The sequence below is a fragment of the Arthrobacter sp. NPDC093125 genome (genome assembly GCF_044754225.1).
Lineage (GTDB): Bacteria > Actinomycetota > Actinomycetes > Actinomycetales > Micrococcaceae > Arthrobacter.
This window is the reverse complement of record NZ_JBIVOQ010000002.1, coordinates 56,807-286,734: the sequence shown is the minus strand read 5'-3', so window position 1 is coordinate 286,734 and position 229,928 is coordinate 56,807. Positions and strand designations below refer to the sequence as shown.

Genomic DNA, 229,928 nt, shown 5'->3' with positions numbered 1-229,928 from the left:
CGCGGGCAGACCGCTGGACCGAACTTCGGGCCTCGGCCCTGGCGCTCGTGCTCGAGCGGGCCAAGGAGGTGGCCGAGGTGGTGGTCGTGGACACCGGATTCTGTCTCGAGGCTGACGAGGAACTCAGCTTCGACACCATGGCCCCCAGGCGAAACGCGGCCACGCTCAGGAGCCTGGAGTTGGCGGACAAAGTCTTCGCCGTCGGATCCGCGGACTCCATCGGTGTTCCTCGGCTGGTCCGCGGACTCGCTGAACTCCACGCGGCCGTGCCCGGCCTCAAGCCGGAGATCGTTCTGAACAAGGTGCGTGCTTCAGCAGTAGGGCGCTCACCTGAGCGGCAGCTTCGTGAAGCGTGGGAACGCTTCGGGCCGGCCACAGCCATCACAGCGTTCCTTCCTGCTGACCCCGGGGCAGCTGATGCCGCCCTGTTGTCGGGCACCCTCCTCCTGGAAGCTGCCCCGGATTCACGGCTAAGGGCAGGAATCGCCGATTTGGTTTGTGCACGTGACCAGCGAAATCGCCGTTCTTCTGTCCTTACCCCCACAGCAAAGCGCAGAATAAGGGGCTAGGCTCACGTTTAAGGCTGCAACGGTGCGGCCGCGAACTGTGTGATGGAGGCGTTTGTTCATGTCGTCTGGGTCCAGCGTGGAGGATAAGTCCCGTTCTATCGGAGCCGAAGGGGGCTTCTTCGCGGACTACTACGAGCACCTTGCTGAAGAGGACGCGCGAGCATACCCGCGCGAAGTTTTGAAGCTCCGGGCCGAGACGCACCGGCAGGTAGCATCGAACCGCCAGCCCGGGACTGCGAAAATCTCGATTGTTGATGAAGCAGACCAGAGCGCGGTGTACATCGTCACGGATGACATGCCCTTCCTCGTGGACTCCGTCAACGCCGAGCTCGTGCGGCAGAACTTCGCCATTCACCTCGTGCTGCACCCCATGTTTGTGGTCACGCGTAACCGCAGTACCCATGACCTCGTGAAAGTGGACAGGGTTCCAGCGAGCGTCGGGATTTCCAGCGGTGACACCGCCGCGCTGCCCAGCCTCTCCCACCTCATCGCACAAGGTGACAACAGCACGCACATGGAATCCTGGATCGCGGTCGAAATCGGCCGCGCCAGCGAAGAGGCGAAGCGGCGCCTGGTTGAAGGGCTGGAGAGGGTGCTCGGCGACGTCCGGGCCGCCGTCGAAGACTGGCCGAGAATGCGCAGCAAGGCCCGCCAGATCGCCGACAGCCTGGACAAGATTGCCAACTCCTCCCAGATCGCCGAGCTGCGTCAGGCCCAGGACCTGCTCCGGTGGCTGGATGAAGGGAACTTCACGTTCCTCGGCTACCGCGAATATGACCTCGTTAACGAGGCAGGGGAAGACGTCCTCGAACTTCGGGAGGGCAGCGGGCTCGGCCTGCTGCGTACCCAGCGGGACACGGCCCATGTCCAGCACCTGACCGACGCCGGCCGGCGCAAGGCGCGGGAGAAAAAAGCCCTGGTCATCACCAAAGCCAACTCGCGCTCCACAGTGCACCGGCCCGCCTACTTCGACTACATCGGTGTAAAAAGCTTCGATGCGGAAGGCAACGTCAACGGCGAACAGCGCTTCATCGGCCTTTTTGCCACCAGCGCCTACACGGGTTCAGTCCGGGACATCCCCATCGTGCGGGAGAAGGTCGCAGCTGTTCTCCGGGGCGCTGGATTCCCGCCGGACTCCCACTCGGGCAAGGACCTGCTCGGCATCCTCGAAACGTACCCGCGCGACGAGCTCTTCCAGATCGAGGTCGCTGACCTTGCCGCGACGGCAACCGGCATTCAAAGGCTCCAGGAGCGCCGCCGCACACGCCTGTTTCTGCGGCCTGACATCTACGGGCGGTTCATGTCCGCCGTCGTGTACCTGCCGCGTGACCGCTACACCACCAACGTCCGGCTGCGGATTGAGCAGGAACTCCGCGAGACCTTCCAGGCCGAGTCCATTGACTACGAGGCGCGGATGACGGAGTCGGCGCTCGCCCGCCTCTTCTTCCGGATCCGGCTGCCAAAGGGCGCCGACGTGAGCCACGTCAACACCGAGGACCTGGAAAAGCGCCTTGTCCGTGCGACCCGGTCCTGGGGCGAAGGTATCAGCGAAGTCCTGCGCGACCGCAGCAACGGGGACGGCTCCAAGGAACTCGCCGACATTTGGGCGGAGGCCTTTCCCGCCAGCTACCGGGTGGACTACGAGGTTGAAGACGCATTGGAGGACATCGAGCGGTTTGAGAAGTATGGCGCTGCTGCCGAGCGGAGCGAAGGAGCCAAGCAGGAACGCCCCGGCGTCCATGTTTATCTTCCTGAGGGTGCGGGGGCAACGCTCGAAGAGGATGCCCGCGTCAAGCTCTACATGCTGGAGCCCAAGAGCCTCAGCCAGATCCTTCCCTACTTCCACAATCTGGGACTCGAGGTGCTGGACGAGCGGCCGTTTGAGATCGAAACGGCCGACAACCGCGACTTCTTCCTGTACGACCTCGGCCTGAAATATCCGGCAGGCGTGGACCCGCTCTCCACCGGTCAACTGCTGGCGGACGCATTCGGCGCGGCCGTGTCCGGGGCGGTCGAATCCGACAGCTTCGACCGGCTCGTCCTTCGGGAAGGAATGGACTGGCGCCGTATTATCGTCCTCCGTGCCTACGCGAAGTACATGCGCCAGATGGGGAACACGAATTCATTCGGGTTCATCGCAGACACCCTCCTGGCCAACCCCTCCGTCACCAAGGGCCTCAGCGCGCTCTTCGAGGCACGGTTCGACCCGGCCCTGACCGAGCTGGAACGGGCCGAACGCCAGGAAAAGGTGCAGGCGGAACTGGCTGCAGCCATCGAAGGTGTCGCAACCCTGGACGCAGACAGGATCCTGCGGACCTTCGGCAACCTGATCGAATCGACGCTGCGCACCAACTTTTACCAGGACAAGTCCTACGTCAGCTTCAAGCTGAACCCGGCAGGCATCAACGGCCTGCCCTTCCCGCGGCCCATGTTCGAAATTTGGGTCTACTCTCCGCGGGTTGAGGGAGTGCACCTGAGGTTCGGCAAGGTGGCCAGGGGCGGTCTCCGCTGGTCCGACCGCCGCGAGGACTTCCGCACTGAGATCCTGGGGCTGGTCAAGGCACAGACAGTCAAGAATGCCGTCATCGTTCCCACCGGCGCCAAAGGCGGCTTCTTCGCCAAGCGGCTGCCTGATCCCGCCACGGACCGGGCCGCATGGATGGCCGAGGGCATCGAAAGCTACAAGACCTTCATTCGAGGACTGCTCGACGTCACGGACAATCTCGTGACCGAGGCTGACGGCGAACGGCTCGTTGTGCCGGACAAGGTTGTAAGGCACGACGACGACGACGCTTACCTCGTGGTGGCGGCCGATAAAGGTACGGCAACCTTCTCCGACATGGCGAACGGGCTGGCGGCAGAATACGGCTTCTGGCTGGGCGACGCCTTCGCCTCCGGCGGTTCTGTTGGCTACGACCACAAGGCTATGGGGATCACGGCGAGGGGGGCGTGGGAATCCGTCAAGCGCCATTTCAGCGAACTGGACCTTGACACCCAGTCCGATCCGTTCACTGTAGTCGGTGTGGGTGACATGTCCGGCGATGTCTTCGGCAACGGCATGCTGTTGTCCAAGCACATCCGGCTCGTCGCCGCTTTTGATCACCGGCACATTTTCCTCGATCCCAACCCGGATGAAGCGGCCTCCTACACTGAGCGCCAGCGGCTGTTCGAGCTTCCCAGGTCCTCCTGGGACGACTACGACAAGTCGCTCATCAGCGAAGGAGGCGGGGTCTACCCCCGCCAGGCCAAGTCAGTTCCCGTATCCCCGCAGGTTCGAGCGGCCCTCGGTCTGTCGCAGGAGATTACCCAGCTCAGCCCGCCCGAACTGTTGCGCGCCATCCTGCTCGCTCCTGCCGACCTGCTCTACAACGGCGGTATCGGCACCTACGTGAAGGCCAGCACAGAGACTCACGCCATGGTCGGGGACAAGGCGAACGACGCCATCCGTGTCGATGGCCGGGACCTGCGCGTAAAAGTGGTGGGCGAGGGCGGCAACCTGGGGATGACCCAGCGCGGCCGTATCGAGGCAGCCCTGCAAGGCGTCATCCTCAACACGGACGCCATCGACAACTCGGCGGGTGTGGACTGCTCGGACCACGAGGTCAACATCAAGATCTTCGTGGACCGGATGGTCGCGGCCGGGAAACTTGATCCCGCCGAGCGCCCGGAGTTCCTCGCGTCGATGACCGATGAAGTCGCCCGGCTCGTGCTGGAAGACAACATCGACCAGAACATCCTCCTGCTCAACGACCGCCAGCGGGTGGCCGAATGGAGCCCCAGCTACGAAAGGCTGATGGACTGGCTGGAAAAGTCGGCAGACCTGGACCGCGAGCTGGAGGCGCTTCCGTCGAACCAGGTCCTTCGCGAACGTCTTGAGCAAGGACAGGGCCTGACATCACCGGAGCTGTCCGTCCTCGCTGCCTATGCCAAGATCGAGCTCGCCACAGCCCTGCGCGACAGTGATCTCGCTGACGACCCATGGTTCCGGCGGACGCTCAGGGAGTATTTCCCGCAGCAGTTGCGGGAGCGGTTCGACGCCGAGCTGGACACCCATCCGCTGCGGCGCGAGATCATTGCAACGGTCGTCGCAAACGACATGGTCAACATGGGCGGCATTACCTTCGCTTTCCGGACCATGGAAGAAACGTCGGCTAGTGAAGTGGCGGTAGCCAAGGCGTTCGTTGCCCTGCGTGAGGTGTACGAGCTGGAGATCATGATTTCCGAGCTCAACGACCTTCCGGCGTCGTTCCCCACTGAACACTGGAGCGCAGTGCACCTGGACATCCGGCGGCTTCTCGACCGCGCCGTGCGCTGGCTTCTGGGACAGGGCCGTGCGTCCCGGCCGATTGCGGACATTGTCGCCGAGTTCAAGCCGCTCATGGACCCGATGAGGGCCCGGCTCCTGGATTACCTGCGCGGTGACGACAGGGCACGGGTGGCCGCCTGGCTCGAAAAGGCGCGGTCCTGGGAGCTGCCCGAAGATCTGGCCCATCGCTGGGCGGAGCTCTTTGAGAGCTTCGTGCTGCTGGACATTGCGAAGGTCGCCCACGCGCGCAAGGAGCCCGTGGAGGAGATCGCGCACGTCTTCTACACCGTGTTCAACCGCTTCCATGCCGATTCCCTGCTGGAGCGGATCACCGCACTGCCCCGCAAGGACAGGTGGCAGGCGCTCGCCCGGGCAGCTCTGCGGGATGACCTCTACTCGACGGTGTCGGACATAACGACGGCGGTACTGGAGTCGACAGCCGCCGGGCTGCCGGCAGACGAACGCCTGAAGGCGTGGGAGGTCCTTAACGCGGAGCAGCTGGGCCGCGCCAAGAGCATGTTCGACGAGGTGAACGCACTCGAGGCCGACGACATGGCCTCGCTGTCGGTAGCATTGAGGCTCTTGAGGTCAATCGTCCGACGCTAGGACAGCCCGTCCCGGCGTCGTTATCTGGAGGTGCAGTGGCAATCTTTACCGACCCCATCAGGGAGCATGCTGATTTCGGGCCGGGGGATGCGGAATGGCTGCACCTCCTGGTAGGCGACTGGCAGATGGTGGCTGACCTCGCCTTTGCCGACCTGGCGCTGTGGTTCCCGCATCCCGATTATGGCTATGTGGCCTTGGCCCACGTCCGGCCCTCCACGACGCACACAGTGTTTCATGCTGACTTCGTCGGGGAGGGCATCCGGTCGGACCTGCAGCCCCTCGTCGACAAGGCGTGGGCTAGCCGCACCATCGAGCGTTCCAGCGAGACCAACTGGAGCAGCGACATGGCGCTGCGCGTGGAGGCTGTTCCAATGGTCAGAAACGGCCGTACACTCGCAGTGGTCACCTCCCACATGGACCTCTCGAGTTCCCGCATGCCGTCCCGGCTGGAGCTGACATACCGCCAGTGCGCCTACGACCTCCTGCGGATGGGCACGCTGGGGCTGTGGCCTGACTTCGCGTCGCCCACCGGTTCGCGCCGCGGGGCGCCCCGCGTGGGTGACGGGCTCATCCGGCTCGATGCGGAGGGGATCGTCCAGTACGCCAGTCCCAACGGCGTGTCCGCCTTCCGGAGATTGGGCGACGGCGAGTCCCTGGAAGGGCGTTCCCTCGCGGAAGTAACGGCAGGCCTGCTCAAGGACCGCCGAATGGTGGATGAAACTCTTCCGCTGGTTGTCACCGGGCGCATGCCGTGGCGCAGCGAGATCGAATCCAGGGGAGTGAGCCTGTCCCTGCGCGCTATTCCCCTCCGCGACGAACAACAGCGTTTCGGAGCGCTCGTGCTGTGCCGCGACGTCTCTGAACTGCGCCGGCGCGAGATGGAACTGGTCACCAAGGACGCGACCATCCGGGAGATCCACCACCGCGTCAAGAACAACCTGCAGACCGTTGCCGCCTTGCTGCGGATGCAGTCCCGCCGCATGGTCAGTGATGAAGCAAAACAGGGACTGGAACAGGCCATGCGCCGAGTTGCCACCATCGCGCTTGTCCACGAGACGCTCTCCCAGGGACTGACTCAGAGCGTGGATTTTGATGAGCTGATTGGGCGGCAGTTCCGCCTGTCCGCGGAGGTTGCATCACCATCCCAGCAGGTTCGGACCCAGAGGTCAGGCATGTTCGGGGATCTGCCCAGCGACTTTGCCACGCCCCTTGCGCTGGTGATCAATGAACTGGTGACAAACGCCGTTGAACACGGACTTGAGGGGCGGACCGGAACGGTCTGGCTGCTGGCTGACAGGTCTGAAGGCGACGACGGGGAGGAACTGCTGACGGTGACCGTGGCAGACGACGGTGTGGGCCTGCCCGAGACCCCCCACGTGGAGGGCCTCGGGCTGCAGATCGTGCGGACCCTGGTCACCAGTGAACTCGGCGGGACCATCCAATGGAAGCCCCGGGACGGCGGGGGGACTGCTGTCCAGATTGTGCTAAGCCTGACGACCCACTGAGGGGGCGGCAGAGGCGCACGCGCGATGAATTTTATTTGGACATGGCAAAGGCCGCGGACCCAGGGTCTGCGGCCTTTGCCATAACTATTGAAACGAGCTGACGTTCGGTAAGCGGCGTCAGGAGGCGCGGCGCGCCCGGGCTGCCCGGCGCTTCAGGGCGCGGCGTTCGTCTTCACTCATGCCTCCCCAGACCCCGGCATCCTGGCCGGACTCCAGCGCCCACTGGAGGCAGGTGTCGACGACGGGGCAGCGGCGGCAGACGCTTTTCGCTTCTTCGATCTGCAGAAGGGCGGGGCCGGTGTTTCCGACCGGGAAGAAAAGCTCCGGGTCCTTGTCGAGGCACAACGCGCGATTACGCCAATCCATGCTGATCAGTTACTCCATTCCTGGTAAGTCTGCGACACTTGTGAAAATATTCACTAGGGCCTACATAGGAAAGGGGCCCTGAGGGCCCCCTTGGTCATCTGGATCAAGCGTTTCATGTTAACGCTGTGTAAACAAGGGGTATTGGTCCACGAAATGCCCCTGAAACGTGAGCGATGCATCACACCGGGCAACGGCCCCCACCGTGTGTCGACTATCTCGGGTAGGGTGCCAGTGTGTCAAGACCCCCAGCCACCCCCTCCAACCCTTCTTTCGGACCGGAAGATGACGGCGCTGCCGGACGTGAAAACGGCCCGCATGCTCCTGTTGCCCGTCCCCGCCCGGTCACGGTTCTTTCGGCGGTCGTGGGCGCCGAGGCGACTGCTTTACTCGCGGCTGCTGCCTGGTACGGATTCCAACTCGTAGCTGGCGCGCCTGTGCTCTCGTTCTGGGGTGCCGTCTTTACCCTCGCGCTGCTTCTGGCTTTTGCCTCGTGGCTGTATGCGGTCGCTGTATTCCTGTACCGGGGATTCCGCTGGCCACGGGCAGGTGCCCTGGTGGCGCAGCTGTTCGTGCTCACGATTGGCTTTCCCACGCTCACCGGCGGGTACCCAGTGGCCGGTCTGGCCATGCTCGTTCCTGCCGCCGTCGGCATCGTGCTGCTGTTCGATAAGCGCGTCATCCAGTTCGCGTCCCGTGCCGCAGGCTCTCCGCCCGCACTGTGACCGGCAGGCGCGCCGTCAGAGCTGGGCGACTGATCTAGGCGACTGATTTGGCGCATGGACTAATCGGCGGGGGCCCGCACTGCTGGGACCGGAAGCTGAATCGGGGTGCCCCTGCCATCGGCGATGAGAATGGCCCGTCCCGGAGGGGGATTGGGTTCCAGCTCGAACCGCACTCCGAAGAGGTCTCCGTCCATGTGGCTCCGTGGAGCTATGAGTATTCCGGTGCCTCCATTGCGGGCGGCCATCACGAGGGGTGCCCGCTGCGGCAATGACTGGCCAAAGGTGGCGGACAGGATCACCGGCCAGCCGAGGGTACTCACCTCCATCAGTTTCTGGCCGGTGGAGGAAGCCAGGCGGTCCGCGTCGTCGACAAGCAGTACCGCGTCCCGGCCAAGGCGGCCCGTGGCCGCGTCTCTGTGGACTTCCGCCCAATAGTCGTCGGGGTTCCGCTCGGGACCCGGCTGCAGCCAGGCCGGGACATGGCTGTTAACAACGGGCAGGGCAGCGAGCAGGGATGTCTTCCCCGATCCGGGAGCGCCCAGGATGGCCAGGACGCCTGCCGTGGGAAGGCGCAGCGCGACCGGCGAAAGTTCGTCCCCGCCCACGCCTACAAACAGCCGACGGATCGGCTCAACGTGTGCCGCCGCACAATGCTCGGGCTGAAGCGGCTCGATGGTACTTGCCTCGCGGTGTTGCCGGATCAGTCCGAGCATGTCTTCCATGGGTAGGCGGCGAGGCAACGCTTCTACCCTGAAGGGCCGGGCGGGACTACGGGGTTGAGCGCCTGGGCCGGCCTGCCCGTCACTGGCATGGAACTGGCAGACAGCCGGTCCTCCTCGGGCAATGGATCCGAAGGCCACAGCCCTGCCGCGCACCCTGGGAACCGCTGGCATCTTAGGCCATGAAAAGCGGCTCTCATCGCTGGTGCCGCGGGGAAAGTACACCCGGTTAGGAACGTCGGACAGGAACCGCGACACTGCCAGGTCACGCTCGCCAGACAGGACGGCTGTGATACCCGCGCGTCGCCCGTCACGCACAATGTCCTGAACGAGGTCTTCGCCCCACATCAGCGGGCCCGACCGCATGGCGGAGAGCCAGGATCCCCACCCCGAAATTGCGAGGACCAAGGGAGTATCGCGCAGGGGCACGGCACGGCTCAAGCGGCGGGACATCTCGCTGCCGATCCGTTCCAGCACCCGGACGCCGCGGCGCAGGTCGTGAAGGCCGACCACGGCGCCAGTCCTGGATGATGACTGCATCCGAATAAAAGAGCCGTCCGCATCAAGGACATACAGGTGGGACTCCACGGGATGCACGGCCAGCTGGTCGAGAACCAGCGACATGGCACTGGCAGCATCACCCGAGGTGGTGCCGATGAATGCGAGGTGCCCGTCGTCCAGTGCGTGCCACGAGAGCGGGACGACTTCTTGTTCCTGCGGAAGATCCAGCCACCCGAGCTCAACCTCCAAGCTGTCGTTCAGGGCGCCCGGCGCGCTCGCCGGAGACGGACCGGTTTCCAGCCCACGAGGGCCAACCCCATCCAGCGGAAGTCCGACCGGGGCGAGTCTGTCCTGTGGCCGGGGGTAGGTCGGGGTGCTCGGCAACGGCGGAGCGACGGGGCTTCGGACAGGGCCGGTGCCGCATTCCTGCCACAAAAGGTTCAGCGCCTCGACAATCGGTGCGGCAGCGGCGGCCGGCGTGAGCTGGGGAGGCGGCGTTGCACCCTCCGGTGACCGGGGCACGCCAGCTGACAGGGCGTCCAGTGTCCGGCGGACCACAAGGCCGCTATGGACAAGTCCAGGATCTCCGACAGAGAGCGCGGCAGTCTGGAACTCCGCAGGCTCATGGTTTCCCCGGACGAGGAACGCCCGGCCCGGTGTTTCCACTGCGATTGTGGCGGCCGCATTGGTACCGATGATGTCAGCCGATTCGTGTGCTGATTGAACCCGGAGTGCAATGCTGGTGGTGACGTTCGCGCGGATGTCAGCGTTGAGTGCTCCTTGCGGGCGCTGGGTGGCCATGACCAGGTGAAGTCCCAAGGACCGTCCGATCGTGGCAATCCTCATGAGTTCGCTCAACGATTCCGGCGCGTCGTCCACCAGCATCCGGAACTCGTCGATGATCACGACAAGCTGCGGCAGGGGCGGAGAATCATGCCTTCCGGCAAGCCGGTACGCCGTAAGGTCGGGGGCCTCCGCGGCTGCGAGGAGTTGCTCCCGACGCCGGACTTCCGCCCGCAGCGACGCCATGGTGCGGTCGAGTTCGCTCCTAGTGAGGTCGGTCAACATACCGACGCAGTGGGGGAGCGACGTCAGAGGACCCAGCCCGGATCCGCCCTTGAAGTCGAAGAACAGGATGTTCATTCGGTCCGGGGGATAGCTGAGGGCCAAGGCCACGGACAGGGTGCGCAAGAGCTCGGACTTTCCGGAACCTGTGGTGCCGGCTACGAGCAGGTGAGGGCCGTCCGCTTCGAGGTCGAGGATACGGGGACCATCTCCTCCCTGCCCCACGGGGATGGCCAGGCCTGGGGCCGAGCGACCAACGGACCAGCGCAGCGCGGTCGCCTCGGCTGACAGATCGAGAACCTCAGCCAGCGTGCACGCCGCCGGAACGGAACGGCCTCGCACCGGTACTCCCTGATCCTGCCCGAACCGCCGGCAGTATTGGACGAACACGTCCTGCGGCACGAGGTCGGCCACGAACTGCTGGATGGAGCCGAGGGAACGGAGCGCGGCGTGGCTTCCGGCCAGATCAATATCGGCATCGGGCGGTTCCGAAGCATCTGCCCATGCACCGGACGGCAGGAACCTGAAGACGCGCCAGCCAACCTGGTGCGCCACCTCGCACAGGTGGTCCAGCAACAAGTCCTTCTCCTCGGAAGTGATCAGCACTAGTACATGGGGGATTCCGCCCCGGACCGGATCCCGCGTCAGAACTTCCGGCATGTCCTCCGGGCGGCCGTGCAGTGTGACGTTCGGAAGGTATCTCGCGGCCAGAGGCAAGGAGTTCACCGGTCCGCAGACTGCTATCCGGGTTCCCCTGGCCAACGGATATCCCGTCAGCTGCATAAGAAATGAATGCAGAAGGCCCGAGGTCTCCGACTCCGGCCCGCGCACCGAGACCACCGACGCCCCCGGGGCCAGCAGGAGCGGAACGGCCCCCAGCGGAGGTGGCCGGAAGGCAGGGTCCTGCGGCTCGAGTCGGACGTTTGCGCGCTGCTCAGCCAGTCCCAGGCGCAGCCAGACGCCCGAAACCTCAGGCGTGATCTGGCCAGCCGCCGCCTTGCCGGGTGAATCCAGCGCCAGCTGGGCAGGCGACGGGGCTGACCGCCGTCGTCGTTCCTTATCGTCCGCCGCCGCCGCAGCAACTCCTGACCGCATTCTTCGCCGAGCCCGGCGGCCCGAGACAATCGGCACCACAAGTGTCACTGCCGACACTGCCGTGAAAGCCAGAAACATCCACATGCCGGTCAGCAGAGCCAGGCCGACACCGAGGACAACAGGCAGCAGCGCGCTGAGAAACAGCATCCCTCGGTTTTCCTGACCGGCCGGCCGAGGCACCGTCAGCGGCTCGGCAACGGGCGCCCCCGCGGCGCCCAGGCAAGAGGTCCGGGATCCGGGTGGACCTGCTACAACAATTGACATGGTGGAACGTCCGCATCTGATCACGGAATCTGTGGAGAGCGTGGCGTTCCGGACATACTTACCGTCCACCTCGATGCCGTTGGCGCTGCCAAGATCCTCAATGGTCAGGGCTGCATCGGTCACGTCGATTCTGGCGTGTTCCCGGGACAATTCGGGATCGGGGATCGTCAGGTCCGCTGTAGTGCGGCCGATCCGGTAGCTGCCGCGGCGCAGCGGAAGCACTCTTCCCGCGGCGGGACCGCTGTGCACAGCCAGAAGCAGGGCCGCAGGAAGATCCTGCCCCGACTGGCGGTGCACCCTCTCCCGGCGCCCGCCGCCGTCGACGATGACCGCACCGGTGACAAGCGGCGGCCGTCCAATGACAAGGGCGGAGAGCGGCAGGCCGCCCACGGTCAGCCGCCGGGTTCCGAACGCCCGGGAAAGCTCCCGTTCCAGTTCTGTTCCGGGAGCGTTCCCGGCAGCCCGCGCCGTAAGCTCCAGCGGAGCTTCGTCGCTTTCCGAACCGGGGCCGCGAACCAGGGTGAAGTGCAGGTCCACTTCCAGGCCTCCAATCCTGCGGGCTGCTAAGCACAACGCTAAGTCCTGTAAAGCCGGCGTTGTCCGGGCGGATGCCCCTATGTGGATAACGGAACGGGCAGGCCTAAGAGGAGCGAGGCTGTGTCATGCAGAGGGTGGCCGAGTCGGCAATCCGTCAGGACAGCGGATAGTGTTAAGCAAAACCGGAGGCTCCCGCGTGGCTCCTCCCTGCCAGTCAAGAGAGAAAAGGCGTCAGAATCGTGAAGATCGCTGTTATTGCGCTGGGGAAAATCGGGTTGCCGTTGGCGGTGCAGTTTGCGTCCAAGGGCCATGAGGTTGTCGGCGTGGATGTTAATCAGGCGGTCGTTGACCTGATCAATGCCGGGACGGAGCCTTTCCCAGGTGAGGCGCACCTGCAGGAGAAGCTGGCGGAGCTCGTGCCGGCTGGCAAGCTGCGCGCCACGACGGATTATGCCGACGCGGTACCCGGTGCCGACGCCGTGGTGCTTGTGGTGCCCTTGTTTGTTGATTCTGAGGCCCGGCCTGATTTTGGCTGGATGGACGGCGCCACGGCTGAGTTGGCCAAGCACCTGACGCCTGGCACCCTGGTGTCGTACGAGACGACCCTCCCGGTGGGAACCACCCGGACACGCTGGAAGCCTGCGTTGGAGGCGGGCTCGGGACTGGTTGAGGGCAAGGATTTCCACCTGGTCTTTTCTCCCGAGCGTGTTCTGACCGGCCGTGTGTTTGAGGATCTGCGCAAGTACCCCAAGCTCGTGGGCGGCCTGTCGGAAGCCGGGGCGGCGAAGGCTGTTGAGTTCTACGAGGCTGTCCTTGATTTTGATGAGCGTTCGGACCTGCGCCGTCCGAACGGTGTGTGGGACCTTGGCTCGGCCGAGGCGTCCGAGATGGCGAAGCTGGCCGAGACCACGTACCGGGACGTCAACATCGGCCTGGCGAACCAGTTCGCGCGTTTCGCCGCCACAGCCGGGATTGACATTTACCAGGTCATCGAGGCGTCGAACTCCCAGCCCTACAGCCACATCCACAGCCCGGGCATCGCGGTGGGCGGGCACTGCATCCCTGTGTACCCGCGCCTGTACCTGTGGAATGATCCGGAGGCGACTGTGGTCCGGGCCGCGCGCGCGGCCAACGCAGACATGCCCGACTACACGGTGGGGCTGCTGGAAGGCGCCTACGGCGACCTGACCGGCGCCCGTGTTGTGGTGCTGGGCGCGGCGTACCGCGGAGGCGTGAAGGAGACCGCGTTCTCGGGTGTCTTCGATGCTGTTGCTGCCCTGGAAAAGCGCGGCGCCGAGGTGCTGGTCCACGATCCGCTGTATTCGGATGCCGAGCTGGACAAGCTTGGCTTCGCCGCGTACCACGTGGGCGAGCCGGTGGACGCGGCCGTGGTTCAGGCGGACCACGCTGAGTACCGGGACCTTACTGCCGCCGACCTGCCCGGGATCAAGGCGTTCATCGACGGCCGGCGTGTGAGCTCGGCCGACCGCTGGGACGGCGTCACCTACCGGGTCATCGGCAAGGCCTGACCCTGCAGCCGCAGCCCCGCCGGGCTGCTGTGCCAGCACTTTCTGTGTCAGTACTTTTCGAGAGGAACCGGATTTAATGACGACGACTATTGCCCCGAGCGCTGATGTTTCGGATCAGGCCGTCCTTGGTGAAGGCACCAGGATTTGGCACCTGGCACAGGTCCGCGAGCAGGCGAACCTTGGCGAGAACTGCATCGTAGGCCGCGGCGCGTACGTGGGCACCGGGGTGCAGATCGGGGAAAACACGAAGATCCAGAACTATGCCCTGGTGTATGAGCCGGCTGTTCTGGGCAAGGGTGTTTTCATCGGCCCGGCCGTGGTGCTGACCAATGACACTTATCCGCGGTCGGTCAGCCCCGACGGTTCCCTGAAGAGCGCCCACGACTGGACCCCGGTCGGGGTGACGGTCGAGGACGGCGCGTCGATCGGTGCGCGGGCCGTGTGCGTGGCGCCGCTGACGATCGGGCGGTGGGCCACGATCGCCGCTGGTGCGGTGGTCACCAAGGATGTTCCCGCGTTCGCCCTGATGGCGGGGGTGCCGGCGCGGCGCCTTGGCTGGGTCGGCAAGGCGGGAGAGCCGTTGAAGCAGGAAGGCGACTTCTGGGTCTGCCCTGCTACCGGCGCGAAATACGTTGAAGACGGAAATTCCCTGAAAGAATCTGAGGAGAACGCATGAGCTACGACTTTATCCCGGCGGCGAAGCCGATCATTGGCGACGACGAGCGGGCCGCTGTCGACGCTGTTCTGGCTACCGGCATGCTGGCCCAGGGCCAGCAGGTTGCCGAGTTTGAGAAGGAGTTCTCCGAAGTCCTTCTCGACGGGCGCTCCTCGGTGGCTGTGAACTCCGGGACGTCCGGGCTGCACCTGGGGCTGCTGGCCGCCGGTGTGGGTCCCGGCGATGAAGTCATCGTGCCCTCCTTCACCTTCGCCGCGACCGGCAACTCCGTGGCGCTCACCGGAGCGACGCCGGTGTTCGCGGATATCGAACTTGAGCACTACACGCTCGACGTCGAGCATGTCGCGTCCCTGATCACGGACAAGACCAAGGGCATCATGCCTGTCCACCTGTACGGCCACCCGTTCGACGTGGACGGCTTCACCAAGCTCGCGCAGGAGCGCGGCATCGACCTTTACGAGGACGCAGCCCAGGCCCACGGGGCGAGCTTCAACGGCCGGAAGGTCGGAACGTTCGGCAAGTTCGCGATGTTCAGCCTGTATCCGACGAAGAACATGACCTCCGGTGAGGGCGGCATGGTCTCCACCCCGGACGCCGGCGTGGAGCGGAACCTGCGGCTGCTGCGCAACCAGGGCATGGAGAAGCAGTACGAAAACGAACTGGTTGGCTTCAACGCCCGCATGACGGACCTGCACGCCTCCATCGGACGGGTGCAGCTGAAGAAGGTCCTCGGCTGGACCGCGCAGCGCCAGCAGAACGCCGCTTTCCTCACGGCCAACCTCGAGGGTGTCGGCACCCCTGTGGTCGCCGAAGGCGCCGAGCACGTCTACCACCAGTACACCATCCGTGTCGGTCAGGACCGCGACGGGCTGGCGAAGGCCCTGCGTGAAGAATTCAACATCGGCACCGGCGTGTACTACCCGGTCCCGAACCACCGGCTGCCCTCCTTCAACCGCACCGAAGAGCTGCCCAACACCGAAACCGCGGCCAAGGAAGTGCTGTCCCTACCCGTGCACCCCTCGCTGAGCCAGAACGATCTGGAACGCATCGTCACGGCCGTGAACAAGCTCGTCAAGGCAGGCGCCTGATGGGGAACCTGCGCGCCGGCCTGATCGGCCTGGGCATGATGGGCCGCCACCACGCCCGCGTCCTGCGCGAGCTCGACGGCGTGGACCTGGTCGCGGTGGCGGATTCCTACGGGGACCCGCACGGAGTCGCCGGCCAGCTCGGCCTGCTGTCCTCCGTCGAGGAACTCATTGCAGCCGGCATCGACATGGCCGTTGTCGCCGTGCCCACCGGGTTGCACGAGGAAGTCGGTCTGGCGCTGGCCGAGGCCGGAGTCCATACCCTGGTCGAAAAGCCCATTGCCTCCAGCACCGAAGCCGGGCAGCGCATGGTGGATGCGTTCGCGGCCAAGGGACTCGTCGGGGCCGTGGGCCACATCGAACGGTTCAACCCGGCCCTGCAGTCCCTGCGCAAGCGCATCGAAGCCGGCGAACTCGGCGAGGTCTACCAGATCGCCACCCGCCGCCAGGGACCGTTCCCGGCCCGGATCGCCGACGTGGGCGTAGTTAAGGACCTGGGCACCCACGACATCGACCTCACCGCCTGGCTCGCCCAGAGCCCGTTCCAGTCGATTTTCGCCCACATCACCACCCGCAGCGGCCGGCCCCACGAGGACATGGTCGCCGCCACCGGACACCTGGGCAACGGCGTCATCACGAACCACCTCGTCAACTGGCTCTCGCCCATGAAGGAGCGCCTGACGATCGTCACCGGCGAAAAGGGAGCCTTCGTGGCCGACACCATCACCGCTGACCTGACGTTCTTCGAAAACGGCACGGTCGCAACGGAATGGGAATCCATGGCCGCCTTCCGCGGCGTGTCCGAGGGCAACGTCACCCGCCTCGCGATCGCCAAGCCCGAGCCCCTGCGCACCGAACACGAAGCCTTCCGCGACGCCATCCTCGGCCTGCGCACCGACGTCGTCACCATGAAGGAAGGACTCGACACCCTCCGCGTGGCTGAAGCCGTCCTGAAATCGGCAAGCACGCGGCAGATCGTGGAGATCGCCGCTTCGTGACCGCTGAGAGACCGCCCAAAGTCGCTGTTGCCTCTCGCCTCTTCACTCCGGAGGTGGGTGCGGCATCGTTCAGGCTGCAGGCTCTGGTGGATGGCCTGGTGGCACAAGGCGCTGACGTCAGTGTCGTGACCACCAGGCCCCCCAAAGGATCACCCGGCTTCACCGCGCCGTACCGGCTTTCCCGCTGGCCAGTGCTGCGGGATGCCGGGGGTAACGTGCGCGGTTATGTCCAGTACATGAGTTTCGACGTGCCGGCGTTCTTTCGGCTTCTTGCCACCGATGCCGACGTGGTCGTGTCCGAACCGCCGCCCACCACCGGTGTCGTCGTGGCTATCACCTCCGCACTGCGGCGCCGGCCGTTTGTGTACTACGCCGCCGACATCTGGACCGAGGCTTTAGCCGCCACGGACGTGCCCGGCATCGTGGTCCGCGTGATGAGGGCCGCCGAGGGGTTTGCGCTGCGCAGGGCAGCGAAGGTCATCGCCATTTCCGACGCCGTGGCGCACAAAGTCGAGCAGTTCGGCGTCCCCCGGAACCGCATTGCCGTCGTCGGCAACGGGATCGACACGTCCGTGTTCGGTCCCGCCGGCGATTCTGCTGATGCGGACGGACCGTACTTTGTCTACACCGGAACCATGTCCGAGTGGCAGGGCGCCGACATTTTCATCCGGGCGTTGCCGGCTGTGCTGGCCCAGCACCCGGGCGCCAGCATCCGCTTCTTTGGGCAGGGGGCCGACGAACCCCATCTCAAGGAGTTGGCAGCCGGGATGGCCCCGGGCCGTGTTTCCTTCGGCGGAGTCATCCCTCCGGCCGAGGCGGCACGCTGGATCCGCGGGGCCGCTGCAGCGCTGGTCAGCATCAAGCCGGGCCAGGGCTATGACTTTGCCAAGCCGACCAAAATCTATGCCGCCGCAGGCTGCGGCACACCGGTAGTTTTTGCCGGAACGGGAGAAGGCGCAGCACTGGTCGCGGACAACGGGCTCGGTGAAGCGGCCGCCTACGACGTGGAAAGCGTAGCGGCTGCCATGTGCCGCGTCGTTGGCGCCGCAAAGTCCAACGCAGACGGCCGGGAGGCGAGGGCAGGCTGGGTGCAGCAGCACGCCTCGCTTGCAAATTCGGGGCAGCACGCCGCCGCGGAGGTGCTGTCCATTGTGGTCCGCGGCGAACAGGCCGCCCGCGAGAGGAAACAGGGAACAACACGATGACTAGAGAAGACTACGCAGTTACAGTTGTGATTCCTGTCCACCAACTGGATCGACCTGTCGACCGGGCAGCGGCGTCAGCGCTTGCTGCAGCCGATAGCGGCCAAGTGAAGGTCCTTGTTGTGTGCCACGGCCTTGCCGCGGACGATGTCCGCGAGCGACTCTCGGAACTGCCGCCAGAGCACATCGAGCTCCTGGAATTCGCGGACGGCATTCCATCCCCGGCAGGACCAAAAAATGCCGGGCTAGAGATAGCTGCCACCCGCTACATATCCTTCCTCGACTCCGACGACTTCCTGGAGGCCAAGGCGCTCTCGCAGTGGATTGGTCAGGCAGACTCCCGTCAGGCCGATGCCGTGCTCGCCCCGCTGCGAACGCAGGGTGGAACGCCGATCCGCTCTCCGCGGCTGCGTCTGCTGCGTACCGGACCGCTGCATCCCGTCCGTGACCGCGTTGCCTACAGGACGGCACCCCTTGGCATCCTGAGGCTGTCGACCATCCAACGGATCGGCTTGAAATTTACCGAGGGCCTCCGATCCGGTGAGGACATGGAATTCGGCCTCCGCATGTGGTTTAGCGGTGGCAGAATCGAAATGGGCCGGCGCGGCGGCACGTACGTCGTAGGCGAAGACGCGGTGGAGCGCGTTACCGGCCAGATGCTTCCGTTGGGGGAAGAATTTCGCGCGCTTTTGGGCGTACTCGCGGCGGACTGGGTCCGGGAGCTGCGGCATCCCGCCCGGCACGCAATCGCCGTTAAGATGCTTCGCATTCACGTCCTCTCGGCCATGTACCGGCGCGGCGGCAGCTTTCCCTGGAGTGCCGATGACCGGAAAGCCTTGGCCGCCGCGGTGGACGCCATCAAGGCGCTGGCTCCTTCGGTCGAGCGGCCGCTCAGCGTTGCCGAGCTGGAGCTGCTCCGGCTTGCTGAAAAGCCCCACACCAGTTTCGAAACGTTTGCTCACGCACTTGCGCAGTGGCCTGCACGTGGATACCGGTCCCAGATTGTGACCCCTCGGCCGTGGGACAACCTGCGGTCTGAAAGCAGCTTCCGGCACTACGGTGCGGGAAAAATCACCTCAATCCTCCGATGATCGTGGCTCCCAGACAATCCATGATTGACTGACGGGCGGGACCCGCCCAGCCACCAAGGCCCTTGAAGGCCGTCCTTCGCACGCTGCGGTGGACGCCGCCGGAGTCCCAGCCGATACCTGCCAAGCAAGGGGGATCGGGTAGTCTAGACCGGGCAGATAGGGCTGCTTATCCCTGCCACCAAAACACACAGGAGAGTTGTGAACGCTGATCTCGTCGTCGTCGGTTCAGGTTTTTTTGGCCTGACAATCGCGGAGCGCGCCGCCACGGAGTTGGGGCTAAAGGTTGCAGTCCTGGACCGCCGCCACCACATCGGCGGCAACGCGTACAGCGAAAATGAGGCCAAGACCGGCATCGAGGTCCACCGCTACGGCGCCCACCTCTTCCACACCTCCAACGAGCGGGTCTGGGAGTACGTAAACCGCTTCACAGCGTTCACCAACTACCAGCACAAGGTCTACACCAGCCATAAAGGTGAGGTGTACTCCATGCCGATCAACCTCGGCACCATCAACCAGTTCTTCCGGTCCTCCATGGGACCCGGCGAAGCACGGGCCCTGATCCAGGAGCAGGCCGGAGAACTCGCAGGAACAGATCCGCAGAACCTGAACGACAAGGGCATCCAGCTGATCGGCCGGCCGCTCTACGAGGCGTTCATCAAGTACTACACGGGCAAGCAGTGGCAGACGGACCCCAAAGACCTGCCTGCCGAGATCATTTCCCGGCTTCCTGTCCGCTACAACTACGACAACCGCTACTTCAACGACACGTACGAAGGATTGCCGGTTGACGGGTACACGGCCTGGATCGAGCGCATGGCGGACCACCCGAACATTGAGGTCCACCTCAACACCGACTTTTTCGACGGCGGCGGGTTCGGCCGGGCGTCTGTGCGCGGCCAGGTGCCGGTCGTCTACACCGGTCCGGTGGACCGGTACTTCGATTACGCCGAAGGCGACCTTTCCTGGCGCACCATCGACCTTGAGGAAGAGGTGCTGCCGATCGAGGACTTCCAAGGCTGCTCCGTGATGAACTACCCGGACGAGGACGTCCCCTACACCCGGATCCACGAGTTCCGGCACTTCCACCCCGAACGTGACTACACGAAGGATGCCACGGTCATCATGCGGGAGTTCTCCCGCTTTGCCGAGAAAGGCGACGAGCCCTACTACCCGGTGAACACAGCGGTTGACCGGGAGAAGCTCCTGGCCTACCGCGACCTGGCCCGTGGCGAGGACTCGGTCCTGTTCGGCGGCCGGCTGGGAACCTACAAATACCTCGACATGCACATGGCCATCGGATCGGCCCTGAGCATGTTCGACAACAAGATCAAGCCGCACTTCAGCGGCGGTGCGAAGCTGGAAAGCGGAGGAGTAGACGCATGAGCGTAGCGACGGAGTTCCGGCAGGGAATCGAACCCGGCACCGACGAGACAGTATGGAAGACAGTCCACCGCGTCGTTTTCCCGGTCGACGGCGACACCGACACCCTTCCGCTGTACGTCGATTTCGACGCCGCGCGCCGCGTTGTGGAATCCCAGGACGCGGGCAGCAAGTACAGTTCCCCTTCGCCGCTGGTGTCACAGCGGAGCGAGATGCGTTCGGACTTCATCCTGGGCCGCCGCCAGCTGTCGCTGCCCGCGTACCGCAGGGTTTCCTTCGGAACGTACTTCAACGCCTTTCCCGCCAGTTACTGGCGCGCCCACACAGATGTGCAGACCGTACGGCTCAGCATTGAAGTGGACGCCGAAGCGACCGTCATCGTCTACAAGTCCAGCCCCCGGGGCAGCGCGAACCGCGTCCAGAGCATGCGCCTGACCGGCGGCACCACGGCCACCTGCGACCTGACCCTGACTACCTTCGCCGACGGCGGCTGGTACTGGTTCGACCTCGTTGCCCATGGTGACGACGTGACCCTGAAGCAGGCCGACTGGTCTGTTCCGCAGCCCGAGGGCTTCACGCCCGGCTCGCTCTCCATCGCCGTGACCACGTTCAACCGGCCTGACTACTGCGTCAAGCACCTGCGGACGTTCGCCGAGTCCGAGGAACTGCTCGCCGTCATGGACCGGCTCATCGTCACTGACCAGGGCAACCAGAAGGTCCGGGACGAGCCTGGCTTCGAGGAAGCCGCCGCCGTCCTCGGCGACAAATTTAAGCTCATCGAACAGGGCAACCTCGGCGGGTCCGGCGGTTTTGCCCGGGGGATGCATGAGGCTGTCGAGGATGGCGAGAGCAAGTACGTCATGCTGCTGGACGACGACGTCGTCGTGGAGACGGAGGGTGTCCTGCGTGCCGCCAACTTCGCGGACTTCACGCGCAGCGCCACGATCGTGGGCGGGCACATGTTCAACCTCTTCGAGCGCTCGGTCATCCACAATTTCGGCGAAGGCATCAACGAATACCGCTTCCAGTACCAGCCGGTTGGCCAGGGACAGATCGCCCACGACTTCGCCGCCAGCAACCTGCGCACCACGCCGTGGATGCACCGGCGGATCGACGTCGACTACAACGGCTGGTGGATGTGCCTGATCCCGACGTCGATCGTCAGGGAAATCGGGCTGGCGCTGCCTGTCTTCATCAAGTGGGACGACGTCGAATACGGCATCCGCGCCAAGGCCAACGGCTACACCACAGTCAGCCTGCCCGGCGCCGCGGTATGGCACATGCCGTGGACCGAAAAAGACGACACCATCGACTGGCAGGCCTACTTCCACCAGAGGAACCGCTGGGTGGCGGCACTGCTGTATTCGCAGTACGAAAAGGGCGGCAGGCTGCCGATTGAGAGCTTCCTGCAGGACGTCCGGCACCTGCTCTCGCTGCAGTACTCCGCGGTGGAACTGCGGAACCGGGCGCTGAAGGACCTGCTCGATGGACCGTCGCACCTGCACCGGACCATCGGCGGCAAGCTCCCCGAAATCCGCAAGATCCGCTCAGAGTTCCCCGATGCCCAGGTCAGCAAGGACATCACCGAGTTCCCCGCCGTGAAGCGGCTGCACCTGCCGAAGTTCGGCATGGTTCCAACCCGGCCCAAGAACTTCGCGCAGACTCTGTCCAGCGCTCTGTCCGGGGCGATCCGCCAGCTTCGCCCCGTGGACCCGGCGGCATCCCAGCACCCCGAGGCAGTGGTACCAGCGGCGGACGCGCGCTGGTGGCGGCTTTCCCACTTGGATTCGGCGCTCGTGTCGGCCTCCGACGGCACAGGTGCCTCCTGGTACCGCCGGGACAACGTCCGCTTCCGCAAGGAATTGCTGCGAAGCATGACCCTGCATGCACGCGTGCTGGCACGCTGGGACGAGCTCTCCGCGTCCTACAAGAAGGAACTGCCGGGCTTCACGTCTCCGGAGGCCTGGCGCAAGACCTTCGCTGCCAACTCCGGCTCCGACGCTGAACAGCAGAAGCCCGGTCAGTGACAAACGGACGCACCTCTTCGACGCAACAGGACTCCGGCCGGGCGCTGGTGGCACCGGGTACCGGGAACGGGCTGGTTGATGTATTCCGGTCCCGGTTCCTCCTGAAGCTCCTTGTCCGCAAGGAGCTCAGGATCAGGTACCGGGGATCGATCCTCGGACTGCTGTGGACCTACGTCAAGCCTGGGGTCCAGTTCGTCGCCTTTTACATTGCCCTCGGTGTGTTTCTTGGGCTGGAGCAGAGCCCGACCAACAGGGGAGGGCTGCCGAACTACGCTGTGTACCTGTTCTCCGGCATCATCCTGGTGAACTTCTTCACGGAGTCCCTAAGCACGGCCACACGTTCGATCGTCAACAACAGCGGGCTGATCAACAAGATCTACCTGCCGCGGGAGCTTTTTCCCGTGTCCTCTGTGTGGGTCTCGGCCGTCCATTTCTTTCCGCAGCTGTTCGTCCTGGTGGTGGCCTGCCTTTTCAGCGGCTGGCGTCCTGGTCCGCTGGAGGCGGTCACCGCCGTCGCCGGTTTCACCATCATTGCTCTGCTGGCCACCGGGCTCGGGCTCTTCTTCGGGGCCGTCAACGTGTACTTCCGTGATTCAGAGAACTTCGTGGACCTGATTCTGCTGATAGCCACATGGGTAGCGCCCGTTCTGTACTCCTGGCGAATGGTGCAGGACAAGGCCGGCGAACTTTGGTTTACGGTGTACCAGCTCAACCCGATCACGGTGGCTGTGGAAGCCTTCCACCACGCGTTCTGGCTCCCGACAACATCCGGGGCAGAAGGCAGCCCGCCCAACCTGCTCACGGTGTGGATTCCCGTGGGGCTGCTCGTCTCGCTTGCCATTCTCTTCCTCGGCCAGTGGACTTTCCGCCGGCTCGAGGGCCGCTTCGCACAGGAGCTTTGAGCCTTGACCACCGCAATCGAAATCCGCAACCTCAATAAGCAGTTCGTCCTGAGGCATACCCGCTCGCTCAAGGAAGCCCTCGTATGGCTCCTGCGGGGTCGCAAAGGCGACCTCGCGAAGAAGTTTCACGCCCTCCGCGACCTGTCCATCGACGTCGAACACGGCGAGACCGTGGCGCTGCTGGGGTTAAACGGCTCGGGAAAGTCGACCCTCCTGAAGCACATCTCCGGCGTTATGCTCCCCGACTCGGGGACGGTCCGCACCGGTGGCCGTGTCGCCGGCCTGATCGAAGTGGGAGCCGGTTTCCACCCGGACCTGTCCGGGCGGGACAACGTTTATTTGAACGGTGCCATCCTGGGCATGACCGAGGCAGAGATCAAGGACAAATTCGACTCCATCGTCGAGTTCGCTGAGATCGGCGAGTTCATCGATACCGAGGTGAAGTTCTATTCCTCCGGCATGTACCTAAGACTGGCCTTCTCTGTCGCAGTGCATACGGACCCGGACGTGTTCCTAGTAGACGAAATCCTCGCCGTCGGGGACGAACCGTTCCAAAAAAAGTGCCTCGCAAAGATCAAGGAGTTGGCGGCAGCGGGAAAGACGCTCATAGTCGTCAGCCACGACCTGGACCTGGTAGCCCATGTCTGCGAACGCGGCGTGCTGCTTGAACACGGTTCCGTGGTCATGGACGGACCGGTAGATGAAGTGATTAGCAGGCTGCGGGGCCGCTAGCCCACCGCCTTTGCGCCCTCGGCGCTGCCTATGCACATGGTTGCCCGCCGACCGCATACGCGGGCTGCCATGCGTTGGCTGATACTTGAAATATTCAATTGGAGGAAATGTGTCCTGGCTCGAGACCTTGCCAGCTTTGTTGGTCGCGTTGGCAATCGTGCTCCTTCCGGGTGCCGCGCTGGCATGGTCTCTCGGCTTCCGGCGTACCAGCCTGGTGGGACTCGCGCCTGTGCTGTCGCTGTCCATCGCTGGAGTCGGAGCGATCCTTGCTCCGTTCTTAGGTGTCGAGTGGGGGATCGGCGTCGTTGTTGTGACTGCCGTCTTGGCTTCCGCCGCTTGCTGGGCCATCACACAGCGGCCTTGGGAGCGGTATCAGGGCCGCTCAATTCAGCGGCCGGTGCAGCACGGCGACGGCTGGCCGACTCTTGCAGCAGGCGCCATCGGCGTCGCGGCGGGTGCCTTCCTTATCGCCCGCCGGTTCATCCAGCTGGTCGGCATGCCGGACAACATCTCCCAGCGCTATGACAACGTCTTTCACCTGAATGCTGTCCGCTATGTCCTGGACACGGGCAACGCCTCAACTTTGAATCTCGGCAGTATGGCCGGCGGCACCGGTGGACTATCCTCCGTATACCCTGCAGTGTGGCATTCGCTCGGTGCCCTCGTGTCCCAGCTGACAGGTGCGTCCGTGCCTGTCTCTGTCAACATCGTCAACCTAGTTGCTTCAGCGGTGATCTGGCCGATTTCCGTGGTGTTCCTGACCCGCGTGATCATCGGGGCGCGTCCGGTCGGCCTGATGGCAGCGGGGGTTATGTCGGCGGGTTTCCTCGCCTTCCCCTACCTGCTGCTGGTCTGGGGGCCGCTGTTCCCCAACCTGCTCTCCGTCAGCGCTCTCCCTGCCGGTGTCGCGGCCGTGATTTTCGTCTGCCGGTTGTCACCGACGCTCCGTGAACCTCCATTGCGGGCCTGGCTTGTTCTGCTGATGGCCGTACCGGGACTGGCTCTGTCCCACATGAGCGCCGTTAACGCACTTCTTGCCTTCAGCATCCCGATCGTTCTGGCGCGGCTTTTCCTGTACGTCAGGCAGATGATCCGGACGAAGGCATCAGTGGCGAAATTTGCCGCCGTGGCCTTGGCATCGGTCGCGGGTGCGGTTGCCGTTGTCCTCGCGTGGCAGAAGCTGCGCCCGGCGCCGTACAACGGCTGGACGCCGCACCAGACCGTGCCGGGCGCGATTGGCGAGGTCATTGCCAATGGGCCGATGAAAACGGACGCCACGCTCCTTATTTCGGTGCTGGCCCTGGTCGGCATCGCCAGGATTATCCGCCGGCGTTCACAGCTCTGGCTGTTCGGATGCTATGTGGTCGCCGGGTTCCTTTATGTTGTGGCTGCCGGATTTGCGGCAGGTTGGGCCCGGGCATTCTTCACGGGGACCTGGTATCAGGACACGTACCGCCTCGCCTCCTATCTTCCAATCTTCGTGGTGGTGCTGGCAGCGCTGGGCGTATTGGCCACAGCCGACGCCGTCAAGCCGGTTGCCCGCATGCTGGCCTTGAGATTGCGGCCAGTGCGCGGGATACGGCTGAGCGGTGTTCCTGGCTTTGCCGGCCTGCTTGCGTCCTGCCTAGTTCTTGGATGGGCCGCGCAGACAGGTCCGGTCCGGGGATACGTGGCATCCAGCCAGTACTTCTTTGAACGTGACACAAAAGACTCCATCGTCTCCTCGGACGAATATGCCTTGTTGGCGCGGCTGGACTCGGAAGTTCCCGAGGATGCGGTCATCGCGGTGAACCCGTGGAACGGCGGGGCTCTTGCCTACGCCTTTGCGGACCGAAAGGTGCTGGAGTTCCACATGGGCCAGCGGGAGAGCAAGAGCATGCGGGTGGTGGCTGAGTCGCTCGCAGAGGCCGACAGTTCGCCCGGGGTTTGCGATGCAGTGCGGGAAACCAAGGTGTCCTACGCCTTGGACTTCGGCAAGCAGTATCTCCTTGACCACCCGGAGAGCAGGACTTATCCCGGGCTGCAGGACCTTGCGTCTTCGGACGCGGTTCAGCTCGTGGACCAGCAGGGTAATGCGAAGCTGTTCAAGGTTGTGGCCTGCAGCTAACGGCACATGCAGCTCAAGCGGGGGCTACGGGCGGGGCCACGTGCGGCCGCAGCTGGGCGCACCCCCGCATGTGAAAAGACCTCCGGAACGGGCGCCACGTGGGCGCCGGTTCCGGAGGTCTTTGCAATCCGGTCTCTTGGCGTTAGCTTCCGAATGCCTGGATCAGTGCCGTGACGGTGCGCTCAGCCGCGCGGCCGTCGCCGTAGGGGGTCGCATCCGTGGGGGCCGGCGCCGGCCGGCGTACCGTGTCAGCCAGGATGCTCAGGTCCTTGCTCACAAGCACGTTCCAGCCCAGTTCAACGGTCTCCACCCATTCGGTTTCGGGCCGGATGGTCGTGCAGGGGGTCCGGAGCAGAAAGGCTTCCTTTTGCAGTCCGCCGGAGTCGGTGATCACGCCTGCGCTGTTCCGGACGGCGTGAACCAGTTGCGGGTAGGCCAGTGGCGACGCGACGCGCACGGCTCCCTGTTCCAGGTTAATGCCGTGCTTGGCGGCCAGGCTGACAAGCCGGGGGTGGGCCAGAAGGAACACCGGCTTCTCCAGGCTGGCCAGGGACGCAATGATGGCGGCCAGGCGTTCCGGGGAATCGGTGTTGTCAGGCCGGTGGATGGTGCAGACATAGTACTGGCCCGGTTCTGCGTCGACAGGCAGTGGCTGTTCCCGGCCGTCGAGCATGTCGCGGACCTTGAAGAGGACGTCGGTCATGACGTCTCCCACCAAGACTGTCCTTTCAGCGAGGCCCTCGGTGGCGAGGTGCTTAACGGCCACCTCTGTGGGGGCCAGCAGGAGGTCCGCGCTGTGATCTGTCAGGACGCGGTTGTGCTCCTCCGGCATCCGCCGGTTGAAGGAACGCAGTCCTGCCTCGAGGTGCGCGACGGGGATGTGCATCTTGATGGCTGCGATCGCTGCCGCCAGTGTGGAGTTGGTGTCGCCGTAAACCAGGACGCAATCGGGGGCGGCCTCTTCCAGGATGTTTTCCAGTCCGTGCAGCATGGCACCGGTCTGGGCTCCGTGTTTGCCGGATCCCACACCGAGGTTGAAGTCGGGTGCGGGGATACCGAGATCCCGGAAGAACACATCGCTCATGAGCTCGTCATAGTGCTGGCCTGTATGGGCGATCAGGTGTTCAACCTGACCCTCCATGGCTGCCGCAATCGGCGCAAGTTTCACAAACTGGGGACGCGCTCCAACGACGCTGAGAATTCGCATGCGGTCCAGTTTAGTTGAAGGCATGCCCCGATTTTTTCGCGGGACCGTTTTTGGGGATCACGCGAAGCTTGCGCTTCTGCACCTCCGACGCCCGGGCTCGGGGCCCTCCTCGGCAGGGTTGCTTCGGACCCGCGATAACCTTACTGGGTGGACAACGAAACACAGGACTCCGTGCTGCTCGACGTGGTGATAGCCGTGCACACCCCGGACCGGCCGGTGGGGCGGGCTGTGGCGTCCCTGATGGAGGGTGGTTTGGCCGCCGAAGCCGGTGCGCGGCGCCGGCTGAGGATAAACGTGGTGTGCCACAACACGGACGTGGAGCCGATCCGGCAGCGCGTGGCCCCGGAGCACCGCGGCCTGGTCCGCTTCCTGCACTACGTCGACGGGATCAAAAGCCCCGCCGGTCCCTTCAATCACGGGATCGCCGAAGCCACAGGCACCTGGGTGGCCATCATGGGCAGCGATGATTCCATCGAACCCGGTGCGCTGGTGCAGTGGGTGGAGACCGCCGAACGGGACGGATCCGACGTCCTGATAGCGCCGATGGCACATGCAGGGGGCGGCGCCATCCACACTCCTGTGGTCAGGCGCGCACACCGGGGACACCTGGATCCCGTGGCGGACCGGCTGACCTACCGTACCGCGCCGCTGGGCTTGCTGAACCTGGCCCTGGTACGCCGGCTCGGCCTCACGTTTCCGCCGCGCTACGCGACGGGCGAGGACCAGTCCTTTTCTGCCCGGCTGTGGTTCTCAGGAGCGAAGATCAGTTACGGCCGGGGCCTGCCGCGTTACCTGGTTCATGCCGACGCCGCCGTCCGGGTGACCCACACCCCCCGGCCCGTCACGGAAGACCTGGCCTTCGCCACCGACCTCGTGCTGTCCGCGTGGTTCCAGGGGCTTCCCCAACGCGCCAGGGAAGCGATTGTCACCAAGATCATCCGCGTGCATGTCTTTGGCCATGTCCTGCTGCGGGCCGAAGCGGGTACGTGGAACACTACGGATGCCCGTGAGATGGCGCAGGAGCTACGGAAGCTGCTGTTCAGCGCGCCGCACGCCGTTCGTCCGCTGGCGCTGGCAGACAGAAAGCTGCTCGACGCCGTTGCCCGGGAGGAGGCGGACGTGGAAGTGATGACGTCCCTGGCCCGGGCCCGGCGCCGGTTTGTAAGCCCGCAGACCTGGTTCCCCCGGAACGTCACCACGGTGCTGCATCCCGAGGCCCCGCTGCGCTTCATGAGCGCTTCCGCCCTCGTGTAGTAGACGCGCCTTCCGGCGTCACCCTGCCGGGCCGTCCTGCAGATTTCCCGACCATTCGAAGGAACACATGAAGATCCTGGTAATTGCTACGTGGTATCCCCATGACGAGAATCCGACCGAGGCGCCCTTCAATGCCGAACACGTCGAGGCGATCCGCGGCCGGGGCCACGACGTGCGGGTGGTGCATGTGAGACTCGGGAGCACGCTCGGCATGCCCAAGCAAAGGACGGGCCTGTGGGAGGGAACGCCGGTGCGGCGCATCCCGGCCGATCCGAAACGGCCCTTCACTCTCGTTCAGGCTGCCCGGACGCTCGCCAGGGAAATGGCGTGGGCAGACGTCGTCCATACGATGGCGTTCTCCTCCATCCTCGTCACGCTGCTGCCGTGGGCAGCCCGTACCCTCGCCGGCCGGGGCCGGGCCTGGGTGCACACCGAGCACTGGAACGGTGTGGTCAACCCGGCAAGCGTGTCGCCCCTCTGGTCGAAACTGGCCGGAGTCCGCGCGGTTCTGCGGTTGCCCCACGTTGTCACCGGCGTCACCGGACAGCTCACAGGTGAGATGCAGCGCTTTGCACGGCCCGGAGCCGCCACCGTGGTGCCGTGCGTCGTGAAGGGACGCGACGCCGTCGTTCCTGCATCCTTCGGCAATCCCCTTAGGCTGGTCGCCGTCGGGGGCCTGGTTGCCCGGAAACGGCCGCTGGAGGCAGTCGAAACAATCGCCTGGCTCAGGGACCACGGCACAGACGCCCACCTAACCTGGGTGGGGGACGGCCCCCTGCGCGGTGACGTTGAGGCCCGCGTAGCGGAACTCCGTCTTGCGGACCAGGTGACGCTGGCCGGCTCAGTGCGGCCGGCGGATGTGGCCGGGCACCTGGCCGCGGCTGATCTTTTCTTTCTCCCGACGGCACAGGAGAACTTTTTCACGTCGGCAGCCGAGGCCCTCGCCGCCGGACGTGCCGTAGTGGCAACGCAGGTGGGCGGCTTCAGCGATTACGCCGATGCAGCTAACAGCAGGCTCGTGGAGGACGTGACGCCGGAATCGCTGGGACGGGCCGTACTGGAGGCCGTAGAAGCTTTTAGGGACATACCCGCCGAGGACATCGCCGGTCCCATTCGGGAAAGATTTTCGCCGGAGGCCGTGGGGGAGCTGTTTGACCGTGCGTATACAACGGCCCTGGCACGCGCCTGAAACACACGAATTGACGATCATCCGGAAGACGGAGGGAAATCCATGAATTCAGAGCCCAAGGTGCTTCAGTTCAACGACTGTGCCTTTGTGGCCCGCAACATGGTGCGGGCCGCGGCGAGGGCTGGCATCAAATGGGCCTACATGCCGCCCGAACAGGTACGACCCATGACTGCTGCGCCGAAGAACCCGCTTCTTGCCCGGGCGCGCTTCGTTCCCTATGTCGCACGTCGGGCGGTCCGGCTTCACGCGGCCGACGTCGTGCATGTTCACTATGGTACGAGCACGCGCCTCATCAAGGAGCGGGGCATGCCATCGCGCCCCTACGTGCTCACGCTGCACGGAACCGACATCAGAAAGCAGTGGAAAGATCCGGTCTATAAAGACGAGATCCAGCGTGCGATTGATGGGGCAGAGCACGTCTTTTATGCGAACACGGACAACGAACACGACGCCCGGGCTGCCCGCTCGGACGCTGAGTTCCTGCCGTCCCTGGTTGACGTGGCCGGCCTGCCTACATGGGCGCCCTCGGGGCCGCCAACGGTTCTATTTATATCGCGGTGGGACGATGACAAGGGAGTAGGCCGGCAGCTCGGCCTGGTGGAACAACTGTGCCGAGCGGTCAAAGGCAAGGCCGACGTGGTGGGGCTAAATTGGGGCCCCGGATCGCAGGCGGCCGAGCGGATTGGGGTCACGATGTTGGAGAAGCTGCCGCAGGAGGAATATTATGCACGGCTTAGCCGCGCATGGGTGGGGGTAGGACAAGCTTCGAATTACTTCTCAACGAGCGAGTTCGAAGCCTTGTGCATCGGACTGCCGGTGGCGGCCCTTGGCAGCCGGCTTCCGCGACCGGACGACGGAACAGTGCCACCCGTGATGGAAGGCGGCGTTGAAGAGACAGTCGAACAGATTGTCGACGCGCTGCAGGACCCTTACGAAGTATCTGCTCGACTTGGCGGGCGCTCATGGGCTATTCCGCGCTATGACGCTGCAGAGTATGTCCCCATGCTGGACGCTCTCTACAAGCGCGTAGCGGCGGTAGTGAAATAGTGTGTGGTGAATAGACTAGGAGGACAGGAAGCGCAGCCGCGCTTCCTGTCCTCCTAGCGCTTCCTGTCCTCCTGGTCTGTGACCTTCTGACAGGCGAACGAACGCGTTCTTTGGCCGCGTGATTCTTTACCCCACCTGGGGTTGCGCAAGGGGTGCATCGTCGGTGGTGCGGTGAAGGCCAGCGAGTGCTGCCTGCTCGGCAAAATCCGGGTTCGCCCGGACAACCTCGTCAAAGGTGCCTTGGGAGAGGATGGTGCCTTCCTTCATAAAGCAGACCTGGTCGTAGTCGCGAATCGTCGACAGGCGGTGCGCCACGGAGATGACGGTGGTTTCTCCGTGCAGTTCGCCGATGGCTTTAGCGACAGCCGCCTCAGTGGCGGTGTCCAGTGCGCTCGTAGCTTCGTCCAGCACGAGCACCAGAGGGTCCATATACAGGGCACGGGCGATTCCAAGCCGCTGGCGCTGGCCGCCGGAGAGGGCAAGGCCCCGTTCGCCCACGCGCCCGTGAATTCCGCCCTTGCGCGCCTCAATGGTGTCCAGGAGCTGGGCGCGCTGGAGTGCCGTGCGGACGCGGCCCTCGTCAACGTCACTGCCCCACGTGAGGGCGACGTTCTGGGCGACGGTGCCGTCGAATATGGCGACTTCCTGGGGCACGTAGCCCACGCGTTTGCGCCAGTCGGCCAGGACTTCCTCCAGCGGGACGCCATCGAGCGTCATAGCGCCGGCGGAGGGAGTCAGCAGGCCCAGGAAGATATCGATCAGTGTGGATTTTCCGGCGCCCGACTGCCCAACGACGCCCATCGACGAGCCGATCGGGAGCCGCAGATTGATGTTCTGCAGTGCCGGCTGGCCAGCGTCCGGATAGGTGAACTCCACCTGATTGAGTTCGAGCATCTTCGGCTCGTGCCGGATGGGGTTCCGGCCCAGTTTTTCCGCGTGCTTACGGAATTCAGCGGCGTCCTTGATATCCCGCATCACCGTCTCAGTGTAAGGAAGTGTCGACTGCACTACCGTGAGTTGGGACTGCATCTGGGTAAGGGCGGGAACCATCTTGAAGCCAGCCAGGCCGAAGATGGCCACGGACGTCATTGCGACCTCGATACCGCCAGTCAGGTAGCCGAGAGTTCCGATGAGTAGGAAGCCGCCGATGAGCGCCATATCGATGACAAACTTCGGTACTGCTCCCATGAAACGGATGTTTGACCGGGACCGCGCTGCCGTTTCACGGCTGCGGTTAACTATTGCACCGACCTCATCGGCCTTGTCCCGGAGGGTGATTTCTTTCAGGGCTGCCAGCATTTCTGCGACCAGGGTGGCCATGCGCGTGGCAGCATCCCTGTTGACGCGTCCGGCTTCGTACGATTTCTTGGAAAGCCAAAAATACATGACCGCTGCGATGGCACCGAGGTAGATGAGGGTGGCGAGCGCTGTCTGCCACGATGCGGCGATGAGGACCACAAGGACCGAGACAAAGGTCAGAGCCACGGCCGGCAGGGTGACGGCTGGCAGGAGTACACCGGATATCGTATTGGCGATGCCAACGTCGATCATCCGCACCAGCTCAGCGGTGGAGCGTTTCATGCGTTCCGTCCATGGGGCGCGGATGTAGCTCTGGAAAAGTACTGTGCCGATGTCGAGTTCATAGTCGGCGAATTTCCTCGTGGAGATCCATTGCAGCCAGATGTTCAGTACCGACTTCAAAATCATCACCATGGCTGATCCGACCAGCAACAGCAGACCGAACTCCTGGCTGATCCGGCCAAGTACCGGCAGGCTCATGTCCCCGCCTTTGAGGATCTGGTTGAGTACGAGGGCAAACACTCCGAGGGCCACCGAGTCGAGCAGCGCCAAAACAGCTGACAGAACGCCGAAGAGGATGAGGAACCTGCGTGCATTGGAGGGCAGCAGCGGCAGTAGTTCGCGCAATGTGCGGCGCAGGTGTCTCAAGAATTTACTCCAGAACGGAAGGGGAAGAAACATTCCAATACTACCCGCGGCGCCATACCCGGGCTGCATGGCCCGGCGCGGCTGCGCTTATGTGCTGGTCGGCGTAGTGGAGCGTAGCGCACCTGAAATGGCTCCGGTCCGATCTCAATGAGAGGATGAGGGCATGAGTGACCATATCCGTGCTACACAGCTCTTTGACTGCGCCGACGTCGGTAAGACGATCGTCGACGCCGGTGTCCGGCTAGGAAAACCCTGGAGGATCATCCAGGGTCCCTGGACCCGTGGAGGCACGAAGGCTGCGTATTACCGGTTCCGTCTGGAGCAGGTAGCCGCCTACCCGCGCACGCAGCTGTGGCATGTCAACATGGGCGGACGGGCGAAGTGGGCGCGGGGCACCTTTTCCCGCCCTTACGCCTTGACTCTTCACGGCACCGACATTCGGGAGAGCTACTGGCAGGACCAGCATCACCGAGTAATCAAAGAAGACATCGACCGCGCTGGCCAGGTTTGGTACACGACTCCCGACTTGCGTGAGAAGGCTGAGCAGGCACGGTCCGATGCTGAATACCTGCCAGCTCCGGTGGATATGGATGAGCTTCCTGTCTGGACCCCGGCGGTGAAACCCAGAGTCCTTTTCCCGTCGCGGTGGGACGGTTCCAAAGGAGGGGATGCTTTGCTGCAGACTGCAGCCGACGTCGTGTCAGCCGTGGGCAACTCCGGGGACGTGGATATTGTGGGACTTGACTGGGGCGATCGTGCTCCGGAGGCTGCCGCACTCGGCATCAAGCTCCTGCCGAAGATGGCCAAGGCCCTCTACCTGCGGGAACTCGCCACTGCCCACGTCGCCGTCGGGCAGGTGACAGGCGTCTTGGGGCTGAGTGAGCTGCAGGCGATGGGAATTGGAGTGCCATTGATTTTTGCTGACCCCGTGGACGAGTACCTCGATGGGCAGGCGGTGGTAGGAGTTGCGCGGTCCGAGGTTGCCCAGGCGGTGCGTGAGAGTCTGAGCGCTCCAGTGGCGCTCTCCCGCAAGTTGGGCGGTCCCGCTTACGTGTCGCGGGTCCACAGTCCAACCGCCCTTATACCCAAATTGGAAGCGGGTTACGCCAAAGTGCTGGACGCCGCCGCATGACCAAGCCGCATCTGCTTTATGTTGCCTATGCTTTCCCGCCCAGCACCGCCTCCTCCGTCTACCGCTGCACGGCGGTGGCGAATGCCTTCGCCCAGGACGGTTGGGACGTAACTGTCCTCACCGTAGACCCAGAGGTCTGGTCCGAGATTTCGGGAGTGGACGAGAAGCTGGCGGAATCCGTCAACCCGGGCATTCAGGTGGTCACAGTGGACGACGGGGGCGCCGAGGAGGCCGCCAAGGGCGACCTTCGCCGCTACCCGCGCTTCAGGATCGAGGCTCCCTACCTGTGGAAGGAAGTATTGCGCCGCCGCAGCCGCCGGGCCTTTCCGGAGGATTTCCACGGTGCCTGGCTGGAGCCGGCCACGAAGGCGGCCCGGAGCATCCATGCAGTCAAACCGGTCAACCTGGTCATGGCCTCGGCCATGCCCTATGTGTCGTTTGGGGTTGCCCGGGCGCTGGACGGCGTCCCGTACGTCATGGACTACCGTGACGCGTGGGCCTTCAACACGATCAGCGGGGAGGAAGACTTTCGCCCCGGTAGTTCCCTCGGACAGCGTGAAGCCGAATATCTGCAGGACGCTGTGCAGGTCTGGTTCGTAAATAACCAGATCAGAGACGAATACGCGCGGCGGTATCCTGAGTCCGCACATCTGATGCGTGTGGTGGCCAACGGCTTCGACCCCCAGCCTGGCCACGCCAGGCCGGTCGCGCGGGCAACGGAACGCCCGAGCTTTGGTTATCTGGGCACACTCCAATACGTGAATATGCCGCTTCAGGAGTTCGTGGACGGCTGGGGTGCTGCCTTTGGGCCCGGTAGCGGGCGGGCGGAGGCGGTCTTCCGAGGAAAACTGAGCGCGTCAGGAGCCGCAAGCGCGGAAGTTCTCCAAGTCTTCGGAACGGAGAGCGACAACGGCCTTCGCTACGACGGGCCAATCTCTAAGCGCGACGTCGCCGGGTTCTACCGAAGCATGGATGCCCTGATTCTCCTGCTTTCCAGCGGAAGATATGTGACCGGCGGCAAGACTGCCGAGTATTTGGCTACGGGGCTTCCGATCGTTTCCGTCCATGACATGGAGAACGCTGCAACTGACCTCCTCCGGGACTATCCGCTTTGGTTCCCGGCAAAGGAGCTTACACCGGACGGGATCGCGAATGCGCTCCGTGATTGCGCGGCAGCCCTGAAGGATCCGGACGAGAAGCGTTGGGCCGCTGCCTGGGACTATGGGCAGCAATTCCTCCGCACCAAAATGCTGGAACCGGTTATTGATGAGCTGCGCGGAATAGCTGGCTACGGTTCGGGACGTTCATTGCCGGCCAGCTCCGAAGAAAGGACTCAGGCGTGACTTCCGACAAGGCACTGCACCTGACCTTCGTCGTCGGACGCACTAAGCATCCGCAGTCGGTCATCGATGATCTGTGGAAGCGTGCGTCAGGTGTGGTGGAAGCGGCAGCGGTCGAGGGAACAGCGGTCTACATGGACGACGGCGGGTCTACGGTGACGATCGGGGACAGCCGCCTGAGTGTCGTGGCGCTGGCAAAGCCAAGGCCGGGGCCCTTTACCGCATTGCTGTCATCCGCAGCCCGGAAGTCCGGGCCAGTTGGAATTGCCGGGCGGCTGCTAACGGATAACTTGGAATCGCGCCGGGTGGCGCGGGCAGTGGCCGGACGGTCGGACTTACAGGAGACGTTCCGCAAATCCGACATTATCGTGGCGGCAGACCTCACCGCAGACCGTTCCGTGTGGCAGCTGCAAAAGCTCACCGATGCCCGTCTGGTGCACGGTCCAGTAGCTATGCTGCACGTGCTGAGGCAGGTAGTTCGAAAGTAACCGTCCGCCGTTTCGCGATGAGCCCGTCACATGCAGCCTGTGGAATACTTGACGGGTGAGTCGAACCTGGATAGTCATACCCATGTACAACGAAGCTTCCGTCGTCGGCACTGTCATCGAGGGGCTGAGGGAAGTCTTCCCCCACGTTGTTTGTGTCGACGATGGCAGCACTGACGGCTCCCAGGACGTGGCGCGGCAGGCAGGCGCCGTGGTTGTCCAGCACCCGGTTAACCTGGGTCAGGGTGCGGCGCTGCAGACCGGCATCGAGTACTCGCTCCAGGATCCGGAGCTGGACTGCATCGTCACCTTCGACGCCGACGGCCAGCACCGCGTCGCTGACGCGCTGGCGATGGCCGACAGGATTCGATCCGGCGAGGCCGACGTCGTCCTCGGCTCCCGGTTCCTCGATGACCGCACAAAACTGTCGCCGCTGAAGCGGCTGGTGCTGCGGACGGCCGCCGTGCAGTCGCGGCTATCGACCGGCATGGCCCTGACCGACGCACACAACGGCCTCCGTGCCTTCAGTCCTACGGTTGCCCGTCGCATCGACCTGCAGCAGAACCGCATGGCTCACGCCTCCGAACTTATCCATCAGCTTGCCGAGATGAATCCGCGCTGGGTCGAACACCCGGTGGAGATCATCTATACGGACTACTCGAAATCTAAAGGCCAGTCGTTGCTGAACTCGGTCAATATCGTCGCTGACCTCTTCTTTAGGTGAAATTGTGCAGATCATTGTTCAGGTAGCCCTCGTCCTTGCCGTCATCATCGTGTCGTTGGCACTGATGCGCGGTGGCTCCAACGCCAGGCACCTCGCCATCCGGCGCATAATGCTGGTTCTATTCGCCTGCGTGGCCGCGCTCTCCATTTTCTTCCCCGAGTTGCTGACGCGCGTGGCACGGGTACTCGGCATTGGCCGCGGAACCGACTTGGTGCTGTATGGACTCATCGTGAGCTTCATGGTCTTCATGGCCACCACGTACCAGCGGTTCCGCCACATGGAATCCACCCTGACCAAGCTCTCCCGGAGAATCGCCCTGGATGAGACACCACCACCGGGCAAGGACGAGTCCCTTCGGAGCCAAGGAGTGGAGCCTGACCGACGCCTGACGCCGCCGGCGCAAGGAGGACAATGACGTCCGCCCTAGCCGGAACCATCGAGACCGCCCCAAGGACCGCAAATAAGAGCTCTCGGGAGTTCGGGCTGGACATACTGCGGATTGTGAGTATCTGCGGTGTAGTCGCTATCCATGTGTTCGGCTACCTGATAGGGCGTGCCCCCCGGGGGAGCCGTTCATGGCTGGTTGCAGTGATTATTGACATCGGTTTCGTTTGGGTAGTCCCGGTGTTCGTCATGATCTCCGGTGCCCTTATTCTTGGATCCAGGATGGCAACGGAGAGTCCTGCCCGCTTCTACCGCAGGCGCGCGTTGCGGCTCGTTCCGGCGATTATCGCCTGGCACCTTATCTATCTCATCGGTGTGCGGATCTGGATGCGCGGCGAAGAGCTCCCCCTACCGCGCATCCTGCAGATGCTGGTTGACGGTTCTGTATTCACTCAACTCTATTTCCTGTGGCTCATTGCCGGTCTCTACCTTGTGGCGCCAGTGCTGGGAGCTTTTCTGCGGGGTGGAGGCAGGGGGCGCGCCGCAATCGCAGCAGCTTCGTTCCTGACAGCGGCCCTGGTGTACTACTCGATTCCCGGCATCTTGGGACTCTTGGGCATTTCCCGCCCCATTCATCTCAACTTTCTGACGCACTGGATGCCCTATGTTGGTTATTTCCTGGCTGGGTATGCACTCAGGGGAGTCCGCCTAAGTGGAGCACGACTGGCAGTAGCCGCCCTCGCCACGCTGTGCCTCATCGGACAGCTGATTTGGCAATATGCCCACAAGGGGCAGTTTCCAGCGTTGGACGCCGTTCTGCCTGTCTCCTACGTTGGGCTTGGGGTGGCCCTGGCGGCTTTGGGGACCTTCACCGTTACATTATCGTTCGCTACGAAATTGGCTCCTGTGCGTACGGCACCGCTCGTCTTGGCGCTATCAAATGCAGCCTTCGGCGTGTTCTTGGTCCACTTGGTCGTTTTCGAAGCAATCAGGTTGAATTGGCCTGCGGTAGCGGTTGGAAAATCTTTCCCAGTCATCTTTGTCGCTTTCGCGGCCACACTTGCTTGCAGCTTCGGAATTTCCTTGCTTGCCCGAAGGGTTCCCGTCCTCCGCAGAATTTTCTGAAGCGCTGATGATTCCGGGCCGTCGTGGTCCTGGTGAAGTCCGGGCCTGGCAAGACGTCTGGGATAATTGACGGCATGACTGAACTGCCCTCGCTGTTGATCCTGACCTTTTCACCCATCCGATCGGATCCCAGGGTCCTCAAGCAGGTTGAGCTGTTCAAAGGCAAGTATCGTGTTTCCACCTGCGGCTATGGCAGTGCCCCGGAAGGAGTCGATAGCCACTACGCCCTGCCGGATGATTCCCGTGGTTGGTCTTCCGACAAGGTCGGCCTCCTGACGCGCCGCTATCCTCGGGTCTACAACGGGATGACCGCCGTGTCGGCTGCGCGCAGTGTCCTGCCCAGGGACGAATTCGATGTGGTTCTGGCCAACGATCTGAACACGCTGCCCCTCGCCTTGGAACTTCAGCCCCGGCTCGGCGTCCACGCAGACCTTCACGAGTTTGCACCCCGAGAGAAGGAGGCGGATCCTAAATGGCGGCTGGCGGTAGCCCCGTTCATGCGGTGGCTGTGTCGTCGCTACCTGCCCTTGGCGTCTTCCGTGACGACCGTGTCCCAGGGCATTGCCGAGGCCTACGCGAGGGATTACGGAATCTCTGTAGACGTCGTCACAAATGCCGCACCCTACACTGCAGGGAAGGCACAGCCAGTTGGCCCAACGCTGAGACTGGTTCACAGCGGGGCTGCCCAGCGCTACAGACAACTCGAGATGTTGGTTGAGGCTATGACGGACGCACCCGACTGGCTCACTTTGGACATGATTGTCATGCCAAACGAACCTGACTACCTGGAGGAGCTCAAGAACCTCGCTGTCGGTGTGCCCGCGGTTCGTTTCCGTGAGCCTGTTCCCTACACCGAGCTTGTGAAGACAATGAGCGAGTACGACGCTTCGATCGTGTTTTTCCCCCCTACGACGTTCAATTTGGAACACACGCTGCCTAACAAGTTCTTTGAGGCAGTTCAGGCACGCATCGGCCTGATCACAGGACCGAGTCCGTCCATGGTGCCCCTGATGGAGCAGTATGGGCTTGGAGCGGTGACAGCTGATTTCACTGCAGCATCGTTGCGGGAAACGCTGCACGGCCTGACGGCTGAGAAGATCTCCGAGTGGAAGCGGGCGGCGGACGCCGCCGCCCGGCCGCTCTCGGCCGAGTCCCAGGTGCTGGCTTGGCAGGCAGCCGTTGAGGGCATCGTGAAGTCGCAGCCGGCGCGGGCTTAGTAACCCTTCCGGACTGCACAAGCTAGCAAGACAAAAAGGCGGCTCCCCGCGAACTGCGGTAGCCGCCTTCTGTCTTAAGGAACGATCAGCCTGCGGAGGTGGACGAGACAATCGACGCCGTCCCCAGGGTACCGGCGGTGAAGGCGGCGCCCCAACGGCTTCCGGCTACCACCGGGTAGTATTTCAGCTGCCCGGTGGGCTGGACCGCGAGTATGCCTTTGCTGCCACTGGCGGCAAAATTCGCAGCGGCAGAATACTGGCGGAATGATTGCCAGCTTGTGCCAACGGTCTTGCGGGCTTCCGGGATGAACCGGGTGGTGCCGTTGGAGCGATAGAGCCTCATGGCGCCGGCGGAGTCGACGGCCAAGAGGTCCTGCCGGCCGTCGGAGTCGAAGTCGATCATGGCTATCTTGAGGCCTGACCAGGCGGTTCCGATCCGGACGGGAGCGCTCAACGTCCGGCCGGTCGGGTTCGCCCAGTAGTACAGCGTTCCGTCGGCAGCGTAGCCCACCAGCCCCGGGTACCTGGACCCGGAAACCCATTTGCCCGTGACCAAGGCGCCCTGGGTGAATCCTCCTGCGGCCACAGTGAAGGGCGTGGCGAACCCGCCCGCCGCCGAGCCTGGATAAACGGACAGGGTGCCGTCAGGCTTTTGGGCTAGGACGTCGGGGACTGCGTCGCTGTTCCAGTCCACGACATGTAACGACCTCATGCCTGACCAGCCGAGCCCGATTTGGTACGCGCTGCCGAGGGAGGAATTACCGGCAGGCCGGTTCCAGAGTCCGCCACTGGAGTCCACGGTGAGCACATCCGTGGTGCTGGTGATGGCGCGTTCCGGCACCAGGAGGCCGCTGCCCGAGATCAGGAGACCGTTCCAACCGGAGGGCAGCACTGACTTGGCACCTAAGGTCCCCGCTGCGAGTGAATGGTAGCTCAACTGTCCCGTGCGGTCGCGTGCGAGAAGCCCATTGGAACCGGTGGCCGTGAAGTCCCGGGCTGGGCTGATGCTGTTCATGGTGTTCCACCCGGTGGCTATCTGCTTCCGGGTCTCGGCGATGAACTTTCCTGTGCCATCCGAGCGATACAGCGACATCCGTCCGAGGTAGTCAACGGCCACAATGTCCTGGTTGCCGTCGCCGTCGGCGTCTGCCATTGACACGTCTGTCCGGGCGAATCCTGCGGAGAGCATGGTCGCTGGAGCGAGGGCTCCGCCTGATGTATTGGCGTGGAAGCGGACCGTGCCGTCGGACGTGCGTATAAGCAGGCCAGGGAACTTGGATGCCTTGAGCCAGGGGCCGAACGTGACATCAGCGCCAGACAGGCCGGACTCGATAGTTGTCTCCGCGGCAAAGCCGCCGCCGGACAGCCCAGCGTGGATTCCAAGTGTCCCTGAGGTGCTGAGGGTGGCCAGGTCCTGGATGCCGTCCCCGTTCCAGTCAGTGACATGAACGGATGCAAGGCCTGTAAAACCCGTGCCAATCTTGCTGGCTGCACCCAGGGATCCAGCGTTGGCGGACCGGCGATAAAGATTTCCAGCGGGATCGACCGTGACGACGTCCGCTGCGGTCTGGATCGACGGATTTGCCGGGGCCGTAGGGGTTCCGGGGTCCACGTTGACCGTCTCACCACCGGAGATGAGATATCCGTTCCAGCCGTTGCCGACGTCGAGGGGCTGTCCCCACGAACCGGTCCCCGTCAGCGGGTAATGCCGCAGGCTGCCGTCGGCGGAGCGTGCCATCAGGCCCGTCGAACCGTAGCCGGTAAAGCCGTTGGAGACGCTGACGCTGGTCATCATGTTCCAGCCGTTGCCTACGGTGCGCCGGGCTTCGCTGATGAAGCCGCCGACTCCGTTCGAGCGGAACAAGCGCAGGGCGCCGCCGGCGTCCTGCGCCAGCAAGTCCTGGTGTCCGTCGCCGTCGAAGTCGACCATGGTCACGTTGAGGCCGGCCCAGCCCTGCCCGATCTGGCTGCTGCCGCTGAGGCTGGTGCCGGAGTTGGTGGACCAGAGGCGCAGCCCGCCCGCGGCGTCGCGGCTGATGATCTGCGGGTAGCGGCTGCCGGTGATCCAGTGGCCGATGCTCAGTTGGTAGTCTTCCCAGCCGGCAGAGGCGAGAACCGGGCCGGCCGAGAAGCCCCCACCGGGGGCGCCCAGATAGACGTTCACCTTTCCCGATGTCCACTGGGCGACGACGTCCAGGACGTTATCCGAGTTCCAGTCCACGGCCTTTATCGACCGCAGGCCCGTCCAGCCTTGGCCTATCTGGCGGCGGCCTGCCAGCGAGCCGCTTCCGGTTGCCGGGTAGACCCAGAGTGCGCCCGCGGCGTCAGCGGCGACGACCGCGGCTTCGGACGGTATCGAGGGTGTAGGTACCGTCGCGTCGGCCACGGAGGCAAAGCGCCGGAGCGAGGCAAGGTCCCCGTTCCAGATGTTGGAATCGCCCGCGAAGGGGCCTGTGCTGCTGTACTGCCAGAAACTGTAGTTACTCCATCCCGGGGGCAGCGCGCCGGGCGATGACGACGGAGCGGAGGGATAGGCCGCGATCCAAAGCGGGTACTTTCCAAAGGAGGCGGAACTTCCCGTGCAGCGCTTCCACCAATCGGTGGTCGTGTAGATCACGGGGTACCGTCCCGTCAGGGAGCGTACCGTGTTGCCGAACTCGGCGATCCAGGCCACCATCTTGGAGCCGGCCATGTTGTAGCAGGTGTCCCCGAAATAGAAGCCGTTGATGGTCCGGCCGGCGTAGGGGTTGTATTCGATGTCCAGCACCGGTGGGAGCGTGGAGCCATCAGCCGTCCACGCCCCGCCGTTGGCGACGAAATAGCGGGCCTGGTCGGCACCGGATGACCAGTTCGGGATGGCGAAGTGGTAGGAACCGCGGAGCATGCCGACAGCCCGGGAGCCGTTGTATTGCTGGGAGAACTGCTCGTTCAGGTAGTAGTTGCCCTCGGTGGCCTTAACGTAGGCGAAGCGCGAGCCCTGGTTCCACTGCCCCTGCCAGTCCACCGTTCCCTGATAGGCGCTGACGTCTTGTCCTGCGACACCGAAGGAGGGGCGCCAGTGCCCCGGGTCGAAGGCTTGGGCGGACATCCGGCCGGTATCTTCGGTCTGGGTGCGGAACGGGGCAGCTGCTTCTTCGCTGGCTGCCTTCTGTGGAGAGCCTTCGCCCATCGCCGCCCCGCCGGCCGGGATGGCCTCACGCATGGCGCTCTTCATCGACTCGGAGGACCCGGGATCACTCTCATTGGCAGGCTGCTGCATCCTGGGTGCCAGGGTTGCGGTGTCTGCCTGAACAGCTGCTGGGGAGCCGGTCGCCAACGCGAGGGCGAGAACGGCTGCGCACACAGACACGAGAGCTCGACGCGGACGCTTACTGCTCGCAGATGCATCGTGTGGTTGGCGGGGAAGGTCCATTGGGAGACTCCTGAACCAAGATAGACCCCAGACAACGGTCCCGGGTTCGCATTCGTTTGTAATTCCGACAGATGCTGCTGTCTGGCAGCGCCCGCTTGAGGCCTATCTACCGTAACACCGATGTGACAAATGTGGTTAATGGTGCAGATGTGATAGGAGAAAGCAACGTTAATACCGTGAGCGTGTGTCTCCTGGACGAGGCCATAGACTTGTGGCCATGAAGGTTTTGGTCACCGGCGGCGCCGGCTACATCGGATCGCACACCGCACTTTGTCTGCTGGAGGACGGGCATGAGGTGGTGGTGCTCGACAATCTGATGAATTCCAGCGTCGAGGCCGTCCGCCGGGTGGAGGAACTCACCGGCAAATCCGTGGAATTCCGCGAGGGTGACCTGCTTGATGCTGCTGCCGTGGATGGGGTATTCGCGGAAGGCGGTTTCGACGCCGTCATCCACTTCGCCGGCCTGAAGGCGGTGGGGGAGTCCGTCGAGAAGCCGCTGTGGTACTACAAAAACAACGTCGTAGGCACACTGAACCTTCTGGAGAGCATGGAAAAAGCCGGTGTCCGCCGGCTGGTATTCAGCTCCTCCGCCACCGTGTACGGTGCGTCCGAGCACGTGCCCCTCATCGAAAAGTCGCCGCTGGACGCCACCAACCCGTATGGCCGGACCAAGGAACAGATTGAGGACATCCTCTCGGACCTCAGCGAGGCCGACCCCCGCTGGAGCGTGGCACTGCTTCGCTACTTCAACCCGGTGGGCGCGCACGAGTCCGGACGCATAGGGGAAGACCCCCGCGGCATCCCCAACAACCTGCTGCCGTTTGTGGCGCAGGTGGCGGTGGGCCGCCGGGAGAAGGTGATGGTTTTCGGCAACGACTACCCGACGCCGGACGGCACGGGCGTGCGGGACTACATCCACGTGATGGACCTTGCCGCAGGCCACCTCGCTGCCCTCCGTTACCTCGAGACCAAGACCGGCTCCTTCCGCTGGAATCTGGGCACCGGCCGGGGTTCGTCGGTTCTGGAAGTCATTGAGGCGTTCGGCGCCGCCGCCGGGCACCCCATCCCCTACGAATTCGCGCCCCGCCGTCCCGGCGACGCAGCCGTCAGCTATGCCGACGCCTCCGCCGCGCTCGCCGACCTGGGCTGGTCCGCGCACCGGGACCTTGCACAGATGTGCCAGGACCACTGGCGCTGGCAAAGCTCCAACCCGTTCGGCTACGCCGGGCAGGAGTAGCCCGTCGGCGTTCTTGGCGCGGACTGATTTATCCACACCTTTGTCCGTTTTGCTTTCCCCGGAGCACGCCATCCCATAGCTTTAACCCAATCGGACTGCCTCCGCTGGGGGCGGCAGTCACCTGGGGGAGCTCATGGATGCCGTACGGATAGTCGAAGACGAAGTCCGGGAACTGATCCGCAGGCGTGGTCTCGATCCGTTGCGGCAGACTGTCGAGGTCCGGCGGCTGGTGGATGCAGCAGTAAGCGACTACGACGAGCGGGCCCTCATGGGCCCGCTTCCGCCGCTTGGGCCTCTTGATTCGGCGCGCAGGTTTGTCTTCGATGCTGTCGCCGGCTTCGGTGCACTGCAGCCTTTGCTGGATGATCCCAACATTGAGGAAATCTGGCTGAATGCGCCTGTCAACATGCCATACATGTTGCATAGGCGACATACTCTTATTGCATGAGTTCTAAAGTGCAGGCCTGCGGCATCTACGCCCGCATCTCATCGGATGATGGATCCGCCCTCGGTGTTGCCAGGCAGATCGACGACTGCACTAGGGAAGCAGAGCGGCGCGACTGGAAGCTGGCCGAGGTGTTCACTGACAACGACGTGAGTGCAACGAAATCCAAGCGCAGGCCAGAGTATGAGCGGCTGCTGCAGGCGATCGAAACGGGCGGTATAGACGCAGTTATTGTGTTCGATGTTGACCGACTCACGCGCACCCCCGCGGAGCTGGAACGCTTTATCGACCTAGCAGACCGGCATCACATCGCCCTTGCCTCCATCGGTGGGGAAGTGGACCTAGCAACGCCACAGGGGCGCCTCACGGCCCGTATTAAGGGCAGCGTGGCTCGGCATGAGGTAGAACAGATGTCGCGCCGTCTAAAGCGCAAATTCCAGGAGAACGCGAAAGAGGGGAAGCCTCACGGCGTTACCCCGTTCGGTTACCGCCGCGAGCACATCATTGACGATCAAGGAAGGAACGCCGGCTACCGGGAAGTCATCGACCCTGTCCAAGCTGAGGCGGTCCGCGAGCTATACCGTATGGTCATCGCCGGCCAATCACTGCGGAGCCTCGCCAAGTACATGACCGACAGGGGATTCAAGACGAGTCGCGGCAACGACTTCGCGGGCAACGTGATCGGCAACATGCTCCGGAACCCCCGTTACGCCGGACACCGGACCCATGAGAAGCAAATCATCGGGACAGGCAACTGGGAACCGATCGTCAGTCAGGACACCTTCGATCAGGCCTTCGCCATCCTGACTACACCAGGGCGGCGGCACTCCCGCGGACTCGAGGCCAGATACTTGCTCTCAGGGATCGCCATTTGTGGCCGTGAAGGCTGCGGCGGCGTGCTGCGTCCCAACGTCCACAAGCCGCGCCCGGACGGTAAGCAGCGGAGCTCGGCCTATGTATGCCCTCGCTGCATGAAACTCACGCGGCGGATGGACCCCGTTGACGAGCTGGTGAATGACTTCATGGTTGCATACCTGACGAAGTTCAACCTGCGCTCCACTGCCACAGATAAGCCTGACGCTCTACGCTCCGCCCAGGAAGCCCGTGATGCCGTCCTAGCCCGTATGGATACCCTCGCGGATAGTTTTGCGGTGGGGGAGGTCACGGCGCGGCAGATGGCGCGCATCAACGAACAGCTACAGGTGCAGCTCGAGGCAGCGGAGCGTGACATTGGAAGGTTGCAGCCTAACCGGATTCTTCATGGCATGACCGGGCCAGGAGCTGCGGCGGCATGGGAGGCGACCACGATTGAGCATAAGCGGACGATTATCCGCAGCTTATTGAAGGTCACTATCCTGCCCAGTGGACCTGGCGTTAAGTTCGCGGACGATCAGGTTTTGATTGAACCACTGGCGTAACAAATAGCTCAGATTGCGTAACACAGCCGACGGAGCCATCGCAACGGTGTGATTTGTGTCACAGTTCCTTGACTCTCAGCCTGTGGAATATGAGCTATGAGCGTTACTTTTGGTTACCAGATCCTGTTCATGCAACATGCGCTTTTCTTGCCCTGGGGGAGGTGGGATCAGATCCCCCTATCTCCAAGCCGAACCCGCGAAATTAAAGGGAATCGGTTAATACGGCTGTTGACGGGAAGCCCTCATACATGCGCGGACACGCCCAAATTTGGGCAAGTCGACACGCCGCAAACCGGGTAACCAGGAGTAGCAATTACGCCTGTGGATAGAGCCTCCGCGCCTGTGGTGATGCGGCCCCGAGGGGGTCTTTCCAGTGTCGGACCTGTACTGGATAGTGGGAACTGAAGAAGGGGATCGTTAAGCGCAAAAAGCCGCCACTCCGTTGCAGGGAGTGGCAGCCGGTGCCGCGTGAACCTCTTCATGTCAACTCACCCTTTAACGGGCTAGGTACTCACTAAGGAGTTTTCTTTGGCTCACGCTTATCCAGACCCGCGCTCATACGGGCTAGACACTGGAACTCTACCGTCCCCCTCGCAGGCCAGTCAAGCAGCCGCCAAGCGCGCAGCTTACATCGACTCCATCCTCGCAGACTGGCCAGAACCCTCCCCGCAGCAGGAACGCACCATCGGAGCACTGCTCGGCGGCGGCGGCATGTCAGTAGCCACGTACCAACACTGGGAAATTCGGGCCCATATCTTACACACGGAGACGCCTGGCAAATTTGGCTACTTCGATGAGGTTGCCGCGTGACCCCGGAGGAATGGGAAACGCGGGAAGTCGCCCTCCACGAGGCGAAACTGGCACTAACAACCACGACCGTGAACCCCGTACTCAAACTGCGCCGGCTAAGCGAAATGAAAACGCCGCCCGCTACAAAATGGCTGGGCCGCGGATGGCTTCCCCGCAGCGAGATAACCGTACTCGTAGGCGAAGAAGGCATTGGCAAGTCTCTCTTTTGGGTTCGGATGGCAGCAAACATCACAACCGGGCGCGCAGATAAGTCAATCAACATGCCAGCGCGGAAACCGGCAGATGTGGTTGTTATCGTCACCGAAGACTCAACCGGCGAAGTTTTGGCCCGACTCAAGTTGGCAGGTGCTGATATCGACCGCGTGTTTGTGTTCAGCGCAGAGGAAGACGGCAGCGGAAACCCGGTGTTTGGGAACGCCATGAACGGCGACATGCTCACACTTGACGCAATGCTCTCCCAAGAAAGCATCGAGCCCGCGCTAGTGGTGGTAGACGCCTGGGTGGACACGGTATCCGGAAGCCTCACCCTCAAGGACTCCCAGCAAGCCCGACAGGCTATGCACCCGTGGAAGATCCTCGCCCAGCGTCATAACGTCGCCGTGCTGCTGCTGACTCACACAAATCGACTCAATACCGCCAACACTCGGGACCTAATGGGCTCGACCGCCGTTTTGCGGCAAAAGGCACGCATGGTCCTCTTTGCGGCTCGTGCTCGCACGGACCGGGAATCCAGCATGCAGCATCTTTGGGTTGGGCCGGATAAGTCAAACGTCACAGGGATAGCTAATGCACTGAAGTTCAACGTCACAGTCGAACAGGTTCGGGCCCAGTCGGACGATGACCCCGGCACGACAGCGCACCTCACGGCACCATCTGACGCGTGCATGACAATCCGGGACCTTATCGGGGAGTGGAAGCGCGAAGAAATCGAAGCGGAACGGAAGCCGACTAGAAAGGACTCCGTCCGCGAAGAACTCGTCAGCTACGTAACCTCACGCGGCGGCACAGTTCCGAGTAAGGAACTCACCGCGCACCTCGAAGGGCTTGGCTTCGGCAAGAGCAGTATCGAGCAAGCCAAGAAGGAATGCGGGCATACCGCCAAGTCGGGTTTCGGCGGGGCCTGGGTATTCAGCCTTCCCAGCCAGTCCACTGACCAACTCACTAGTGGATCCATAACTAATGGGATTAGTGCGTTTAGTGCCTTTAGTGAGAATGACGCTAATAGTGCCGTCGAAGATCCTATTCTCCCTAAACCCACTAACTCCCTAAGTAGTAGTGAGTTGAGTAGTGAGTTGACTTGCCCGCTGCACCCCACCCCGAAACCCAACATTTGCTTTACGTGCGACCAGCTAAGGACAGCAGCATGACCGATACTCAGCCCTCTCACTACTCGGAATGGCGTCGGCTCGCTAACTTGCGCCAGGGCATCATCGCGAGGCTCGACAGGAAGGTCAGCAGGCTTGAGGCCGAGAACCTAGCCCTCCGAACCTCACTGGCGTCGGCCACCACCCGATTGGCGCTTTATGACCAGAGGGAGGCCGCGTGAACAAGGAAGACCTCGAGAAGCTCTGTGACGCTCTGAAGGCCAAAGCCCTCCACGAACAGGCGCTGAGGCGCCGCTGGCAGCAACGGGCACAGGACCTCGAGAAGCTCCTCGCCATTTACGAAGGCGGCGACCAGTGACCCGCTCCGCAGAGAGCTACGAGTCGGAGATCCGCTATTGGCGCGATATGTGCCTACGCATGAACCAGAAGCTCCAAGCCCTGGATAACACCCCCGAAACCCACACCGACAGAGGGCTCCACCCCGATCCCACGGGCAACAGGGCAAGCAACCGAGTAGACCGCCAACGCCGCAAGAAAAGGAGCTAACACATTGAGCTATGACCCATACAAAAACACCGATAGCTGGGACCTCATGGCCCAAGTCGCCCTGTGGCGCGAGCGAGCCATCCACCAGGCAGAGCGTGCCGAGCGATTCAAGGCGCTCGCAGAAGCGTGCCGGACCGGCACTCCACTGACCAAGGCGCCCAAGTGAACGGCGGCAAAGAGTTCTTCAGGTCCCGCCGGGACATGTACGGGAAGAACTACGACATGGGGCAGAAGCTCCGCGTCATACCCGCGGCCATCTCTCACGACACCGGCGCGACACCGGGCGTAGCGATCTACTCGGGCACCTTCCTGATGGCAGCCATCACGGCTGAACATGCGTGGGCTCTCGCCGACAAGCTCGCCGATGTTCTTGATGCCCTTCAGCAGGACGCGGTTTGACCGGCGAGCAGGGACCGAGGAAGACCTCGGCACAGCGGGCGGTGGACATGGCCGGCAGCCTCATCACGTCGATTGCGGATGAGGACGGGAAGCAGGCAAGCTCCACGCTGAAGCGGATCACGCGCCAGCGGATGCAAGACCGGGTGCTCATCGTCCTCGCTGTAATCGCAGCCGGTGCCCTCAAACAGATCCACGGTAACCAGTGGAAAGACCACGTCACAGACTTCCCGGACAACCTCGAACAGAAGCAGCCATGACAACGACACGGCCAGCAACGGCCTATGTTCACGGCGTCAACGGCCCAGTGGTTGTCATTCCGGCAAGGGTGTGCGCCTGGCTCGAGCGTCACGCGAAGCTGAACGAGGTACGGATCCAGGAACGGGGCGCCGATCCCGAGGTGGACGCAGTCCTCGTGGCGCTGCGGCTCGCTGCCCTCACCTGGCGGACTACCGCAACCGGAACCCCAGTGGCGGCAAAACCGGAAGTGGCCCCAGACTTAAATCAGTGGCTCAGTACGGGCCAAGCCGCTGACAGGCTCGGAATCACAGACCGGGCCGTCCGCCTCGCCATCCAAGAACAACGCCTCCACGCGACCAACGTCGCCGGCAGATGGCGGATAACTCGAGAAGATTTAGAACATTTCAGCGCCGCCAAGAACGCGGCCACCGCAGCATAGGAGACAACATCATGGGACACCTCACCGGATCCAACACCCCGCAGGCCCAAAAGGCCATGGCGCTCATCGGCGAGCACAACCGCACCGCCGACTACATCCGCAACAACAAGAACCTCACCCCCGAGGGGCAGCGGAAGCAGATCGCCGCCAACTACCTTCAGTACAAGCGTCAGATCACCGCCCTCGAAGCCGAAGACAAGGCAGCACGGGCCAGCAAGGCCGACTCGTTGCGGCGTTCACTGTTCGGGCTCAGCGGAAGCAGCGACGCGAACGCGACCATCAGCTACCGAGACGCTCAGGACCGTGTATCTGCGATCAAGGACGAAGCCCAGGCCCTCGAGTTGCTGGACCGGGCAGACCTGTCGAACGATGAGATCCTCACCAAGGCCATCGTCGGCAAGGCGGCGGAAGCCGGCTGGGGCAACCTCGTCAACAACTACACCGCCAAGCACCCCTACTACGGGTCCAAGCTTCAGGAACTCGCCAATCTCCACAACCAGGAAACCAGCATCGAGGGCGTCATGAACCACGCGATGAGCTACACCCTCAGCGCCCCGGCTGAAATCGCACGCCACAGCGAAGGCATGATCGAAAGTCTCGCCGCCGAAGCCTAACCGGATAGTTGAAGGCCCCGTTGGGATGAGTCTCACTGGGGCCTTCAACCGCCTACTCCACGGGAGGCAGCTGCGTGTACCCCTGATGCTGAGGCTGCATGTGAGGCTGCGGTGAGTAGTTCTGAGGGAACTGCTGATGGGCTTGCTGCGGGGCAGGAGTTGGCTGGTGTGAAGGCTGACCCTGCCTTGAAATGAGGTTAGAAAACGCCGCAGGCAAAGAATCAATGATCAGCAAGGCGCGGCGGGCACCGACACACATCATGACCAGACCAGCTACTGACACGGCGAAACTAACGAAACCCATGCCCGCAGCCCCGGCACCTGCACCAGAAGACGCCGAACCAGAGATTCCCGCGGCAATGACAGCGAGCAGCGCCCCGGCTATAGAGGTAACAAGACCCGCTACAAAGATCCCGGCTGATGGTTTGAAGTTCATGATTCCCCCTCGTTCAAAACGAATATAAAGCGCCAGAATATGGCACCAAACCCGAATAACAGAACATTTCAGGTCCAGCCGACTAACGACACATACGCAGCCCGCTCATGGCGGGCTTTTTCATGCCCAGACACACCCGAACACCCACAACAAAAAGCCAACAGTCTCACGTGTACCGGGACCCTACAGGCCGAATCGCGGGAAGGGTCGCAATAGTACGCGAGCGACAGGTAGGGGATCGCCCCTCCCCACCCGGCCTGTACTGCCCATGGCTTAGTCACGGCTGCTCTGCCCACGGCTGTATGAATCGGCTTTGTACGGCCCTCTGTGGCGTTGTAAGCCCTTGTTTTCGGAGAATGGGCGGGAGTCCGCCCTGCAATTTTGAATTGATTTGTGGCCTTTCTGAGGCCTTTTGAAAGGACTTGTTTTATGACGCAGAGAACCCCGAATGGGTTAGGTTCCGCGGGTAAGAAGCTGTGGTCTACGGTCACGGATGCTTTTGACCTTGGGGAGCATGAGCTCTTGGTGCTGCTCGAGGCGTGCCGGACGGCGGACACCCTGAATGAACTAGAGGATGCACGGAAGTCTGAGGGCAGCGTCATTGATTCTCCGCATGGGAAGAAGGCTCACCCTGCGGTTGTAGAGGCCAGGCAGCAGCGGCTCGTTCTGGCGAAGCTCCTGGCCTCGCTGGCGATCCCCGCGGAGGTTGCCGAGTGATCCCGAAACGCAAAGCCGTAACGGATGTGCCGGCGAACCTTGCCACCTTTGACCCGGCTGGTTGGGATTCGGTGCTGGATTGGGTGGTTTCCCGCCGGGCCCACTTCGCCCCGGTGGCGGTGTCGGATCCTGGCCGATGGGTTGAGGCGACTGCTGAGTCGCACCGTGTGATGGCCGCGGTTCTGCGGCGTGGAGAACTGGATTAGGGGGTAATCGAATGGCGAAGGATCCGAGGAATGACCGGCATTACCGGGAGCTGCGGGACAGATTAAAGCGTAAGAGCGCCCGCGAGGGGGCACCCTGCCACATCTGCGGGCACCCGATTGACTACCTGCTGAGCTACCCGAGCCCGATGGCGTTCCAAGCAGACCATGTTGAGGCTATCGCCGCTGGCGGGCACGTCTACGGCGAATTAGCACCCAGTCATGCTGCCTGTAATGGGCGGCGGCAGGCTAAACCCCTGGACGAGACAAAGAAGACGTTTGGGAAATTGAAGACTTCGAGGGAATGGTGAGTGTGAGGATAGGTTCTCAGAGGCCGCGTATCGAGCTGATACCACCCGCGGCGTATGACGCCGGGTTGGAGGCTATCGAACTGGCCCGAGTAGCCGGGTTGAACCTAGATCCGTGGCAGCAGCACGTCCTGAAGGGCTCCCTCGGGGTCCGTGAGGACGGGAAATGGGCTGCGCCGTCAGTCGGGCTAGTTCTTGGGCGTCAGCAGGGCAAGTCTGTAGTCCTGGATGCACGGCAGCTCGCAGGTCTGTTCATCCTGAATGAGCGTCTTGCTATCTCGAGCAGCCAGGAATTCAAGACAACCAGCGAGTCCTTCCGCCGCATCATGGGCCTTATCGAGGGCACACCTGAACTGGACGCAAAAGTCTCCAAGGTGTTCACTAGCCACGGTTCGGAGGGTATCGAGCTGAAAAACGGGAACCGCCTTAGGTTCATCGCTCGTTCCGCGAACTCTGGACGCGGGTTTAGCGCCAGTGCCATCTATCTGGATGAGGCGTATGCCCTGACTCAGGGGCAGATGAGTGCACTTTTGCCGAGTATGGCGGCGCAGACGATGACTGGGAATGTTCAGCTTTGGTTTGCTAGCAGCGCCGGCATGGCGAACAGCGAGGTCCTTGCGTCGCTGCGTGAGCGTGGCCGTAACCCGTTGTCTGAGGGGCTGACCTATTTCGAGTGGTCGGCGGCTGATGATGTCTCCTCGGATGACGTGGACGCTTGGTATCAGGCGAACCCGGGCCTTGGGGTGCGGATCTCTGAAGACCATGTAAGGACTGAAATGGCGACTCTCGGCGATGAGGAGTTCCGCCGTGAACGTCTCTCGATATGGGCAAAGCTCGGCGGGGAGTCTGTCATTCCGGCTGGTGTGTGGGCTGAGGCTTTCAATGAGAAGGCAAAACCGGGCAAGTCTGTTGCGTTCGCCGTGGATGTACCGCCGGGCAGGGAGTCGGCTACTATCTGCTCCGCGTCTTACCTCGAGGACGGGAGGATTCACTTTGAGGTTGTGGACCGCCGTGAGGGTACGTCATGGGTTGCTACCCGGCTTGCTGAACTCAAGGAGAAGTGGAAGCCTGTAGCGATTGTTGTGGATGCAGGTTCCGCGGCTGGGGCTTTGCTGCCTGATCTGCAGCGGGCGCGTCTCCGTACCAAGCAGATCAGTCTTCGCGACTACGCGCAGGCGTGCGGCTCGTTCTATGACACGGTGATGCATGGCAAGGCCAGCCATCCGGGCGAGCCTGTTCTTGATGAGGCTGTGGACGCGGCACGGCAAAAACACATTGGCGAGACGGCGTTTTATTGGACGCGGAAGAACGTTGTCTCGGACATTTCCCCACTCGTGGGATGCACCGGCGCACTCCACGGCCTGCAATCCAAAGCCCGTAGAGGCGGATCAACCCCCAGGGGGCGCATCCTGGTCCTTTAGGTCAAGTGATCGCTACATGCGACTCAATCCTTAAGGCGAGACCCCTTCCCGCTTGAGTAGCCTCTGTGCCCGAATGATCGCGCGCCTGTCTTCAGTGGATTTCACGTACCCAGAGGAGAACGGGTCTACCTGTGCGCACATCGCTAACATCAACGGCGTTGCATCACTCGAGTAAAGAAATTGGTCAATCGTCTCGTTCAGGGCTGGTAGATCGGAGGGAGATATGGTGACGGAAGGCTTCCGATGTTGAATCAACAGGCCGTTCATCACCAACAGCGCCGTCCTTTTGTTGCCGTCAAGGAAGAAACAATTACGTACGCCCAAGCAGTAGTACGCCAGAGCCCTTTCTGTGGGATCAGTGAGCGAGTTCAGAAACTCTTGAGCGATCTTAAATTCCAGACGGAGCTCATCGCCGCCGTCATCGTCGGGCGTGGGGCAGTATCCTCGGAAAAAGCCGGGTACGCCCCACGACACAGCCCCTTCCCCGCGAAATTTTCCGGGCTCATCGTCCGAATGCGCCATGGCAAGTTCGTGGATTTTGCAGACGGTTTCCTTGTCAAGCTTGAACGAAATACTGCTGTCAGCCGCACGCATCGCCTTGAGCCTTACATAGCGGAACGCCTTCAGCAGGTCCACTATCAGGTTGTGGTCCTGAAGCCGGCGCCCACCAACGGACATTCCCGAGTGAAGGATCTGTATCTCCGGGAGCGTAATCGGGTTTCCTGTTGCTGCCGAGATGTTCTGCACGTACCGGGGTGTTGCCTCTTCAAAGGATTCTCGGCCCGAGGGGGCCCCAGGTAATGAATCCGAGACTGAGCCCCAGTCCCAAGTGAACCCTAAAGCATCGAACTGTTGGTCGGGTGAGGTCATCCTTCAGGGTTTCCTTCAGTGGGTTCGTCGCCGACGCACGAGGGCGACAGTCGGCTCTTGTCGCGAAGATGTTGGCACGTTATCACGGGGCCACGTAGTGGAGCGGGTCAATTTGTCGAGCAGCCGAACACTTAGTGACTCCCGGTACGCCCAAGGGGACGGGCTCTGTATGCAGAAAGGCCCCGCTGCCGTCCTTTCGGCGGCCGCGGGGCTTCTCGTGCCTTTTGTTCGTCTATTTGTCGCAGGCGATGCCGTCACTGTCTCCATCGAGTCCGGCTCGGTAGCCTGGCTGTCCAGCCGTGATCGGCGCAGCACCTGCAGCCTTAGCCGCGGCGCAGTTTGCGTAGTAAGCGGCTGCGGGGGCAGGAGCAACAGGCGCGGCAGGTGCCGGTGCGGCAGGTGCTGGAGCCACGGGGGCGGCCGGGGCAGGGGCAGGAACAACAGGTGCGGCTGCGGCCGTCCGCGCGGGCTTGGCGGCAACGGGAGCCTTGGCAGCGGTAGGCACTAATTGACCCGAGCAGTCGGCAAGGATATCAGCCATCGCGTCGTGCTCAGCCTGCGTCACCCAGAGCGTGTAGGTAGCTTTCACCACGATCTGGCGGGCAACGTATTCGCAGCGGAAACCCTTATTGGGCGGCAGCCAGGTCGCCGCGTCGCCGTCCCCCTTCTTCATGTTTGTCGGACCGTCGGTCGCTTGCAGATTCAAAGGTTCGTTCGCAAACGCCGTGCGCTGCTCCAGAGTCAACTGCTGCGCTCCCTTTTGCCAGGCATCGCTGAGAGCAACTACATGGTCGATCTGCACGTCGCTGCTGGTCGCTGCACCGCGGAGGAAGCTGATCGTGGTGCCAGTGTAGGGGTCCGCCAGGATGCCAGTCTGAACTTTGCAGGGGACGGTGTTAGTGAAGGTGATGCTCGTTAGGTCGCGCTTAAGGGTGTCGTTCCTCGTGTCACAGCCATTACGATCAACATCCGACCACGCCTGACCGAAGAGATCCCGATCGTAGCCCGTCTTGGGTGCCCTGCCCTTGATCGGTAGTGTCGCCAAGAGGTCGAGAGCGTTTGTAGCGTAGGGCGGTTGTGACTTCGGTGCGTTAAATTTGGCTCCGGCAGCGAGCGGCGAGACGGTGTCCGGGTCCAGTGGGGATCCGGTCTCCGAGGGCGTAGGCGAGGGTGTGGCGGACGCTGATACTGAAGTTGTAGCGGCGCTCGTTGTGGCGGCGGCGGTTGCTGCCCTCTGATTTTCCTTCGCGGCGGCAGCCTCCAAGTCAGCAGCAGAAGGGCGTGGAAGGATTAGTCCCCCAACCACGAAAAGTACGAGGGAGCCGGCCACTACCACGGCTCCGGCCCTCCGTCCGCCGGGCACCCGTGCCCAAGATCGGCGGCCGGTCAACAGCACGTAGAGACCAGTTAGGACGGCGAACAGGGCGAGCGTCACCAGCGCACCCCCAAGACCGCCTGATGCATAGCCAAGAACTATGAGAAGTAAAGCCAGGCTGCTGACTATGAAGGTGGAGATCTTCGGTTTCCGCGGCAACTTGTGCCCGCTAACCGGAGGGACTGGTGGTTTAGAGACAGGTTGAGGACTGGGCACGCGAGTATTCCCCCATATTTGGTGTGGCTCCGCCATCGTCGGGCACGAACGAGTCCTGGACTGGAGCCGTTGGGGCGATTTTAGGCGCGCCATCCTTATTACTTGCCACCGGACATCATCATTACGTCCACCGGTTTGGATTCGAGGACCCGGCTTGAACGGGCTACAGGGGAAGGGCGACGGGTCCAAGGGGCTGCGTCTGAAGCCGCCCAGCGAACCACCACCGCCGCTGAAAACAAGTCGGGAATGGTAGCGGCTTCCTAACGCAGCCGACCGGACGCTCATAACTTACCGGAGTCCGTTCGCGGACCGCGTGGCAAAGGAACTAAGATGACTTTATTTTTCACCATCGTTGTTAGGATCCCGGGCATGGACGCAAACCTCTGGAAGCTGCTTGTGGACAAAGTCATTCGCAAAACAGAATCTCAGGATCTTTTGTGGTCCGAAACTCATCAAGGACCATCAAAAACTCTAAGCTTTGGGACATCAATCGACGGCAGCACCACGCTCAACATTTGGGGCTACGAAACTAACTATTCCTACGAGCTGTGTCTTACTAAGCAAACCGCGGGTGGGCCCTTCGAGGAGCGGAGAAGAGTCACAACCAAGAAAAGCGCGGAAGGTATTGATTTCAGCGGCTTGTTCAAGGCCGTCCAGAGGCAGGTATTGGATATTACCCGTGAGCGGGCCTTCGGCGCGGTTCTGGAGGCCTTGGCCAATCCTCCCTTAGCTGACTCTGAAGAGGAAGCTGCAATTTACGAGCGTTTGGAGGCTATGGGCGACAGGGGCTATTTCCTGTACTCCCAGGATGAGAAGGTGCTCGCCCTAGTGAGGGACTTGACTGTCGCGGGTTCCCTACCCTGGCAATTTGTTGGTGAAGTTGATGGCGAGGAGGGGCAGTGTTTTTCAGCCGAAGTTGCCAAGCTGGGACCCTACTTGGAATTTCGAGTTATCAGAACGCCAAACAAGCCTGCGGCCAAGACCCGGTACATTTTCGAGGTATCGAACGAGGGATCGTTCTGGGTGCGGGTACATATCGACCCTAACAAGCAAGTGACTCATCAGTTGTGGGCGCTTGCGGACGAGATACATTCGGTTGTTTCAAAAGATGTTCGAAACGATGAAGCCGAGTTCGAGAAGATTGTCAGAGACAATATCGTGCATGACATTCTGGCTTCCTTAGATGACCCTAGCAAGTAGCTGCTGCTAAGGCCGCTATCGAACGGCCGAAGCTGTGCAGACACGTTGTGGTTCGACAGAGCAGGCCCTGCTTGAACGCGGGCAAGAGTCCGGAGGCCTTGTGCCGGGACTGGCCGAGAAACTGCCCGAGCTCCTGGCCTTATTCGAATAAACAGGAGACCCCCGCTAGACGTGAGATGGCCGGCGGGGGTCTTGGATGTGATAAAAATTCATTGGATTTGCGCACCAAGACGTCTAGCCCGTTAGGGATAAAAATGAAAAAGCACTCAGCGTGGGTAGCAATGGCCTTACTTTTCCTTACCGCTTGCGCTGGTGCTCCGGATGCAGGAAGCTCGGCCCCCACGACCACCGCTGAATCCCCTAGCCCTTCACCTGTGGAAGCGCGTTTGGTTGAGGTTCGCGGGATGAAATTGGATGCCGCGATGGAGGAGATCAGGGCGATACCGGGCTTCACGGGGAAGATTCAGTTGCACGTCAACCCGGAGGCGGGCAACCCGAACGATGATCCTTCGAAGTGGACGGTGATTGATAGTTCCCCTTGGGGGGAGATGGTCATCCCGGAGAATGTTGATGTTGAACTTACCGTCGCGCTGGACGGTGCTCCGGCTGAGAAGGCACCAGCCTTCGATACGATGACAGATGTGGTGCGGGCGGTTGAGGCAGCCGGTGTTGTCTGTGAGGACGACATGCCCGACAGTGAGGCTGCGTACCCTGACACGGCTCGTATCTGCACAAATGAGCTAGTTTTCGGCCACTGGGATCTAGACACAGAGAAGTCAAAGTTGTTGTTCGGAGTGCAAAAGGAGTCCTACGCATCCGACAAGCTCCCGGGCAGTGCTTCGCTGGTTGGTCCGAATTGGACCGTCCATGGTGACGCTGCAACCGTCGAGAAGATTCGCAAGGTTTTAGGCGGGACTATCCTATAGGTACTGGGTTTTCTTGCCTGTTCTCTAAACTGCGTGAGCCTGCCCATACTCCATGTCAGTCTCGCCCTATAACCTGCGTGGCATGGTGAAACTAGATGCAGGGGCGGTTGCGCGGCTGCTGACCGGGCAGCGCAGGCGGCGCGGATATATTAGGGGCATGCCCACCTTCACCCTCACCGGCGTCAAGTACGAGTACCTGACACCGGCACTCGAGGGCGAACCTGACGAAGTGCACTCCTGGGAGTATGGGCACTGGCCGCGTGTTGAGGCCGCGGTTCCGCTCCAGGGTGGCGGTACGGTCAACTTGTACGCGGAAGCTATGCGGTGGGGTCTCGGGCAGATCCTCACGCGCTGGCGGGACGATGAAGGCCACATGCACTCCGCCTGGCTCCCAAAAGACAACGTTCGCCGCCTGACGGCGTCAGAGTGGGACATTATCGAGTACCACCTATGCCCGCCCGAGCTACGCCCGATCCGCTGGGGCAAACGGCTCCCCGGCTTCCTGCCCGAGTAGGGAAGTGGTGACCCGCTCTGCCCCCATACGCGGAGCGGGCCACCTACCGCGGGATACTACGGCAGGGACGTGAACGAATGGCAACCTAATCCGGTTGTGTCAGTGAGTACGTCGGCGTAGCGTCATAAACGGCAGCCCTTCGTATGTCCCCCCAGAGTGCGGAGGGTTGCTTTATCTCGCGCCTGGGGCTAGAAACGGTGGCCCGCCCCGCTGGGGTCTTAGGACCGGGCCACCTACCGCCGCCGCAGAAAGGCGTGCGTCGTTGCGGCCGGCGGATGCTCAGAGCCTAGAGACTGAGAATCAAGAAACGATCAACATGACGTTGCTGCTCGTCACAAGAAGAATCCCCGCCGGCCATAGTGGCTGACGGGGTTCTTTGGTTCTGGCCGCTCCTGTTCGAGCAGTGTGCCGGTGCTACTTAACAGCGCCTTTGAAGATCGCAGGCTTATCCGAAAAGTTGGGGGCCATGATCTCGACACGCACGTCCTTGTGCGCGGCGGCGGGAATGCCGTAACCGACCTTGATCGTCTGAGTTTCGCCAGGCAGGATCGTCGAGAAGAACGATGCGCCAATCTTGCTTTCGTGGTCGCTGGCAATCTCGGCAGCAGTTCCGTCAGCACCGTAAGTGACCTTGGGTGAGCTCATGAGAGCCGCGTTGAGATCCTCCTTGCTGCCGTTTTTCACCGTCACGTCGAAGGTTACAATCTTGCCCTCGACGGCATTGTTAGCGTACTGACCCGCCGGGACCACGGCCGGCTTCACCTTTACCGAGACACCGTCGGGGAAGGTGATGGTATCGGCGAAGGTGCCGGAGGACTTAGGCGCTGCAGGGGCAGCTGCCTCGGAGGTGGTGGGAGCTGCGCTTTCGGCGGCGGGAGTGACGGTGTTGGCAGACGATCCGCAAGCGGTAAGCGTTCCCAGAGACAGCACAGCGGCGGCAGCAAGCGCCACGCGAGCGGATTTAAACATGGTGTTCCCAATCATTCAAGATTCAAGCAATAACAAGTGTCAGAGTAGCTTGCGTAGAGGGCGTAGCAAATTCAGCGCTGATAATGCTTATATTGTGACGTACTTAGCGGTTCTGACTGCTGCGGCCTCCCCGTTGCGGGCGGGCGGCCCAGGCCTGATCTAGGCTAATGACGCGGAGCCCTTCGGGGTGTAGCTGCTGGCGTGAACCGTCCTCGAACGTGACCCACACGCCGTACTTGGTGACTCGCCATACCTTGCCCACGGGCCCGTCAGTCTCACCGTGCATCCCGACGAACTTCACGCGCTTACCGGCAAACTTTGCTTTGAGTTGTTCGAGATCCACTGCTGTTCCTAACGGTTGGTTGGTGCCTGGCTTACTGAAACGGACTCCCAGAGGGAGAGGTATTTCTAGGTGAGTAACCCCTTCCCCAAAAAAGCCCGCCGCCCCCGTCTCCGCTCTGCGACATTCGCCCACAACGAGTAGACCCGGCCCGGCTTGGGACGTGTCTGGCTGTGGCCTGGCGAACGGTAGCTAAGCGTCTGCCCCGGCTAGCGGTATAGCCGGTTAGGTGGAGATATAGACCGCGCCGCCCTTGGTACGTGGGGACGGCAGGAACACGCGAGCGAGTGGCTCGGAAACGGGCACGCGAAACAGGGCGCGTGACTGCATCCCAGCACCCCGCTAAGGGTGGGGAGGATTTCAGAGCCTTGCTTTTGCCTGTTGGAGCAGCGTTATGAAGGCGTCGATATGTTTGGCGTCGATCACGAGGCAGTCAACGCCTCCGCGGTACGCCAGTGTTACGGCTTCACGGTCGGGATGAATGGAAGCGTGGATAGTGTCAGCGCCGAACTGGGTCTCGACGGTTCCGGAGAGGTTTACCCAGTCGCTCATGACAGGCCCATCAGGGAAGTGATGGCCTCGACGGCGTAAGGGGGGATGACGACCAGGGAGAAGATCAGCAGGAAGTGAAAGATGAATCGGACTGTTTCCTGCATGCCCGTCGAATCGATAAGCTTGTGCATGTAATCGCTCCTCTAAAGCGGTTGCCACGCCCCGGGGGATTGCCGTCCTGCCGGGGCTTTTTCATGGCCGAAGCCATGTAAGCAACGTATATGGCATCTTTTCCCCCACGGAGATTTATGTGGCCCGGAATGGCGAATCTGAGCTGACGTCCCTCACCCTCACAGACCAGCAGGTGCGGGATCTCGTGGAGCGCATGCTGAAGAGTTCCGGCAGGCGCTTGGACATGTCATCGCCTTTTGTTGACGCGGCCCTCCCGGACGGTTCACGGCTCCACGTCGTCATACCCGACGTCACGAGGCGGCACTGGGCCATCAACATCCGCAAGTTCGTGGTCAAGGCGAGCCGCTTGGAGCACTTGGTTGAGCTGGGCACACTAACGCCACAGTCCGCACGGTTCCTCGGCGCGGCCGTGGCCAGCGGACTCAACATCCTGGTCTCAGGTGCCACGCAGGCTGGGAAGACCACCATGCTGAACTGCCTGGCTGCCAGCATCGGTAGCCGCGAGCGGGTCATCACGGTCGAGGAGATTTTTGAGCTTCAGTTCCCACTGCGCGACGTGGTGGGACTTCAGTGCCGGCAGCCCAACCTCGAAGGTGAAGGAGAGATCCCGCTACGCAGGCTGGTCAAGGAGGCGCTCCGCATGCGCCCGGACCGTCTGGTGGTGGGAGAAGTGCGGGAAGCGGAGAGCCTCGACATGCTTATTGCGCTCAATTCAGGCCTGCCTGGGATGTGCACGGTCCATGCAAACTCAGCCCGTGACGCCGTAACGAAAATCTGTACCTTGCCGCTGCTCGCGGGCGATAACATATCGAGCGCCTTCGTTGTCCCGACCGTGGCCTCGTGCATCGACCTCGTGGTCCACTGCAGCCGCCAGATCAGTGGCCGCAGACAGGTCACCGAAATCCTGTCCCTGGGCAAACGCGTGGAGAATGGCATCATCGAGTCTTCCATGGTCTTCACCATGGTCGACGGCCAGCTGCAGCCCAAACCCAGTTCGATGCCGGCGGCTGAAAAGTTCGCCGCAGCAGGTTTCGACGTGGCAGCTCTGCTGGAGGCACAGTGACCGCCCCGTTGCTGGGGGTGCTGGCGGGTGCAGGACTCTTCCTCATTTGGTGGTCCACCTGGGTGCAGCCGGAAACAGTCAGGCGTGCGCCCAGAACCAGCCGCATGCAGGATCTGCTGCTTGCCGCCGGGATCGAGCGGGTAACCGGCGCTGGTCTCATCGGCAGCTGCCTGGGACTCGGGCTGTTCGTGACCCTGGTCTTCTTCGCCGCTAGCAAGTCATGGCCAATCTCCCTGTGCTTCGGGCTGTTCGGAGCATGGCTGCCGGTCGTTGCGGTGAGGTGGCGGGCGCGGCGGCGGACTGCCATGCTCCGCCGGCTCTGGCCGGACGCAATCGACCATCTCAGATCCGCCATCAGGGCCGGCCTTTCGCTGCCTGAGGCACTTATCCAGCTTGGCGAGAAGGGACCGGAGGAGCTGCGCACCGTATTCCGTGACTTCGGCTCGGACTACCGCGCAGGAGGCCAGTTTGACGCCTCGCTGAACCAGCTCAAGCAGCGGCTTGCGGATCCGGTCGCCGACCGTATTATCGAGGCACTGAGACTGACAAGGGAAGTGGGCGGCTCTGACCTTGGCAAGCTGCTGGGAACCCTGGCCGAATTCCTCCGCGAAAGTGCCAGAACCCGGAGCGAGCTGGAAGCCCGGCAGTCCTGGACGGTCAACGCTGCCCGCCTTGCCGTTGCAGCCCCATGGATCGTCATCGTGCTTTTGGCGAGCAGGCCTGAAGCCGTGGCGGCCTACAACACGCCAATGGGGGCCGCAGTCCTGCTCGGAGGCCTGGTCGTCTCCCTGGTCTGCTACTCCATCATGCTGCGGATCGGGGCCCTTCCCGATGAGGAGCGGGTCCTTCGATGACGACGATACCTGCGGCTGCCATCGTGTGCGGCCTGCTCTTGGGCGCGGGACTCTGGCTCCTTCTCGTCCGCCTTCCGTTCATGCGCCCCATCAGCTTCGTTGAACGGATCGAGCCGCAGCTCAAGGCGCAAAACCTGGAGTCCAGGCTGCTGCGGGCCGTGGATCACAACCTCACTCCTTTCGGCCCTCTGGAGCGTATCGTCCGCCCTTTGATCAGAGACGGGATGGCGAAGCTCGGCCGGCTCAACTTGGGCTCCTCTGCTCTGGCCCGCCGATTGGCGCAGGCCGGTATCAGCAAGTCACCCGTGCACTTCCGCGCCGAACAACTGCTCTGGGCAGCCGGCGGCTCTACGATGGCCGTGGCGTTGATTGCCCTGGGTGCCCTGACCGGAAGGTTTAGCCCCGTACTGGCTCTCGTGGTAACGGCTGGAAGCGCAGTAGGCGGGTTTCTCTTCCGCGATTACTGGCTCGGACAGGAGATTAGGAAAAGGGAATCCAGGATGATGGCCGAGTTCCCCAGCCTCGCGGAGTTAATGGCCTTGGCAGTGGGCGCCGGTGAGAGTGCCACAGGTGCCCTGGACAGGGTCTGCAGGAGTGCCCGCGGCGAGCTCTCTAAGGAGTTCGGGAAGGTGCTCGCCGAAACGCGTGCCGGAAAACCCCTCGTGGAAGCCTTGCAGGAGTTCTCCTCCCGCACGGACCTCGGACCGCTCATCCGGTTCGTTGACGGCATCATCGTCGCGGTGGAGAGGGGAACTCCGCTGGCGGATGTATTGCGGGCCCAGGCACAGGACGTGAGGGACACGGCAAAACGCGACCTCATGGAATCAGCCGGAAAGAAAGAGATCGCGATGATGGTGCCGCTCGTTTTTGGGGTGCTGCCGCTGACCGTCGTCTTTGCCGTATTCCCCGGCCTGGCCGCACTGAGCCTGAATATGTAGATCGCCTTGAGCCGCTCCGCCGAACAGAACCAGCTCACTCACCAAGCAATCGCCAACTCAACGAACAAGCAATCGCCAACACAAAGAAACGGGAAGTCGATGACAATCATGGTCAGGCAGGGAATTGCACTCATGGCAGCACTGGCCGGCCGCCTCGGGGCGACAGCCGCCTTTATCCGGCTGTTCCACAGCGCCGGACATGCCAAAGCTGATCATGCAGAAAGGGGAGACGTGCCGGGCTGGGTGATGATTACTCTCATGTCCGCGGTGCTCGTCGCCGCACTGCTCGCACTTGCCGGACCTGCGCTTGAAGCCATGTTCAATCAGGCTATGGACACGGTCGGAAAGTAGGCAATGATCCCGGTCGCCGCGGACGGCCCGGAGCGGGAGCGCGGCTCTGCGGTTGTTGATTTTGTGCTCGTGGGCGCGCTGCTGACCATGTTCTTCTTGGCCATCATCCAGCTTGCGCTCGTGTTGCACGTCCGGAACACACTGATCGACGCCGCCGCTTCAGGTGCGCGTTACGGGACACTGGCCGACCGCAGCGCAGCGGACGCGCGGCAGCGCACGGGAGAACTTATCGGCACCGCCCTCAACGGGAGCTTCGCCCAGGACATCGAGACACGCGAAGTCACTTTTCAAGGGCTCCTGACCCTCGAAGTGACGGTCAGGGCACCGATGCCGGTGGTGGGATTGATTGGCCCGCGGGACCTACTGGAAGTGAAAGGGCATGCCGCAATCTACAACTGAACTCTCCGGCTGGGCCGACCTTGTCGGGCAACGATTAGTGAAGCGTCTCCGCGAAGCATGGGGTACCGCCGACGCATGCAATACTGCACGCGCATCCAGGGCCCATGATTCGGGGCAGCGGGGGAGCGCGGTGGTCGAGTTCACCTTCCTGGGGCTGCTCCTCATGGTGCCCGTGGTCTACTTCGTCATCACCGTCGGCCAGATACAGGGCGGTTCATTTGCAGTGGTGGGTGCAGCGGACCAGGCCGCCAAGGTCTTTGTTGCCCAGCCCGATGAGGCTTCGGGGCGGTCCGCAGCCGAGCAGGCCGCGGTTCTGGCGATCGCCGATTACGGGCACCCTGCCGATCACGCCCGCGTGGAAATCAGCTGCGACCGCGGGAACTGCATGGCCGCAGGGTCCGCAGTCACCATAACGGTGCATCTGAGCGTGCCGTTGCCCTTCGTCCCTTTCAGCGACGCATTTCGGCTGAATGCGAGCCATCTCAGCGGCACGGCTACCCAGATCGTCGGCAGGTTCCGTTGAAAACCTTTGCGCTGCAAGACCTGCCGCCGAAACACTCACGAAACTGCGCCGGTGGAACCGAAGACGGACAGATGACCGTCCTCATTATCGGCTTCGTCATGCTGGCGCTAATGGTGGCCACCGTGATGATGGGCGCCTCCACCCTGTACATAGAGCACAAGAAACTGCTATCACTGGCTGATGGCGCCTCCGTGGCTGCGGCGGGAAGCTACACCCTGGGCCAGGTGGAAACCGCCGGCGGGACCCCATCCGCTGTTCTGAGCGGGGACCGCATCCGGAATGTCGCCAGCGATTACCTTGCCAGGAACGGCGCGTTTGACCGCATTGACGCCTTGACCGTCGCGCCGGCAACAGGCACACCCGACGGTTCAACCGCCGTCGTGGTTCTGAGTGCCGCGGTCCACCCTCCCGTGGTGAACTTCCTCGTGCCGGACGGCATCCGCATAGAGGCGGCCTCAACGGCGCGCTCCAGGCTGACGCGGTAAACGATGGCTGACGCGGTGAACGATGCTGACACAGTGAACCAGGGCTGGGCGATTGGGACCGCAGCAGGCCTTCCTGCGGTCCAAGGTCCGGCCGGAGGAGGCGAATAGCGTAGGCTTAAACAACCATGGCTCAAATAGATTTTTCTGCAGAGATCCGCGCGCTGCGCGCCACCTACACCTCCATCGAGAACGTCTCGAACGTCGAGGAGCTGAAGGAAGATATCGCAGAACTGAGCGAGCGCGCGGGAGAACCGAACCTGTGGGACGATCCAGCGGCCGCGCAGGTCATCACGTCCCGCCTCTCGCACCGCCAGTCCGAACTTGAGCGGCTCAACAAGCTGGCTTCCCGGATTGACGACCTTGAGGTGCTGGTCGAACTCGGCCAGGACGAGGGTGACGCCGATTCCATGGGCGAAGCTGCTGCAGAGCTCGAATCGATCCGCAAAGCTCTGGAAGAGCTGGAAGTCGTCACGCTGCTCTCCGGCGAATATGACGAGCGCGAAGCTGTGGTGACCATCCGTGCGGGCGCAGGCGGCGTGGACGCAGCCGACTTCGCCGAAATGCTCCTGCGGATGTACCTGCGCTGGGCCGAGCGCCACGGCTACCCCACCACCGTCATGGACACGTCCTACGCCGAGGAGGCCGGACTCAAATCCGCCACCTTCGAAGTCAAGGCGCCCTACGCTTTCGGCACGCTGAGCGTCGAGGCCGGCACGCACCGCCTTGTCCGCATCAGTCCCTTCGACAACCAGGGCCGCCGGCAGACGTCCTTCGCCGCCGTGGAGGTCATTCCGCTCATTGAGCAGACCGATACCATCGACATCCCTGACAACGAGATCCGCGTCGACGTCTTCCGGTCCTCTGGTCCTGGCGGACAGTCCGTGAATACAACGGACTCCGCCGTCCGGCTGACCCACATCCCTACCGGCACCGTCGTGTCCATGCAGAACGAAAAGTCGCAGCTGCAGAACCGCGCTGCCGCAATGCGCGTGCTGCAGTCCCGCCTGCTGCTGCTCAAGAAGGAGCAGGAGGACGCCGAAAAGAAGGCGCTCGCCGGTGATGTCAAGGCGTCCTGGGGCGACCAGATGCGCTCCTACGTCCTGAACCCCTACCAAATGGTGAAGGACCTGCGGACCGAACACGAGGTCGGGAACACTTCAGCTGTGTTCGACGGTGCCATCGACGATTTCATCGAGGCCGGCATCCGGTGGCGCACCGACAACCGCAACGCCGAGAAGTAGGCAATTCTCTTCGGCGACACGCCCTTCCGACTCACCCGGGAGCGCCTTTCCCCATAGGTATAGTCGAGAAGCCGGAGCTCTACTTCCCCCAAGCGAAAGCCCCCGCCCCGGTTGCAGGCCTGGCCCACACGGTCCCTACTGCAGGGTTCCTAGGATCATGATCCGTTTCGAAAATGTCACTAAGGTCTACGACCAGACGACCCGGCCCGCGCTGGACTCTGTCACCCTTGAAATAGACCGTGGTGAATTCGCCTTCCTCGTGGGCGCATCAGGATCCGGCAAGTCCACATTCCTGCGCCTGGTGCTTAAGGAGGACCGCGCGACGTCCGGATCGGTCTACGTCGCCGGACAGAACGTCGCCAACATTTCGAGCTGGCGCGTGCCGAGGCTGCGCCGGGGCATCGGCGTCGTGTTCCAGGACTTCCGGCTGCTGCCGCAAAAGAACGTCTTCGCGAACGTGGCCTTCGCGATGCAGGTCATCGGAAAGAGCCGCAGCGTCATCCGGGACACCGTTCCCGAGGTGCTCAAGACGGTCGGCCTGGAAGGCAAGGAGAAGCGGATGCCGCACGAGCTCTCCGGCGGTGAACAGCAGCGAGTGGCCATTGCCCGCGCCGTGGTCAACCGTCCCGGCATCCTGCTGGCGGACGAACCCACCGGAAACCTTGACCCCACCACCTCCATGGGCATCATGGGCGTCCTGGACAAGATCAACCAGAACGGCACCACGGTGGTTATGGCCACTCACGACGACGACATCGTCAACGAAATGCGCAAGCGCGTCGTGGAACTGAAGAACGGAAGGGTCATCCGCGACGAAGCCCGCGCCCTGTACACGTCCATGATCCCGGTCGTCGGCCAGTCCCGCAGGCTGCGGGACGCCAGCGGGCGCGACGACACCACCGGCGCAGGGGAGGGCCGGCTGTGAGGCTCCAGTTCATCCTCGGTGAAATCGGCAGCGGGCTCCGGCGGAACCTGTCCATGGTGGTCTCGGTCATTCTGGTCACCTTCGTCTCCCTCACTTTCGTCGGCGCGGCCGGAATGCTCCAGCTGCAGATCAACCAGATGAAGGGCTACTGGTACGACAAGGTCCAGGTGGCCATCTTCCTCTGCGGTGAAGGCTCGACGGCGGCCGGTTGCGCTTCGGGGTCAGCGACGCCTGAGCAGCAGGACAATTTGCGGACGCTCCTGGAATCACCGGCCGTGTCCCAGTACATCAACGACTTCCAGTTCGAATCCAAGGAAGACGCCTACAAGCACTTCAAGGAGCAGTTCTCAAACTCTCCGATCGTGGATTCCGTGACGCCGGACCAGCTGCCGGCGTCCTTCCGGATCAACATGAAGGACCCGGAAAAGTACCAGATCATCAGTGAGACCTTCTCCTCCCAGCCGGGGGTGGAAACGGTGATCGACCAGCGCCAGGTGCTGGAGCGTCTGTTTTCCGTCATGAACGCAGCATCGCTCGTTGCGGTGATCATCGCCGGCGTCATGACTATTTGTGCCATCCTGCTCATTGCAACAACCATCAGGCTCTCGGCCTTCAGCCGCCGGCGCGAGACGGGCATTATGCGGCTCGTGGGCGCCTCGAAGACGGTGATTCAGCTGCCGTTCATTCTCGAGGGCGTGATTGCCGCGGTTATCGGCGCAGCCCTGGCTTCAGGAACTCTCTGGGCGGTTGCCCACTTCTTCCTGGGGGAGTATATGTCCAACCAATACCCGGACACAGCCTTCATTTCCCCCGCCCAAACACTGCTGCTGGCGCCGGCCCTCGTCGGACTCGGCGTGGTCCTGGCAGGCACTTCTTCTCTGCTGACTCTCCGCCGATACTTGAGGGTGTAAGCCATGAACACCGAAGGAATCCCCATGATCTCCAAGCCCGGCCGCACGCTGTCCTGCGCACCAGCCGGGCGGCAGCTCCGGATCATCAGTGCGGCCCTGGCGGTGGTGCTGGCAGCGGGCCTCGGCGCATCCGCTCCGGGTTTTGCCGACGAACTTGAGGACCAGCAGGCAGCGCTGAAGGCCGAAGCGTCTAGGGTCCAGCAGTCCCTCGAATTCGTCGACGCCAAGATTTCCAAGGCGGCCGCGGACCTCGTTATGTTCCGCGGCCAGCTGCCTGGCGCCCAGCAGGCTCTGCTCGAGGCCCAAGGCCGGGTGGCGAGCGCCGTGAAGGAAGTGGAGGCATTGGCCGCCCGCGTCGACCTTGCCCAGCAGAACAAGGCGAAGATCACGCAGCAGCTTGATGCGGACAAACAGAAAATCGCCAGCACGAAGAAGCTGATTGGCCAGATCGCCACCCAGGCCTACAAATCCGGGGGAGTGCCCTCGAACCTGACTCTGTTCTTCGGGTCAAACAACACCGGCAGCCTCACCGACACGATTGACCTGGCAGACCAGGCCATGCGCAGCCAGAACTCGGCCATGGACAAACTGACCCAGCAGAACGCCACGAACGTGAACTCCCAGGCCCGACTGGAAGCAGTGGAGGCTGAGATCCGGGACCTCAAGGCCAGGGCTGACGCCGCACTCGCCAAGGAAAAGGTCGCACGGGACGAAGCAGCCGCCAAAAAGGCCAAAGTGGACAAGCTCATCGCGGACACGGCGCGCCTGAACCAGCAACTGGATGCTGCCAAGCCCGGGATCCAAAAGAAGCTTGCCACCGTCAAGGCACGTCAGCAGGCTGTCGCGGCAGAGATCGTTGAGCGGGACCGCAAGCTGCGCGAGGCCTGGCTGGCCGAACAGCGCCGCATCGCCGAGGCGGCCGCAGCGGCAGCCCGTGCCCGGGCCGAGGCCGAGGCCCGTGCCCGTGGTGACGCCGAAGCCGCTGCGCGGGCACGGATCGTGAGGCCCTACGTGCCGCCGGTACCCGGCCCGCCGTCGTCGTTTGGACTCCGCCACCCGTTCTCCAACGGCGTCCCGATCACCTCTGGTTTCGGATGGCGTGCAACGCCGCCGGGCACTGTCGATTTCTACGGCTCCGGCGGCTACATGCACACTGGCATTGACTTCGGCGCCAGCTGCGGCACCCCCGTGTATGCGCCGGCCGCGGGCACCGTTTTCTCCGCGGGCTGGGGCGATGACGGCGGCGGAAACAACGTCAAGATCTCCCACGGTGTGGTGCAGGGCAACTCGCTGACCACCATCTACTACCACAACGCCAGTGTGGTGGTGTCGGTGGGGCAGCAGGTCAGCCAGGGGCAGCTTATTGCCTACTCGGGGACCACCGGCAACTCCACCGGCTGCCACTCTCACTTCGAGACGTGGCTGAACGGTGAAGCCGTGGACCCGATGCGTTTGCTCTAGCGGGCCGGGTCTCAGGTTCCGGGCAGTCCACGCTGGGGCAGCCTGGGTGTGGACCGCCTGTCGTAGACTGGAGTGACTTTGCTCAGGGGACACCCGGGCAGCACATTTTCAAGATTTGAGGAGTTCTACCGTGCCGAAAGAAAGTGGCCGTAAGGTAGTGGCCACCAACCGGAAGGCCCGGCATGACTACCATGTCCTTGACACCTATGAAGCCGGGATAGCCCTGATGGGCACCGAAGTGAAATCCCTCCGCGAGGGCCATGCCTCCATGGTGGATGGGTTCTGCACCTTCTACAACGATGAGCTGTGGATGGAGGGCATCCACATCCCTGAGTACAACCAGGGAAGCTGGACCAACCATGCCGCACGGCGGCGCCGCAAGCTGCTGCTGCACCGCGAGGAGCTCATCAAGATTTCCCACAAGATCAGGGAGTCCGGCTTCACGGTGGTGCCCCTGCAGCTGTACTTCCTGGACGGCCGCGCCAAAGTCGAGATCGGCATTGCCCGCGGTAAAAAGGACTACGACAAGCGCCAGACCCTGCGTGAACAGCAGGACAAGCGTGAGGCCCTTCGCGTCATGAGGGAACGCAACCGCCGGTAGGAATTATTCGCGGCGATGATGCGTTATGATTGGTAGTCCGGCAGGAGTTCACGTTCCAGCCGGTTTGGTAACAGAATACGGGGATGATCGGTTTCGACGATGTTAGTCGCGACAGGTGAAGCGGGCCGAGGATGCAGAATTATCTCGTAAACGCTTTCTGCAAACCAATAAGTGCCGAATCTAAGCGCACTGACTTCGAACTCGCTGCTTAAGCAGTAGTTCAGTCCGTCAGCCCGGGGTTGCTATCGCCCCGGATCCTGGCGTCATTTAGATAGCCACTGCTGTTTGCTCCCGTCATCGGAGTAAACGGGACTTTTAGATGACTGGGCCCGGATCAGCCGCCTGTTTGCAGGACGGCTGGGGCCGAGAAAGTCCGACGCAAACTGCGCCCGGAGAAGCCCTGACAACACGACATCGGACGGGGGTTCAATTCCCCCCATCTCCACGTTTTGAAATTCTGAAGCAGCAGCCCGGACTTAGGTCCGGGCTGCTGCTGCTTAAGCCGGCAATCCGCCGTCCCTGATTGAGGCGGCGGGGGACTGTAGCTCAGCTGTTCACCCACGGCGTAGCCTTTCGGGGACTAGCCTGGCAGCCGGGCGGGTTGATTGATATAGCACTGCAACCTGCACCAGCCCGAACCGCCAAGGGAGGCGCGTCATGTCCACGGCGCCGGCACAGTCCTCAGGTCCTGACCGGGGCGACGAAGCCCTCGATGCCTATTCCGAAACTGTCATGCGTGTGGCCAGCACCGTGACCCCGCACGTAGCAGCCATCGAAATGACCGGCAACCGGCGCAACGGCCGGTTCCGGATCGGGGCCGGTTCGGCCGTACTCTTCACTGAAGACGGGTACCTGCTGACGAACGCCCATGTGGTTGCCGGGACCCAGAAGGGCCGCGCGGTCTTTGCTGACGGTTCCGGGACAGATGTGGAACTGGTGGGCGCGGACCCCCTGTCCGACCTCGCGGTAGTCCGCGGCCGCGCACCCCACGTGGCGCCCGCGGAGTTCGGCGACGCCGAATCACTGCGCGTGGGACAGTTGGTCATCGCAGTGGGCAATCCTCTCGGACTCAATGGCTCGGTAACCGCGGGTGTGGTCAGCGGCCTCGGCCGGGCCATTCCCGTATGGGCAGGCCGGAACCGCCGCGTGATTGAGGACGTCATTCAGACCGATGCGGCCCTGAACGCCGGCAGCTCCGGCGGTGCCCTGGCCGATGCGCGCAGCAGGATCGTCGGAATCAACACTGCCGTGGCCGGGGCTGGGCTGGGGCTGGCCGTGCCAATCAACAGGACTACGAGGCGGATCATCTCCGCGCTTTTGTCCGACGGACGGGTCCGCCGCGCCTATCTGGGCGTGGTCAGCACACCCATCAGGCTTGGCCCCAATGCCGTGGTCCGGACCGGGCAGCGCGAGGGGCTGCGCGTCGTCGAAGTCCTCGCGGGTTCGCCGGCAGAGACGGCAGGAGTGAAGGTGGATGATGTCCTGCTGCGGGCAGGCTCCCGTCCGGTGAGCAACGCTGAAAGCCTCCAGAAGCTCCTCTTTGCCGATGCCGTCGGCGTTCCCATGGTCATCGTGGTCCTCCGCGACGGCCACGAACTTGAGCTCACAGCCGTGCCCGCTGAAATGGACGATATGGGGTAGGCCTGCACCAGGAGCGGAGCCGGCAACAGGACGTGCTCAGGCAGCAGGAACGGAGTCGGACTCCGGCTCCGTTCCTGGTCGCGAATTGAGGGTTACCGACGCTTCTTCAGATGCGCCACGGGGTCCGCGGGTCCCTCGAGGGGTCCCTTGGCCTTTTTGTCCGCGCGTTTCTGTTTGATGGTCTTGCCCGCTTTTTTCTGCTGATGCGTATGTGGTGATTTGTCCGGCATGGCGCACTCCCTTGTACGAGGGGCAGGAGTGTGCCCCTCGTAGGTAAAATTACGCCTGTTCAGCCCCGAATGTAATGCCCGTCCCCACGCAGCTTCCCGGAGGAAGGCGCAGCCACTTCGGGAGTTCTAAAGGGTGCGGAGTTTAGCCCCGCACGTCGGAGATGCCGACGAAACGGCTGCCCACGCCGTCGAATTCGCTGCGGACGAACCCCGGAGCGGGCGGAGGAACGTCGGCCGGGCTGTGGTGACTGCAGCTTACGTAGGTGAAATCTGGCCACCACTTCTTAGGCCGGGCGGCTTCGGTGTATCCGCAGACCTCACAGCGCAGGTGAACCCAGACCGGCCTCTTCCCGGTACGGTTTGCCCGGGACTGCAGCAGCCACTGCGGGGGATTGTCCAGGATCTCGCCCAGTTCGGCTTCGGTCATCCGGCTGGGTATCCCGTGACGCTGGGCCATTTCCAAGGGTATGTCGAGGGCAATAGCCGCATCACGTCTGCTAATCATCACAGTCCACCATACGGTAAACGGCGTGCGGGAGCGCCCGCTGGCCGGCTCACCCGCCACTCACGGCGATCCCCGCCGCCGCGGCGCCGATGCCAGCCAGCAGGTTGACGCCGACATTGAGTGCCGCCGCGCCGTAACGGCCTTCGCTCACGAGGCGCACGGTGGCAGTGGTCCAGGAACTAAAGGTTGTAAGGCCGCCGGCCAGGCCGGTAGCGAGCGCTGCATGCCATTCCGCAGCGAGCATGCTGCTCAGGCCGATGGAAAGTCCGATGACAAAGGAACCAGCGACATTGACCACCAAGGTGGCCCACGGCCAATGGCGGCGGGGCGACGGCAGCCCGGCCAGCCAGCTGTCCACGGCAAACCGCAGGAGTGCACCGGCAGTGCCGAACAGGCCCACGAGCAGCGGAACCGTCAGAGAGGTCACGGCGTGCCCCCCTCGCCGGCAATCGCCTTGCCCGTTCTCCATCCCAACGCAGCCGCAGCAAGCCCGAGCAGGACTGACAGGACCAGGTAGGACATCCACACGGCGTGGAATCCGCCGCGCGCCAGCTGGTCAACCGAGGCCACCAGCGCGGAAAATGTGGTGAAGGAACCGAGCAGGCCGGGACCGATACCGGCCCTCAGCCAGAAGGAGGTGTGCGGCCGGGCAATCCATACGGTTGTTAGCATTCCAAGGACGAAGCTTCCGGCCACATTGATGGCGAGCGTTGTCCAGGGCACGCTGCCTGCCTGCTCCGGAAACAGGACGCCGAGCCCGTACCGCAGTTCGGTGCCGACAAGGCCTCCGGCAGCGACGGCGGCCCAGGCCTTCCAGCTGCGGCTGCCGGTTGTTTTCACCGCCGTGGCGCTGGTTTGCGGAGCTTTCATGCAGACGGAATTATCCGGCGTCGGCCATGAGGCAGCCCGGGTGCGCCGCATCGCTGTGGACCCACAGCGCGGACGCGACTTCGTCGGCCAGGTCAAAGCTGCGGCTGTTCCCGGTGGGGCCAATGCGCACCATCAGCGCACCCCCGAAGGGCTTGCGCCCCACGACTTCGACGTCGGAGTCCAAGTCAATCTCTTCGGAGGCAAGGTAGCGCAGCAGATCGGGATTCTCGTCGCTGATCCTGGTGATCCTGCCCGTGTGGCCGTCATCCAACTCGCTCATGCGGTGGGCAAGGGGCACCTGGACCGTGCCGTCGGCGGATGGAATCGGGTCCCCGTGAGGATCGCGGGTAGGATTCCCCAGCTTGGCGGCCATCCGCTCGATGAAGGTGTCGGAGACCGCATGCTCGAGGAGTTCGGCCTCATCGTGCACCTCATCCCAGCTGTAGCCGAGGTCCTGGACCAGGTAGGTTTCGATGAGGCGGTGCCGCCGGACCATGGAAAGCGCAAGACGCACGCCCTCAGGAGTCAGCGTGATGGCACTGTACGGCTTGTGCAGCACCAGCCCCTGGTCCTTGAGCTTGCGCACCATCTCCGAAACCGAGGAATTGGCCACGCCAAGGCGCTGGGCGAGCTGGGTGGAGGTAATGGGCTTGTCCTGCCACTCCGTAAAAGAGTAGATGACCTTGACGTAGTCCTCGATGGAGGAGGATGGCGTACTGGTCTTCACGGATCCAAGCCTACCCGGTGCGCGGTTGACGTCATGGCCTCAAGGCCCGCCATGTCTGGGTAAGGTACGGCAGCTGCAGCAGCTCGCCGTCGCTGTGGCCCAAATGTTCATGCAGGTACCAGTCAAGGTTGGCGGTGACCCTGGTGCGGGTGGCCTCGTTGGCTCTGAGATAGTAGCTCCGCGACTTGGCGAGCTCGACGATCTCGGCCGTGGTGACAGGATCCTCCCACCGGGTCAGATGGCTTTCCAGGCCGGTGAATTCCGGACCCAGCGGCGGGCGGAAGTGCGGCTTGTGGACGTCGCCGGCATGCATGATGCGTGAGAGCCGATGGACCCAAGGCGCTGAGGTGTCCAGCTGGTTCCAGACCAGGCCGAGAACGCCGCCGGGCCGCAGGATCCGGGCGATCTCGGTGCTGGCCAGCAGCGGGTCGCACCAGTGCCAGGCCTGGGCCACCGTGACGACGTCGAAGGCTGAGCCGGGAAGGCCCGTTTCCTCTGCTGTTCCCTCCAGCGTGTCCACGGCTGGGTACGAGCTGTGAAGCTGCTCAAGCATGTCAGATGACGGATCCACCGCGCTGACGCGCAGGCCGCGCTCCACCAGGAGGGCGGTGTACTTGCCCGTTCCCGCCCCGATGTCTGCGGCGGTGCGGGCGCCGGCGGGGATAAGCCAGTCGGCGGACTCGGCAGGGTAGCCGGGACGGACGCGGTGGTAGTGCTCGCCGCCGTCCTGGAAGCTTTGGCCCAGCTCCTGCCGGCGCCCGTGGTCGAGTTTGGGGCCACCCCGTGCCACGCGCAGTCTCCTTAGGGCAGGGCCGAAATTTTTACCCTTCGAATTTACCGCATCCGTGGCGGAGCCGCAGAACTCCGGAGCCGCAGAACCCCGGAGCCGCAGAACTCCAGCGCCGCAGAACTTTGCGGTTCAGTCCTGGTTGCAGGGCGCCGCGCCGGCGGTGCCGGGAGTGTTGGGTGCCCAGTGCGGGTAGGTCCGGGAGTCGTTGGCCGGAACCCAGCGCCCGGCATCCACCACGTAGTCCCAGCCGAGGCCGCTGCGGCGCAGCTGCTCGATGCCGGCGAGGAGGCGTTCTGCATCCTCCAGCCGCGAACCGACGCCAAAGCTGGCACGCAGCGAACCCGAGGGCAGGCCCAGGCGCTTCAGCAGCGGGTGGGCGCAGAAGCGGCCGTCGCGCAGCCCGACACCGTGCTCGGCGGAGAGGTAGGCGGCCACAAGTCCGGCGTCGTATCCCTCGACGGAGAAGTTGACTACCCCGATCGTGTCGTCCGGGTCGGTGTCGGAGAAGATCTGGTGGACCGTGACGCCTTCAATCTTCTGCAGGCCCACCACCAGGAAGGAACGGATGGCGGCCTCATGGGCGTGCCAGCTGTCCTGGTCAAGGGCAGCGATCACCTGGGTGGCGCGGGCGAGCGTGGCTGCACCCAGGACGTTGGGTGAGCCGCCTTCGTGGCGGGCGGGGCCGGTGGTCCAGCTGACGCCATCAATCCGGGCTTCGCTGACGGCGCCGCCGCCCGCAAGGTGCGGCGTTCCGGCGTCGAGCCAGTCAGGGCGTCCGACCAGAACGCCGGCGCCGAAGGGCGCGTAGAGCTTGTGGCCGGAGAAGGCGAGGTAGTCGACGTCGTCCGCGGCAATGTCGACGCGGCGGTGCGGCGCGAGCTGTGCCGCGTCCACCACGATCCGGGCGCCGAATTCGTGGGCCAGCGCCGCGAGGCGGCGGATCGGCAGGATCTCGCCGGTGACATTGGAGGCGCCGGTCACTGCGAGGAGGCTGACGTCGCCGTGCTGCAGTTCGGCCCGAAGGCTTTCAATTGTGGCCTCCAGGGAGTCTGAGGCCACCACGCTGCGGTGCGGAACACCCTGCCAGGGCAGCAGGTTGGCGTGGTGTTCGATGTCCAGATACAGGACTTCCCCGGTGTGGTGGTGGTCTTCCACGGGCAGGCAGCCGGCCAGCAGGTTCAGGGAATCCGTGGTGTTGCGCGTGAAGATCACGGAGTCGTCGGGGCGGCCGCCGACGAACTCGCGGACGATGTTCCGGGCGTTTTCATAAACGGACGTGCTGATCTGCGAGGCGTATCCGGCGCCGCGGTGCACGCTGGCGTAGAACGGCAGGATCTCGTTGAGGTAGGCGGAGACCACGGACAGCGCCGGGGCGGAGGCGCCGTAGTCGAGGTTGGCGTAGCGCACGTGGCCGCCCTGTATGAGCGGGGCCTGGATCTCGGCACCGGTCACTGCTGCCAGCGGCCGTCCGGCAGCGGCGAAGTGATCGTCGATCAGGCCTGCGACGGTGGAAGGGAAGGTTGCAATTGTCATGGGACCTCGCTGAGAAAGGGACCCCTGGTGACGGGGATCCGCGCTTGCCGTGTCCGTTCCGGATCGGCCTGGTCGTCACCCGGGGCACCCCACCGCGAATGGAGGGTTGCCGGCCAGCAAACCGGGGTTTTGCGCTGGCACTCGTGACCTGTAAAGAGCGTAGAACATCCTGCAGGCCGGTGAAAAAGACCGGCGCGAATGTTAAGCGGTTTGTTACGGAGTTCTTGTTTGTCGCCGATTGCCGAACTTACGACGGCGGGTGCGCACCTGAGGGGGCACCCGCCGTCGTAATATTCCGGTCAGACGGCTATTGCCGAACTAGAGCAGATCGTCCAGCTGCGGGTTGAGGCGCTTGAGGACCTCGGAATGAAGAATCGAGTTGGTGGCAAGCGCGTTGCCCCCAAAGGGTCCGTCCGTTCCCTCCAGCGAGGTGAAGCGGCCTCCGGCCTCGGTGACGATGGGCACCAGCGCAGCCATGTCGTACAGGTTCAGTTCGGGCTCGCATGCGATGTCCACGCAGCCTTCGGCCACCATGCAATAGGACCAGAAATCACCGAAGGCACGGGTGCGCCAGACCTCGTCGGTGAGCGCGAGGAAATCATCCAGGTTTCCACGCTCCTTCCAGCCGCCCAGGCTCGAGTAGGACAGCGATGCGTCGGAGAGCTTTGAAACGTTTGAGACCCTGAGCCGGGTGGCGGCCGCCAGGGAACGGCCCATGTACGCGCCCGCGCCCTTGGCTGCCCACCAACGCTTGCCAAGTGCCGGCGCGCTCACGACACCCACCACCGGTTCGCCCTCATCAACGAGGGCAATCAGGGTGGCCCAGACGGGCACTCCGCGGACGAAGTTCTTGGTCCCGTCGATGGGGTCGATGATCCAGCGCCGGGAGCCATGGCCCGAACTGCCGAACTCCTCGCCGAGCACGGCGTCGCGCGGCCGGGACCTGGACAGCTGGCCGCGGATCGACTCCTCTGCTGCTTTGTCGGCGTCCGTGACCGGCGTCAGATCCGGCTTGGTTTCGATCTGAAGGTCAAGGGCCTTGAACCGGCTCATGGTTTGGTCATCCACGGAATCCGCCAAGACATGGGCCAGGCGCAGATCATCGTTGTAGGTCGAAGCGGGTTGGGTCATGGTTCCAAACTACCGTCAAAGGACCGTGGGGGCGGGGATGTCAGGATGCCGGAGGCCCGGAGCGGGTCAGCCGACGGTGCCGAGTTCCTTCGTTTCCTGTGCCTCCGCGCGCGGATCGGTGCCCAGGAGCCGGCGCAGGGAGGCGAGCCGGGCGGGACCGGACGGTCCGGCATGACCGGCCTCGACCCAGGCGTCCACGCCGCAATTCACGGCAGTGGCATCGTGCTTGCAGCCCCGCTCACAGGTCTCGGTGCCGGGCTCAAGGTCGGGGAAGGAGTGCAGGATCCGGTCTGGATCCACGTGGGCCAGCCCGAAGGACCGGATGCCGGGGGTGTCGATGATCCAGCTTCCGGACGGCGCATCCGCCAGTTTCAGCGCAAGGGCCGACGACGACGTGTGCCGGCCGCGCCCGGTGACGGCGTTGACGCCGCCGGTCGCCCGCTCGGCGCCTGTCAGTGCGTTCACCATGGTCGACTTGCCCACCCCGGAGTGGCCCAGCATGACGGTGACCTTGCCGTCCAGATGCACGCGCAGCTGTGAGACCGCGTCCAGGTCGAGGCGGGCAGACAGCCCGTCGTCGGAGCGGGCGTCAATGCCCGACGCCGCCGAGTCAGCCGTGCGGCTGATGATGACGGGGAAATCGAGGTGCCGGTAGTTGTCCAGCAGCTCCGAGGGATCCTTGACGTCCGCCTTCGTGACGAGCAGCAGCGGCTCGATGCCGGCGTCGTATGCGGCCACCAGCGCACGGTCGATGAACCCGGTGCGGGGCTCCGGATTCGCCGCCGCAACAACCACCACCAGCTGGTCCGCATTGGCCACGACTGCCCGCTCGATGGGGTCGGTGTCGTCGGCGCTGCGGCGCAGCAGGGTCTTCCGTTCCTGGATCTTCACCAGTCGGGCCAGCGTGTCCGGGGCTCCCGAGACGTCGCCCACAAGGGACACGAAGTCGCCGGCAACCACGGGGGAGCGGCGGAGCTCCCGGGCGCGGGCCGCGATGACCGTCCGCTCATGTCCGGTGTCCTCGCCGACGACGGCCGTGTACCGCCCGCGGTCAACCGTGATGATGCGTCCGGTGACGGCATCCTCATGGCTGGGGCGGTCCTTGGTGCGCGGCCGCGACCCCTTCTTGTTCGGCCGGATCCGGACGTCCGATTCGTCCCAGGAGTCAGTCTTCCGTGCCACCGCTGGTCCCTGTGCCACTGCCGTCAGTGGCGTTGCCCGTTCCGGCGCTGCCCTGCGCGAGCATGTCCGCCCACAGCTGGGGGAAGTCAGGCATGGTCTTGGCCGTGGTGCCGATGTCCTGCACTTCGACGCCCCGCACTGCCAGTCCGAGAATCGCCCCGGCGGTGGCCATCCGGTGGTCCGCATAACTGCGCACCACGCCGCCGTGGAGCTTTGCGGGGCGGATGATCAGGCCGTCGTCGGTCTCCTCGGCGTCCCCGCCGAGCCGGTTGATCTCGGTGACCAGCGCTGCGAGCCGGTCGGTCTCGTGGCCGCGGAGATGGGCAATGCCGCTGAGCCGGGACGGCCCGCTGGCAAGCGCACAGAGTGCTGCCACTGTCGGTGCGAGTTCGCTGGTTTCAGCGAAGTCCGCCCCCCGGATCTCCCGGCCGCCGGAGACGGTGAGCGTGCCGCTGTCGAGGGTAACCGTGGCACCCATGTCCGGCAGGATAGTCCGCCAGAGGTCGCCCACCTGGGTGGTGCGTTCCGGCCAGTCCGGGATGCGCACTGTCCCGCCCGAGGCCAGGGCGGCCGCGAGGAAGGGGCCCGCGTTGGAGAGGTCCTGTTCGATCCGTTCATCGAAGGCCCTGATGGGTCCCGGACTCACGATCCAGTGGTTCGGGGTGGAGTCGTCCACGTCCACGCCGACCCCGCGGAGAACCGCCACTGTCATGTTGATGTGATCCAGGCTCGGCACGGAGGTGCCGGCGTGTTCCAGGTGCAGCCCGTCCGTAAAGCGTGCGCCCACCAGCAGCAGTGCCGAGACAAACTGCGATGATGCACTCGCGTCAATAACCAGATGCCCGCCCCGGACCTCCCCCGTCCCCTCAACGCGGAACGGCAGGGAGGACGGTGTCTCGCCGGGGGCGTTGGCTTCGCCATTGTCGCCGCGGACGGTGACGCCGAGCCCTGTCAGGGCCTCGATGATGGTTCCCATCGGGCGCTCCCGGGCATGGGGATCGCCGTCGAACACTGATACGCCCTTGCGCAGCGCGGCCAGAGGCGGCACAAAACGCATGACTGTTCCCGCCAGGCCGCAGTCGATGGCGGCGTCCGCTGCTTCCGCGGCAGCCGGGACCGGCGTCACTTCCAGGTCGGGGCCGAAGGCTCCGTCGCCGGGTACTTCGCGGACTTCGGCGCCGAGCCGGCGCAGTGCACCGATCATCAGGGCCGAATCCCGCGAGTGGAGCGGTGCCCTCAGACGGGATGGCCCGTCAGCCAGGGCGGCCAGCACGAGATACCTGTTGGTCAGTGACTTTGAGCCCGGGACGCGTACCGTGGCGTCGATGGGCTGCTCAGCGAACGGCGCGGGCCAGTGCGGAGCAGACCCGGCGTGGTCGGCGGAGCATTCCGTGATGGATCCGGTCATTCCTGCTTATGCCCCCACTGCATGGTCGACGGCCCTGCGGACTGCCTTGTCGGCCTTGTGCAGCTTCTTCCCGGTGGTCTTCCGCGCGTCGGCGGCCAGGTGGCTCGCGGTTTTCCGGGCGTCCGCGGCCAGGTGCTCGGCGCGCCAGGCCAGGCTCGGCTTGCCGGCCGTGTCGACGGAGGCCAGCAGCACGCCGCCGGTCAGGGTGACGTTCTTGAGCAGCTGGCTGCGGCGGGCTTCCCGGCCTTCCTTGCTGCTGATGTCCGCGCTGCGGTACTCCACGAACGCATTCAGGGCTGAGATGAGGGCCAGGAGGCTGGCCGACAGCCGGGCGAACTTGCCGGTAGCGAAAAGGACACCGGCGCCCACCTGGGTTCCGCCGATGACCCGGGCCAGGACCTTCTCATTGGTCTGAAAGGGAAGAGCATCGGCGGCGCGGCGCAGGAGGGGCGACAGCTGTTCCGCAGTGTCGTCACTATTCCTGAGCTTGTCCACGCCCGCGAGGACGAAACTTGAAGCCAGCATCGGCCGGGCGAGAAAACGGACAAAGGACATGAATTTCCTCCTGGATGGACGAGCCGCGGTGACTGCGGCGGAGTCGGTTCTAGTCTTGCACTTTTGCGGAATATTTGCCCGCCGGACGTCGTTGTGCAGTGCAGGTCGGGAGAGCCGTGGACATCAGTCCCCGGGCCGCCGCCGGGATTTAAGCACGGCTGGTGGCTATCGGGCAGCGCTGCCCCGCAGATGCGGGCTGTGGGCGCCCAGCCGGGGTCAGCCTTGGGCGCGTCCCGGGTAACGCCAGGGCGGGGGGCAGAGCCCGGCCGGGGCGGTGCCCGGAAAACGAAGTGGAGATGGAGCTTTGACATTGGTGAAAGACGCTGTGCAGCTGCAGGGCCCGATGGATATCGCGGTCCTGGGGCAGTTCGATGTGCCGCCGGAGGTATCAGCGCCCGTTAGCTTTGGTGCCGGCCCCGCTGCCGCTGCAGGAAAGTCCACTCCCAAGCCGGGGGCTGTTCCCCTCGTGACAGTAGACTTGAAAACAATGAGCACCGTGGATCCGGCCCTAGAGGCCACGCAACAGGACGCCGGCGACGGCACCGAAGACATCAGCACCTCGCAGGCCGCGGAGCAGGCGGAGGAGATTGATGTCGCCACCGAAAGCCCGGAAGCACGCCGGGCCCGGTTCGAGCGCGACGCCATGCAGTACGTGGACCAGCTCTATTCAGCGGCCATGCGCATGGCACGCAACCCGTCGGACGCGGAGGATCTCGTTCAGGAGGCCTATACCAAGGCTTTCTCGGCGTTCCACCAGTACAAGCCCGGGACCAACCTCAAGGCCTGGCTGTACCGCATCCTTACGAACACGTACATCAACCTCTACCGGAAGCGGCAGCGCGAGCCGCTGCAGTCCAATTCGGACACCATAGAGGACTGGCAGCTGGCCAGGGCCGAGTCGCACACTTCGAGCGGGCTTCGTTCGGCCGAGGTCGAGGCGCTCGACCACCTGCCCGACTCCGACGTGAAGCGGGCGCTGCAGGAGATCCCGGAGGAGTTCCGGCTGGCCGTTTACTTTGCAGACGTCGAGGGCTTCGCCTACAAGGAAATTTCAGACATCATGAACACCCCCATCGGCACGGTCATGTCGCGGCTCCACCGCGGCCGGAAGATGCTGCGGGACATGCTGGCGGATTACGCCGCCGAACGGGGATTCAAAGCTGCCGACCCCCAGGCGGCAGCAGAAAGCAACAAACAGGAGAACAGGAAATGAGCGACTGCCAGGGATTGGGCGATTGCGACGACGCCCGGATGCAACGCATCTACGAGTATCTGGATGGTGCGTTGACCCGCAGTGACATTGCGGAAATCAAGCATCATCTGGACGAGTGCCCGGAATGCACGGAGCAGTACGACCTTGAGTGCGTCATCCGCAACATGGTCAAGCGCTCCTGCACCGAAGCAGCTCCGGAAAACCTGAAGAACGCGATCCTGGACAGAATCCACAACATCCGGCCGGTTGACGCCTGATCCTCATTCCAAAGCGAAGTGCCCCCGAGACCGAATGGTCGCGGGGGCACTTCGTTTAAGCTTCGGTTCAAGCCGTGGCTTAGGTGTTGGGGCGCTTCCCGTGGTTAGCGCCGCCACGCTTACGGTCACGACGCTTACGTGCACGCTTGCTCATAGCTGGCCTCCTTAATATCGGTACTCGAAAGAGCTGCCCTCAAGTCTCCCACATCAGGGGACGCGCCGCGAAACCGGGGGAGCGCACCAGTGCTTTATTCCGGGGCATCCATTCCCAGCCACTGGAACCAGCCGCGGTGCAGCACCAGCCACGCCATCAGACCATATCCGGCCTGGCCCGGCGTGCCGCCGTTGGCCGCCAGATCCTGGCGCCACTGCTCGTGGTTGAGCAGGGGGGAGAAGGTGTCCACGTAGAAGTGCTTGCGGCGGGTGGTGACGTCGGCGAAGGCGGTGTTCAGTTCGCCCAGCCGGCGGTTCTGGGAGGGATCAAGCGTCGGAGGGGGTCCCACCACAAACACCTCGAGCCTCTTCTGGGTGGCGGAGTCAAGGATGTTGGCCAGGTTCAGCCTGCTGCGGGCGGTCGAGAGGCCGAATTCGACGTCCCGGCCCGAGAGCCCGATGACCAGCCGGTTTTCATGATGGTCGCTGAAGCGGCGGCCGGCTTCTTCCAGCCAGCGTGCGGCAAGGCCCTCGGTGCCTTCCTGGGGACAGGGAAGTGCGTAGCTCTCAACTGTCATGCCGTCCTGCGGTGTGCGGGCCAGGACGCGTCCCAGCCATCCCAGCGCCCGGGGATCTCCGAGACCGGCCAGCAGTTCATCTCCAACAGCTGCGATGCGCAGCTTCCTGTCTTCCACTACTACCTCTTCACTTATGTTGACGACGTGCCCTGGCTGCCGGAGCGCCCTGCAGAGGTTTCTCTCCACAGGCGCCTGCTCCGGCGGCCAGGGCGTCCCTGGCTCTGTCCATTAACTCATGCCGATTAAACAGAACTGCCCGGCGAAACGGTATGTCACCGTCCGGCCGGGCAGCTGCACTGCTACTTGCGCGCGAATGCCTGCTTCAGGAGCGTGTCCTGCTCGGCAGCGTGGCGCTTCATGGAGCCTGCCGCCGTGGAGGCCGAAGCCGGCCGCGACACGAGCCGGACCTTGCGGTCCAGCTCCTGCGGAAGGTTCAGGCCCATGTACGGCCAAGGGCCCTGGTTCGCCGGTTCGTCCTGCGCCCAGACCACTTCGGCGTTCGGGTACTTCGCCAGCTCCGCTGCGATCTCCTCGGCCGGCAGCGGGTAAAGCTGCTCGACGCGGATGATCGCCGTCGTCTTGTCGCCTGTCTTCTGCCGTGTGGACAGCAGGTCGTAGTACAGACGACCGGAGACGAGCAGGACGCGTTCGACGGCGTCCGCCTGCAGCTGCTCATGCTCACCGATCACGGGGCGGAAGCCGCCCGTCGTGAAGTCCTCCACGGCAGACGCGGCAGCCTTGAGGCGCAGCAGCTGCTTCGGGGTGAAGATGATGAGCGGCTTGCGCGGCCGGCTGTAGGCCTGGCGGCGCAGCAGGTGGAAGTGCGAAGCAGCCGTCGTGGGGTTGGCCACGATCATGTTCTCCTCGGCGCACATCTGCAGGAACCGCTCGATGCGTGCGGACGAGTGGTCCGGGCCCTGGCCTTCGTAGCCGTGCGGCAGCATCAGCACCAGCGACGAGCGCTGGCCCCACTTCTGCTCGGCGGAGGAGATGAACTCATCGATGATGGTCTGCGCACCGTTGACGAAGTCACCGAACTGGGCTTCCCACAGCACCAGCGCATCGGGACGCTCCACGGAGTAGCCATACTCGAAGCCCATGGCGGCGTATTCAGACAGCAGGGAGTCGTAGATCCACAGCTTCGCCTGGTTGTCGGAGAGGTTGCCCAGCGGCAGCCACTCGTGGCCGTTGGCGCGGTCGTGGAACACGGCGTGGCGCTGCACGAACGTACCGCGGCGCGAGTCCTGGCCGGCAAGGCGCACAGGTACGCCTTCCATGATGAGCGAGCCGAAGGCCGCGATCTCGCCGAAGCCCCAGTCGATGCCGCCTTCGCGGGACATCTGCTCACGCTTCTCGAGCAGTTGCTTGAGCTTGGCGTGGACCGTGAAGCCATCCGGGATTTCCAAGTGGGCCTTGCCGATGCGGGCGAGGGTGTCTGCCGAGATCGCCGTGGACACGGGGGCGTTGGTGCCGAAGTCAGACTGCTGGGCCTGCGGCCGTTCGATGTCCGACACTGCCGAGGAGTCAGCGGTGATGATCGGGATCGGGGAGGTCTGCGCCGCGTGCGTCTCAGCGAAGACACGCTCGAGGCGCTCCTGGTAGTCGCGGAGCAGCTGCTCTGCTTCTTCCTCGGTGATGTCACCGCGGCCGATCAGGGACTCGGTGTAGAGCTTGCGGACCGAGCGCTTCGCCTCGATGAGGTTGTACATGAGCGGCTGGGTCATCGAGGGGTCGTCGCCCTCGTTGTGGCCGCGGCGCCGGTAGCAGACCATGTCGATGACGACGTCCTTGTGGAACTTCTGGCGGAACTCGTAGGCGAGCTGGCCAACGCGGACCACTGCCTCGGGGTCATCGCCGTTCACGTGGAACACGGGCGCCTGGATCATCTTCGCAACGTCGGTCGAGTAGGTGCTGGACCGTGACGAGGACGGTGCGGTGGTGAAGCCAACCTGGTTGTTCACCACGACGTGGACGGTGCCTCCGGTGCGGTAACCGCGGAGCTGGGAGAGGTTGAGGGTTTCAGCCACAACGCCCTGCCCGGCGAAGGCTGCGTCACCGTGCACCATGATCGGCAGCACGGGGAATGCCTCACCCTGGTCCAAGCGGTCCTGCTTGGCGCGGACGATGCCTTCCAGCACCGAGTCCACAGCCTCGAGGTGCGAGGGGTTGGCCGCGAGGTAGACCTTGGTCTCGTTGCCGTTGTCCGAGGTGAACGTGCCCTCGGTGCCCAGGTGGTACTTGACGTCGCCCGAGCCCTGCACGGAGCGGGGGTCCTGGGTGCCTTCGAACTCGCGGAAGACCTGGGCGTAGGTTTTGCCGGCGATGTTGGTGAGCACGTTGAGGCGGCCGCGGTGGGCCATGCCGATGGCGACCTCGTCCAGGCCGTCGTCGGCTGCATCGGAAATGATCGAGTCCAGCAGCGGAATCAGGGATTCGCCGCCTTCAAGCGAGAAGCGCTTCTGGCCGACGAACTTGGTCTGCAGGAAGGTCTCGAACGCCTCTGCGGCGTTGAGCTTGGAGACGATGCGCAGCTGCTCTTCGCGGCTCGGCTTGGAGTACGGGTGCTCGAGCTGGTCCTGGAACCACTTGCGCTCTGCCGGCTCCTGAATGTGCATGTACTCGATGCCCGTGGTGCGGCAGTACGCGTCGCGGAGTACACCGAGGATGTCGCGGAATGCCAACTGGGGCTTGCCGCCGAAGCCGCCGGTGGGCCACTCACGGTCCAGGTCCCACAGCGTCAGGCCGTAGGTCAGGACGTCAAGGTCCGGGTGCTTGCGCTGCACGTACTCCAGCGGGTCGGTGTCCGCCATGAGGTGGCCGCGGACGCGGTAGGAGTGGATCAGCTGCTGGATCCGGGCGACCTTGTTGATCTGGTCCGACGGATCCACCTGCAGGTCCGCGCTCCAGCGCACCGGTTCGTAAGGGATGCGCAGGGATTCGAAGATCTCGTCGTAGAAGTTCTGGGCGCCGAGCAGGAGAGAGTGGACCAGCTTGAGGAACTCGCCGCTGCCCGCACCCTGGATGACCCGGTGGTCGTAGGTGGAGGTGAGGGTGAGGACCTTGCTGATGGCGTTGTGGGCGATGATCTTCTCGCTGGCACCCTGGAACTCGGCCGGGTAGTCCAGAGCACCGACGCCGATGATGGCGGCCTGGCCCTTGGAGAGACGGGGAACGGAATGAACAGTGCCGATGCCGCCGGGGTTGGTCAGGGACACGGTGGTGCCCTGGTGGTCCTCGGCTGTCAGCTTGCCGTTTCGGGCGCGCTTGATCAGGTCCTCGTATGTGTGCCAGAACTCGGAGAAGTTGAGGGTCTCGGCCTTCTTGATGTTCGGCACCATGAGCAGGCGGGTGCCGTCCGGCTTGGGCATGTCGATGGCGATGCCGAAGTTCACGTGGGCGGGCTGGACGGCGACCGGCTTGCCGTCCACCTCGTCGTAGTAGACGTTCATCGACGGGAACTGGGAAAGCGCCCGGATGACCGCGTAACCGATGAGGTGCGTGAAGGAGACCTTGCCGCCGCGTGCGCGGGCCAGGTTGGAGTTGATGACGACGCGGTTGTCGATCAGCAGTTTGGCCGGAATCGCACGGACGGACGTGGCCGTGGGGACCTCAAGGCTGGTGACCATGTTGGTCGCGATGGCTTTGGCCGGACCGCGGAGGACGGAGACGACGTCCTCCTCGGGCGCGGTGGGCGCCTTGACATTCTTGGGGAGCTGCGCCGGAATGGGCTGGGCGCCGGTGCCCGCCTCGGTCTTTTTGGCCCCGTCGCGGGCCACAGTTGCAGGTGCCTTCTTCGCCGGTGCGGCGGGAGCAGCCTGGGCAGGCGACGGTGCCTGCGGGGCTGCCGGGGCCTGGGCTGCGGAAGCAGGGGCTTTGGCAGGAGCCGGGGGTGCTACGACAGGCATTTCCCGCGTAGGCGGATGAGCCTGCGTGGTCGCCGTGCTCGGGGCACCGTTGGAAGATGGGCCGTTGCCGCTGTCAAAAGACTCAAACAGGGGCCACCATTTAGCATCAACCGTATTCTTGTCCTGCTGGTAACGCTCGTACAGTTCGTCAACGAGCCACTCGTTTCCGCCAAATTCCTCTGGTAGACGGTGGCTAGGCTGCTCTGGCACTTGAAATACGCCTCTTCCATGAGTTTGATTTCCCTCTGGTCGCCAAGGTGCCACGGCACAACAATCGAACCAGTTTCTGTGTCCTATGAACCCAGACCTTTGCCAGTCTAGTGACGTTCACGGGTTAACTGCCAATAAGGGTGATCCAAATCATGTAGCTACCGGATTGTGGCGAAAATCAGGTTAAAAGTCCGGTTCGAAGCGAGTGGAACCGACCTGTCCGGGTGCCCCGGAACGGCCCGGACGCGCTGCCTGCCGGGCCTCGCCTGCCGGCTCTGCGTACCGGCCTGCGCCGGTTGCAGGGGTACTCCTGTAAACTGCAATTCTTATGGACAGTAAATCTAGGTGCCGGCCTGGGGGCTGTCAGCGGGGCAGAATCAGCACCGCGGCACAGCCCGACCACAGCGCCGGCAAACCCCGTGCACGATCCCAACGTCCGTCTCTTCCCTTGACAGGGGCTTCCGGTGAGGCAGCGCCGCCAGCTGCCGACCAGCCTCCGCCTGGCCGCTCGCGAGCAAGCAGAGTCACCCGCATCCGCTGCGTCCTGCAGCTCAGGGCAGGTTGCTGAATGGAATGGCTTCTTGTCGGAGCAGGTTTGCTGCTCATTCTCGGCACCGGATTCTTCGTAGCTGTCGAGTTTTCACTGATTGCCCTTGACCAACCCACAGTGCAGCGCGCAGTGGACGACGGCGACACGGCTGCGGTTCCGCTGCTCAAATGCCTGAAGTCGCTGTCCACGCAACTGTCCAGCTGCCAGCTGGGCATCACGATGACAACCCTGCTGACCGGCTACGTGATGGAGCCATCGGTCGGTGCGCTGATCCATGCGCCGCTGACCGCAGTCGGGGTTCCCGAGGCCGTTGCGAAGTCTGTGTCGCTCATTCTCGCCATGGTGCTGGCCACGCTGCTGTCCATGCTGCTCGGCGAACTGGTCCCGAAAAACATGGCGATCGCGCTGTCCTTCCGCATTGGGCGGGCGCTGGCGCGTCCGCAGCTGATGTTCACGGCGATCTTCAAGCCCGCCATCATCCTCCTCAACGGCTTCTCGAACAAGGTGCTCAACGTCTTCGGCCTCGAAGCCAAGGAGGAGATTTCCGGAGCGCGGACCCCGGCGGAGCTGGCGTCCCTGGTACGCCGCTCCGCCGCCATGGGAACGCTTGATCCCGGCACGGCAAACTTCATCTCGCGGACGTTGAACTTCTCGGGGCGGACCGCGGCCGATGTCATGACACCGCGCATCCGCGTCGAGACCATTGACGCCGACCAGCCCGTTTCGGACATTCTCGACGCCGCCCGGCGCACCGGATATTCGCGCTTTCCCGTGATCGGCGACTCTGCCGATGACATCCGCGGCCTGGTCCATGTCAAGAAGGCGATTGCCGTGCCAGGGGAGCGGCGCCGCAACCTGGAGGCGGGGGCCATCATGACCGATGTTCTCCGTGTCCCGGAAACCATCCACCTCGACGCCCTGCTGGCAGAGCTCAGGGAAGGCAACCTGCAGCTGGCAGTAGTGCTTGACGAGTACGGCGGAACTGCCGGCATCGCCACCCTGGAGGACCTCGTTGAGGAGATCGTCGGAGAAGTGGCCGACGAGCACGACAGGGTGCGGCCGGGCCTGCTGCAAAGCGCCTCCGGCGACTGGTACTTCCCTGGCCTGCTGCGGCCCGATGAACTCTCAGAACAGATTCCCGGGCTGGCTGTGCCCGATGAGGCGGCCTACGAAACGGTGGGCGGCTACGTCATGAGCGAGCTGGGACGCATCCCCGCTGTGGGAGACACGGTGGACGTTGGCGGGGGGACGCTGAGCGTCACCCGGATGGACGGGCGCCGGGTCGACAGGATCTGCTACAAGCCGTACCCCGCGGGAGCGGACCATGCCTCCGCTCTCACCGGAACAGGAAGCGCCAGGACCCGAAGCGATAAGACCGGGAACGGGAAGCCCGCCAACGCGGCGTCCGGGAACGGCGCGATCAAGAATGGCGGGTCCAGGAGCAGTGTGTCGAGGAACAGTGTGTCCGGAAACGGAAAGCCGGGAAACAGCATGAAGCAGCGGAACGCAGCCCCGGCAAACCCGGGAGCCGGCTCTGCGGGGCCGGAAGCTGCAGGCTCCCGGAAGGCGGTGCCGCATGAGTGACTGGGCCGGACTTGTTTGGCTGGTGCTGCTGCTGCTGGGCAACGCCTTTTTCGTGGCGGCCGAGTTTGCCGTGATGTCGGCGCGGCGCAGCCAGATCGAACCCTTGGCTGAGGCAGGCTCCGGCCGTGCCCAGACCACGCTCCGGGCCATGGAAAACGTCTCGCTGATGCTGGCATGTGCCCAGCTGGGCATCACGGTCTGCTCGCTGCTGATCCTGCTCGTGGCCGAGCCGGCGATCCACCACCTGCTTGCCGTTCCGCTGGAAGCACTCGGCGTGCCCAAGGAGATTGCCGACGTCGGAGCTTTCGGCATCGCGCTGATGGCAGTGACGTTCCTGCACGTGACCTTCGGGGAGATGGTGCCGAAGAACATCTCGGTTTCCGTCGCTGACAAGGCGGCCCTGGTTCTGGCGCCGCCACTCATGTTCGTGGCGCGCATTGTGAATCCGGTGATCGTTACGCTGAACTGGTCCGCGAACCACATCCTCAAGCTGATGCGGATTGAGCCGAAGGACGAGGTGAACTCCTCCTTCACCCTCGAGGAAGTGCAGTCCATCGTGCAGGAGTCCACCCGGCACGGGCTCGTGGACGATGACGCCGGCCTTATCACCGGTGCGCTCGAGTTCTCGGAGTACACCGCCGCGGACGTCATGGTTCCTCTGGAGCGCCTGGTCTTGCTCAAAACCTCCGCGACACCGCTGGAGTTTGAAAAGGCGGTAAGCCGTACCGGTTTCTCCCGGTTCCCGATGGTGGACGATGACGGCATGCTGGCCGGCTACCTGCACATCAAGGATGTGCTCTCGATTCCGGAGTCAGGTTACGGGCATCCCATTGCCGAAAGCCGGATCAGGTCGCTGGCCAATCTGCCGCGGAACGCTGAGATAGAAAACGCCATGTCCGTCATGCAGCGCACCGGCTCGCACCTGGCGCGGGTCATTGGATCGGACGGCCAGACTGACGGCGTGCTGTTCCTGGAAGATGTGATCGAGCAGCTCGTCGGTGAAATCCGGGACGCAACCCAGGCCAAAGGTATCCGCCGGCTGGGTGCGCAAAACGGGGAGTAGCAAAGGCGCCGGGGAGTAGCAAGGCGCTGGGGGAAGCAAGACTCCCGGCGGCCTACTTCCCGGCGCCGGCCTTCCGGGCTGCACAGGCAGGGCACAGCCCATAAATCTCGACCGTGTGTGCCACCTCAGTGAAACCGTGCTCCTGGGCAGTCCGCGCGGCCCAGGTTTCCACGGCCGGGGCTTCAACTTCCACGGCTTTGCCGCAGCTGCGGCAGAGGAGGTGGTGGTGATGGCCGGTGACGGCGCAGCGGCGATAGACCGCCTCGCCGTCGCCGTTGCGCAGCACATCCACGAGGCCCTCGTCGGCAAGGGACTGCAGAATACGGTAGGCCGTGGCCAGGGAAACGGAGACTCCCTGGTTCTGCAGGATCCGGTACAGTTCCTGCGTGCTGACGAAGTCATGAAGCTCATCCAGGGCGGCGCTCACCGCAAGCCGCTGCTTCGTGACCCGTTGCTCTTTCCCGCCGGCCGCAACCAGAGGGGTCAGCGGCCTGCCGTCAGCGCTGGCGCCGTGTGGCATGAATGGACTCGCTTCGCTTAGGGGTACTTGCAGTGTCCAAGATTACCAGCCGACCGTCCGTGGCCATTGCCGTGGACACTGATTGGCGCCTTGCCTAGGCTGGCCGGATGAAGCTGACTAAATACACGCACGCCTGCGTCCGCCTCGAAAAGAACGGCGGCGTCCTGGTGATTGATCCCGGAACGTTCTCCGAAACGGCCGAGGCTTTGGACGGGGCGCGGGCAGTCCTGGTTACTCACGAACACAAGGACCACATCGACGTGGCGGCCGTGAAGTCTGCTCTGACGGAAAACCGAGAACTGGAGTTCTTCGCGCCGCTGGGAGTGGCCGACGCCCTGCGGATCGAAGCAGCCGATGCCTTGTCCCGCATCCACACCGTGGAGCCGGGAAAGTCGTTCGAAGCTGCCGGGTTTGATGTGAGGAGCTTCGGCGGGCAGCACGCCCTGATCCACCCGCAGATCCCTCTGGTTGCCAACATCGGCTACCTGGTGGACGGCAACGTTTACCACCCCGGCGACTCGTTCGTCATTCCGGACGGCATCAGCGTGCAAACCCTGCTGGTGCCCGTCCACGCGCCGTGGAACAAGGTCAGTGAAGTGGTGGATTTCGTCATTGGAGTGCGAGCGCCCCGGGCGTTCCCCATCCATGACGCGCTGCTCAACGGCACCGGCCTCGACCTGGTGGAAGGCCACGTCAAGCGGCTCGGCGCCAAGTACGGGACGGAGTACGCGCACCTGTCCGCACGGGAGTCCGTGGAGCTGTGAGCTACGGTTTCCAGTCGCCCGAATCGAAAAAGGCCCTGATGGTGTCCTCGTGCGGGCGGGGATCCAGCCCCTGCGCTGCCAGCCACTCCGGACTGTAATAGCTGCCCGCGTACCGGTCGCCGCCGTCGCACATCAGTGAAACGACGCTGCCCCGCTGGCCCTGGGCGATCATCTCCGCCACTAACTGCCAGACTCCCCACAGATTGGTGCCGGTGGAAGGGCCGGCGTGCAGGCCCGCCAGAGTGTGCAGGTGCCGCATGGCGGCAACGGACGCCGCGTCCGGCACCTGGATCATGCGGTCGATCACGGACGGCACGAAGCTGGGCTCCATGCGGGGCCGTCCGATCCCCTCGATCCGGGAAGGCCGGCCGGTGCTGAAGCTGGCCGCACCGCTCTGCCAGCCCGGATAGAAGGCCGAGTTTTCGGGGTCCACGACGGTCAGTTGCGTATCATGGCGGCGGTAGCGGAGGTACCGTCCGATCGTGGCGCTGGTTCCGCCCGTTCCCGCTCCCACCACAATCCACCGGGGGACCGGGTGTTCCTCCACAGCAAGCTGCCCGAAGATGGATTCGGCGATGTTGTTGTTGCCCCGCCAGTCCGTTGCCCGCTCGGCATAGGTGAACTGGTCCATGTAGTGGCCGTTGCTGGTCGCAGCCACCTCCGCTGCTGCCGCATAGACCTCGGATGCGTGGTCCACCAGCAGGCAGGCGCCGCCGAACTGCTCTATCAGCGCGATTTTTTCGGGGCTCGTGGTGCGGGCCATGACCGCGACAAAGGGAAGACCCAGCAGCTGGGCAAAGTAGGCTTCAGAAACTGCGGTGCTGCCGCTCGAGGCCTCCACAATCGTGGTGCCTTCCCTGATCCAGCCGTTGACCAGCCCAAACAGGAACAGCGAGCGGGCCAGGCGGTGCTTCAGGCTTCCGGAGCGGTGGGTGGACTCGTCCTTGAGGTACAGCTGGACGCCCCAGTGCTCCGGCAGCGGCACCGAATACAAATGGGTGTCCGCCGACCTGTTGTTCTCCGCGTCGATTTTGCGGATGGCTTCATCGGCCCACGCCCGGTCACTGCTGCCTGCTTTGCTCACCGGTTCAGCCTACCCGCGGACGGATCCGGCGCATGGATAGAGTTGGTGCTGACGGCCGGCGCCACGGACCGGCTGCAGCCCAGCCAAAGGAGACCGAGTGGATCCGCTCATGGACGTGCCCGCGCTGAACGCCCGGATGGAGTCCGGCCAGCGAACTGTGCTGCTGGACGTCCGCTGGGCGCTGGGCGACCCCGACGGCCGGCTGCACTACCTTGATGCGCATATTCCAGGCGCACTGTATGTTGACCTGCCCACTGAGCTGGCGGATCCGGCGGAACACGCCCGTGGCCGGCACCCCTTGCCGGCGCTGTCCAGGTTCCAGGCCGCCGCGCGTCGCTGGGGGATCTGTAATGGTGACACGGTGGTTGCCTACGACGACGCCGGAAACACATCGGCCGCCCGTGCCTGGTGGATGCTCCGTAACGCCGGCTTCGGCAACGTCTGCTTGCTCGACGGCGGCCTGGCCGCCTGGCGGCGGGCCGGGTTGCCGCTGCAGGGAGGCGCGGAGGAAGCGGCCCCCGGAGATGTGCTGCTCACGGGCAACGGCATGAGTACCATCACTGCGGCGCAGGCGGCGGTATGGGCAGAACATGGCGTGCTCCTCGACGCCCGCGCCGGCGAACGGTACCGGGGGGAGGTGGAACCGGTGGACCCCCGGGCCGGTCACATCCCCGGTGCCGTCAGCGCCCCCACCACAGAAAATCTCGACGGCGACGGGTGTTTTTTGCCCGCGCAGGAGCTGCGGCGCCGCTTCGCACGCCTGGGAGCAGATAGAGAAACCCCGACGGCGGTCTACTGCGGTTCAGGTGTCACAGCCGCCCACCAGATCGCGGCACTTGAAATAGCGGGAATCCCCGCGGCCCTTTTTCCCGGGTCCTTCTCAGAGTGGTCAAATGACCCGTCGCGGCCCGTCGTGACCGGCCCCGCACCGGATGGAGCCGAAGCCACGTAAGAGGCGTCCGGGTGGCACAGTTCCGGCTGCGGCAGGTAGCGTCGGAGTATGACTCCTGGACGACCCGTACCGCCGCCCCTTGCCCTCCGTATTCCGCCAGCCGACGACGCAGGGCAGGACTTGGCGCCGGAGCAGGCCGGACAGGAACTGCTCGCTGCCGCCCGCGGAGCCGTGTCCAGCACCAGCGGGCTGGTTCCGCTGACCGTTGCGCGTCGCGCGCCGAAGGCGGATGACGTGGAAATCGCCGTCGAATTTTGCGGCCTGTGCCACTCGGACGTGCACGCCACGCGTGGGGAATGGGGCACACAGAACTATCCGCTGGTCCCCGGACACGAAATCGTGGGCCGCGTCAGCCGTGTCGGTGCGGACGTGGATGACTTCGCCCCCGGTGACCTCGTGGGCGTCGGCTGCATCGTCGACTCCTGCCGGGAATGCGAGAGCTGCCTGGCCGGGTTCGAGCAGTACTGCGAGCAGGGCATGACAGGGACCTACGGCGCCAAGGACCGCAGGAACGGCGATGCCATTACCCAGGGCGGTTATGCATCGTCTGTTGTGGTGGACCGCCGCTACGTCCTGCACGTGCCCGAAACCCTCGATCCGGCTGCGGCGGCGCCGCTGCTGTGTGCGGGCATCACCACCTTTTCCCCGCTCCGCCACTTCGGCGTTGAAGAAGGGGATGTGGTTGGCGTGGTTGGGCTCGGCGGCCTGGGCCACATGGCCGTCAAGCTGGCCAAGGCGATGGGCGCGAAGGTCAAGGTCTTCACAACCTCGGAATCGAAGGTGTCAGCGGCACTGGAACTTGGCGCTGACGCCGTCGTACTCTCCCGCGACGAGGAGGCGATGGCCGCCGCGAACCGCAGCATCGACGTCATCATCGATACGGTGGCGGCGCCCCACGACCTCAACCCGTACTTCCGGACCCTGCGCCGTGACGGGGCGCTGTTCCAGTTGGGCCTGCCCTCCGAGGCCATGCCGCCCGTCAACCCCGGGTCATTGATCCGACGGCGGATCTCCTACGCCGGTTCCCTGATCGGCGGCATCGCGGAAACCCAGGAGATGCTCGATTTCTGCGCCGAGCACGGGGTGGTCTCCGACATCGAACTGGTCGGGGCCGAGCAGCTCGACGAGGCCTATGACCGGATGGTCGCGGGCGACGTGAAGTACCGTTTTGTCCTGGATACCACCACACTGCAGGCACCGTCGGAAAGGGCTGACGCATGAGCACGCTGTTCACCAAGATTCTCAACGGCGAGATACCCGGCCGGTTTGTCTGGCGGGAACCCGACGTCTCGGCGTTCCTGACCATGGGACCGCTGGCCGACGGGCACACGCTCGTCGTTCCCACCGAGGAAGTGGACCGCTGGACGGACGCCTCGCCGGAGACGCTGGCCAAGGTCATGGAGGTGGCCCGCCGCATCGGGGCAGTGCAGGTGGACACGTTCGGAGCTGCGCGCGCGGGCCTCATCGTGGCCGGCTACGAAATCAACCACATGCACGTGCACGTGTGGCCGTCCAACAGCATGGCGGAGTTCGATTTTTCCACCGCTGACCACAACCCGGATCCGGCCAGACTCGATGCGAACGCGGAAAAGCTCCGCGCCGGGCTCCGCGATGCAGGCTACGGTGAGTTCGTGCCGGAGGCATAATCGGCACAAACGGAAACCAGGTAGCAGCACAGGGCGTTCCCAGGCTTGGGAACGCCCTGTGCTGCTACCCAGTTGGGCAAGCTAGGCCGCCAGGGCCTTGTTCAGGGCGGTCCGGATCCGCTTCTCCGAGACGGAGTACGCGGTTCCGAGTTCGACGGCGAACAGGCTCACCCGGAGCTCTTCGATCATCCAGCGCACCTGGGTGAGTTCAGCACCGGCACGGCGTCCCGGCAGGAGAGCTGACACGGCGTCGTCGTACTCATCCTCCAGCCGCTGCACTGCTGCCATGCTGAGGGCGTCCCGCTGCACGTTGCCCGGCAGTTTCTCGAGGCGCTTCTCGATGGCTGCAAGGTACCGCGGCAGTTGGCTGAGCTGCGCGTAGCCCGTTTTGGCGACGAAGCCGGGGAACACCAGCTGCTCCAGCTGGCTCCGAATGTCGTTCAGGGCGCTGATGAGCGCAAGGCTCGTGGTGCCCTTCAGCTGTTTCTGGATCCGCCTGGTGCTGGCCAGGATCCGCTCCACCACGGCCGTCACGCTGAATACGGTGTCAATCAGTTCTGCGCGCACCTGCTCGTAAAGGGCGTCGAAGGATGCGCGGTCGCACGGCAGTTCCGCGGGAGTGAGCTTGTCGATCGCTGCAAGGGCGCAGTCGGCGATCAATGCAGAGACTGATCCGTGCGGGTTCTGGCTGAACGTCAGTTTCTCGGTGTTGTTGAGGTGCTCCAGGACGTAGCGGTCCGGGGACGGCACCCTGAGCGCCAGCAGGCGGATGACGCCGCCGCGCATGGCCTCCTGCTGCTCCGACGCCGTCTGGAAGACCCGCAGCGCAACGGACTTTCCTTCGTCAACGAGGCCCGGATAGCCGGTAACGGTGTGGCCCTTGACCGTAACGCTGACTTGGCGCTGGACGGTGTCAAAAGACCATTCGGTCAGGCCCGACTGTTCTGTGAACCCGTGGGATGCCGGGCTCCCGTTCTCAGGAACCGCTTTGGGGCCTGCACCCTTTTTGGCAGCGCGGGGCGCCGCAGTGGCCGGCGTCGCGCCCAGCGATTCCGCGATTGCCCTTCGGGTGGCAGGGGCAAGTCTTTCCTGGAGCGCCTCGAGGTCCTTGCCCTCATCCAGCACTTTGCCCCTGCTGTCCACCACTTTGAAGCTCATGCGCAGGTGCTGCGGAACAGCTTCCCAGTTCCAGGAGCCCGGCGGAATGATGTGCCCGCGCAGACGCCGCAGCACCAGTTCCAGGGACGACTCAAGATCGTCCTCGGCCGGGTCGAAGTCGGACTCCAGCGCTGCCACGGCCTGCCGGGCGACGTCCGGTGCGGGAACGAAGTTTTTCCGGATCTGTTTGGGCAGCGACTTGATCAGCGCAGTGACAAGTTCCACCCGCTGGCCTGGAATCAGCCAGCGGAAAGGGGCGTCCTCAAGCTGGTTCAGGAACAGGACCGGAACCTCGGCGGTGACGCCGTCGGACGGGTTTGGCGGCGAGCCGGGCGCCACCGGATGGAATTCGTAGGTCAGCGGCAGCTCGAAACCCTTGTGCAGCCAGGTCTTGGGATACGCGGACTCGTCGAGCGACTCCGCGTCCTCGCTCAGGAGCAGCGACTGGTCAAAGTCGAGCAGCGCTGGCTCCTGCTGCCGGGCTTCCTTCCACCATTTGTCGAAGTGCCGCTCGGAGACAACGTCCTTGCCCACACGGGCGTCGTAAAACTCAAAAAGGGTTTCATCGTCCACCAGCAGGCCGCGGCGGCGCACCCTCGCTTCGAGCTCCTCGACTTCCTCGAGCAGGGCCCGGTTGCGGTGGAAGAACTTGTGGTGCGTCTTCCATTCGCCCTCCACCAGCGCATGCCGGATGAACATTTCGCGGGCGAGGACCGGATCAACCTTGCCGTAGTTGATCCGGCGCTGGGCGATGACCGGCACGCCGTAGAGAGTGACCTTTTCGTAGGCCATCACTGCGCCCATTTTGCTGGACCAGTGCGGCTCGCTGTAGCTGCGCTTGATCAGGTGCGGCGCCACCTGTTCGGCCCAGGTCGGCTCGAACCTGGCGGCCACCCGCGCCCACAGCCGGCTGGTTTCCACGAGTTCGGCGGCCATGACGAACGTGGGGGACTTCTTGAACAGCGCCGACCCGGGGAAGATGGCAAAGCGGGTCCCGCGGGCTCCGGCGTATTCCCGCTTCCGCTCGTCCAGGATGCCGATGTGGCTCAGCAGCCCGGAGAGCAGGCTGATGTGCACGCCTTCATGGTTCCCCACGGGGTCGGCCTGCCGCTTGTTGTCCAGGCTGATACCCAGCGGCCGGGCCAGCTGCCGGAGCTGGGCGAAAAGGTCCTGCCATTCACGGACACGCAGGTAGTTGATGAATTCATTCCTGCAAAGGCGGCGGAACTGGGTGGAGGAGAGCTCCTGCTGCTTTTCGTGGATGTAGTTCCACAGGTTCAGATATCCGGTGAAGTCTGAATTCTCGTCGCGGAACCGGGCGTGCTTTTCCGCGGCCAGCTGCTGCTTGTCTGTTGGGCGTTCGCGAGGGTCCTGAATGGTGAGCGCCGCCGCCAGGATCATGACTTCACGGACACAGCCCCGCCTGCCGGCTTCCACGATCATGCGGCCGAGGCGCGGATCCACGGGCAGCTGGGCAAGCTTCTGTCCGACGGCGGTCAGCCCGCCGCCGTTGAGGCCGCCGCCTTTGCCGGCGGCCTCGGCAGCCCGCGGAGTGCCCAAGGCGCCCAGCTCCCTGAGGAGGGTCACGCCGTCGTTGATGGCCCGGGAGTCCGGCGGCTCCACGAACGGAAAGGTCTCGATGTCCTTGGGGCCGCGGGCCACGCCCATGGCCGTCATCTGCAGGATGACCGCCGCAAGATTGGTGCGCAGAATCTCCGGATCCGTGTACAGCGGCCGGGACTCGAAGTCCTCTTCCGAGTAGAGGCGGATGGCGATGCCGTCTGAAACACGGCCGCAGCGTCCCGAGCGCTGGTTGGCTGAGGCCTGGGACACCCGCTCGATGGGAAGCCGTTGGACTTTCGTGCGGTGTGAATAGCGCGAGATGCGTGCGGTTCCGGTATCGATGACGTACTTGATGCCCGGCACGGTCAGGGAGGTCTCGGCCACGTTGGTTGCCAGCACGATCCGTCGTTTGCCGCCCGGGTTGAAGACGCGGTGCTGTTCTTGCAGGCTGAGCCGTGCGAAGAGCGGCAGGACCTCGGTGCCGGCCAGCCGCCGGTTGGACTGGATCCGGGCGTTCAGGGCGTCCGCGGCGTCGCGGATTTCCCGCTCGCCGGAGAAGAAGATGAGGATGTCACCGGGCGCTTCGAGGGCGAGTTCGTCGACGGCGTCGCACACCGCGTCCAGAGGATCCCGGTCCTCCTCGAGTTCGTCGTCGGAGGCGTTGTCTTCGTCATCACCGGCAGACGCGGCGCCGCCCGCCGGCTGGGACAGCGGCCGGTAACGGATTTCCACCGGAAAGGTCCGCCCTGACACCTCAACGATCGGAGCCGGCTCGCCCTCCGCACCAAAGTGCTTCGCGAAGCGCTCCGGATCGATGGTGGCGGAGGTGATGATCACCTTCAGGTCCGGCCGCTGCGGCAGGATGCGTTTGAGGTACCCGAGGATGAAGTCGATGTTGAGGCTGCGCTCGTGGGCCTCGTCAATGATGATCGCGTTGTACCTGCGGAGCAGCTTGTCGCGCTGGATCTCTGCCAGCAGAATGCCGTCGGTCATAAGCTTGACCTTGGTGGACTTGCTCACTTCCCCGGTGAAGCGGACCTGGAAGCCGACTTCCTGGCCGATCTCCACGCCAAGCTCGGAGGCAATGCGCTCGGCCACCGTCCGGGCTGCCAAACGGCGCGGCTGCGTGTGGCCGATCAGGCCGTTGTCGCCGAGCCCCAGTTCCAGGCACATCTTAGGGATCTGCGTGGTTTTTCCGGAGCCGGTCTCGCCGGCAATGATGGTCACCTGGTTGGCCGCGATGGCGGCCATCAGGTCCTCGCGGCGCTCGGCTACCGGCAGCTCGGCGGGGTAGGAGATATGAAAAGTCATGGCTGGGACCAGTCTACTGTGGCCCGGGACTGCTCCCTGTAGCAGCGCCTGTGCCTGGCGTCTACGTTCCGGGGTAGATGGCTGCATCGCCCTCGGCTGATCCCCGCCACAGCGAAGGACCCGGCTCAGGCGAGCCGGGTTCTTTTGTTCGCGGTTGGGCTGTTGTTGAGGTCAGGCGGGTGGGTGGCCAGCGGGTAGCTGAGAAAGGGTGGGGGACAAGAGGAACAGCCGCCCATCCTAGAGAGCGCGCGTGGTGTGGTTCCTGCTGGGCAGGTCCAGTGCGGACCAGTCCCGGATCGAATATTCCGGCGGTGTGTGTCCGCGTCCGTCCCGTGCAACGGCAGTGAACGTGGCGGCCACGGAGATGAGGATCAGGACAACGAGGGCGATTCCGAAGATTTCCATAGCTCCATGGTTCTCCTGGGGAGGTAAGGAAAAAAGTGGCAGAAACGACTATAAAGAACAATTTTCTGCCATACTGGATTCATGCTCAAGTCAGTGGCAGTCATAGCCGTTCCCAACTTCTCAATCTTTGAGTTCAGTACCGCGTTTGAAGTGTTCGGCATCGACAGGTCCGACCGCGGCACCGGGGTACCCGAGTTCGATTTCAGAGTGTGCGCGCCGGTGCCGGGGGACATCCCCCTGAAGTCGGGCCTGAGCATGAAGATAAGCCTCGGGCTGGACGCGGCTGCCGATGCGGACCTGGTGATCATGGCGCCGTACGGCCGGGAGGATGACGTCCCGGAGGAAGTCCTTGACGTCCTTCGGGTGGCACACGGGCGAGGCGCCTGGGTCATGTCCATCTGCTCCGGCGCTTTTGCACTGGCCCGGGCCGGGCTCCTGGACGGGCGCCGCTGCACCACCCACTGGCATTACTCCGGCGAGTTGGCAGCGAAGTACCCCAAGGTTTTGGTCGATGAAAATGTCCTGTACGTCCAGGACGGCCGGATCATTTCCAGCGCCGGAACGGCGGCAGGCATAGACGCCTGTCTGCACCTGGTCCGCGTAGAGCTTGGCGCTGCGGTGGCAGCCGCCATAGCCCGGGACATGGTGGTGCCTCCGCACCGCGACGGCGGCCAGGCGCAGTTCATCGACCGGCCCATGCCCGCGTGCGGCTCACAGCCCATGGAGGACCTGCTGGAGTGGATGGTCCAGAATCTGGACGAGGAGCACTCTGTCCAGGAACTCGCCGCCAGAGTGCACATGTCCCCGAGGACCTTCGCCCGTCGCTTCCGCGCCGAGACGGGCGCCACGCCGGCGGCATGGCTCAATTCCCAACGGGTGCTGCGGGCCCAGGAGCTGCTGGAGTCGACTGATTTGAATATCGACGAAGTGGCACGGCAGTCGGGCTTCGGCCACCCGGTGCTGCTGCGCCATCACTTCGCGAAGGTACTGGATACCAGCCCGCAGTCGTACCGCAGGGCTTTCCGCGGTCAGCTCTCACCGGTCAGCTAGGGACCGCACGCTGACTCTCTAGGCGGCGGTGCATCGTACCCAGTCGGGGAATGGATCCACAGGCAATGGCTCCTCAGACAGTGGATCCTCAGGTAGTGGCTCTGATGGCAAGGGATGCACGGACACTGGAATTAGTGGCGGTTACGGGTCAAGGCACTCGAAGGTGGCCGGCCAGTCCGGTTCCTCGCTGTCCAGCCACTCTTTGCTGTCTGGTTCCTTGAGGCTGTCTGGTTCCTCGATGCTATCTGGTTCCTCGAGGCTGGCTGGCTCTAGATTCTCTGGCCAGTGGGGCGGTTCCCAGTCCTGTTGTTCACTGGGGTAGGACCGTCCCGTGGGTGAGATCCAGCCGGGCGGGCTGTCATGGTTCGCGGCGACCGGCCTCCAGGGACTGCGGTGTTTGAGGCGGTGGTGGCGGGGGCATGCCTGGCCGAGGTTGCTGATTCCGGTGGTCCCGCCGTCGGACCAGGCCAGGAGGTGGTCTGCTTCGTTGTCGAGGGACGGGTTGTTGCAGGCGGGGAACGTGCAGCGCGCGTCGCGGAGCCGCAGCCATTGGTGCATCGGGGTGGTCAGGCGGTAGCTGGTGCGGCCGATCTCCAGCGGCGCGCCGTCGCGCGGATCGACCAGCACGCGCAGGAAGGAGGTCGCCCCCTCTGCGACGAGCTTTCGTGCCATCGATGCCGGGATCGGGCCGTACCCGTCCAGGGTGGCCGGTTCCTCCCCGGCACCGATCAGCGAGAACACCGGGACGGTGACCAGCACCTGCGCCTTAGGGGACGGGATCCCGTCGACAACACCGCCCAGCAGCCAGCCTTCGGTGACGTCCGCGCGCAGCTGCGTCAACGTCCTTAACTCGCCTGGACCCTGCAGGGCGCGGGCGGCGTCGGTAATCCGGTTCCAGAAGGCGGCGGCGGTGTCGGCGGGCAGGTACGCCGATAACCAGGCCATCCCGTCCCGGTCCGGGGTGTACTCCACCCGGCGGTCCGCGGCGCTTCTGCGGTGCCGGGTTTCGATGCTGACCGGGTGGTGCCGTTCCCGCCAGGCGCGTACCTTGGCGCGGAACCTGCCCGGCACCAGGTCCCCGGCCGGGCAGCCGCGGGCGGCACCGGGCGCGTCCGGATCCAGGAAGTGGGCTTCCAGGGCCGCCGCGGCGGCCGGTTCCAGGTTGGCTGTTTCATCGCACAGGATCCGTGCGTGCGGCCAGGAAAGAGTCCCGGATCCCAGCGCGGCCAGCGCCAGCGGCCGCCCGGTGGTCAGGGTGCGGGCGTCGGACAGCAGCGCCCCCGCGGTGCGTTCACTCACCGTCAGCACACCGGCGACCTCGGCGGTCACCGCCATCTCCCGGGCGGTGCGCTCCTGCGCAGAACGAGCCTGCCCTGCCAGGGCCTCGGCAGCGGCGGCGTACGCGGCGATGAGCTGAACCTTCAACGCGGCCAGCCGGGCTTCCATCCCGGCCACCCCGGTCAGACCGTCCAGATACGCGTCCGCCTGATCCCGCAAAGGATCCTGGTCCGAAAGAGCGTCAGCACCGCTCAGGGGATCAGCATCCCGCGGAGCCGCATCGTCTCCGTCGCTGGCCCCGTCGTCGGCGCTGCCAACAAAACCAGCGGGGCGGAGAACAACAGCCAACGCCGCGACGGAGGACTCAATGCCCTTCAACGTCTCCGCAACCGCGCTGTCATCCATACCCACAGCATGCCAGTGACCACCGACAAAAAATGGCCGCCAGGGGAACACCTCCACGTTCAATCACGTGTAGGTGCTCATCCCGCGACCAATCAGGCTTCTACTGCTACGCGGCCATCACTCAACGGAGCAGTAAGGGTTCAAGCCCTAACTAGGACTGCCGGAGCCGGCCCCGTTGTGGGACTCTTCCTCTGCGGCGGCCCGGGTCCTGTCCACGAGGACGCGCCACGGACCGGTCACTGCTCTTTCAGGCAGGGTGGCACGGTGCTGGCCCGCCCGTATGGAATACATGAACCGGTCCGGCTGTCCGTCCGCCACGCGCCGGGAGTCAGAGACGGCGTCCCACGGGCAGGCTTCGACGATGGGCCTCCAGCGGCTCTTGTCGCTGTCTGTGGTGGCTTGAACTGTCCAGGTGCGCGTCAGCGCAGCGAACCCGCCGCTGCGCTCAACTGTGATTTTCATGGCAGGGTCCTGGTGGTCCTTGGGCTGCCGGACGCGCGGAGGATGCGGGCCGGCGGAAGGTCAGAGCTTTACTTTCACAGTTTCCCACGCCTGGCGCACGGCGTCATGCTCTGCGGAGTCCGCCCCGAACAGTTCCTTCGCGGAGGCTGCCGTGGCCCTGGCGAAGACGCTGAAGGTGGCAGTCGGCGGCAGGGAACCTCCGGTCAGCGTCTCGTACCAAATCTGGCCCGGTGCCTCCCATGCGTTGCCGCCGATCGATTGGGCGACCAGGCAGAAGGCCCGGTTGGGAATGCCGGAATTAATGTGGACGCCGCCGTTATCCGCACTTGTACGGACGTAGGAGTCCATTGAGTCCGGCTGCGGGTCCTTGCCCAGCACGTCGTCGTCGTACGCAGTTCCGGGCGCCTTCATCGAGCGGAGCGCCGAGCCTTCAACCTGGGGTGTGAAGAGGCCTTCACCGATGAGCCAGCTGGCCTCGGCCGTCGACTGCTTGCGGTGGTACTGCTCCACCAGGGCACCGAAGACGTCCGAGAACGACTCGTTGATGGCCCCGGCCTGGTTACGCTAGGCGAGGCCGGCCGAAAATTGCGTCACACCGTGGGCCAGCTCGTGGCCGATCACGCTGAGGGAACGGGTGAACCGTTCAAAAATCTCGCCGTCGCCGTCACCGAACACCATCTGATGGCCGTCCCAGAAAGCGTTGTCATACAGCCTGCCGAAGTGGACGGTGGCATTGAGCGGCATTCCCTGTCCGTCAATGGAGTTCCGGCCAAAAACGTCGGCGTACAGGCTGTGGGTGTGGCCCAGGCCGTCGTAAGCCTCGTCGGCAGCGGGGTCACCGACCGGGGCCTCGCCTTCCTTCCGGACGAGCACGCCGGGAAGGGATTCACCGCCCTTGGCGTCGAACACGGACCTGTTCGCAGGTGCAGGCTGCAGTTGCCGCAAACCCCGCGGCACCTCGGGAGCGGGAGCCGTCCTCGCCGCCTGCACGGTCTTTACATGCAGCAGTGCCTCTTTCGCGGCCCTGCGGACAGCGGAGAACCGGGGCGCATCCTGTGCGGCCAGTCGCTTGAGCATGTATGGGGGGATGATGGAACAGATCATGGAAATCAGCCTACGAGCGCCCACCGACATTCTCCCTCAGGCGCACGGCGGCACTGTTCAGAGGGGCACTGTTCAGAAGGCACAGGCGCTGTCCGGAGCAAGCAGAAAACCCCGCCGTTTCGCTGAAACGACGGGGTTCTTCTGTGCCCTCGATAGGATTCGAACCTACGGCCTTCTGCTCCGGAGGCAGACGCTCTATCCCCTGAGCTACGAGGGCATCCAAGGATCCTGCCGTTACCGGCTGGACGTCCTAGAGCTTAGCAGGAAGGTGGGCCCTAATGGAAAATCGGCGCCCGCAGCCTGCACGGTTTCAGCAGCGGCTCCGTGCCCAGCCCGGCACCCTGCTCAGTACCCCGCGAATGAGTCCACTTGAATCCGCCGTGCTCCCGCCTGCCGCACGGCACGCTTGAGCGATCCCACGCTGCCAGGGGAGCCTGAGATGAACACCCTGCGTCCGGCAATGTCCGGGACCAGGAGCTTCAGGGTGTGGCCGTCCAGCCGGGCGCCCGGTTCAAGGTGGGCTCCGGCATCCTCCATGAACTCCGGCGGGGTGGATCCGTCTGCCAGCCGCGCGATGATCCGCGCGCCGGAGTTTTCCAGCTCGTCCGCGTACGCGAGCTCCGCGGCGTTCCTGGCCAGATAGAGCAGGGCCGTATCCCGCTGGTCCGCCAACCCGCTGGAAAGGTGCGCGAGGTAGGGCGTAATGCCGATGCCTGCAGCGATGAGCAACACCGGCTCATTCGATCCTTTGGGCAGGACGAAGTCGCCGGCCACCGTGGTTGCCGTGAGTTCCTCTCCGGGCTTGAGGGCCAGGAGCTGGCGTTTGGCGGCGGAAACGGGACCGGCAATGCCGACGCCGATCTTTACGTGCTCCGCATCCGGGGAATTGGTCAGGCTGAACACCCGGCGCCTGCCCTTGCCGTCGGATTTCTCGTGCGGGAGATCCAGCTCCACGTATTGGCCAGGCTCATGCCGAAGAGGGCGGCGCGGCCGGAAGACGAATTCCGTGGCCGTGGGCGTCAGCCTGCGCGAATGGCTGAAGAGAAGCCGCACGCTGCCGCGCTGGCCGGCCAGGAAAGCCAGCAGGTTGCCGGCCAGCAGGGCCAGCTCCGGCGAGTTCGCCACCAAGCCGAAGTTGAAGGGCGTTGCAAAGAGAATTCCGACGACGGCGGCCAGCACCAGCTGCTGCCAGCGCCGCGGGGGCAGCGTCAACGGTTCGGTGAGCATGAACCCGGCGAAGAAGAGCACGGGGCTCTGTGCCAGCGGCTGCCACACCGCTGGGGCCAGGTCCACTCCCGGTTCGAGCAGGGTGGTGCCGGCGGCAATGGACGTGGCCACCACGGTGAACACCGAGGCCATGAGCATTTTCCTGGTCCGGTACAACACGCCCAGCACTCCGGGTACCAGCAGCAACAGCATGGCGGGGGTACCGGCCCACCACGTGGCGATGTTCAGTCCGGTCAGGCCAACGATAAAGGCTCCCGCAGCCGCGGGGTTGAAGACGTGGCGTCCCCGCCAGGCCAGGATGTATTTGGACGCCGATGCAAGGACACAGGCCAGAACCACGCCGGCGAGATCGGCGGGCGCGAAAGAAGGCCCGAGCTCGGTGGGCCAGAACAGGAAGTAGAGCAGGAGGCCGGTGATCAGTGACGACTCGGAATGCGGCCTGACCCGAAACACTGCCGCGACTGCCCTGTTGGAAGCGTAAGTCAGCCCCAGGCAGAGCGCGAGGTGGGCTGCCAGGTTGCCGATGCCGAACGTCAGCCACCCCAGGACATCGAGCACGAGACTGTAGGCGGCCAGCACGGCGAGGACCAGGAACACCAGCCGGTACATGGTGAACCGTCCGAGGAAGGCATCCAGCGCGGTGGCGGGCGGGGTCCGCGGTCTTGTGGTGGTGGAACTCATGTAAACAGCGCCCCTTCGAATTCCGCGGAGTATTCCGCACTGCCGTTGGAAAGAACCTTAAGCCACGAGAACCGGAAGCGGGACTCCAGCTCCGCGGCGGGGACGACGAACAGCGCGGTGGCGAGGGCATCCGCCTCCAGGGCCGTCTTTGCCTTCGCCCACGTCGCAACCACTGTGGTTACCGGCCTGCCGGTAGTCCCGTCCAGGACGTGGTGCAGTCCGTCACCCCAAGCCCGCCGGTTCGAAGCTGAGGCACACAGTGCACCCGCTCCCAGGGGGATGGTTCCGATCGCACGCCTGGAGTCATAGGGGTGTTCCAGTGCCACCGTCACAGGCGACTGTCCGCCGTTCAGGAGGTCGCCGCTGGCGTCGATGAAGAAGTCGGTGACGCCCTGGCCGCGCAGCACGCCAGCCAGCAGGTCCACGAGCTGGCCCTTCCCTGCAGCGCCGACGTCGAGCACCACGGGCGCCGTGGTGGTGACCGAGGTTCCCCGCCATTCCAGGACATCGTCCCAGGCGGGCGGCGCTGCCGCGGCGCCGCGCGGCAGCAGCGAGTAGCCCGCGTCGTAGCCCAGCTGTTCCAGGCTTTCGCCGATCAGCGGCGTCATGGCCCCGCCGCTGAGGGTGTACAGCTCGCGGTAGAGGTCTGCGAGGGCCTCGGATTCGGCGGGCAGCTCGTGCTGCCCCGCGCGCGCCGACATCTGGCTGACCAGGGAATCACGGCGGAACCGCGACCACGTTGCGTCGTACCGCTCCACCTCGGCCAGCACGCTGTGGCGCTGCGCGGAATCCAGCGGCGCGCGCGTGGAGATTTCCCACGCCGTGCCTATCCCGTCAAAGCGGAAGTCATGCCAGCCCGGGTGCGGCATGGGCTCTCCTTTGGCAGCATCGTTGGTTGCGGTCCGCCGGCGAGTCCATGCCGCGCCTGCCTACGCTGCCTGGGTCTTGATGTCTTCAACAGCCTGGTTGAAGCCGCCGCTGGTCAGGGACGAACCGGCAACCTTGGAAACCTTGATTTCGTCGAGGCTCTTGCCGACGATCTGTTCCGCAATCCCGCCGGCGAACTGCCCCTGGAACTTCTTCGTGTTCGGGTTGGACGGATGCGGGGTGACCTCCACGGCTGAGACGGTGCCATTGGCAAGCGTGAGCTGCACGCCCACAGTTTCCGTGCCGTTAGGGGACTTGTAATTGCCTTCCGCGGTGTAGGTACCGTCCTTGTAGCCGGCGCCGGACGATGCGAGCGCAGATGAACCGGGTGCTGCGGTCTCCGAGGCAGTGGAAGGGGCTTCCTGGGCTGCGGGCTGCTGGGCCGAAGGCGCGCAGCCGGCCACGGTACCGGCGAGGGACAGGCCGGCGATCCCGGCGAATACAGTTTTGCGGATTGAGGGCTGCACGGTGTCTCGTTTCGTTAGTACGGGCACTTACCGGGGATGACGACGTCAGCAACAGGTTAAAGGTTCAAACTGTGAATGTCCCTAGTTTTAGCTGTGACGGCGGGGCGGCCACTGGGGGGTCCGCGGGCCCCCCAGATTCCGCCACAGGGCAGGGGCCCCGGTAGGCTAGGAATGTGACTCCCGAAGAACTTTCCCTCGCCATATCCGCCTGCCTGAAAGATGCCGTTGCCGCGGGCGAAATCGCCCTGTCCGAGGAGGCCGTCCCCGAGGCCGTCCTGGTTGAGCGTCCCAAGAGCCGGGAGCACGGTGACTGGGCAACGAATATCGCCCTGCAGCTGGCCAAGAAGGCCGGCACCAACCCCCGCGAATTCGCCACCGTGCTCAGCGCGCGGCTGAAGGAGATCCACGGTGTGGCGGACGTCGAGATCGCGGGCCCGGGCTTCCTGAACATCACGGTGGACGCGGCCGCGGCCGGCGCACTCGCGAAAGCCATCGTGGAAGCGGGTCCGGAATACGGCACCAACTCGGCGCTCGCCGGCCACAAGGTCAACATGGAATTCGTGTCGGCCAATCCCACGGGGCCGCTCCACATCGGCCACACGCGCTGGGCTGCACTGGGAGATGCGATCGCGCGCGTGCTGCGGGCCTCCGGCGCGGACGTCACCGCGGAGTACTACATCAATGACGCCGGCTCGCAGATGAACGTGTTTGCCCATTCCGTGCTGGCCCGCCTGCATGGACGCGACGTGCCCGAAGGCGGCTACCCGGGCGAGTACATCCGCGACCTCGGCCACGACGTGCTGACCCAGCACCCGGACATCCGCGAGCTCACCGATGTGGCGGCGCTTCCCGTCATCCGGGCAGCGGCATACGAGGCGCAGATGAAGGACATTAAGGACACCCTCGCGGACTTCGGCGTTTCCTTCGACGTGTTCTTCTCCGAACAGGAACTGCACGACGCCGGTGCCATCGAGAGTGCCGTCGCCCGCCTGCGCGAACAGGGGCACGTGTTCGACGACGGCGGCGCCGTCTGGCTCCGGACCACCGACTTTGGCGACGACAAGGACCGCGTGATGATCCGCGCGAACGGCGAGCCCACGTACTTCGCCGCCGACGCTGCCTACTACCTGTCCAAGAAGGACCGCGGCTACACGGAAAAGATTTACCTGCTGGGCGCCGACCACCACGGTTACATCAACCGGCTCAAGGCCATAGCAGCCGCCGCCGGCGATGATCCCGAGGTCAACATCGAGGTGCTGATCGGCCAGCTCGTCTCGGTCAACGGTGCCAAGCTGTCCAAGCGTGCCGGCAACATCATTGAGCTCAAGGACCTGATCTCCTGGCTCGGCAAGGACGCCGTGCGGTACTCCCTGGCGCGGTTCCCCGCGGATTCCCCGCTCACGCTGGACCCCGAGCTGCTCAAGAAGCACAGCAACGAAAACCCGGTGTTCTACGTGCAGTACGCCCATGCCCGGTCCCGGGGCGCGGCGCGCAATGCCGTGGCGGCCGGTGTGGACCGCAGCGCCTTCGACGCCTCGCTGCTGCACCACGCAACCGAGAATGAGCTGCTGTCCCACCTGGGCAGCTACCCCTCCATCGTGGCCAAGGCTGCGGAGCTGCGGGAACCCCACCGGGTGGCCCGCCACCTCGAGGTCATTGCCGGGGCCTACCACCGCTGGTATGACGCTTGCCGCATCGCCCCGCTGGGCGAGGAAGCGGTCACCGACCTCAACCGCACCCGCCTGTGGCTGAACGACGCCACAAGCCAGGTGCTCGCCAACGGACTGGACCTGCTCGGCGTATCGGCGCCGGAACGGATGTGACCCAATGACCGCAGATGCACCCATGACCGCAAATGCTTCCCCGCTCGCGCCGGAATGGCTCGCCGTACCCGAGGACGTGAACGCGCTCCATAGTTCCCTGTGGGCCGGGGGCGTTGATCGGAACTCCGACGGCCAGCTGGCCCTGGACGGCATTTCCGTCAGCGAGCTGAAGGAACAGTTCGGCACGCCCTTGTTCGTGATGAGCGAGACCGATTTCCGGGCCCGTGCGCGCTCCTTCAAGGATGCCTTCGATGAGGCTTTTGCCGACATCTGCGGGGGAGTGGACGTCTACTATGCCGGCAAGTCCTTCCTCTGCACGGCTGTGGCCAGCTGGGTGGCCGAAGAGGGCCTGCGTTTGGACACCTGCTCCGGCGGTGAACTTGCGGTGGCTGCCCGGGCGGGCATCGACGGCGGCGACCTCAGCCTGCACGGCAACAACAAATCCGACGCCGAGATCAGCCGCGCGCTCGACATGAAGCTCGGCCGGATCGTGGTGGACAGCCTGGACGAGCTGGAGCGTGTGGCCAAAATCGCATCTGCTCGCGGCGAAGTGGCCAAGGTGATGCTGCGCCTGACGCCGGGCGTGCATGCCCATACGCACGAATTTATCGCTACGGCCCATGAAGACCAGAAGTTCGGACTCTCCATGGCCGGAGACTCCACGGACCAGGCCGGACTTTCGGCTGCCGAGGAAGCTGTTGCCGCCGCCACGAGCTATGCCAGCATCGAACTGCTTGGCCTGCACTGCCACATCGGCTCACAGATCTTCGAACCCGACGGCTTCGCCCTCGCCGCTGTGAAGCTTCTGGGCTTCCTGGCCGAGATGCAGACGAAATACTCGATCCGCCTTCCCGAACTCGACCTCGGCGGCGGGTACGGCATCGCGTACACGCTGGTGGACACCCCCCGCCCGCCGGCCGAGATCGCGCAGGCAATGGCCGCCGTCGTGCGTTCAAAGTGTGCCGAACTCGGCATTTCCGCGCCACGGATCTCTATCGAACCGGGGCGGGCGATTGTCGGCAGCAGCACGTTCACGCTCTACGAGGTGGGCACGCGGAAGACTGTCCGCGTGGACGCTCCGTCCGCCGGCGGCGCTGAAACAGGGGAAGAAGCAGAAACGGGCGGCGAAAACGTTACGCATTCCCGGCGCTATGTGTCGGTGGACGGCGGCATGAGCGACAACGCCCGTCCGGTGCTCTACGACGCGGATTATTCCGCCATTCTCGCCTCTCGAATCTCCGAAGCCGCGCCGCAGCTGTCCCGCGTAGTGGGCAAACATTGCGAGAGCGGCGACATAGTTGTTAGAGATGTATATCTGCCCGAGGACGTGGCAGCCGGTGATCTGCTCGCTGTACCGGGTACCGGCGCCTACTGCTGGGCCCTGTCAAGCAACTACAACTATCTGGCCCGGCCGGGCGTTGTCGCGGTGCGCGACGGATCTCCCCGGCTGATTGTCCGCGGGGAAACTGAAGAAGATTTGCTGAACCGCGACATGGGAGTCTGAATGACAGAATTGCGAACCCTGAAAGTAGCCCTGCTGGGCTGTGGCAACGTCGGGGCCCAGGTAGCGCGGATTCTCATGGACGACGCTGACACCCTGGCTCCGCGCACCGGTGCCCACCTGCAGCTCACGGGCATCGCCGTGCGCAACCTTGACGCCGAGCGTGAGGTGGACCTGCCGCGCGAACTGTTCACCACGGATGCCGAAACACTGGTCAAGGACGCCGACCTCGTCATCGAACTGATGGGCGGACTCGAGCCGGCCCGTTCGCTGATCCTCGCAGCCATCCAGAGCGGCGCGAGCGTCGTCACAGGCAACAAGGCACTGCTCGCCGCCGACGGCCCCACCCTCTACGAAGAGGCGGACAAGGCCGGCGTCGAACTGTCCTACGAAGCCGCCGTAGCGGGAGCCATTCCGATCTTGCGCCCCATCCGCGACAGCCTGTCCGGTGACCGCATCACCCGGGTGCTGGGAATCGTCAACGGCACCACCAACTTCATCCTTGACCAGATGGACAGCACCGGCGCCCAGTTCGCTGACGCCCTTGCCGAGGCCCAGCGGCTCGGCTACGCCGAGGCGGACCCCACCGCCGACGTCGAAGGGCTCGACGCCGCGGCCAAGGCTGCCATCCTCGCCTCGCTGTCCTTCCACACGCGGTTCGACCTGGCGAACGTCTACTGCGAGGGCATCACCGGTGTCACCGCTGCTGACATCGCCGCAGCCAAAGAGGCCGGCTTCGTCATCAAGCTGCTCGCCATCGCTGAACAGCTGACGGATGCCGACGGCGGCGACGGCGTGTCCGTCCGCGTGCACCCCACGCTCCTTCCGCGGGAACACCCGCTGGCTGCTGTCCGCGGCGCCTTCAACGCTGTCTTCGTCGAGGCCGAGAACGCCGGCGAACTGATGTTCTACGGCCAGGGCGCCGGCGGAACCCCCACCGCCTCCGCCGTGCTGGGTGACCTCGTCTCGGCCGCCCGCCGCATTGTCCTGGGCGGACCCGGACGCATCGAGTCCACCACCGGCCACGTCCCGGCGCTCCCGATCTCCGCTGCGACCACCAGCTACTACATCGGCCTGGACGTCGCGGACCAGCCCGGCGTCCTGGCGAAGATCGCCCAGCTGTTCGCCGAGCACGGCGTCTCCATTGAAATCATGCGCCAGACCATCCACCGCGATGCCGACTCCAACGTGGAATCGGCTGAACTGCGGATCGTCACGCACCGCGCAAGCGAAGCTGCACTGGCAGCGACCGTCGAAGCCGTCAAGGGCCTCGACGTGATCAATTCCGTTACATCCGTACTGCGGGTAGAAGGAGCTTAAGTGGCTCACCAATGGCGCGGGGTCATCCGCGAATACGCTGACCGTTTGCCCGTCACCGAAAAGACCAAGGTCATCACCCTCGGTGAGGGCGGCACGCCGCTGGTTCACGCGCAGAAGCTGTCGGAGCTCACCGGCTCCGAGGTATACCTCAAGGTCGAAGGCATGAACCCCACGGGATCCTTCAAGGACCGGGGCATGACCATGGCCATGACGGCAGCCGTGGAATCCGGGGCCAGGGCCGTGGTCTGCGCCTCCACCGGCAACACTTCCGCATCGGCTGCCGCCTACGCCACTGCCGCCGGCCTCAAATGCGCAGTGCTGGTGCCGGAAGGCAAGATCTCCATGGGCAAGCTCAGCCAGGCGATCGCCCACGGCGCCACGCTGCTGCAGGTGGACGGCAACTTCGACAACTGCCTGGACATCGCCCGCAAGCTCGGCGAGTCCTACCCGGTCTTCCTCGTGAACTCCGTCAACCCTGCCCGCATCCAGGGGCAGAAGACCGGCGCGTTCGAGATCGTCGACGCCCTGGGCGATGCGCCGGACATCCACGTGCTGCCGGTCGGCAACGCAGGCAACATCACCGCCTACTGGAAGGGCTACAAGGAGTATTCCGCGCCGTTCGAGTCCGCAACGGGCGGGACACTGCCTGCAGTTTCCACCCGGACCCCCAGGATGTGGGGCTTCCAGGCCGCGGGAGCCGCGCCCTTCGTGGCCGGCCACCCCATCACGGAGCCGGACACCATCGCCACCGCCATCCGCATCGGCAACCCCGCATCGTGGGACGGTGCCATCGCCGCCCGCGACGAGTCCGGCGGCTTCATCGATTCCGTGACGGACGACGAGATCCTGGCAGCCCACCGCTGGCTTTCCTCGAAGGAAGGCGTCTTCGTGGAGCCCGGCTCCGCGGCCGGCGTCGCGGGCCTGCTCAAGAAGCACGCTGCCGGTGAAGTGCCCTCGGGCAAGACCATCGTCATCACGGTCACCGGCCACGGCCTGAAGGATCCCCAGTGGGCCCTGCGGACCGAGGACGGCAGCGACGTTCAGCCCGTCAAGGTCTCCAACGACGTCGTCACGGTAGCCGCCGAGCTGGGACTGGAAGACAAATAACCGTGGAAACCGCGCTGCCGCAAACCACCCAGCTGCCCGCCATCCAGGCCGGGCAGCAGGTCACTGTCCGGGTTCCCGCCACGAGCGCCAACCTCGGGCCGGGCTACGACAGCCTTGGGCTGGCACTGACACTGCACGACACGCTCACTGTGGAGAGCCTGGACAGCGGGGAGCTTATCTTCGAGTTGAGCGGTGAAGGCGCCGACTCCCTGCCCCGGGATGCCAGCCATCTCGTGGTCCGGGCGATGAATGCGGCCTTCGGGCGCCTTGGTTACCGGCACAACGGATTGAAGATCATTGCGGCCAACGTCGCTCCGCATGGCCGCGGCCTGGGCTCTTCAGCCTCCGCGGTGGTGGCGGCGGTGACGGCGGCGAACGCCCTGCTTCCGGCGGCGGAGCAGCAGGACCGGGAGTGGATCCTGCAGCTGACCAGCGAGATGGAAGGGCACCCGGACAACGTCGCTCCGGCCATATTTGGCGGGCTGGCGCTGTCCTGGCAGGACAGTGACCAGTACAGCAGCACCTGTGCCACGGTTGATGCGGCGGTCATTCCCATTGTGGCAGTGCCCGATTACGAGCTGTCGACGGAAGCGGCGCGTGCGTTGCTGCCGGCATCCGTTGGCCACCACGCCGCCGCCATGAACTCCGGCCGCGCGGCTCTGCTGATTCACGCGCTGACGAACAACCCGGCGTTCCTGCTGCCCGGTACGGAGGACTTCCTTCACCAGAGCTACCGGGCAGAGGCCATGCTGCCCAGTGCGGGACTGATCCAGGGCCTGCGCAGCGCCGGGCATGCAGCCGTTGTGTCGGGGGCAGGGCCGACGGTTCTGGTGCTGGCGAACGGTGAAGCGGAAGCAGCCGCAGTGCTCGAATTCATCGGCACGTTTACGGCGGAAAGCACACCGGGCATCAACTGGCGTGTGATGAAGCTGGCAGTGGACGTCGAAGGTGCTAAAGTGGGAGTGCACCGGCGGTAAACCCGCATTCAGTCACCGCAGAGGCCCTGCAGCCAAGAGACCGTGCAGTCACAGAACCTGATGATTGGCTCCTTTGCCTATCCTGGTCCGGAACTGCGCAGATCTGTTGCTTCGTTCTCGTAATGCGCAGTATTTTCCGGTGCCGCCTCCTTGGCCTGATCCGGGGCCCACAGAAAGCTTTCTGTTCCCTGAACCGTCAGTCCGATGTTCCCGTACTGCGGGGCATTGAAGGTGATCAGTATCCGGCCCTGCCGCGAATTCCATCCGGCAAGGTCGACATCCCGGCTGCAGATCTGAACTGCAGCCCAGATCAAATCATCGCGTCCAGCTCCCAGTCTGGACGCCGTCGAGGGGGAAGGATCCTTCGTGACCGAAACCACTGAGCTGTTGCCAGCTGTGGATACATCATCTTCTGCTTCCGGATCGTTGACGGAAGCACCCGCCAAGAGCAGCGGCCTCGCCGGCCTGAAGCTCGCCCAGCTGCAGGCACTTGCCAGCCAGCTCGGGATCTCGGGCGGTTCGCGCATGCGCAAGGGAGACCTTGTCGCGGCCATTTCGGCCCATCGTGCAGGTACTACGGCCAGCAAGGCTCCGGCCCGCACCGCTGTAAAGGCCGCCGACACCAGTGCGGCTGCCGCCGACACATCGGCTCCGGCTGCCCCTGCAGAAACCACGGAGGCCCCGACACAGGAAGCCCCGCGGACCCGTGGCCGTGGCCGCAGCCGCCGCGCTGTCAGCGACGGCGTCATTTCCACTCCTGCCGCCGAGCCGGCCGCCGAGGCAGCTGCCCAGCCGGCCGCCGTCGAAGCCCCGCCTGCCGAAGTGGCAGCTGAAGTATCCGAGCCCGGTGCGGGCGAAGGCACCGGTGAACGCCGCCAGCCGCGTACCCGTAACCGCCGCCGCGGCGAGGCTGCCGCTACGGCCCCTGAAGCCGCTCCCGCCGAAGCCCCGGCCGAAGCTGCGGGCGTCGAAACCGCCGGTGCTGAGACCCGCGCTGCGGAAACCCGCGGTGCTGACGCCCGTGAACAGGGCGCCGACACTGCTGAAGCCGGGCAGCGCACCGACCGCCGTGAAGGCGGCCGCACCCGCGGCGGCCGTGACTCCGAAAGCGCCGGTGCCCGCGACAACCGCCGCGATGAGACCCGCCGCGATGACAGCCGCGACGACGACGCCGAGGGCGGCAGCCGCCGCAACCGCCGGAACCGCCGCGACCGCAACGACCGTTCTGATCGTTCTGACAGCCGCGACAGCCGGGACGGCAACTCCCGCAACGACCGCTTCCGCGACCGCAATGACCGCCGTCGCGGACGCAGCCAGGGACCGGATGTTGACGACATCGAGGTGACCGATGACGACGTGCTGCTGCCCGTCGCAGGCATCCTCGACGTTCTCGAGAACTACGCCTTCATCCGCACCTCCGGTTACCTCCCGGGCCCGAACGACGTCTACGTCTCCCTCGCCCAGGTAAAGAAGTACAACCTGCGCAAGGGCGACGCCGTCGTCGGCGCCATCCGCGCACCCCGTGACGGCGAGGACCGCGGCCAGCAGTCCGCGCGCCAGAAGTTCAACGCACTGGTCCGCGTCACCTCGGTGAACGGCAAGACCTCGGAAGAGCTCAAGGACCGCGTCGAGTTCGCCAAGCTCGTTCCGCTGTACCCGTCCGAGCGCCTGCGCCTCGAAACGGACCCCAAGAAGATCGGCCCCCGTGTCATCGACCTGGTTGCCCCTATCGGCAAGGGCCAGCGCGGCCTGATCGTCTCGCCGCCGAAGGCAGGCAAGACCCTCATCCTGCAGTCCATCGCGAACGCCATCACCACCAACAACCCTGAGGTCCACCTCATGATGGTGCTCGTTGACGAACGTCCCGAAGAAGTCACGGACATGCAGCGCACCGTCAAGGGCGAGGTCATTGCCTCCACCTTCGACCGTCCGGCCGACGACCACACCACCGTGGCCGAGCTCTCCATCGAACGCGCCAAGCGCCTCGTGGAGATGGGCATGGACGTCGTGGTTCTTCTGGACTCCATGACCCGCCTGGGCCGTGCCTACAACCTGGCAGCGCCGGCTTCCGGCCGCATCCTGTCCGGCGGTGTCGACTCCGCGGCCCTGTACCCGCCCAAGCGGTTCTTCGGTGCAGCCCGCAACATCGAAAACGGCGGCTCGCTGACCATCCTGGCCACCGCGCTCGTCGAGACCGGTTCCAAGATGGACGAGGTCATCTTCGAAGAGTTCAAGGGCACCGGCAACATGGAGCTCCGCCTGTCCCGCCAGCTCGCGGACAAGCGCATCTTCCCGGCTGTCGACGTCAACGCGTCCGGCACCCGCCGTGAAGAGAACCTCCTGTCGCCTGAAGAGGTCAAGATCATGTGGAAGCTGCGCCGCGTCCTCTCCGGACTCGAAACGCAGCAGAGCCTTGAACTGCTGACCAACAAGATCCGCGAAACGCAAAGCAACGTCGAGTTCCTCATGCAGGTTCAGAAGACGACGCTTGGCGCAAAGTCGGACAACGACAAGTAGCTGAGCTGGGGGTGGGGCCGTCGCATATTTTTGCCGGCCCCGCCCCTTCGCGACAGGCCCGATGCCACTCCCTGGCCGGCAAAAATATACGACGGCGGTCGCCCGTCACCTACCGCTGTGTGCGTCACTAAACTGATACCCAGAGCGTTGAAAGGTAATAACCAATGTTTGATTCCGTACAGGGCCTGCTTGATGAGCATGATGCTATTCAGGCGCAGTTGGGGGATCCTGCTGTTTATGCTGACCAGAAGCTGGCGCGGAAGCTGGGGCGGCGGTCGGCTCAGCTTAACGGCATCGTGGAGGCCTACCACAAGTGGGAGGGGCTTCGGGATGATCTGGCGGCTGCCAAGGAGATGGCGGCAGAGGACTCTGAGTTTGCTGCTGAGGTCCCTGAGCTGGAGGCTGCCCTTGAGACGGCGGCGGCCAAGTTGCGCCGGCTGCTCATTCCCCGCGACCCTGACGATGCCCGCAACGTGATCCTCGAGGTCAAGGGCGGTGAAGGCGGCGACGAGGCTGCGCTGTTCGCAGGTGACCTGCTGCGTATGTACACCCGCTACGCGGAGGCGCGCGGCTGGAAGACCGAAATCATCTCCGCCACCGAGTCGGACCTGGGTGGCTACAAGGATGTCCAGGTCGCCGTCAAGGGCAGCTCCAACGACCCGGCCGAAGGCGTCTACGCACGGCTGAAGTTCGAAGGCGGCGTGCACCGTGTTCAGCGTGTTCCCGTCACGGAATCGCAGGGCCGCATCCACACGTCGGCGGCCGGCGTGCTGGTCCTTCCCGAGGTGGACGAGCCGGAAGAGCTCGAGATCAACCAGAATGACCTCAAAATCGACGTGTACCGGTCATCGGGCCCCGGCGGCCAGTCCGTCAACACCACCGACTCCGCCGTCCGCATCACGCACCTTCCCACGGGCATCGTGGTGGCCATGCAGAACGAAAAGTCGCAGCTGCAGAACCGCGAAGCCGGCATGCGCGTTCTCCGGGCCCGCATCCTCGCGCACCAGCAGGAACAGATCGACGCCGCCAACTCCGAGCAGCGCAAGTCGCAGATCCGCACCATGGACCGCTCGGAGCGGATCCGCACGTACAACTACCCGGAAAACCGCATCGCGGACCACCGCACGGGCTACAAGGCGTACAACCTTGACCAGGTCATGAACGGCGACCTCGAGCCGGTCATCCAGTCCGCCATCGAGATGGACGAGCAGGCCCGCCTGGACGCCATCGGCGACTAGCCGGACGGCGAACCAGATGACGTCCGAGCATAAACCGGACCGGCGGGTCCAGTCTGCCGAACCGGTCCAGCCCCTTGACGGTGCCACGCTCAACGCCGCCCTTGACGGTGCCACCCTCGGTGACGCCGTCCGCGCGGCCGCCCAGATCCTGGCCGATGCCGGAGTGCCCAGTCCCAGGGTCGACGCCGAACTGCTCGCCGACCACCTGCTGGGTGTCGGGCTGGGCCGGCTGCGGGCCATGATGCTGGGGGACACCCCGGCGCCGGAGGGCTACGCGGAACTTGTGGCCGAGCGTGCCCGCCGCATTCCGCTGCAGCACATCACGGGCGTCGCGCACTTCCGCTACCTTCAGCTGGCAGTGGGCCCGGGGGTCTTCATTCCCCGGCCGGAAACCGAATCGGTGGTGCAGCTGGTCATCGACCGGCTCCAGGAACTTGTCGCCTCCGGGGTCCGCCGACCACGGGTAGTAGATCTGGGCACCGGCTCCGGCGCGATCGCAGGGTCCGTCGCGCACGAGGTGCCGGAAGCCGAGGTGCACGCCGTGGAGTTCAGCGAGTTCGCGCACGCCTGGGCAGCCAAAAACCTGCAGCCCCTCGGCGTCAGTCTGATACGGGGCGATCTGCGGGACGCGCTGCCGGAGTTTAACGGAACGGTCGACGTCGTCGTTTCCAATCCGCCCTACATCCCCGCCGAGGCCATACCGAACGAACCGGAAGTGGCGCTGCATGACCCGCCCGAGGCCCTTTACGGCGGAGGCGCGGACGGCATGGAACTCCCGACGGCGGCGGCGGCCTCTGCCGCGCGGCTGCTGGTTCCCGGGGGCTACTTCGTGATGGAACACGCCGAAGTCCAGGCGGCGTGGATCGCGTCGATGCTCGCCCGAACCGGCAGGTGGACGAACATCTCCGCCCATCTGGACCTTAACGGCAAGGAACGCGCAACCAGCGCCGTCCTCGCCGTTCCTCCCGCGGAGTGATGAAAGAATAAGGCAGTGACCACTACCTATAACTGCATGGCCGACGACGAGCGCACCGCAGGGCTGGCCCATGCGCACCGTGCCATCCTTGAAAAGAAATGCGTGGTGTTCCCTACGGACACCGTGTATGGAATCGCCGCAGACGCATTCTCGCCGCAGGCCGTCACGATGCTGCTCGTTTCCAAGGGCCGCAGCCGGGCCATGCCGCCGCCGGTCCTGATGCCCCGCCTGAACGCACTGGACGGCCTGGCCACGGATGTGTTCCCTGAGGCACGCCGGCTGGCCGAGGCATTCTGGCCCGGAGGCCTGACACTCATTCTGCACGCCCAGCCATCACTCGACTGGGACCTTGGTGATACCAAAGGGACGGTGGCGTTGCGGATTCCCGCCGATGAGATCGCCCAGGAGCTGTTGACCCTGACCGGCCCCCTGGCGGTTTCGTCTGCGAACAGGACGGGCCAGCCGGCGGCACAGACCGCGGCTGAAGCCCGTGACCAGCTCGCCGAGTCCGTTGAGGTGTACCTGGAAGACGGCTTCCGGCCGCTTGAAGGCGCCGATGCGGTGCCCTCGACGATTGTGGATGCCACGTCCCTGCCCCTGCGCGTTGTACGGCAGGGTGCGGTCAGCCTCGAGCGGCTCCGCGACGTGGTTCCGGGCCTGCTCGATGTCGACGGCAACGCCGCCGGGCCGGACGCTCCCCAAGAAGCGGCTCCCGCGGAAGAGGCGGCCGTCGAAGCGGCTCCCGCAGGGGCGCCCGCCGAGCCTGCAGCCGGTGAACCCGCGGGCGACAAAGCGCCCGGCGCCGAATGATGCTCCAGCGGCAGGCCGTGCCTGTGCTGGACGTGGACGCCACTCCGTTGGAGGTTTCGGGACTTACAGAAGTGCTTAGCTCCTTCGTCGCCGACGGAACCACGCGGACCGTCGTCGGACACAACCTTCACAGCGTCACCCTTTTTCATGCAGAACCGGAGTTCCGGAAGTTCTACGAGGACAGCGACGTGGTCCTGATCGACGGCGCACCTGTGCTGTGGCTGTGGGGGAGAGGCAAGGAGCACTCCGCGCCCGTCATGGACTACCGGCTGGGGTCCACGGACTGGATTCCCGCGCTGGGGCAGGTCAAAGGACTGGAGCGGATCGCGGTCCTGGGAGCAGGACCCGTGGCAAATGCGCGGGCTGTGGCAAAACTGGAGAGCATCGTGCCGGGGGCTACGGTTACCGGGATGCCCGGTGACGGCTGGAACGAGGACCTTGAAGAGGCAGCCGCAGCGTGGCTTGCTGAGCAGCGGCCGCAGTTGGTGCTCGTCGGGCTGGGCATGCCCCTGCAGGAAGAGGTGCTGCGCCGGCGGCTCGGCACGCTGCCCCCGGCCATTTACTGTGCCGTGGGCGGTGCCATAGAGCAGATCGCGGGCATTCAGAAGCTGGCCCCGCGCTGGCTCGGACGGCTTGGCCTGGAGTGGGCGTGGCGCCTGGTGCTGCACCCGCGGCGCGTGGCGTACCGCGTCCTGGGCGAGCCCTGGGTGCTGCTGGCGCTGCTGCTGCGGCGCCGCCTGCAGCACCGGCTGTCACAGTCCGGCGGCTAGAACTTTTGGTCCTTGAGAGGGCCGAAGCCCTTCCCGCGCAGGCCCGTTGAGAATGCCCTGAACCAGTCGGCCAGGCCGCGGAAGTCGCCCCGGCGTAGGAAATAGCCCAAGTAGCCGCCGACGTCGGCAGTCAGGGACTTCACGCGGAAATAGCGGCGGATCAAATAGCCGCGGTTGCGGTAGTAGTAATACCGCTTGAACGCGGATTCAGGAACGATGACGTGCCACCGGGCGCCGAAGACGTGCTGGGTTTCGGAGAACGCGTGCGGGTGGGTGATCGCCGCGGTGGTCACGGTGCCGAAACGGATGCCCGCCTTGCGCAGCCGGATGGTGAAGTCCACCTCGTCTCCGCGGATGAAGAGGCGCATGTCCGGCAGCCCCACCTTGAAGAAAACGTCCGAGCGGATCAGTGCGCCATTGAAGAAGTGTCCGTCCTGGGGAAGGAAACCCACCTTTTCCAGCGCAGCACGGTCGTGGGTCACCTTGCCGTCCAGCCGGAAGAAGAAGGACAACCTGTCCGGGTGGCCGGGCGCCACGACGAGCGGAACCACAGCATCAAGCCCACGAGACTCGGCCTCCCGGATAAGCGTGGCCAGGCATTCGGCGTCCGCGGGTTCCGCGTCGTCGTCCATCATCCAGATCCATTCGGCGCCGCTGGCCACGGCCTTGAGGACCGCCAGGGAAAAACCGCCCGCACCGCCGAGGTTTGCTTCCGAGCGGATGTAGTCCACATTTCCGTGCTGTTCCGCCACGTCCTTGGCCGGCGCGGTGCCGCTGTCCACAAGGCAAATCGACGCAACGGGAGCAGTTTGGCTGTTAATGGCGCGGAGCAGAACGGCCAGCTCACGGGGGCGGTCAAACGTCACGGCAGCAACGGCGACAGACACTGACATTGGGGGATCCTTTCAGCACGGCCGCCGGCAAGTTTCCCGCCGGCATGAGGCCGTGTGACGCGAAGCGATATACCCGTTGGCGTTAGTATCTTGACTAGAGTCCACTGTAATACAGCCCTGTCAGGCGGCTTTGCACTGCCTGCCTGCGCGCTTGGCGACGGAGAAGTTTCATTTATTGCACGTCAGATCCACAGCTTTCGATACCCCACGGTCCGCCCGGCCTGACCAAGAACCTGCGCAGTTGTGACACGCATCAGGTCCTGCTCAGGCGGCGTGGCCATGGCAGCGTGCTCCGCATCGGTGTGGCGGGGGAGACCCCATGATCATGTACCTGAGCATGATGCTGACAGCGGCCGTTGTTTCCTACGCAGCGACGTGGGGTGCGCGGCTCGTCGGCAACCGGCTTGAGCTGTTCGCCCCGATCCGGAGCCGCGATATGCATTCAAGCCCCGTTTCACGGCTCGGCGGGCTGGGGATTTTTGCCGGCGTGCTCGTGGCGCTGGTGGTGGCCAGCCAGTCCTTCTTTGTGAAGGACATCTTCCGGGGGAACTCCGCCCCCTGGGGAGTCCTGGCCGGTGCAGCAGTCATCGTGCTCGTCGGCGTGGCGGACGACCTGCTCGACCTCCGCTGGTGGGTCAAGCTAATTGGCCAGAGTGCTGCGGCCCTGGTCGTGGCGATTTGGGGCGTCCGGATGACCATCATTCCGTTCGTTCCGGAGCCCATCCGCTTCGACTCGGACCCCGTGAACGTCATCCTCACGGCGGTACTGATCGTGACCACGATGAACGCGTTCAACTTCATTGATGGGCTGGACGGACTTGCGGCGGGCGTAGCGATCATCGGCGGTGCGGCCTTCTTCCTCACCGCCTACTGGGTGCACCGGACGGCAGTGCTGCTGGACCGTTCGGACCTCGCGACGCTGCTCACCGCCATCCTGGTGGGCAGTTGCCTGGGTTTCCTGCCGCACAACTGGTTTCCCTCCAAAATCTTCATGGGTGATTCCGGCGCCATGCTGATTGGCCTGCTCATGGCCTCGGCCGGTGTGGTGTCCACCGGCCAGATCACCTCCGGGCTTTATGACCGGGTAAACGGTATTCCCACCATCATCCCCATCGTGCTGCCGTTTGCAGTCCTCTTTCTTCCGCTCCTGGATCTGTGCCTCGCGGTGGTGCGGCGCACCGCCGTCGGACGTTCTCCCTGGTCCGCCGACCGCGGCCACCTGCACCATAAGCTCATGGATATCGGCTACTCGCACCGCACGGCAGTGATGCTCATGTACATGTGGACGGCTGTATTGTCGTTCGGTGGCCTGGCCTTTGCCGTCTACCCCTGGCAGATCGTGCTCGCCGTCGACCTGGTGGCGACACTGGGCATGGGGCTCCTCACGGCATGGCCGTATTTGAGCCGCCGCAGTGCTGACACCCCAGGCCGCAGCGCTGACGCCGCAGGTTAAGCAGCGGTTTCCCGGAAATTTCTATCTCATGTAGAATTCAGGGGCAGGTGTGTCCTGCACCAAAATCCTCCGCCCCACCTTCCACGATTGGGATCGCATGAGCTCCGACGCCGACCCCGGACCTGCGTCCGGCAACGGAGCCGTTGGCGCATCCGGTCCCCGGCAGTCACTGTGGCTTGGCCTGCTGGGACTCAGTTCCGCAGCAGCCGCGGCAGCGCTGCTGCTGACGGGCATCGTAGCCCTGGTCCTGAACGGCTGGGCCGGAGCGTTCTCGACTGCTTTCGGCGGATTGCTGGTGATGGTGTTCTTTGCCATCAGCCTCCTGATCGGCCACTTCGTCGGCCGAAGCAACCCCTCCGGGGCCATTGGCCTTTTCGTAGCGACATATGTTGTCAAGGTGGTTGGCTTTGCAGTCGTGCTGTTTGTGCTGGGTGAACCGGCCTGGCTCCACGAACGCTGGTTCCTCATCGGGGCTGTTGTCTCCGTGGTGTTCTGGCAGGCTGCCGAAATCTACGGTTTCAGCAAAGCCCGTCTGCAGATCTATAACGACCCCGAATCCACCCCCCGGACCGAGAGGGGCACCACGGATGTCTGAGCGTAACGACTCCCAAAATACCCCTGGCGACGACGCCGCCAAATCCGCCGGAACGGCCGGCGATTCGGCCGTCCGAGGTGACGGCGGTTACAACGCCGGCATCGCCGTCTTTAGCTACATTATTGGCGGAATCATCGTCTGGAGTTTGATAGGGTGGGGACTGGATTACCTGTGGGGAACCCGCTGGATTGTGCTCGCAGGCGCTCTGCTTGGAGCTGCGGGAGGGTTCTATCTATCCCATATGCACGGCCTCACCAGTTCGCGAAAATCGGCTGACGGGAATGATGCAGCCAGCGGACCGTCCGAGGACGGAGACAGTAATGCCAAATAATTTCACGAGGGGGAGGGCGAGCATGAATCACGCCGGAACCCGACCAACGCCCAACGATGGACACTGCAGAGAGGAAACGCGTTGATCGCGCTTGCGCTCCCGGCCCAAAATTCAGGAGTCTTCACGCCTCCCGGAATTGAAGAAATGCACCTGCCGGCGATCCTGCCGTGGGGTGCGCATGACGGATTCTCCAAGCAGATGCTGCTGGTAATCCTGTCCGTCGTCATTATCGCTACATTCTTTATGCTAGCTGCGCGGAAGCAGCAGATGGTTCCTGGCAAGCTCCAGTTCGCCGGCGAAATGGCCTACGGCTTCGTCCGTAACAGCATCGCCAAGGACATCATCGGCGGCCGCGACTTCATGAAGTTCGTCCCGCTGCTGTTCACCCTGTTCTTCTTCATCCTGGTGAACAACATCTACGGTGCGATCCCGCTGATCCAGCTCCCGAGCTTCTCCCACGTCGGCGGCGCGTACGTGCTGGCTGCGATCGTGTACGTCACCTGGATCGGCATCGGCATCAAGAAGAACGGGCTGAAGTACTTCAAGCTCGCCACCGTGCCGTCCGGAGTTCCGGTCTACATCCTCCCGATCGTCATTCCGATCGAGATCATCTCCAACTTCCTGGTCCGTCCTGTCACGCACAGCCTCCGTCTGTTCGCCACCATGCTGGCAGGCCACCTGATTGTCATGATCGCCGGCTCGGGTATCGAGTTCCTTGTCATGCAGGAAAACGTCCTGCTGAAGGGCACCTCGGTCCTGGTCCTCGCAGGTGCGATCGCCATGTACATGCTCGAAGCGCTGATCATGGCGCTGCAGGCCTACGTCTTCACCCTGCTGACGGCTATCTACATTGAAGGCGCACTTCACGCCGACAGCCACTAGGCACCCCAAAACTTCCCCCTCGCGGGGATGAAGCAACCCAAACAACCTGCCACAGAGTTGGCATCTTGAAAGGAAGAAAAATGGAAGGCTCCATCAACGGCTCCCTCAACCTCATCGGCTACGGCCTCTCCGCCATCGGCGGTGGTATCGGTGTGGGTCTCGTGTTCGCTGCTTACATCAACGGCGTTGCACGTCAGCCGGAAGCCCAGCGCGTCCTGCAGCCGATCGCATTCCTCGGCCTTGCGCTGACTGAAGCCCTCGCCATCCTGGGTCTGGTCTTCGCCTTCGTTCTTAGCTAGTCCTTCGGAACTTAGCGAACATTCAGAACCGAGTAGATAAGGACGGGTGAAATATGAATCAGCTGATCATCTCAGCCGCCACCGAAGGCGCCGCGGCGACTAACCCGCTCGTTCCCAACGTTTGGGAAATGGGCGTCGTCCTCGCCGGCTTTGCTCTCCTCTTTTTCATCGTGGTCAAGTTCGTTGTCCCGATGTTCGAGAAGACGTTTGCAGAGCGTGCTGAGGCCATCGAAGGCGGCATCGCCAAGGCTGAGAAGGCCCAGGCCGAGGCCTCTGCAGCACTCGAGGAGTACAAGCAGCAGCTCACCGACGCACGTGCAGAGGCCAACCGCATCCGCGAGGAAGCCCGTGCCGAAGGCGCCCAGATCCTTGCGGAGCTGAAGGAGAAGGCTGCAGCCGAGTCTGCGCGCATCACGGCGCAGGCACACGCACAGATCGAGTCCGAGCGCCAGGCGGCCGTTGTGTCCCTGCGTTCCGAGGTGGGCACCCTTGCCACCACACTGGCTGGCCGCATCGTCGGCGAGTCGCTGGACGACGACCAGCGCGCGGCACGTGTTGTTGACCGCTTCCTGGCTGAGCTGGAGAACCAGAACGCGGGTGTAGCAAAGTAATGGCAGGTGTATCGAGCGAATCGCTGACCAAGGCGTTGACCGAGCTGGAAGCCAAGCTTCCCTTTGCATCGCTGCAGTTGGCAAAGGAACTCTTCGGAATCCTGGGAACGGTGGACAGCTCTGCTGGCCTGCGCCGCGCCCTGACGGACCCTTCCCGAAGCGGCGAGGAAAAGTCAGCGCTGATCAGGCAACTGTTCAGCGGAAAAGTCTCCACCGAGGCTGCGGAAATCGTAGCCGGACTGGCCAGCTCACGCTGGGCATCGGCGCGGGACATCGGCGATGCACTCGAGACGCTTGCCGCAACGGTGGTCATCGCTGTTGCTGAAAACAAGTCGGCCGTTTCTGCCTCCGGCATTACCGGACTGGAAGTACTCGAGAACGACCTGTTCTCATTCAACCAGACCGTAGCCTCCAGCCACGAGGTGCAGCGTGCTCTGTCCGAGCCGCAGGCCAGTGCTGCAGCAAAGATCAACCTGGCCGAGAGGCTGGTTCCTGGCGCAAGCGAGGAAGCCAAAGTCCTTATCGGGCAGGCCGTGGCACAGCCCCGCGGAATCAAGGCGACCCGGCTGGTCGCGCGTTTCGCCGAGCTTGCTGCGAAGCGCCAGCAGCGCTGGATTGCAACCGTCACTGTCGCACGTCCCCTGACGGACGCGCAGCTCAGCCGTTTGCAGTCCGGACTCAATTCCCTTTACGGGCGTGAGCTGAAGATCAACGTCAAACTTGATCCTCTGCTGATTGGCGGAATCCGCGTGCAGGTGGGTGACGAAGTGCTCGACGCTTCTGTGCTCACCCGCCTGGGCGAGCTGCAACGCCAACTGGCCGGCTAGCCGGACAAGCACAACCTAACTGATAGAAACCCCGGTCATCGTGAGCAACGATGATCACGAAAACAGGAGAGCAGGGACTGCAGATGGCCGAATTGACCATCAACGCCGACGACGTCCGTGATGCGTTGAACGAGTTCGCGGCGTCCTACGAACCCGGAAACGCAGAGCGCGTAGAGGTCGGCCGCGTTACCACCGCAAGTGACGGCATCGCCCGTGTTGAGGGCCTTCCCTCGGTCATGGCGAACGAGCTGCTTCGCTTCGAAGACGGCACCCTGGGCCTCGCCCAGAACCTAGACGTCCGCGAGATCGGTGTCATCGTCCTCGGTGACTTCACTGGAATCGAAGAAGGCCAGGAAGTCCACCGCACCGGACAGGTTCTGTCCGTGCCCGTCGGTGACGCCTTCCTCGGCCGCGTTGTGGACCCGCTGGGCGTGCCCATCGACGACCTCGGCGAGATCAAGGCAGAAACCACCCGTGCGCTGGAGCTGCAGGCTCCCGGCGTGACGCAGCGTAAGTCTGTGCACGAGCCGATGCAGACGGGCCTAAAGGCCATCGACGCCATGATTCCGATCGGCCGTGGCCAGCGTCAGCTGATCATTGGCGACCGCCAGACCGGCAAGTCTGCCATCGCCATCGACACCATCATCAACCAGAAGGCCAACTGGGCTTCCGGTGACGTGAGCAAGCAGGTTCGCTGCGTTTACGTGGCAATCGGCCAGAAGGCTTCCACCATCGCGGCCATCCGCCAGACGCTGGAAGACAACGGCGCACTGGAGTACACCACGATCGTGGCCTCCCCGGCTTCCGACCCCGCCGGCTTCAAGTACCTGGCACCCTACGCCGGATCCGCAATCGGCCAGCACTGGATGTACGGCGGCAAGCACGTCCTCATCGTGTTCGATGACCTCTCCAAGCAGGCTGAGGCCTACCGTGCAGTGTCCCTGCTGCTCCGCCGCCCGCCGGGACGTGAAGCCTACCCGGGCGACGTTTTCTACTTGCACTCCCGCCTCCTGGAGCGTTGTGCCAAGCTCTCCGACGAGCTCGGTGCCGGCTCGATGACCGGTTTGCCGCTGATCGAGACCAAGGCGAACGACGTTTCTGCCTACATCCCGACCAACGTCATCTCCATCACCGACGGCCAGATCTTCCTGCAGTCGGACCTCTTCAACGCCAACCAGCGTCCCGCTGTTGACGTGGGTGTCTCTGTGTCCCGCGTCGGCGGTGCCGCACAGGTGAAGTCCATGAAGAAGGTCTCCGGCACGTTGAAGCTGGACCTCGCACAGTACCGCGACATGCAGGCATTCGCGATGTTCGCCTCGGACCTCGACGCTGCATCCCGTCAGCAGCTGACCCGTGGTGCACGCCTGATGGAACTGCTCAAGCAGGGCCAGTACTCGCCGTTCCCGGTTGAGGACCAGGTCGTGTCCATCTGGGCAGGTACCCAGGGCCACTTGGACGATGTTCCCGTTGAGGACATCAGCCGCTTCGAGTCCGAGTTCCTGGAGCACCTGAAGCACAAGTCCTCCATCCTCACCACGCTGGCGCAGACCAACGTTCTGGATGATGACACCGCAGCAGCGCTGAAGAACGCGATCGTTGACTTCAAGAAGGGCTTCTTCGGCGAAGGCGACAACCACCTGGTAGGTGCCGGCCACGAGGAGCATGAAGCTATCTCTGAGGGCCAGGTCGACCAGGAAAAAATCGTCAGGCAGAAGCGCTAGTTTCGCTGGCAGGGACTGCCGGGACCCTACGGGGTTCCGGCAGTCCCGGCCATCGGGATCTTAGGAAAGGATAAGTATGGGAGCCCAGATTCGGGTCTACCGCCAGAAGATCGCCTCGACGACGTCGATGCGCAAGATCTTCAAGGCGATGGAACTGATCGCTACCTCGCGCATCGGCAAGGCCCGCGCACGCGTAGCGGCTTCACTGCCTTACGCGAACGCGATTACCCGCGCCGTTTCTGCTGTTGCTAGCCAGAGCGAAATCGACCACCCGCTGACCACCGAGCCGGAGCAGATCCGCCGGGCGGCAGTGCTGGTCATCACCTCGGACCGTGGACTGGCTGGTTCGTACTCGGCCAGCGTGCTCAAGCAGGCCGAAGGCCTCAACGAGCTGCTCCGCGCAGAAGGCAAGGAAGTCAAGACGTACCTGGTTGGCCGCAAGGCGCAGGCCTACTTCGACTTCCGGGGCCGGACTTACGGAGGGGTCTGGACCGGCGGAACCGACGCGCCGGAGTTCGCCACCGCTCAGGAAATCGGCCACAAGCTGCTTGAGGACTTCGCCACGGATTACGAAGAGGGCGGCGTGGATGAGATCCACGTTGTGTACACCCGCTTCAAGTCCATGGTGACCCAGGAGCCGACGGTCATCCGTCTTCTTCCGCTTGAAGTTGTGGACGAGCAGCCTGCTTCCGAATCGGAGCTGCTGCCCTTGTACGAGTTCGAGCCGGAGTCGGAGCAGGTTCTTGATGCTCTGCTGCCGCGGTACATCGAATCACGGATTTTCGCAGCCATGTTGCAGGCGGCAGCCTCGGAGCTTGCCGCTCGTCAGCGGGCGATGAAGTCCGCCGGAGACAACGCCACGGACCTCATCAAGAAATACACGCGTTTGCGCAACACCGCCCGCCAGGCGGAAATCACGCAGGAGCTGTCCGAAATCGTGGCCGGTGCCGACGCCCTCGCGTCGTAGCCCAGCGGTTCCGGATAAGCCAGACCTGCACCAGAACATAAACTTAACCACGCCATCTACTGAGTGAAGTGAGAGAGATGACTGCCACCGCTACCGAGCACGTAGCCGCAACGTCCGGTGCCACCGGCCGTATTGCACGTGTCATTGGCCCGGTTGTCGACGTCGAATTCCCGGCTGACGCAATCCCCTCGATTTACAACGCACTCACCACCGAGATCACTCTCAACGGTGAGACCAAGACCATCACGTTCGAGACCTCCCAGCACCTGGGTGACAACCTCGTACGCGCTATCTCCCTGCAGGCAACCGACGGCCTGGTCCGCGGCACGTCCGTAGTGGACAGCGGTTCGCCTATCACCGTGCCCGTTGGCGACGGCGTCAAGGGCCACATCTTCAACGTCCTCGGCAAGCCGCTGGACGTCGACGAGTCTGAAATCCAGGCTTCGGACTACTGGCCGATCCACCGCAAGGCTCCGTCCTTCGCGTCCCTCGAGGGTTCCACCGAGATGCTCGAAACGGGCATCAAGGTCATTGACCTTCTCACCCCGTACATCAAGGGTGGAAAGATCGGCCTGTTCGGCGGCGCCGGCGTGGGCAAGACGGTTCTGATCCAGGAAATGATCACCCGTGTGGCCCGTAACTTCGGTGGTACCTCCGTGTTCGCCGGTGTTGGCGAGCGTACGCGTGAGGGCAACGACCTCTGGGTTGAAATGGAAGAAGCCGGCGTTCTGAAGGACACCGCCCTTGTGTTCGGCCAGATGGACGAGCCGCCGGGAACGCGTCTTCGCGTCGCACTGTCCGCACTGACCATGGCGGAGTACTTCCGCGATGTCCAGAACCAGGACGTGCTGCTCTTCATCGACAACATCTTCCGCTTCACGCAGGCAGGTTCGGAAGTTTCCACGCTTCTCGGACGCATGCCGTCTGCTGTGGGTTACCAGCCGAACCTGGCCGACGAGATGGGTCTCCTCCAGGAGCGCATTACGTCCACCAAGGGCCACTCCATCACCTCGATGCAGGCCATCTACGTTCCCGCAGATGACTACACCGACCCGGCACCGGCCACGACCTTCGCACACCTCGACGCGACCACGGAACTCTCCCGTGAAATCGCCTCCCGTGGTCTGTACCCGGCCGTTGACCCGCTGACGTCTACCTCCCGAATCCTGGACCCCCAGTACATCGGCAAGGACCACTACACCACGGCTGTCCGTGTGAAGCAGATCCTGCAGAAGAACAAGGAACTCCAGGACATCATCGCCATCCTCGGTGTTGACGAACTTTCTGAAGAGGACAAGATCGTCGTGTCGCGTGCACGCCGCATCCAGCAGTTCCTGTCTCAGAACACCTACACTGCCAAGCAGTTCACCGGCGTCGAAGGTTCCACCGTCTCCATCAAGGACACCGTTGAGGGCTTCACGGCCATCTGCGACGGCGAGCTCGACCACATCGCAGAGCAGGCGTTCTTCAACGTCGGTGGCCTGGATGACGTTGAGCGCCAGTGGGCCAAGATCCAGGAACAGACCAAGTAATATGGCTGAGCTTGAGGTTGAGATTGTCGCAGCGGACCACTTCGTGTGGTCCGGAGCGGCCAAGATGGTCAAGGCCCGCACCAGCGATGGTGAAATCGGTATCCTGCCCGGCCACTCGCCCCTGCTGGCGATTCTGGCCGAAGGTGAAATGGCAATCGAGCCTGTTTCCGGTGACCGCATTGCTGTAGAGGTTGACGGCGGGTTCTTCTCCGTCGATAACAACCGGGTCGTTATTGTCGCTGACAACGCCCACCTGGGTGACGCAGCCACTGCGGGGATCCGCTAGCACCACCCTGATGGACGCTACTGCACTTCCGTTCATCGCCCTGGCAGCCGCCTTTGGCTTGCTGATTTTTACGCTGTGCCTTTTCGGGGTGCGCCGCTTCAACCTGCGGCGCGCCCTGGGCACGGTGGACGCCTCCATTTGCACGGCTGGAAACAGCTGGCAGATGGGGGTTTGTCGTTATCAGGACAATGAACTCGAGTGGTTCAAGCTGCTCTCGCTCAGTGTCCGGCCCAAGCACCGCTTCACCCGGAGTTCCCTGGAATTGATCGGGAGGCGGCAGCCCACCGAGGCGGAATTGGTCAAGGTGCAGCCGGACGTCGTCATCGTGGAACTCAAGTATGAGGGCCGGGATGTCCTGTTGGCGATGAAGTTTGATGCCTATACCGGTCTTTCCTCATGGCTTGAGGCCGGCCCGGTTATTGGCATCGGCACCTGGCGCTAGCCGACATGGACGCGATTGCCGATATCCGGCTCGTGGACGGGCCCCTTTTTTGGACCGCCTGGGCTGCGGGGGCCGCTGGTGTCATCTACCTTCTCTGGCGGCGCGGCAAGCGCTGGCCCCTGGTGCCCGTTCTTGCCACTGTCTCGGCGGCCGTCATCGTGGCAGCCGTTCACTGGCTGCTGATTTATGTCTTTTCGACGTTCCCTGAAGAGCTCCCCCGCGAGGTGCTTGGGTGGTTCGTGCCGGCTGTGGCCGGCATCCTGCTTTGGACCACCAGGCTTGTCCCCGCGGGCTGGAAAGCCAGGTGCGCAGCAACGGCGGCCATGCTCGGGGTCCTCCTGCTGTCCTCCGTCCAAGTAAATGCCTACTTCGGGCTGAACCGTACTGTCGGTGACCTTCTGGGGACAGCCGTTGCCCGCATTCCTCCGCTTGAGGAAAAGTTAACCCGCCAAGCCGGAAGTGCGGCGCCGGTTCCGCTCGCGGACTGGGCGAGGCCGGAAGGCCTGCCCTCGGAAGGGGTGCTCCGGAAGGCCGATATTCCGGGCACGAGTTCGGGTTTCGATGCCCGGGAGGCCTACATTTACCTGCCGCCCGCGTACCAGAGCCCGGAACGCCCGGCCCTGCCAGTGCTGGTGCTGTTTTCGGGTCAGCCGGGCGGACCTGCCGACTGGCTTACCGGGGGTGCCCTTCGCAGCCACATGGACAGGTTCGCCGCCCGGCACAATGGGGTGGCCCCCGTCGTAGTGGTGGTGGATGCCAACGGTTCTCCATCCGGAAACTCGCTCTGCATGGACAGCCGCATCGCCAAGGCAGACACTTACTTGTCCGTCGACGTGCCCGGCTGGATCAGTGCGACGCTCGACGTGGATGCGGAGCGTAGAAACTGGGGCGTCGGAGGGTTTTCGTTCGGTGGCACGTGCGCCATGCAGCTGGGCACCAGACATCCGGAGCTCTACGGTTCCATCCTCGCTTTTGCCAGTGAACAGGAACCAGCGCTGGCCAAGGAACGGGAGAAGACCGTGGAGGCCTCCTTCGGCGGAGACACGAATGCCTTCGAAGCGCAGACTCCTCTGCATCTGATGAAACACCACAGGTTCGAAAGCAGCGCAGTCTATTTCGCCGCCGGAGCCGCCGACCCCGAGTTTACGGGCTATATGGATGTGCTCTCGGCTGCCGCCCGCGAGGCCGGCTTCCAGGTTGAAGTGCGCCACATCGCCGACTCCGGCCACTCCTGGGAGACCGTGTCGAAGGGCATGCCGGATGCGCTCGATTTCCTTGCGTCGCGCTGGGGCATCAGGCCTTGACGGCAGTTTCCCATGCCGGCGCACGTGACACTCTCACCAAGGTGCTGCGGCAGGCTGCGAAGGCGAGCCTGCAACACTTCAGGACCACTCCATTCACACTTGCCGTACTGACTGCTTTCGTCGCGGCCGGTGCTGCGACCGGCAGCTTCCTGGCGGGGCCGCCCGAATCAATGCTTTCTTTTGCCGCAGTGAACGCGGAGGCCCTCAAAGCCGGTCGCTGGTGGTCGCTGTTCACCTCCATGTTCTTCGCAACCAACCCCGCGGCCTACCTCGCCGCCGCGGTCATGATCCTGCTGCTACTTGGGTTTGCCGAGAGAGAGCTTGGCCCGGTGCGAACGGCCGTGTTCTATTTCGGAGGACAGTTCGCCTCGGTGACACTCTTCCTCCTGATTACCCAGCTTGCCCAGCAGGCCGGAGACCCGTGGCTCGGGCCCATGGCGAATACCCTGCTGATGGGGCCGTATGCCCCTGTTCTCGCGGCGTCCCTCGCTGCCAGCGGACTTTTCCCGGCGCTATGGCAGCGGCGGCTGCGCACCGCAGCACTGTCAACCGCCCTGCTGCTGGTGCTGTACGTGGGGCATGTTGACGCCGTGGCAGGGCTGCTGGGGGCACTGTTGGGGCTGGCCGCAGGATGGTGGATCCAGACCGACAAGGGAACCCTGCACCGGCACCGTTCCACCGGACGGGAGACCCGCAACCTCCTCGCCTTGACGGTTGCCATTTTCGCCATCGGACCAATCCTCACCTCGGCAGCACGGAGCAGCGCCGGACCGCTCGCCCTTCTGCGCAACGTCGTCCTCAACCCGCTGCCCACCCTGAGCCAGCTGGAGGAGAACTGCGGCGGCACAATGGGTGCGGGCTGCTTGGAACTGGACAGGCAGGGACTCGGAGGGCCGCTGGGCCTGGCTCTCGCAGTCGTACCGGTGATCCTGCTGCTGATCTGCGCCGACGGGATGCGCCGCGGCCGCAATCTGGCGCTCTGGATTGCCATTGCCGTCCAGCTGAGCGTGGCGGCCCTCTCCGCTGTCTACTTGGCGCTATTCGCCCGGATTGCCGGTTCCGGGTCCGTCCAGGACACCGCGGTGCTGGAGTCGAAGTTCGTGCACGTTCTGCCGCTGGTCGCTGTTCCGGTACTGCTGATGGTGCTACTGGCGGCGCACCGCCGCCATTTCCGCATCCAAACCTCATCCCGGGCCCTGCGCGCCCTCGCGTTGACGGTGGGCGGGACCTGGCTGGTACTGGCCTCGCTATACACGGCATCCTGGTTTGCCGCCGGTGGCCCGAGGAGGGACGGAGGGCTGCTGGTCCTGGCCGGCGAAGTGGCACGGCAATACCTTCCGGTACCCTTGCCCGGTCTCTACCGGAGGGTTTTCGAAAACCGGAGTGCCCTGGAAACCGTGCTGTTTGCCTATTCGGGCGTCATCTTCTGGATTGTTGCACTCGCAGGTGTCTGGCTTGTCCTGCTGGGACGCCATGATCATTCCGACGCGGGGGCGGGCGACCGGGAGGTGGCACGGGAGCTGGTGCGCCAGGGAGGCGATTCCCTCTCATGGATGGCTCTGTGGGAACCTAACAAGTACTGGTTCCTGCCGGGCGGAAGTGCCGGGATCGCGTACCAACAGCACGGCAGCGTCGCGCTGACCCTTGCCGGGCCCTTTGGTGATCCCCTCCAACGTGAGGAGGCCGCTGAGGGCTTTCTGCGCTTCTGCGCCGAACATGCATTGATCCCGTGCTTCTACTCCTGCACCGACGGATTATGGCCCATGCTGAGCGACCGCGGCTTCTCCCGGCTTTCGGTTGCCCAGGAGACGAGGCTGTCGGTGCGCGAACTGGAGTTCAAGGGCAAAGAATGGCAAAACGTCCGCACCGCGCTCAACCGTGCCAAGAAGCTCGGGGTGGAGGCCCGCTGGGGCAACTACAGCAGCTTCCCGCAGTCCCTGCGGACACAGCTGAGCGAAGTCTCCGAGGAGTGGGCAGCACAGAAGACCGTTCCGGAAATGGGCTTCACCCTGGGCGGCGTCGACGAGCTGATGGACGACGACGTCCTGTGCTGCCTCGCGGTCGACGGTGAGGGTCTGGTGCACGGGGTGACGAGCTGGCTCCCGGCGTATGAACACGGGCACGTGGTGAGCTGGACGCTGGATTTTATGCGTCGGCGCGGCGAAGGGTTCCCTGGAGCGATGGAGTTCCTGATCGCATCCGCCGTTCTGGAATTACGGAAATCCGTAGAGACCATCTCGCTCTCCGGTTCCCCGCTGGCCCGGGATTCCACGGTTCCCGGGGGCGGCGGACGGGAGCAGGAGGCCGAGGTGCTTTCCGGCATCCTGGACGTGGTGGGCCGGGCATTGGAACCGATCTATGGATTCAGGTCTCTGGCGACGTTCAAGTCACGCTTCAAGCCCCAGTACAGAACCCTGTATCTTTACTACCAGGATCCGCTGCAGTTGCCCGCCATAGGCCGCGCCCTGAGCCGCGCTTATCTGCCGGGACTTTCACTTCGGCAAAGCGCGCGCCTGCTGAGGACGCTCGTGCGCTAGCAAAAGGAATGCCGACCCCTTGTGCGCCATTTGTGACAATGACGTGGCGGCGTCTGCAATTGCTGAGCAGCGCAATAAATGATCCCCGGTATTGAATACCGGGGATCATTTACTAATTGGTGCTGCCAGCGGCAGCGATGCGCTTAAAGGCTTACTAAACCAGCGTTACACCGGTGGCCTGCGGGCCCTTGGCGCCCTGACCGATTTCGAACTGAACGCGCTGGTTCTCGTCGAGGGTCTTGAAGCCGCCGGTCTGGATCTCGGAGTAGTGAACGAAGACATCGCCATCGGAGTCGTCCGGGGTGATGAAGCCGAAGCCCTTTTCAGCGTTGAACCACTTGACGGTTCCCTGTGCCATTTATTTCTCCTCATAATGGAACTTTTTAAGGCCAGCACACCTCGTACTGGTCTTGGTTACTCCGCGAGAAGATTCCTGGCTAGCACCCCGGTTTGACCGGAAAAGCATTGCAGGAGCTTCGCGCTCGCAACATGTCTTGCGAGCATGAAAAACACCTACACAAAGACTGGTCTAAGAATTTCATGACGTCACGGTCTGGTCAACGGTCAAAACGGAGATTCAGGCAAAATTTGCCCAAATCCAAAGTAAACAGCAGATCACCGGGCGTTACTGCCTGTGTCCGCAGCCGGCGGCGTGCGTCAGAAGAGCCGCGACTCGATGTCGTCCACTCCGCGCATGGCGTCATAGTCGAGGGTGATGCAGTCGATTCCCCGGTCGGCGGCAAGAACCCGCGCCTGCGGTTTGATCTGCTGGGCGGCGAAGATCCCGCGGACCGGCGCCAGCAGCGGATCGCGGTTCAACAGCTCCAGATACCTGGTCAGCTGTTCCACGCCGTCGATGTCTCCGCGGCGCTTCAGTTCGATGGCAACGGTGGAGCCGTCGGCATCCCTGGCCAGGATGTCGACGGGGCCGATGGCGGTGAAGTACTCGCGTCGGATGAGGGAGAATCCTTCGCCGAGCGTCTCGATCTGCTCCGCCAGCAGCCGCTGCAGGTCGGCCTCAACGCCGTCCTTGATCAGTCCCGGGTCCTGGCCGAGCTCATGTGACGTATCGTGAAGCTGCTCGTGGATGTTGATGATCAGCCTGTCGTCAGTCTTGGCAGACTGCACCGTCCACTGTTCGACCACGCCGACCTCGATGTCTGCCTCCTCCGGTGTGGAAACACGCAGGGTGGCAGGCGGGCTCATCCAGTTCAGCGGTTTGTAGGAGCCGCCGTCGGAATGCACGAGCACCGAGCCGTCCGCCTTCACCAGGAGGAGCCTGGTGGCGAGGGGCAGATGGGCTTTGAGCCGGCCAACATAATCAACGGAGCAACGGGCTATGACAAGACGCACGCCGTACACACTACCCCGTCCGCATTACCTCTCCGGCTCCTCGTCCGTCCGGGCCTGGCAGGGGAGGGGCCGAGCAGGGGGAGGGGCCGAGCAGGGGAGCCCGCTGGGGCAGAATGGAAGCATGCCGCGTTCGAACCGTCCCCGCCGTTCCTCAGCAGGGCGGCCGCCGTCCGGAAAAGCCGGCGGCAAGCATGGCTCGGGACCTGTCCCTGAACTCGACCTCGAGAGGGCCCGCGCCGGGGTGGCGAGGCGTGAGAGCGCACCGGACGGCGACTGGATTGTCCGCTCCATGACTGCCCGCAAGGCCGAGAAAGCGTATATCTGCCCCGGCTGCTCCACCGCCGTGCTGCCGGGAGTCGCCCACCTCGTGGTCTGGGCCGATGACCACCTGTTCGGCGCTGCTGCCGGACTGGCCGAGCGCCGCCACTGGCACACCAACTGCTGGACGTCGCGCAACTTCCGCTACCGCTGACGTGCGGGAGCCTTGCACATCCCGTGGGCTCCTCAGGTGATCCCGAGCGGGAGTCCGGCAGGGGCTTCGGGAGTCCGGCGGAAGCTAAGCTGTTACGCATGACTTTTGACCCGTCGTCGTACGTTTTCAACCAGCCGCCAGAGGCAACTGCCATCCGTGCGTCCACTGTCCTTCCGGCCCGCCGCGAGAACATCGAGCTCCGTACCGAGGATGGCCACACCCTGGTGGGCGAGCTCGCCCTGCCGGAGTCAGGGGAAATCAGCGCCACCCTGATTACGCTGCATCCGCTGCCGACTCACGGCGGTTTCATGGATTCCCATGTTTACCGGAAGGCCTCATACCGGTTGCCGGCCCTGGCCGGCGTTGCAGTGCTGCGCTTCAATACCCGAGGGACGTCGTCGCCGCGGGGCACCAGCGACGGCGCCTTCGAAGAGGGCATCGGCGAGCGGTACGACGTCGAGGCAGCAGTGCGCTTCGCCGTCGAGCGGGGACTTCCCAACAGGTGGCTGGTCGGCTGGTCGTTCGGCACGGAACTCGCCCTTATGTACGGTGCCGTTGACCCCGTCGCTTCCCAGGTGGAGGGCGCCGTCCTGCTGTCACCCCCGCTGCACCGCGCCACGGATGACCACCTGCGCCAGTGGGCCGCCTCGGGCAAGCCGCTCACTGTCCTTGTTCCGGAACACGACGACTACCTTCGGCCGGCTGCCGCAGCGGAACGCTTCAGCCTCGTGCCGCAGGCGCGGGTGGTGGGGGTCGACGGCGCCAAGCACCTTTGGGTGGGGGAGAAGCAGGCCGCGCGGGTGCTGAACGAAATCGTCGACGACGTGACGCGCCAGGGTTCAGGCGCTGCAGGGCTTGCCCAGGAGTGGAAGGGGCCGGTGGCCTCGGCCACCGCCTGACGGGCACCGGCAGCGTCGCTTTGGTGCGCTCTCCGCGCCGAAGCCCGTTCTAGCCGAAGCCCGTTCTAGTGGTTGTCCTGCCGGACGATCTAGTGGTTGTCCTGCCGGACGATGTAGATCTCCTTGACCAGGAGCAGAATGGCAGCCGCCGTGGGGATGGCGATCAATGCTCCCAGGACACCCAGAAGGCTGCCGCCGGCAATCACCGAGATCACGGCCACAGCACCCGGCACCGCGACGGCCTTCTGCATGATGCGGGGCGAGATGAAGTACGCCTCGAACTGCAGGTAGGCGAAGTAGCAGATGGCATAGGCAACAGCCGGCTGCCAGCCCAGGGTGAGGGTGATCAGGATGACCACGACACCGGCAATCAGTCCGCCGACCAGGGGGATGAAGGCCAGAAGGGCCACGACAAAGGCGAGCAGGACGGCGAACGGCACGCCGATGATGGTCATGACAATGAAGGCGAAGGTGGCGTTCAGGAGTGCCACAACGGCCTGGCCGATCACGTAGTTACCCACGGAACGGCTGATTTCCTCGGACAGGGCCTCGACACGGGCGCGGCGGGAGCGCGGGGCAAGCCGGTACCCCCACTTCTTCATTGCCGGCAGTGCGGCCAGGAAGTACAGGCTGAGCACCAGGACGATCAGTGTGCCGAAGAGGCCATTGGCGACTGTGGAGCCGAAGCCCACCACACCGCCGAAGATGCCGCCCAGGGCCTCCGGGTTCTTGACGAACTTGTCCAGCTCCTCATTGATGCGCTCGCGGACTCCGAACTGGCTGTCCAGGCTGCGGAAGAACTCCGAGTCAATGAAGTCCCGGACCCACACGGGGGCCTGCTTAACAAGCTCCGTAACCTGCTCCACAATCGTGGGAATGAGGGTGGCAAAGAAGCCGACGACGGCGGTGACCAGCACCGATACGGACACGAGGATTCCGGCCGGCCTGGGAATTTTGCGGGTTTCCAGCCACCGCACGACAGGATCGAGCCCCAGTGCTATGAACAGTGCCGCGACAATCCAGAGGAGAAGCTGGGTGTTGTTGGAACCGATCCAGTACACCAGGAGGGCAAGGCCTACGCCGACAGTGAGCATGAAGCCGAGGTACAAGGGGTGCTGGGCGGAAATCCGGGGGCCGGGTGCACCGAATCGCTCTGCCTCAACCGCGTCCTGGCTTTCGGCTTCGAACCTGTCCAGCTGCTCCGGCGGCATTTCGAACCGCAGCCGTGGCTGCGCCCCGGGAAGCGGCTGGCGCAGCCGCTTCAGCACGGACCCAAGCGCGGCGGCGCGGACGTTCCGCGGGAGCTGTTGCGCGGCGTGGTGCTGCGGAGCCTCGTCGGGTGCCCCAGTCTTCGGGGCGGCCGGAGGGTGCTGGGCCGCTGGAGACTGCCGGGCTTCGCGCGAGTCGTCCGGGGAGGTGGCGTCGGGCAGGTTTTCCGGGCCGCGAGTGGACGGATCCCTGTGTTCAGTCACTGCTTTTGATGCCTTTTCCGTCAGTGGTGCCGCGGCTTCTGGCCGCATGTGATCATCATCGCAAACACTATCAGCAGCCCTGTGGATAAGCCGGATATGCACCCCCTGAAAGGGCCTCGCGGGCCCCACTTCCGCGACCCGAACTGAGGGATTGGTAACGAAACGGTTACTATTGAATGCAAACCCCCGCTGATGATAGGACTCCTTTGCGTTTCAAGACTGCAGTTGCACTCGTGCTGCTCGGCCTCCTGACACTGCTTGCCGGGATCGGACAGAAGACGGTGTGGGCTCCTGCCGAGACCGTGACGGCTACCGCTCCCTCGAATGCTGAAGCCGCGCCCCTGACCGTTATCGACCAGAAGCTCCGGACCGTCGAAGGCGGAACCGTGACCCTCAAGGTCAAGGGTGAGGGGAACTTCGTCCTCGCCGCAGGCCGCCCGGACGACGTTACCGCCTGGGTGGGCAAGACCGCGCACAACACCGTTTCCGGTCTGTCCGAGGACAAGAAGTCCCTGCAGGTGGAACGCACTGACGGCGAAGCCACCGCGCCGTCGCCCGCCGGATCCGACCTGTGGGTGTCGAGTGAAAACGCCAGCGGGGAATTGGACTACACCTGGACGGCGCCGGCTGACGGCGAATGGTCGCTCCTGCTGGCCTCCGACGGCACCAAGCCCGCGCCGTCGTCGATCGAAATGACCTTCCCGAACGACACCTCCACGCCGTGGGCTGTTCCGCTCATGGTGATCGGCGCGCTGCTCATGCTTGCCGGCCTGGCGCTGCTGGTCCTCAAGCCCGGACGTGGGAAGTCCGGTCGCGGAACCCCAGGGTCAGGTGGCCAGGGCGGCACCAAGGCGGCACTCGGCAGCCTTTTCGCCAAGCGGGCCGCTGCCCCAGCGAAGTCCGGAACCCCTGCGAAATCCGGAAGTGGTTCCTCCCGCCTCAGTATCCTCGTGGCCGCCTCGACCGCCGCGCTTCTTGCCGGAACCGGTGCTGCAGCGAACGCCAGCCAGTCTCCTGAGCCTGCTGCCACCGGCGGTGCGGCGTCGCCCGCTGCTGCCACCGGTGATTCCCCTGTCCTCCTGGACGCCCAGTTCCGCCGGATCCTCGAACAGGTAGCCAGCGCCACTGCCGCCGGTGACGCCGCAAAGGATGCCAAGAAGCTGGCTACCCGGGTTGCCGGAACGGAACTACAGGTACGCACGCAGAACTACAAAATCCGCTCCCGCGTGGCTTCCTACGATGCACGCATGCCGGTCCGTGCCACCAAGCTGCTCACAACGGTCGTCACGGACAAGCGCGAATGGCCGCGCCAGGTCCTGGCCGTCACGCAGGGTGAGGGCAACGTGGTGCCCCAGCTGCTGACCCTGACCCAGAAGTCGCCGCGGGAAAACTACAAGCTCGTTGGCACCAGCCCGCTCCAGCCGGGCACTACGTTCCCCTCCATCGCCCGGAACGGCACCGAGTCCCTGGCTCCCGGCGACAAGTCGGGTCTGCTGTACAGCGGCCAGGAAGCCCTTGCCGGCCTCGCCGACCGCCTGTCCAAGGAGAATTCGACCTTCAAGAGCAAGCTGGTCGAGGGAGCGTCCTCGCCCTACATCGCCGACACGCTGTCCTACCAGGCCGACGTGGTGAAGTCCGGTGTTAACGGCAAGTTCGTGTTCGCCCACAAGGTGCAGCCGGACAGCACCGTGGTCTTCCGAACCTCCGATGGCGGTGCCCTGGTGCTCGGCCGCCTGACGTTCAACTTCGACGGCACGCCCAAGTCCGAAGGTGACAAGCTGACCATCGGAAATGACGCTGCGGTCCTCGCAGGCGGCAAGGAGACCACCACGGGCATGGTGCTGAACTTCGCCGAATCCGTGGCCGTCTACGTACCGCCGACTGGCTCGAAGGACCCGATGAAGCTCGTGGCCGCCACCCGCGGACTCGTAGGAGCCAGCTTCAAGTAACCGATCCACGCTGAGAGCACCCCGCCGCGGCGGGGTGCTCTCTGCGTTAACGGCTCCTCCTGCGGCAGCGGGAGTGGCTAGAGTGGAGGCTATGAGTTCGCCAGCTTCCCGACCTGTCCCTCCAGCCGCCGCAAGCCAGCTCAACCTCCGCGGCGCCGTCGACCTTTCCGCCCTGAAGCAGCGCCAGGCGCCGCCCGCTCCGCCTGCAGGAGGCCCTGCCGGCGCAGGGCAGTCCGGTACCGTGTCTTCGGCGGGTGCGCCGGATTCAGCGGCAGGACCCGAGGCCCCTGCCCTCCGTGTGGAGGTCACCGAGGCCAATTTCCAGGACCTCGTCCAGCTGTCGGCGCAGGTGCCGGTGGTGTTCGCGCTCTGGGCGCCGTACTCGCCTGAATCGGCGGGGGTGCTCGACGCACTGGAACGGATGGTGCAAAGTTACGCCGGCCGGCTGGTGCTCGGCACAGTGGACATCGACGTCTTCCCCCAGCTCGCCCAGGCGTTCCAGGTCCAGGCCGTGCCCACCGCGGTGGCGGTGCTGAAGGGCCAGCCGGTGCCGCTCTTCCAGGGCGGGGCCGACGAACAGCAGATCCGCGCACTGCTCGATGAACTGCTCAAGGTTGCCGCCGCCAACGGCGTGGCCGGCAACGTCGGGGGAGCAGCCCCGGCCGAGACCGGTCCCGCGCCGATGCCCCCGCTGCACCAGGCCGCCTTCGACGCCATCGAGGCGGGCGATTATGCTGCAGCCGCCCAGGCTTACCGCCAGGCCCTGGCTGAGATGCCCACTGATGCCGAGGCCAAGGCAGGCCTGGCCCAGGTCGAGCTGATGGGCCGGCTGCAGAAGCTCTCGGGGCCGGACGGTGAGGCCCTCCGGCAGGTCGCGGCGAACGAGCCGGACAACCTGGATGCCCAGCTGGGGGTCGCCGACCTTGACGTTGCCGGCGGCCACGTGGAGGACGCCCTCAACCGTGTTGTCGCCTTCATCGGACGGAACTTCGGACCCGAGCGCGAGACCGCCCGGGTGCGGCTGCTCGAGTTGTTCGAGATCGTGGGAACCACTGATCCGCGCGTAGCGAAGGCCCGCCAGGCCCTGGCAAGGGTGCTCTTCTAGTGGCGGTGCCGGCCCTTTTCGCGCCGCTGTCCCTCCGCTCACTGCAGCTGCAGCACCGTGGCTGGGTTTCCCCCATGTGCCAGTACAGCTGCGATCCCGACGCCGCGCCGGGTGTGCCGAACGACTGGCACCTGATGCACCTGGGCTCCTTCGCCACAGGGGGAGCCGCACTGATCCTCACGGAAGCGGCAGCCGTGAACGCGGCTGGGCGGATCAGTCCGCGCGATGCCGGGCTCTACAACGGGGAGCAGGCAGAGGCCTGGGAGCGGATCGTCAGCTTCGTGCACCGGCACGGGGTGGCGGACGCCAAGATCGGCGTCCAGCTTGCCCACGCGGGCAGGAAGGCTTCCACGTACTGGCCTTTCGCCGGGATGAAGGGGTCCGTTCCCGCTTCCGACGGCGGCTGGAACACCGTGGGGCCGGGTACCTCCGCTTTTGAGGGCTACGCTGCACCGTCCGCCATGACGGAGGACGACATCCAGGGCGTCATCCGTGATTTTGCCGTTGCCGCCGCCAGGGCGGTTGAGGCCGGCTTCGACACGGTGGAGATCCACGGTGCCCACGGCTACCTGCTGAACCAGTTTCAAAGCCCTCTGGTTAATAACCGCACCGATGGGTGGGGAGGCGATGCCGCGGGCAGGAACCGGCTGATGCTCGCCGTGATCGACGCCGTGCGTGCAGTGATCCCTGATGGCATGCCGCTGCTCCTGAGGATTTCCGCCACGGACTGGGCTGAGGGCGGAATCGGCATCGAGGACTCCGTACATCTTGCCGCGCTGGCCGCCGCACACGGCGTTGACCTCGTCGACGTCTCCAGCGGCGGAGCGGTGGCACACCAGCAGATCCAGCCGGGCCCCGGGTACCAGACGGAGTTCGCCGCCCGCATCCGCCGTGAAGCGGGCATCGCCACCGGCACGGTCGGACTGCTGACCTCCCCCGGGCAGGCGGAGCACGTGGTGGCCACCGGACAGGCCGACGGCGTCTTCATTGCCAGGGCGGCCCTGCGGGACCCGCACTGGTGGCTGCGGGCAGCCTTCGAACTGGGCTACGACCTGAAGTGGGCTCCCCAGTACGAGCGGGCAGTGCCCCGGCGCACCTTCTGACGTACCTTAATAATCCGGGGATGCCGCATCGGCAGCGGCGCGGCTAGGGTTGGTTCATGAGTGTTCCTGCCGCGGCCCTGTCCATCAGGGGGCTTGCCAAGCGCTTCGGCGGCAAGATCGCCGTCGACGGCATCAGCTTGGAAGTTCCCGCGGGCTCCTTCTTTGGAATTGTCGGGCCGAATGGTGCCGGCAAGACGACCACGCTGTCCATGGCGACAGGCCTGCTGCGGCCTGATTTCGGCACAGCCGTGGTGCACGGCGTGGACGTCTGGGCCCGTCCCCTGGACGCGAAGAAGCTGCTGGGCATCCTGCCGGACGGAGTCCGGCTCTTCGACCGGCTTACCGGCGAACAGCTCGTCACCTACGCAGGGCTGCTCCGGGGTATGGACAGGGCAGTGGTCGCTTCCCGCGTGACCGAGCTGCTGGCTGCCCTGGACCTGAGCCCGGACGCCGGAACGCTGGTGGTCGACTATTCCGCGGGCATGACCAAGAAAATCGCCCTGGCGTCTGCGCTGATCCACGCGCCGAAAGTGCTGGTGCTGGACGAGCCCTTCGAATCGGTGGACCCGGTGTCGGCCGCGAATATCCGCGACATCCTCGTCCGCTACGTTGCGACCGGCGGGACCGTGATCGTGTCCAGCCACGTCATGGACCTGGTGCAGCGGATGTGTGACCACGTGGCCGTGGTCGCCAGCGGAAGGCTCCTCGCCGCAGGAACAGTGGCGGAGGTCCGTGGCGGCGTCAGCCTTGAAGAACGCTTTGTGCAGCTGGTGGGCGGAAGGGTTCAGACCGAGGGGCTTGAGTGGTTGCGCACCTTCTGAGGCTGAAGCTCACCCTGCTGCGGAACGGCCTCCGGCGAAGTCCCCTGCAGTTGATCGGCCTCGCAATCGGGGGGCTGTACGCGCTGGGCATCGTGGGAACCTGCGCGGCGGCGCTGTTGTTTCTCCGGCAGGGAGACCCTCTCTTTGCCCAGACGGTTGTGGTGCTTGGTGGCGCCGCGACCCTGCTTGGCTGGGGGCTTGTGCCTGTGGTTGCGGCCGCGGCGGACATGACACTGGACCCTGCCCGGTTCACCACGTCCGCCATCCCCATGCCGCAGCTGCTGGCAGGTCTCGCGCTCGGCGGGCTGATCGGCATTCCCGGACTGGCCACGGCCCTGGTGGCCCTGGCCACCGTGGGCACCTGGTGGAGGGGCGTGCTGCCTGCCGCAGGAGCCCTGGTTGGAGCCATTGTGGCAGTGCTGAGCTGCATCGTGCTGTCCAAAGTGGTCACCACAGCGACAGCCAGCCTTGCTGCGTCGCGGCGTTTCAAGGATGCCAGCGGTCTGGCCTTCATGGTGCCCCTCGTCCTGATGGGGCCCATCGTGGCAGGAATCGGCCAGGGCGTTTCAGAGTCAGTCGGCTTCCTCACCGAACTTGCCCGCGCTCTCTCATGGACACCGTTGGGGGCGGCCTGGTCGCTCGGCGGCGACCTTGCCGCGGGCCGGTCCCTGGATGCACTCCTGAAGCTCCTCATTGCCGCCGCCACGCTTGCCGGCCTTACCTGGTGCTGGAAGCTGCTGCTCGAGCGCGCACTCGTTACCCCGCCCTACTCCGGGAGCGGCCGCAGGTCAGGAGGCCGGATCGGGCTCTTCGCACTGTTCCCTGCCACGCCGACCGGTGCCATTGCTGCCCGTTCACTGACGTACTGGTTCAGGGATCCGCGGTACTCAGGATCGCTTGTGGCCGTTCCGCTCCTGCCGGCGTTGCTCGTGTTCCAGGGAAGCCAGACCGGAGACTTCAGCGTCGTCGTGATCGCCGGACCGCTGACCGCTTTTCTGCTCGCCTGGTCCATCTCTGCGGACGTGTCCTACGACAACACCGCCTTCGCCCTGCATCTCGCCGCAGGAGTCCGCGGAGTGCATGACCGGCTGGGCCGGGCCATGGCCTGCCTCATTTTTGCGCTGCCAACCGTGCTGATCCTGGCCGCGGGGCCGTTCTTCCTGACAGGGGATTGGGCCTGGCTTCCGTCCGTCCTGGGGCTGTCCCTCGGAATCCTGTTCACCGGCCTTGGGCTCGCCTCAGTGGTTTCGGCCCGCTACACCACCGCAGTGCCCCTTCCCGGTGACAGCCCCTTCAAGAAACCGCCGGGCAACGTGGCCCAGACGCTCGCCGTGCAATTCGGCGGCATGGCCGTTCTGGCCGTGCTGACCTTGCCGGAAGCCGGCCTGGTCATCGCCCAGGCAGTCACCGACGACCCTGTCTTCGGCTGGGCCAACCTTGCCCTCGGGCCGCTGCTCGGAGCCGCCCTTCTCACCGGCGGCGTGCGGCTCGGCGGCCGGTGGCTCGATGCCCGCGCCCCGGAGCTGCTGGCGCAGCTCACAGTCAACCGGTAGCCTGCACTTCATGAGAGGCGGCGCACCGTGGAAGTCGTGATCCTTCCTGGCGGCAGGCAGATCGCCTCCGTGGCGGCCGACGCCATCCAGGCGCTCCTGAAGCGCAAAGCAGATGCGGTCCTGGGTCTGGCAACAGGATCCTCGCCCCTGCCCATCTACGACGAACTGGTGCAGCGGTACGAGCAGGGCCTGCTGGATTTCAGCCGCGTGCAGGGTTTCCTGCTGGACGAATACGTAGGACTGGAACCAGGCCATCCCGAGTCCTACCGCGAGGTCATCCGCAGGGATTTCACCGGCCGGGTCAACTTCGCCCCGGAAAATGTCCACGGCCCGGACGGCAGCGCTTCTGATATTCCCGCTGCATGCCGGGCTTACGAGGATGCCATCCGGGACGGCGGCGGGGTGGACCTGCAGCTCCTGGGTCTGGGGACAGACGGGCATATCGGATTCAACGAACCGGGCTCCTCCCTCGCGTCGCGAACGCGCATCAAAACCCTCATCGAACAGACGCGCCGGGACAATGCCCGCTTTTTCCACGGGCTGGCCGACGTGCCCCACCACGTGCTGACCCAGGGGCTGGGCACCATCCTTGAATCGCGCCACGCCATCCTGGTGGCGACAGGGGCGCAGAAAGCCCAGGCCGTCCACGACCTCGTCGAAGGGCCGCTGGCCGCCGTGTGCCCAGCATCCGTCCTGCAGCTGCACCCGCACGCCTCCATCCTGATCGACGAGGCGGCGGCGTCGTCACTGAAGCTCGCGGACTACTACCGGCATTCCTACGACCACAAGCCCGCCTGGCAGGAGCTGTAGGGCCGGTTGCGGCTGGCCGCCCAGATGCATGACCCGTACGCTCCGCCTCCGCAACCACCGCTCCGGAACGGGCTAAGATGGATGGCATGACTAGCATGACGGATCCTCTCGACAACGACCCCATGCGTGAGCTCTCCGGAACCGGATCGTCCACAGCCACCATTGAGCGCGAGGAACTGCGCCAGGAAGTGGAACCGGGCGACCGTGAGCGCTTTTCGCACTACGTCCGCAAGGAAAAGATCATGGAGTCCGCGATGACCGGCGAGCCCGTCATCGCGCTGTGCGGCAAGGTCTGGACGCCCGGCCGAGACCCGCAGAAATTCCCGGTCTGCCCGATGTGCAAAGAGGTCTACGACGGCCTTCGCCCGGGAAATGACGGCGGCAAGGGGTCCGGCGGGGACTCAGGCAACAACAAGTAGTGACGGAGACACTCTTCGGCGGACCCACCCTGCCTCCGGCCTATCCGGAACGTGCAGCCTGGGGAACCGCCCCGAAGCTCCGTGCCTGGCAGCAGGAAGCCCTGGACCGCTATTTCAGCACCCAACCGCGGGACTTTCTGGCAGTGGCCACCCCCGGCGCCGGTAAGACGACCTTCGCCCTCCGCGTCGCTTCCATGCTCATCGACTCCGGCGCCGTCAACCGGGTGACCATTGTTGCCCCCACAGACCACCTGAAGAGGCAGTGGGCGGATGCCGCGGCGCGCGTGGGAATCGCCATCGATCCGAACTTCAAAAACTCCGACGGCCAGCACGGCCGCGGCTTCATCGGCGTCGCGGTGACCTACGCGCAGGTGGCCAGCAAGCCGATGCTGCACCGGGCCAAAACCGAGGCAGCCCGGACGCTGGTGATCCTGGATGAGATCCACCACGGCGGTGAGGCCCTGTCCTGGGGTGACGGCCTGCGCGAGGCCTTTGATCCCGCTGTGCGGCGCCTGTCCCTGACGGGTACGCCCTTCCGCTCGGACACCTCGCCCATTCCGTTCGTGGAGTACGCGGAGGACCGCGACGGCATCAGGCGGTCGAAGGCGGACTACACCTACGGTTACGGCAACGCGCTGCGCGACCACGTGGTGCGGCCCGTCATCTTCATGGCGTACTCGGGCCAGATGCGCTGGCGGACCAGTGCAGGCGAGGAAATGGCGGCTTCGCTGGGCGAGGCGGCCGTGACCAAGGACATCACGTCGCAGGCGTGGCGCACGGCCCTCAACCCGGCCGGCGAGTGGATACCTGCTGTGCTGGCCGGAGCGGACAAGCGGCTCAGCGAGGTACGCCGGTCGGTGCCCGACGCGGGCGGCCTGGTCATTGCGACGGACCACGAGGACGCGAGGGCGTACGCGGGCCAGCTGAAGAGGATCACCGGCGAGTCGCCCACCGTCATCCTTTCCGACGACGCGAAGGCGTCGAGCAAGATCGAAGAATTCTCGGAGAACGACAAGCGCTGGATGGTGGCCGTGCGCATGGTGTCCGAAGGTGTGGACGTGCCGCGTCTTTCCGTGGGCGTCTATGCAACGTCGACCTCCACGCCGCTGTTCTTTGCCCAGGCCGTGGGGCGTTTTGTCCGTGCCCGGAAACGCGGCGAGACGGCATCGGTGTTCCTGCCGTCGGTGCCGCAGCTGATGGCACTGGCCAACAGCATGGAAGCGGAACGGGACCACGCGCTGGACCGGCCGGAGAAAGAGGACGGCGACGGCCTCTTCAATCCGGAGGATTCGCTCATGGACGAGGCGAACCGCGAGGACAAGGCCTCGGACAGCCTGACTAAGGGCAAATTCGAGGCACTGGATTCCCAGGCTTCCTTCGACCGCGTGCTGTTCGACGGCGGCGAGTTCGGCACCGGCGGCGATATCGGTTCCGAGGACGAGCTCGACTTCCTGGGCATCCCGGGCCTGCTGGACGCCGAACAGGTGGGGATGCTGCTACGCCAGCGCCAGCACGAGCAACAGAGCCGGAAAAAGCGGCAAGCACCCGCAGCGGCCCCGGCCGAGCAGGCGGTTCCGGACCACCGGATGCTGATGGACCTGCGGAACGAGCTCGCCAAGAACGTGGCCGCCTGGTCCGCCCGGACGGGAACACCCCACGGCGTGGTCCACACGAAGCTGCGCACTGTCTGCGGCGGCCCGCCCGTGGCCCAGGCCAACGAGCAACAGCTCCAGTCCCGGCTCAAGAAGCTGCAGGACTGGTTCGTAGGGCGCAAGTAGCGCCAAGCAGCGCAAGCCAAAAGAGTTCAAAGCGAAGGGGCTGGGCCAACATGCGGCCCCGCCCCTTCGTTTACTGCCCTGCCGCTACTCGAGGTCCACGCCGCCCAGTTCCATCTCCGCGTAGGTATCGTCCAGATCATCGGCAATTCCGGCGGTCAGGCGCTTGATCACGGTGACGGCATAGCCGGCCTGCACGGCGTCCAAGGACGTGGCCATGACGCAGTGGTCAGTGGCGAGGCCCACCACCACCACATCCTCCACGTCGTGGCTTTGCAGCCAGTCGTCCAGGCCGATCGAGTCTTCCTCGGGGGCATAGTCCTCGTCGCCCGGAGAGGGGTCCACGGGGGTAGGCAGGGCGCCGGGCTTCCGTTCCCCGGTGGGTACGGCATCCTCGGGCGCAAGCAGGCCCTCGAAGCCGGAGTAGGCGGCGGCGTACAGCCCCTTGTGGAAGTACGCCTGGATGTGTTCGGTGTCGAGGTCCGGATGAAGTTCGGCTCCGGGCGATCCTGCGATGCAGTGCGGCGGCCAGCTGTCCTTGAAGTCAGGTGACTCCGAAAAGTGCGCGCCGGGATCGATGTGCCAGTCCTGCGTGGCAACGATGTGGTCGAACTGGCCATGGTGCGTTTCGACGTACTCGCTGATGGCTCCCGCCACCGCGGCCCCGCCCTCGACCGCCAGCGCGCCGCCCTCGCAGAAGTCGTTCTGGACGTCGACAATAATCAGTGCCCGTGACATCTGGTTTCCTCAGCTTTCCTCGTAAATCGTGGGAAGTGCCGGTTCGCCGCGGTGGAGCCGGTGGACGACGGGCGGCAGTTCGCCCATGGAGTCGGCGTGGCGCTGTCGGGCCCGAAGCACGCCTTCGTGCCCCGTCCAGCCCGGCAGCAGCTCCCCGTTCTTAACGAACTGGTGCAGGAGCGGCCGGTCGTTGCCGTCGTCCGCAGGGCGGTGGCCTACACCGATGATCTCCTGCGTAGCCACACCGTGCTCGTTGAGCCTGCGCAGGGCGTACTTTCGCCCGCCCTTGCTTGCCTTGTTCTTGGCGGCTTTGGCTACGGACACGAACTCGCCGCTCCCGTCCGTGCGGCTGACCAGCTTGTAGACCATACTGGCTGTCGGAGCCCCGGAGCCCGTGACGAGGGAGGTACCAACCCCGTAGGCATCCACCGGCGCAGACTGCAGCGCCGCTATGGCGTATTCGTCGAGGTCGGACGTGACCACGATGCGGGTGTTCACATTGCCAAGCTCGTCCAGCAGCTGCCGGACCCATTGGGCCTGCTCCACCAGGTCGCCCGAGTCCAGGCGGACGGCTCCCAGCCCATTCCCAGCGATCTCCACGGCCGTACGGACGGCGGTTTCGACGTCGTACGTATCCACGAGCAGCGAGGTTCCGGTCCCCAGCGAGGCGACCTGCGCCTCGAACGCCTCGCGTTCGCTGTCGTGCAGCAGCGTAAAGGAGTGGGCGGCGGTGCCCACTGTCTTGATGCCGTAGCGCAGTCCCGCTTCCAGGTTTGAGGTGCTGTCAAAGCCGGCGATGACCGCGGCGCGGGCCGCAGCGGTGGCCGATTCCTCCTGGGTGCGCCTGGACCCCATTTCGATGCAGGGCCGGTTGCCGGCAGCCGTGACCATCCGCGAGGCCGCGGAGGCAATGGCGCTGTCGTGGTTCAGCACGGACAGGATGTAGGTCTCCAGGATGCAGGCCTCGGCGAACGTCGCTTCCACGATCAGGATGGGGGAGTTGGGGAAGTAAGCCTCGCCTTCGGCGTAACCCCAGATGTCCCCCGTGAAACGGAAATCCGCGAGGTAGTCGAGGGTTTCCCGGTTGACCACTCCCGACCGGCCCAGGAATTCCAGTTCCGCCTCGCCGAAGCGGAAGGCGGCGATACCCTCCAGAAGACGGCCCGTGCCGCCGACAATCCCGTAGCGCCGGCCGTCGGGGAGCCTGCGGGCGAAAGCCTCAAAGACCGATTTACGGTGCGCGGCGCCGGAATGGAGCGCGGCCTGCAGCATGGTCAGTTCGTAGTGATCAGTGAACAGGGACGTGCGGGGCTGGGTCCAGCCGGCATTGGTACTCACGAAATCACTCTAGTCCCCACCGGCTCCCACGTCTCGCTTCGCTTCGCCGCGGGGCCCTCGCCGGCGTGGGCCCACCACCGGCTCCCACGTCTCGCTTCGCTTCGCCGCGGGGCCCTCGCCGGCGTGGGCCCAGCATCGCCATAGAATGGACAGATGACCCTAAGCGTTGCGCTCGGCCCTGACACCCAGGAGGGCACCCAGACCGGAACAGCGGTGTCCACCGACGCCCTGACTGCCCCGGACATCCCCTGGAACCTCGTGATCTGGAACGATCCCGTCAATCTGATGAGCTACGTCAGCTATGTTTTCCAGAGTTATTTCGGGTATTCGGAAACCAAAGCGAACAAGCTGATGATGGAGGTCCACAAGAAGGGGCGGTCCATTGTTGCCCACGGCAGCAAGGAACAGGTGGAGCAGCATGCCGTCGCCATGCACGGCTACGGCCTCTGGGCAACGGTTGAGAAGGCCGCCGGCGGAGACAACGGGGGCGGCAAGAGCGGCCCGGGCAAGGGCAAGGGAAAACGTGGCTAAGGCTTTCAAATACGGCATCAAGGGCATTACCGGATTCCTGGAACCTGCAGAGCGGGAGCTCCTGCGCGGACTCTTCAACGACGTCATCTCCATGTTGGAGCCGGCTGACCGCGGAAAGCAGGATCCGCTCTCCGTCATGATCGGGCTCGACATGGACGTCCAGGAGCCGACGGACCGCGCGCTGCGCAGGCTGCTGCCGAACGCCGTTAAGGACGACGGCGCCGCGTCCCTTGAGTTCCGCCAGCTCACCGAGCGCTCGTTGCGGGAAAGCAAAATCGGCGCGCTGCGCGCCGCCTCCATGGACCTTGACAGGGACGAGCTGGTGCTGACCGCCGCGGATGCGCGGCACTGGTCCACCGCCCTGAATGATGTCCGCCTTGTCCTGGCCGAACGGCTCGACATCCGCGATGAGGCCGACGCCGACCACGTCCACCAGATGCAGGACTGGTCCCAGGCCGAGGACGTCGAAAGCTACCTGGCCCTCGTCTACAACTTCACCACGTGGCTGCAGGAGTCGCTCGTCCAGGCGATGCTGCAGGCCATGGATCCCCGTCCCTGAACGCATCTTTCGGGCACTCCGTTCGCCGGGTTCCTCCACGTGTGAGCCCGCGCCCGGGTTCCCAAATGTGACAAATTCGACATGAGGCGGACACCACAAGTGATGGCCGCGCCTACCGGGAAGACCTATCCTCGAATAATCATGACTTCAGCATCGAGCACGGATTCGGCAGCAGGACCTGCGGCGGATTCCGCAACGACCATTGACGGCGATCTGGGATCACTGCCGATCGGGGTCTTTGATTCGGGCGTCGGCGGACTGACGGTGGCGCGGTCCATCATCGACCAGCTTCCCAACGAATCGATTCTCTACGTCGGGGACACCGCGCACGGGCCGTACGGTCCGCTCCCCATTGCCGAGGTGCGCGCCAACGCCCTGGGCGTCATGGATGAACTGGTGGATTCCGGCGTCAAGCTCCTGACCATCGCCTGCAACTCGGCCTCGGCCGCCGTGCTGCGCGATGCCCGGGAGCGGTACACGGCCCGCTACGGAATTCCCGTGATTGAAGTGATCCAGCCCGCGGTCCGGCGCGCGGTGGCAGCCACCCGCACCGGCCGGATCGGAGTCATCGGCACGTCCGCCACCGTCGGTTCCCGTGCCTACGAGGACACCTTTGCCGCTGCTCCGGACCTGGCGATCACCTCCGTGGCCTGCCCCGCCTTCGTGAGCTACGTGGAGGCCGGCATCACCACCGGTCCTGAACTGTTGGCCGTGGCGGGGGAGTACCTCGAACCGCTGAAGGACGCGGGGGTAGACACCGTGGTGCTCGGCTGCACCCACTACCCCCTGCTGACCGGCGTTATTTCCTACGTCATGGGCGAGGATGTCACTCTCGTCTCCAGCGCGGAGGAAACGGCCAAGGACGTGTACCGCGCCCTCGCAAGCCGCGGCCTGGAGCGCACTGCCGCCGCCCCGCCGGAGCACAGCTTCATCGCCACCGGCGACGCCGGCCAGTTCGAGGCCCTGGCCCGCAGGTTCCTAGGGCCCGAGGTCCTCAGCGTCAAGCATGTGGACCACGTGGCTGCGCAGTACCCCACGGGGAGTCTGGCCCGCATCACCCCTGAAATGATTGCCGCGGCGCAGCGCGCAGCCACCCGGCCGCGCATCTCGAACTTTGTCGGGCAAGGCGCCTCCGCCGGCCAGTCGCCCGGGGGCTCCCTCCTGTGAAACTCACCATCGTCGGCTGCACCGGTTCCTTCCCGGGCCCGGGTTCGCCTGCGTCCTGCTATTTGCTGACCGCCCATGACGGCGAACGCACCTGGAAAGTTGTCATGGACCTTGGCAGCGGCGCCCTCGGTGCCATCCAGCGGTACACGGACCTCGAGGACATAGACGCGATCTTCCTCACCCACCTGCACCCGGACCACTGCATGGACCTGTGCGGCCTGCACGTGGCCGTGCGCTGGAAGCCCGGCGGCTGGGACCGCGGCAGGATCCCGGTCTGGGGCCCGGCCGCGACGGCCGACAGGATGGCCACCGCCTACGGCCTCGACCTCGATCCTGGCATGCACGAGGAATTCGACTTCACCAACTGGACCGAGCGCCAGTCCGTGACGGTGGGGCCATACACCGTGACCCCGTTCGCCGTGAACCATCCCGTGGAGGAGGCCTACGCGCTGCGCGTGGAGGTGACGGAGCCGGGCCCGGGCGGAGCGGCCGTGACACGGGTACTGACCTACTCCGGTGACACTGACTCATGCCGCGGCCTGGAAGAGGCCGCGAAGGACGCTGACCTGTTCCTCTGCGAGGCAGCGTTCGAGGAGGGCCGGGACGACGGCATCAAGGATGTCCACCTGACCGGAAAGAGGGCAGGCGAAGCGGCAGCGGTGGCCGGTGCCCGCCGCCTGCTGCTCACCCACATCCCCGTGTGGACCTCCCCGACAAAGGTGATGGCCGAGGCACGTCCCGCTTTCGGCGGAGACGTCGCCGTCGCGGTGGCAGGGGTGCACTACACCGTCTGAGGCGGGCCAGCCGCCGTCGTGGAAGTCGATAAGCTTGAGGCATGACTTCCGAAGCAACAACAACCCCCGTCATCCGTGCCGACGGCCGCACTCCCGACCAGCTCCGGCCCATCAGCATCACCCGGGGCTGGTCCAAGCAGGCCGAAGGGTCCGCCCTGATTGAGTTCGGCAACACGCGGGTGCTGTGCACGGCGTCCCTGACCGAGGGTGTGCCGCGCTGGCTGAAGGGCGAGGGCCGCGGCTGGGTCACCGCCGAGTACGCCATGCTGCCGCGCGCCACCAACACGCGCTCGGACCGCGAATCCGTCAAGGGCAAGATCGGCGGCCGCACGCACGAAATTTCACGACTCATCGGCAGGTCCCTGCGCTCGATCATCGACACCAAGGCGCTGGGCGAGAACACGATCGTGCTGGACTGCGACGTCCTGCAGGCCGACGGCGGAACCCGGACTGCCGCGATCACCGGCGCCTACGTGGCGCTCGCCGAAGCGATCCGCTTCGCCCGGGAGAACAAGATGATCGCCCGGAACGCCCAGCCCCTGATCGACACCATCGCTGCCGTGTCCGTGGGTATCATCGACGGCGTCCCCATGCTGGACCTGCCGTACATCGAGGACGTCCGGGCCGAAACGGACATGAACGTTGTGGTGACAGGCTCGGGCAAATTCGTGGAGGTTCAGGGGACCGCCGAGGGGGCCCCCTTCGACCGCGATGAGCTCAACAAGCTGCTTGACCTGGCCCTCCTGGGCACCGAGCAGCTCGCGGCCATCCAGCGCGAAACCCTGGCCGAAGCGCCGTGAGCGAAAACGGTGCACCGGCTCCCCGCCTGGTGCTCGCCACGCACAACAAGGGAAAGCTGCGGGAGCTGCGCGAACTGCTGCGCGGACAGGTCCCCGGGCTCGACGTCGACACCCAGGTGGTGGACGCCGCCGCCGTCGGAGGTCCCGACGTCGTCGAAACCGGTGTGACCTTTGCCGAGAATTCGCTGCTCAAGGCCCGGGCGGTGGCCGAAGCCACCGGGCTGGTGGCCATTGCCGACGACTCGGGGCTCTCGGTGGACGTGCTGGGCGGCGCTCCGGGCATCTTTTCCGCCCGTTGGGCAGGGCAGCACGGTGACGATGCCGCGAACCTCCGGCTGCTGCTGGCCCAGCTCGCGGACGTGCCGGATGCGCACCGCGGCGCCGCATTCGTGTGCGCAGCCGCGCTGGCAGCGCCCGGTCCCGCGTCCGCCTCTGGATCCGGGAACGGGGCCCGCGAGGTGGTGGAATACGGCCAGCTTGCCGGTACGCTGCTGCGGGAGCCGCGGGGCGAGGGCGGTTTCGGCTACGACCCCATACTGCAGCCGCTCGGGCTGGACCGCAGCTGCGCGGAACTGAGCGCCGAGGAGAAGAACGCCATCAGCCACCGGGGCCAGGCGTTCCGTGCCCTGCTGCCGGCGATCGTGGACGCCCTCGCCGAACAATAAGTCGCGTTCCACCCTTACGGCAAGCACGTCCCGAGGGAGCCATCAAAAAGGAACGGGTTGTCGCCCCGGTGCGCTTGTGGCTGAGCCGTGCCCGAACCAGGCGGTCGTCGCCGGCTCCGGCGAGGCCTGTAAGTGCGTGGAGTAGCGTGACAAAATAGGCGTGTTGCATCACCGCATTTACGCTTGCGCTTGCACTGAGGATCAGCAATGAAGAAAGAGCTGAAGGACGCCGCGAATGCGGTCGAGGATGCATCGAACTCCAGGGCTTTCGTGATTGCGGCCAGGGCAGGTTTTGCCGTCAGCGGCCTGCTGCACCTTCTGATCGGGTCCGTCGCCATCCAGCTGGCATTGGTCAAGGCAGGACCGGCCGGGCCGGCGGATCAGGCCGGTGCGGTCGCCCAGCTCGCCCGCCAGCCCGAGGGGCTGCTGCTGCTGTGGGCCGGCTTTGCCGCCTGCGTGGCTCTGGCTCTCTGGCAAACCAGTAACGCCGTGTTCGACTACGGTCACTTGGAGGCCAAGAAGAAGGTGGCAAAGAAGCTGTCCGCAGCCGGCAAGGCTGTGGTGTTCGCAGTCATCGCGCTGACGTTCGCTGCCTCTGCTAGCGGAAACAGCCAGACCGGCGGAAAAACGACCAGCGACTTCACAGTCTCGATCATCAAAGCACCCGGGGGTGCGTTCCTGCTGATCATCATCGGAGCCGCAATCGCCGGTGCCGGCCTTGTCTTCGTGGTCCTCGGACTCAAAGGATCGTTCAAGAAGGATCTGAGCCTGCCGCCCTCGGGCACCGCACGGTCCGTCGTGACCGGCTTGGGCATGGTCGGCTACATAGCAGAGGGTGTCGCACTGTTTCTGGTGGGCTTGCTGTTCATCTTAGCCACCGTCAATGCACGCCCCCAGGAGTCCACCGGCCTGGATGGCGGGCTGAAGGCGCTGCGCGAGCAGCCGTACGGGGTTTACATGCTGACGGCTGTCGGCGCCGGGCTCATCTGCTACGGCCTTTACCTGATGGTGAAGGCCAAATTCGCTCGGATGTAAGCTCCCCATCGAGGCGGCGTGTTTAGGGCAGAAGAGGAAGACTGGTGCGTTTTCACTGCAATGGGCAGCCCATCACGGAGGCGTCTCTGCCAGTTCCCGAAGTCGTCGGTATCCACTCCGGAGGACCTTGGTCTGAGTCTGGTAACCCAAATCGATGCCGGAGGCCTTCGTCCTCTGCATCAACGTCAACGTTGGGGGATCACGCCATGGGCCTGCGCTAAACAAGAAGGCGCCCCACGCATGTGGGGCGCGTTCTTGTGCGCACTTCGAGGCTCTTGGCCGGGAATGGGCGCTACGGAGTCTTGCGTTCCTCTTCGGGCTCGTGCTCCTCGATGAACTCCTCCACCACGTCGGTCCCGTACTTGGCGGCCTGGCGCTTGGCCACGAATCCGCGCGCCACTTCGATGAAAATCGGAATGACCGACAGCAGCACGATCACGATGAAGATGATGTCCAGGTTGTCGCGGACCCACGGAACCCGGTCGCCCAGCAGGTAGCCGAGGAGCGTCACGCCGCCACCCCATAGGAGCGCACCGATGACGTTGAAGAGGAAGAACTTCCGCTTGTCCATCTGCGCGACGCCCACGATGACCGGAACAAAGGTCCGGATGATGGGAACGAAGCGGGCCAGAATCAGGGCCTTGCCGCCGTGCTTTTCGAAGAATTTGTGGGCGCTTTCCACGTTCTCGTGCTTGAACAGCCTGGAGTCCGGCTTGTTGAAAATTGCCGGACCGGCCTTGGAACCAATGAGATAGCCCGTCTGGTTTCCGATGATTGCCGCCACGATGATGAGCGCTGCGAAGAGCCAGATGTTGAACTTAATGGTGTCGGTTGCGACCAGCAGGCCGGCGGTGAACAGCAGGGAGTCACCGGGAAGGAAGAACCCGACCAGCAGACCGGTCTCGGCGAAGATGATCCCGCAGACCAGCAGCACCACCCACGGTGCAAGGGCGGGATCCGCGAGGAATACCTGGGGGTTAAGCCAGTCGGGAAGGAACGAGGCCAGCTGCGGCTGGACCGGTCCGGCTCCTCCCAACATGGGCACGGCAAAGTCGCTGATGGCATTAAGGTTCACCACTCAAGGGTACTTGAACGTCCCGCCGCTCCTGCGGCGCTACAGTTGACCCCGTGGGTTTGGACTTTACGGCGATCGACTTCGAGACCGCCAACGGATTTCGCGGGTCACCGTGCTCCGTTGGCCTCACCAAGGTCCGCGGGGGTGCGATCGTCGAGGAGGCATCGTGGCTCATGCGCCCGCCGGAAAACCACGACACGTTCGACTATCACAACGTGCGGATCCACGGCATCCGCGCGGAGCACGTGGCGGCCCGGCCCCGCTTCGGGGAACTGTTCCCCGAGATCGGCGCCTTCATTGGCGACGACATTCTGGCGGCGCACAATGCCGCTTTCGACTTGGGTGTCATCCGTTCAGGACTGGAGGTCTCGGGCCTTCCCGGGCCCGCCTACGACTATGTCTGCACTGTGATGCTGTCCCGGCGCTGCTACTCGCTGGTCTCCAACTCGCTGCCCTTTGCCGCTGAAGAGGCCGGCGTGCCCCTGGTCAACCACCACGACGCCGCCGAGGACGCGCGGGCCTGTGCCGGCATTCTGATCGACATCGCCGCCCGCAACCGGGCCAACAGCATCGCGGAGCTGTACCTTTCGCTGGGGCTGGCGATACCCCGTCAGCAGGCGTTTCATCCGGCCCGCGATGAAATGTCCAAGCCAACCCTCACTGCCCTGGCCGCCGTTGGCGGGACCCGCATTGCACAGCCCTTTCGAAGCGGATGGCCGGAGGAGGGGGAGAACCCCGCACCCAGCCTGGACGCCGAGCCGGGACATCCCCTGTACGGGCAGACCGTGGTATTCACCGGCCAGCTGGGTATTCCGCGCCCGGAGGCAAAGATCCGTTCCGCTGAGATGGGAGCACGTCCGGAAAGCCGCGTCACGGCCCGGACCAGCGTGCTCGTGGTGGGTGACGGGTTCGACGCCCGCGACCTGCGGTCCGGCCGCCTGACGGGCAAGGCCAAGCGGGTGCTTGAGCTGCACGAGCGGGGCCAGTCGATCGAAGTCCTTTCCGAAGGCGAATTCCTGCAGATGATCGGCGGGACGGCCTCCGGCGGACTTCATCCGGGGAAACAAAGCTTCCCAGCGGCGGTCCTGCACTCCTAGCCTTGCTGCATGAGCAGCCCGCACGAGTCACCCCTGCCCGCATCGACGCAACAGCGCGGGATCGACTGGCGCGCAGTGTTCGCCTTTCCGAATCCCGTGAACGAATACGCTGCCCGGCTCACGGCCGGCCTCGTAGTGCTGCTCGCCGCAGCGACGTTCCTGGCCGACTCCGGCCTAGGCCTGGCGGTGATCGCTGCAGGTTTCTGGCTCCGGGTGCTTTTCGGCCCCAGGATCTCCCCGCTGGCTCTGCTCTCGGTGAAGGTTCTGGCCCCCCGCCTCGGCCGGGCCAAACTCGTCCCCGGACCGCCCAAGCGGTTCGCCCAGGGGATCGGAGCCGCGGTCTCGACTGCGGCGGCCGTGCTGTTCTTCGCCGGCCTGGCCACGGCAGCATGGGGACTGCTGGCCGTGCTGGTGGCGGCAGCGTCCCTGGAAGCCTTCGCCGGCTTCTGCCTTGGCTGCACTATTTTCGGCTTCCTGCAGCGCCGGGGCATGATCCCGGAGGACGTCTGCGAGGCCTGCAACAACATTTCCCTTAGGCAGTTGTAACGGACACCAGCTGGTCCGCCATGCCGCGGATCACCTCAGGCGCTTCCAGGGCTTCGAGCCAGTCCGCCGGCAGGCAGGCTTCGCCGTAGTAGGCGCCGAGGATATTGCCGGCGATGGAGCCGGTGGAGTCGCTGTCTCCGCTGTGGTTGACCGCCACGGCGACGGCCGCTTTGAAATGCTCCACCGGCGGCAGCGGTCCGTGGTCCCCTTTTGCTGTCGCAAGAACCGCGTAAAGCCCGACGGCGAGCGCCTCCTCAGCGACCCAGCCCTCACCCAGTTCACGGACCAGATCTTCAGGGCTAAGCAGGGCAGCCGGTCCCGGTGCAGCAGCCCAGTCCGCAGCATTCTTGTCCACAGCACTCCCGTTCGCAGGAGTTGCTCCCGCCAAGCGGAGGGCGGCGTCGAGACGCTCCTGGAGCTCCGGCACTGCCTCGGGATCGGACCGGACGTGTTCGGCGGCCGTGCGGGCGGCCGCCTGCAGCGTCCCGCCCTGCACCAGGGTGTGGATCAGGAGGCTGAAGATCGCTGCGCTCTGTCGTGCCGAAGGGTGCCCGTGGGTCAGGGCAGCGGCGTCTGCGCTCAGCTTGTAGACCGCCTCGGCAGGGATGTGGGGTATCAGTCCGAACGGGGCCGACCGCATCACGGTTCCGCAGCCCTTGGAGTCCGGATTGACGGGGCGGTACACCGTTCCCATCTCACCGGTGGCGAGCCCGCTGAGGCAGGCTTTGCCGGGGGAGCGGCGGTGCCGGAGCACGGGCTGCCGGTCTATCCAGCGCGCCTGGGGTCTGGGCGCCGGATCCGGGACTGTAATGCCCTGGGTCTCGAGCCAGCGCAGGTAGGCCAGCCAAAGGCAGGCGTTGGCGTCGGCCCCTACGCCCGCGTTGGCCCACTCGAGTGCTTCCACGAGTCCGTCCACCGTGTATAGCGTCATCTGGGTGTCATCTGAAAAGTGGGTACCGCCGTCGAGCGCTGCGAAGTCACGGAGGCCGGCAGCGCCGAAACGGTCACGGATGGCGGTGATGGAATCGAACTCGACGGCGTAGCCGAGGGAATCGCCGAGAGCGCCGCCCAACAGGCAACCGTGGATGCGGGACTTAGGGCTCGGCACGGCCGCGGGCACTACGGGAGAATTGCTCATGCACGTAAATTTACCCGTCCGGCGGGGCGGCGGTATCGCGAGGGTCAGACGCCGCAGTGCTGTGTGTTTTTCCTCACCGGAGCAGTGTTCTTCCTCACCGGCCTAATGGCTCTTCCCAGCGGAACGCCGCCTTTCCGCCCCGGGGCAGCGCCTGTTGTCACCGTAACGGCTCACGGAACGGGATGCGCATAGAGGCTAAGCTCGAATTCAGCAAGCGTCCAGATTCCACTGACAGTATGCAGAGGCCGACCCCGGCACGTGCAGGTGTTCCCGGCCCGCCACCTTAAGCCCACGAACGGCGCGTCGCGAAACATGGGCCGGCTCACCCGCCAGAGGCCGGCCCGTCAAACAAAGGATTGTCCCATCATGACTGCCCGAGTGCCAGTGTCCCCGTCCACCGCCGAACCTTACCGGGCTGACGCCGGCTTCCGGCACGGGATGGTTTCCCGGCTCGCGGCAGAAGCGTTTGGCACTTTGTTCCTGGTCGTCGCAGGCCTGGGCGTTCCGCTGTTCACTCTTCCGCAGTCCAACCCGCTGCCGGCAGCGCTCGCCGGGGGACTGGCGGTGACCGCCTCGATGCTGGCCTTCGCCCACGTTTCCGGGGGCCATTTCAACCCCGCCATCACCCTGGGCCATCTTGTCGCCGGGCGCCTGAGGACGGGCTACGCCGCGGCTTACGTCGTCGCGCAGCTGGCAGGTGCCGCTGCCGGTGCCCTGGCGCTGTACGGCATCCTTCGCACTGTACCCAGCATCCCTGACACCAAGGCAGCCTTTGATACTGTCACGGCGGGCTTTGGCGAACACTCCGTCGTTCAGACGTCGATGGCCGGAGTCCTCCTCGCCGAAGTCCTCGGCGCTGCCCTGCTGGTCGCCGTCTTCCTCGGCGCCACGGCCCGCGGCAATGTTCACGCTGCAGCGGCACCGTTCGCGGTCGGCCTGTCACTTGCTGTGCTGCTCCAGTTCGGCCAAGCCATCGGCAACGCCCCGTACAACCCTGCCCGTGCCACCGCCTCGGCCCTGTTCAGCAACAGCTGGTCGGTGGGGCAGCTGTGGCTGTTCTGGGTGGCTCCGCTGGTGGGTGCGGCCATCGCCGGCCTCGTATTCCGTGCCGCCTCCGCCGTCGGCGACGGCGAGGTGGCGGCCGGAAATGCGGCCGGTGTGAGTCCGGCCGGGGGCTCCGACCGCGGCGGCCTCGACGATGACGGCGGCAGCGACGCCAACCACATTAAGGGAGGCAGCGACGCCAATGCCGGCGGCAGCGACGACGATCACGTTAAGGGCGGCAGCGACGGCCCGGACAGTGACGCCAGCGGCAGTCATGCAGCTGCCAAAACGCGGCCGGCTGTTCCCGGTGACGAGGCCCGCGACTTCTTCGACGGCTCCGGCGACAAGTAGCTGCCTGACCGCACTTCGGCAGGCATAGCTTTGGCAGATCGGCTGGACCAGCACCGCGGCCGCCACGTACGGAGCTGCCAGGCCTGTGCCGGCTTCGGACGCGCCCGGGCACGTTCGCTAAAACTGTCAGTCCCTACGGATAGCTTAAAAACATGCGGTTACTCCACACTTCCGATTGGCATCTTGGCCGGTCCTTCCACGGCGTTGGCATGCTTGATGCCCAGCGCGCTTTCGTCGACCAGCTGGTCGCACGGGTCAAGGAATTGTCCGTCGACGTGGTCCTCATTGCGGGCGATGTGTATGATCGTGCCCTGCCGGGAGTTGACGTCGTGGGCCTTTTGGACGAGGCACTTGTCCGGCTGACGGGGGCCGGCGCCCGGGTGGTGCTCACCAGTGGAAACCATGACTCCGCCATCAGGCTCGGCTTTGCCTCGCGGCTCCTGGAGCGCGGCGGGGTGCATCTGCGCACCCGTCTCGCGGAACTGGACACGCCGCTCATGATTCCGCTGGGCGCCACTGACGGCGACGGCGGGGATGACCGTCGCCCCGCCCTGGCCATCTACGGCATCCCGTGGCTCGAACCGCGTCTCGTCGCCGACCAGCTGGGCGTGGATTCGGCCAGCCACTTCGACGTCACGCGCGCCGCAACGAACCGCATCCGGGAGGACCTGGCCAGACGCAGCGCCTCGCGGACTGTCCACTCCGTGGTGCTGGCACATACGTTCGCCAGCGGTGGTATCAGCTCGGACAGCGAGAGGGACCTCAGCATCGGAGGAGTCGGAGCCGTTCCGCTGGATCTGTTCGCTGGCTTCAGCTACACCGCCCTGGGTCACCTTCACGGCCGCCAGACGCTGTCTCCCGCGGTGAGGTATTCCGGCTCCCCGCTTGCCTATTCCTTCTCTGAGGCAAAGCATCAAAAAGGCGGCTGGATCATCGACGTCGATGAGTCCGGCGTGACCAGGGTGGAGCCGGTGCAGTGGGACGCGCCAAGGAAACTGGCCGTCCTTCGGGGAACTATCGACGAACTGCTCGAGTCCGCCGAGCATTCGTGGGCGGAGGAAGCGTACTGCCAGGTGATCCTGACGGATCCGCAGCGGCCCGCCCAGGCAATGGAGCGGCTGCGGGCTAGATTCCCGGACACCCTCGTGCTGGGCTTTGATCCCCAGGGCGCGGCGCCGTCCGTAAAGGTCAGCTACAGCAGCAGGCTCGCGGAGGCGGAGGATGACCTCTCGGTCTGCTGCGGATTTCTCGAGCATGTCCGCGGCCGGGAGGCGAACGAAGCCGAGAAGGCTGTCCTTGCCGAAGCCTTGGAAACCGTCCGACTGCAGGGAGTGTCGCTGTGAGGATCCATCGGCTGGAGATCTGCGCCTTCGGCCCCTTTGCCGGTACGGAAAAAATCGACTTTGACAGGCTCAGCGCGCACGGGTTGTTTCTTCTCAACGGAGCCACTGGCGCCGGCAAGACCAGCGTGCTGGATGCCATTTGCTATGCGCTGTACGGCTCAGTCCCCGGTGCCCGCCAAGACGGCAAGAGGCTGCGCAGTGACCATGCCGCGGCAGCCACAGAACCCAGCGTTACGTGCGAGTTCACCGCCCGTGGCCGGCGCTTCGAGGTCTCGCGCTTTCCGGCGTGGGACAAGCCGAGCGCCCGTGGACGGAACGGCTTCACCACGCAAAAAGCCAAGACACTCCTGCGGGAGCGGGTCGGTGGGGAGTGGGTCGAGAAGTCCGGCCGGAATGACGAGGCCGGGGGTGAGATCGCAGCTCTGCTCGGTATGGACAGGGAACAGTTCACCCGCGTCGTGATGCTCCCGCAGGGTGATTTCGCGGCCTTTCTTAGGTCCAAGGCATCGGACCGGCTGGATCTTTTGCAGAAGCTCTTCGGCACGGAACGGTTTGAGGCCGTTGAACGTGAACTTGCGGTCAGAGCCGCTGAAGCGGCCAAGGAGATCGGCGGGCTCAACAGCCAGCTCGCCATGCTGGTGGAGAGGGCCCGCAGTGAAGGCGAGGCCTTGGGGCTGGACCTGGCAGCCGTGCCCGGGCCAGGCCATGACACGGAGATGCTGGCCTGGCTGGAGAGCTCCGCCTCGCTTCGTGCCGCCGAGCTGGGAGCGGAGGCTGAATCCTGCGAGGCTGTATGCCACGAGCATACCGCCCGGCTTGACGCGGAAATCGCACGCGAGGCGCGGCACCAGAAGCTCGCCGCCGCCCTGGGCAGGAAAGCAGCGGCCAGCGAAGCCGCTCCTGTATTGAAACGGGAAGCTGACCGGCTCGCCCTTCACCGGAACGCCTCAACGCTCAGCGGACAGTTGCAGGCCCTCGATGCTGCGGAAACCGCCTTGGAACGGTCAGCCGCAGCACTGACGCGCGCCAACTGTGACTTTCTTGCGTTTGCCCGAACGGACGCGGAACTGGCGCACCAGGACCCCGCGCACATCACCATCGACGCCGAGCTCGGACGGCTTCACTCCGTGCTGGCCGTAGTGAAGGAGCGCGTGGCTGACGAGGACAGGCTGACGGCACTGCTGGCCCGGAAGTCCGCCCTCACGGCGGAGCGCCAGGAGCTGCTGGGCTCCAATCAGGACCTCGCCGAAACCCTCGTAGCCCTCCGTTCAGAAAGGGACCGGCTTCGGGAGGGGATGCTGCCGCTGGAACAGCTGGCAGGAGAGGCAGTGCTCCGCACGAAGGAGGCGCTGGCGGCCGAAGAGCTCGTGGATGTCGTGAGGCGCTACGGTGCCACCGCAGAGAGATGCGCGGCGGCAACAGAACGGCAGGTCGAGGCTAAGGAAACACACCTCGAGTCCCGGCAGCGGTGGCTCGATGTGCGGGAACAGCGCCTGGCGAATGCGGCGGCGGAACTGGCCGCCCGTCTGCAGGCCGGGGAACCATGCCCCGTATGCGGCGGCACGGAGCATCCGGCGCCGGTGCCCGTGGCCGGATCGGTCCTGAGCCTGGCCGAGCAGGAGGAAAGGGCCAAGGAAGTCTGCGACGCCGCAGAGATCGCCCTGTCCGCAAGGGACGAGGAGCTGGCCGGAATCCGGCAGGAGCTTGCAGTGTTGGCGGGGCAGGACGGGGACACGGATCCTGCCGAGGCGAAAGAAGCAGCCAGGCTGGCGAGAGAAGCTGCCGAAGCGGCGGAAACGGCGCAGGTGCAACTGGCCGAGGCCAAAGCACGGCAGGAGGACCTGGAAGACCGCGTCACCGCCGGTGAGCAGGCACGGACCGAATGCCTCTCACGCATAGCCCAGCTGGAATCCACGGTGGCTGAACTGGACGAGCAGTCCACCGCCCTGGAATCTGCTCTTGCCGCCCTGCGCGCTGGATATCCCAGCCTGGGCCAGCGCTGCACCGCCATCACCAAGACCATCGCGATCCTGGAGAGGGCAGCCGCTGCCCGCTCCGCCGTCGACGTCGCGCAGGGGCGCCTGGACGAAGCACGGTCCCGGCTGGAGCTCGCCCTTCCGGAGGCCGGCTTCGAGTCGGCTGCCGCAGCGGGCGCGGCAATGCTGGCCGCCGGCGATGCTGCACGTCTGGAAGCGGCGGTTCAGGCCGGAAGAGACGAACAGGCCAGGATCGAGGAGCTGTTCGCGAGTGAAGAGCTCATCCTGGCGCAAAAGGAGCAGGAAGCCGGCGCCGCCCCTGTGGCCGGGGAAGTGGAACGCCTGAAGGCTGAAGCCGAGCAGGCAACGCAGCAGTCGAGGGACACGGCGCTTGCGGCCGCCATGGCAGCCCAGAAGTGCAAGGCCCTTGGACGACTGCGGGTTCAGTACGCTGAACTGGCGGAGACGGGGCGTTCCGCCCGGGAACGGGGAGAACTCCTGACGGCCCTCGCGGAGTCTGCCCGGGGCGGCGGCGACAACAGCTACCGCATGAGTCTCAACAGCTATGTGCTGGCTGCCCGGCTGGAGCAGGTTGCTATTGCCGCCTCTGAGAGGCTCGTCGCGATGAGCGAGGGAAGGTACACCCTGCAGCACACGGACGCGAAAGCTGCACGGGGAGCAAAATCCGGGCTCGGCCTCGAAGTCGTGGATGAGTGGACCGGCCAGCGGCGTGATACCTCCACCCTCTCGGGAGGGGAGTCATTCATGGCGTCGCTGTCGCTCGCCCTGGGGCTGGCGGACGTCGTTCAGCAGGAGGCCGGGGGCGTGGACATTGAGACGCTGTTCGTTGACGAAGGATTCGGGAGCCTCGACGAACAGGCCCTGGAACAGGTCATGGATGCACTCGAGGGACTGCGCGACGGCGGCCGGGTTGTGGGCCTGGTCAGCCACGTAGGGGAGATGAAGCAGCGCATCGCTGCCCAGCTCCAGGTCGTCAAGGGACGCAACGGCTCCACCCTGCATATTTCGGACGCGGTGCCGGCGGCCTGACCCGCACATCTCAGCCGGGCGACTTTCAGGACAAACAGGCCATTCCAGTACAATCGGAGCGTTACCGGGTCGGGCGCGTCGGGAGGAGGGACGATGCGCAGAACTGAACGAGCCCGGATTCATGACCACCACTTCACAACCGCCTGCCCCCTCCACCTCACGGTTCGCGCGGCTGCCGCAGCTGGCCGGCAGCACCTTCATTCCCCTTGGTCTGTTCGCACGCCTGCCTCTTGCCATGCTGACCGTCGGAACCCTGACGCTTGTGACCTCCGTGAGTGGCTCATATGCGATCGGCGGAACAGCAGCCGGGGCGGTGGGGATCGGGTCTGCCCTCGGTGCACCTGTCCTGGGTGCTCTGGCGGACCGCCGGGGCCAGCGGGGAATCCTGCTGGTTTCCGCCCTGCTGAATGCGGCCGCGGTCCTCGCCCTGATTGCCCTGGCCTACTCCCTCCCAAGCAGCGGTAGCTTCGCCGCCGCCGCGGATGAAGGATTCGCCGCAGCAGCCCCCGTCCTTGCCGCGGCCTTCCTCGCAGGCGTCAGCTGTCCCCAAGTCGGCCCCCTCGCGCGCGTGCGGTGGATGGCGCTGACCTCGGGGGCCGGACACGGCAGCAGCGCCGGACAGGACAGCAGCACAGGACAAAACACCGGCACGGACCTGGACACGGCGCTCTCCTATGAAAGCACCGCAGACGAACTCACGTTCGTGCTGGGTCCGGCCCTCGTTGGCCTGCTGGCCAGTTTCGTGGCACCGTGGCTGCCGCTGGCCCTTGCCGCGGCACTCACCCTCACACTCGTGCCTGCTTTCGCGGTACACCCGACGCATCGTGCGGTTCCCCGAAGCGGCAAACAGCGGAGCGGTAGGCACCACAGAGCCGCCGCGAAGAGCCCGGCGCAACGAGGATCAACGGCTGCCGCCGTACCCGCCCGGCGGCGGATTGCCGCCTCGGCCGCCGTCGCCGTCCCGGTGCTGGCGATGGTCTGCATGGGCACCTTCTTCGGCTCCACGCAGACGGCCCTGATTTCCTTCTCCGCCACCTACGCGGCGCCGGAGGCGGCCGGGCTGCTCTATTCCGTGATGGGCCTCAGTTCCGCAGCCGCGGCCTTTTCCGTGGCATATTGGCCGGCACAGTTCACGGCCGCTGCCCGGTGGCTGGCGTGCGCCGCGGCCATGGCAGGGCTGTCCGCACTGCTGCTCCTGCCCGAGACGGTGGAGTCTATGGTGCTGACCTTGCTGCTCCTCGGTCTCCCGGTGGGCCCGGTCATGGTGACCGCCTTTGCGGTCGGCGGGATGGTGGCACCTGCCGGCCGTCTCAGCACCGTCATGACGGCGTTGGCCGGCGGGATCGTGGCCGGCACGGCCGCAGGATCATCGATAGCCGGCCAGCTGGCCCAAGGCCAGGGGTACACGGCGGCGTTCATCGTGGCGATAGCCGCCGCAGTGGCGCTGTTCGTACTCGGCCTGGCCGCCGCCGTCGTCATCCGCTCCAGCCGGCGGAAGCAACAACTGGTGGCCTGCACTCCGGCGCCCTGAGCCCGTGCCTGCCGCGCGCCGTCCTTTCTTCCTTGGCCAGCGGCGGGGGAGCGTCAGGCCAGCTGCGACTCAATCCGCGCCGCGCTTCGCGTCAGCGCCGCGGCGATGTCGGACGGATCCTGGGACGAGCGGATATAGACGACGGCGACGGCGGCCGGCCGCCCGCCCGGCACCCGGACCGGGGCTGCCAGCGAGGAAACGCCCGCGATGACTTCGTCATGGCTGGCCGCGAAACCCCGTTTGCGGGCCTCGGCGGCCTCGGGCCGGTACGGCACCGTTGGGGCCAGCCGGTTCCAGTCCTCTTCCGAGAGTGCCGACTGGATGGCGATGCCCGGAGCGCCGCTGCTGATGGGGTGGCGTGAGCCGGGGTGCTGTACCACCATCGGCGCCGAGTGGCGGGGCTCCACCGTGACGAGGGTGACGCAGTCCTGATGGTCCCAGACGGCGATAAAGGCGGTCATGTTGAGGGAATTGGCGAGCTGGGTGAGTTCAGGCAGGGCAGCCGTCTGCAGGTTGCGGGAAACGCCCCTCGCGAGCACGGCCAGGCCCGGCCCCGGCTGAACGCGCCCGGCATCGTCCCTGACCAGCAGGGAGTGGTCCTCCAGTGTCCGGAGGATCCTGTAGGCGACGGAGCGGTGGACACCCATGGCATCGGCCAGCTCAGCGATCGTGAGGGGGTTCTCGGACTCTGCCATGATTTCCAAGGCGCGGATGCCCCTGGAAAGAGTCTGCGACGGGGAGGCCTGGGCGGGGGCCACCTGTGCTCCGGCGCTGCCAATTGGGTTCATGGTGTCCATCCTAGGCGGGAGAAGGTGCCGGTTCGTCCGGGGCCTTGTGCCCGGCACTACATTCAGCTAGCGTTCCATATAGGAATTCTAAGTTCAACTATAGAATATCCTCCTCCTGCAGGTCAGTACGCACACCCGAAAAGGGCGCCGTGACGGAAGGGGACCGGCGATGACAGCGAAGCCAGAGGCGCCTGCGGTCGTCCCCGGCAGGACCTCGGTCCCCCGGGCGCACAGGTTCCGCGGAAGCCTTGGCAGGTTCGCCACCGGCGTCGCCATCGTCACCTTCGACGGCGCAACCAAGCGCCACGGGATCACCGTCAACTCCTTTACCTCGGTCTCCCTGGAGCCGCCTCTGGTACTGGTCAGCATCGCCCGCAACACCAGGGCGCATGATGAGCTCGCCGGCCGTCCCTTCACCGTGAACATCCTGGGCGCAGAACAGCGCCAGCTGGCCGTGCACTTTGCCGGCCGCCCCGGCTCCGAACCCCTGTGGGTGGAAAGCGCGACGGCGCCGCGCCTCTCGAACGTCCTGGCCTGGTTTGAGTGCAAGCCCTGGGCGGCATACGACGGCGGTGACCACACCCTGTATCTCGGTGAGGTTATCGACTTCAACTACCGCAGCGGAGACGCCCTGGCCTTCGCCAACAGTGCCTTCACCACCATTCCGGAGAGCCAGCTCGGCATGGAAGACCTTCTCTAGGAACGCCTCACAGGCCACCGCATAATCACCTGCAGTTCAACGATGACTGGAGAGAACAATGGGAATCCGTACCGGCCAGCACTACCTGGACAAGCTCAACGGCATGAGGACGCATGTCGTGATCGAAGGGGAGGTGGTCAGGGAGAAGGTTGCCGAGCACCCCGCCTTCCGCAATGTGGCGGCGACCTACGCGAAGCTGTTCGACATGCAGCATGACAAGAGGCACCAGCAGGCGCTGACGTACCAATCACCATCGACCGGAGACCTGGTGAACGCGTCCTTCCTGGTACCCCGGACCGAAGAAGACCTGCGGCGCCGGAGGGCGGCGATCTCAACCTGGGCCGAAGCCTCCAACGGGTTCCTGGGACGCACCGGGGACTACATGAACTCCGCCCTCACTGCACTGGGCACCGCGGAGACATGGTTCGCCCAGGCGGATCCCAAATTTGCGGACAACATCCGCAACTACTATGAATGGGCGCGGGAAAATGACACGCTCGCCACCCATACGCTGATCCCGCCTCAGGTCAACCGGTCCGTGTCCGGTTCCGAGCAGCTCGGGGGCCAGCTGTCCGCGCACGTCGTGGACGAGCGGAGCGACGGCATTGTGGTCCGCGGCGCCCGCATGCTCGCCACCATCGCGCCTATCGCGGACGAGCTCCTGGTCTTCCCGTCCACCGTGCTGCGCGGCGGCCCGGAAGACGCTCCCTACTCCTATGCCTTCGCCATTCCGAACGACACCCCGGGGCTGCGGTACCTGTGCCGAACGTCCCTCTACAACGGCGGAAGCACCCACGACGAGCCGCTGGCGTCGCGCTATGAGGAAATGGATGCCGTAGCCATTTTCGACGACGTCTTCGTTCCGAACGAGCGTATCTTCATGCTCGGCAACCCGCAGCTCTGCAACGCCTTCTATACCGAGACCGGCGCCGGTGCGCTCATGACCCACCAAGTGGTCACCCGGACGATCGCCAAGAGCGAGTTCTTCCTTGGGCTGGCTTCCGAACTGGCCGATTCGATCGGCATCGACGGGTTCCAGCACATCCAGGAGGACATCGCGGAACTCATTATCGACGTCGAAATCGGCAAGGCGCTAATCCGCGCGTCCGAGGCTGACGCCGCACCCAACGAGGCCGGTGTCCTGCTGCCCAAGTGGACCACCCTAAACGCTGCCCGGAACTGGTACCCCAAGATCGCGCAACGCTTCCCGCAGATTATCCGGAAGTTCTCGGCCTCCGGCCTTATGGCCCTTCCTGGTGAAGCGGACGTCAACAGCGAGGCGAGGGCGGACATCGACCTCTACCTGCAGGGCAAGACCCTCACCGGCCCGGAACGCGTGCGGCTCTTCAAGCTGGCCTTTGACGCGTCCATTTCGGGTTTCTCGGGGCGCCAGTCCCTCTACGAATACTTCTTCTTCGGGGACCCCGTGAGGATGGCAGGAGCACTCGTCAACACCTACGACCGGGAGCCGGTGAGGGCCAGGCTCCGGGAGCTCCTGCACCGACAGGACTGAGGCTTCGGAGGGTCCTGCGGGGTTTCCGGGAAATTAAGTGTGCTTTGTCACATATCCATAGTATCCTCGTACCTAACTGACCGTTCGATCAGTAAATGATGATCGGGACTCAAGGTCAGAAAGCAATGCCAGGCACCCAACCAGGCACTTCGCCTGCCCAGCTACGGAGTTTCAATGTCGCCAACTTCCACCGTCGATTCAGAGGCGGGTCCCAGCACCAAACGCGAGGAACGGAAAGTCCTCGCCGGGACGCTGGTCGGCACCACCATCGAGTGGTACGACTTCTTCATCTTTGCCCAGCTCACAGGAACGCTGCTGTCACCGCTGTTCCTCACGCCGCTGCAGGCCTCGAATCCCGGCCTGGCGCAGATTCTTTCGTTCGCCCTGATCGGGATCAGCTTCCTGTTCCGCCCGCTCGGCGCCGTGATCGCCGGCCACCTCGGCGACCGGCTGGGACGCAAGGCCATGCTGGTCTTCACCCTCATCATGATGGGTGCCGCCACGGCCCTCATCGGCATGCTTCCCACCTATGCCCAAATCGGTTTCTGGGCCCCGGTCCTGCTGATCACCCTCCGCATCGTCCAGGGCTTCTCGGCCGGCGGGGAGTGGGGCGGCGCGGCGCTGATGGCCGTGGAGCACGCCCCGAGGAGCAAGCGCGGAGTGTTCGGCGCCTACCCGCAGATCGGCGTTCCCGTCGGCATGATCCTCGCCACCGGCCTGCTGTTCTTCCTCAACTCGAGCATGTCGCGGGAAGACTTCGCTGCCTGGGGCTGGCGTGTGCCGTTCCTGCTGTCCATCGTGCTGGTTGTCGTCGGGTACCTGATCCGCCGGGCCGTGGCTGAAAGCCCCGTGTTCAAGGAGATGGCCGCACGGAAGGCGGAGAGCAAGGCGCCGCTGGGCGAGCTGATCCGCCACCACAAGAAGCCGGTCCTGTACTCCACCATGATCTTCATCGGCAACAACGCGGCCGGCTACCTGCTGATCGCCTTCTTCATCTCTTATGCCACCAGGGTCCTGAAAATGCCTGCCCCGCCGGTGCTGCTGGCCACCACCCTCGCATCCTTCGGCTGGCTGATTTTCACGCTGGTCGGCGGCTGGCTGTCCGACAAGATCGGACGCGTCAAGACCTTCCTTATTGGGTACGGCATCGTCTTCGCGTGGATGATTCCGATGTTCGCCCTCATCGACACCAAGGACATCCTGCTGTACGGCATCGCGCTGTTCGTCCTGACGGTGGGCCTGGGCCTGTCCTACGGGCCGATGTCCGCCATGTACGCCGAGATGTTCCCCGCCAACGTGCGCTACTCGGGCATCTCCATCGGCTACGCGTTCGGCGCCATCCTCGGTGGTGCCTTCGCCGCGACGATCGCGGAGTCGCTGCTGCTGAGCACCAACTGGACCGGATCCATCGGCATCTACATCATGATCCTCTGCGTGATCTCGGCCGTGGGTGTGCTGCTGGCCAAGGAAACCAGGGGTAATCCGCTGGGGATCAGCCACCACTGACAGTTCCCGCGCAGACACCCTCATACATACCTGAAGTTCGCAGGATGCGGGCCCGGGCAGCTGCCCGGGCCCGCCGTCGTGGGCCTGCAGTGGTGGTCCCGCGGTCGTGGGTCTGGCACCCTGGCCTGCCGTCTCTTGGAGCCGGCAGGGGCCGACTACGCGTGCGCGCCGTGCAGCAGTCCGATGGCGTCGTCGTCAGTCAGCTGCTCGAAATGCCTGTAGAAGCTCCCCACCGCCCGGAACCTCCCCGGCAGATGCAGGCACAGGACGTCGCAGACCCGTGACAGGGACCTTTCGGCCTCGATGGACCCCACGGGCGCGGCCGCCACCACCCGCGAGGCGCCGGCTGCGCGGACTGCCTCGACGGCTGCGCGCATGGTGGCCCCGGTGGCGAGGCCGTCGTCGACCAGCAGGGCTGTCTTGCCGCGCAGTTCCAGGCCGGCGCCCGGGTACGCTTCCACCCGGCGCAGCAGCTCGCCACGCTCGCGGCGCTCCACCTGGTCGAGCCATTCCTGCCGCGCCCCGTTGGCCATGAGCCGCTCGACCAGCGGCCTGTTGAGCAGACGGACTATCCTGCGGGCCTCCGGGAGGGACGCCGCCGGTCCCGAGGCATCGGCGTCCGGCGGGGAGGATCCGACACCTTCAGCCGGATCGGCGGCGATGGCACCCGCGTACGCCAGGGCTCCGAAAGCCGTCTCATCGTGGCCGGGGATGCCGAGCTTGCGCACCAGGACGGTGCCGTAGGGAAGATGGAGGACTTCGGCTGCAGCGGACGCCACCGGAATACCGCCGCGCGCAAGCCCGAGCAGCACCGTATCCGGCTGTTTGCGGAACTGCGGCAGTGCCGCGGCCAGGCGCCTGCCGGCCTCCTCCCGGTTTTCAAAAACCATGCCCATTGGTCCACTTCCGGTCTTCCCGCCCCCCTCAGTTCCAGCCTACCGCCGCTGCCTGTCGGGAGACCGCAGAGTTTGCCGAGGAGACCGGACTGATTCGGCAAAGGGCGCCTCAGCTGCCCAGAGCCGTCAGCTGGCCTGTGCCCTCAGCTCGCGAGGAACTGGATCGCAGCCTGCTTGAAGGCCCTGCTGGTCACGGCGTTGGTATGGTTCCGCCCCGGCAGGATCAGCTGCTCTGCCGTGGACCCGGCCTTGGCGGCCAGTTCGGCGAGCTGCGGCATGGACGCGGCGCGCTCGTCGATTTCGCCGGCTATGAGCAGCATGGGCATGTGCGGCACCGCCTCGGAGGGGTCGTAGGGCTCGGTTTTGATGGCCTCAATGAGGGACAGCAGCGCGAAGATGTTGTTGCTCGGCAGGGCCTGGGCCATCCTCAGCAGCCCGGCAGTGGATTCATCGGCGATGGGCGTGCCGTCGGCCAGGTAATGCTGGGCGGCAATGAGGTCGAAGTCGGCCAGCGGGTCGGCCATGTTCGGCCCGCCCAGAACCAGCTTGTGCACGAGCTCCGGCTGGGTGGCGCCGAATTCCCAGGCGAGCCGGGAACCGAGGGAATAGCCGATCACGTCAAGCCCGCTGGAAGGGTTGCCGGGCTCCAAAGGCCGGGCTCCGGCGTCGAACGCTAGCTGCAGAAGGTCGGCGCGGATGCGGCTGGGGGAATAGGAGTCCATGTCCTCGGGGGCGCCGCTGCGGCCGTGGCCCGGCAGATCCACCGCGATCACACGGCGGCCGGCGTCCAGGAGCGCGGCGACCCAGCCGGTGTCCTCCCAGTTCAGCCTGCTTGAGGACGAGAAACCGTGGATCAGCAGAATCGGCCGCAGGCCGGCGTCCGTCTTGGGCTCATGCACCGCGACATACAGCTGGGGATCGGTGCCCTCCACGGTGTGGGAGTGCTGTTCGCCTGTGTGTCTGCCGCTCATCATGTCAGTCCTCATCAAGTACGGCGCTCAGGCGGACCCGGCGCTTTGGTGCATCTTCCTTCGGGACGGTGCCCACGATGCCGGCGGTGGTGTCCGGCACCTCAAACACGATCAGGGGCTCGCCGACATTGATCTTGTCGCCGGGCCCGCCGTGGATACGCACCACCTTACCCGCCTGCGGGCTTGGCAATTCAACAGCGGATTTCGCGGTTTCCACCTCGACGAGCGGCTGGTTGCGCTCGACCTGGTCGCCGGGGGAGACCAGCCATTCCAGGACGGTCGCCTCGATGAGGCCTTCCCCGAGGTCGGGCAGCGGGAAGGAAACTTCAGCCACGTCGGTACTCCAATACTCGCTGGACGCCGAAAAGAATCCGGTCGATGTTGGGAATGTATTCGTCCTCAAGGTCCCCTGCCGGGTACGGGACGTCGAAGCCCGTCACGCGTTCCACCGGGGCCTTCAGGGTGTCGAAGCAGCCCTGCGTGATCAGCTGTGCCACTTCGGCTCCAAGCCCGGACGTCAAAGGCGCTTCATGGACGACGACGGCGCGCCGCGTCTTTTGCACGGACGTCACCAGTGCCGCGGCGTCGATGGGTTTGATCCAGCGCAAATCCAGTACTTCGACGTCGATGCCGTCCTCGGCCGCCAGATCGGCCACCTGCAGGCATCGGAAGACCATCGCTCCCCAGGCCACGAGAGTGAGGTGCCGCCCCTCCCGCATGACCTTGGCCCCGGTGGGGGCGCTGCCGCCGGCGTCGGCGGTCTTGAGGTCGACGGCGCCCTTCTGCCAGTAGCGCGACTTCGGTTCCATGAAGATCACCGGATCCGGGCGCGCCGCGGCGTATTTGAGCAGGTGGTACGCCTCGTGCGGGGTGGACGGCGAGACGACCTTGAGCCCCGGCACATGCGCGAAGAGGGCTTCGAGGCTTTCGCCGTGGTGTTCAGGGGCGCGGATGCCGCCGAAACTCGGCACCCGCAGTGTCACGGGCATCGGCAGCGAGCCCCGGCTGCGGTAGTTCATCCGGGCGATCTGGCAGACAATCTGGTTGATGGCGGGATAGGCGAAGCCGTCGAACTGCACCTCCGGAAGGGGGTGGAACCCTGCCATGGCGAGGCCGGCCGCCAGACCCAGGATGCCGGACTCCGCCAGCGGCGTGTCGAACACCCGGTCTGCGCCGTGCTTCGCCTGCAGCCCGTCGGTGACGCGGAAGACGCCGCCCAGCTGTCCGCAGTCCTCGCCGAAAATGACGGCCTTGGGGTTCTCCGCAAGAATCTCGTCGAGGGCGCGGTTCAGGGCCTGCTGCATGGACAGGGTGACGCCGACTCCGGTCTTAGCCGCCCCGTCCTCAAGAATGGCGTTAGACATGTTCTGACTCCTCGCGCCACTTGGCAGCTTGGGACTGCAGCGCGGGTGTTGGTTCCTGGAAGACCAGATCAAACATTTCGCTGCCCGGCCGGGGCCCCAGCGCTTCGAGGCCTTCGCGGACTGTGTCTGCCTCGGCGACAGCGGCGGCGTGTGCCTGTGGGAAGAACCCGTCGTCGGCACCGCCGTCGGCGAGTAACTGCCGCCGGAGCCGCTCCAGCGGGTCCTCTCCGGCGCCGTCGCGTTCCTCGCTGAGCGAGCGGTAGCGCCCGGGGTCGTCGGAGGTGGAGTGCGGGCCGCGGCGGTAGGTCATGGCCTCGATCAGTACGGGGCCGTTGCCGGAGCGGCAGTGGGCGAAGGCGCGCTGCGTGGCCTGGAGGACGGCGACGACGTCGTTGCCGTCCACCTGCAGCGCGGGAATGCCGTAACCGGCTGCACGGGCGGCCACGGAGCCGCCGGCAACCTGCCGCTCGGTGGGAACCGAGATCGCCCAGCCGTTGTTCTGGACGAAGAACACAACGGGCGCCTTCAGCACTGCTGCAAAGTTCATCGCCTCGTGGACGTCGCCCTGCGAGGACGCCCCGTCACCGAAGTAGGTCATCGCGACGGCGAGCCTGCCGCCGGCGGTGCGGGCCAGCGTCTGGCCGTGGGCCCAGCCCACTGCGTGCAGTACGGAGCCGGCAACGACAGCCTGGATGGGAGCCAGACGCGATATTTGCGGATCGTAAAGCCCGCCGTGCCAGCTGGCCTTGTGGGTGGACATGTACTTCACCATGTCCACACCCAGGGCGCGGGCCACGCCCGTCTCCCGGTACGTGGGGAAGACGAAGTCCCGCGAGGTGTCCACGGCGTACGCGCTGCCCACCTGGGCAGCTTCCTGGCCAAGCTCCGGGGCGTAGCCGGGAATGATGCCCTGGCGCTGCCAGGCAACGGCCGCGACGTCGAGCTGGCGGACCGCAGCCATGAGCGAATACAGCTCACGCAGCGTGTCCGGTGTGGGCGGGGCGGCAGCGCTGCCGCCATCCGGAAGGGGCAAGGTGTCCATGCCTGTGACCCTAATCACCGTGCGGGTGCTGGGCAATCAGCGAAGAGCAGGCCGCTCAGACTGTCATGACTGCACCGCAAAAGGCCGGCCCGGCTGCACAGTTTGTGCAGTCAGGCCGGCCTTCTCACATTCCTGCCGCTTGCGGTTGCTGCGGTTGCGCCCCCAACTGGGTAGCAGTTCAGGCCGTTCCCAGCGCTGGGAACGGCCTGTGCTGCTACTTACTTGGGTAGCCGGGCTGTCTCGCCCGGTGCAGCCTCGCCCTGTTCCGGGTCATCCTGCGCGGGCACGCCCGGCTGCGGCTCTCCTGCTGCGGGCCTGACTGCAAGCCGTGCTCCGAGGCGGCACGCGGCGGCGATGCCTGCAATGAGCACAAGAGTGCTGACCAGTTGAACGCGGCTGCTCTCGGCGCTGAAGCCCACGGCGAAGACGAGCCCCAGCAGCACCAGTCCGAACACCGTGAGGGCCGGGAAGCCCTTCATCCGCAGGGGCAGGGGAGTGCCGTCGCGGTCCGCCCGGCGGCGCAGGATCAGCTGGGTAACGAGCGCCGAGCCCCACACCACCAGGCACGTCGAACCGACCAGCTGGAACAGCGCAGGCAGGATCCGTTCGGGAAACAGCAGCTCCAGGACGGTGGCGATAAAGCCGAACGCCACGGAGACGCCCACGGCGACCATCGGGACTTTCGCGCCGCTCAGTGCCGACAGGAAGCGGGGTGCCTCGCGGCGCTGGGACAGGGAGTACACCATGCGGGAAGCGCCGTACAGGTTGGCGTTGAGTGCCGAAAGAAGTGCGACGACGGCCACCAGGGTTATCGCCGTCGCGGCACCGGGGATGCGGGCGGCGTCCAGAACGCCGGCGAAGGGCGATGCGAGTGCCTCGGAGCTGGCCGGCAGCACCGCGGCGATGACGAACACGGATCCGATGTAGAAGACCAGGATGCGCCAGACCACTGTGCGGATGGCCTGGGCCACGCTGCGCTCAGGGTTCTCGGTCTCTGCGGCGGCGACGCTGACGATTTCTGTGCCGCCGAAGGCAAAAATCACCACAAACAGGGCGGTGGCAATGCCGCCGAGGCCGGCAGGAGCGAAATCGCCGGTGATGTTGGCCAGGCCAGGGGAGGTTACGCCAGGCAGGACTCCAAGGAGCAGAGCGGCGCCGATGGCCAGGAACGCCACGATGGCGGCGACTTTGAGGATGGCGAACCAGAACTCAAATTCACCGAAGTTCTTCACGCCCGCGAGGTTGATGGCGGTAAACACCACCATGAACGTGAGGGCAAGGGCCCAGACCGGAACCATCGGCCAGACCGAGAACAGCAGCCCCGCCGCACCGAGGGCTTCCGCCGCGATGACCACCACGAGCTGCAGCCACCAGAGCCAGCCCACGGTGGCGCCCGCGGTCTTGCCCATGGCCTTCTCGGCGTAAACGGAGAACGCTCCGCTGGTGGGGTTGGCAGCGGCCATCTCGCCGAGGGCCCACATGACCAGGATGATCAGCGTTCCGGCCACGAGGTAGGAAAGGAGGACCGCCGGGCCGGCGGACTGGACGCCGGCTCCTGAGCCGAGGAAGAGCCCGGCGCCGATGGCACTGCCCAGGCCCATCATGGTCAGCTGCCTGGGTTTCATGCTGTGGCCGAGTTCTGCTGGCGGACGCTCTGCCGTGGACTTCATTGTCATGCCTGCGTACCTTCTTGGGGTCGGTGGAATCACGAGTCCTTTTGGGACCTTACGAATTTACCGTCTTGTGTCCGCCGCCACTGCATCCGGCTGTGAGAACATGGGAGCACATTGTGCACAGCAACTGGGGATGGACTTGCAGACTGCTGTGCTGTTTCCCCAATGGCGAGGAAGAGTGATGGCAGTCGACGGTCTGGACGCCAAAATTGTCCGATTCTTTACGGATTCCCCGAGATCCTCTGTGCTGGAGGCTTCGCGGGTGCTGAAAATCGCCCGCGCCACAGTGCAGGCCCGGCTGGACCGGATGACCGGGGACGGCGTCATCGGATCGTGGGTCCCACAGCCGGACCCTTCCGGGTTTGGCTTTCCTGTTGTCGCCTTCTGCTCGTTCACCATCAATCAGGACCTGGGGCACGATGCGGTGGTCGAGGCGCTCGCGGGTATTCCCGAGCTGATCGAGATCCACACAGTTTCCGGCGGCTTTGACCTGATGGCACGCATTGCCGCGCGCTCCAATTCGGACCTGCAGCGTGTGCTCGATGCCATGATCGCGACCAGGACCGTGCTCCGCTCGTCGTCGGTGATCGTACTCAATACGCACTTCCAGGGCAGGACGCTGCCCTTGCTGGAGGCAGTGGCAGCCCAGGCCCGTCCGTAGCGGCAGGGCCTACACCAGCAGAGCCGACGGAATAGCATCCCCTCCTGAAACATTTTGTTCTGCGCCCTCCCACCCGTAGAATCAGTTTTAGTCACTTTGACTATAACTAACGGGACGGCCGTCAAGGCCTCCCGGCGACGCAGCGAAGCGGGTGAATACCGTGTACACCACATCAGCCAACGTGGCCGAGCGGCAGACCGCGCCGCCGTCGCTCGCCATCTCCACCGTGATCTTCGCGCTCCGGCCCAGCGAGGCGTCCGGCCGCCCCACGCTGTGGCTCCCGCTGGTGCGCCGCATCCGCGAGCCGTATAAAGGCCTGTGGGCGCTTCCCGGCGGACCGCTCACCCACTCTGAATCGCTGCAGGACGCCGCCTCGCGGAATCTGCGCGAAACCACGGGCCTGACGCCCAGCTACCTTGAACAGCTGTACGCCTTCGGCGGCCTCCACCGTTCACCCACCCAGCGGGTGGTTTCGATTGTGTATTGGGCGCTGGTCCAGCCCACCGAGGCCGCGCTGACCACGGAATCCGAAAATGTCAGGTGGTTCCGGGCGGACAAGCTGGGAGATCTGGCCTTCGACCACAACGCCATTGTTGACTATGCCCTCTGGCGGCTCCGCAACAAGCTCGCTTACGGCTCCATCGCGTACCACTTCCTCGGCGAGTACTTCACGCTCGCCCAGGTCCGGGAGGTCTATGAGGCCGTCCTGGACACTCACTTGGATCCGGCCAACTTCCGCCGCCAGATCAAAGCCACACCGGACATCGAGGAAACCGGTGAATACCTTCAGGGCGGCAAGCACCGCCCACCCCGCCTCTACCGATACACCGGCCGCCCCGGCCTCGACCCAGATAACAGGAGCACCCCATGAGCAGCGTCAACACGGCAATCCAGCTGATTACGCGCGAGCAGGCCGAGAAAGGCGCCGCCGCCGCCGGCAGCACGTGCAGCTCAGCGCTCGCCAAGGGGCCATGGGACTACGACCTCGCTGAAGCCCTCGCCGGCGTGCCCGCGTACGGCCCTGGCGCATCCAGCGCTGACGTCGCCCCTCCGTCCACGCCCCGGCAGGGCCAGCTCCCGGAGGAGTACAAGCTCGCCAGCGATGGCGAGCTCGATGCCCGGATCCGCGCAGCCAAGGCCACACTCGGGGACCGCGCCGTCATCCTGGGACACTTCTACCAGCGCGACGAGGTGGTGCAGTACGCCGACTTCGTAGGCGATTCCTTCCAGCTGGCCAACGCCGCCCTCACCCGTCCCGACGCCGAGGCCATCGTCTTCTGCGGCGTGCACTTCATGGCGGAGACCGCCGACACCCTCTCCAAGCCGGAGCAGGCAGTCATCCTGCCGAACCTCGCCGCGGGGTGCTCGATGGCCGATATGGCGGACGAGGAGTCAGTGGAGGAGTGCTGGGAGCAGCTGGAAGAGATCTTCGGCACCGAACCCGACGCCGACGGCCGGGTTCCGGTCATTCCTGTCACCTACATGAACTCCTCCGCCGCACTGAAAGCCTTCTGCGGCAAGCACGGCGGCATCGTGTGCACGTCCTCCAACGCCAAGACGGTCCTTGAATGGGCCTTCGAACGGGGGCAGCGCGTGCTGTTCTTCCCTGACCAGCACCTGGGCCGCAACACCGCCAAAGCGCTGGGCGTGCCCCTTGAGCAGATGCCCATGTGGAACCCGCGCAAGGAGCTCGGCGGCAATGATGAGCAGGCGCTGCTCGATTCCCGTGTGATCCTGTGGCACGGTTTCTGCTCGGTCCACAAGCGCTTCAGCGTGGCGCAGATTGAGAAGGCCCGCGCTGATTTCCCCGGCGTCAACGTGATCGTCCACCCCGAATGCCCCATGGAAGTGGTGGACGCAGCCGACTCCGCCGGGTCCACGGACTTCATCCAGAAGGCAATAGCCGCTGCAGAAGAACCGACCGTGTTCGCCATCGGCACGGAGATCAACATGGTCAACAGGCTCGCGGCGCAGTACCCGCAGCACACCATCTTCTGCCTCGACCCCGTGATCTGCCCATGCTCCACCATGTACCGGATCCACCCCGGCTACCTGGCCTGGGTGCTGGAGGAGCTCGTCGCCGGCCGCGTTGTCAACCGCATCACCGTTGATGACGCCGTGCAGCAGAACGCCAGGATCGCTCTCGAGCGCATGCTGGCCGCGAAGCCCCAGTAACGCTGCACACCGCAATGACACGCAAGCCCCAATGACACGGGAAAGTGAGGCTCGGATGGCCCAGCCCAACGGAAGCGACGTCTCCGGCGGCCGGCGGCTCATCGTCGTCGGCAGCGGCATCGCCGGTCTGTACGCCGCGCTGCTCGCCTCCGAGGCCGGGGCCGACGTCGTGCTGCTGACCAAGGGCGCGCTCGCCGACAGCAACACGTATTACGCCCAGGGCGGCATTTCGGCTGTCCTCGACGAACCGGCACCGGGTGACACCGTGGCGGCGCACATCGCGGACACGCTGAAGGCGGGCGGCGGCCACTGCAACCCGGACGCCGTCCAGGTGCTTTGCAGCGAAGCGCGCCGGGACATCGCCGGGCTGGAACGCTTCGGCGTGCGCTTTGACGTGGACGACGACGGCGATCCTGCCCTGGGCCTGGAAGCCGCCCACTCAGCACCGCGCATCCTGCATGCCGGCGGTGACGCCACCGGCGCGGGGATCGCCAACGCCTTGATCTGCGCCGTGCTTGCGGCCCAGGCTTCCGGAACGATCCGGCTGCTGGGACATGCCCGCACCACGGCACTGATCCAGTCGGACGGGCGGGTGACGGGCGTGGAGTACCTGCACGACGGCCAGCTGAAAAGCATGCACGCGGACGCTGTGCTGCTTGCCACCGGCGGTGCCGGGCAGCTCTTTGCCCAGACTACGAATCCTTCCGTGGCGACCGCGGATGGCCTGGCGCTGGCCTGGCGCGCCGGGGCTGCCGTCGCGGACCTCGAGTTCTTCCAGTTCCATCCCACATGCATGGTCCGCACCGCTGAAGCGGCAGAGTCCGAGGGCAACCAGGACCCGCTGCTGATTTCCGAAGCGGTCCGGGGCGAGGGGGCCATCCTGGTGGATGCCCGCGGACACCGCTTCATGCCGGGTTACCACGCGGACGCCGAACTCGCCCCGCGGGACGTCGTTTCCCGCTGCATTGCCCTCCACCTCGCGGCACTGGGCGACCCCAACGGCCACGTATACCTCGACGCCCGCGTGATCGAGGACGCCAGGGGAGCCGGATTCCTGGCGAGGCGCTTCCCCACGATCACCCGCCGGACAGGCGAGGCCGGCGTCGACTGGACCAAGGACCTCGTCCCCGTCGCACCGGCGGCACACTACTGGATGGGCGGCGTCTCCACCGACCTGCACGGCCGCACCACCGTCCCGGGTCTCTATGCAGCCGGCGAAGTCGCCTGCACCGGGGTCCAGGGCGCCAACAGGCTGGCTAGCAACTCCCTCCTCGAAGGGCTTGTTTTCGGCCGGCGCGCCGTCGAATCAGTATTGAGCGATTCGCCCGCTGGCCGGTTCACAAAGCCGGGCTGGGAGTTTGACCGCACGCCCGGTCCGGGGCCTCGAGAGACTGCCTTTGCCGGGCCGGGGGAGTTCTCACGCAGTGCGCTGCGGCGGCTGATGACTGCCAAGGTCGGGGTGCTTCGTACCGGGACGCAGCTGCGAGAGGCCGGTGCCGCGCTCGCGGCGTGGGCCGCCGGCGTCCGTCCGGAGAGCGTGCCAGAGGTGGAGGATCCGCGCGAGCACGAGGATGCCAACCTCCTGCTGGCCGCCCAGCTTCTGGTCCATGCCGCCCGCGGGCGCCACACGTCACTGGGCGCACATTACCGCGGGGACGGCGTGCCGGAGGCACACACGGCTGGTGCAGTGGCCGTTGAAAACATTGACACGCAATACACCATGAGCCGGAAAGCGAGCCTCGTCCATGACTAGCCTGACCCTCCCCGCAGCACCCGTCCGGGACATCCTGGAACGGGCGTTCGCCGAGGACGCCCCGAGCGGCGACATCACGTCGCAGCTGCTGATTCCCGCGGAGGCACGTGCCACGGCCGTGCTGAACGCCCGCGTTGCCGGCGTCTTCAGCGGCGGCACTGTCTTCCGCGACGCCATGCTGCTGATCGATCCGGACACCGAGGTGGAACTCCTGGTGACAGACGGTGAAGCGTTCGACGCCGGGACCAGCCTCGCACGGGTCAGCGGACGGGCCCGCAGCGTGCTGCTTGCGGAACGTGTCGGCCTGAACCTGGCGCAGCGCATGAGCGCCATCGCCACCCGCACCGCCGAATTCGTCCGGCTCGTGGACGGGACCAAGGCCCGCATCGCGGACACCCGGAAGACAACTCCCGGCCTGCGTGTTTTGGAGCGCTACGCGGTGCGCTGCGGAGGCGGCACCAACCACCGCTACAGCCTCTCGGACGCCGTGCTCGCCAAAGACAACCACCTCGCCGTGATGACCGGGGGCGATCCGGAAAAGCTCACCACCCTGCTGGCCGCCGCGAAGGCGCAGCTCGGGCACACCACACACTTCGAGGTGGAGGTGGACAGCGCCGACCAGATCGAACCCGTCCTGGCGGCCGGTGTGGACACGATCATGCTGGACAACTTCTCCCTGGAGGAGTTGCAGGCCGGAGTGCGCCAGGTGGGAGGCCGGGCGGTGGTGGAGGCCAGCGGCAACGTCAACCTCCGCACTGTGGCTGGCATTGCGGCGGCGGGCGTGGACGTCATCTCCGTCGGCGCCCTGACGCACACCGTCACCGCCCTGGACCTCGGCCTGGACGTCGAGCTGGCGGTGGGCTGAGCCAGCCATGATCTTCCTTGACGCAGCAGCCACCACGCCCGTGCGGCGTGAGGTGCTGGAGGCCATGTGGCCCTTCCTCACCGGCGAATTCGGCAACCCTTCCAGCCACCACTCGCTGGGCGGTTCAGCCGCCACGGCGCTCGCCGACGCCCGCAAGACCGTTGCCAAGGTGCTGGGCTGCAGACCCGGCGAGGTGACGTTCACCTCCGGTGGCACGGAGGCCGACAACCTTGCCGTCAAGGGCATGGCGCTGGCCCGGCAGGCTGCGGACACGGCGCTGAACCGCGTGGTGATCAGCGCCGTCGAGCATCCTGCCGTGGAGGAATCCGCCCGCTACCTCGAGCGCTTTCACGGCTTCGCTGTCGACGTGGTGCCGGTGGACCGTGCCGGGCGGGTGACCCCGGAGGCACTGGCCGCTGTGCTGCGCCCTGAAACGGCAGTGGTCAGCATCATGTACGCCAACAACGAGGTGGGAACCGTCCAGCCGGTGGCTGACCTGGCGGCTGTGGCCCGGGAGCAGGGCGTGCCGTTCCACACTGACGCCGTGCAGGCCGCCGGCTGGCTGCCGCTGGATGTGAAGGTCCTCGGCGTCGACGCCCTGAGCATCTCAGGGCACAAGCTCGGCGCGCCGAAGGGCTGCGGTGTGCTGTTCGTCCGTGGCCGGACCCGTGTGGAACCGCTGATGCACGGCGGCGGCCAGGAACGCGGCCGCCGGTCCGGCACGGAGAATGTGGCCGGGGCCGTGGGCCTCGCCACCGCGCTCACACTGGCCCACGCGGACCAGGCACGTCGCGCCGGGACGGTGGTCCGGCTGCGGGACGCCTTCATCACGGCCGTCCTGGAAGGGGTTCCGGGCGCGGTGCTGACAGGCCATCCGGTGGACCGGCTGCCATCTATCGCTTCCTTCTGCTTTCCGGGCACCAGCGGTGAATCGGTACTGCTCGAACTGGAACGCCAGGGCGTGGTGTGCTCGAGCGGGTCGGCCTGTGCCGCGGGATCGGATGCACCGTCAGCCGTGCTGCTCGCCCTGGGCATCGAGGGTGAGGTTGCGCAGACCGCCGTCCGATTCAGCTTCGATGCCTCGGTGACCGCGGCGGATCTTGAGGCAGCAGCGTCTGCCGTCCAGGCCGCCGTCGGAAGTGTCCGGACGCTGGGCCACATGCCCGGTTAGCGGCTACTTCCGGCCGGCAGCGGTGACCGGATTGGTGAGTTCTCCGATGCCGCCCACCCGGCACGTGACGATGTCGCCCAGCCGGAGCGGGGCAGTGGAGGCCGGGAATCCGGTGAGGACCAGGTCGCCAGGGTGCAGGGTCATAAAGGACGTCAGGTAGACCAGGATCTCGTCCAGTTTCCAGCCAAGGTCCGCGGTGCTGGCCGGGGCAAGTGCGGTTCCGTTGTGGACGATGCCGATGGGCAGCTCCGTCTCGTCGATGCCGGTGACGATCCACGGGCCGGCCGGCGTGAAGGTGTCCTGGCTCTTGGCACTGATCCACAGGTCATCCGATTTCTGCAGGTCGCGGGCGGTCACGTCGTTGCCGATCGTGAAGCCGAGGACGGCGCTGCGGGCGTTGTCCAGCGTCAGGCCCTTGGCCATGCGTCCGATGACAGCCGCCAGTTCCGCCTCCGGCTCCACGAGGCCCAGACCCGCGGCAAGCTCAATGGCCTCGCCCGGCCCGATCACACTCGTGGCCGCCTTGTGGAAGGCCTGGGGCGGGAGGTCGCGGCCGGCTTGCCCGGTGTTATGGGCCATCCCGAGCACGTTCGCGGGAACGCTTGGCGCAAGGAATGTGAACGACTCCTGCCGGACTGTGTCGCCCGGCTTCCACCCCGAACGAGGCGCGCTGCCCGTGTTCGCATGCGAGCCGGGGAACGGGCTGTCGATGACCGTCCACAGAGTCCGGTCCCCGGACGAGAAGCCGGCGTCATCGTTGGCGACAAAGAACTGCTCACCACCAGGAACGGGCGGGTAGTCCGCCCGCGTGTTCTCCACGGAACTGGTGTCGGCGGCAGTGTTGTCAGCGGCAGTGTTGTGACGTGCAGGGGAGAGCGGGCGGACGCGTGCAATCCGCCGGGGAGGAACTGGAGTCATTCAGCTATCGTAAGCAGGTCCCGGCACGGCGTCCCGCGAGGCGGGTTGGGCAGTATGCGTTGGGCGTGGTGCGCCGGGCAGGCTTTCAGTAGAGTTCGCCGACCGGGATCTCGACGGCGAGGCGGTTCTCGGGGCCGGCCAGAGGGCACGCCCATGCTTCGTTGTAGGCGCACGACGGGTTGTAGGCAAAGTTGAAGTCCAGCACAAAGGGCGCGTCAGGGCCCGACCCGCGGACGCCGTGGAACGCCCCCTTGATGGTGTCCAGCAGGTACCGGCCTGCTCCATAGCTGCCGCCGGGCGTGCCGGCGGTGGCATCGCGGAAAGGAACGAAGATGCCGCCGCCGTAGCCCAGCAGCTTCCACACTGCGAGCTGGCCCATCTCCGGCAGGTCGAACGTTCCCAGCCTGACGAATCTGACCGCGCCGTCCGTGCCGGTTTCGATTGTCATCTCACGCCCGGCACCTTCCTTGGTCAGCGGCACCTCGAAGCGGTAGATCGGATCGTAGTCGGCGGTCTTAAGGCCGGCGAAGCTGGCTTTCGCTTCCGGGGTAAGGGCGGATGCCGGATGTGTGGCGAACATGCGGTCCCGTTCCTGCCGCCAGTAGGAGTGCGCTTCGGCGGGGCTGTCCGCGGCGATTTTGCGGACATGGTCGTACAGGGCGAAGGTCCGCAGCCGCCAGTCAGCGATGTCGACGGCGGACATGCCCGCCAGGGTTTTCTCTGCCGCGTCCTGCTCGTATTCCGCCATGTCCCCAGCCTAGCCCCCTGCCCGGCGGGCGCCTTGACTCCGGCAACACGGCGGCGAAAGCCGCGAGCCGGCGCGGAGGCGCGGACTACGCTGGAGGCATGACAGGGATGACAGTTTCCCGCGTGGCCGGCGCGACTGCTGCGGCGCTGCTCGCTGCAACGCTCCTGGCCGGGTGCGGCAGTGACGGCAGGGGTGCCCCGGTATGGACCGTGGAGCCAAGCGGGGGTACAGCGAGTCCGGGGACGACCCCGGGCGCAACTCCGGGAACCGCCGCTCCGTCAGCCACCGCCTCCGGCGATCCCTCCTCGTCACCCGGGGCAACGGCGTCGGACTGGAAGGTCTTTACCGACCCCGCCAAGAAGGTCAGTTTCGAACTGCCGCGGGAGTGGATAGCCCAGTCCGTCGAGCCGGACAAGGGGACGCTTCCCGGCGCTGTGAAAGTGGAGGTCAAGGACGGGGAGGGAACCTATCTGGCCACACTCCAGACCGGGCTGCCGGAGGTCACCCCTCCCGCATGTGCAGCGTCCGCCAAGAAGTCCTACGTGGTGGTCAGCAGCGTCCCGGTGGAGCTGCCGCACAGCGGAGGCGAGGGCACCATCTCTCCCCACGTCGTGTTCAGGGTGATGCAGGGCTACAGGTTCTTTGGCTCCTACGGAATCACCAACATCGTGGGCGGCGCCGACTCCAAGGCCTGCCAGCTGCAGAATGTGGTCCGTGGACTGGAAGGCACGGGCAACTATTCCTTCAGCGACGTCTCCTCCCTGAAGTCCTTCGCTCCCGATGAGAAGGTGGCGCCGGCGAAGGCGTTTGACACGCTGGATCAGGCCGCCGACTACGTGAACAAGGGCCCGGAGTTCGCCAATGTCCAGCGGATGCTAATGTCTCTGGAGATCAAGAACTAGTCCGCTGCTTTCAGGCCCACCCTGCCGTCCGCAGCCGCGGCTTTTATTTCCGCTTTCCTCACACCCCGGAGAATCATGGAACGCACGGTGGCTGCCCACCTGGTATTCAAGACCGTAGCCGAAACCAAGGTGGCACTGGCCATTGCCGTCGCCCGCAATCCGGGCTACACGTCGTTCGACGAGACACTGTCCGTCACGACAGGCGGGGAACAGATCCCGCTGACTGAGTTGTCCGACCACCACGGCGGCAGGTTCCACTACATGGAGTTTGCAGAGCCCACCGAAGTCACGGTTGACTATGCAGCAACGGTCAGGGGCTTCGCGGAACCGGATGAGACCTCGCTGATGGAGCTGATCCGGTACGTCCGGCCCAGCCGCTATGCCGAGTCGGACCGGCTGCTTCCCACGTCCTACGCGGAGTTCGGCGGCCTGCAGGGGGAGGAACTGCTCTTCGCCGTGCGCAGATGGGTCAACGGCGAACTCCGCTACGTCAGCGGGTCGTCCCGCGGCACCGACGGTGCAGTGGAAACCCTCCTGAACCGGCGGGGAGTCTGCCGGGACTATGCCCACCTTGCCATCTCCCTGCTGCGGGCGAAGAACGTGCCGGCCCGGCTCGCCGCGGTGTATGCGCCCGGGCTCTCGCCCATGGACTTCCACGCGGTGGCCGAGGCGCACATCGATGGTGCCTGGCACGTCATCGACCCCACCGGGCTGGCTCCCCGGGACTCAATGCTCCGGATCACAGCGGGCCGGGACTCCTCCGACACCGCCTTCCTGTCCACAGTGGGCGGCAGCCTGTCGCTGAAGGAAATGAAGGTTATCGCAACGGTCAACGGCGAGCTGCCGGCCGAGGACCCGGACAAGCTCGCCGTCATACGCTAGCGGCAGTGTTCGGCCAGACGGCGGAAACAGGCAGCTGGCGGTGACCCGCCGGCTGCCGGGGCCCTGCTAGCGCGGCAGCGAGGTGCGCAGCTTTTCCGTCAGCCTCAGCAGCTCGCGCTGTTCTGCTGCAGTCAAAGCAGGGGAGACCAAAGCCGCGATGTCCCGGACGTGCTCGCGTCCGATCTGCTTTTGCAGCTCCGCCCCTTCGTCCGTCAGCTTCACCAGGACGCCCCGGCCGTCATCCGGTGCCGGCATCCGCTCCACCAGTCCGCGCTTTGCGAGCCGCTCCACGAGCCTGCTCAGACTGGACTGGCTCAGCAGCACGTTGTCGTTCAGCTCGTTCAGGCGCAGCCACCCGGAGGGGCAGCGGGACAGGGTGAACAGCACGTCGTACTCATTCACGGCCAGGTCCTTGAAGGCCGGCCCGGACTGCAGCCGGCGCATCACGGCCACCTGCGCGCGGAACAGCGATTCCCACGTTTCGGCCGCGAGGCGCACCGGCGAGTCCGCCGGGGCGGTGCGGGCGGCCATCACGCCTCCCTTGCGGTGGACGCCGTCGCGGTTTCCTCCGACCCTGCAGTTTCTGCCGCAGCGGCGGTGGCCAGCTTCGCGGCGACGCGTCCGGCATGGGTGGGCGGTTCCGGAACATGGGCCGGTTTGCGTGCCGCATACTCCTTGCGCAGCACCGGCAGGACTTCCTCACCGAAAAGGTCAAGCTGCTCAAGTACGGTCTTCAGGGGCAGGCCGGCGTGGTCGATCAGGAACAGCTGGCGCTGGTAGTCACCGAAGAACTCGCGGAAGGTGAGGGTCTTCTCGATGACTTCCTGCGGGCTGCCCACGGTCAGCGGTGTCTGTGAGGTGAAGTCCTCCAAAGACGGTCCGTGGCCGTAGACCGGAGCGTTGTCGAAGTACGGCCGGAACTCCCGTACCGCGTCCTGGGAGTTCTTCCGCATGAAGAACTGTCCGCCGAGGCCCACGATCGCCTGGTCGGCCTTGCCGTGGCCGTAGTGCTCGTAGCGCTCGCGGTAGAGGCCGATGAGCTGCTGGTAGTGCTCCTTGGGCCAGAAGATGTTGTTGGCGAAGAAGCCGTCTCCGAAGTAGGCCGCCACCTCGGCGATCTGCGGCGTGCGGATGGAGCCGTGCCACACAAAGGGGGCGACGCCGTCGAGCGGGCGAGGGGTTGAGGTGAAGTTCTGCAGCGGGGTGCGGAACTTGCCGGACCAGTTCACGGTGTCCTCGTCCCAGAGGCGGCGCAGCAGGCTGTAGTTTTCGATGGCCAGCTCCACGCCGTCCTGGATGTTCTTGCCGAACCACGGGTAGACGGGCGCCGTGTTGCCCCGGCCCAGGACCAGGTCCACCCGGCCGTCGGCCAGGTGCTGCAGCATGGCGAAGTCCTCTGCGATCTTCACAGGGTCGTTGGTGGTGATCAGTGTGGTCGCGGTGGAGAGGATGATGCCCTCGGTCTGTGCCGCGATGTACGCGAGTGTGGTGGTGGGGGATGAGGAGAAGAACGGCCGGTTGTGGTGCTCGCCGAGGGCGTAGACGTCCATGCCGATCTCTTCGACCTTCTTGGCGATCGCTACGGAAGCCTTGATGCGCTCGTTCTCCGTGGGTGTCCGGCCTGTGGTGGGGTCGGTGGTGATGTCGCTGACGCTGAATACGCCGATCTGCATGGTGTGCCTTCCGTTGTCCGAACTGTTCCGGGCCCGTTACTAGAATAGCCCATTTAGATGCATTTGCATCTATCGCCAGATGTAACGTCCTGCACGGAAAGTTATTCCCACCCCAACTGGGTAGCACTTCAGGTCGCTCCCGGCGCTGGGAACGGCCTGAACTGCTACCCAGTTGGGCGCCATCCACGCGCCAGCAGGGCCAGCCGGACTTTGCGGACAGCAGCCCTGGCGTCGTTTTCCATGTGGGTCCTGGCGATGCGCACCAGAATCCAGTCCCCGGAGGCGAAATCCTCGTCCCGGCTTATATCCCTCAGCACCTGTGCTGGATCGGAATGGCCTTCTCCGTCATACTCCACAGCCACTCGGTATTCGGGGTAGGAGATGTCGGGTTGGCGGACGATCCCCGTCACCAGCACGACCGGCATGTTGAGTTCAGCATCGGGAAGGCCACCGTAGCCCCATCGTTCCAAAAACGCGGGGGCAGGATTGGGTTATCCACAGGCCCGCCGGCATCCATTCCATCTGGATAGCAGCACAGGCCGTTCTCAGGGGTGGGAACGGCCTGTGCTGCTACCTAGTTGGGTTGGGAGGGGTGGGGCGCCAGGGGAAGGGTGGGGCGGGGCGCCAGGGGAAGGGTGGGGCGGGGCGCTGGTGCCCGCGGGGACCGGTTACTCCGGGGCGCCGGGGGCGGCGCGGCGGCCGCTGACCTTGGGGATCATGCCGGTGGTCCAGTCGGCGAACTCGGCATCGACGTCGTCGGCGGGAGCGAAGCCGGGGCGCTCCTTCAGCTCCCGGAGCAGTGTCTTCTTCTCCCGGCGCCCCTCCACGAGGCGGTACAGCACGGGGACGAGCACCAGCGTCAGGGCGGTGGAGGACACCAGGCCGCCAATCACCACGATGGCCAGCGGCTGCGAGATGAACCCGCCCCCGCCCGTGAACCCGAGCGCCATGGGAGTCAGCGCAAACACGGTCGCCAGGGCCGTCATCAGGATGGGGCGGAGGCGCTGCCGGGCGCCGTGGGTGATGGCATCGGCAACGCTCATGCCCGGCTGGCCCGCCCGGGGTTTCCGGTACTGGTTGATTAGGTCGATCAGCACGATGGCGTTGGTGACCACGATGCCCACGAGCATCAGCATGCCGATCAGCGACGGCAGCCCCAGCGGGACCCTGGAGACGAGGAGCAGGGCAACGGCGCCGGTGGCCGCAAACGGAACGGAGACCAGGAGGATCAGCGGCTGGATGAGGGACTTGAACGTGGCCACCATGATGACGTACACAATGGCAATGGCGGCCAGCAGCGCCAGCCCGAGCTGCCGGAACGACTCCGCCTGCTGTGCGGTGGCACCGCCGATGTCAGCCGTGACTCCGGCCGGAAGGTCGACCGAGGCGAGCCGTTTCTGCACCTCGGCGCTTACGGCACCGAGGTTGGATCCCGACGGCGTGACAGAGACCTGCGCTGTGCGCTGGCCGTTGCTGGAGGTGATGGAGATCGGCACGTCCACCTGCTCGACGGCGGCGATGCCGCCCAGCGGCACCGGGCCTGACGCGGTCGGCAGGGGAATGGCACGCACGGCGGCTACGCTCTTGAAGCGCGTGCCTTCACCGATCCGGACGGGGAAATCGTCCGCTTCGATGCGCACGGTGCCCGCCGGGACGGGGCTGATGGTGGAAGCCAGGACGCCAGCCACCTGCTCCTCATTGAGCCCGGCCGCGACGGCCTTGGCCCGGTCCACCTTGACCTGGACCACCGGCTGGCTGGCAGCAAGGTTGGTGGAGACCTCCGTGCTCCCCGGCACTCCGGTCATGGCGTCCACTATGGTGTCACTGGCCGTCCTGAGGTCCGCCGAGTTGGCTGCCCGGAGCGTGATGTCCACAGTGGATGACGTGCCGAAGCCGCCCTGCTGGGCACCCACGGAAACCTTGCCCGCCCCGCTGACCTTGGACAGCTCCGAGCGCACCGACTCCTGCAGCTTCGCCTGGCTGGCCTTCTCCTCGGTGACCACGGTGAAGGTGGAGTTCGAGGCGCCGGAGGAGGTGAGCGCGGTGAAGCCGGCCTGCGCGTTGCCCGAGGTCACCTGGACGTCCTTGATGCCGTCGATCCCGAGCAGGACCTCTTCAAGCTTCTGTGCCGCGACGCTGGTGTTCTGCAGGCTCGTTCCGGCTGGAAGCTCCTGCTTGACGGTCATGCTGTTCTCCCCGGAGCGGCCCAGCAGGTCAGTGGCCAGCAGCGGGGTCATGGCCGCGGTGCCGCCCAGGACCAGCACGGCGGCGACCAGCGTCAGCGCCGGACGCTTCTGCGTGGCGGCCAGGACTGGCACGTAAGCGCGCTGCAGGACGCTGCGTTGCTCCCGTTCATGCGCCTTGGCCTCAATTTCACGGGCCGGCACCGGGGCTTCCCCTGAGCGGCGGGTTTCGGCCGGGGACCTGAGGAACCAGTAGGCCAGGACCGGGACGATCGTCAGGGACACCAGCAGCGAGGAGAGCAGGGCGATGGTGACTGTCAGTGCGAAGGGGCGGAAGAGCTCGCCGGCGAGGTCGCCCACGAAGGCAATGGGCAGGAAGACGGCCACTGTGGTGAGAGTCGAGGCGGTGATGGCCCCGGCCACCTCGCGGATCGACGTCAGAATGGCGGTGAGTTTGGGCTCGCCGTAGCTGAGGTGCCGTTTGATGTTCTCGATCACCACGATGGAGTCATCCACCACGCGGCCGATGGCGATCGTGAGTGCACCCAACGTGAGGATGTTCAATGAATAGCCGGTGGCAGAGAGACCTATGAAGGTGATCAGCAGCGACAGCGGAATGGATACGGCCGTGACGAGCGTGGACCGGACCGACATCAGGAACACAAGGATGACCGCGACGGCGAAGCCCAGTCCCAGCAGGCCTTCGGTGGTGAGGTCCTTGATCGATTTCTCGATGAAGGGCGCCTGGTCGAAGACGGGCGTGAACTTCGCATTCGAGCCCAGCTCCGCCTCCAGCTGCGGAAGGGAATCCTTGACGGCGTGGGAGATGGCGACGGTGTCGCCCTCGGGCTTTTTCGTGACCGAGACGGCCAGGGTTTCCTTGCCGTTGGTCCGGGTGATGGAGGTCCTGACGTCGTCCTTGATGCTGACGTCAGCCACGGATTCGATCGTGGCGCCGTCCTTGGCGCCGCCGAGCGGCAGCGCCTTCACGGCCGCGACGGAATCAACGGGGCTGCCGATTTGAAGGGACAGGCTCTTGCCTTTCTCCTCAACGGTTCCGGCCGGGACAAGGCCGCCATTGTTGGCCAGCGCGTTGCGGATCGACTGGATGCCCGCCCCGCTGGAGGCCATCTTGGCCGCATCCGGCAGGATCAGGATGTGCTGGCCGGCGCCGCCCGTCACTTCGGCGCCGCGGACGCCGTCGAGCTTCTGGAGCGCGGGCACGGTCAGCCGCTGCAGGTCGGTGTTCAGCTCGCTGAGCGGCTTGTCCGAGGAGACAGCCAGGAACACGATGGGGAAGTCGCTGATGCTGCCTGCGATGGCCTGCGGCTGCACGTCCTCGGGGAGCGCCCGCTTGGCGTTGGAGATGGCACGGTCGATCTGGTTGCGGGCACGGTCAAGATCGGCCCCGTACGTGAAGACCATGCTGATCTGGGACACGCCGTTGCGCGAGGTCGACGACGTCGATTCGAGGCCCTCAACGCTGTTCAGCGCCGTCTCCAGCGGGCGGCCGACCTGCTTGTCCACGACTTCCGGCGATGCCCCCGGCATCGACGTGATCACCGTGATCCGCGGGAACTCAACGGAAGGGATGAGTTCCTGCTTCAGCGAAGACATGGTGATCACGCCGAACACCGAGGCGAAGACCGTTATCAGCGCGATCAGCGCGCGGTTGCCGAGGGAAAGACTGGCCAGCCGGAACATCGCTTGGTCTCCTGGAGGGTTGACGGAGTGTTTCCTGGGGTGGAGCCTGCCGCAACCCGGCCGGGGGCTTTAGCGCTGCACGGCGGGTGCCACGTCGAGCTGCAGCGCCTTGGCGGTGGCCTTTTCGAGTTCCGCGGCGAGGTCCGGGTTGTCGTTGAGCTTGACGCCGTAGCCCGGCATCATTTCCTTGAGCTTGGACTGCCAGCCCTTGAAGTTCTTCGGGAAGGACTTCTGCAGGAGCTCAATCATGATGGGCACGGCTGTGGACGCGCCCGGCGAAGCGCCGAGCAAGGCACCGATGGAGCCGTCGCGGGCGGCGATCACCTCGGTGCCGAACTGCAGCACCCCGCCCTTCTTCGGATCCTTCTTGATGATCTGCACACGCTGGCCGGCGGTGATAAGTTCCCAGTCACCGTCCTTGGCTTCGGGGTAGTACTCGCGCAGTGCGTCAACCTTAGCCCCGTGGCGCTTGGCGACCTCCTTGACGAGGTAGGCCGTAAGGTCCATGTTGTCCTTCGCGACGGCGAGCATCGGGATGATGTTGCCGGGACGGATGGACAGCGGAAGGTCCAGCCAGGTGCTGTTCTTCAGGAAGTTGGTGGAGAACCCGGCATACGGGCCGAACAGCAGGGAACGCTTGCCGCCGACGTAGCGGGTGTCCAGGTGCGGAACGGACATGGGCGGCGCCCCGACGGAGGCCTGGCCGTAGACTTTCGCGTTGTGCTGGGACGCGAGTGACTGGTCGGTGCACCGGAAGAACTGGCCGGAGACGGGGAATCCGCCGTAGCCCTTGCTCTCCGGGATGCCGGAGGCCTGCAGCAGGTGCAGCGCACCGCCGCCGGCGCCGACAAACACGAACTTGGCGTGGATGCTGCCGCGTTCCCCGGAAGCCGGGTGCTTGAGCGAAAGGTCCCAGCCGCCGTCGGACGCCTTTTTGACGTCCGTGACGTCGTGGCCGTAGTTGATCTCCACACCGTTGTTGCCCAAGTAGGTGGTCAGCTCACGGGTCAGCGCGCCGAAGTCGACGTCGGTGCCCTCCGCCGCGCGCGTCGCGGCGATGCGCTGGTTGCGGTCACGGCCCTTGACGATGAGCGGGGCCCACTTGCCGATCTGGGCGTAGTCCTCGGAGTACTCCATGCTGCGGAACAGCGGGTGCTGCTTGAGCGCCTCATACCGGGTCTTGAGGAAGTTGGTATTGTCGTCGCCGATCACGAAGCTCATGTGCGGGACGGTGTTGATGAAGCTCTTGGGGGATCCGATCAGGGAGTTGGTCACGAGGTGGGACCAGAACTGGCGGGACAGCTGGAACTGCTCATTGATGTGCAGTGCCTTGGCGGGGTTGACCGAGCCGTCTTTGGCTGCGGGCGAGTAATTAAGCTCACACAGGGCCGCGTGTCCGGTGCCGGCGTTGTTCCAGGGCCCCGAGCTCTCAAGGCCTGCTTCATCGAGGCGCTCGAACAGGGAAATGGTCCAGTTGGGTTCGAGCTGCTTGATGAACGCACCGAGCGTTGCGCTCATGATGCCGCCGCCAATCAGGACGACGTCGGCATGTTGGGTCTTGGAAATGAAGGTCACAATCAGTCTCCGATAGCAGCGGCTCTGGCTGTCACAGAATATCCCGCACCGCTTACTAACTGAAATTGCGCCCTTGCGTCAAGGCCTCAGTTGGACGTTCGTGAAAACTTCGTTTAAGACCGGTGAGGCGGGGTAGCTGATGACGCGGTCCGAAAGAGCCAGGGCCGAGATCGGGAACGCGATGGGGACAGCCGGCACGCTCTCGGCGATCTGGGCATTGATGGTCTGGTACTGGGCGTTGCGTTCATCGCCCACCGGCAGGCCGCGGGCGCGGTCGATCTTGGAAAACACCTGCGGGTCCTGGTACCCGAACTCCCCGTTCTTCTCGCCGAACAGCGGGCCGAGGAAGTTGTCGGCGTCGGAATAGGAGCCGTTCCAGCCCAGCAGGTGGAGGGCGTGGTCTCCCGGGGACTGGACCTTCTGCAGGTAGCCGTCGGCCCAGTCGACGGGGACCGGCTTGATGATCAGGCCCACGGCCGTGAGCTGCCTGCTGATCTCTGCGTAGACCTTTTCGGGTGTGGGGAGGTACGGGCGGGTGACATTCATGGGGTAGTAGAACCTGAGGGCCTCGCCCTTGTATCCGGCCTCGGCGAGCAGTTCCTTGGCCTTGGCGGGATCGTAGCCGAGTGCCGGGGCGTTGTTGTTGAATCCGCTGAGCTTCGGCGGGACGAACTGGGACGCCTGGGCCGTGTTGTCGATGAAGAAGCGGCGGATCAGCGTGTCCTTGTCGATGGCCATTTCGATGGCCTGCCGCACCTTCAGGTCTTCCAGCACCGGCACGGCCTGGTTCATGCCCAGGTACATCACCGAGAAGGGGTCCCGCTGGATGATTTGCATGCCGCGCTTCACGAGCGGATCGAAGTTCCCGACCGTCACGGCGTCGTAGCCGTCGATCTTGCTGTCGAGCAGCGCCTGGAGCCGGGTCTGGGGATGGCTGTACGTGATGAAGTTGATAGTGGCGATCTCGCCGCGGTCACCCCAGTAGGTCTGGTTGGTCACCAGCCTGACGCCGGTGCTGTTCCAGGCAGAAAAACGGTAGGGTCCGGTGCCCACCGGATGGCTGGCGTAGGCGGACAGCGCCTGGCTGCCTCGGCGCTGGCTCAGGACATCGGCCCGGCCTGCGGCCAAGGCCTTGGGGGAGGAGAAGGCGAATGCCGGCAGTGTAAGGGCCTGGAGGAATCCGGTGAACCGCTCCGTGAGGTCGATCCTCACCCGCAGCGGCGAGAGTGCGGTGCAGGCTTTGAAGACCGAAAGGCCGGGTTCGTCCGAGTGTTCCTTGAAGACGGCCTTGAAAGTGGTGCCCGGCGCCTGCTGCCGGAGCGCCGCGGGGAAGTTGAACCATCGCCTGAAGTTGGTGCAGACGGCGTCCGCGTTGAACGGGGTGCCGTCATGGAACTTCACCCCGGGACGGAGGGAGAAGGTATAGGAGCGGCCATCCGGGGAGGCGGTCCATTCGGTGGCGAGCAGCGGCGTCGGCTCACCCGTTGTCCGGTTAACGCCGACCAGCCCTTCGAGGATCTGCCGGGTGACGCGCTGGGATTCGATATCGCTGGCCAGAGCCGGGTCAAGGCCCAGGGGGTGCGCGGCGGTGCCGAAGTTGAACGTCGCTGTGGGCCTGCGGGCGGCAGCCGTGGTGGTGGCGGGGGCCGCGGACGACGGCGGCGGGGCGGCTTCTCCCGTGCAGGAGGTGACCGTCAGGCCCAGGAGGGCGGCGCCGGACTTGATGGCCGTGCGTCGCGTCATACTGCTGGGCACTCGTTTATCACCTCTGGGCTGGACTGCGGCGTGGGAGGCTGCGGTCAGCTGGCCCCGCCTTCCAGTCTAAATGACGGGCGCCCCGCGCCCGGCGCTGCAAAGCCGTGGCCCGCCCCCTGAAGGTGCGGGCCACGGTATCTCCGTGCCGGACGTGTCCCAGAAACCTCCGGCGGGAGCTCGCAGCGGTGGCTACTTCGGCATCAGCACCGAGTCCACCAGGTAGACGGTGGCGTTGGCCGTCTGGACGCCGCCGCAGATCACGTTGGCGCCGTCGACCTTCAGCGCATCCTTGGTGCCCGTCACGGTGACCGATCCCCCCTGGACCGTCTTGTGGGTGCCGACGATCTTGTCCGGGGTGACCTGGCCGGGAACAACGTGGTAAGTGAGGATCTTGCTCAGCAGGGCATCGTCCTTCTTGAGCGTTTCGATCGTGGCGGCGGGCACCTTTGCGAAGGCGTCATCCACGGGGGCGAAGACGGTGAACTCGCTGCCGTTGAGGGTGTCCACCAGATTGACCTTCGGGTTGAGCTTGCCCGAAACGGCCGCGGTGAGCGTCTTCAAGAGCGGGTTGTTCGAAGCAGCAACCGCGACGGGGTCAAGTGCCATGCCCGAGACGGATCCTGCACCGCTGGGGACCTGCTCGGCGTAGGCTGCGCAGCCGGGGCCGGCGAGGTTCGCCGCCGGATCCATTGCCGCCGAGGAGCTTGCCGCCGCGGAGGGAGCCGCGCTGGAAGCGGAAGGCTCGGCCGCTGCCGAGGAGGCGGGGGCCGTCGTCGCCGAGCCGCCGCATGCGGTGAGGCTGAGCAGGGCCGCCGCTGCAACGCCTGCGACGCTGAAAGTGGTGCGCTTGAATGACTGCATTGTGATTCTCCTTGTTTGTGCCGATTGCTGCCCGGAGAGGATCGATCCTCTTCCCGTGTCTGGACCTTTTGCGACTGTGGGCACCGACCCTTGGTTGGTGTCTCACTGGTCATTCGCCCGCAAGGCCGGGACGGATGGGTGAGAATCCGAAAAAGTTTTTTGGGAGGTGTCGGGACTCCCTGCACGCGCTGCATCAGCAGGATGCCGCCACGGCGTCCCGGACAGGCGGCAGGTTAAAACAGGGAAAGTCCCGGACCGATTGGTCCGGGACTTTCCCTGTTGCCTGGAGCTGTCATCCTGGCCGCGGCGGCCTCGCCGTCATCTGGTGCGCAAGGGGGGACTTGAACCCCCACGCCCGAAGGCACAGGAACCTAAATCCTGCGTGTCTGCCAATTTCACCACTCGCGCGCGGTGCCGCCTTTTGGTTACTGGAACCTGTGGTTTCTGCAAGCAGAAACGCACGACGGCGGCAGCCAGCAACCATTGTACCGTCAGCAGGCCATTCCATCAGTCAGCCGTGCCTCCCGGCGCTGCGCGTCCGGTCGGCAGCTTTCGGCGCACATGCTGTGGCTTACTGGCCGCTTTGGCTTAGCTGGCGGCCTGGTCCAGCTTCAGGTCACGGCGCAGTTTGGCGACGTGACCTGTGGCGCGGACGTTGTATTGCGCCAGCGCAACCTTGCCGTCGGGATCCACGACGACTGTGGACCGGATCAGGCCCTCATAGGTGCGCCCATAGTTCTTCTTCTCGCCCCAGGCGGCGTAGGCCTCGGCAACAGCGTGCGTTTCGTCGGACAGCAGGGGAAAGGTCAGGCCCTCCTTTTCGGCGAAGGATGCAAGTTTCCCGGCGGGATCGGGTGAGATCCCCAGCACTTCATAACCCGCGCCTTGCAGGGACGAAAGGCTGTCCCGGAAGTCGCATGCCTGCGTGGTGCACCCGGGTGTGGCGGCGGCCGGATAGAAGTAGACGATGGTGTTTCGGCCACGGTAGTCGCTGAGGCTGACATCTGCTCCTGCGGAATTCTTCAATGTGAAGTCCGGGGCCACGTCGCCCGGGTTGAGTCGTTCAGCCAAAGTATTCTCCTTGTTTTCATGGGGGTAATTTCAGCTTAGTAAGCCCGCTGCACAGTGACGAATCCACACTTGGCTATACTTGGTGCTATGCCTGATATGGATCGCTGGCCCACTGGGCGCCTCTTGTCCACGGCGGCACGTCTCGTTGAACACTCCTGGAATGAAAAGCTGGGGGCCATTGGCCTGACCCATGCCGGTGTCATCGCCATTGAGGTTCTCTACAACAACGGCCCCATGACGCAGGCTCAATTGGCGCAGCTGGTTCGTGTCCAGGCCCAAACCATGGGCAAGACCCTCAGCCGCCTTGAGGCCCATGGCCACATTGTGCGCCAGCGGAGCACTTCTGACCGCCGCAGCCATGTTGTCTCGTTGACCGAGCGCGGCACTGAGGCCGTCACAGCTGCCGCAGACATGGAGCGGTCTGTGCTTGCCGCTGCCTCCATTGATCCGGACGTCCTCCGCCAGGAGCTGCAGGCCGTTGTCCGGGAACTGGCCACGCGGTTTGCCTCGCCGGAAACCAGCGCGATTGTGTCCAGTGTCGACTCAGGCCTTGCCGTCGAGGCCCGCTCATTCGAGTAGGGGCCCTGTGGACCGGGCCTGTCTTGGCGCCGCCTACTGGTTGCGTTCCATTACTGACCACGCTGCATGTTAGAGGCCGGGCAACGTGGGCGGCTCATCTGTAATGGATGAAGCATCATCCGGAACCACCAGATCCATCATGCTGACCACCGGCTCTTCGCCCATGGCTATGAGCAGCTCATTGATCGATATCTGCCCGGTCAACTCTCCGGTGTGTTCCTCACCCATCTTAAGAAGATATGCGTTGCCGGCTCCCCAGACCGGGAAGGACACGCAGCAGCCGGATTCGGCCCTGGCGGAGCACGGGTTTGCCGGCACCGGGTCCTGACACACTGATGAAGGCTGTCCGCCGGATCCGGGGCGCCTCGGAGGGAATGCGTTCCGGACCCGGCACTTCTGAAGTGACGGTTCGCGGCTACCATCAGCTTCAGGGACTCCATCAGTCTGCAACCCGCACACTGTGAAACGCCCGGGCTACCTGATGGCCGGCCGGGGATGCCACCCCTTGAATGAGGGGCAGGCACTGGCGTATCCATGGTTTTTACAAGGTTCGGCCTCTGCGCCGCGGCCAAGGGGCCATCCGCCAGGGAATTGGCGCAGCTTGGACTCGTGCCGAAAGCAGCCGGTCCGGGAGGACGGAGCCGGGGCCTCCCTGCCCGCTTTCCTGTAACGAAGGTCTCCCGTCGGGGGAGCGGTAGATGGATTCGGGTATGGCAGGACGCACATATCGGGGTTCTCCCGGCGCAGACCGAACCGGTCCCGCTCCCTCACCGTCTGCCCCACCCCCATGCCGCCATTCTAGTTCTGGGCCACGTCTTGGGGCTGCCGGAGCAGCTCATCTCCTATGGTGGGTGGCATGACGGGGAAAAGTGCTGACATGAGTTGCGGTTGGGCAGAAGTACCGGGCGCACGTATCTACTGGGAGGCCTCAGGTAACCGGTCAGGGGTGCCTGTGCTGTTCCTTCACGGGGGCCCCGGTGCATCGCTCGGCAAGGGAGGCTACCGCAAGCGACATGACCCTTCCCGTTATTGGACCATCGGTCTCGACCAGCGGGGTTGCGGCCGGAGCACCCCCGCTGTACAGGACGACCTGAGCCGCCTGTCTGCGAATACCACGCAGGCACTGATTGCAGATATTGAAGCCGTGCGCCGGCACCTCGGCATAGAGAAGTGGATCGTCACGGGCGCCTCCTGGGGCAGCACACTAGCACTGGCATATTCGCTGCAATATCCTCACAGGGTTCTGGGCATTGCCTTGGTGGCGGTCACAACATCCAGTCGTGAAGAGGTCCGGTGGATCACAGAGGACGTGGGGAGGATCTTCCCGGAAGCATGGGATGACTTCGCGAAAGCAGCCAACTGCAAGCCCGGTGAACGCCTGATTGATGCTTATGCCCGCCGCCTGGCTGGCGACGACCGGGATGACGCCCGAACAGCAGCTCTGGACTGGGACCGATGGGAATCATCGCATGTTTCGCTTGACCCTTTATGGCAGCCAGGTCCCCTGTTCGATGACGAACGGGAGCGGATGACGTTTGCAATTTTGGTGACGCACTACTGGTCCAACGACGGTTTTCTCCGGAATGGACTGGAAATCATGCCCCGCGCGCACGAACTCAATGGGATTCCGGGATATCTCATCCATGGACGCAGAGACATCAGCAGCCCGTCCGTTACGCCGTGGAAGCTGCATCGACGCTGGAGCAGCAGCCGCCTCATCATCATCGAGAACGAAGGGCACGGTGGACCCGAATCCATGGCCGCCCTCACCCGCTCTGTGGCGGAGATAGCCGCTCGACTATAGGAACGGGATACGGCGCCCCGTCAGCCAGGACGGGAGGCGATGGAAACAGCTGCCGCAATAAAGCCCGGAAGAACTGCGGCGGATACGGCTGTGATGGCTGCCGCGCCCGCCCAGGTAGGGAGGCGGCGACGGCGTGCGGGTGCCCGGGCGGGAAAGACGGTCATCCAGATGAGGATCAGCAGGGCGCCCAGACCCACGGCAACGGCCGCCGGCGGAAAGAGGACGGAGCCGAGCAACAGAGGCAGGTAATACCGGGCCGCCTTATCGGACCACAGCGGGAGCCGGTTGCTAAACCAACCCGCGGCGGCAACCGTTAGGGCGCCATGCAGGACCGAGAGGCCGGCGAAAAGTGCGACCGAGAGCCAGCCAGGCCCCACGATGTTGAAATCGATGTTGTCCGGCCGCAGGGGGTCAAGTACGGCGCCGAGCCAGAGCAGCAGGATGACACCGAAGACAGGACCGCCGAGCCGCCCCGCCGGCAGCCAGCGGTGGAGTGTGGCGTACAGGATCGCCGCAAGGTACCCCGCGGGCAATCCGCCAAACAGCAGCAGGGCCATCGAGCCCTCAAGAGTTGGAAATCCAACGTTAGCCTGAGCTTCTGTCAGCCTGCCCTGTGCCGAGTCCGGCGACGTGAAGGCGAGCACCCGCATGGCCAGCCGGCCGCCGGGCCACCCGGCCAGCAAAGCGGAGACGAGGGCAGCGAAACTGGCCACGTTCGCCCACCAGAAGTAGCGGTGAAGCGCGCGCAGCTTGGCCTCGTTTCGGGCCTCGGAATCGTCCAAGCCGTTTCCGGAACGCTGTGTCCCCGACGTCGCGGGAGCTTTCAACCGCCATGAACCCCAGCGGGCCACCAGGAAGAGTCCGAGCAGCAATAGTACGGAGCAGCCAACCACAATCGCTAAGGCCATCATTCACCACCAAGAGAAGGATGAAGTCCATTGTGCGCGTGGTTCCCGGCAGGGGCTAGGAGCCCCTTTTCGCAGGGCCGCGGCGGAGGACAGCAAAAAGGCCCTGACCGAACGTTTCCGTTGGTCAGGGCCTTCTTTGTGGTGCACCCCCCGGGACTTGAACCCGGAACCCATTGATTAAGAGTCAATTGCTCTGCCAATTGAGCTAGAGGTGCAGCTGCTGTTTCGTTCAACCGTGGGCTTTTGTTTCCCGCGTTGACCTCCGCAACGACATGAAACTCTACACGAACTTTTCGCCGGTGTGAAATCGGGGGCAGCCGCGGTGGGTGAGTTCAGCCGGACAGGCTCAAAATCAGCACAGAATCAGGGTTTTGGTTGTTGGTAAGGGTCCAAAGTTCCCCGTTTGGAGCCAGGGAAACGCTCCGGATCCGGCCATGCTGCCCTGTGAAATAGCCCACAGGAGTGCCGGCATTTTCGCCATCAAGCGGCACGCTCCAGACCCGCCGCCCGCGGAGGGCGCCGAGGAAGGCTGTGGAACCAACGATCTCCATGCCGCTCGGTGATGATTCTGCGGTTGAAGGCCACACCACTTTGGCGTCGATGAACCCCCCGCGGCCGGGTGCGCCGGTGACTTCGGGCCAGCCGTAGTTCCCGCCAGCCTGGATCAGGTTGAGTTCGTCGTTGACCTCCGGGCCGAATTCGCTGGCCCAGAGGCGGCCGGCGCTGTCCCACGCAAGGCCTTGGACGTTGCGGTGGCCCAGGCTGTAGACGGGATTGCCGGGGAAAGGATTGCCCGGTGCGGGCTTCCCGTCCTTGGTTAGCCGGAGGATCTTGCCGCCCAGGGCGTTCCGGTCCTGGGGCTGTTCGCGGCGCTGCGAATCCCCGGTCCCCACGTAGAGGAAGCCGTCCGGGCCGAAGCGGATCCTGCCGCCGTTGTGTGTGGAGGCCTTGGAGATCCCGGGGAAGATGACCTCGGGCGTCCCCAGCCGGAGGCCGCTCTCGGATTCTGTTCCGGCTTCCTCCAGCCGAAGGCGCGCGATCCTGTTGTCCTCGGCCGCCGTGTAGTAGGCGTACAGGAATCTGTCGGTGGCAAAGTCGGGGGACAGGGCCAGGCCCATGAGTCCCCCTTCCCCGCCGGGAACAACGTCCGGAACGCTGCCGATGGTGCTGATCCTGCCGTTCCGCACGGACTTGAGGAGGGCGCTGTCCCGTTCGCTGATCACGGCGGTGCCGTCCGGAAGGAACACTGTTGACCACGGCAGCTGCAGCCCTTCAATGGTCGTGCGGACCTTGGGCTCACCTGCAGCAACAGGAGCACTGGGGGACGTTTGGCGCGGGCTTCCAGTAGTCGCGGGGGTCGAAACGGAAGGTGCGGCCGTGCTGGGGCGGGCGCTCGTCACCCCGGTTTCACCGCCGGTTACGGCAGTCGGGCCGGCGTTGCCGTTGGTGGCGGTGCAGCCAGCCAGCACAAGTACCAGCGTCAGGCCCGCTGCGCACGTACGCGCGATTGCAGGACCCCGCCGGGGAGTCCGCCAGAAATCAACGCTTCCGTTGGTGGACCCGTTTCCCATGCTCCTGCTCCATCCTTGCTCCGCCCGGGACTGGCTGCTGCCCGTCAGCCGTGAGTCTCAGCGCCTGGTGCGGCGTGGAGCGCGGAAACCCGCAGCTTCCGCGTGCGCAGGGGAGAGGAACCAGACTTCCGCGCGGGCATCGGCATAACCCGGATTGTCCTCGTCGTAGTAGGTCATTGACCCTGCGTCAGCCTTGACCGTATAGCCGTCGGGGCCACTGCCATCGGCTGCCGGGGCAGCGGAACCGTCACCGTAGGGCTGGCCGGCCATTGCGTCAACGGCCGGCTGGCTGCCGTCATGGCCGCCGAAAGCCGGCCGATCACCTCCGCCAGCGGTCTCCTGGTGGCCGACCGGCTCTGCGTCGTGACTTGCCCCTTCCTCGGTGGCCGCGGACGACTGCATTCGCTGCCGGGTTTCTGCGTCAGCGTCAAGAGCCTCAGCCGCAGCGGACTCGGCGCCGGGCAAAGTGGGGGCATGAGGGTCGGTGTACTCGGCGTGGTGCACGGGCGTCGCAGGCGCGGTCCGGGCGGCCGGAGGAGCGGCCGTGGCGGCGGCGGACGGGAAGGGCTCGGCCGGCCGGTTCGCGGCAGCCGGTCCCGTCCCGGTGTGGTGGTCAGCTTCGGTCTCGGACCACTGCGTCTCCCACTCGGCTTTGTCTTCCTCGTCGTCCCAGTCGTCGACGTCGCCGGCCGAGGGGCCCTGTGTGCCGGCAACGGGACGCGGGGTGGCGGCGTCCCATGATTCGATGTCCGGCTCCTGATCCTCCGGGTTAATCTGGCCGGCTGCGGACGACCCTTGCCGGGCCGGGGCTTCGCCGGACAGGGGCGCGGGCTGCCGATCAGTCGTGCCTGCTCCGGAGGGGAAAGCTGCGCTTGGTCCCGACACGGCAGCTGCCTCTGGCTGGGAGGGGGCAGCTGATTCTGTTTCCGATGGGGAAGTGGAGGTTACCTGGTCCGTTCCGGCCGCATCGCGGGTTCCGGCTGTATCGCCCGAATTGCGATTTAAGAGCCACCAAACGACCGCAATGATAACTACGATGACGATGACCCAGATGATCCACTCCATAGCAAAGCCCTTCTGTCGAAAACGCGAGGTTGCCGTTGCTTGACGTTACGTCGCTGTCAATAGGGCTGTCTAGGCTCGTCAATGGGGTGCAGTTTCACTATATGAGACGAAAGTCCAGCATTTGAGCAAGTTTTTGCACGAATTGGGCCAAAAGGGCCGGTGCCGGTCGTTGGCAGCCTTTCAGGAGTCATAGACTTTGATCCATGAGTGAGGACACCCTGATCGCAACCGACAACAAGCCTGACATCAAGCCCCGGAGCCGGATTGTCACCGACGGCATTCACGCGGCTCCGGCGCGTGGAATGTTCCGGGCCGTCGGCATGGGCGATGATGACTTCGCCAAGCCGCAGATCGGCGTCGCGAGCTCATGGAACGAAATCACCCCCTGCAACCTTTCGTTGAACCGGCTTGCACAGGGGGCCAAGGAAGGCGTGCACGCAGGCGGCGGCTTTCCGATGCAGTTCGGCACCATCTCCGTCTCTGACGGCATTTCCATGGGCCACGAGGGCATGCACTTCTCCCTCGTCTCGCGCGAAGTCATCGCCGACTCCGTCGAAACCGTCATGCAGGCCGAGCGCATCGACGGCTCCGTGCTGCTGGCCGGCTGCGACAAGTCGCTCCCGGGCATGCTTATGGCCGCCGCGCGCCTGGACCTCGCCAGTGTGTTCCTGTACGCCGGGTCTATCATGCCCGGCTGGGTCAAGCTGGAGGACGGCTCCGAAAAGGAAGTCACCCTCATCGACGCCTTCGAGGCCGTGGGCGCCTGCGCCGCAGGCAGGATGAGCATGGAAGACCTCACCCGCATCGAGAAGGCCATCTGTCCCGGCGAAGGCGCCTGTGGCGGCATGTACACCGCCAACACCATGGCCTGCATCGGCGAGGCCATGGGCATGTCCCTGCCCGGCTCCGCGGCTCCGCCCTCGGCAGACCGCCGTCGTGACGAATTTGCGCGCAAGTCCGGCGAAGCGGTGGTCAACCTGCTGCGCGAGGGCATTACGGCCCGCGACATCATGACCAAGAAGGCCTTCGAGAACGCGATCGCCGTCACCATGGCTTTCGGCGGCTCCACCAACGCCGTCCTGCACCTGCTGGCAATCGCCCGCGAGGCAGAGGTCGAACTTACCCTGGATGACTTCAACCGCATCGGCGACAAGATCCCGCACCTGGGCGACCTGAAGCCGTTCGGCCGTTACGTCATGACCGACGTCGACAAGATCGGCGGCGTGCCGGTGATCATGAAGGCGCTGCTCGACGCCGGCCTGCTGCACGGCGACTGCCTCACCGTCACGGGCAAGACGGTTGCGGAAAACCTCGAGGCCATCAATCCGCCGGACGTCGACGGCAAGATCCTGCGCGCGCTGGACAACCCGATCCATAAGACCGGCGGCATCACCATCCTGCACGGCTCCATGGCTCCGGAAGGTGCCGTCGTGAAGACCGCCGGCTTCGACGCCGAGGTCTTCGAGGGCACTGCGCGCGTGTTCGAGCGCGAGCAGGGCGCCCTGGACGCGCTGGACAATGGCCAAATCCAGAAGGGCGACGTCGTGGTCATCCGCTACGAAGGCCCCAAGGGTGGACCGGGCATGCGCGAGATGCTCGCCATCACCGGCGCCATCAAGGGTGCCGGCCTGGGTAAGGATGTCCTGTTGCTCACCGATGGTCGCTTCTCCGGCGGCACTACCGGGCTGTGCATCGGCCACGTCGCCCCCGAAGCGGTCGACGGCGGCCCCATCGCCTTCGTCAAGGACGGCGACCGCATCCGCGTGGACATCGCCGCCCGCAGCTTCGACCTGCTCGTTGATGAAGCAGAACTCGAAGCCCGCAAGGAAGGCTGGGCACCGCTCCCGGCCAAGTTCACCAAGGGCGTGCTGGCCAAGTACGCCAAGTTGGTGCACAGCGCCTCCACCGGCGCGTACTGCGGGTAACACACTCCCTATGGTCTACCGCTCAGGCGGCAGGGCATAACAAGGAAGCTCCGAGGTGCCCCGAGCGAACGGCGTCCGCGCCACTCTCTCGGGGCAGGAGCCTTCCTGCCGCCTATAGCGGGCGGGTTCGGTTCGATCCCTTAGGGAGGGATCAATTCGTGGACAATGAAGTCCACAGTGTGAGACGCGGGCCGTGCTCGTTGACACGTATCTCACTTAGAGGGAACACTGAACGCATGATCGCACTCGTTACCAGCCGCGCCGCTGCAAATGCAGTCGTCGTACTTACCAAGCGCGTGGCTCCATAGCCCGACTGGTAACGAACTGTCACGCGCAACCCCTCGAAAAGCCGCCAGGCTGAGGGGTTTTTTTATTTTCCGGCGAGGCAGCACGTTCAGTTAGATTTAGCACCGCCCAATTCAAGATCCAATAAGGAAGAGTTCGATGAGCAAAGGATCGCCCATCAGCCCCTCGCTGATGGCTACAAAGTCCGCTGGAGCCAAGGCTCCGGAACGCGTCGACAAGCCGGCGGAAACTGGCGTCGACACTGCTGCGACCGCCTCTCCTGTCCTTGGGCCGAACAACGTTGTACCCCCAACGGTGATGACCGGCTCGCAAGCTATTGTCCGCTCGCTCGAAGAACTCGGCGTCGACGATATTTTCGGTTTGCCCGGTGGCGCGATCCTGCCCACCTATGACCCCTTGATGGCCTCCAAAATGAACCACGTTCTGGTCCGTCACGAACAGGGAGCCGGCCACGCCGCGCAAGGCTACGCCATGGTTACCGGGCGGGTGGGCGTCTGCATCGCCACCTCGGGCCCCGGCGCCACCAATCTCGTTACCGCCATCATGGATGCCCACATGGACTCCGTCCCGCTCGTGGCCATCACGGGCCAGGTGTCCAGCGGAGTCATCGGCACCGACGCCTTCCAGGAGGCGGACATCGTCGGCATCACCATGCCGATCACCAAGCACTCGTTCCTGGTGACCGACCCCAACGACATTCCCCACGTCATGGCAGAGGCCTTCCACCTCGCTTCCACCGGCCGGCCCGGTCCTGTCCTGGTGGACGTGGCAAAGGACGCCCAGCAGGGCCAGATGACCTTCTCCTGGCCGCCGAAGATCGACCTGCCCGGCTACCGGCCCGTGGTCCGCGGCCATAACAAGCAGGTGCGCGAAGCCGCGAAGCTGATCGCCGCAGCCAGCAAGCCGGTGCTGTACGTCGGCGGCGGTGTGGTCAAGGCCCACGCGTCCGCTGAACTGCGTGAACTGGCCGAACTGACGGGCGCCCCCGTGGTGACCACCCTCATGGCCCGCGGCGTCTTCCCGGACTCCCACCCCCAGCACGTCGGCATGCCCGGCATGCATGGCACCGTCTCGGCCGTGACGGCCCTGCAGCAGTCGGACCTCCTCATCACGCTGGGCGCCCGCTTCGATGACCGGGTCACCGGCGTCCTGAGCACCTTCGCCCCCAACGCCAAGGTGATCCACGCCGACATCGACCCGGCCGAGATCTCCAAGAACCGCACGGCCGATGTCCCGATCGTCGGCTCGGTCAAGGAAATCATTCCGGAACTGACCGACGCCGTCCGCACCCAGTTCGGCGCGTCGGGCACGCCGGACCTGGCCAACTGGTGGGCTTTCCTGAACAACCTCAAGGACACCTACCCCCTGGGCTGGACCGAGCCGGAGGACGGGCTTACAGCCCCGCAGCGCGTCATCGAGCGCATCGGTGCTCTCACCGGGCCCGAGGGCGTGTACGTCGCCGGCGTCGGCCAGCACCAGATGTGGGCAGCGCAGTTCATCAAGTACGAGCGCCCCCACGCCTGGCTGAACTCCGGCGGCGCCGGCACCATGGGCTACGCGGTTCCCGCCGCCATGGGCGCCAAGGTGGGGGAGCCGGACCGCGTGGTCTGGGCCATCGACGGTGACGGCTGCTTCCAGATGACCAACCAGGAACTGGCCACCTGCGCCATCAACAACATCCCGATCAAGGTTGCTGTCATCAACAACTCCTCGCTCGGCATGGTGCGGCAGTGGCAGACCCTGTTCTACGAGGGGCGCTACTCGAACACTGACCTGAACACCGGCCACGAGACCATCCGGATCCCGGACTTCGTGAAACTGGGTGAGGCCTACGGCTGCGCGTCCTTCCGCTGCGACCGCGTGGAAGACATCGATGCCACCATCCAGAAGGCACTGGAGATCAATGACCGGCCTGTGGTCATCGACTTCGTGGTCAGCCCCGACTCCATGGTGTGGCCGATGGTGCCCGCCGGGGTCAGCAACGACCAGATCCAGGTTGCCCGCAATATGACCCCGGAATGGGAAGAGGAGGACTGATCATGAGCCGCCATACACTGTCCGTTCTGGTCGAAGACAAACCCGGTGTGCTGACCCGCGTGGCGAGCCTTTTCGCCCGCCGTGCCTTCAACATCAACTCCCTGGCCGTAGGCCCGACGGAAGTTCCGGGCATGTCCCGGATGACCGTCGTCGTCGACGCCGACGGCGACCTGATTGAACAGGTCACCAAACAGTTGAACAAGCTGGTCAACGTGATCAAGATTGTTGAACTGACTTCCGAATCTTCCGTGCAGCGCGACCACATCCTGGTCAAGGTACGCGCGGATGCCGCAACTCGTCTGCAGGTGACCCAGGCTGCAGACCTGTTCCGCGCTTCAGTGGTTGACGTCTCCACAGATTCCGTCGTCATCGAAGCAACCGGCCACCCGGAAAAGCTCACGGCGCTGCTGTCAGTGCTGGAGCCTTTCGGGATCCGCGAAATTGTGCAGTCCGGCACCCTGGCCGTTGGACGGGGATCCCGCTCCATGAGTGATCGGGCTTTGCGTTCCGCCTAGCGGACGCTCCGCCCTAACCGCAGCACCACAGACACCTATCTACAAGAAATCCACTCAAGAGGAGTTACGCAAGTGACTGAAATGTTCTACGACGACGACGCAGACCTGTCGATCATCCAGGGCCGCAAGGTTGCCATTGTGGGCTACGGCTCCCAGGGCCACGCCCACGCGCTGAACCTGCGCGATTCCGGCGTCGAGGTTGTCATCGCCCTCAAGGAAGGCTCGCCCTCCACCGCCAAGGCGCAGGACGCAGGCTTCACGGTCAAGAACGTTGCCGACGCCGCCGAATGGGCCGACGTCATCATGATCCTTGCGCCGGACCAGTACCAGCGCTCGATCTTCAACGACTCCATCAAGGACAAGCTGACCCCCGGCAAGGCCCTGGCCTTCGCCCACGGCTTCAACATCCGTTTCGGCTACATCGAGGCACCGGAAGGCGTTGACGTCATCTTGGTCGCCCCGAAGGCCCCCGGCCACACCGTGCGCCGCGAGTTCGAAGCGGGCCGCGGCATCCCCGACATCATCGCCGTTGAGCAGGACGCCACCGGCTCCGCCTGGGAGCTGGCCAAGTCCTACGCCAAGGCCATCGGCGGCACCCGCGCCGGTGTCATCAAGACCACCTTCACCGAAGAGACCGAAACCGACCTCTTCGGCGAGCAGGCTGTCCTGTGCGGCGGTGTTTCCCAGCTGGTCCAGTACGGCTTCGAGACCCTGACCGAGGCCGGCTACCAGCCGCAGATTGCCTACTTCGAGGTGCTGCACGAGCTCAAGCTCATCGTTGACCTCATGTGGGAAGGCGGCATCGCCAAGCAGCGCTGGAGCGTTTCCGACACCGCTGAATACGGCGACTACGTCTCCGGCCCGCGCGTCATCACCCCCGAGGTGAAGGAAAACATGAAGGCCGTCCTCGCCGACGTCCAGTCCGGTGCCTTCGCCAAGCGCTTCATCGAGGACCAGGACAACGGCGGCGTCGAGTTCAAGGAGCTGCGTGCCAAGGCTGAGCAGCACCCGATCGAGGGTGTCGGCCGCGAACTGCGCTCCCTGTTCTCCTGGCAGCAGCAGGACGAGGACTACGTAGAGGGCTCGGCAGCCCGCTAAGGCTCCGCGCCGTTCGAGCGCAACAGCGTTCAAGCGCGACAGTGAGGCCGGGTTCACACTTAACAATGTGAGCCCGGCCTTTCCGTCAGCCTAGACTTTATTCATCCCCAGGACTGCAACGCAGAGGATCAGCCGTGTCAAAACCCGTAGTATTGCTCGCCGAAGAACTTTCGCCCGCCACCATCGAGGCCCTTGGCCCGGACTTTGAAATCCGCCAGACCGACGGCGCCGATCGTTCGCAGCTGCTTTCTGCCATCGAGGACGTTGACGCGATCCTGGTCCGCTCCGCAACCAAGGTTGATGCCGAGGCCATCGCTGCCGCGAAAAACCTTAAGGTGATCGCCCGTGCCGGCGTCGGCCTGGACAACGTGGACATCAAGGCCGCCACCCAGGCCGGTGTCATGGTGGTCAACGCCCCGACGTCGAACATCGTCTCCGCTGCGGAGCTGACCGTGGGCCACATCCTCAGCCTTGCACGCCACATTCCGCAGGCGAGCGCTGCGCTCAAGGACGGCGAGTGGAAGCGCTCCAAGTACACGGGCATCGAACTGTTCGAAAAGAAGATCGGCATCATCGGCCTTGGCCGCATCGGTGCGCTGGTCGCCGCCCGCCTCCAGGGCTTCGACACGGAGATCCTCGCCTACGACCCCTACATCACTTCCGCCCGCGCTGCCCAGCTCGGCGTGAAGCTGGTGACCCTCGATGAGCTGCTCGCGCAGTCGGACTTCATCACGATCCACATGCCCAAGACCCCCGAGACTGTCGGCCTGCTCGGCGCGGACGCCTTCACCAAGATGAAGTCCACCGCCTACGTCATCAACGTTGCCCGCGGTGGGCTCGTTGATGAGGAAGCTCTCTACGCCGCCCTGCAGGACGGCCAGATCGCCGGCGCCGGCGTGGATGTCTTCGTGCAGGAGCCCGCCACCGACCTCCCGTTCTTCAAGCTGGACAACGTGGTGGTCACACCCCACCTCGGTGCCTCCACGGATGAAGCCCAGGAAAAGGCCGGCGTCTCTGTCGCCAGGTCCGTCCGCCTGGCGCTGGCCGGCGAGCTGGTTCCGGATGCCGTCAACGTGGCCGGCGGCGTGATCGCCCCCGACGTCCGCCCCGGAATCCCGCTCATCGAGAAGCTGGGCCGCATCTTCACCGCCCTGACCCACGACTCACTGACCCAGATCGACGTCGAGGTTGCCGGTGAAATCGCCGCCCTTGATGTGAAGGTGCTGGAGCTCGCAGCACTGAAGGGCATCTTCGCCGACGTCGTCACCGAGCAGGTCTCCTACGTCAACGCCCCGGTTATCGCTGAACAGCGCGGCATCAACGCCCGGCTGATCACCACCCCGGAGGCCGAGGACTACCGCAACGTCCTGACCCTGCGCGGCGCCCTGAGCGACGGCACCCAGATCTCGGTGGCAGGTACCCTCACCGGCCCGAAGCAGGTGCAGAAGCTGGTGGGGGTGAACGGATACGACGTCGAGATCCCCATCAGCGAACACCTGGTCGTCGTGTCCTACGCCGACCGTCCCGGCGTGATCGGCACCATCGGCCACATCCTGGGCATGAACAACATCAACATCGGCGGCATGCAGGTGGCCCGGAACGCGGAAGGCGGCCAGGTTTTGGCGCTGCTGACGATCGACAGCTCCGTCCCGCAGCAGGTCCTGGATGCCATCAAGGCCGGCATCGGTGCCGAGATGGTGCGTGAAGTGGATCTCGAAGACTAGGAAGATGAACACGGGGTGAACTCCGCACCGCCGAGGTGTCACCCCTGCCAGATTTGATTGGCCGGTCTGCGTACAATGGCTAGGTCCGTTTTCGGATCCTGCCGGCAGGCCGGCCAATTACTTTTTTTGCACACCCGCAAGGGCAATCCTCCACCTCCCCGGTGCTGAGGCGTGCGCACGCAATCCAGGTTTCAGGGAGCCCAATGAACGCCGTCCAGAGGTTCATCAGAAGCAGAGTGCTGCTGCTGACCGCTGCCATTTTGACCGCCGCCATGTGCCTGTCCGTCCTGGTCCAGACGCAGTCCCAGGCTGCGTTGACCAGGACCGTGGACGAAAACTCGCGGGGTCTCTACGACATCCTGGTGCAGGCCAAGGCAGGTTCCGGAGGCGCCCTGATGCAGCCGGAAATTGCCACCGGCCAGGGCGGTATCAGCTTCGACCAGCTGCAGAGCATCAGGGACCTGTCCGGCACCTCCGTGGCCGCTCCCATCAGCCTGGTGTCCCGCGTGACCCAGAACCTCGAGGCCCCCAGGCTCGAGGCCATGGACTACCTCGGCTACAACTCCGGGCTTGTCGGCACAGCCACCGCCGGAGACCCGAGCGCCACCGATCCGGGCAAATGGCCGGCAGCTGAGTCCGTGCTGAGCGAAACACCCAAAAAGTACCGCCTCACCGCCAGTGCCAGGAGCTCCGACGGGTCAAAGGAGCGGACGCTCTTCAAGTCCACGGCCGAAGGGACCCTGGGCAAGGCCCGCCTCGTCGAGGAGGACACCCCCGGCGGCAAGAGCACGCGCATCGCGGGGCCGGAGGGGGAGACGGGCATCAAGTTCCCCGCACCCGCCGGAGGTTCCGAACACAACCTTTTCAACCTCACTGTTGCCCTGCCCATGGCGCCTGAGGTCACCGAGTCCGTGGTCGCCGTCGACCCCGTCGCGGAGCGGGCGCTGCTCGGCTCCGCCGGAGACTTCCTGGCCCCGCTGGAGAAGGCCCCACCCGCTGACGCCCGCAACGCCGAGGCTGTTGGCCGCCACTTTGAAAGCCTCTTCACCGGCGGCATCGGGATGAAGGAACTGGAGGAGGGCCCGGACTTCCTGGGCGTCAAGCTCAAGTACTGGGCGCCGCTGATGACCCAGTACCAGCAGGCGAAGATGAACGGGCAGCTGACCGAGGACTCGAAGGCGATTCCGCTGATCGTCCGCTCGGGTACGTCCCTTGACCTGAAGTACTCGGTGAAGATCGAGGAAATCGACGACGCCGGAAACGTGGTCAAGGATGTCGGAACCGTTGACCGCTCCCTCGGCAGCGACTACCTGCCGTTCGTGTCCAAGTCGCCCTTCGCCCTGGCCTGGCCCGGATCCACCGACCACTCCAAGCTGCTGGGCAATCCCGAAAGCTTCGGCCGCGGCCTCTACACGCCTGCCACCTGGAGCACGGACTTCGCCTCCGCGCCTAAGTACAAGGACGGTTCGACGGCGGGCAACGGCGCCGTCGACAAGACCGCAACGCCCGGCGAATGGGTCACGGTCAACAGGCTTCCGGAGAAGTCGGCCGCCGGCGACCCCGTGGACCAGACACAGCGCAATCCCGTGGACGAACGCGCCTACCGGGAGAGCCTTGAGACGGGGGAGAAGCTGGCTGCGCCGCTCGCCATGGTCTATGGCACGTTCGATCCTGCGGAGGTCCAGAAGGCAGCCGGCGACGTGAACCGGCTTCCGCTGGGCGGCTATGACCCCACCCCGCTGACCCTGACCAAGGACGCCAAGGGCAAAGACGTCGAGGACACCACGCTCAAGCCGTCGCTCAGCGCCACGGGACTGGCCAGCCAGTCGGCCGGTGCCATTACTGACTACTACGGCCTTGCGGCCGCCCGCGGATACGAGAAGAACGCCTCCGTCATCGACGCCGTGCGCGTCCGCGCGGGCGTCCCGGGCAGCTGGAAGCAGGCACAGCCGGAGGTTGAAAAGCTCGCCAACGAGATCCGGGACATGGGCCTGGAGGCCACTGTCGTGGCCGGCTCGGCCCGGGAGGATGCCAACATCTTTGTCCCCGGCTACTCGAAGGACGACGCCGGCAAGGAATCCGCGCTGGGCACCGTCCAGCAGTCGTGGGTCAGGCAGGACGCCGCCGACGCCGTTACCGGCTCGCTGACCGCCACCAACCTCACGCTGCTCTTCCTGACCCTCTGCGGCGCCGCGCTGCTGACCGGGGCATCGACCGTAAGCTACGTGCGCCAGCGCCGCCGCGAGGCCGGCACCCTGCGCGCCATGGGCTGGACCCAGCGCCGCATCCGGTCATGGGTGCTGGAGGAGTTCGCCGTGGGCGCCGCACTGCTGGCCGTGGCCGGCGTCGTGCTGAGCCTGCTGAGCTGGAACCTCGCGACGGTGATTGTTTCTGCGTCCGTGCTGGTGCTGTACGCAGCAGCCGCGCTTTTCGCAGCGCAGCAGCTGCGGCACCGCGAGGAAGTCGACCAGGAACCGCAGCACGATGAGCGGCTCATTGCCGTGGACTCCCCGCTGACCTTCGCCAACCGGCAGCTGACCACCAACCGCTTCAACGCCATCTCGCTTGCGGTGGCAGTCGGCGTGTTCGGCGCTGCTGTCGGCGGTCTCATCGCCCTGCTCATCGACATTCCGCGAGCAGCCGGGGCCAGTGCGCTGAGCGGGCTGGCCGCCACCAGCATCGCCCTGCCCAGCCTTGTTCTGGGGCTGTCCGGTGTTGCCGTGGCGCTCCTGCTCACCCTCGTGACCGGGCGTTTCGAGCTGCAGGCCAAGCGCCAGTACCTCGGTACCCTGGAAGCGATGGGCTGGAACCCCGACATGCTCGGCCAGGTCCGCCTGTTCGAAAATGCCCTCGTGGGAGCGGTGGCTGTGCCGCTGGGCGTCCTGGGCGCCCTCGGTGTCGGGCTGCTCCTTGCTCCCTACGCTGCGCTCTGGGCCGCCGTGGCCGGGCTCGTGGCCGTCCTTTGCTGGATTCCGATTGCAACGAAAGTAGTCCAATGAGCAACGACCGTAACCTTCGCCGCGAGCGCGGGAGCGACGACGGCGAAAGCGCACTCCAGACGCGCGCCAGCACCATCGTCAAGGCCTCCGATCACGGTACACCGCTGGAACTGAGCAACATCACCATCCGCTACGGCGGCGGCAAGGGCGGAGCCGACGCCGTCAGCGTCGTGGAGGGCTTCGACCTGACCCTGCACGCCGGCGAGATGCACTGCGTGGCCGGCCGCAGCGGCTCCGGCAAGACCAGCATCCTGACGGTTGGAGCAGGACTTACGCTGCCGACGTCGGGCCGGGTGCTGTGGGAGGGCGAGTCGCTCGAAAGCATGAGCGACGACGAGATCGCCGACCGCCGCCGTGCCCTCATCGGGTACGTCGACCAGGGCGGTGCGCTGATCGACGGCATGAGCGCGCTCGAGAACGTCCTGCTGCCGGCCGTGCCGGACGGCGAAGTGGAAAAGCGCCGCGACATGGCCAAGGACCTGCTGGACCTGGTGGGCCTGGGCCGGAGGATGCGGCACCGCCCCGCGCAGCTCTCCGGCGGTGAGCGCCAGCGCGTCGCCATTGCCCGGGCCCTCATCCTGGGTACGCGCGTGCTCGTGGTCGACGAACCCACTGCAAGCCTGGACAGGGCCTCGGCGAACCGCATCATCAGTATCCTGAAGGACACGACGTCTGACGGCATAGCAGTCCTCGTTGCTTCACACGATCACGAACTGGTCCGGCTGAGCGATACGCTGACCGAACTGATCTAGCTCCGTCCCTCCGCACCAAAGGTAACTTTCCGCCCGTGACTTCCTCAGACAAGAGCCCGTTCTACATCACCACGGCCATCACCTACCCCAACGGTGTGCCGCACATCGGCCACGCGTACGAATACATCGCCACCGACGCAATGGCACGGTTCAAGCGGCTGGATGGCTATGACGTGATGTTCCTGACCGGCACTGACGAGCACGGGCTGAAGATCGCCCAGACAGCGGAAAAGGAAGGCATCACGCCCAAGGAGCTCGTGGACCGCAACGCGGAAATCTACAAGGCGGCCCATGCCGCCCTCGGCATTTCCTACGACCGGTTCATCCGCACCACGGATGCTGACCACTACGCCGCGTCACAGGCCATCTGGAAGAAGATGGAAGCCAACGGGGACATCTACCTCTCCAAGTACGAGGGCTGGTACTCCGTCCGCGACGAGGCCTACTACGGGGAAGACGACACCGTGGTCAAGGAGGACGGCGCCCGGTACACCAAGGAGACCGACACCCCGGTGACCTGGACCGCCGAGGAAAGCTACTTCTTCCGCCTCTCCAACTACCAGGACAAGCTGCTGGCGCTCTACGAGGCCCAGCCGGAATTCGGCGCCCCGCAGTACCGCTTCAACGAGGTCATCAGCTTCGTGCGCCGCGGGCTTGAGGACCTATCCATCAGCCGCACCACCTTTGACTGGGGCGTGCCCGTGCCCGGCAACGACAAGCACGTCATGTACGTCTGGGTCGACGCCCTGACCAACTACCTGACAGGTGCGGGGTACCCGGATACCGAGGCCGAGTCCTTCAAGAAGTACTGGCCCGCGGACGTCCACGTGATCGGCAAGGACATCTCGCGCTTCCATGCAATTTACTGGCCCGCCTTCCTGATGAGCGCCGGGCTGGAACTGCCCAAGCGCATCATGATCCATGGCTTCCTGAACAACAACGGGGTCAAGATGTCCAAGTCCCTGGGCAACGTCGTGGCCCCTGAGGACTTCGTGGCCCAGTACGGCCTTGATCAGGTCCGGTTCTTCTTCCTGCGGGAGGTTCCCTTCGGCGCCGACGGCAGTTACAACCATGAAGCAATTGTCGGCAGGATGAACGCGGACCTCGCCAACAACTTCGGCAACCTCGCCCAGCGGTCGCTCTCGATGGTCGCGAAGAACTGTGAGGGTAAGGTTCCGGTTCCCGGCGCCTTCACGGCAGCGGACGAGGCCATCCTGGCCCAGGCAAACGCCCTGCTTGACCAGGCACGCGCCGCCTTCGACAAGCAGGAATTCAGCCGCGCCCTTGAGGTCATCTGGGGTGTTCTGGGCGACACGAACGCATACTTTGCGGAGCAGGCCCCCTGGGTGCTGCGGAAGACCGACGTCGAACGCATGCAGACGGTGCTTTACGTGACCCTCGAGGTACTGCGCATTGTGGCGATCCTGGCCCAGCCGGTAATGCCGTCCGCGATGGCCAAGCTGCTGGGCTCGCTCGGCCAGCCTGAAGGTGAGGCACGGCAGTTCACCGCGGTCCCGATGCCCATTGCTGCCGGCACCGATCTGCCCGCACCCGTTCCGGTCTTTCCGAAGTACGAAGAGCCGGCAGAAGCCTAGGCCTGTGCTCCTGCCGGCTCCTCTGCCGGCAGCCGAAACGCCCCCTTGCCCCGGTTTCCCCCTGGGCAAGGGGGCGTTTTTGCCTGAAGTGGGTCAGCACGGGGGCCCCAAGTAGTACCGAGTACACCGGGGTCCGTGAACCCGCCGCCGCCAAGTAGCAGGCCCAAAAGAAGGCGTACAAGCTACTCGGGACTGCCGCAAAGGCGGGATCCTACCCTGAAGCTGCAAGCAGACTGACGACGACTTGGGAGCAACCATGGTCCCCACCTCCACCGTTTGATGTTCAGGCAGTGGTGGCATGACAACGGAATGCCGCCCGAGTCCCGTCAGTCCGATCCAGCGGTATGGAGGGACAAGAAATGAGACGAACAATCGCGGCAGCCGGAATTCTGGGTTTAGGACTCCTGGGGACGACGCTTCCGGCAAGTGCGACGCCCGACAACGGGCATGGCAATAACGTCAGTATCTGCCATGAAACGGGTTCTGAGACCAACCCGATCGTTGAGATCGACGTCAACGAAAACGCCGTCAACGGCCATGGACCCGGTGAGAACAGCGGCCACGGTGAGAACAGTGGCCAGGGCGGACACAACGACGACGAGTGCTACGAGGAGCCGGGAGGCAACGAGGAACCCAACGTGCCGCCGGTAGTGGAACCACCTGCGCAGCCTCCGGTTGTCGCACCGCCCGTGGTGGCACCCCCGGTGGTCGCCCCGCCGGTTGTGGCGCCCCCGGTTGCGGCACCGCCGGCTGTTGTGCCCGAAGCCCCCGCGGCTCCGGTGGTGAAGCCGGTCGTGAAGCCGGTGGTGAAGCCAGCGGCCAAGCCCGTGGCTGTGCCGGCCGCAGCAGCGCCTGCGGCTGCAGCTCCTGTCGCCGCGGTGCCTGTCGCCGCTGTGCCGGTCGCCGCGCCGGCGTCCAACGCCGGGTACAACGTCCAGACGGCCGCGGGCGGTGATGCCGGAACAGGGATTCCGTCGTGGCTCGCCACGCTGACGGGCGCGCTGGCCGGCCTGTCGGGCCTGGTGCTCCTGCGCGGCGGGATGCGGGCCAGGAAGCTCGAGGGCTGAGCAACAGGGATTGGCGGGTGTCACGGGCTGGACGTGGCACCCGCTCTTCCTGATTCCGTTCGAAGGAGAATGACATGCCCAGACACCTCGGGACCAGGCCGTCCCGGTCCGCCGGCGGCCGCAGGCTGCTGCTGGGCTATGCCGATCTTCTGATCCTGTCATTTTGCTGCCTGGGGATTCTGGCAGCGTGGCTCATCTACGGTGCCGCTGGTGCCGGGCACAGCACCGCCGGGAGCGGCCCGGGAGTCCGGTACTCCCCGGCCGCCCCCACCACCCAGTTCCCGCACCCCCTCCAACCGATACAACCGGCCGGGGGACAGCCAGGAGCAACCTCGCCCGCCGCCGGCAAGGCGCCCGGAGCTGTTAAGGTGCCTGCCGCAGGCACGGCGGCCGCTGCCAAAACCGCCCCACCCAAACCGGTGCAGATCACTGCCGCACCGCCGCAACGGATTATCTATCCCGCCGCCGGCATGGATGTGGTGGTGCACCCCCTGAGGCCGGACGGCGACGACACCGCGAGCAGGTCGATCGTGCCCCCTGAAACAATGGACGGCTACTGGCTCACGCCCTTCGGCCGGCCGGGGGTCGGATCGGTGAACACGACGTACGTCATCGGGCACAGTTGGGAAGGTCAGGACGCGCCGTTCAATCACTTGAGCTCATCCGCCGCGCCTGGCGACGTTTTTACCGTCGTCACCTCAAAGGCCAAGCTCCTGTATAAGGTGAACTCCGTCACCACATATACGAAGTCAAGCCTGAAGGACAGCTCCATCTGGGACGTGGTTCCAAACCGGCTGGTCCTCATCAGCTGCTACACGGAGGACCTGTGGGGCAAGAACGTGGCCCTCGTGGCGTCACCCGTCATGGGGAAGTAGCCCACGCCGGACCAGGAGCCGAAGCTGTAGCGTTCGGATTGTGAGACGGTTTGCCCAGAATGTGGATTGCTTGGCTACCCTGAAAAACATGAGCGCATCCACGATTAATCTTGCTGTTATTCCGGGCGACGGCATCGGCCCCGAGGTCACCGCCGAGGCCATCAAGGTCCTCGAGAAGGTCGTCGCTGCCGAGGGCGTCACGCTCGAACAGACCCATTACAAGCTTGGCGCGCAGCACTGGCTCGAGACCGGCGAGACGCTCCCGGACGAGGTTCTGGAAGACCTGCGGACCCGCGACGCCATCCTGTTCGGTGCCGTCGGTGCAGCGCCGGGCGACACGCGGATTCCTTCCGGCATCATCGAGCGGGAAATGCTTCTGAAGCTGCGGTTCAGCCTTGACCACTACGTGAACCTGCGCCCGTCAAGGCTCTACGGCACGGTGGGCAGCCCGCTTTCCAACCCCGGAGACATCGACTTTGTCGTGGTCCGTGAAGGCACCGAGGGTCCCTATGTGGGCAACGGCGGTACGCTGCGTGGCGGAACGCCGCACGAAGTGGCCACGGAGGTGTCGCTGAACACCGCCCACGGCGTGGAGAGGGTGGTCCGGGATGCCTTCCGGCGTGCCAGCGAGCGGCCGCGCAAAAAGGTGACGCTGGTCCACAAGCACAACGTGCTCGTCTACGCCGGCCACCTGTGGAAGCGCACGGTGGAGGCTGTGGCACAGGAGTTCCCCGAGGTCACCCACGACTACCTGCACATCGACGCCGCCACCATTTTCATGGTCACCGACCCGGCGCGCTTTGATGTGATCGTCACCGACAACCTCTTCGGCGACATCATCACGGACCTTGCCGCGGCCATCACCGGCGGCATTGGACTCGCCGCCTCCGGCAACATCAACATGGACCGCACCGCCCCGTCCATGTTTGAGCCGGTCCACGGTTCGGCGCCGGACATCGCGGGGCAGCAGAAGGCGGACCCCACGGCTGCCATCCTCTCGGCGGCGCTGCTGCTGGACCACCTGGGCTATGCAGGCGCGGCACGGAAGATCGAGGCAGCGGTTGCGGCCGACATTGAAAGCCGCAGCGGCGAAGTACGGAGCACCAGCGCCGTTGGCGACGCCATCGCCGCGGCGGTTTAGCCCCGCACAGCAGGCGTAAGCTTGTCCTGAATCACCAATTTGCTGCCGTGGTCCGATGCTGAACCACGTTCACCTGCCAGGCAGCCGACCGTGGAGGAACCATGACTCAGACTGCCCATGGCGTCGAATTCACCCAGCAGCCCTCGGCAACCCCGAAGTCCGCTGAAGAGCGTGCAGCCATCCTGGCGAACCCGGGATTTGGCAACTACTTCACCGACCACACCGCGGTCGTTGACTACAAGGTGGACGAGCACGGGAACGGCGGCTGGCACAGTGCCCGGATCGAGGCCTACGGGCCCATCATGCTGGACCCTTCTGCTGCTGTGCTGCACTACGGCCAGGAGATCTTCGAGGGCCTGAAGGCCTACCGCCATGCTGACGGCACCGTCTGGACATTCCGTCCGGAAGCCAACGCGGCGCGCCTGAACCAGTCGGCCCGCCGTCTGGCCCTTCCGGAGCTGCCAGCCGAATACTTCCTCGGCGCGATCCGCGAGCTCGTCAGCATGGACAAAGACTGGGTCCCGTCGGGGGACGGTGAAGCGCTCTACCTGCGTCCGTTCATGATCGCCACGGAGGCGTTCCTGGGGGTCCGGGCTGCCCGCGAGGTGTCCTTCCGGGTCATCGCCTCGCCGGTCGGCAATTACTTCGGCGGCGAGGTCAAGCCGGTTTCGATTTGGATCTCCCGCAACTATGCCCGGGCAGGCCGTGGCGGCACCGGCGCGGCCAAGTGCGGTGGCAACTACGCGGCATCGCTGATCGCCCAGCAGGAGGCCGAGGCCAACGGCTGCAAGCAGGTTCTGTTCCTCGACCAGTTCAACGACAACGCCGTTGAGGAACTCGGCGGCATGAACGTCTTCTTCGTGATGAAGGACGGCTCGCTCGTTACTCCAGCCCTCACCGGCACCATCCTGGAGGGCGTCACCCGCTCGTCCGTCATCCAGGTAGCCAAGGACATGGGCCGGGAGGTCGCCGAGCGCAAAATCACGCTCGACGAATGGCGCGACGGCGTTGCCTCAGGCGACATCACCGAGGTCTTCGCATGCGGTACGGCCGCCGTGATCACGCCGATCGGAGTCCTCAGGGACGAGACCGAGTTCATCGGCGCGGAGGACGCGAAGGCGGGCGAAACCACCATGGCCATCCGCGAACAGCTGCTGGGGATCCAGACCGGCAAGGTCGCGGACAAGCACGGCTGGCTCACCCGGCTAGCCTAGCCACCGCCCCATCCAGCGCGAACGGACACTTGAGGCCCCGGCCAGAGAGCTTACGACGGCGGCCCCGCACCTTGTGCGGGGCCGTTTCGCATGTGTTGGCCATCGTTCCACTGCCCGGCGGGGGAGTGGTGCGAAGATGGAACGGTGACAGCTGAAAATTCCTCCGCCCTGGTCCGCTGCACCGATCTGACCCGCTTCAGGCTTGCGCCCAATCCGGGGCCCATGAGCCTGGACGGCACCAACTCCTACCTGATAGCTGCGGCAGGCCATCCGGGAGCAGCCGTGGTGGATCCAGGCCCGCTTGACGAGAAGCACCTCCAAGAGCTGGCCGCCGGCTCCGTCGAGCTGATCCTGATCACGCACCGCCACGCCGACCATACGGCCGGAGCAGCGCGGCTCCACGAACTGACGGGGGCGCCGGTCCGTGCCGCCGATCCCCGCCACTCCATCGGAGAACCACCGCTCCAGCCCGGGGAGGTCATCTCCGCCGCCGGAACGGAGGTCAGGGTGGTCGCCACACCGGGACACACGTCCGATTCCGTCTGCTTCCACCTGCCCCTCGACGGCCCCGGAGGGTCTGTGCTCACCGGCGACACCATCCTGGGCCGCGGAACCACTGTGCTGGACCACCCGGACGGCCGCCTCGGCGATTACCTGGCCTCTCTGGACCGGCTTGAAATACTGGGGCCTGCCACTGTGCTTCCTGCCCACGGCCCCGTCCTGCCCGCGCTGGACGCCGTGGTCCGCGCCTACCGTAGCCACCGCCTGGACCGCCTCTCGCAGATCCGCGCCGCCCTCGCGCAGCTTGGACCTGACGCCGGCGTGCCGCAGGTCACCGATGTCGTTTATGCCGACGTCGACACGTCTGTGCGCCGCGCGGCAGAGAACTCCGTGGCAGCCCAGCTGGACTACCTCCGCTCCCTCCGGGAACCGGCCTGACCGGGAGCGGGCTGCACCAGGCTGCCGGCCTTGCGCCCAGCTGGATCAGGCGCGGGAACGGACGGAAGCCCCGGAGCGGGACTGTAGGCTTGGGACCATGCGTATTGCCCGGTTTGTTGTCGATTCTGATCCCCTCTACGGCGTCGTTGAAGGCGAGCCAGGCAGTGAGGAAATCACTGTCATCAACGGCGACCCGTTCTTCAATGGCGTGGAGCGTACCCATGTCCGCCACAAGCTGGAGGACGTCCGCCTGCTCGCGCCCATCATTCCCCGCAGCAAGGTGATCGGAGTGGGGCGGAACTTCACCGAGCACGCGCGTGAACTTGGCAACGAGGTGCCCCAGCACCCGCTGCTGTTCCTGAAGCCCAACACATCCGTCATCGGACCCAACGATCCCATCGTGCTTCCGGAGTTCTCCGAGGAGATCTCCTACGAGGCCGAGCTGTGTGTTGTGATCGGCAGGATCTGCAAGGACGTGCCGGAAGAGCGCGCGGACGACGTCATTTTCGGCTACACCTGCGGCAACGACCTCACCGCCCGCGACGTCCAGAAGACGGACCTGCAGTGGGCGCGGGCCAAGGGGTTCGACACATCAGCCCCGCTGGGACCCTGGATTGAAACTGACCTTGACCCCGAGGACCTTGCCATCAAGGGCCGGCTGAACGGCGAACTCCGCCAGGACGGCAGCACCAACCAGATGATCCGCGGCGTCCGGGAACTCGTGTCCATCGTGTCCAGCGCATTCACGCTGCTGCCCGGTGACGTCATTATGACCGGCACCCCTGCCGGCGTCGACCTCGTGCAGGCCGGCGACCGGTTCGAGGTGGAAATCGAAGGCATCGGCCGGCTCTCCAACCCGGTCGTCCGCCGCTAGCGGTCCGCTTCAGCGGAGATTCCACAGCCCAGCCCACCAGGAAAGCCGCCGCGTGGAATCCCGTGGCGGCCTTCCTGTCTCCGGCCGCGCCGGCGGAGGAACCGCCGTCGAAACCGGTGAACGTGCAGGCGGTAAAGTTGGAGTCACTATGACTACTCCTTCTGCGTCGAACGCCGTCTCCAGCTCTGCCCTCCGTGAAGTCACCGCCGACACTCCCGTGCGTGTCCGGTTCTGCCCTTCGCCTACAGGCACCCCGCACGTCGGTCTGATCCGCACGGCCCTCTTCAACTGGGCCCACGCCCGGCACACCAAGGGCACTTTCGTGTTCCGCATTGAGGACACGGACGCCGCGCGCGACTCGGAGGAGAGCTACCAGCAACTGCTCGAGGCGCTGAAGTGGCTTGGCATCACCTGGGAGGAAGGCGTGGAAGTCGGCGGCCCGCACGAGCCGTACCGCCAGTCACGGCGCCTGGACCTCTACAAGGACGTCGTCGCCAAACTCATCGAGGCCGGCTACGCCTACGAGTGCTACTCCTCGCCGGAGGAAGTGGAGGCACGCCACCGCGCGGCCGGTCGCGACCCCAAGCTGGGCTACGACAATTTCGACCGCGACCTGTCCGACGAGCAGGTGGCAGCGTTCAAGGCGGAGGGCCGCGAGCCCGTGCTGCGCGTTCGCATGCCCGACGAGGACGTCACCTTCACGGACCTGGTGCGCGGCGAGATCACCTTCAAGGCGGGCAGCATCCCGGACTACGTCATCGTCCGCGCAGACGGCTCCCCGCTGTACACGCTGGTCAACCCCGTTGACGACGCCCTGATGGGCATCACGCACGTCCTCCGCGGTGAGGACCTGCTCTCGTCCACGCCCCGCCAGGTGGTGCTGATCCGGGCACTCATGGATATCGGCGTGGCGAGCTACATGCCCGTTTTCGGCCACCTGCCCTATGTCATGGGCGAGGGAAACAAGAAGCTTTCCAAGCGTGATCCGCAGTCCAACCTCTTTTTGCTCCGTGACCGCGGTTTCATCCGCGAGGGTCTGCTCAATTACCTTTCGCTGCTGGGCTGGAGCCTGTCCGCGGACGAGGACATCTTCACCGTGGACCAGCTGATTGAGAACTTCGACGTCAAGGATGTCCTGGCCAACCCGGCGCGCTTCGACATCAAGAAGGCCGAAGCCATCAACGGCACCCACATCCGCATGCTCGATCCGGAGGATTTCCGCGGCCGGCTGGTTCCGTACCTCAAGGCTGCAGGATTCGTGGGGGAGAGCCTGACCCCGCGCCAGGAAGAGATCCTCGCCGAGGCGGCCCCGCTGATCCAGGAGCGCATCTCCCTGCTGGGTGAGGCACCGGAAATGCTCGCCTTCCTGTTCAAGAACGACGACGGGATCGACATTGCGGACGACGCCCGCAAGGGGCTGCCCCAGAACCTGGACGAGGTGCTCGACGCCGCGCTGGCAGCGCTGGAGCCCCTTGAGGACTGGAGCGCAGAGAACATCCAGACGGCCCTGAAGCAGGCACTTGTGGAGGATCTGGGCATCAAGCCGCGGCTGGCGTTCGGACCTGTCCGCACGGCTGTCTCCGGCCGCCGCATCTCCCCGCCCCTGTTCGAGTCCATGGTGATCCTGGGCAAGGAATCGTCCCTGGCGCGCTTGCGCGCTTTCCGCGGCTGATGCAGGGGCAGGCGGGCGTGGAAGCCGGCGTCGTCCTTGACCACCGCTTCGGCGCGGTGGGCGGGGTCCTTTTCGATATTGACGACACACTGGTTGATTTGGCCTTCTCCATGACCACGGCCCTGCGCGACGTCAGTGAACACCTCCTGCCCGGCCTGGACCAAGCCGGGTGGGAGAGGTTCGGCAGGATCTTCACGCACGAAACCACGCATTACTACGACCGTTATTTGGCGGGCGAACTGACCTTTAACGAACAGCGGCTGCTGCGGGGGCGTGCGGCACTGGGGCATTTCGGCGTCGACCTCGGCGAAGGCGACGAAGCCCATATCTGGCTCACGTCCTATGCCCGCCTGCAGCCGAGCTACGTCAGGGCCTTCGAGGACGTTCCGCCGCTGCTGGATGCGCTCGACGCCGCCGGCATACCTTACGGTGCCGTGAGCAACAACGTGCATGACTACCAGCGCGCCAAGCTCGACAGCGCCGGGCTGGAACGGATCCGCCGGCTCGTGGGCACGGACACTGTTGGAGTGCCGAAGCCCGATCCTGCCATCTACCTGGAAGGCGTGCGCCTGCTGGGCAGTTCCGCGGGCAGCACGCTTTACGTCGGCGACAACCTCCTGCTCGACGCAGAGGGCTCGACGGCGGCCGGCCTGGTGGGCGTCTGGCTGAACCGTACGGGGGAGTCAGCTCCGGACTACCAGGGGTACGAGGTCGGAAGTCTGCTCGAGCTGCTGGTCCAGCCGTAGCAGGGGTTGCATGAGCGGAAGGCTGGCTGGAGGCATGCTGCCGGCCCGGCGGTCGGTTCGTGGTCAGGCCGTGGGCCTGCCTGCCGGTCTGGCCGCCGTGGGGAGACCGCCGGTAGTCTTGGTTGATGAGTACCGCAACCCCATCAACGGTCACGTTTGACGGGCGCTTCGCCCGGGAGCTCGCCGAAATGGCCATCCCGTGGCAGGCGGCGGAAGTGCCGGAGCCGCGGCTGCTCGTGCTCAACGAGCCGCTGGCCGCCGAGCTCGGCTTTGATCCCGCTGCCCTGAGGAGCCCAGAGGGTCTGCATCTCCTCACCGGCAACCGTCTTCCTGAGGGAACCACCCCTGTGGCGCAGGCGTACGCCGGGCACCAGTTCGGCTGGTTCACGCCCCGCCTTGGTGACGGCCGGGCCGTCCTGCTCGGTGAGGTTGCCGACGCTGCCGGGCGACTGCGGGACATCCACCTCAAGGGCTCCGGGCGCACGCCGTTCGCCCGGGGAGGCGACGGCCTCGCCGCCGTCGGACCGATGCTGCGTGAGTACATCGTGAGCGAAGCCATGCACGCCTTGGGCATCCCCACGACCCGCTCTCTTGCCGTCGTGGCGACCGGTCAGCCGGTGTACCGGGAGACAGAGCTGCCGGGGGCAGTGCTGGCAAGGGTCGCCAGCAGCCACCTGAGGGTCGGCAGCTTCCAGTACGCGCGGGCGACGGGCGACGTCGACCTCCTGCGCCGACTCGCCGACCACGCCATCACCCGGCATTACCCGGCCGCCGCAGACGCAGACAACCCTTATCTAGGCCTCTTCGAGGCGGTCATAACCGCCCAGGCGTCGCTCGTGGCTAAGTGGATGCTCGTGGGATTCATCCACGGGGTCATGAACACCGACAACATGACGATTTCGGGGGAGACCATCGACTACGGACCATGTGCCTTCATGGAGGGTTTCGACCCCGCCACGGTCTACAGCTCGATCGACGAGGGCGGCCGCTACGCCTACGCCAACCAGCCCGTGGTGGCCGAGTGGAACCTGGCCAGGCTTGCCGAGGTTCTCCTGCCCCTGATCCACGAGGACCAGGAACAGGCGGTTGCGCTGGCGATGGAGTCCCTCGGTGCGTTCCGCCCCCAATACAGTGCCAACTGGTCGGCCGGTATGGTGGCGAAGCTCGGCCTGCAAGCGCGCGACGACGCCGAGAGCTCACCTGTGGTGGACGGCGTGGTGACAGTCCTTCAGCAAGGGCGCGTCGACTACACAACGTTTTTCCGAACGCTTGGCGTTGCGGCGCGGGGCACGGCTGAACCCGTTCGGAGCCTGTTCTCCGATCCGGCCGGTTTTGATGCGTGGGCGGAGAGCTGGCTCGCACTGGATCCGGACGCAGCCTCGATGGACCGCGTCAATCCCGTGTACATTCCCCGCAACCACCTTGTTGAAGAGGCCCTCTCCTCCGCTGTCGGGGGCGATCTCGGTCCGTTCGAACGGCTGGTGGAAGTGGTAAGCGCTCCCTACGGCGAGCGTCCGGGACTTGAGCGATACGCCGCTGCCGCCCCCGGGAGCTTCGGACCATACCGCACCTTCTGCGGAACCTGAAGACACGGGGCCGGGCGTTCCCAGTGGACCAGGTCTTTCTAGCGCATCAGCGCGTTCTTTTGCCGGCCGCTGATTTTGGAGCGGCGCCCGCAGTCTGAGCAGGTTATCTGATACGACCGGGACGTGGTGAAGACGGGAATGAAGAACAGCGTGAATCTGGTGGCGCGCTCTTCCAGGTAGTGCTGGGCAAAGGCGCCGCAGTATTGGCAGGTCGCCGCCCGCGAAGGCAGTTCGGTTACTTTGGTGCTGAATCCGAAGAGGATGAACATCATGTGCCTTTCAGCTGTCCGTTACCGGCGATCACCGTTGTTCTGCCCGGTTGATGACCTTGCGTGGCCAGCAAGGCGATTGCGCGCGCGATTTTTGCGCCGCCCAGGGAAGACGGCTCGATGGGGTTCGCATAGTCGCTGTCCTCGCCGCACAGGAGGCGCAGGTCGATCAGGGAGATGCCCAGGGAGAAGGCGGCCCGGGTGATGCAGTCATTGAAAACCGCAAGGGCAGTTTTGATGGTCCTGTAGCCGGGGCCGCTGGAAGGAGTGTCGTAGATGGTGCACACGGCGGAGGGCAGGCCTGTTGACGCCACTGCCTTGGCCATGGCGTGATACCCGGCGGCGAAGTCATCCTGGGCAGCGGCGAGAATGTTCAACGCACCCGTGACATCTCCGGCGGGCATTTGCAGGACGTCGGCGAAACCGAGGGCGTCATTGCCGCCGACGCTGACCACAAGATGCGATGCGTCGTCCGGCAGGAGGCGCAGCTGCCGGTCCACACCGGCCATGACGTCGCCGTCGAGAGCCAGCAACGTGGCCTGCCACCCGGGCGGGAGTTCCTGGCGGAGCTGCGTGATGACATCCGGGTCTTCGCCCACGTACGCCTTGTTATCGAAAATAGAATCGCCCAGCAGCACCACGTGGCCGGACGCGGGCGGCGCGCCAGCTAGTGTCATCGCGTCTCCCCGCCCGTCACTTGGCGTCCCCGTCAATGGCTGTCGTGTTCCAGCCATAGGGGTTAGCACCGGACCCGCCGCTGCGGCAACGGTCATAGCCCTGCTGCCATGCATCCCGGACGGCGGCCACCAGGCCGGCCAGCAACGGGTAATAGGGGTGGTCGGGCCCGATAAAAATCATCTCTTCGCGGGCCGTGTCGATGATCCTGCCGATATCGCTCACCGTACTCATGCCGCATACTGACACGAAATTTTTCCCGTGGCGAGGGCAGGCGCCTCGGCGGTGCCGCCGGGTGACGCACCTAACAGCGGAGAAGGCCGCTGCCGATTTGTGCAGGGCCAGACTCTCGGGTAAAGTAATTACTCGTGCTGAGGCGCTCGGAGCGCAGGATTGATCCTGCGGGACCGGCCCGAAAGCTACATTGGGATATGGTGTAATTGGCAACACTACGGTTTCTGGTACCGTCATTCTAGGTTCGAGTCCTGGTATCCCAGCTCAGAAATACCGGTGCTATTGCGCAGGTTTTCTGGAATTTCAAAGCGAATTAGCGATTTGAAATTCACGCTGAATGTGTGAAACAATTATTCAGCCCGAACGGCAGAAATGCTAATCGGAAAAGTACAGGGCCCCATCGTATAGCGGCCTAGTACGCCGCCCTCTCACGGCGGTAACGCGGGTTCGAATCCCGCTGGGGTCACAAAAAATCCCCCGGAGCCTCGCTCCGGGGGATTTCTTTTTGTCACTCGTGTGGTTGCGCGGACACGGGCCTGAGCCCAACTGGCATGATGAAGCTGTGACCTCATCCAACGAGCCGGCACCGTCTTCCGACAACACGCTGCCCAGCGGCCAACCATCCGTCGAGCAGTCAGCCGGGGCTGTAGGGCTGCTTGAGGCGGTACACCACGACCTGCACGCCGTCTCCCTCCCGCTGGCCCTGCCCGGAGTCGAGGAAGCCAGACTGGAGATCCGCAGATCCGTGGCCCAGCTCGAGGACTACATCCTGCCGCGCTACCGCAGCCTGGATGCCCCGCTGCTGGCCGTCGTCGGCGGTTCCACCGGAGCGGGCAAATCGACGCTCGTCAACGCCCTCGTCGGCCACCCGGTTACACGGGCGGGAGCAATCCGCCCCACAACGCGGCAGCCCATCCTGCTGCACCACCCTGCAGAAGGGGAATGGTTTGAGGACCAGCGCGTCCTGCCCAACCTCAGCCGCATCCGGGGTGCCGTCGTCTCGACCCAGGTCCCGGCCACCCAGGCCGGGCCGGCTCCGGACCCGGCCTCCATCTCTTCGCTCGTTCTGGTGGCAGACACCGCCGTTCCTGCAGGAATAGCCCTTCTTGACGCGCCGGACGTTGATTCCATCTCAGACGACAACCGCAGGCTGGCAGGACAGCTGCTGGCAGCAGCCGACCTCTGGGTCTTTGTGACCACCGCCAACCGCTATGCGGACGCCGTCCCGTGGAAGCTGCTGCTG

The 229,928-nt window shown here is 64.8% G+C and carries 206 protein-coding genes, 5 tRNA genes, 1 other RNA gene, 3 pseudogenes and 1 riboswitch (2 of these 216 running past the window's edge); of the genes and pseudogenes, 145 read left to right on the top strand and 70 right to left on the bottom strand.

Features of this window, described 5'->3' with window-relative positions; translation table 11 throughout:
* The 3 genes in view from ACIP9X_RS05820 to ACIP9X_RS05810 are tightly spaced (at most 58 nt apart) and all read left to right on the top strand, a layout consistent with a single transcriptional unit that may run on beyond the window.
* On the top strand, positions 1-569 hold the 3' end of the coding sequence (locus ACIP9X_RS05820) for a CpaE family protein (RefSeq protein WP_400478781.1). Its footprint begins 745 nt before the window's first position; 569 of the gene's 1,314 nt are visible here — the last part of the coding sequence; its start codon lies off the left edge, out of view; the stop codon is at positions 567-569.
* Between the two features lie 58 nt (positions 570-627).
* Complete coding sequence (locus ACIP9X_RS05815; RefSeq protein WP_400478780.1) at positions 628-5,481, top strand: NAD-glutamate dehydrogenase; 4,854 nt, start codon at positions 628-630, stop codon at positions 5,479-5,481.
* A 35-nt stretch (positions 5,482-5,516) separates the two neighbouring features.
* Complete coding sequence (locus tag ACIP9X_RS05810) at positions 5,517-6,986, top strand: sensor histidine kinase (protein WP_400478779.1); 1,470 nt, start codon at positions 5,517-5,519, stop codon at positions 6,984-6,986.
* A gap of 117 nt (positions 6,987-7,103) precedes the next feature.
* Here ACIP9X_RS05810 and ACIP9X_RS05805 read toward each other — a convergent pair whose 3' ends face one another.
* Positions 7,104-7,352, bottom strand: coding sequence for a WhiB family transcriptional regulator (locus ACIP9X_RS05805; protein ID WP_400478778.1), 249 nt, complete (start codon positions 7,350-7,352; stop codon positions 7,104-7,106).
* 233 nt (positions 7,353-7,585) lie between these two features.
* On the opposite strand from ACIP9X_RS05805, the gene ACIP9X_RS05800 reads away from it, so the two are divergent.
* Positions 7,586-8,074: a hypothetical protein gene (locus tag ACIP9X_RS05800; protein ID WP_400478777.1), complete on the top strand. Its 489-nt coding sequence runs from the start codon at positions 7,586-7,588 to the stop codon at positions 8,072-8,074.
* 59 nt (positions 8,075-8,133) lie between these two features.
* Here the strand turns inward: ACIP9X_RS05800 and ACIP9X_RS05795 are convergent, their stop codons facing one another.
* Positions 8,134-12,255, bottom strand: a complete 4,122-nt coding sequence (locus ACIP9X_RS05795; RefSeq protein ID WP_400478776.1) for an FtsK/SpoIIIE domain-containing protein — start codon at positions 12,253-12,255, stop codon at positions 8,134-8,136.
* A gap of 239 nt (positions 12,256-12,494) precedes the next feature.
* Here ACIP9X_RS05795 and ACIP9X_RS05790 point away from each other — a divergent pair, with 239 nt between their 5' ends.
* The 11 genes from ACIP9X_RS05790 (at position 12,495) to ACIP9X_RS05740 (ending at position 25,984) form a co-directional block, all read left to right on the top strand.
* Positions 12,495-13,784 (top strand): nucleotide sugar dehydrogenase, encoded by a 1,290-nt coding sequence (locus tag ACIP9X_RS05790; protein ID WP_400478775.1) that lies wholly within the window; start codon positions 12,495-12,497, stop codon positions 13,782-13,784.
* A 76-nt stretch (positions 13,785-13,860) separates the two neighbouring features.
* Entirely contained in the window at positions 13,861-14,460 is a 600-nt protein-coding gene (locus ACIP9X_RS05785) for an acyltransferase (RefSeq protein WP_400478774.1), read from the top strand.
* Positions 14,457-15,548, top strand: coding sequence for a DegT/DnrJ/EryC1/StrS family aminotransferase (locus ACIP9X_RS05780; protein ID WP_400478773.1), 1,092 nt, complete (start codon positions 14,457-14,459; stop codon positions 15,546-15,548). Before ACIP9X_RS05785 ends, ACIP9X_RS05780 begins: the two co-directional genes overlap by 4 nt.
* Entirely contained in the window at positions 15,548-16,543 is a 996-nt protein-coding gene (locus ACIP9X_RS05775; RefSeq protein ID WP_400478772.1) for a Gfo/Idh/MocA family oxidoreductase, read from the top strand. Before ACIP9X_RS05780 ends, ACIP9X_RS05775 begins: the two co-directional genes overlap by 1 nt.
* Positions 16,540-17,748, top strand: coding sequence for a glycosyltransferase family 4 protein (locus ACIP9X_RS05770; protein ID WP_400478771.1), 1,209 nt, complete (start codon positions 16,540-16,542; stop codon positions 17,746-17,748). Before ACIP9X_RS05775 ends, ACIP9X_RS05770 begins: the two co-directional genes overlap by 4 nt.
* Complete coding sequence (locus tag ACIP9X_RS05765) at positions 17,745-18,836, top strand: glycosyltransferase family A protein (protein WP_400478770.1); 1,092 nt, start codon at positions 17,745-17,747, stop codon at positions 18,834-18,836. Before ACIP9X_RS05770 ends, ACIP9X_RS05765 begins: the two co-directional genes overlap by 4 nt.
* A 198-nt stretch (positions 18,837-19,034) precedes the next feature.
* The gene (gene glf, locus ACIP9X_RS05760; protein WP_400478769.1) at positions 19,035-20,219 is read left to right on the top strand and encodes a UDP-galactopyranose mutase; all 1,185 of its coding nucleotides are present in this window, start codon (positions 19,035-19,037) and stop codon (positions 20,217-20,219) included.
* The gene (locus ACIP9X_RS05755; RefSeq protein ID WP_400478768.1) at positions 20,216-22,243 is read left to right on the top strand and encodes a glycosyltransferase; all 2,028 of its coding nucleotides are present in this window, start codon (positions 20,216-20,218) and stop codon (positions 22,241-22,243) included. The genes glf and ACIP9X_RS05755 overlap by 4 nt, the downstream gene beginning before the upstream one ends.
* Positions 22,240-23,145 (top strand): ABC transporter permease, encoded by a 906-nt coding sequence (locus ACIP9X_RS05750; RefSeq protein WP_400478767.1) that lies wholly within the window; start codon positions 22,240-22,242, stop codon positions 23,143-23,145. Before ACIP9X_RS05755 ends, ACIP9X_RS05750 begins: the two co-directional genes overlap by 4 nt.
* 3 nt (positions 23,146-23,148) lie before the next feature.
* On the top strand, positions 23,149-23,877 hold the full coding sequence (locus ACIP9X_RS05745) for an ABC transporter ATP-binding protein (protein ID WP_400478766.1): 729 nt from the start codon (positions 23,149-23,151) through the stop codon (positions 23,875-23,877).
* A 109-nt stretch (positions 23,878-23,986) separates the two neighbouring features.
* Positions 23,987-25,984, top strand: a complete 1,998-nt coding sequence (locus tag ACIP9X_RS05740; RefSeq protein ID WP_400478765.1) for a DUF6541 family protein — start codon at positions 23,987-23,989, stop codon at positions 25,982-25,984.
* Positions 25,985-26,126: 142 nt separating this feature from the next.
* On the opposite strand, the gene wecB is transcribed toward ACIP9X_RS05740, so the two are convergent.
* Positions 26,127-27,191, bottom strand: a complete 1,065-nt coding sequence (wecB, locus tag ACIP9X_RS05735) for a non-hydrolyzing UDP-N-acetylglucosamine 2-epimerase (RefSeq protein WP_400479047.1) — start codon at positions 27,189-27,191, stop codon at positions 26,127-26,129.
* Between the two features lie 147 nt (positions 27,192-27,338).
* Here wecB and ACIP9X_RS05730 point away from each other — a divergent pair, with 147 nt between their 5' ends.
* The 3 genes from ACIP9X_RS05730 (at position 27,339) to ACIP9X_RS05720 (ending at position 30,681) form a co-directional block, all read left to right on the top strand.
* Positions 27,339-28,445 carry a glycosyltransferase gene (locus tag ACIP9X_RS05730; RefSeq protein WP_400478764.1) on the top strand — a complete coding sequence of 369 codons (1,107 nt, stop codon included), beginning with the start codon at positions 27,339-27,341 and terminating at the stop codon, positions 28,443-28,445.
* A 67-nt stretch (positions 28,446-28,512) separates the two neighbouring features.
* Positions 28,513-29,634, top strand: coding sequence for a glycosyltransferase (locus ACIP9X_RS05725; RefSeq protein WP_400478763.1), 1,122 nt, complete (start codon positions 28,513-28,515; stop codon positions 29,632-29,634).
* A gap of 42 nt (positions 29,635-29,676) precedes the next feature.
* Complete coding sequence (locus ACIP9X_RS05720) at positions 29,677-30,681, top strand: glycosyltransferase (RefSeq protein WP_400478762.1); 1,005 nt, start codon at positions 29,677-29,679, stop codon at positions 30,679-30,681.
* Between the two features lie 126 nt (positions 30,682-30,807).
* Here the strand turns inward: ACIP9X_RS05720 and ACIP9X_RS05715 are convergent, their stop codons facing one another.
* Positions 30,808-32,628, bottom strand: coding sequence for an ABC transporter ATP-binding protein (locus ACIP9X_RS05715; protein ID WP_400478761.1), 1,821 nt, complete (start codon positions 32,626-32,628; stop codon positions 30,808-30,810).
* Between the two features lie 163 nt (positions 32,629-32,791).
* Between ACIP9X_RS05715 and ACIP9X_RS05710 the strand changes: the two genes are divergently transcribed.
* The 7 genes from ACIP9X_RS05710 to ACIP9X_RS05680 all read left to right on the top strand — a co-directional run bounded on the left by ACIP9X_RS05710 (position 32,792) and on the right by ACIP9X_RS05680 (position 39,035).
* Positions 32,792-33,760, top strand: a complete 969-nt coding sequence (locus tag ACIP9X_RS05710; protein ID WP_400478760.1) for a hypothetical protein — start codon at positions 32,792-32,794, stop codon at positions 33,758-33,760.
* A complete protein-coding gene (locus ACIP9X_RS05705; RefSeq protein WP_400478759.1) occupies positions 33,757-35,103 on the top strand; it encodes a glycosyl transferase in 1,347 nt (448 codons plus the stop codon). Before ACIP9X_RS05710 ends, ACIP9X_RS05705 begins: the two co-directional genes overlap by 4 nt.
* Entirely contained in the window at positions 35,100-35,588 is a 489-nt protein-coding gene (locus ACIP9X_RS05700) for a hypothetical protein (protein WP_400478758.1), read from the top strand. Before ACIP9X_RS05705 ends, ACIP9X_RS05700 begins: the two co-directional genes overlap by 4 nt.
* Before the next feature lie 82 nt (positions 35,589-35,670).
* Entirely contained in the window at positions 35,671-36,309 is a 639-nt protein-coding gene (locus ACIP9X_RS05695; protein ID WP_400478757.1) for a glycosyltransferase family 2 protein, read from the top strand.
* A 4-nt stretch (positions 36,310-36,313) separates the two neighbouring features.
* Positions 36,314-36,724: a DUF2304 domain-containing protein gene (locus tag ACIP9X_RS05690; RefSeq protein WP_400478756.1), complete on the top strand. Its 411-nt coding sequence runs from the start codon at positions 36,314-36,316 to the stop codon at positions 36,722-36,724.
* Positions 36,721-37,818: an acyltransferase gene (locus ACIP9X_RS05685; RefSeq protein WP_400478755.1), complete on the top strand. Its 1,098-nt coding sequence runs from the start codon at positions 36,721-36,723 to the stop codon at positions 37,816-37,818. Before ACIP9X_RS05690 ends, ACIP9X_RS05685 begins: the two co-directional genes overlap by 4 nt.
* Before the next feature lie 74 nt (positions 37,819-37,892).
* Positions 37,893-39,035 carry a glycosyltransferase gene (locus ACIP9X_RS05680; RefSeq protein WP_400478754.1) on the top strand — a complete coding sequence of 381 codons (1,143 nt, stop codon included), beginning with the start codon at positions 37,893-37,895 and terminating at the stop codon, positions 39,033-39,035.
* An 85-nt stretch (positions 39,036-39,120) separates the two neighbouring features.
* Here the strand turns inward: ACIP9X_RS05680 and ACIP9X_RS05675 are convergent, their stop codons facing one another.
* Entirely contained in the window at positions 39,121-42,294 is a 3,174-nt protein-coding gene (locus ACIP9X_RS05675) for a GH25 family lysozyme (RefSeq protein WP_400478753.1), read from the bottom strand.
* A gap of 370 nt (positions 42,295-42,664) precedes the next feature.
* On the opposite strand from ACIP9X_RS05675, the gene galE reads away from it, so the two are divergent.
* From galE to ACIP9X_RS05615, 12 genes and pseudogenes are all read left to right on the top strand, one after another.
* Positions 42,665-43,684, top strand: a complete 1,020-nt coding sequence (gene galE, locus ACIP9X_RS05670) for a UDP-glucose 4-epimerase GalE (RefSeq protein ID WP_400478752.1) — start codon at positions 42,665-42,667, stop codon at positions 43,682-43,684.
* Between the two features lie 133 nt (positions 43,685-43,817).
* Positions 43,818-44,084: pseudogene (locus tag ACIP9X_RS05665) on the top strand (CpaF family protein); the annotation flags it as partial.
* 44 nt (positions 44,085-44,128) lie between these two features.
* Positions 44,129-45,547: a recombinase family protein gene (locus ACIP9X_RS05660; protein ID WP_400478751.1), complete on the top strand. Its 1,419-nt coding sequence runs from the start codon at positions 44,129-44,131 to the stop codon at positions 45,545-45,547.
* Positions 45,548-46,353: 806 nt separating this feature from the next.
* Entirely contained in the window at positions 46,354-47,724 is a 1,371-nt protein-coding gene (locus ACIP9X_RS05655; protein ID WP_400478750.1) for an AAA family ATPase, read from the top strand.
* Entirely contained in the window at positions 47,721-47,903 is a 183-nt protein-coding gene (locus ACIP9X_RS05650; protein WP_400478749.1) for a hypothetical protein, read from the top strand. Before ACIP9X_RS05655 ends, ACIP9X_RS05650 begins: the two co-directional genes overlap by 4 nt.
* Positions 47,900-48,040: a hypothetical protein gene (locus ACIP9X_RS05645; RefSeq protein ID WP_400478748.1), complete on the top strand. Its 141-nt coding sequence runs from the start codon at positions 47,900-47,902 to the stop codon at positions 48,038-48,040. The genes ACIP9X_RS05650 and ACIP9X_RS05645 overlap by 4 nt, the downstream gene beginning before the upstream one ends.
* A complete protein-coding gene (locus tag ACIP9X_RS05640; protein ID WP_400478747.1) occupies positions 48,037-48,228 on the top strand; it encodes a hypothetical protein in 192 nt (63 codons plus the stop codon). Before ACIP9X_RS05645 ends, ACIP9X_RS05640 begins: the two co-directional genes overlap by 4 nt.
* A gap of 4 nt (positions 48,229-48,232) precedes the next feature.
* Positions 48,233-48,394 (top strand): hypothetical protein, encoded by a 162-nt coding sequence (locus tag ACIP9X_RS05635; RefSeq protein WP_400478746.1) that lies wholly within the window; start codon positions 48,233-48,235, stop codon positions 48,392-48,394.
* Complete coding sequence (locus ACIP9X_RS05630) at positions 48,391-48,627, top strand: hypothetical protein (RefSeq protein ID WP_400478745.1); 237 nt, start codon at positions 48,391-48,393, stop codon at positions 48,625-48,627. The genes ACIP9X_RS05635 and ACIP9X_RS05630 overlap by 4 nt, the downstream gene beginning before the upstream one ends.
* Positions 48,624-48,884: a hypothetical protein gene (locus ACIP9X_RS05625; RefSeq protein ID WP_400478744.1), complete on the top strand. Its 261-nt coding sequence runs from the start codon at positions 48,624-48,626 to the stop codon at positions 48,882-48,884. Before ACIP9X_RS05630 ends, ACIP9X_RS05625 begins: the two co-directional genes overlap by 4 nt.
* Complete coding sequence (locus ACIP9X_RS05620) at positions 48,881-49,303, top strand: helix-turn-helix domain-containing protein (protein ID WP_400478743.1); 423 nt, start codon at positions 48,881-48,883, stop codon at positions 49,301-49,303. Before ACIP9X_RS05625 ends, ACIP9X_RS05620 begins: the two co-directional genes overlap by 4 nt.
* Positions 49,304-49,314: 11 nt before the next feature.
* Positions 49,315-49,917, top strand: coding sequence for a hypothetical protein (locus ACIP9X_RS05615; RefSeq protein ID WP_400478742.1), 603 nt, complete (start codon positions 49,315-49,317; stop codon positions 49,915-49,917).
* Positions 49,918-49,969: 52 nt separating this feature from the next.
* Here ACIP9X_RS05615 and ACIP9X_RS05610 read toward each other — a convergent pair whose 3' ends face one another.
* On the bottom strand, positions 49,970-50,353 hold the full coding sequence (locus tag ACIP9X_RS05610; RefSeq protein ID WP_400478741.1) for a hypothetical protein: 384 nt from the start codon (positions 50,351-50,353) through the stop codon (positions 49,970-49,972).
* A gap of 429 nt (positions 50,354-50,782) precedes the next feature.
* On the opposite strand from ACIP9X_RS05610, the gene ACIP9X_RS05605 reads away from it, so the two are divergent.
* Positions 50,783-51,070 (top strand): terminase, encoded by a 288-nt coding sequence (locus ACIP9X_RS05605; protein WP_400478740.1) that lies wholly within the window; start codon positions 50,783-50,785, stop codon positions 51,068-51,070.
* A 579-nt stretch (positions 51,071-51,649) separates the two neighbouring features.
* Positions 51,650-53,002, top strand: a complete 1,353-nt coding sequence (locus ACIP9X_RS05600; RefSeq protein ID WP_400478739.1) for a hypothetical protein — start codon at positions 51,650-51,652, stop codon at positions 53,000-53,002.
* Positions 53,003-53,032: 30 nt separating this feature from the next.
* On the opposite strand, the gene ACIP9X_RS05595 is transcribed toward ACIP9X_RS05600, so the two are convergent.
* Both ACIP9X_RS05595 and ACIP9X_RS05590 read right to left on the bottom strand, forming a co-directional pair.
* Positions 53,033-53,872, bottom strand: coding sequence for a Fic family protein (locus tag ACIP9X_RS05595; protein WP_400478738.1), 840 nt, complete (start codon positions 53,870-53,872; stop codon positions 53,033-53,035).
* A gap of 232 nt (positions 53,873-54,104) precedes the next feature.
* Positions 54,105-54,917: a DUF1524 domain-containing protein gene (locus ACIP9X_RS05590; protein WP_400478737.1), complete on the bottom strand. Its 813-nt coding sequence runs from the start codon at positions 54,915-54,917 to the stop codon at positions 54,105-54,107.
* Between the two features lie 915 nt (positions 54,918-55,832).
* On the opposite strand from ACIP9X_RS05590, the gene ACIP9X_RS05585 reads away from it, so the two are divergent.
* The 3 genes from ACIP9X_RS05585 (at position 55,833) to ACIP9X_RS05575 (ending at position 58,103) form a co-directional block, all read left to right on the top strand.
* Positions 55,833-56,663 (top strand): hypothetical protein, encoded by an 831-nt coding sequence (locus ACIP9X_RS05585; protein WP_400478736.1) that lies wholly within the window; start codon positions 55,833-55,835, stop codon positions 56,661-56,663.
* Positions 56,664-57,067: 404 nt separating this feature from the next.
* Positions 57,068-57,589, top strand: a complete 522-nt coding sequence (locus ACIP9X_RS05580) for a hypothetical protein (protein ID WP_400478735.1) — start codon at positions 57,068-57,070, stop codon at positions 57,587-57,589.
* Between the two features lie 82 nt (positions 57,590-57,671).
* Positions 57,672-58,103, top strand: a complete 432-nt coding sequence (locus tag ACIP9X_RS05575; protein ID WP_400478734.1) for a hypothetical protein — start codon at positions 57,672-57,674, stop codon at positions 58,101-58,103.
* Positions 58,104-58,517: 414 nt separating this feature from the next.
* Here ACIP9X_RS05575 and ACIP9X_RS05570 read toward each other — a convergent pair whose 3' ends face one another.
* From ACIP9X_RS05570 to ACIP9X_RS05555, 4 genes are all read right to left on the bottom strand, one after another.
* Positions 58,518-59,087 (bottom strand): DUF4352 domain-containing protein, encoded by a 570-nt coding sequence (locus ACIP9X_RS05570; protein ID WP_400478733.1) that lies wholly within the window; start codon positions 59,085-59,087, stop codon positions 58,518-58,520.
* Positions 59,088-59,175: 88 nt separating this feature from the next.
* On the bottom strand, positions 59,176-59,415 hold the full coding sequence (locus tag ACIP9X_RS05565) for a hypothetical protein (RefSeq protein WP_400478732.1): 240 nt from the start codon (positions 59,413-59,415) through the stop codon (positions 59,176-59,178).
* Between the two features lie 357 nt (positions 59,416-59,772).
* Positions 59,773-59,964 (bottom strand): hypothetical protein, encoded by a 192-nt coding sequence (locus ACIP9X_RS05560; RefSeq protein WP_400478731.1) that lies wholly within the window; start codon positions 59,962-59,964, stop codon positions 59,773-59,775.
* A complete protein-coding gene (locus ACIP9X_RS05555; protein WP_400478730.1) occupies positions 59,961-60,095 on the bottom strand; it encodes a hypothetical protein in 135 nt (44 codons plus the stop codon). The genes ACIP9X_RS05560 and ACIP9X_RS05555 overlap by 4 nt, the downstream gene beginning before the upstream one ends.
* 101 nt (positions 60,096-60,196) lie before the next feature.
* Here ACIP9X_RS05555 and ACIP9X_RS05550 point away from each other — a divergent pair.
* The 14 genes and pseudogenes from ACIP9X_RS05550 to ACIP9X_RS05485 form a co-directional block, all read left to right on the top strand.
* A pseudogene (locus tag ACIP9X_RS05550) lies at positions 60,197-61,159 on the top strand (CpaF family protein); the annotation flags it as partial.
* A complete protein-coding gene (locus ACIP9X_RS05545; protein WP_400478729.1) occupies positions 61,156-62,013 on the top strand; it encodes a type II secretion system F family protein in 858 nt (285 codons plus the stop codon). The pseudogene ACIP9X_RS05550 and the gene ACIP9X_RS05545, both read left to right, overlap by 4 nt.
* Entirely contained in the window at positions 62,010-62,951 is a 942-nt protein-coding gene (locus tag ACIP9X_RS05540) for a type II secretion system F family protein (protein WP_400478728.1), read from the top strand. Before ACIP9X_RS05545 ends, ACIP9X_RS05540 begins: the two co-directional genes overlap by 4 nt.
* 108 nt (positions 62,952-63,059) lie before the next feature.
* Positions 63,060-63,302, top strand: a complete 243-nt coding sequence (locus ACIP9X_RS05535) for a hypothetical protein (protein ID WP_400479046.1) — start codon at positions 63,060-63,062, stop codon at positions 63,300-63,302.
* A gap of 3 nt (positions 63,303-63,305) precedes the next feature.
* Positions 63,306-63,701: a TadE family protein gene (locus ACIP9X_RS05530; RefSeq protein WP_400478727.1), complete on the top strand. Its 396-nt coding sequence runs from the start codon at positions 63,306-63,308 to the stop codon at positions 63,699-63,701.
* Complete coding sequence (locus ACIP9X_RS05525; protein WP_400478726.1) at positions 63,682-64,224, top strand: hypothetical protein; 543 nt, start codon at positions 63,682-63,684, stop codon at positions 64,222-64,224. The genes ACIP9X_RS05530 and ACIP9X_RS05525 overlap by 20 nt, the downstream gene beginning before the upstream one ends.
* Before the next feature lie 71 nt (positions 64,225-64,295).
* Positions 64,296-64,709 carry a pilus assembly protein TadG-related protein gene (locus ACIP9X_RS05520; protein WP_400478725.1) on the top strand — a complete coding sequence of 138 codons (414 nt, stop codon included), beginning with the start codon at positions 64,296-64,298 and terminating at the stop codon, positions 64,707-64,709.
* 125 nt (positions 64,710-64,834) lie between these two features.
* Entirely contained in the window at positions 64,835-65,950 is a 1,116-nt protein-coding gene (prfB, locus tag ACIP9X_RS05515) for a peptide chain release factor 2 (protein WP_400478724.1), read from the top strand.
* A 157-nt stretch (positions 65,951-66,107) separates the two neighbouring features.
* Entirely contained in the window at positions 66,108-66,875 is a 768-nt protein-coding gene (gene ftsE, locus ACIP9X_RS05510) for a cell division ATP-binding protein FtsE (protein ID WP_400478723.1), read from the top strand.
* Positions 66,872-67,786, top strand: a complete 915-nt coding sequence (gene ftsX / locus ACIP9X_RS05505) for a permease-like cell division protein FtsX (RefSeq protein WP_400478722.1) — start codon at positions 66,872-66,874, stop codon at positions 67,784-67,786. The genes ftsE and ftsX overlap by 4 nt, the downstream gene beginning before the upstream one ends.
* A 3-nt stretch (positions 67,787-67,789) precedes the next feature.
* On the top strand, positions 67,790-69,247 hold the full coding sequence (locus tag ACIP9X_RS05500; protein WP_400478721.1) for a peptidoglycan DD-metalloendopeptidase family protein: 1,458 nt from the start codon (positions 67,790-67,792) through the stop codon (positions 69,245-69,247).
* A gap of 130 nt (positions 69,248-69,377) precedes the next feature.
* Positions 69,378-69,848, top strand: coding sequence for an SsrA-binding protein SmpB (gene smpB / locus ACIP9X_RS05495; RefSeq protein WP_400478720.1), 471 nt, complete (start codon positions 69,378-69,380; stop codon positions 69,846-69,848).
* Between the two features lie 79 nt (positions 69,849-69,927).
* Positions 69,928-70,296, top strand: a transfer-messenger RNA (tmRNA) gene (ssrA, locus tag ACIP9X_RS05490).
* Between the two features lie 209 nt (positions 70,297-70,505).
* On the top strand, positions 70,506-71,489 hold the full coding sequence (locus ACIP9X_RS05485) for a S1C family serine protease (protein ID WP_400478719.1): 984 nt from the start codon (positions 70,506-70,508) through the stop codon (positions 71,487-71,489).
* Between the two features lie 372 nt (positions 71,490-71,861).
* Here the strand turns inward: ACIP9X_RS05485 and ACIP9X_RS05480 are convergent, their stop codons facing one another.
* The 10 genes from ACIP9X_RS05480 to ACIP9X_RS05435 all read right to left on the bottom strand — a co-directional run bounded on the left by ACIP9X_RS05480 (position 71,862) and on the right by ACIP9X_RS05435 (position 80,420).
* Complete coding sequence (locus ACIP9X_RS05480) at positions 71,862-72,224, bottom strand: hypothetical protein (protein ID WP_400478718.1); 363 nt, start codon at positions 72,222-72,224, stop codon at positions 71,862-71,864.
* A gap of 49 nt (positions 72,225-72,273) precedes the next feature.
* A complete protein-coding gene (locus ACIP9X_RS05475; protein WP_400479045.1) occupies positions 72,274-72,642 on the bottom strand; it encodes a fluoride efflux transporter FluC in 369 nt (122 codons plus the stop codon).
* Between the two features lie 5 nt (positions 72,643-72,647).
* Positions 72,648-73,094, bottom strand: a complete 447-nt coding sequence (locus ACIP9X_RS05470; protein WP_400478717.1) for a fluoride efflux transporter FluC — start codon at positions 73,092-73,094, stop codon at positions 72,648-72,650.
* 10 nt (positions 73,095-73,104) lie between these two features.
* On the bottom strand, positions 73,105-73,821 hold the full coding sequence (locus ACIP9X_RS05465; RefSeq protein ID WP_400478716.1) for a metal-dependent transcriptional regulator: 717 nt from the start codon (positions 73,819-73,821) through the stop codon (positions 73,105-73,107).
* Positions 73,822-73,852: 31 nt separating this feature from the next.
* The gene (locus ACIP9X_RS05460; protein ID WP_400478715.1) at positions 73,853-74,611 is read right to left on the bottom strand and encodes a class I SAM-dependent methyltransferase; all 759 of its coding nucleotides are present in this window, start codon (positions 74,609-74,611) and stop codon (positions 73,853-73,855) included.
* 129 nt (positions 74,612-74,740) lie between these two features.
* Positions 74,741-76,144 (bottom strand): aminotransferase class V-fold PLP-dependent enzyme, encoded by a 1,404-nt coding sequence (locus ACIP9X_RS05455; protein WP_400478714.1) that lies wholly within the window; start codon positions 76,142-76,144, stop codon positions 74,741-74,743.
* A gap of 35 nt (positions 76,145-76,179) precedes the next feature.
* Positions 76,180-76,293, bottom strand: a riboswitch (SAM riboswitch).
* A gap of 169 nt (positions 76,294-76,462) precedes the next feature.
* The gene (hisN, locus tag ACIP9X_RS05450; RefSeq protein WP_400478713.1) at positions 76,463-77,275 is read right to left on the bottom strand and encodes a histidinol-phosphatase; all 813 of its coding nucleotides are present in this window, start codon (positions 77,273-77,275) and stop codon (positions 76,463-76,465) included.
* Positions 77,276-77,341: 66 nt separating this feature from the next.
* Entirely contained in the window at positions 77,342-78,457 is a 1,116-nt protein-coding gene (locus ACIP9X_RS05445; protein WP_400478712.1) for a ribosome small subunit-dependent GTPase A, read from the bottom strand.
* The gene (gene aroA / locus ACIP9X_RS05440; protein ID WP_400478711.1) at positions 78,441-79,865 is read right to left on the bottom strand and encodes a 3-phosphoshikimate 1-carboxyvinyltransferase; all 1,425 of its coding nucleotides are present in this window, start codon (positions 79,863-79,865) and stop codon (positions 78,441-78,443) included. Before aroA ends, ACIP9X_RS05445 begins: the two co-directional genes overlap by 17 nt.
* Positions 79,866-79,871: 6 nt before the next feature.
* Positions 79,872-80,420, bottom strand: a complete 549-nt coding sequence (locus tag ACIP9X_RS05435) for a DoxX family protein (RefSeq protein WP_400478710.1) — start codon at positions 80,418-80,420, stop codon at positions 79,872-79,874.
* A 304-nt stretch (positions 80,421-80,724) separates the two neighbouring features.
* Here ACIP9X_RS05435 and ACIP9X_RS05430 point away from each other — a divergent pair, with 304 nt between their 5' ends.
* Positions 80,725-81,633 carry a sigma-70 family RNA polymerase sigma factor gene (locus ACIP9X_RS05430; protein ID WP_400478709.1) on the top strand — a complete coding sequence of 303 codons (909 nt, stop codon included), beginning with the start codon at positions 80,725-80,727 and terminating at the stop codon, positions 81,631-81,633.
* On the top strand, positions 81,630-81,890 hold the full coding sequence (rsrA, locus tag ACIP9X_RS05425; protein WP_400478708.1) for a mycothiol system anti-sigma-R factor: 261 nt from the start codon (positions 81,630-81,632) through the stop codon (positions 81,888-81,890). Before ACIP9X_RS05430 ends, rsrA begins: the two co-directional genes overlap by 4 nt.
* 79 nt (positions 81,891-81,969) lie before the next feature.
* On the opposite strand, the gene ACIP9X_RS05420 is transcribed toward rsrA, so the two are convergent.
* From ACIP9X_RS05420 to ACIP9X_RS05410, 3 genes are all read right to left on the bottom strand, one after another.
* Positions 81,970-82,044, bottom strand: coding sequence for a 50S ribosomal protein bL37 (locus tag ACIP9X_RS05420; protein ID WP_369299106.1), 75 nt, complete (start codon positions 82,042-82,044; stop codon positions 81,970-81,972).
* Positions 82,045-82,138: 94 nt separating this feature from the next.
* Positions 82,139-82,738, bottom strand: a complete 600-nt coding sequence (locus ACIP9X_RS05415) for a GDSL-type esterase/lipase family protein (RefSeq protein ID WP_400478707.1) — start codon at positions 82,736-82,738, stop codon at positions 82,139-82,141.
* Positions 82,739-82,920: 182 nt separating this feature from the next.
* Positions 82,921-86,736 (bottom strand): multifunctional oxoglutarate decarboxylase/oxoglutarate dehydrogenase thiamine pyrophosphate-binding subunit/dihydrolipoyllysine-residue succinyltransferase subunit, encoded by a 3,816-nt coding sequence (locus tag ACIP9X_RS05410; RefSeq protein WP_400478706.1) that lies wholly within the window; start codon positions 86,734-86,736, stop codon positions 82,921-82,923.
* Between the two features lie 568 nt (positions 86,737-87,304).
* On the opposite strand from ACIP9X_RS05410, the gene ACIP9X_RS05405 reads away from it, so the two are divergent.
* Both ACIP9X_RS05405 and ACIP9X_RS05400 read left to right on the top strand, forming a co-directional pair.
* Complete coding sequence (locus tag ACIP9X_RS05405) at positions 87,305-88,870, top strand: hemolysin family protein (RefSeq protein WP_400478705.1); 1,566 nt, start codon at positions 87,305-87,307, stop codon at positions 88,868-88,870.
* Positions 88,863-89,933 (top strand): hemolysin family protein, encoded by a 1,071-nt coding sequence (locus ACIP9X_RS05400; protein WP_400478704.1) that lies wholly within the window; start codon positions 88,863-88,865, stop codon positions 89,931-89,933. The genes ACIP9X_RS05405 and ACIP9X_RS05400 overlap by 8 nt, the downstream gene beginning before the upstream one ends.
* 52 nt (positions 89,934-89,985) lie before the next feature.
* On the opposite strand, the gene ACIP9X_RS05395 is transcribed toward ACIP9X_RS05400, so the two are convergent.
* On the bottom strand, positions 89,986-90,453 hold the full coding sequence (locus ACIP9X_RS05395; protein WP_400478703.1) for a Fur family transcriptional regulator: 468 nt from the start codon (positions 90,451-90,453) through the stop codon (positions 89,986-89,988).
* Positions 90,454-90,560: 107 nt separating this feature from the next.
* Between ACIP9X_RS05395 and ACIP9X_RS05390 the strand changes: the two genes are divergently transcribed.
* Entirely contained in the window at positions 90,561-91,217 is a 657-nt protein-coding gene (locus ACIP9X_RS05390; RefSeq protein ID WP_400478702.1) for an MBL fold metallo-hydrolase, read from the top strand.
* Between the two features lies 1 nt (position 91,218).
* Here ACIP9X_RS05390 and ACIP9X_RS05385 read toward each other — a convergent pair whose 3' ends face one another.
* Positions 91,219-92,301 (bottom strand): PLP-dependent cysteine synthase family protein, encoded by a 1,083-nt coding sequence (locus ACIP9X_RS05385; protein WP_400478701.1) that lies wholly within the window; start codon positions 92,299-92,301, stop codon positions 91,219-91,221.
* A gap of 97 nt (positions 92,302-92,398) precedes the next feature.
* Between ACIP9X_RS05385 and ACIP9X_RS05380 the strand changes: the two genes are divergently transcribed.
* Genes ACIP9X_RS05380 through ACIP9X_RS05370 form a run of 3 tightly spaced genes read left to right on the top strand, consistent with a single transcriptional unit; the run spans position 92,399 to position 94,899 of the window.
* The gene (locus tag ACIP9X_RS05380) at positions 92,399-93,253 is read left to right on the top strand and encodes a sulfurtransferase (protein ID WP_400478700.1); all 855 of its coding nucleotides are present in this window, start codon (positions 92,399-92,401) and stop codon (positions 93,251-93,253) included.
* A 48-nt stretch (positions 93,254-93,301) separates the two neighbouring features.
* Positions 93,302-94,474 (top strand): NAD(P)-dependent alcohol dehydrogenase, encoded by a 1,173-nt coding sequence (locus tag ACIP9X_RS05375; protein ID WP_400478699.1) that lies wholly within the window; start codon positions 93,302-93,304, stop codon positions 94,472-94,474.
* Positions 94,471-94,899, top strand: coding sequence for an HIT family protein (locus tag ACIP9X_RS05370; protein WP_400478698.1), 429 nt, complete (start codon positions 94,471-94,473; stop codon positions 94,897-94,899). The genes ACIP9X_RS05375 and ACIP9X_RS05370 overlap by 4 nt, the downstream gene beginning before the upstream one ends.
* An 81-nt stretch (positions 94,900-94,980) precedes the next feature.
* Here ACIP9X_RS05370 and hrpA read toward each other — a convergent pair whose 3' ends face one another.
* Both hrpA and ACIP9X_RS05360 read right to left on the bottom strand, forming a co-directional pair.
* Positions 94,981-98,931 (bottom strand): ATP-dependent RNA helicase HrpA, encoded by a 3,951-nt coding sequence (gene hrpA / locus ACIP9X_RS05365; protein ID WP_400478697.1) that lies wholly within the window; start codon positions 98,929-98,931, stop codon positions 94,981-94,983.
* 237 nt (positions 98,932-99,168) lie between these two features.
* Entirely contained in the window at positions 99,169-99,336 is a 168-nt protein-coding gene (locus tag ACIP9X_RS05360; RefSeq protein ID WP_400478696.1) for a hypothetical protein, read from the bottom strand.
* An 81-nt stretch (positions 99,337-99,417) separates the two neighbouring features.
* Between ACIP9X_RS05360 and ACIP9X_RS05355 the strand changes: the two genes are divergently transcribed.
* Entirely contained in the window at positions 99,418-100,386 is a 969-nt protein-coding gene (locus tag ACIP9X_RS05355) for a GlxA family transcriptional regulator (RefSeq protein WP_400478695.1), read from the top strand.
* 141 nt (positions 100,387-100,527) lie between these two features.
* Here the strand turns inward: ACIP9X_RS05355 and ACIP9X_RS05350 are convergent, their stop codons facing one another.
* The 7 genes and pseudogenes from ACIP9X_RS05350 to ACIP9X_RS05320 all read right to left on the bottom strand — a co-directional run bounded on the left by ACIP9X_RS05350 (position 100,528) and on the right by ACIP9X_RS05320 (position 106,937).
* Positions 100,528-102,069: a DUF222 domain-containing protein gene (locus ACIP9X_RS05350; protein WP_400478694.1), complete on the bottom strand. Its 1,542-nt coding sequence runs from the start codon at positions 102,067-102,069 to the stop codon at positions 100,528-100,530.
* A 147-nt stretch (positions 102,070-102,216) separates the two neighbouring features.
* Entirely contained in the window at positions 102,217-102,531 is a 315-nt protein-coding gene (locus ACIP9X_RS05345) for a protealysin inhibitor emfourin (RefSeq protein WP_400478693.1), read from the bottom strand.
* Positions 102,532-102,591: 60 nt separating this feature from the next.
* Positions 102,592-103,635: pseudogene (locus ACIP9X_RS05340) on the bottom strand (M4 family metallopeptidase).
* Between the two features lie 144 nt (positions 103,636-103,779).
* Positions 103,780-103,852: transfer RNA gene (locus ACIP9X_RS05335), tRNA-Arg, on the bottom strand.
* A 128-nt stretch (positions 103,853-103,980) separates the two neighbouring features.
* A complete protein-coding gene (locus ACIP9X_RS05330; protein ID WP_400478692.1) occupies positions 103,981-105,543 on the bottom strand; it encodes an FAD-dependent oxidoreductase in 1,563 nt (520 codons plus the stop codon).
* Complete coding sequence (locus ACIP9X_RS05325) at positions 105,540-106,412, bottom strand: FAD:protein FMN transferase (RefSeq protein WP_400478691.1); 873 nt, start codon at positions 106,410-106,412, stop codon at positions 105,540-105,542. Before ACIP9X_RS05325 ends, ACIP9X_RS05330 begins: the two co-directional genes overlap by 4 nt.
* 60 nt (positions 106,413-106,472) lie before the next feature.
* Positions 106,473-106,937 carry a hypothetical protein gene (locus ACIP9X_RS05320; RefSeq protein WP_400478690.1) on the bottom strand — a complete coding sequence of 155 codons (465 nt, stop codon included), beginning with the start codon at positions 106,935-106,937 and terminating at the stop codon, positions 106,473-106,475.
* A gap of 173 nt (positions 106,938-107,110) precedes the next feature.
* On the opposite strand from ACIP9X_RS05320, the gene argS reads away from it, so the two are divergent.
* The 10 genes from argS (at position 107,111) to ACIP9X_RS05270 (ending at position 119,976) form a co-directional block, all read left to right on the top strand.
* Positions 107,111-108,760, top strand: coding sequence for an arginine--tRNA ligase (argS, locus tag ACIP9X_RS05315; RefSeq protein ID WP_400478689.1), 1,650 nt, complete (start codon positions 107,111-107,113; stop codon positions 108,758-108,760).
* Positions 108,761-108,764: 4 nt separating this feature from the next.
* A complete protein-coding gene (locus ACIP9X_RS05310; RefSeq protein WP_400478688.1) occupies positions 108,765-110,264 on the top strand; it encodes a diaminopimelate decarboxylase family protein in 1,500 nt (499 codons plus the stop codon).
* Positions 110,265-111,581: a homoserine dehydrogenase gene (locus tag ACIP9X_RS05305; protein WP_400478687.1), complete on the top strand. Its 1,317-nt coding sequence runs from the start codon at positions 110,265-110,267 to the stop codon at positions 111,579-111,581.
* On the top strand, positions 111,582-112,688 hold the full coding sequence (gene thrC / locus ACIP9X_RS05300) for a threonine synthase (RefSeq protein ID WP_400478686.1): 1,107 nt from the start codon (positions 111,582-111,584) through the stop codon (positions 112,686-112,688).
* A 2-nt stretch (positions 112,689-112,690) separates the two neighbouring features.
* On the top strand, positions 112,691-113,665 hold the full coding sequence (thrB, locus tag ACIP9X_RS05295; protein ID WP_400478685.1) for a homoserine kinase: 975 nt from the start codon (positions 112,691-112,693) through the stop codon (positions 113,663-113,665).
* Positions 113,666-114,031: 366 nt separating this feature from the next.
* The gene (gene rho, locus ACIP9X_RS05290) at positions 114,032-116,182 is read left to right on the top strand and encodes a transcription termination factor Rho (protein WP_400478684.1); all 2,151 of its coding nucleotides are present in this window, start codon (positions 114,032-114,034) and stop codon (positions 116,180-116,182) included.
* Positions 116,183-116,346: 164 nt separating this feature from the next.
* Positions 116,347-117,420 carry a peptide chain release factor 1 gene (prfA, locus tag ACIP9X_RS05285; protein ID WP_400478683.1) on the top strand — a complete coding sequence of 358 codons (1,074 nt, stop codon included), beginning with the start codon at positions 116,347-116,349 and terminating at the stop codon, positions 117,418-117,420.
* Positions 117,421-117,436: 16 nt separating this feature from the next.
* Positions 117,437-118,396: a peptide chain release factor N(5)-glutamine methyltransferase gene (gene prmC / locus ACIP9X_RS05280; protein ID WP_400478682.1), complete on the top strand. Its 960-nt coding sequence runs from the start codon at positions 117,437-117,439 to the stop codon at positions 118,394-118,396.
* A 15-nt stretch (positions 118,397-118,411) separates the two neighbouring features.
* On the top strand, positions 118,412-119,206 hold the full coding sequence (locus tag ACIP9X_RS05275; protein ID WP_400478681.1) for an L-threonylcarbamoyladenylate synthase: 795 nt from the start codon (positions 118,412-118,414) through the stop codon (positions 119,204-119,206).
* Positions 119,203-119,976 (top strand): WecB/TagA/CpsF family glycosyltransferase, encoded by a 774-nt coding sequence (locus ACIP9X_RS05270; protein WP_400478680.1) that lies wholly within the window; start codon positions 119,203-119,205, stop codon positions 119,974-119,976. Before ACIP9X_RS05275 ends, ACIP9X_RS05270 begins: the two co-directional genes overlap by 4 nt.
* Here ACIP9X_RS05270 and ACIP9X_RS05265 read toward each other — a convergent pair.
* Positions 119,973-120,869, bottom strand: coding sequence for a glycosyltransferase (locus ACIP9X_RS05265; RefSeq protein ID WP_400478679.1), 897 nt, complete (start codon positions 120,867-120,869; stop codon positions 119,973-119,975). The two genes, ACIP9X_RS05270 and ACIP9X_RS05265, sit on opposite strands and share 4 nt — an antisense overlap.
* A 319-nt stretch (positions 120,870-121,188) precedes the next feature.
* On the opposite strand from ACIP9X_RS05265, the gene ACIP9X_RS05260 reads away from it, so the two are divergent.
* The 14 genes from ACIP9X_RS05260 to ACIP9X_RS05195 all read left to right on the top strand — a co-directional run bounded on the left by ACIP9X_RS05260 (position 121,189) and on the right by ACIP9X_RS05195 (position 134,656).
* Positions 121,189-122,322: an MraY family glycosyltransferase gene (locus ACIP9X_RS05260; RefSeq protein WP_400478678.1), complete on the top strand. Its 1,134-nt coding sequence runs from the start codon at positions 121,189-121,191 to the stop codon at positions 122,320-122,322.
* Positions 122,323-122,419: 97 nt separating this feature from the next.
* Positions 122,420-122,917, top strand: coding sequence for a hypothetical protein (locus tag ACIP9X_RS05255; RefSeq protein WP_400478677.1), 498 nt, complete (start codon positions 122,420-122,422; stop codon positions 122,915-122,917).
* On the top strand, positions 122,910-123,248 hold the full coding sequence (locus ACIP9X_RS05250; RefSeq protein WP_400478676.1) for a hypothetical protein: 339 nt from the start codon (positions 122,910-122,912) through the stop codon (positions 123,246-123,248). The genes ACIP9X_RS05255 and ACIP9X_RS05250 overlap by 8 nt, the downstream gene beginning before the upstream one ends.
* Before the next feature lie 81 nt (positions 123,249-123,329).
* The gene (gene atpB, locus ACIP9X_RS05245) at positions 123,330-124,130 is read left to right on the top strand and encodes a F0F1 ATP synthase subunit A (RefSeq protein WP_400478675.1); all 801 of its coding nucleotides are present in this window, start codon (positions 123,330-123,332) and stop codon (positions 124,128-124,130) included.
* Positions 124,131-124,210: 80 nt separating this feature from the next.
* Positions 124,211-124,429, top strand: a complete 219-nt coding sequence (gene atpE, locus ACIP9X_RS05240; protein ID WP_011692451.1) for an ATP synthase F0 subunit C — start codon at positions 124,211-124,213, stop codon at positions 124,427-124,429.
* 53 nt (positions 124,430-124,482) lie between these two features.
* Positions 124,483-125,040, top strand: coding sequence for a F0F1 ATP synthase subunit B (locus ACIP9X_RS05235; RefSeq protein ID WP_400478674.1), 558 nt, complete (start codon positions 124,483-124,485; stop codon positions 125,038-125,040).
* Complete coding sequence (locus tag ACIP9X_RS05230) at positions 125,040-125,867, top strand: F0F1 ATP synthase subunit delta (protein WP_400478673.1); 828 nt, start codon at positions 125,040-125,042, stop codon at positions 125,865-125,867. Before ACIP9X_RS05235 ends, ACIP9X_RS05230 begins: the two co-directional genes overlap by 1 nt.
* An 83-nt stretch (positions 125,868-125,950) precedes the next feature.
* Complete coding sequence (gene atpA / locus ACIP9X_RS05225) at positions 125,951-127,588, top strand: F0F1 ATP synthase subunit alpha (RefSeq protein ID WP_400479044.1); 1,638 nt, start codon at positions 125,951-125,953, stop codon at positions 127,586-127,588.
* 76 nt (positions 127,589-127,664) lie between these two features.
* The gene (locus tag ACIP9X_RS05220) at positions 127,665-128,555 is read left to right on the top strand and encodes a F0F1 ATP synthase subunit gamma (protein WP_400478672.1); all 891 of its coding nucleotides are present in this window, start codon (positions 127,665-127,667) and stop codon (positions 128,553-128,555) included.
* Between the two features lie 77 nt (positions 128,556-128,632).
* The gene (gene atpD, locus ACIP9X_RS05215) at positions 128,633-130,087 is read left to right on the top strand and encodes a F0F1 ATP synthase subunit beta (protein ID WP_400478671.1); all 1,455 of its coding nucleotides are present in this window, start codon (positions 128,633-128,635) and stop codon (positions 130,085-130,087) included.
* A gap of 1 nt (position 130,088) precedes the next feature.
* Positions 130,089-130,373: a F0F1 ATP synthase subunit epsilon gene (locus ACIP9X_RS05210; RefSeq protein WP_400478670.1), complete on the top strand. Its 285-nt coding sequence runs from the start codon at positions 130,089-130,091 to the stop codon at positions 130,371-130,373.
* Between the two features lie 10 nt (positions 130,374-130,383).
* Complete coding sequence (locus tag ACIP9X_RS05205) at positions 130,384-130,815, top strand: DUF2550 domain-containing protein (RefSeq protein WP_400478669.1); 432 nt, start codon at positions 130,384-130,386, stop codon at positions 130,813-130,815.
* Positions 130,816-130,820: 5 nt separating this feature from the next.
* Positions 130,821-132,119 (top strand): alpha/beta hydrolase, encoded by a 1,299-nt coding sequence (locus ACIP9X_RS05200; RefSeq protein WP_400478668.1) that lies wholly within the window; start codon positions 130,821-130,823, stop codon positions 132,117-132,119.
* Entirely contained in the window at positions 132,116-134,656 is a 2,541-nt protein-coding gene (locus ACIP9X_RS05195) for a rhomboid family intramembrane serine protease (RefSeq protein WP_400478667.1), read from the top strand. Before ACIP9X_RS05200 ends, ACIP9X_RS05195 begins: the two co-directional genes overlap by 4 nt.
* A 154-nt stretch (positions 134,657-134,810) precedes the next feature.
* On the opposite strand, the gene ACIP9X_RS05190 is transcribed toward ACIP9X_RS05195, so the two are convergent.
* A complete protein-coding gene (locus ACIP9X_RS05190; RefSeq protein WP_011692441.1) occupies positions 134,811-135,014 on the bottom strand; it encodes a cold-shock protein in 204 nt (67 codons plus the stop codon).
* Between the two features lie 299 nt (positions 135,015-135,313).
* On the bottom strand, positions 135,314-136,009 hold the full coding sequence (gene nucS, locus ACIP9X_RS05185) for an endonuclease NucS (protein ID WP_400478666.1): 696 nt from the start codon (positions 136,007-136,009) through the stop codon (positions 135,314-135,316).
* A gap of 121 nt (positions 136,010-136,130) precedes the next feature.
* On the opposite strand from nucS, the gene ACIP9X_RS05180 reads away from it, so the two are divergent.
* Complete coding sequence (locus ACIP9X_RS05180; RefSeq protein WP_400478665.1) at positions 136,131-136,481, top strand: ATP/GTP-binding protein; 351 nt, start codon at positions 136,131-136,133, stop codon at positions 136,479-136,481.
* Between the two features lie 98 nt (positions 136,482-136,579).
* Positions 136,580-137,380, top strand: a complete 801-nt coding sequence (locus tag ACIP9X_RS05175; protein WP_400478664.1) for an alpha/beta hydrolase — start codon at positions 136,580-136,582, stop codon at positions 137,378-137,380.
* Positions 137,381-137,469: 89 nt separating this feature from the next.
* On the opposite strand, the gene ACIP9X_RS05170 is transcribed toward ACIP9X_RS05175, so the two are convergent.
* Positions 137,470-138,852 (bottom strand): AI-2E family transporter, encoded by a 1,383-nt coding sequence (locus tag ACIP9X_RS05170; protein WP_400478663.1) that lies wholly within the window; start codon positions 138,850-138,852, stop codon positions 137,470-137,472.
* Between the two features lie 176 nt (positions 138,853-139,028).
* Here ACIP9X_RS05170 and ACIP9X_RS05165 point away from each other — a divergent pair, with 176 nt between their 5' ends.
* From ACIP9X_RS05165 to ACIP9X_RS05130, 8 genes are all read left to right on the top strand, one after another.
* Entirely contained in the window at positions 139,029-140,801 is a 1,773-nt protein-coding gene (locus tag ACIP9X_RS05165; protein ID WP_400478662.1) for a hypothetical protein, read from the top strand.
* 91 nt (positions 140,802-140,892) lie between these two features.
* The gene (locus ACIP9X_RS05160) at positions 140,893-141,906 is read left to right on the top strand and encodes a co-chaperone YbbN (protein WP_400478661.1); all 1,014 of its coding nucleotides are present in this window, start codon (positions 140,893-140,895) and stop codon (positions 141,904-141,906) included.
* 5 nt (positions 141,907-141,911) lie between these two features.
* Positions 141,912-143,009: an NADH:flavin oxidoreductase/NADH oxidase gene (locus tag ACIP9X_RS05155; RefSeq protein ID WP_400479043.1), complete on the top strand. Its 1,098-nt coding sequence runs from the start codon at positions 141,912-141,914 to the stop codon at positions 143,007-143,009.
* Between the two features lie 56 nt (positions 143,010-143,065).
* Complete coding sequence (locus ACIP9X_RS05150) at positions 143,066-143,830, top strand: ABC transporter ATP-binding protein (RefSeq protein WP_400478660.1); 765 nt, start codon at positions 143,066-143,068, stop codon at positions 143,828-143,830.
* Positions 143,812-145,383 carry a transporter gene (locus tag ACIP9X_RS05145; RefSeq protein ID WP_400478659.1) on the top strand — a complete coding sequence of 524 codons (1,572 nt, stop codon included), beginning with the start codon at positions 143,812-143,814 and terminating at the stop codon, positions 145,381-145,383. Before ACIP9X_RS05150 ends, ACIP9X_RS05145 begins: the two co-directional genes overlap by 19 nt.
* A gap of 27 nt (positions 145,384-145,410) precedes the next feature.
* Positions 145,411-146,193 carry a glucosamine-6-phosphate deaminase gene (nagB, locus tag ACIP9X_RS05140; RefSeq protein ID WP_400478658.1) on the top strand — a complete coding sequence of 261 codons (783 nt, stop codon included), beginning with the start codon at positions 145,411-145,413 and terminating at the stop codon, positions 146,191-146,193.
* 77 nt (positions 146,194-146,270) lie between these two features.
* Entirely contained in the window at positions 146,271-146,612 is a 342-nt protein-coding gene (locus ACIP9X_RS05135) for a DUF3039 domain-containing protein (RefSeq protein ID WP_400478657.1), read from the top strand.
* Positions 146,612-148,390, top strand: a complete 1,779-nt coding sequence (locus ACIP9X_RS05130; RefSeq protein WP_400478656.1) for a DEAD/DEAH box helicase — start codon at positions 146,612-146,614, stop codon at positions 148,388-148,390. The genes ACIP9X_RS05135 and ACIP9X_RS05130 overlap by 1 nt, the downstream gene beginning before the upstream one ends.
* 84 nt (positions 148,391-148,474) lie before the next feature.
* Here ACIP9X_RS05130 and ACIP9X_RS05125 read toward each other — a convergent pair whose 3' ends face one another.
* On the bottom strand, positions 148,475-149,125 hold the full coding sequence (locus tag ACIP9X_RS05125; RefSeq protein WP_400478655.1) for an isochorismatase family protein: 651 nt from the start codon (positions 149,123-149,125) through the stop codon (positions 148,475-148,477).
* A gap of 9 nt (positions 149,126-149,134) precedes the next feature.
* Positions 149,135-150,463 carry a nicotinate phosphoribosyltransferase gene (locus ACIP9X_RS05120; protein ID WP_400478654.1) on the bottom strand — a complete coding sequence of 443 codons (1,329 nt, stop codon included), beginning with the start codon at positions 150,461-150,463 and terminating at the stop codon, positions 149,135-149,137.
* 153 nt (positions 150,464-150,616) lie between these two features.
* On the opposite strand from ACIP9X_RS05120, the gene clpS reads away from it, so the two are divergent.
* The 7 genes from clpS (at position 150,617) to ACIP9X_RS05085 (ending at position 156,014) form a co-directional block, all read left to right on the top strand.
* Complete coding sequence (clpS, locus tag ACIP9X_RS05115; RefSeq protein WP_400478653.1) at positions 150,617-150,994, top strand: ATP-dependent Clp protease adapter ClpS; 378 nt, start codon at positions 150,617-150,619, stop codon at positions 150,992-150,994.
* A complete protein-coding gene (locus ACIP9X_RS05110; protein ID WP_400478652.1) occupies positions 150,987-151,553 on the top strand; it encodes a DUF2017 domain-containing protein in 567 nt (188 codons plus the stop codon). The genes clpS and ACIP9X_RS05110 overlap by 8 nt, the downstream gene beginning before the upstream one ends.
* A gap of 102 nt (positions 151,554-151,655) precedes the next feature.
* Positions 151,656-152,720 carry a glutamate racemase gene (gene murI, locus ACIP9X_RS05105; RefSeq protein ID WP_400479042.1) on the top strand — a complete coding sequence of 355 codons (1,065 nt, stop codon included), beginning with the start codon at positions 151,656-151,658 and terminating at the stop codon, positions 152,718-152,720.
* Positions 152,717-153,514 carry an MBL fold metallo-hydrolase gene (locus ACIP9X_RS05100; protein WP_400478651.1) on the top strand — a complete coding sequence of 266 codons (798 nt, stop codon included), beginning with the start codon at positions 152,717-152,719 and terminating at the stop codon, positions 153,512-153,514. The genes murI and ACIP9X_RS05100 overlap by 4 nt, the downstream gene beginning before the upstream one ends.
* Before the next feature lie 41 nt (positions 153,515-153,555).
* Positions 153,556-154,314, top strand: coding sequence for a ribonuclease PH (gene rph / locus ACIP9X_RS05095; RefSeq protein WP_400478650.1), 759 nt, complete (start codon positions 153,556-153,558; stop codon positions 154,312-154,314).
* Positions 154,311-154,979 carry an RdgB/HAM1 family non-canonical purine NTP pyrophosphatase gene (gene rdgB / locus ACIP9X_RS05090; protein WP_400478649.1) on the top strand — a complete coding sequence of 223 codons (669 nt, stop codon included), beginning with the start codon at positions 154,311-154,313 and terminating at the stop codon, positions 154,977-154,979. The genes rph and rdgB overlap by 4 nt, the downstream gene beginning before the upstream one ends.
* A 207-nt stretch (positions 154,980-155,186) precedes the next feature.
* Entirely contained in the window at positions 155,187-156,014 is an 828-nt protein-coding gene (locus tag ACIP9X_RS05085) for a DUF1206 domain-containing protein (RefSeq protein ID WP_400478648.1), read from the top strand.
* Between the two features lie 292 nt (positions 156,015-156,306).
* Here ACIP9X_RS05085 and ACIP9X_RS05080 read toward each other — a convergent pair whose 3' ends face one another.
* Positions 156,307-157,074: a VTT domain-containing protein gene (locus ACIP9X_RS05080; protein WP_400479041.1), complete on the bottom strand. Its 768-nt coding sequence runs from the start codon at positions 157,072-157,074 to the stop codon at positions 156,307-156,309.
* A gap of 68 nt (positions 157,075-157,142) precedes the next feature.
* Here ACIP9X_RS05080 and ACIP9X_RS05075 point away from each other — a divergent pair, with 68 nt between their 5' ends.
* Both ACIP9X_RS05075 and ACIP9X_RS05070 read left to right on the top strand, forming a co-directional pair.
* The gene (locus tag ACIP9X_RS05075) at positions 157,143-158,186 is read left to right on the top strand and encodes an exonuclease domain-containing protein (RefSeq protein WP_400478647.1); all 1,044 of its coding nucleotides are present in this window, start codon (positions 157,143-157,145) and stop codon (positions 158,184-158,186) included.
* Positions 158,187-158,195: 9 nt separating this feature from the next.
* Entirely contained in the window at positions 158,196-158,732 is a 537-nt protein-coding gene (locus tag ACIP9X_RS05070; RefSeq protein ID WP_400478646.1) for a DUF4395 domain-containing protein, read from the top strand.
* Here ACIP9X_RS05070 and ACIP9X_RS05065 read toward each other — a convergent pair.
* Complete coding sequence (locus ACIP9X_RS05065; protein ID WP_400478645.1) at positions 158,719-159,870, bottom strand: ADP-ribosylglycohydrolase family protein; 1,152 nt, start codon at positions 159,868-159,870, stop codon at positions 158,719-158,721. The genes ACIP9X_RS05070 and ACIP9X_RS05065 overlap by 14 nt on opposite strands.
* A 366-nt stretch (positions 159,871-160,236) precedes the next feature.
* Here ACIP9X_RS05065 and ACIP9X_RS05060 point away from each other — a divergent pair, with 366 nt between their 5' ends.
* The 4 genes from ACIP9X_RS05060 to ACIP9X_RS05045 all read left to right on the top strand — a co-directional run bounded on the left by ACIP9X_RS05060 (position 160,237) and on the right by ACIP9X_RS05045 (position 167,165).
* Positions 160,237-161,265, top strand: coding sequence for an MIP/aquaporin family protein (locus ACIP9X_RS05060; RefSeq protein ID WP_400478644.1), 1,029 nt, complete (start codon positions 160,237-160,239; stop codon positions 161,263-161,265).
* 152 nt (positions 161,266-161,417) lie between these two features.
* On the top strand, positions 161,418-162,608 hold the full coding sequence (locus ACIP9X_RS05055) for an exonuclease SbcCD subunit D (protein ID WP_400478643.1): 1,191 nt from the start codon (positions 161,418-161,420) through the stop codon (positions 162,606-162,608).
* Positions 162,605-165,634 carry an AAA family ATPase gene (locus tag ACIP9X_RS05050; protein WP_400478642.1) on the top strand — a complete coding sequence of 1,010 codons (3,030 nt, stop codon included), beginning with the start codon at positions 162,605-162,607 and terminating at the stop codon, positions 165,632-165,634. The genes ACIP9X_RS05055 and ACIP9X_RS05050 overlap by 4 nt, the downstream gene beginning before the upstream one ends.
* 121 nt (positions 165,635-165,755) lie before the next feature.
* Positions 165,756-167,165, top strand: coding sequence for an MFS transporter (locus ACIP9X_RS05045; RefSeq protein ID WP_400478641.1), 1,410 nt, complete (start codon positions 165,756-165,758; stop codon positions 167,163-167,165).
* A 53-nt stretch (positions 167,166-167,218) separates the two neighbouring features.
* Here ACIP9X_RS05045 and ACIP9X_RS05040 read toward each other — a convergent pair whose 3' ends face one another.
* On the bottom strand, positions 167,219-167,953 hold the full coding sequence (locus ACIP9X_RS05040; RefSeq protein ID WP_400478640.1) for an IclR family transcriptional regulator: 735 nt from the start codon (positions 167,951-167,953) through the stop codon (positions 167,219-167,221).
* 169 nt (positions 167,954-168,122) lie between these two features.
* On the opposite strand from ACIP9X_RS05040, the gene ACIP9X_RS05035 reads away from it, so the two are divergent.
* The 3 genes from ACIP9X_RS05035 (at position 168,123) to ACIP9X_RS05025 (ending at position 171,672) form a co-directional block, all read left to right on the top strand.
* Positions 168,123-168,653, top strand: a complete 531-nt coding sequence (locus ACIP9X_RS05035) for a flavin reductase family protein (RefSeq protein ID WP_400478639.1) — start codon at positions 168,123-168,125, stop codon at positions 168,651-168,653.
* 58 nt (positions 168,654-168,711) lie between these two features.
* A complete protein-coding gene (gene hpaB / locus ACIP9X_RS05030; protein ID WP_400478638.1) occupies positions 168,712-170,166 on the top strand; it encodes a 4-hydroxyphenylacetate 3-monooxygenase, oxygenase component in 1,455 nt (484 codons plus the stop codon).
* A gap of 174 nt (positions 170,167-170,340) precedes the next feature.
* Positions 170,341-171,672, top strand: a complete 1,332-nt coding sequence (locus ACIP9X_RS05025) for an MFS transporter (RefSeq protein WP_400478637.1) — start codon at positions 170,341-170,343, stop codon at positions 171,670-171,672.
* Between the two features lie 155 nt (positions 171,673-171,827).
* On the opposite strand, the gene ACIP9X_RS05020 is transcribed toward ACIP9X_RS05025, so the two are convergent.
* The 6 genes from ACIP9X_RS05020 to ACIP9X_RS04995 all read right to left on the bottom strand — a co-directional run bounded on the left by ACIP9X_RS05020 (position 171,828) and on the right by ACIP9X_RS04995 (position 177,621).
* Positions 171,828-172,568: a phosphoribosyltransferase gene (locus tag ACIP9X_RS05020; protein ID WP_400478636.1), complete on the bottom strand. Its 741-nt coding sequence runs from the start codon at positions 172,566-172,568 to the stop codon at positions 171,828-171,830.
* Positions 172,569-172,711: 143 nt separating this feature from the next.
* Positions 172,712-173,539 carry an alpha/beta fold hydrolase gene (locus ACIP9X_RS05015; RefSeq protein ID WP_400478635.1) on the bottom strand — a complete coding sequence of 276 codons (828 nt, stop codon included), beginning with the start codon at positions 173,537-173,539 and terminating at the stop codon, positions 172,712-172,714.
* Between the two features lie 4 nt (positions 173,540-173,543).
* The gene (locus ACIP9X_RS05010; RefSeq protein ID WP_400478634.1) at positions 173,544-173,873 is read right to left on the bottom strand and encodes a biotin/lipoyl-containing protein; all 330 of its coding nucleotides are present in this window, start codon (positions 173,871-173,873) and stop codon (positions 173,544-173,546) included.
* Entirely contained in the window at positions 173,866-174,903 is a 1,038-nt protein-coding gene (locus ACIP9X_RS05005) for an alpha-ketoacid dehydrogenase subunit beta (protein ID WP_400478633.1), read from the bottom strand. The genes ACIP9X_RS05010 and ACIP9X_RS05005 overlap by 8 nt, the downstream gene beginning before the upstream one ends.
* Positions 174,896-175,945, bottom strand: coding sequence for a thiamine pyrophosphate-dependent enzyme (locus ACIP9X_RS05000; protein ID WP_400478632.1), 1,050 nt, complete (start codon positions 175,943-175,945; stop codon positions 174,896-174,898). The genes ACIP9X_RS05005 and ACIP9X_RS05000 overlap by 8 nt, the downstream gene beginning before the upstream one ends.
* A gap of 218 nt (positions 175,946-176,163) precedes the next feature.
* Positions 176,164-177,621, bottom strand: coding sequence for an amino acid permease (locus ACIP9X_RS04995; protein WP_400478631.1), 1,458 nt, complete (start codon positions 177,619-177,621; stop codon positions 176,164-176,166).
* A gap of 178 nt (positions 177,622-177,799) precedes the next feature.
* Between ACIP9X_RS04995 and ACIP9X_RS04990 the strand changes: the two genes are divergently transcribed.
* The 6 genes from ACIP9X_RS04990 to ACIP9X_RS04965 all read left to right on the top strand — a co-directional run bounded on the left by ACIP9X_RS04990 (position 177,800) and on the right by ACIP9X_RS04965 (position 184,243).
* Positions 177,800-178,279, top strand: coding sequence for an Lrp/AsnC family transcriptional regulator (locus ACIP9X_RS04990; protein ID WP_400478630.1), 480 nt, complete (start codon positions 177,800-177,802; stop codon positions 178,277-178,279).
* A gap of 151 nt (positions 178,280-178,430) precedes the next feature.
* Positions 178,431-179,150, top strand: a complete 720-nt coding sequence (locus ACIP9X_RS04985) for an NrtR DNA-binding winged helix domain-containing protein (protein ID WP_400478629.1) — start codon at positions 178,431-178,433, stop codon at positions 179,148-179,150.
* Positions 179,147-180,454 carry a quinolinate synthase NadA gene (nadA, locus tag ACIP9X_RS04980; protein ID WP_400478628.1) on the top strand — a complete coding sequence of 436 codons (1,308 nt, stop codon included), beginning with the start codon at positions 179,147-179,149 and terminating at the stop codon, positions 180,452-180,454. Before ACIP9X_RS04985 ends, nadA begins: the two co-directional genes overlap by 4 nt.
* A gap of 31 nt (positions 180,455-180,485) precedes the next feature.
* A complete protein-coding gene (gene nadB, locus ACIP9X_RS04975) occupies positions 180,486-182,207 on the top strand; it encodes an L-aspartate oxidase (RefSeq protein ID WP_400478627.1) in 1,722 nt (573 codons plus the stop codon).
* Entirely contained in the window at positions 182,200-183,072 is an 873-nt protein-coding gene (nadC, locus tag ACIP9X_RS04970; protein ID WP_400478626.1) for a carboxylating nicotinate-nucleotide diphosphorylase, read from the top strand. Before nadB ends, nadC begins: the two co-directional genes overlap by 8 nt.
* A gap of 7 nt (positions 183,073-183,079) precedes the next feature.
* Positions 183,080-184,243, top strand: coding sequence for a cysteine desulfurase family protein (locus ACIP9X_RS04965; RefSeq protein WP_400478625.1), 1,164 nt, complete (start codon positions 183,080-183,082; stop codon positions 184,241-184,243).
* Between the two features lie 3 nt (positions 184,244-184,246).
* On the opposite strand, the gene ACIP9X_RS04960 is transcribed toward ACIP9X_RS04965, so the two are convergent.
* Both ACIP9X_RS04960 and ACIP9X_RS04955 read right to left on the bottom strand, forming a co-directional pair.
* Positions 184,247-185,161, bottom strand: a complete 915-nt coding sequence (locus ACIP9X_RS04960; RefSeq protein WP_400478624.1) for a fumarylacetoacetate hydrolase family protein — start codon at positions 185,159-185,161, stop codon at positions 184,247-184,249.
* Between the two features lie 85 nt (positions 185,162-185,246).
* Positions 185,247-185,909: a DUF1684 domain-containing protein gene (locus tag ACIP9X_RS04955; protein ID WP_400478623.1), complete on the bottom strand. Its 663-nt coding sequence runs from the start codon at positions 185,907-185,909 to the stop codon at positions 185,247-185,249.
* Between the two features lie 98 nt (positions 185,910-186,007).
* On the opposite strand from ACIP9X_RS04955, the gene ACIP9X_RS04950 reads away from it, so the two are divergent.
* Together ACIP9X_RS04950 and ACIP9X_RS04945 are read left to right on the top strand one after the other, a co-directional pair.
* Positions 186,008-186,811, top strand: a complete 804-nt coding sequence (locus tag ACIP9X_RS04950) for a hypothetical protein (protein ID WP_400478622.1) — start codon at positions 186,008-186,010, stop codon at positions 186,809-186,811.
* Positions 186,812-186,886: 75 nt separating this feature from the next.
* On the top strand, positions 186,887-187,693 hold the full coding sequence (locus tag ACIP9X_RS04945; RefSeq protein ID WP_400478621.1) for a transglutaminase family protein: 807 nt from the start codon (positions 186,887-186,889) through the stop codon (positions 187,691-187,693).
* A 66-nt stretch (positions 187,694-187,759) separates the two neighbouring features.
* Here ACIP9X_RS04945 and ACIP9X_RS04940 read toward each other — a convergent pair whose 3' ends face one another.
* The 9 genes from ACIP9X_RS04940 to bcp form a co-directional block, all read right to left on the bottom strand.
* Positions 187,760-188,224: a MarR family winged helix-turn-helix transcriptional regulator gene (locus ACIP9X_RS04940; RefSeq protein ID WP_400478620.1), complete on the bottom strand. Its 465-nt coding sequence runs from the start codon at positions 188,222-188,224 to the stop codon at positions 187,760-187,762.
* The gene (locus ACIP9X_RS04935; RefSeq protein ID WP_400478619.1) at positions 188,224-189,366 is read right to left on the bottom strand and encodes an LLM class flavin-dependent oxidoreductase; all 1,143 of its coding nucleotides are present in this window, start codon (positions 189,364-189,366) and stop codon (positions 188,224-188,226) included. Before ACIP9X_RS04935 ends, ACIP9X_RS04940 begins: the two co-directional genes overlap by 1 nt.
* Before the next feature lie 164 nt (positions 189,367-189,530).
* A complete protein-coding gene (locus ACIP9X_RS04930) occupies positions 189,531-189,836 on the bottom strand; it encodes a hypothetical protein (protein ID WP_400478618.1) in 306 nt (101 codons plus the stop codon).
* Positions 189,837-190,034: 198 nt separating this feature from the next.
* Positions 190,035-193,253 (bottom strand): efflux RND transporter permease subunit, encoded by a 3,219-nt coding sequence (locus ACIP9X_RS04925; RefSeq protein WP_400478617.1) that lies wholly within the window; start codon positions 193,251-193,253, stop codon positions 190,035-190,037.
* Between the two features lie 69 nt (positions 193,254-193,322).
* On the bottom strand, positions 193,323-194,828 hold the full coding sequence (locus ACIP9X_RS04920) for a malate:quinone oxidoreductase (protein ID WP_400478616.1): 1,506 nt from the start codon (positions 194,826-194,828) through the stop codon (positions 193,323-193,325).
* A gap of 78 nt (positions 194,829-194,906) precedes the next feature.
* Positions 194,907-196,571, bottom strand: coding sequence for an ABC transporter substrate-binding protein (locus tag ACIP9X_RS04915; protein WP_400478615.1), 1,665 nt, complete (start codon positions 196,569-196,571; stop codon positions 194,907-194,909).
* A 201-nt stretch (positions 196,572-196,772) separates the two neighbouring features.
* Positions 196,773-197,444, bottom strand: a complete 672-nt coding sequence (locus tag ACIP9X_RS04910) for a fasciclin domain-containing protein (protein ID WP_400478614.1) — start codon at positions 197,442-197,444, stop codon at positions 196,773-196,775.
* A 323-nt stretch (positions 197,445-197,767) separates the two neighbouring features.
* Positions 197,768-197,852, bottom strand: a tRNA-Leu gene (locus tag ACIP9X_RS04905).
* Positions 197,853-198,032: 180 nt separating this feature from the next.
* Entirely contained in the window at positions 198,033-198,515 is a 483-nt protein-coding gene (gene bcp / locus ACIP9X_RS04900) for a thioredoxin-dependent thiol peroxidase (RefSeq protein ID WP_400478613.1), read from the bottom strand.
* 96 nt (positions 198,516-198,611) lie between these two features.
* Between bcp and ACIP9X_RS04895 the strand changes: the two genes are divergently transcribed.
* Entirely contained in the window at positions 198,612-199,094 is a 483-nt protein-coding gene (locus tag ACIP9X_RS04895) for a MarR family winged helix-turn-helix transcriptional regulator (RefSeq protein WP_400479040.1), read from the top strand.
* Between the two features lie 69 nt (positions 199,095-199,163).
* Here the strand turns inward: ACIP9X_RS04895 and ACIP9X_RS04890 are convergent, their stop codons facing one another.
* Positions 199,164-199,322: a hypothetical protein gene (locus tag ACIP9X_RS04890; RefSeq protein ID WP_400478612.1), complete on the bottom strand. Its 159-nt coding sequence runs from the start codon at positions 199,320-199,322 to the stop codon at positions 199,164-199,166.
* A 628-nt stretch (positions 199,323-199,950) separates the two neighbouring features.
* On the opposite strand from ACIP9X_RS04890, the gene ACIP9X_RS04885 reads away from it, so the two are divergent.
* On the top strand, positions 199,951-200,898 hold the full coding sequence (locus tag ACIP9X_RS04885; protein ID WP_400478611.1) for an alpha/beta fold hydrolase: 948 nt from the start codon (positions 199,951-199,953) through the stop codon (positions 200,896-200,898).
* A 20-nt stretch (positions 200,899-200,918) separates the two neighbouring features.
* On the opposite strand, the gene ACIP9X_RS04880 is transcribed toward ACIP9X_RS04885, so the two are convergent.
* From ACIP9X_RS04880 to ACIP9X_RS04865, 4 genes are all read right to left on the bottom strand, one after another.
* The gene (locus ACIP9X_RS04880) at positions 200,919-201,680 is read right to left on the bottom strand and encodes a hypothetical protein (protein ID WP_400478610.1); all 762 of its coding nucleotides are present in this window, start codon (positions 201,678-201,680) and stop codon (positions 200,919-200,921) included.
* Between the two features lie 265 nt (positions 201,681-201,945).
* Positions 201,946-202,021, bottom strand: a tRNA-Lys gene (locus ACIP9X_RS04875).
* 117 nt (positions 202,022-202,138) lie between these two features.
* Complete coding sequence (locus tag ACIP9X_RS04870; protein WP_400478609.1) at positions 202,139-203,377, bottom strand: PQQ-dependent sugar dehydrogenase; 1,239 nt, start codon at positions 203,375-203,377, stop codon at positions 202,139-202,141.
* A 57-nt stretch (positions 203,378-203,434) separates the two neighbouring features.
* Entirely contained in the window at positions 203,435-204,442 is a 1,008-nt protein-coding gene (locus tag ACIP9X_RS04865) for a hypothetical protein (RefSeq protein ID WP_400478608.1), read from the bottom strand.
* Between the two features lie 203 nt (positions 204,443-204,645).
* On the opposite strand from ACIP9X_RS04865, the gene ilvD reads away from it, so the two are divergent.
* The 17 genes from ilvD (at position 204,646) to ACIP9X_RS04780 (ending at position 227,507) form a co-directional block, all read left to right on the top strand.
* On the top strand, positions 204,646-206,367 hold the full coding sequence (gene ilvD, locus ACIP9X_RS04860; RefSeq protein WP_400478607.1) for a dihydroxy-acid dehydratase: 1,722 nt from the start codon (positions 204,646-204,648) through the stop codon (positions 206,365-206,367).
* A 444-nt stretch (positions 206,368-206,811) separates the two neighbouring features.
* On the top strand, positions 206,812-208,710 hold the full coding sequence (locus tag ACIP9X_RS04855; protein WP_400478606.1) for an acetolactate synthase large subunit: 1,899 nt from the start codon (positions 206,812-206,814) through the stop codon (positions 208,708-208,710).
* A 2-nt stretch (positions 208,711-208,712) separates the two neighbouring features.
* Positions 208,713-209,225 (top strand): acetolactate synthase small subunit, encoded by a 513-nt coding sequence (gene ilvN, locus ACIP9X_RS04850; RefSeq protein ID WP_055796055.1) that lies wholly within the window; start codon positions 208,713-208,715, stop codon positions 209,223-209,225.
* A 72-nt stretch (positions 209,226-209,297) separates the two neighbouring features.
* Positions 209,298-210,323, top strand: a complete 1,026-nt coding sequence (ilvC, locus tag ACIP9X_RS04845) for a ketol-acid reductoisomerase (RefSeq protein WP_400478605.1) — start codon at positions 209,298-209,300, stop codon at positions 210,321-210,323.
* A 134-nt stretch (positions 210,324-210,457) separates the two neighbouring features.
* A complete protein-coding gene (gene serA, locus ACIP9X_RS04840; RefSeq protein ID WP_400478604.1) occupies positions 210,458-212,047 on the top strand; it encodes a phosphoglycerate dehydrogenase in 1,590 nt (529 codons plus the stop codon).
* A 203-nt stretch (positions 212,048-212,250) separates the two neighbouring features.
* The gene (locus ACIP9X_RS04835) at positions 212,251-215,046 is read left to right on the top strand and encodes an ABC transporter permease (protein ID WP_400478603.1); all 2,796 of its coding nucleotides are present in this window, start codon (positions 212,251-212,253) and stop codon (positions 215,044-215,046) included.
* Positions 215,043-215,798, top strand: a complete 756-nt coding sequence (locus ACIP9X_RS04830) for an ABC transporter ATP-binding protein (protein ID WP_400478602.1) — start codon at positions 215,043-215,045, stop codon at positions 215,796-215,798. The genes ACIP9X_RS04835 and ACIP9X_RS04830 overlap by 4 nt, the downstream gene beginning before the upstream one ends.
* A gap of 35 nt (positions 215,799-215,833) precedes the next feature.
* Entirely contained in the window at positions 215,834-217,393 is a 1,560-nt protein-coding gene (metG, locus tag ACIP9X_RS04825) for a methionine--tRNA ligase (protein WP_400478601.1), read from the top strand.
* Positions 217,394-217,752: 359 nt separating this feature from the next.
* Entirely contained in the window at positions 217,753-218,460 is a 708-nt protein-coding gene (locus tag ACIP9X_RS04820; protein WP_400478600.1) for a hypothetical protein, read from the top strand.
* Between the two features lie 74 nt (positions 218,461-218,534).
* Positions 218,535-219,335, top strand: a complete 801-nt coding sequence (locus tag ACIP9X_RS04815) for a class F sortase (protein ID WP_400478599.1) — start codon at positions 218,535-218,537, stop codon at positions 219,333-219,335.
* A gap of 88 nt (positions 219,336-219,423) precedes the next feature.
* Complete coding sequence (locus ACIP9X_RS04810; protein WP_400478598.1) at positions 219,424-220,476, top strand: 3-isopropylmalate dehydrogenase; 1,053 nt, start codon at positions 219,424-219,426, stop codon at positions 220,474-220,476.
* Positions 220,477-220,577: 101 nt separating this feature from the next.
* On the top strand, positions 220,578-221,690 hold the full coding sequence (locus tag ACIP9X_RS04805; protein ID WP_400478597.1) for a branched-chain amino acid aminotransferase: 1,113 nt from the start codon (positions 220,578-220,580) through the stop codon (positions 221,688-221,690).
* Between the two features lie 144 nt (positions 221,691-221,834).
* A complete protein-coding gene (locus ACIP9X_RS04800) occupies positions 221,835-222,629 on the top strand; it encodes an MBL fold metallo-hydrolase (protein WP_400478596.1) in 795 nt (264 codons plus the stop codon).
* Positions 222,630-222,726: 97 nt separating this feature from the next.
* Complete coding sequence (locus ACIP9X_RS04795; RefSeq protein ID WP_400478595.1) at positions 222,727-223,503, top strand: fumarylacetoacetate hydrolase family protein; 777 nt, start codon at positions 222,727-222,729, stop codon at positions 223,501-223,503.
* A gap of 148 nt (positions 223,504-223,651) precedes the next feature.
* Positions 223,652-225,175 (top strand): glutamate--tRNA ligase, encoded by a 1,524-nt coding sequence (gltX, locus tag ACIP9X_RS04790; protein ID WP_400478594.1) that lies wholly within the window; start codon positions 223,652-223,654, stop codon positions 225,173-225,175.
* Positions 225,175-225,921, top strand: coding sequence for an HAD family hydrolase (locus tag ACIP9X_RS04785; protein WP_400478593.1), 747 nt, complete (start codon positions 225,175-225,177; stop codon positions 225,919-225,921). The genes gltX and ACIP9X_RS04785 overlap by 1 nt, the downstream gene beginning before the upstream one ends.
* A 125-nt stretch (positions 225,922-226,046) precedes the next feature.
* Complete coding sequence (locus tag ACIP9X_RS04780; RefSeq protein WP_400478592.1) at positions 226,047-227,507, top strand: YdiU family protein; 1,461 nt, start codon at positions 226,047-226,049, stop codon at positions 227,505-227,507.
* Positions 227,508-227,545: 38 nt separating this feature from the next.
* Here the strand turns inward: ACIP9X_RS04780 and ACIP9X_RS04775 are convergent, their stop codons facing one another.
* Genes ACIP9X_RS04775 through ACIP9X_RS04765 form a run of 3 tightly spaced genes read right to left on the bottom strand, consistent with a single transcriptional unit; the run spans position 227,546 to position 228,685 of the window.
* On the bottom strand, positions 227,546-227,779 hold the full coding sequence (locus ACIP9X_RS04775) for a zinc-ribbon domain-containing protein (RefSeq protein ID WP_400478591.1): 234 nt from the start codon (positions 227,777-227,779) through the stop codon (positions 227,546-227,548).
* Entirely contained in the window at positions 227,776-228,453 is a 678-nt protein-coding gene (locus ACIP9X_RS04770) for a GDSL-type esterase/lipase family protein (RefSeq protein WP_400478590.1), read from the bottom strand. Before ACIP9X_RS04770 ends, ACIP9X_RS04775 begins: the two co-directional genes overlap by 4 nt.
* Before the next feature lie 16 nt (positions 228,454-228,469).
* Positions 228,470-228,685: a hypothetical protein gene (locus tag ACIP9X_RS04765; protein ID WP_400478589.1), complete on the bottom strand. Its 216-nt coding sequence runs from the start codon at positions 228,683-228,685 to the stop codon at positions 228,470-228,472.
* 191 nt (positions 228,686-228,876) lie between these two features.
* Between ACIP9X_RS04765 and ACIP9X_RS04760 the strand changes: the two genes are divergently transcribed.
* From ACIP9X_RS04760 to ACIP9X_RS04750, 3 genes are all read left to right on the top strand, one after another.
* Positions 228,877-228,948, top strand: a tRNA-Gln gene (locus ACIP9X_RS04760).
* Positions 228,949-229,078: 130 nt separating this feature from the next.
* A tRNA-Glu gene (locus ACIP9X_RS04755) sits at positions 229,079-229,151 on the top strand.
* Positions 229,152-229,289: 138 nt separating this feature from the next.
* On the top strand, positions 229,290-229,928 hold the 5' end (the start) of the coding sequence (locus ACIP9X_RS04750; protein ID WP_400479039.1) for a dynamin family protein. Its footprint extends 1,119 nt past the window's final position; 639 of the gene's 1,758 nt are visible here — the first part of the coding sequence; its start codon is at positions 229,290-229,292; its stop codon lies beyond the right edge, outside the window.

Excerpts from the sequence above, each read along its gene's own strand:
- ACIP9X_RS05815 (WP_400478780.1), top strand. The coding sequence starts at position 628 with ATGTCGTCTGGGTCCAGCGTGGAGGATAAGTCCCGTTCTATCGGAGCC.
- ACIP9X_RS05805 (WP_400478778.1), bottom strand. The coding sequence starts at position 7,352 with ATGGATTGGCGTAATCGCGCGTTGTGCCTCGACAAGGACCCGGAGCTT.
- ACIP9X_RS05785 (WP_400478774.1), top strand. The coding sequence starts at position 13,861 with ATGACGACGACTATTGCCCCGAGCGCTGATGTTTCGGATCAGGCCGTC.
- ACIP9X_RS05780 (WP_400478773.1), top strand. The coding sequence starts at position 14,457 with ATGAGCTACGACTTTATCCCGGCGGCGAAGCCGATCATTGGCGACGAC.
- ACIP9X_RS05775 (WP_400478772.1), top strand. The coding sequence starts at position 15,548 with ATGGGGAACCTGCGCGCCGGCCTGATCGGCCTGGGCATGATGGGCCGC.
- ACIP9X_RS05765 (WP_400478770.1), top strand. The coding sequence starts at position 17,745 with ATGACTAGAGAAGACTACGCAGTTACAGTTGTGATTCCTGTCCACCAA.
- ACIP9X_RS05755 (WP_400478768.1), top strand. The coding sequence starts at position 20,216 with ATGAGCGTAGCGACGGAGTTCCGGCAGGGAATCGAACCCGGCACCGAC.
- wecB (WP_400479047.1), bottom strand. The coding sequence starts at position 27,191 with ATGCGAATTCTCAGCGTCGTTGGAGCGCGTCCCCAGTTTGTGAAACTT.
- ACIP9X_RS05725 (WP_400478763.1), top strand. The coding sequence starts at position 28,513 with ATGAAGATCCTGGTAATTGCTACGTGGTATCCCCATGACGAGAATCCG.
- ACIP9X_RS05720 (WP_400478762.1), top strand. The coding sequence starts at position 29,677 with ATGAATTCAGAGCCCAAGGTGCTTCAGTTCAACGACTGTGCCTTTGTG.
- ACIP9X_RS05710 (WP_400478760.1), top strand. The coding sequence starts at position 32,792 with ATGAGTGACCATATCCGTGCTACACAGCTCTTTGACTGCGCCGACGTC.
- ACIP9X_RS05705 (WP_400478759.1), top strand. The coding sequence starts at position 33,757 with ATGACCAAGCCGCATCTGCTTTATGTTGCCTATGCTTTCCCGCCCAGC.
- ACIP9X_RS05695 (WP_400478757.1), top strand. The coding sequence starts at position 35,671 with ATGTACAACGAAGCTTCCGTCGTCGGCACTGTCATCGAGGGGCTGAGG.
- ACIP9X_RS05685 (WP_400478755.1), top strand. The coding sequence starts at position 36,721 with ATGACGTCCGCCCTAGCCGGAACCATCGAGACCGCCCCAAGGACCGCA.
- ACIP9X_RS05680 (WP_400478754.1), top strand. The coding sequence starts at position 37,893 with ATGACTGAACTGCCCTCGCTGTTGATCCTGACCTTTTCACCCATCCGA.
- ACIP9X_RS05675 (WP_400478753.1), bottom strand. The coding sequence starts at position 42,294 with ATGCAGCAGCCTGCCAATGAGAGTGATCCCGGGTCCTCCGAGTCGATG.
- galE (WP_400478752.1), top strand. The coding sequence starts at position 42,665 with ATGAAGGTTTTGGTCACCGGCGGCGCCGGCTACATCGGATCGCACACC.
- ACIP9X_RS05660 (WP_400478751.1), top strand. The coding sequence starts at position 44,129 with ATGAGTTCTAAAGTGCAGGCCTGCGGCATCTACGCCCGCATCTCATCG.
- ACIP9X_RS05650 (WP_400478749.1), top strand. The coding sequence starts at position 47,721 with ATGACCGATACTCAGCCCTCTCACTACTCGGAATGGCGTCGGCTCGCT.
- ACIP9X_RS05620 (WP_400478743.1), top strand. The coding sequence starts at position 48,881 with ATGACAACGACACGGCCAGCAACGGCCTATGTTCACGGCGTCAACGGC.
- ACIP9X_RS05615 (WP_400478742.1), top strand. The coding sequence starts at position 49,315 with ATGGGACACCTCACCGGATCCAACACCCCGCAGGCCCAAAAGGCCATG.
- ACIP9X_RS05610 (WP_400478741.1), bottom strand. The coding sequence starts at position 50,353 with ATGAACTTCAAACCATCAGCCGGGATCTTTGTAGCGGGTCTTGTTACC.
- ACIP9X_RS05605 (WP_400478740.1), top strand. The coding sequence starts at position 50,783 with ATGACGCAGAGAACCCCGAATGGGTTAGGTTCCGCGGGTAAGAAGCTG.
- ACIP9X_RS05595 (WP_400478738.1), bottom strand. The coding sequence starts at position 53,872 with ATGACCTCACCCGACCAACAGTTCGATGCTTTAGGGTTCACTTGGGAC.
- ACIP9X_RS05585 (WP_400478736.1), top strand. The coding sequence starts at position 55,833 with ATGGACGCAAACCTCTGGAAGCTGCTTGTGGACAAAGTCATTCGCAAA.
- ACIP9X_RS05580 (WP_400478735.1), top strand. The coding sequence starts at position 57,068 with ATGAAATTGGATGCCGCGATGGAGGAGATCAGGGCGATACCGGGCTTC.
- ACIP9X_RS05575 (WP_400478734.1), top strand. The coding sequence starts at position 57,672 with ATGGTGAAACTAGATGCAGGGGCGGTTGCGCGGCTGCTGACCGGGCAG.
- ACIP9X_RS05570 (WP_400478733.1), bottom strand. The coding sequence starts at position 59,087 with ATGATTGGGAACACCATGTTTAAATCCGCTCGCGTGGCGCTTGCTGCC.
- ACIP9X_RS05560 (WP_400478731.1), bottom strand. The coding sequence starts at position 59,964 with ATGAGCGACTGGGTAAACCTCTCCGGAACCGTCGAGACCCAGTTCGGC.
- ACIP9X_RS05555 (WP_400478730.1), bottom strand. The coding sequence starts at position 60,095 with ATGCACAAGCTTATCGATTCGACGGGCATGCAGGAAACAGTCCGATTC.
- ACIP9X_RS05540 (WP_400478728.1), top strand. The coding sequence starts at position 62,010 with ATGACGACGATACCTGCGGCTGCCATCGTGTGCGGCCTGCTCTTGGGC.
- ACIP9X_RS05535 (WP_400479046.1), top strand. The coding sequence starts at position 63,060 with ATGGTCAGGCAGGGAATTGCACTCATGGCAGCACTGGCCGGCCGCCTC.
- ACIP9X_RS05530 (WP_400478727.1), top strand. The coding sequence starts at position 63,306 with ATGATCCCGGTCGCCGCGGACGGCCCGGAGCGGGAGCGCGGCTCTGCG.
- ACIP9X_RS05525 (WP_400478726.1), top strand. The coding sequence starts at position 63,682 with ATGCCGCAATCTACAACTGAACTCTCCGGCTGGGCCGACCTTGTCGGG.
- ACIP9X_RS05520 (WP_400478725.1), top strand. The coding sequence starts at position 64,296 with ATGACCGTCCTCATTATCGGCTTCGTCATGCTGGCGCTAATGGTGGCC.
- prfB (WP_400478724.1), top strand. The coding sequence starts at position 64,835 with ATGGCTCAAATAGATTTTTCTGCAGAGATCCGCGCGCTGCGCGCCACC.
- ftsE (WP_400478723.1), top strand. The coding sequence starts at position 66,108 with ATGATCCGTTTCGAAAATGTCACTAAGGTCTACGACCAGACGACCCGG.
- ACIP9X_RS05500 (WP_400478721.1), top strand. The coding sequence starts at position 67,790 with ATGAACACCGAAGGAATCCCCATGATCTCCAAGCCCGGCCGCACGCTG.
- ACIP9X_RS05485 (WP_400478719.1), top strand. The coding sequence starts at position 70,506 with ATGTCCACGGCGCCGGCACAGTCCTCAGGTCCTGACCGGGGCGACGAA.
- ACIP9X_RS05480 (WP_400478718.1), bottom strand. The coding sequence starts at position 72,224 with ATGATTAGCAGACGTGATGCGGCTATTGCCCTCGACATACCCTTGGAA.
- ACIP9X_RS05470 (WP_400478717.1), bottom strand. The coding sequence starts at position 73,094 with ATGAAAGCTCCGCAAACCAGCGCCACGGCGGTGAAAACAACCGGCAGC.
- ACIP9X_RS05455 (WP_400478714.1), bottom strand. The coding sequence starts at position 76,144 with ATGACAATTGCAACCTTCCCTTCCACCGTCGCAGGCCTGATCGACGAT.
- hisN (WP_400478713.1), bottom strand. The coding sequence starts at position 77,275 with ATGACCCAACCCGCTTCGACCTACAACGATGATCTGCGCCTGGCCCAT.
- aroA (WP_400478711.1), bottom strand. The coding sequence starts at position 79,865 with ATGACCGGATCCATCACGGAATGCTCCGCCGACCACGCCGGGTCTGCT.
- ACIP9X_RS05435 (WP_400478710.1), bottom strand. The coding sequence starts at position 80,420 with ATGTCCTTTGTCCGTTTTCTCGCCCGGCCGATGCTGGCTTCAAGTTTC.
- rsrA (WP_400478708.1), top strand. The coding sequence starts at position 81,630 with ATGAGCGACTGCCAGGGATTGGGCGATTGCGACGACGCCCGGATGCAA.
- ACIP9X_RS05405 (WP_400478705.1), top strand. The coding sequence starts at position 87,305 with ATGGAATGGCTTCTTGTCGGAGCAGGTTTGCTGCTCATTCTCGGCACC.
- ACIP9X_RS05400 (WP_400478704.1), top strand. The coding sequence starts at position 88,863 with ATGAGTGACTGGGCCGGACTTGTTTGGCTGGTGCTGCTGCTGCTGGGC.
- ACIP9X_RS05395 (WP_400478703.1), bottom strand. The coding sequence starts at position 90,453 with ATGCCACACGGCGCCAGCGCTGACGGCAGGCCGCTGACCCCTCTGGTT.
- ACIP9X_RS05390 (WP_400478702.1), top strand. The coding sequence starts at position 90,561 with ATGAAGCTGACTAAATACACGCACGCCTGCGTCCGCCTCGAAAAGAAC.
- ACIP9X_RS05375 (WP_400478699.1), top strand. The coding sequence starts at position 93,302 with ATGACTCCTGGACGACCCGTACCGCCGCCCCTTGCCCTCCGTATTCCG.
- ACIP9X_RS05370 (WP_400478698.1), top strand. The coding sequence starts at position 94,471 with ATGAGCACGCTGTTCACCAAGATTCTCAACGGCGAGATACCCGGCCGG.
- hrpA (WP_400478697.1), bottom strand. The coding sequence starts at position 98,931 with ATGACTTTTCATATCTCCTACCCCGCCGAGCTGCCGGTAGCCGAGCGC.
- ACIP9X_RS05360 (WP_400478696.1), bottom strand. The coding sequence starts at position 99,336 with ATGGAAATCTTCGGAATCGCCCTCGTTGTCCTGATCCTCATCTCCGTG.
- ACIP9X_RS05355 (WP_400478695.1), top strand. The coding sequence starts at position 99,418 with ATGCTCAAGTCAGTGGCAGTCATAGCCGTTCCCAACTTCTCAATCTTT.
- ACIP9X_RS05350 (WP_400478694.1), bottom strand. The coding sequence starts at position 102,069 with ATGGATGACAGCGCGGTTGCGGAGACGTTGAAGGGCATTGAGTCCTCC.
- ACIP9X_RS05345 (WP_400478693.1), bottom strand. The coding sequence starts at position 102,531 with ATGAAAATCACAGTTGAGCGCAGCGGCGGGTTCGCTGCGCTGACGCGC.
- ACIP9X_RS05330 (WP_400478692.1), bottom strand. The coding sequence starts at position 105,543 with ATGAGTTCCACCACCACAAGACCGCGGACCCCGCCCGCCACCGCGCTG.
- ACIP9X_RS05325 (WP_400478691.1), bottom strand. The coding sequence starts at position 106,412 with ATGCCGCACCCGGGCTGGCATGACTTCCGCTTTGACGGGATAGGCACG.
- ACIP9X_RS05310 (WP_400478688.1), top strand. The coding sequence starts at position 108,765 with ATGACCGCAGATGCACCCATGACCGCAAATGCTTCCCCGCTCGCGCCG.
- ACIP9X_RS05305 (WP_400478687.1), top strand. The coding sequence starts at position 110,265 with ATGACAGAATTGCGAACCCTGAAAGTAGCCCTGCTGGGCTGTGGCAAC.
- prfA (WP_400478683.1), top strand. The coding sequence starts at position 116,347 with ATGTTTGATTCCGTACAGGGCCTGCTTGATGAGCATGATGCTATTCAG.
- prmC (WP_400478682.1), top strand. The coding sequence starts at position 117,437 with ATGACGTCCGAGCATAAACCGGACCGGCGGGTCCAGTCTGCCGAACCG.
- ACIP9X_RS05270 (WP_400478680.1), top strand. The coding sequence starts at position 119,203 with ATGATGCTCCAGCGGCAGGCCGTGCCTGTGCTGGACGTGGACGCCACT.
- ACIP9X_RS05265 (WP_400478679.1), bottom strand. The coding sequence starts at position 120,869 with ATGTCAGTGTCTGTCGCCGTTGCTGCCGTGACGTTTGACCGCCCCCGT.
- ACIP9X_RS05260 (WP_400478678.1), top strand. The coding sequence starts at position 121,189 with ATGATCATGTACCTGAGCATGATGCTGACAGCGGCCGTTGTTTCCTAC.
- ACIP9X_RS05255 (WP_400478677.1), top strand. The coding sequence starts at position 122,420 with ATGAGCTCCGACGCCGACCCCGGACCTGCGTCCGGCAACGGAGCCGTT.
- ACIP9X_RS05250 (WP_400478676.1), top strand. The coding sequence starts at position 122,910 with ATGTCTGAGCGTAACGACTCCCAAAATACCCCTGGCGACGACGCCGCC.
- atpE (WP_011692451.1), top strand. The coding sequence starts at position 124,211 with ATGGAAGGCTCCATCAACGGCTCCCTCAACCTCATCGGCTACGGCCTC.
- ACIP9X_RS05235 (WP_400478674.1), top strand. The coding sequence starts at position 124,483 with ATGAATCAGCTGATCATCTCAGCCGCCACCGAAGGCGCCGCGGCGACT.
- ACIP9X_RS05230 (WP_400478673.1), top strand. The coding sequence starts at position 125,040 with ATGGCAGGTGTATCGAGCGAATCGCTGACCAAGGCGTTGACCGAGCTG.
- atpA (WP_400479044.1), top strand. The coding sequence starts at position 125,951 with ATGGCCGAATTGACCATCAACGCCGACGACGTCCGTGATGCGTTGAAC.
- ACIP9X_RS05220 (WP_400478672.1), top strand. The coding sequence starts at position 127,665 with ATGGGAGCCCAGATTCGGGTCTACCGCCAGAAGATCGCCTCGACGACG.
- atpD (WP_400478671.1), top strand. The coding sequence starts at position 128,633 with ATGACTGCCACCGCTACCGAGCACGTAGCCGCAACGTCCGGTGCCACC.
- ACIP9X_RS05210 (WP_400478670.1), top strand. The coding sequence starts at position 130,089 with ATGGCTGAGCTTGAGGTTGAGATTGTCGCAGCGGACCACTTCGTGTGG.
- ACIP9X_RS05205 (WP_400478669.1), top strand. The coding sequence starts at position 130,384 with ATGGACGCTACTGCACTTCCGTTCATCGCCCTGGCAGCCGCCTTTGGC.
- ACIP9X_RS05200 (WP_400478668.1), top strand. The coding sequence starts at position 130,821 with ATGGACGCGATTGCCGATATCCGGCTCGTGGACGGGCCCCTTTTTTGG.
- ACIP9X_RS05190 (WP_011692441.1), bottom strand. The coding sequence starts at position 135,014 with ATGGCACAGGGAACCGTCAAGTGGTTCAACGCTGAAAAGGGCTTCGGC.
- ACIP9X_RS05180 (WP_400478665.1), top strand. The coding sequence starts at position 136,131 with ATGCCGCGTTCGAACCGTCCCCGCCGTTCCTCAGCAGGGCGGCCGCCG.
- ACIP9X_RS05175 (WP_400478664.1), top strand. The coding sequence starts at position 136,580 with ATGACTTTTGACCCGTCGTCGTACGTTTTCAACCAGCCGCCAGAGGCA.
- ACIP9X_RS05165 (WP_400478662.1), top strand. The coding sequence starts at position 139,029 with ATGCAAACCCCCGCTGATGATAGGACTCCTTTGCGTTTCAAGACTGCA.
- ACIP9X_RS05160 (WP_400478661.1), top strand. The coding sequence starts at position 140,893 with ATGAGTTCGCCAGCTTCCCGACCTGTCCCTCCAGCCGCCGCAAGCCAG.
- ACIP9X_RS05150 (WP_400478660.1), top strand. The coding sequence starts at position 143,066 with ATGAGTGTTCCTGCCGCGGCCCTGTCCATCAGGGGGCTTGCCAAGCGC.
- ACIP9X_RS05135 (WP_400478657.1), top strand. The coding sequence starts at position 146,271 with ATGGATGGCATGACTAGCATGACGGATCCTCTCGACAACGACCCCATG.
- ACIP9X_RS05125 (WP_400478655.1), bottom strand. The coding sequence starts at position 149,125 with ATGTCACGGGCACTGATTATTGTCGACGTCCAGAACGACTTCTGCGAG.
- clpS (WP_400478653.1), top strand. The coding sequence starts at position 150,617 with ATGACCCTAAGCGTTGCGCTCGGCCCTGACACCCAGGAGGGCACCCAG.
- murI (WP_400479042.1), top strand. The coding sequence starts at position 151,656 with ATGGCCGCGCCTACCGGGAAGACCTATCCTCGAATAATCATGACTTCA.
- rph (WP_400478650.1), top strand. The coding sequence starts at position 153,556 with ATGACTTCCGAAGCAACAACAACCCCCGTCATCCGTGCCGACGGCCGC.
- ACIP9X_RS05085 (WP_400478648.1), top strand. The coding sequence starts at position 155,187 with ATGAAGAAAGAGCTGAAGGACGCCGCGAATGCGGTCGAGGATGCATCG.
- ACIP9X_RS05070 (WP_400478646.1), top strand. The coding sequence starts at position 158,196 with ATGAGCAGCCCGCACGAGTCACCCCTGCCCGCATCGACGCAACAGCGC.
- ACIP9X_RS05065 (WP_400478645.1), bottom strand. The coding sequence starts at position 159,870 with ATGAGCAATTCTCCCGTAGTGCCCGCGGCCGTGCCGAGCCCTAAGTCC.
- ACIP9X_RS05060 (WP_400478644.1), top strand. The coding sequence starts at position 160,237 with ATGACTGCCCGAGTGCCAGTGTCCCCGTCCACCGCCGAACCTTACCGG.
- ACIP9X_RS05055 (WP_400478643.1), top strand. The coding sequence starts at position 161,418 with ATGCGGTTACTCCACACTTCCGATTGGCATCTTGGCCGGTCCTTCCAC.
- ACIP9X_RS05045 (WP_400478641.1), top strand. The coding sequence starts at position 165,756 with ATGACCACCACTTCACAACCGCCTGCCCCCTCCACCTCACGGTTCGCG.
- ACIP9X_RS05040 (WP_400478640.1), bottom strand. The coding sequence starts at position 167,953 with ATGAACCCAATTGGCAGCGCCGGAGCACAGGTGGCCCCCGCCCAGGCC.
- ACIP9X_RS05035 (WP_400478639.1), top strand. The coding sequence starts at position 168,123 with ATGACAGCGAAGCCAGAGGCGCCTGCGGTCGTCCCCGGCAGGACCTCG.
- hpaB (WP_400478638.1), top strand. The coding sequence starts at position 168,712 with ATGGGAATCCGTACCGGCCAGCACTACCTGGACAAGCTCAACGGCATG.
- ACIP9X_RS05025 (WP_400478637.1), top strand. The coding sequence starts at position 170,341 with ATGTCGCCAACTTCCACCGTCGATTCAGAGGCGGGTCCCAGCACCAAA.
- ACIP9X_RS05020 (WP_400478636.1), bottom strand. The coding sequence starts at position 172,568 with ATGGGCATGGTTTTTGAAAACCGGGAGGAGGCCGGCAGGCGCCTGGCC.
- ACIP9X_RS05015 (WP_400478635.1), bottom strand. The coding sequence starts at position 173,539 with ATGAGCGGCAGACACACAGGCGAACAGCACTCCCACACCGTGGAGGGC.
- ACIP9X_RS05005 (WP_400478633.1), bottom strand. The coding sequence starts at position 174,903 with ATGTCTAACGCCATTCTTGAGGACGGGGCGGCTAAGACCGGAGTCGGC.
- ACIP9X_RS05000 (WP_400478632.1), bottom strand. The coding sequence starts at position 175,945 with ATGGACACCTTGCCCCTTCCGGATGGCGGCAGCGCTGCCGCCCCGCCC.
- ACIP9X_RS04995 (WP_400478631.1), bottom strand. The coding sequence starts at position 177,621 with ATGACAATGAAGTCCACGGCAGAGCGTCCGCCAGCAGAACTCGGCCAC.
- ACIP9X_RS04990 (WP_400478630.1), top strand. The coding sequence starts at position 177,800 with ATGGCAGTCGACGGTCTGGACGCCAAAATTGTCCGATTCTTTACGGAT.
- nadA (WP_400478628.1), top strand. The coding sequence starts at position 179,147 with ATGAGCAGCGTCAACACGGCAATCCAGCTGATTACGCGCGAGCAGGCC.
- nadB (WP_400478627.1), top strand. The coding sequence starts at position 180,486 with ATGACACGGGAAAGTGAGGCTCGGATGGCCCAGCCCAACGGAAGCGAC.
- nadC (WP_400478626.1), top strand. The coding sequence starts at position 182,200 with ATGACTAGCCTGACCCTCCCCGCAGCACCCGTCCGGGACATCCTGGAA.
- ACIP9X_RS04965 (WP_400478625.1), top strand. The coding sequence starts at position 183,080 with ATGATCTTCCTTGACGCAGCAGCCACCACGCCCGTGCGGCGTGAGGTG.
- ACIP9X_RS04960 (WP_400478624.1), bottom strand. The coding sequence starts at position 185,161 with ATGACTCCAGTTCCTCCCCGGCGGATTGCACGCGTCCGCCCGCTCTCC.
- ACIP9X_RS04955 (WP_400478623.1), bottom strand. The coding sequence starts at position 185,909 with ATGGCGGAATACGAGCAGGACGCGGCAGAGAAAACCCTGGCGGGCATG.
- ACIP9X_RS04950 (WP_400478622.1), top strand. The coding sequence starts at position 186,008 with ATGACAGGGATGACAGTTTCCCGCGTGGCCGGCGCGACTGCTGCGGCG.
- ACIP9X_RS04945 (WP_400478621.1), top strand. The coding sequence starts at position 186,887 with ATGGAACGCACGGTGGCTGCCCACCTGGTATTCAAGACCGTAGCCGAA.
- ACIP9X_RS04940 (WP_400478620.1), bottom strand. The coding sequence starts at position 188,224 with ATGGCCGCCCGCACCGCCCCGGCGGACTCGCCGGTGCGCCTCGCGGCC.
- ACIP9X_RS04935 (WP_400478619.1), bottom strand. The coding sequence starts at position 189,366 with ATGCAGATCGGCGTATTCAGCGTCAGCGACATCACCACCGACCCCACC.
- ACIP9X_RS04925 (WP_400478617.1), bottom strand. The coding sequence starts at position 193,253 with ATGTTCCGGCTGGCCAGTCTTTCCCTCGGCAACCGCGCGCTGATCGCG.
- ACIP9X_RS04915 (WP_400478615.1), bottom strand. The coding sequence starts at position 196,571 with ATGACGCGACGCACGGCCATCAAGTCCGGCGCCGCCCTCCTGGGCCTG.
- ACIP9X_RS04910 (WP_400478614.1), bottom strand. The coding sequence starts at position 197,444 with ATGCAGTCATTCAAGCGCACCACTTTCAGCGTCGCAGGCGTTGCAGCG.
- ACIP9X_RS04895 (WP_400479040.1), top strand. The coding sequence starts at position 198,612 with ATGGATCGCTGGCCCACTGGGCGCCTCTTGTCCACGGCGGCACGTCTC.
- ACIP9X_RS04890 (WP_400478612.1), bottom strand. The coding sequence starts at position 199,322 with ATGGGTGAGGAACACACCGGAGAGTTGACCGGGCAGATATCGATCAAT.
- ACIP9X_RS04885 (WP_400478611.1), top strand. The coding sequence starts at position 199,951 with ATGACGGGGAAAAGTGCTGACATGAGTTGCGGTTGGGCAGAAGTACCG.
- ACIP9X_RS04870 (WP_400478609.1), bottom strand. The coding sequence starts at position 203,377 with ATGGGAAACGGGTCCACCAACGGAAGCGTTGATTTCTGGCGGACTCCC.
- ACIP9X_RS04865 (WP_400478608.1), bottom strand. The coding sequence starts at position 204,442 with ATGGAGTGGATCATCTGGGTCATCGTCATCGTAGTTATCATTGCGGTC.
- ilvD (WP_400478607.1), top strand. The coding sequence starts at position 204,646 with ATGAGTGAGGACACCCTGATCGCAACCGACAACAAGCCTGACATCAAG.
- ACIP9X_RS04855 (WP_400478606.1), top strand. The coding sequence starts at position 206,812 with ATGAGCAAAGGATCGCCCATCAGCCCCTCGCTGATGGCTACAAAGTCC.
- ilvN (WP_055796055.1), top strand. The coding sequence starts at position 208,713 with ATGAGCCGCCATACACTGTCCGTTCTGGTCGAAGACAAACCCGGTGTG.
- ACIP9X_RS04835 (WP_400478603.1), top strand. The coding sequence starts at position 212,251 with ATGAACGCCGTCCAGAGGTTCATCAGAAGCAGAGTGCTGCTGCTGACC.
- ACIP9X_RS04830 (WP_400478602.1), top strand. The coding sequence starts at position 215,043 with ATGAGCAACGACCGTAACCTTCGCCGCGAGCGCGGGAGCGACGACGGC.
- ACIP9X_RS04820 (WP_400478600.1), top strand. The coding sequence starts at position 217,753 with ATGAGACGAACAATCGCGGCAGCCGGAATTCTGGGTTTAGGACTCCTG.
- ACIP9X_RS04815 (WP_400478599.1), top strand. The coding sequence starts at position 218,535 with ATGCCCAGACACCTCGGGACCAGGCCGTCCCGGTCCGCCGGCGGCCGC.
- ACIP9X_RS04810 (WP_400478598.1), top strand. The coding sequence starts at position 219,424 with ATGAGCGCATCCACGATTAATCTTGCTGTTATTCCGGGCGACGGCATC.
- ACIP9X_RS04805 (WP_400478597.1), top strand. The coding sequence starts at position 220,578 with ATGACTCAGACTGCCCATGGCGTCGAATTCACCCAGCAGCCCTCGGCA.
- ACIP9X_RS04795 (WP_400478595.1), top strand. The coding sequence starts at position 222,727 with ATGCGTATTGCCCGGTTTGTTGTCGATTCTGATCCCCTCTACGGCGTC.
- gltX (WP_400478594.1), top strand. The coding sequence starts at position 223,652 with ATGACTACTCCTTCTGCGTCGAACGCCGTCTCCAGCTCTGCCCTCCGT.
- ACIP9X_RS04785 (WP_400478593.1), top strand. The coding sequence starts at position 225,175 with ATGCAGGGGCAGGCGGGCGTGGAAGCCGGCGTCGTCCTTGACCACCGC.
- ACIP9X_RS04780 (WP_400478592.1), top strand. The coding sequence starts at position 226,047 with ATGAGTACCGCAACCCCATCAACGGTCACGTTTGACGGGCGCTTCGCC.
- ACIP9X_RS04775 (WP_400478591.1), bottom strand. The coding sequence starts at position 227,779 with ATGATGTTCATCCTCTTCGGATTCAGCACCAAAGTAACCGAACTGCCT.
- ACIP9X_RS04770 (WP_400478590.1), bottom strand. The coding sequence starts at position 228,453 with ATGACACTAGCTGGCGCGCCGCCCGCGTCCGGCCACGTGGTGCTGCTG.
- ACIP9X_RS04765 (WP_400478589.1), bottom strand. The coding sequence starts at position 228,685 with ATGAGTACGGTGAGCGATATCGGCAGGATCATCGACACGGCCCGCGAA.